Origin of the sequence: Janthinobacterium sp. PSPC3-1 (assembly GCF_049896105.1) — a bacterium.
Classification (GTDB): domain Bacteria; phylum Pseudomonadota; class Gammaproteobacteria; order Burkholderiales; family Burkholderiaceae_D; genus Janthinobacterium.
On sequence record NZ_JAFCTQ010000008.1, the window covers coordinates 1 to 200,278 of the forward strand.

Genomic DNA, 200,278 nt, shown 5'->3' on the forward strand with positions numbered 1-200,278 from the left:
CGAAGATCAACGCTGCACTTCATCAAATGCCCACACTTATCGACTGTTAATTGTTAAAGAACGGTATTCGGTACTGCCGCATTTCTGCGATTCGCGCTATCGACAAAGCGTTGTGTTTGTCATCTACGAAGAAGGAAGAGTATGAAGCATTTCACTAAATCCGTCAACACCTTCTTTTTTCTGCTTCACTCGGCATTTGCATGCGTCGTTCAGCGAGGGGGCGAATTATATCCCTGCCTTGAAAAGTCTGCAAGAGGCATTTTTGGCGTTCTCGAATATTGCTGTGTGATATCGTGACACCAGCATCCTTGCACCGCATCCACTTACTTTCATGCCTATTCCCCATATCCCATCCACGGCCAACACCACCCTGGCCGGCGAGCTCGACCACGCCATCAATCACAAGACCAAGCCGCTGGGCAGCCTGGGCCACCTGGAAGCCCTGGCGCGCCAGATTGGCCTGATCCAGCAAAGCACGCAGCCCGCAATCACCGAACCGGCGATTATCGTGTTTGCTGCCGACCATGGCGTGGTCGCCGAAGGCATCTCCGCCTATCCACAGGACGTCACCTGGCAAATGGTGGAAAACTTCCTGGGCAATGGCGCGGCCATCAATGTGTTTGCTCGCCAGAACAACAGCGCCTTATATATAGTGGACGCGGGCGTGAAACATGACTTCGGCCCGCGCGACGGCTTGCTCGACCGCAAGCAAGGTCAGGGTACCCGCAATTTCGCGCAGGAACCCGCGATGACGGCGCAAGAGTGCGCGTCCGCCATGCAGGCCGGCATGGACCTGGTCGACACCCTGCCTGGCAATGTGCTGGGCTTTGGCGAAATGGGCATCGGCAATACCACCGCCGCCGCCGCGCTGATGCACAAGCTGACCGGCACGCCGGTGGCGCAGTGCGTGGGCGCCGGTACGGGATTGTCCGCAGACGGCGTCCTGCACAAGCAGCGCGTGATCGAAGCGGCGGTGATCAAACATGCGCAGGCCATGGAAGCGCTCGATGTGCTGGCCACCTTTGGCGGCTTTGAAATTGCCATGATGGCCGGCGCCATGCTGAAGGCGGCCGAACGCCGCATGGTGCTGCTGATCGACGGCTTTATCGTCAGCAGCGCACTGCTGGTGGCGGCACGCTTGCAGCCGGCCATCCTCGATTACTGTGTGTTTGCGCACTGCTCTGACGAAAACGGCCACCGCCAGTTGTTGGCCAGCCTGGATGCGCGGCCTTTGCTGCAGCTGGACCTGCGCCTCGGCGAAGGCACGGGCAGCGCGCTGGCCCTGCCGCTGCTGCATGCGGCCGTCAATTTCCTGGCGCAGATGGCGACCTTCGGCTCGGCCCAGGTCAGCGAAAAGTCGACACACTGATCATGCTGCATCAATTGCGTCTGTTCTTTACCGCGCTGCAGTTCTTCACGCGCCTGCCGATTCCACGCTGGGTCGGCTACCAGCCCGAGTGGCTGCAGCAGTCGTCGCGTTATTTTCCGCTGGTGGGCGTGGTGGTCGCCGGCATCTGCGCCGCCGTTTATATATTGGCGAGCTGGCTGCTGCCGTCGCACGTGGCCGTGCTTCTGGCCGTCGCCGCCGGCATCTACCTGACGGGCGCTTTTCATGAAGACGGCTTTGCCGACATGTGCGACGGCTTCGGCGGTGGCCTGACGCGCGAACGGGTGCTGGAGATCATGAAGGATTCGCGCATCGGTGCGTATGGTGCGATCGGCATCCTGTGCCTGCTGGCGATCAAGGCTGGCGCGCTGGTGTCGCTGCCGCCCGAGATCGTCGCAGCAGCGTTCTTTATCGCCCACCCGCTGTCGCGCCTGGCGGCCGTGTCGCTGATCTGGGCCATGGACTACGCGCGCGACGAGGGCAAGTCCAAGCCGATGGCTCAATCGATGAGCACCGGGGAATTTGTGATCGCCGCCATCTGTGGCCTGCTGCCGGCAGTGATCTGTGGCTTGCTGGGACTGCTGGACTGGAGCGCGCTGGCACTGGCAGTGCTGGCGGCCACCGCCAGCGCCTGGTTCCTGGGCCGCAAATGCCAGCGCCGCCTGCAAGGTTATACGGGCGACTGCCTGGGCGCCGTGCAGCAGGTGGCGGAGGTGGCGGTCTACCTGGCGATCCTGACCAGCTTCCAGCCATCCCTGCGCTTTTATTAAGCGATGAAATTGATCCTGGTGCGCCATCCGGCGCCGGACGTCGCCAGCGGCATCTGCTATGGCAGCAGCGATGTTGCAGTAGCGCCACACATTCTGGCGGCGGCACGCGCCAGCCTGCTGGCCAGTTTGCCGGCCAATCTGCCTGTGTATTCCAGTCCGCTGTGGCGCTGCGCCGGCCTGGCGCAAGCGCTGGCGCGCGATCTGCCCGCCAGCCAATTCATCCAGGATGCACGCCTGGCCGAAATGGATTTTGGCGACTGGGAACTGCGCGCCTGGCAGGACATCGCACGCGGCGAGATCGACGCCTGGGCCTTTGATCTGGCGCATTACCGGCCGGGCGGCGGCGAAAACGTGCTGGCAATGGCCACCCGCGTTGCGGCGTTTCTCGATGAACTGTTGCGCGAACAACACGCGGCCGTCATCGTCATTTGCCATGCCGGCACCATTCGCCTGCTGTCGGCCTTGCAGGCCGGCCTGCCATTGGCGGAAACCGCCCTGCTGGCCGCTTCCGGCGCACACAAAATCGCCTATGGCGCAGTGGTGACGCTCGATTTTCAGCGACCAATAGTCACGCCAGCCATATGAGTCCGGCCCGGCTGCACGTATAATGGCAGGGTTTTGGTGCCCGCGTTCATGTCATGAATGCAGTTAAACGGGAAACACGATGCCGAGCCAAGGCCAACGTGTGCTGCCCCCGCAACGGTAAACAAGTGTCGCCGCTTTCGACTCGAAAGCGCCCGACAAGCTGTCCCTGACAACCACTGTGCCGATAGCGGCATGGGAAGGTAGGACAGCCTCGCTTGCAGCCCGGATACCGGCCAGAACAGGTGGAAGTGTGTGAACGGGGAGGTTCGCGTATCCGACTGGCCCAAGTATTCCAGGCCGTCTTCGAGCGTCATCCTCAGTTCCGTACTTCTGTTCAATCTGGCCAACGGGGACGTCGGCTGGTTGCTTCTTACTTACTGAAAATTATCATGACCCTTGCTGTTTCCCGCCACGCGGCCCTGACGTCGCTCGCGCTAGCCATTGCTGCGCCTTCCGCTTTTGCCCAAGCCACCACCGATACTTTTGACCCTGTCGTCATTACCGCCAACCGCTATCCGCAGCATCTGAGCGAAGTACTGAGCGACACGCAAACCATCAGCTCGGAAGACATCGCACGCTCGGGCGCCAGCTCGGTCGTCGACCTGCTGCAAAAACAGCGCGGCATCGAAGTGGCGCGCAACGGCGGCCCGGGCACCTCGGCATCGGTCTTTATCCGCGGCGCCAACAGCAACCAGAATATCGTGCTGGTCGACGGCGTGCGCATCGGCTCGTCCACCCTGGGTACGGCCAACTGGAGCGCCCTGCCCCTGTCGAGCATCGACCACATTGAAATCGTCTACGGCCCGCTGAGCACCATGTACGGCGCCGACGCCATCGGCGGCGTGATCCAGATCTTCACCAAGAAAGGCGAAGGCCCTGCGCGCTTCTCCGCGGCGGCCGGCTACGGCAGCAACAACACGCGCCAGGCCGAAGCACAGGTATCGGGCGCCACGGGCGGCTACAACAGCTTCAGCTACTCGCTGGCAGCGAGCAAGGAAAAATCGGATGGCTACTCGGCCTCGAAGCTGGGCGCCTCGTCGTTCACCTACAATCCGGATAAAGACGGCTACGACAAGGAAAACGTCAGCGGCCAGATCGGCTACCAGATGGCCAAGGGCCACCAGGTGGGCCTGGCATTCCTGAACAGCAAACTGGACGCCCAGTACGACAGCGGCCCGGGCTACGACTCGCGCAGCAAGCAGAAGCTGGAAAACATCTCGGTATTTACCAAGAACGAATTCCTGCCCAACTGGACCAGCGAACTGCGCTATGCGGAAGCGCGCGACAAGTCGGGCGACGACAGCGCCGCCGCATCGTGGGGCAAGAGCCAGATCGACACCAAGCAGACCGACCTGACCTGGCAGAATGACATCCGTTTCGGCCGCGACAACCTGCAAGTGCTGGCCAGCTACCGCGACGAAGACGTGATGTCGAGCAGCACGCCGGAAGTAACGGGCTCGCGCAACACCAAGTCGTTCGCCGTCTCGTACAACCTGGTACGCGGCGCGCACCTGGCCAGCATCAGCGGCCGTCGTGACGACAGCTCGGCATTCGGCAACCACAATACGGGCAGCATCGCCTACGGCTACCGCTTCACCAATGCCCTGCGCGCCACCGCCAGCTACGGCACCAGCTTCCGCGCGCCGACCTTCAATGAGCTGTACTACCCGGGCTATGGCCTGGCGACGAACCAGCCGGAACGCGGCCGCAACGCCGAACTGGGCCTGCGCTATGACGACGGCGTCTCGAAACTGAGCGCCAGCTACTACCACAACAAGATCACCGACCTGCTGGTCAACACCACGCCTTGCCCGGACCCGACCTTCACCGGCACATTCGGCTGCGCCTACAACGTCAACAAGGCGTTGCTGGAAGGCCTGACGATTGCCGGCTCGCGCAAGTTCGGCGCCTTCAATGTGCAAGGCAATATCGACCTGCAAGATCCACGCGATGAAACCAAGGACAAGCAACTGGTACGCCGCGCCAAGCGTCACGCCAGCTTTGCCACCGACTATAGCCTGGGCGCCCTGACCACCGGCGCCGAATGGCAGTTGTCGGGCAAGCGTTTTGAAAACGCCGCCAACACCACCACCCTGGGCGGCTATGGCCTGGTCAACCTGTACGCCACCTACCAGGTCAATCCTGACTGGTCGGTACTGGCGCGCTGGAACAATATCGCAGGCAAGGACTACGAACTGGCCCGCTTCTACGCGACCCCAGGCTCGAAATTCTTCGTGGGCGTACGCTACGGCATGAAGTAAGCAACTTGTTGATGTAAGCTGCGGGCGGTGACGGTAACGCCATCGCCCGCAGTGCGGTTCCGCAGTCCCCGTTTTCAAGGTATGCATGCATCCATTTTTCCGCAACATGCGCCACCGCGCGACGGTGATCCTCGCGACACTGCTCGTGTGCGCGGTTGTCAGCCTGATTTTCTCCGGCATGACCGGTTCGATCGCGATCCCGCTCGCCGACCTGCCGTCCGCCCTGTTTCACCTTATTCAGGGCCACCCCGATACCCTTGCCGCCACCCTGCTCGACCTGCGCCTCGGCCGCGCGCTGACCGCCTTTGTCACGGGCGCCGCGCTGTCGCTGGCCGGCGTGATGATGCAGGCGCTGCTGCGTAATCCCCTGGCCGACCCGTATGTACTGGGCATCTCGTCCGGCGCCTCGGTCGGCGCCCTGGCCGCGCTGCTGTTCATGTGTTCTCTGTGGGTGGTCGATGCGGCCGCCTTTGCCGGCGCCGTCGGCGTCTCCATGCTGCTGTATCTGTTTGCCCGGCGCGACCTGCGCGGCGGCACGGCGGCCGAAGGCGGCGCGTCAATGCTGCTGCTGACAGGCGTGATCCTGTCGTCGGCCTGCATGGCCATCGTCACCCTGATGCTGTCGATCGCCCCCGAAAGCCGCTTGCGCAGCATGGTGTTCTGGATGATCGGTGACCTGTCCGGCGCGCCATCGCGCGCCATGCCCTGGCTGGTGCTGGGCGCGGTCATGATTTTCGCACTGCGCAGCGCTCGTTCCCTGAACGTGATGGCGCTGCATGCGGAAGCGGCGGCTACCCTCGGTGTGCGCGTGGGCGCGCTGCGCAAGGGCCTGTTTTTCTGTTCCGGCCTGCTGACGGCCAGCGCCGTCACCAGCGCCGGCAGCGTGGGCTTCGTCGGCCTGATCGTGCCGCACGCGCTGCGCTTTGCCTGCGGCCCCGACCACCGCGTGCTGATTCCCGCTGCGGCGCTGGCCGGCGGCACCTTTCTGGTACTGGCCGACACCGTCGCGCGCACCGTGCTGGCGCCCTTGCAGCTGCCGGTCGGCGTGGTGACGGCAATGATAGGCGCCCCCGTGTTCCTGTATCAGCTGCACCGGCTGCGCCGCAAATGAGGCCACGATGATACGTACCTACCAACTGGGCCTGAAGGCAGGCAGCCGTACCCTGCTGGAAAACCTGAACTGGCGCATCGGCGAAGGCGAATGCTGGAGCATCATCGGCCGCAATGGCGCCGGCAAAAGCACCTTGTTGCGCACCCTGGCCGGCCTGCGCGACCCCGATGCCGGCCACGTCACGATACAGGGCCGCGCACTGATCGACTGGCCGCTGGGTGCGCTGGCGCGCCAGCGCGCCTTTTTGGCGCAGGCGCGCCACGACGCGTTCTCCTACCGCGTGATCGAAACCGTGCTGTCGGCCCGCCATCCGTATCACGACAACCATTACTGGGAAGGCAGCGACGACCAGCGGATCGCGCTCGCCTCGCTGGCGGCGATGGAAGTGGCACACCTGGCCGAACGCGACGTGCGCAGCCTGTCCGGCGGCGAGCGCCAGCGCGTGGCGATCGCCGCCATGCTGGCGCAGGATACGCCCATATTATTACTCGACGAACCGGCCAACGCGCTGGACCTGGCGCACCAGGTCAGCGTGATGGGACTGTTGTCCAAACTGTGCCGCGAACAGAACAAAACCGTGGTGATGGTGGGTCATGACCTGAACCTGGCGCACGGCATATCGAGCCACGCGCTGCTGATGATGGGCGATGGCGGCTGGCTCGCCGGCAGCGTGGCCGAGGTCATGCAGGCATCCATCCTGGGCGACTACCTGGGCCACCCGATCGAGATCATCGAACACGGCAAACGCAAGATATTCATACCAAAAGAGGACTGACATGAGCGACACCACCCCACCGAACGACGATACCGCGGCAATCAACGAACGCCACCGTGTACGCATGGAGCGCAAAAAAGCCATCATCGACGCGGCGATCGCCAAGGCCGACAAGGAAATCGGCATCATCATCGTCAACACCGGCAATGGCAAAGGCAAGAGTTCGAGCGGCTTCGGCATGGCGATCCGGGCGATGGGCCACGGCATGAAGGTGGGCGTGGTGCAGTTCATCAAGGGCGCCATGTCGACCGGCGAAGAAAAATTCCTGCGCCGCTTCCCGGACGAAATCAGCTTTCATGCGATGGGCGAAGGCTATACCTGGGAAACCCAGAACCGCGAACGCGATATCGAAAAAGCCGAACTGGCGTGGGAGCAGGCCAAAACTTTCCTGGCCGACCCCGCCTACGGCCTGGTGCTGTTCGATGAACTCAATATCGCCCTCAAATACAAATACCTGGACGTGCACAAGGTGATCGCCGACCTGCTGGAACGCCCGGCCATGCAGCACGTGGTGATCACCGGCCGCGGCGCGCCCGAGGAACTGATCGCGATTGCCGACACGGTGACCGAGATGGCGGTGGTCAAGCATGCTTACGCGGCCGGCATCGGTGCGCAGGCCGGCACGGAATGGTGAAGGTCGCATGACACGGACGCTGGTGCTTGGCGGCGCGCGCTCGGGCAAAAGCGCGTATGCCGAACGGCTGGCCCGCGACTCGGGCAAGGAGGTGCTGTATCTCGCCACCGCGCAGGCCGGCGACGGCGAGATGGCGACGCGCATCGCGCATCATCGGGAACAACGCCCGAATACCTGGCCCACGGTGGAAGAGCCGCTGCGCCTGGGCGCGGCCCTGCTGGCGCATGCTCAGCCGGGCCGATTGCTGCTGGTCGATTGCCTGACCCTGTGGCTGACCAATCTGATGTTTTCGTCGGGCGAGGCGTATCCGGACGTGGGCGACATCGTGCTGCCCGAACTGTTTCACAGCGAGCGCGCGCATCTGCTGTATGCGCTGGCCGAACTGGAAAACAGCGGCTGCGACATCGTACTGGTGTCGAATGAAGTCGGGATGGGCATCGTGCCGGTCGGCGCCATTTCGCGCTGCTTTACCGACGAAGCGGGACGCTTGAATCAGGCGGTGGCGGCCATCTGCGAGCGCGCGGTGTTCGTCGCCGCCGGCCTGCCCTTGTATCTGAAAGGCGGCCCATGCTGAGCGGCTTTTCGCTGCCGCTGCTGGCCGGGTTGATGACGGCCGGCGTGCTGCTCGACCTGATTCTGGGCGAGACGCGCCGCTTTCATCCGCTGGTCGGCTTTGGCAAGCTGGCCGGCGCCATCGAGCGTGCTCTCAACCTGGGCCGCGCGCGTTTGATGCGCGGCGCGCTGGCGTGGGGACTGGCGGTGCTGCCGATCACGTACGCTGCATGGTGGTTGTGCGGCCTGGCCGGCGCCGCACTGCACGTATTCTTGCTGTACCTGTGCCTGGGACTGCGCAGCCTGCGCGACCATAACCAGCCGATCGCCACAGCGCTGGCTGCCGGCGACCTCGATGCCGCGCGCCGTCTGACGGCCCGCATCGTCAGCCGTGATACAGCCAATGCCGACGCTGCCAGCCTGGCCAAGGCCAGCACCGAGTCCTTGCTGGAAAACGGCAACGACGCCGTGTTCGGCACTCTGTTCTGGTTTGCGATTGCCGGCGGCCCCGGCGCCGTCTTTTTCCGCCTGGCCAATACACTGGACGCCATGTGGGGCTACCGCACGCCGCGCTACGACTGGTTCGGCTGCTGCGCCGCGCGCATCGACGATATGCTGAACTATGTGCCGGCGCGCCTGACCGCCCTGTCCTATGTCATGCTGGGAAAAAGCATGGCCGATAAAAAACGCGCCTGGCAATGCTGGCGCACGCAGGCGCCAAACTGGGGCAGTCCGAACGCCGGCCCGGTGATGGCCAGCGGCGCGGGCGCCCTGGGCCTGGCCCTGGGTGGCGACGCCGTCTACGATGGCGAACTGGAACGGCGCCCGCCGCTGGGCAGCGGCCTGCCGGCGGCAGCCCACGATATCGACCGAGCCTGGCGCCTGGTGATGGAAACCACCGTACTGTGGCTGATCTGGGTGGCGCTGGCCGCCGGACTGTTTTATCTGCGAGGACGCCATGTTGCTTGAACACGGCGGCAACCTGCGCGAGGCCGCGCACGCCTACGACCGGCCGCTGGAACAGTGGATCGACCTGTCGACCGGCATCAATCCGCACTGGTATCCGGTACCAGGCACGTCCCCAAACGCCTGGCACCGCCTGCCCGAAGCCGATCCGGCACTGGCCGCTGCCGCCTGCGCGTATTACGGTGCGCAGTCCATGCTGCCGGTGGCCGGCACGCAGGCCGCCATCCAGGCCTTGCCCCGCTTGCGCGCGCCTGGCCGCGTGATTGTCGCCGCGCCCTCGTATGCGGAACACGCCCACCACTGGGGCCAGCATGGCCATCAACTGCGGCAGGTACCGTATGCGCAGTTGAACGATGCCGTCGACGACTGCGAGGTGCTGGTGGTCTGCAATCCGAACAACCCCACCGGCGCGCGCATCGCCCCCGAACAGCTGCTGGCGTGGGCTGAAACACTGGCGGCGCGCGGCGGCTGGCTGGTGGTCGACGAGGCGTTTGGCGACACGGAGGATGCGGCCAGTCTCGGTGCATATACCGGCCAGCCTGGACTGATCGTGCTGCGCTCGGTCGGCAAGTTCTTTGGCCTGGCGGGACTGCGGCTGGGCTTTGTGGCGGCGCATCCCACGCTGCTGCAAAAGCTGGCCGCGATGCTGGGGCCGTGGACCGTCAGCGGCCCGGCGCAGCAGGTGGCGCTGGCGGCCTTGTGCGATACCGGCTGGCAGCAGGCCATGCGCGCGCGCCTGCACGGCGAAGGCAAACGGCTGCGCCAGTTGCTGGCGTCATGCGGCATCGCCAGCACGGGCTGCGCGCTGTTTCAATGGTGGCCGGAAGCGCGCGCGGAGGACTTTCACCGCCATATGGCCGAACGCGGCATCTGGGTGCGGCTGTTCCGCCATGCGGCGCGCGGCATCCGACTGGGACTGCCGCCCTATGAACCGGCCTGGCAGCAGCTGGAGCAGGCACTGATTGCATGGAACAAGGAAAACACATGAGATACTGGACGATGACACTGCTGGCCACCGTGCTGGCCTTGCCGGCGCACGCCGCCATCACCGTGCGCGATGACGACGGCAATGCCGTCACGCTGGAGAAGCCGGCGCAGCGCATCCTGGCGCTGGCGCCGCATATCACCGAGCTGCTGTTCGCGGCCGGCGGCGGCGAGAAAATCGTCGGCGTGGTCAGCTACAGCGACTATCCGGAAGCGGCAAAAAAGATCGCCAACGTGGGCGACAACCGCCAGTACGACATGGAACGCATCATCGCCATGAAGCCGGACCTGATCGTGGTGTGGATGCATGGCAGCGCCGAGCGCCAGATCGCCATGCTGCGCCAGCTGAAGGTGCCGATCTATCACAGCGATCCGAAAAAGCTGGCCGATATCCCGAACAACATGGAGCGCCTGGGCCAGTTGATGGGCACGGAAAAAGTGGCCGCGCCGGCCGCCGCGCAGCTGCGCGCCAGGCTGGCCAGCATGAGCGCGCAATACGCGCAGCGCCCGCCCGTGCGCCTGTTTTACCAGGTGTGGGACAAGCCGCTGTACACCATCAGTGGCGCCAGCATCATCAGCGATGCCATGCGCGTATGCGGCGGCCAGAATGTGTTTGGCGCGATGAAGGTGGTGGCGCCGGTCGTCACGGCCGAAGGCGTGCTGCAGGAAAATCCGGAAGCGATCTTCGCCACCAGCGAAAAGAGCGATGCGGACAGCGAAGGCGGCCTGGCCATGTGGCGCGCCTTTCCGTCCTTGAGCGCGGTGCGCAACAACAATCTGTTCCGCCTGAATGGCGATCTGCTGAACCGCGCCGGCCCACGCATGTTCGACGGCACGGCCGCCATGTGCGACAAGCTGGAACTTGCCCGCCAGCACCGCAGTGCGCCGGCAGCAAAGGCAAAGGCAAAGCAATGAGCCACTACCAGCGCATCGCCTGTCTGTCGACCGAAGCGGTGGAAACCCTGTACGCGCTCGGCGCCGAAGACGTTATCGCCGGCATCTCCGGTTTTACGGTGCGCCCGCCGCGCGCGCGCGAAGAAAAAACCAAGATCAGCGGCTTTTCCTCGTCCAGCCTGGAACGCATCCTGGCCGTGCAGCCGGACCTGGTGATCGGCTTTTGCGACATGCAGGCCGATATCTGCCGCGACCTGGTCAAGGCCGGCGTCGAGGTGCACCAGTTCAACCAGCGCACCGTCGAGGGGATTTTGCGCATGATCGCCGTGCTGGCGTCGCTGGTGCGGCGCGAGGAAGCGGGCCGGGAACTGGTCGCCAGCCTGCGCGCCGACCTCGCCCGCGCGCAAGAGCGCGCCGCGCCCTGGACCCGCAAACCGGTGATCTATTTCGAAGAGTGGAACGAGCCTTTGATGAGCGGCATCGGCTGGGCGGCGGAGCTGATCGAACTGGCCGGCGGCGTCGATGCGTTTCCGGAATTGTCCGCACAGCCGGGCGCGAAGGAACGGATTATCGCCGACCCGCTGGACGTGGTGCGGCGTGCGCCCGACATCATTATCGCCACCTGGTGCGGCAAGAAATTCCAGCCCTTGCAACTGACGGCGCGCCCGCAATGGGACACCATCCCCGCCGTGCAAAACGGCATGGTGTTCGAGATCAAGTCGCCCGACATTCTGTCGCCCGGACCTGCCGCAATTACCGAAGGGCTGCGCCAGATCAGCGATATGGTCGCCCTGTGGCAGGCGCAGCAAGCATGACGGTCCCGTTCCATACCCTGATGGTGCAGGGCACGACCTCGGACGCCGGCAAGAGCACCATCGTCGCCGCCCTGTGCCGGCTGATCAAGCGGCGCGGTGTCACCGTCGCCCCGTTAAAGCCGCAGAACATGGCCCTGAACAGCGCGGTGACGGCCGACGGCGGCGAGATCGGCCGCGCGCAGGCGCTGCAGGCCATGGCCTGCGGCATCGCGCCGCATACCGACATGAATCCGGTGCTGCTGAAACCGTCGTCGAACACGGGCGCGCAGGTAATCATCCACGGCAAGGTGCGCGCCGAAATGGATGCGCGCGACTACCAGCAATACAAGACCGTCGCCATGGGGGCGGTGCTGGAATCCTACGCGCGGCTGCGCCAGCAGTACCAGGCGGTGATCGTCGAAGGCGCGGGCAGCCCCGCCGAGATCAATCTGCGCGCGCGCGATATCGCCAACATGGGGTTTGCGGAAGCCGTCGACTGCCCCGTGATCCTGGTCGCCGATATCGACCGTGGCGGCGTGTTCGCCCACATTATCGGCACTCTGGCCTGTCTGTCGGACAGCGAACGGGCGCGCATTATCGGTTTTGTCATCAACCGTTTTCGCGGCGATATTTCGCTGCTGCAGCCGGGCGTCGACTGGCTGGAACAGCAGACGGGCAAACCGGTGCTGGCCGTGCTGCCCTATCTGCAAGGCCTGTTTCTCGATGCGGAAGACGCGGTCGAAGCGATGCAGGCCGAACGCGGCGCGTTTACCGTGGTGGTGCCGCAACTGCCGCGCATCAGCAACCATACGGATTTCGACGCGCTGCGCGCCCATCCGGGCATCGACCTGCGCTTTATCAAGCAGGGCCAGCCGATACCACCGGCCGACCTGGTGATCCTGCCCGGCAGCAAGAACACGCGCGGCGACCTGGCATGGCTGCGGCATGAAGGCTGGCCCGCCTATCTGGCAAAACATCTGCGCTATGGCGGCAAGGTGATCGGCATCTGCGGCGGCTTCCAGATGCTGGGAGACAGCGTGCGCGATCCGCTGGGCGTGGAAGGCGCGGCGGGCGAGTCAGCGGCACTGGGATTGCTGGCGATGACGACCGAACTGACGGCCGACAAGCGGCTGGTGCAGGTCAGTGGCCAGTGCGCGTTTGCGGGCGCGGACAAGGCCCTGGTCTGCGGCTATGAAATCCATATGGGCGTCTCACATGGCGCGGCGCTCGACGCGCCAGCATTCCTCATCGATGGCCGGCCGGAAGGGGCGGTATCCGGCGACGGGCAAATCCTGGGCAGCTATTTGCACGGCATGTTCGATACCCCCGCAGCCTGTTCGGCCCTGCTGCGCTGGGCCGGGCTGGAGTCCAGCCATGTGGTCGATACCGGCGCGCTGCGCGAAGCGAGCCTGGAGCGGATCGCCGATGCGGCCATGCCCTTGATGGCCGCGCTGGAACGCCACGAATACTGACGCCTAGTTTTTCAGGCAGGTGCCCATGTAGGTGCGGTCGGTCGAAAACTCGACCGCCATGCTGGACGACACCGGCATGAACATCGAGTAATCGGCCGGCACATCGGCCGGGTCCTTGAACACGGCGATACCGTCGAAATCGACGGCTTGCGCGCCCAGGCCCAGCTTGTTGATGGTGATGGCTTCATCGTGGGTCTTGCCGACGGTGTTGTTGGTGATGGTGGCGGTGCTGCCGGCCACCACGATTTTTGCGCTGATGCCGGGCGCCGCGCAGGCATAGCTGCCGGCGATCTCGGTGCCGATCTTTTGCTGTTTGGCCGCCACGATGGTGCCCACGCGCAGCACGTTTTCCTGGTTGCGGCTGTAGCGGTCGATGAACAGCGCCAGCCCGCGGTCGCCGGCATGCACGTGAACGATGCCGAAGTCCTGCTGTCCCTGGCGGGCGATGATCAACCCGCGCGCCGCATCCCGGACCAAAGTCAGGCTGGCGTTTTCCGCCGCCAGCTGCGGCGATACCGCCGTGCAGGCGCCTTGCGCATTGAACACGCCGCCATTGCATAGTTGCGCGCTGCCGTCGGCGGCCACCCGGAGGCTGCCTTTCGGATTGAAGCGATCGCCGCCGTTCGAGGCGTTGCGCATGGCGCCCAGGAAAATATAATTGCCGGCCAGCTTGGCCACATCGGTGGCGGCATAGCCGCTGCCGCTGACGTTCGAACTCATGTTGCCCAATTTGATCGTTCCCGTCAGCAAGCGCGTGCGCGCATCGACGGCGAGGCTCAGGTCGGTGCCTGCATACGTCGTGATATTGCCGCTGGTGACCGCCGTATAACTGCCGCTGCGGTCGACCAGGCCGAACTGCGTCGACAGCACCTTCACGCTGAAGGTTTTCTTCGCATTGTCAAACGTGATGCGCCAGGTGTCGCCGATCTCGGCCGCCACGTCGTACACACTCTCGTCCGCATTGGCGCCGGCGATGACCGCCAGGCCAGCGGCGGCGGCCACCGCTTGCGACGCCACCGTCACGGCATCGGTGGTGGGCGTCACCGGAGGCGTGACGGGCGGCGTGACCACCACCGGTGGCGTGACGGGCGCGGCCGGGGTATCGTTATCGCTGCCGCCGCCGCAAGCGGTCAGGGCCGCGCCCAGCAGGACGATGGAGAGGGCATTTTTCATAGTGGTTTTCCAGGAAAGAGGTGACGCGACAGGTAATAGTCGCGATGGCAACACCGATGCTAGCCCCGGCGAACAACATTTACTATGGAACAATTGTTCCATGGACTTGCAACGGCGGCCATGCCATGGCATGCAGGCTGACGGCGCGCGTGCGCCATTTATGTGACAATTCCATCCTGTTGGCTCCGTTCCACCCTCCTCAGGCTGTCTACCCATGTCCAGTTCCGCCGTTAAAAGCTACCTCCCGTGGGTGGTCGCCACCGCCCTCTTCATGGAGCAGCTCGACTCCACCATCGTCAATACCGCCATTCCGAGCATGGCGGCCAGCCTGAATGTCACGCCGCTGAGCCTGAAAGCGGTGGTTACCAGCTACATCCTGAGCCTGGCCGTGTGCATCCCGATCAGCGGCTGGATGGCCGACCGCTTCGGCACGCGGCGCGTGTTTTCCGCCGCCGTCGCCATCTTCACGATCGCTTCCATCCTGTGCGGCCTGTCCGTCAACTCGCCGATGCTGGTGGCGGCACGCCTGCTGCAGGGGGTCGGGGCGGCGATGATGATGCCGGTCGGCCGGCTGACCATCATCCGCACCTTTCCCAAGTCGCAACTGCTGGCGGCAATGAATTTCGTCATTATCCCGGCCCTGATCGGCCCCTTGCTGGGGCCTACCGTGGGCGGGCTGATCGTGCACTGGCTGTCGTGGCGCGAGATTTTCTTCGTCAACGTGCCGGTCGGCCTGGCGGCGCTGTACCTGGCGCACCGCTACATGCCTGACTACTATGGCGACAAGCCGCGTCCGCTGGACCTGATCGGCCTGGTGCTGTTCGGCACCGGCATTGCCCTGCTGTCGTGGCTGCTGGAAGTGTTCGGCGAGCATCGCGTCGATCCCACCTCGTTCGCCGTGCTGCTGTTTATTTCCATCAGCCTGCTGGCGGCCTACGTCTGGCATTCGAGCGAAGTGCTGCACCCGCTGCTGCGCCTGGCGCTGTTCAAGGTGCGCACCTTCCGCGTCTCGGTGGTGGGCGGTTTCGTCACGCGCCTGGGCGTCGGCGGCCTGCCGTTTTTGTTGCCGCTGCTGTACCAGCTGGGCCTGGGCTTGCCGGCCTGGCAGTCGGGCTTGCTGATGATGCCGTCGGCGGCCGCCGCAATGGGCATGAAGTTCATCTCCGCGCGCGTGCTGGCCCGCTTCGGCTACCGGCAAGTGCTGATCGTCAATACGGTGCTGATCGGCGTGACCATCGCCATGTTTTCGCAAGTGAGCGCCGGCACGCCGTTGTACGTCATCGTCGGCATCAGCCTGTGCCTGGGCTTTTTCAATTCGCTGCAGTTTTCCAGCATGAACACCATCGCCTACGCCGATGTCGACAAGGCCGACTCCAGCATGGCCAGCACGATTGCCAGTTCGATGCAGCAACTGTCGATGAGCTTTGGCCTGGCGTTCGGTTCGCTGATCACCGGCTGGTACCTGGGCGACATGCCGCAGTCGAACCGCGCCATGCTGAGTACCGCCCTGCACCATGCCTTTTTGACACTGGCAGTGGTGACGATCCTGTCTTCGCTGACCTTCTGGACCTTGCGCCGCACGGATGGGGAAAGCATCAGCAAGGGCAGCGATGTCGATGAAGACGACCTGGCCGAAGTCAAGGCGAAAGCGGTGGTGCAGACGGAAGTCCGGACGACAACGCAAACCAGCAAGGACTGAGCGGCCTCAAGCCGCCGCGACGCCACGCTGGCGGCACTGGCCGCGCCGGTGCTACTGTGTACCGGGAGGCGCACATGGCGATCGAGCGGCGGTTCGCATGGGAAGGCAAGGACCGCCACGGCAAGCGGGTAGCAGGCATGCTGCGCGCCACCGACGCCGCTGCCGCCACCGTGCTGCTGCGCCGCCAGGGCATCCTGGCCACCCGCGTGCAGGCCCGCCGCGCGGCACCGGGCAAGGCCATCCGCCACAAGGATATCGCGCTGTTTACGCGCCAGCTGGCCACCATGATGGGCGCCGGCGTGCCGCTGCTGACCGCCTTCGAGATCGCCGGCAAGGGCCATGCCAAGCCGTCCATGACGCAGCTGATGCAGGACTTGCGCCGCGATATCGAAGCGGGCGGCAGCCTGCAGCAAGCCTTCCGCCAGTTCCCCCACCTGTTTGACGAACTGTATTGCAACCTGGTGGCGGCCGGCGAACAGGCCGGCATCGTGCAGGAGCTGCTGGCGCGCCTGGCCACGCACCAGGAAAAAGCCATCGCCCTGCGCCGCAAGCTGCGCGGTGCGCTGATGTATCCACTGGCCATCGTAGCCGTCGCCATCCTCGTCACCGCCATCATCCTGACGGTGGTGGTGCCGGCCTTCCGGCAAGTCTTCGACAGCTTCGGCGCGCCGCTGCCGCTGCCCACCTTGCTGGTCATGGAGCTGTCGCGCCTGCTGGTGCAATCGTGGTACTGGCTGCTGGCCGCGCTGGTGGCGCTGGCACTGCTGCTGCGCCTGGCCTGGCGCCGCTGGCCGCAGTTGCGCCGGCACGCACAGCTGCAATCGCTGCGCCTTCCCCTGTTCGGCCCGCTGCTGCGGCGCGCGGCGATCGCCCGCTGGACCCGCACCCTGGCCGCCATGTACGCCGCCGGCGTGCCCCTGCTCGATTCGCTGGCCCTGGTCGGCGCCGCCGCCGGCAACATCGTCTATCAGGACGCCACCATGCGCATCGAGCGCGAGATCCGCGCCGGCGGCAGCCTGGCGCTGGCCATGGGCCACAGCGGCGTGTTTCCCGAGCTGCTGACGCAACTGGCCCTGATCGGCGAAGAATCGGGCGCCCTCGACGCCATGCTGTCGCGCGCGGCCGACATCATCGAAGCGGAGATCGACAGCACCGTCACCATCCTTGCATCCTTGCTGGAGCCGGCGCTGATGGTGGTGCTGGGCGTGCTGGTGGGTGGCCTGGTGATCGCCTTGTATTTACCGATTTTCAAGCTGGGAGCGGTGATTTGACGGGTGGGGTTGAGATAGCGCAAGGGCATGGTGCGCAACGCGCACGAGGCGCTTGCGATGGCCGTATAAAATTTGATACACTCGGGAGAAATCGCGATGAACGAGAAACCGATCGACTGGCGTGGCAGCTCGCTCGACGATATCAAGGACGACGCCATCTTTACCGTCAACGCGCGGCGCGAGGCCGGCCACCAGCTGAGCCAGGTGCAGGCGGGGCTGGAGCCTGACCGCTGGAAGCCGTTCGACGAAGTCGGCGCGGGTACACGCGAAATCATCGTCAATCTCGATGACGGCTGGTTCCGCGTCATGTACGTGGCCAAGTTTGCCGAAGCCGTGTATGTGTTGCACTGTTTCAAGAAGAAAACCAACGCCACATCCGGGCAGGATAAACAGATTGCCAGCACCCGTTATAAAGCCGTGATCAAGGAAAGGAACACGCAATGAGCATCAACACCAAATCAGCCCGCATCACGCCCGCTGGCGGCAACGTCTTCGCCGACCTGGGCTTTGAACCCGCGGAAGCGCAGGCGCTGCAGGCGCAGTCGCAGCGCATCATCTCGGACAAGATCGCCATCAAGGAAAAACTGATGGGAGAGTTGGCGCTGTGGATGGCTACCGAAAACCTCAAGCAGGCCGATGCCGCGCAGATCCTTGGCGTGACGCGCCCGCGCGTATCCGACATGATCAACAGGAAAACCCCGAAATTCACCATCGACGCGCTGGTCGACATGCTGGCGCGCACCGGCAAGCGGGTGATGTTCTCGATCGCGTAAGCAGCGGCGGTCTGCCGAAAGTTCCCCGGAAGGGTGAGGATGTTTTACACTGCGCAGTGCCGGCAACTGTTTGCACGGCAACATCCCACCCTGACTAGACCACCATGCTGCAAGATACCCTGTTGTTCGCCGCGCCCGGCAATCTGTTCGTCACGCTGGTCGCCGCCCTGTTCGGCCTGATCGTCGGCAGCTTTCTCAATGTCGTGATCCACCGCATCCCGAAGATGATGCAGCGCGAGTCCGACAATTACGTGGCGGTGGAAAGCGGCAAGCCGCCGCCGCACACCGACAAATACAATCTGATGCTGCCGCATTCGCACTGCACCGCCTGCGGCCACCGCATCACCGCGCTGGAAAACATTCCCGTCGTCAGCTACCTGGCCCTGCGCGGCCAGTGCCGCGCCTGCAAGGCGCCGATTTCGCCGCGCTATCCGCTGGTGGAAATGTTGACGGGCGCGCTGTCGGCGCTGCTGGTCTGGCATTTCGGCAGCGGCTGGACCGGGCTGGCCACTTTGCTGTTCGCCTTCCTGCTGATCGCCATGACCTTTATCGACGCCGATACGCAGATGCTGCCCGACGACCTGACGTTTCCGCTGCTGTGGGCGGGGTTGCTGGTCAATATCAACGGCACCTTCGTGCCGCTTGCCGACGCCGTGATCGGCGCGGCTGCCGGCTACCTGGCCCTGTGGAGCGTCTACTGGGCCTTCAAGCTGGCGACAGGCAAGGAAGGAATGGGGTATGGTGACTTCAAATTGCTGGCGGCGCTGGGCGCCTGGCTGGGCTGGACCATGCTGCCGACGATTATTTTATTGTCGTCCGTGGTCGGCGCGCTGGTCGGCATCGTCCTGATCGTGTTTGCCAAACGCGGGCGCGACAAACCCATTCCCTTCGGTCCCTACCTGGCCGCCGCCGGCGTGATCGCCCTGCTGTATGGCGCGCCGCTGTCGCAGCTGACCCTGGGTCTGGTGGGCTGACCGAATGGAACACATGACAGAATCTGGCACGACGCACGGCGCACCTTATTTCAGCATCGGCCTGACCGGCGGCATCGGCTGCGGCAAGAGCACGGTGGCCAATCTGTTTGCCGCGCGCGGCGCCTCCATCGTCGATACCGACGAGATCGCGCACAGCATGACGGCCGCCAATGGCGCGGCCATGCCGGCGCTGCTGGCGGAATTTGGCGCTGGGGTGCTTGACGCGAACGGCGCGATGGACCGCGCAAAGATGCGCGCACTGGTGTTTTCAGACCCGCAGGCCAAGCGCCGGCTGGAAGCGATTTTGCATCCGCGCATCCGCGCGGCCACCCTGGCGGCGGCCGCCGGCGCCACCGGCAGCTATGTGATCTTTGCCGTGCCGCTGCTGGTCGAATCGGGCGGCTGGGTGGAACGGGTCAACCGCGTGCTGGTGATCGACTGCCAGGAAAGCCTGCAAGTGGCGCGCGTGATGCGGCGCAATGGCCTGTCGGAAGCGCAAGTGAAGGCCATCATGGCGACGCAGGCGACACGGGCCATGCGCCTGGGAGCGGCCGATGATGTGATCGATAACAATGGCGACCTGGCGGCCCTGGAACCGCAGATCGCCCTCTTGCACGAGGTATATCTGGCATTTTCAAAAAGAATGGCGGGAATGGCCTCACAGCATTTGTAATTTGTCGACGCTTGGTTCAGAATCACGGGATTGCTTGCAGGTCCATACTTAAGGGAATTATTTTGATTGTCTACGAATACCCTTTCAACGAACGCATACGTACGCTGTTGCGGCTGGAAGACCTGTACGACAAATTCAAGTTCTTCGTCCAGCAAGAGCACGCGATGCAGCACCATGTTGCCTTGGCAACTATCTTCGACATGCTGGAAGTGGCCGGCCGTGCCGACCTGAAGTCCGATCTGTTGCAGGAACTCGAACGCCAGCGCCAGAGCCTGCTCGGCTACCGCAGCAATCCGAATGTGGAACCGGAAACCCTGGACGCCATCCTTGGCGAACTCGACAGCGTCAGCGGCGCCCTGGTGGCGGCCCAAGGCAAGACCGGGCAGAATATCCGCGACAATGAATGGCTGATGAGCATCCGCGGCCGCACCATCATCCCCGGCGGCGCCTGCGAATTCGATCTGCCGTCCTACTATGCCTGGCAGCAGCGCAGCTCGGAACAGCGCCTGGCCGATATTCAGGCCTGGTTCGCCCCGCTGGCGCCGCTGTTCGATGCGCTGGCGCTGGTGCTGCGCCTGCTGCGCGATTCGGGCGGCCCCGTCAAGCTGATCGCCAATGCGGGCAGCTTCCAGCAAATGCTGCAAGGCAAGGTCTACCAGATGCTGCGTTTGAGCCTCGACGAGGCCAGCGGCGCGATTCCCGAAATCTCCGCCAACAAATACATGCTGTGGGTGCGCTTTACCACCCAGGGCGGCGACCTGAAACCCAAGCCGCTCGAAGAAGATGTCCCCTTCGAACTCACGCTGTGTAATTTTTAATTGTTCTTGCCATGACCGTTGTTAACTGCCCCACCTGCGCCGCCAAAGTCGAATGGACCGAGGCCAATACCTTCCGCCCCTTCTGTTCGAATCGCTGCAAGCAGATCGACCTGGGCGCCTGGGCCGAAGAGAAATACACGATCCCGGCCGCCGACCCGCTCGACGACCCATTGGATGATGAAGAAAACAAACCCGCGCATTAATAACATCTGACCAAACCTACTGCGCGGCGCGACTTGCGGCCTCCGATGCTCACTGTGCATTCGCACAGCTCCGCTTCTCAGCCACAATTCACATCCGCTCGCTACGGTTTTGTCAGGCGTTGTGACTAAACGGGTTTTCCAGCCGCAATCCCGATCGCGCATAGCGGTCCAGCCGGCCGCTGACCACCGTCAGGCCATGGGCGATGCCCATCGCCGCGATCTGGCCATCGACACCCGTACCGTGATCCTGCAACCGCGCCCACACCAGCGCGCAATCGAGGTCGAACTCGAGCAGGCGCGCCGCATAGTCGCGCAACACCGCCTCCAGCCAGCCTTCCATCGCCAGCGCTTCCATGCTGGCGCCGCGCCGCCATAGCTGCCGGATGCCGGCGCGCCATTGCGCCACCGCCTGCACCGGCAGGTAGCGTTCGTCGGGCGCCACCCGCTCGAACCAGGATCGCACGCCGGGCGGCGCCTTGGCTCCCTTGCGCGCGGCATTGACCACGTCGGCGTCCAGCAGGTAGCCGGGCATGCTATTGGTCACGGCCGAAGTCGGCCTCGCTGCCCACGTCAGGCATGCCGCGCAGGATATCGTCGAGCGGGCGCCTGGGCAGCGGACGCAGCACGCTGCGCAGGATGTCGCGGTGTTCCTCCTCGATGCTGCGGCCATGCGCGCGGGCGCGCTTGTGCAGCGCGGCCAGCAGCAGTTCATCGGCGTCGTTGAAGGTGAGGGTCAAGGTCAGCGCCATGCGAGTCTCCCGCTATCGTCATCAATGACTTTAGCGGAAAGACCCTGTAATGCAAGGCGAGAGCGGCAATCAGGCGCGGGCCGTCAAGCCGGTGTCGTACTTTCGCGGCGCACCACGTCCAGCCATTCCAGCAGGGGAATCGTGGCCGGCAGCAAGGGCTCCACGCCCACCGTGCCCTGCCAGGCAAAGGCCTGGCCTTCCAGGCTTTGCGGCTCGCCGCGCCAGTCGCGGCTGATATAGAAATGCAGCCGCACATGGGCATGCGGATAGACATACTCCACGCCACACCAGGCTTCGGCGCTGTCGATCTGCAGGCCCAGTTCCTCGACGAACTCACGTTTCAGGGCATCGAGGATGGCTTCGCCCGGCTCGACTTTACCGCCGGGAAACTCCCAATAGCCATCATACGGTTTGCCGGCCGGGCGCTGGCCCAGCAGCACATCGCCATTCGGTTTCATCAGGATGCCGACGGCGACATCGACCGGTTTGACTTTCACCTCGCTCATTGCGGCAGCTTTCCCGCAGGAAGTTTACCCGCATAATCGCGCGCAAACTGCCACGCCACCCGGCCTGAACGCGAGCCGCGCTGCAAGGCCCAGCGCAGGGCGTCGCCGCGCGCTTGTGCGATCTGTTCCGGGCTGCAGCCGAACGAGGCCAGCCAGTGCGCCGCGATGTCCAGGTAGTCGTCCTGCTTGAACGGATAGAACGACAGCCATAAACCGAAGCGTTCGGACAGGGAAATCTTTTCCTCCACCGTTTCGCCCGGATGCAGGTCGCCATCGTCGTCGGTCTTGTAGCTGCTGTTGTCCGACATGCGTTCCGGCATCAGATGGCGCCGGTTCGAGGTGGCATAGATCAGCACATTGTCCGACTGCGCGGCGATGCTGCCGTCCAGCGCCACCTTCAGCGCCTTGTAGCCGCTCTCGCCTTCTTCGAACGACAGGTCGTCGCAAAAGATGATGAAGCGCTCGGGACGCGCCGCCACCAGGTCGACGATATCGGGCAGGTCGGCCAGGTCCGCCTTGTCGACTTCGATCAGGCGCAGGCCCTGGCCAGAAAACTGGTTCAGGCAGGCCTTGATCAGCGACGACTTGCCGGTGCCGCGCGCGCCCGTCAGCAGCACATTGTTGGCCGGCCGGCCACTGACGAACTGGCGCGTGTTCTGCTCGATCTGGGCCTTTTGCGTGCCGATATTGTGCAGGTCATCGAGTGCGATGTTCGACACATGGGCCACCGCCTGCAAATGGCTGGCGGCGCCCTGCCGCCGGCGCCAGCGAAAGGCAAAACTGTTCCAGTCGACGGCCGGCGTGGCGGCCGGCAGGATCGCCTCCACGCGCGCCAGCAGGCTTTCCGCGCGCAGCAGGAATTGTTCGAGGCCGGTCATGAACGGTAGTCGGCGTTGATCGACACGTAGTCATGCGACAGGTCGCAGGTCCAGACGGTGGCCGTGGCGTCGCCGCGCGCCAGATTCACGCGGATGGTGATTTCGCTCTGCTGCATCACGCGCTGGCCGTCCTGCTCCTGGTAATCGGGATTGCGGCCGCCATTCTTGGCCACCCATACATCGTCCAGGTACAGGTTCAGCAGGCTGACGTCCAGGTCGTCCACGCCGGCGTAACCGATGGCGGCCAGGATGCGGCCCAGGTTCGGGTCGGAGGCAAAGAACGCGGTTTTCACCAGCGGCGAATGGGCGATCGAATAGGCGATCTTGCGGCACTCTTCCATGCTGCGGCCGTCTTCCACGGTGACGGTCATGAACTTGGTCGCGCCTTCGCCGTCGCGCACAATGGCTTGCGCGAGAAAGGTCGACAGTTCGGTGACGGCGGCGGCCAGTGCGGCGTAGCCGGGCGCATCGACCGAGTCGATCACCAGGCTGCCGGCGCCGGTGGCGACCAGCATGAAGGAGTCATTGGTCGAGGTGTCGCCGTCGATGGTGATGCAGTTGAACGATTTGTCGGCCGCCTGCTTGACCAGTTGATCGAGCACCGGCTGGGCCACGGTGGCGTCGAACGCCAGGAAACCGAGCATGGTGGCCATGTTCGGCTTGATCATGCCGGCGCCCTTGCTGATGCCGGTCAGGGTCACCGTATGGCCCTCGATGGTGACGGTGCGCGAACCGGCTTTCGGCTGCGTGTCGGTGGTCATGATGGCCTCGGCCGCCGAGAACCAGTTATCTTGCGTAAGCGCGGCGACGGCTTGCGGCAGGCCCGCCACCAGGCGCTGCACCGGCAACGGTTCGAGGATCACGCCGGTGGAAAACGGCAGGATCTGCTGCGGCGTGCAGCCCAGCAGTTCGGCCAGCGCGGCGCAGCTGTCCTGGGCAGCGGCCAGGCCCGATTCACCCGTGCCCGCATTGGCATTGCCGGTATTGACCAGCAGCGCGCGGATCGGCGCGGCGCCGGCGGTAACGGCTGCCAGGTTGGCTTTCGAAATCTGCACCGGCGCGGCGCAGAAGCGGTTCAAGGTGAACACGCCGGCCACGGTGGCGGTCGGTGCCAGCTTCAATACCAGCAAATCCTTGCGGTTCGGCTTCTTGATGCCGGCTTCGGCAACACCGATTTCAATACCGGCGACGGCTTTCAGGTCGGCGGCGACGGGCTTGGGAGAATTGACGGCCATATGAGTTCTTCTGCGAGGGGAAAAGGAAGCGCTATTGTAGCGCCTTCGCGCCAGCGCTGACCATGCGGCGCACCGGACCCACGGTCAAAAAAAACGGAGACCGCGGTCTCCGTTTTTGTTCAGGCTGTCAAACCGCCTTTATGCCAGCTTGCCGTGGCAGGCTTTATATTTCTTGCCGCTGCCGCAAGGGCATGGATCGTTGCGGCCGACCTTGACGCCCATGCTCACGCTCATGTCGTCGACATACTGGTCGTTGCTGTTGTCGCCAGCCGTAGGCGCCAGCAGTTCTTCCGGCGCCGCGTTCGGATCGAATTCGGCGTGCTGGTAGTGCACGTTTTCCACGTGCGACTGCTGCATCGCCGCTTCGGCCGCATCGACTTCTTCGCGCGACTGGATGCGCACCGTCATCACGTGCTTGGTGACGTCGTTCTTGATCATGTCGAGCATCATGCCGAACAGTTCGAACGCTTCGCGCTTGTATTCCTGTTTCGGGTTCTTCTGCGCATAGCCGCGCAGGTGGATGCCCTGGCGCAGGTGATCCAGCGCCGCCAGGTGTTCACGCCAGTGGCTGTCCACGCTTTGCAGCATGACATTGCGCTCGAAGCCGCCGAACGACTCCTTGCCGACGATATCGATCTTCGACTGGTACACGGCATCGGCCGCCACCAGCACTTTTTCAACGATCTCTTCGTCGGTCAGGGTTGCATCGGCCGCCAGCAGCTGCTGCAGCGGCATGTCGAGCTGCCACTCGCTGGCCAGCACGGTTTCCAGGCCCTTGATGTCCCACTGCTCTTCCACCGACTCCTGCGGCACGTAAGCGTGGACCAGGTCGGTAAACACGCCGTGGCGCAGCGAGGCGATCATTTCGGAAATATCGGTGGTTTCCAGCAGCTCGTTACGCTGCTGGTAGATCACCTTGCGCTGGTCGTTGGCAACATCATCGTATTCCAGCAATTGCTTGCGGATGTCGAAGTTGCGCGCTTCCACCTTGCGCTGGGCCGATTCGATCGAGCGCGACACGATGCCCGCTTCGATCGGTTCGCCTTCCGGCATTTTCAGGCGGTCCATCACGGCGCGCACGCGGTCGCCAGCGAAGATGCGCAGCAGCGCGTCGTCGAGCGACAGGTAGAAGCGCGACGAACCGGGATCGCCCTGGCGGCCGGCACGGCCACGCAGCTGATTGTCGACCCGGCGCGATTCGTGGCGTTCGGTGCCGATGATGTGCAGGCCGCCCGCATTGACCACGTGGTCGTGCAGCGACTGCCATTCATCGCGCAGCGTCTGCGACTGGCTGGCCTTGTCGGCATCGCTCAGTTCGGCATTGGCGTCGATGAACTTGATCTGGTTTTCAACGTTACCGCCCAACACGATGTCGGTACCGCGACCGGCCATGTTGGTAGCGATCGTGATGGCTTTCGGACGGCCGGCCTGGGCGATGATTTCCGCTTCGCGCGCATGCTGCTTGGCGTTCAGCACGTTATGCGGCAGCTTGGCCTTGTCCAGGATGCCGGACAGCAGCTCCGAGTTCTCGATCGAGGTGGTGCCCACCAGCACGGGCTGGCCGCGCTCGTAGCAGTCGCGGATGTCGATCACCATCGCATTGTATTTTTCCGCCGACGATTTGTAGACCTGGTCCTGGCGGTCCTTGCGCTGCAGCGGACGGTTTTGCGGAATCACTACCGTTTCCAGGCCGTAGATCTCCTGGAATTCGTAGGCTTCGGTATCGGCCGTGCCGGTCATGCCGGCCAGCTTGGCGTACATGCGGAAATAGTTCTGGAAGGTGATCGAGGCCAGGGTCTGGTTCTCGTTCTGGATCTTCACGCCCTCTTTCGCTTCGACGGCCTGGTGCAGGCCATCGGACCAGCGGCGGCCCGTCATCAGGCGGCCCGTGAATTCATCGACGATCACCACTTCATTGTTCTGCACCACATAGTGCTGATCCTTGAAGTACAGCGCATGGGCGCGCAGCGCCGCATACATGTGGTGCACCAGCGAAATATTGGCCGAATCGTACAGCGAGGCGCCTTCCGGCAGCAGGCCCAGTTCGGTCATGATGCGCTCGGCCTTTTCGTGGCCGGCTTCGGTCAGCAGCACCTGGTGCGCTTTTTCATCCTTGGTGTAGTCGCCAGGGACGTCCACTTTGCCCTTGCCGTCCGGCGTTTCTTCGCCGATCTGCAACGTCAGCAAGCCTGGCACTTCATTGATCTTGTGGTACAGGTCGGTATGGCTCTCGGCCTGGCCGGAAATGATCAACGGGGTACGCGCTTCATCGATCAGGATCGAGTCGACTTCATCGACGATGCCGAAATTCAAGGCACGCTGCACGCGGTCGCGCGCTTCGTACACCATATTGTCGCGCAGGAAATCGAAGCCGAATTCGTTGTTGGTGCCGTAGGTAATGTCGGAGTTGTAGGCCTGCTGCTTGGCGCTGTGCTCCATCTGCGACATGTTCACGCCGGTCGACAAGCCCAGCCAGGCGTACAAACGGCCCATGGTCTCGGCGTCGCGCTGTGCCAGGTAATCATTGACGGTAACGATGTGCACGCCCTTGCCCGACAAGGCGTTCAGGTAGGCTGGCAGGGTTGCCATCAGGGTCTTGCCCTCGCCCGTGCCCATCTCGGCGATCTTGCCATAGTGCAGGACCATCCCTCCTATCATCTGCACGTCGAAGTGGCGCATGCGCAGCACGCGCTTGGACGCTTCGCGGCAGACGGCAAACGCCTCCGGCAGCAGGGCGTCCAGCGATTCGCCACCGGCGATGCGTTCCTTGAAGGCAGGCGTCTTCGCTTGCAGCTCGGCATCCGACAGCTTTTCGATGACCGGCTCGAGCGCGTTGATCTCGCGTACCGTTTTTTGGTATTGCTTGAGCAGCCGCTGGTTGCGGCTACCGAAAATCTGGGTCAGTAATGACATGCTTGAATTCTTGAAAAAACGCCGTTAAAAAAAGCTCGGTAGCTGACAGCGAGGTGACAATCGCATGACCGCACGGAGTTCGACTATGGCAAAAGACGATGATTTTATCATGCGTTCCCCCCAAGGTTGGGATCATGCACTATATAACAATAGCTTTAAGACAAACAATGCAGGGAAATTGCGGACATTTTGCGCACAGTATGACTCCATCGGCGGCGACTGCCGCCCTCGCCATGCGCGGGCGAGTGTGCTATGTTTCGGCCATGCGAAATCCCACTTACTCGCCGGCACCGCGCCGCAGCTACGGCTTTGCCCGCCCGGGCCCAGCCGTCACGGGCGCCACCGATTTCTTGCGCGGCAACGCGACGATGGCGTCCCTGATGCCCACCGTCAAGCGCCTGGCCGCCCTGCAAAAAGATTGCGCCCAGGCCTTGCCGGCCATGTTCGAGCACTGCGATATCCTGCAGTTCGAAGCGGGCCAGCTGGTGCTGGCCATACCGAACGCCGCGCTGGCGGCCAAGCTCAAGCAGCAACTGCCGAAGCTGCAGGGGGAACTGGAAAGAAAAGGCTGGCAGATTGCGGGCATCAAGCTCAAGGTGCAGGTGACCAAGAGCATCGCGCCCATCGTCCATACGCGGGCGCTGGTGCTGCCGGAAAAAGCCATGTCGGCGCTGGAGGAATTGAGCACGGCGCTGCCGGCGTCGAAACAGAACGATCAGCTGATCGCGGCGCTGCGCAGGCTGGTGCGGCATCACCGCGACGCCAAGGACTGAGCAAAATACGGCCAATTAACGCATGGTACGTAGGTCGGATTAGCGCGCAAGCGCGTAATCCGACAACGCCGCAGACGCCAACAATGTTGTCGGATTACGGCCCGAAGGGCCTCGGCGGCCCCACCTAATCCGACCTACGTCAGCGACCACTCGCGTTCCATCTGGCGCAGGTAGGACTGCGGCGCCGCCTCATTGGTGGCAAACGAGACGATCTCGTACGACTCCGGCTGCTCCAGCAGCGCCAGCAGCAGCTGGTTGTTCAGCGCATGGCCCGATTTGTGCGCCGTGTAATACGCCAGCAGCGGATGGCCCACCAAATACAAATCGCCAATCGCGTCGAGGATTTTATGGCGCACGAATTCGTCTTCGTAGCGCAGGCCGTCGGCGTTCAGGATGCGGTATTCGTCCATCACGATGGCGTTTTCCAGCGAGCCGCCACGGGCCAGGCCCATGCCGCGCAGGCTTTCCACATCCTGCATGAAGCCGAAGGTGCGCGCGCGCGCCACGTCATGGATATAGGACACGTCGCCAAAGTCGACCGAGGCGCGCTGCATGGTGCCGTCGACGGCCGGGTGGTTGAATTCGATGAAAAAATCGAGCTTGAAGCCGTCATAGGGCGACAGCCGCGCCCATTTTTCGGCCGCGCCGGTGCCGTGACGCACTTCCACCGGCTTGATCACCTTGATGAATTTCTTGGCCGCCGCCTGCTCTTCCACGCCAGCCTGCTGCAGCAGGAACACAAAAGAAGAAGCCGAGCCGTCCATGATGGGAATTTCTTCCGCATTCACGTCGATATACATATTGTCGATGCCGAGGCCGGCCGCGGCCGACATCAGGTGTTCCACGGTCGAGACGCGGGCGCCATCCTTGATCAGCACGGACGCCATGCGCGTGTCGCCCACCGCCATGGCGCTGGCGGGAAACTCCACCACCGGCACCAGGTCGATGCGGCGAAACACGATGCCCGTGTCGATGGCGGCCGGGCTCAGGGTCAGTTCGACCTTGGTGCCGGAGTGCAAGCCGACACCGATGGTGCGGACCGATTGTTTGATGGTGCGTTGTTTTAACATGGCACGATTATAGCCAGTTGCGGCATGGAATGCTGGCCGGCAAAAAAACTGTTACACCCGTCAAGGATGTTCGCTTTCCACATGCACCGCCTCCTTGCGCACCAGATAGATGCCGCTGGCAATAATGATGGCCGCGCCGAGCATGGTGTACTCGTCGGGCAGGGTGCGCCACAACAGCCAGTCCAGGCCCATGCCCCAGGCCAGGGCCGAATACTCGAACGGCGCCACGCTGGACGCCTTGCCGCTGCGAAACGCTTCCGTGATCGCCAGCTGGCCCAGGAAACCGCTGACCGACAAGCCGGCCAGCAGCAGCCAGTCTTCGCGCCGGATCGCCACCCATTCATGCCACGACAGCGCCACGCCGCCGGCCGCCATCATGATCATCAGCCAGAACACCATGCTTTCGCTGGCGTCGCTGCGGCTGAGGATGCGGCCGGTGATGGCCGACACGGCATAGCAGGCGGCCGCGGCCAGCACGGCCAGGCCGGCCAGCGACAGGAAGTCGCCGCCTTCCGGGCGCAGCACCACCAGCACGCCGCCCAGGCCCACGGCAATCGCGCACCAGCGTGCCAGGTCGACCCGCTCTTTCAGAATAAATACCGACAGCGCCGTGATCAGCAGCGGCGCGATAAAGAACAGCGAATACGCTTCGGCCAGCGACAGGCGCTTCAGGCCATAGGCGAACAGGGTAATCATGGCAATGCCCAGCGCGCCGCGCAAAAAATGCAGCGGCCAGCGCACCTTCAGCACATGCTTGAAGGCGCCACGGTACAGCAGATACAGGCAGACCAGCGGCAAGGACGACAGCGCGCGCAAGGCAGTGACCTGCATCGCGGGATAGGTTTCGGACAGCAGCTTCATGGCTGTATCCATCAGCGAAAACAGGCCGGCGGCGGCCAGCATCGCGTAGATGCTGCGCAGATTGGGATTATGGGAAGGCAAAGCAACTCCTGGCAGGAGAGAAACCGTCATCATGGCGACGGCCGGAGCCAGGACCGGGGGCGGATACAGGTGCAGCGTAGCGCAGCGCGGTCGCCCGGATTATAGCAAGCGCGGCGGCGACTGTTACAACACCGGCAACAGCATCACCAGTTTCACCTCATGCTGGCGCGCCAGGTGCAAGGTCACCTGGTTGAAGTTGAGCAGCCCCTGCACGGGATGCTGGAAGCGGCGCAATCCGCCGTCGCGACCCAGCACCTGCTGCGCGCCCCACCAGTGGCGAAACTCCGTGCTGGCGCCGGACAGTTCGGCGATCAAGCCGGCCAGCGGCGCCTGGTCCGCATGGCGTCCCACATCGGCGCGAAACTCGGCCACCAGGCGCTGCGCGCGCTCGGGCCAGCCGGCGATCAGCTGGCGTGCCTGCGGCGACAAAAACATGAAATGCAGTAAATTCGGCAGCTGATTTGGTGATGACTCCGGCTGCGGCGCATCGAGCCAGCCGGCAAACAAATTAGCCGCTTGCGCATTCCAGGCCACCGCGTTCCATTGCCGGTCCAGCATATAGGCCGGCGCATCGATGGCGGCGACAATCGCGGCCAGCTCCTCGCTGCCGGTACCACCCCCGTGCGCCTCGCCATGCTCGGGATCGGCCTTGTCGGCCACCTCGAACAGATACGCCCGCTCGGCCGTGCTCAGCTGCAGCACCTGCGCCAGGCGCGCCAGCATCTTGGCCGACGCCGACACGGGCCGCCCCTGCTCCAGCCAGGTCAGCCAGGTCGGGCTGACGTCAACCAGCTGCGCCAGCTCTTCACGGCGCAAGCCTGGCGTGCGGCGCCGTCCGCCACCGGGCAGGCCGGCCATGGCGGGGGTGACGGCTTCGCGCCGGGCGCGGATGAATTCGGCGAGCTTGTGCGACATGGCGTCCTTGGGTGGTAGTCAATATACCAGTATAACTTCTTGTCTTGTTACAGGATAAAACTGCCTCTATTCTGCCTGTACACCAACATTTACGGGAGCAAACCATGCAACAGCACGATGTCATTACCGAGCAGTTCGGCAAGACCGCCAACGCATACCTGAGCAGCGCCATCCACGCGCAAGGAGCCGACCTGGTGCTGATGCAGGAAGCGGCGCGTCGCCATGGCCGCCCCGTGGTGCTGGACCTGGGCTGCGGCGCCGGCCACGCCAGCTTTGCCGTCGCGCCGGTGGCCGCCTCAGTCGTCGCCTACGACCTGGCGCAACCCATGCTGGACGTGGTCGAGCACGCCAAAGTGCAGCGCGGCCTGGACAATATCAGCACGCGCCAGGGCGACGTGGCCAGGCTGCCGTTCGCCGACGCCAGCTTCGACATGGTCGTCACGCGCTTTTCGGCCCACCACTGGAGCGACGTGGCCGGCGCGCTGGCCGAAGCCTGGCGCGTGCTGCGCCCCAACGGCACTTTATTGGTGGTCGATATCGTGGCGCCGAAAACCGCCCTGTACGACACCACCTTGCAGGCGGTGGAACTGCTGCGCGACGGCTCGCACGTGCGCGACTACCGCGCCTGCGAATGGGGCGCCAAGTTCGACAACGCGGGATTCACGCACAGCCTGCGCAGCGTGTGGAAGCTGACCATGCGGTTCGACGACTGGGTGGCGCGCATGCGCACGCCGGAGCAGCGCATCGCCGCCATCCGCAACCTGTTCGACGCAGCGCCCGAGGAAGCGCGCCAGTATTTCGCGCTGCAGGACGATTATTCCTTCGATATCGATGCGGCGCTGTTCGAGGCGACCAAACCGGTGGTGCAATAAAAAAAACGGCGCCAACATGGCGCCGTTTTTTCGAGGTGAAACAATATTATTTCAACTGGCCCAGCAAGGTCTCGGCATTCGACACTTCAAACTTGCCGCCCTGCTCGATGTTCAGTTGCGTCACCACGCCGTTGTCGGCCAGCAGCGAGTAGCGCTGCGAACGCGTGCCCATGCCGTGCTTGGAGAAATCGGCGTCCAGGCCCAGGGCCTTGCTGTAGGCGGCATTGCCGTCGCCCATCATGCGCACGATGCCGGTGGCCTTCTGGTCACGGCCCCAGGCGCCCATCACGAACGCGTCGTTGACGGAGATGCACCAGATTTCATCGACGCCGGCCGCCTTCAGGGCTTCGGCGTGCTGCACATAACCTGGCACGTGCTGTGCCGAGCAGGTTGGCGTGAAAGCGCCTGGCAGGCCGAAAATGGCGATCTTCTTGCCCTTGGCCAGGTCCTGCACGTTGAACGTGTTCGGTCCCAGCGCGCAGCCTTCGGTTTCGGTTTCGATGAATTCAGCCAGGGTGCCTTCCGGCAGGGTATCGCCGATCTTGATCGTCATGGTGACTCCTTTTTACTATATTGGGAAAAGCCGGCTTGCCGCCGACGCTGCGCAACAGTATGCCTGACTTGCCATCTTTGTGCAGAAATCCCCCACGAAAGCAAAGGCTGACATCAAGAAAACGGCGGCCAAAAGGCCGCCGCAGTCACGCCCCATCCGGGACGAAATCAATCAGCCTGTTTGCGCAGGAAAGCTGGAATGTCATACGTCTCCATGCCATTCTTTTCCATCGCGCGCACCTGCTCGGAAGCGGTTTCACGGCGCCATACGGCTGGCGCCTTCATGCCGTCAAAGCCCGCCGCCGGCGTGGCAGCGCCGACCGTGGTGGTCACGGTTTGCGCGGCGCCCATGGCAGCCGATGGGGTCAGCGGGCTGTTGTGGGTGCCGGTGCGCAGCACTTGCTGCGGTACCAGCTGGATGTTTTTCTTGGCGCGGCCCAGGCCGGTAGCCACCACGGTGACGCGGATATCGTCACCCATGTCGTCGTCGTAGGCGATACCTTGCGCGATCGACGCATCCGGTGCCGCAAAAGCGCGCACGGCCGCCATGACTTCCTTGATCTCCTTGCCCTTCAGGCCACGGCTGGCCGTGACGTTGACCAGCACGCCGCGCGCGCCGGACAGATCAATACCGTCCAGCAGCGGCGAGGCGACCGCCTGTTCGGCCGCGATGCGCGCGCGGTCCACGCCGGAAGCGGTGGCGGTACCCATCATCGCCTTGCCCTGCTCGCCCATGATGGTTTTCACGTCGTTGAAGTCGACGTTGATATGGCCCGGCACGTTGATGATCTCGGCAATGCCGGCCACCGCGTTGTTGAGCACATCGTCGGCGTGCTGCATCCATTCCAGCATGCTTTCGTCCTCGTAGATCTCTTCCAGTTTTTCGTTCAGGATGATGATCAGCGAATCGACGTGCAGGGACAGCTGCTCCAGGCCTTCGTCGGCGATGTCCATGCACTTCTGGCCTTCGTACGAGAACGGCTTGGAGACCACTGCCACCGTCAGCGCACCCAGTTCCTTGGCCACTTCGGCCACGATCGGCGCGGCGCCGGTGCCGGTGCCGCCGCCCATGCCGGCGGCGATGAACACCATGTGCGCGCCGCGCAGCGAATCGGCGATGCGTGCGCGCGATTCCTCGGCCAGCTGGCGGCCGACGGCCGGCTTCATCCCGGCGCCCAGGCCGGTATCGCCGATCTGGATGATGTTGTGCGCCTTGGACGTCGACAGGGCTTGAGCGTCGGTGTTGGCGGCAATGAACTCCACGCCCGACATGCCTTTGTTGATCATGTGTTGAACTGCATTGCCACCCGCACCGCCGACGCCGACTACCTTGATGACGGTACCTAACGCTGTGTTATCGACCATATCGAACTCCATGATGTGCTCCTATCAGAATGCGGTTTCCAAGCGCCAGGCCTCATATCGTTAGGAGAACTGGAGATTGAAAACTGCGGTTAAATTTAAAATAAGTTATATGTACCTGCGCTGCTGCCAAAAAACCTGTGTGCTGCCGGGCGAACTGCAGGCCCTTAAAAATTTCCTAAAAACCATTCCTTCATGCGCTGCCAGACTGCCTTCACCGAGCCATCCTGGCGCGTCACGATATGCCCGCGCAGGTATTGCTTTTTCGCTTCCAGCAGCAGTCCCAGCACGGTCGCGTAGCGCGGACTGCGCACCACGTCGGCCAGCTGGCCGCGATACTCCGGCGTGCCCAGGCGCGCCGGTTTCAAAAAGATGTCTTCCGCCATCTCCACCATGCCCGGCATGATGGCCGTGCCGCCCGTCAGCACGATGCCCGACGACAGCACGCCCTCGTAGCCCGACTCGCGCACCACCTGGTGCACCATCGCAAACAGCTCCTCCACCCGCGGCTCGATCACCGCCGCCAGCGCCTGGCGCGACAGGTTGCGCGGACCACGGTCGCCCAGGCCCGGCACTTCCAGCGATTCGCCCGGATCGGCCAGCACCTGCTTGGCCACGCCGTAGCGGATCTTGATCTCTTCCGCTTCCGCGGTCGGGGTGCGCAAGGCCATCGCGATGTCGTTGGTGATCTGGTCGCCGGCGATCGGGATCACTGCCGTATGGCGGATCGCGCCATCGGAAAACACCGCCACGTCGGTGGTACCGCCGCCGATGTCGATCAGGACCACGCCCAGCTCTTTTTCATCCGGGGTCAGCACGGCGTCGGCCGAGGCCATCGGCTGCAGGATCAAGTCGGAGACCTCGAGGCCGCAGCGGCGCACGCACTTGACGATATTCTGCACCGCCGATACGGCGCCGGTGACGATATGCACCTTGACCTCCAGGCGGATGCCACTCATGCCGATCGGCTCGCGCACATCTTCCTGGCTGTCGACGATGAATTCCTGCGGCACCGTATGCAGCAATTGCTGGTCGGTCGGAATGTTAACCGCTTTTGCCGTCTCGATGACGCGCGCCACGTCGGTGGCCGTCACTTCCTTGTCCTTGATGGCCACCATGCCGCTCGAATTGAAGCTGCGGATATGGCTGCCCGCGATGCCGGCATACACATTGCGGATCTTGCAGTCGGCCATCAGCTCGGCTTCTTCGAGCGCGCGCTGGATCGACTCCACCGTGGCCTCGATATTGACCACCACGCCTTTTTTCAGGCCCTTCGATTCGTGCTGGCCCAGCCCGATCACTTCGTGGCGTCCATCGGACATCACTTCGGCTACCACCGCCACCACTTTCGAGGTGCCGATGTCGAGGCCGACGATCAGGTTCTTCGCGTCTTTTGTCATTTCTGTCGCCTAGTTTTTGGGCTATTGGTTTAATTACTTTGATTATTCGGTCAAGCCGGTTTTTTGGTCGCACTGCTGGTTTTTTTCCGGATGGCCGGCGCCGGCCTGCCATCCTTGCCTTCGGCCGGTATCACCAGGCCGGCCGAACTCAGGGCCAGTCCATTCTGGTAACGCATGTCGATGGTGTCGATATTGTCCAGGCGGCTGGCCAGTTGCGGATAGATGCCCACCAGCCGGTCCACCCTTGCCTTCAAGGTCGTGTGATTCTGTTCGCGCCCCAGCGCCACGCTCATGCCGTTATTCAGTTTGACGGTCCACGCATAGCGGCTCGACAAGGACAGCGATTCGGGCGCCATCTTCAGCGGCGCGAACCATTTGGCCAGGTTCACATAGGTCGCCAGCACGTCCTTCTCGCTGCCGTCCGGTCCCGAAAACGCGGGCAACTCATGATCGTCCTCGGCTTCGGCCACGTTGGCGGTAAACACGTCGCCCTTGACCGACAGCAGGCGGCCATCCTCGCCCCAGGTACCGAGCGCCTCATGCTCTTCCAGCGCCACGATCAGCTGGTTCGGCCACTCGCGGCGCACGCTGGCGCGGCGCACCCAGGGTACCGATTCGAACACGCTGCGCACGTTTTCCAGGTTGCTGGTGAAGAAATTGCCCTTGATGCGGTTTTGCGTGCCGGCGCGCAGGGTCAGGTAATTCACATGCCGCAACCCCTTCGCATCGACGCTTTCCACCGTGATGGTGCGCAGGTCGAACATCGGGCGTTGCGACACCCACCAAACGCCGGCGGCCACGCACACGACCAGCACAAAGGCCATCAGGCCGTTGGCGGTCGTATTGAGGCTTTTAGCGTCGTGCCACATGTCAGTGCTGTCCCTTGCTGATTTTCAAACGTGCCGAAGCGACGATTTCCAGGCACAGGTCTTCATAGCTGATGCCCACCGCGCGCGCCGCCATCGGCACCAGCGAGTGGCCGGTCATGCCGGGCGAGGTGTTCACCTCCAGCAGGAACAGCGCGCTGTCGGCACTGCGCATCAGCACGTCGACCCGTCCCCAGCCTTCGCAGCCCAGGGCGCGGTAGGCGGCCAGCGCGATGCGCTCCATCTCGGCCAGGATCGCCGGGTCCAGCTCCGGCGGGCAGAAATACTGCGTCACGTCCGTGAAATACTTGTTCTGGTAGTCGTAATTGCCTTGCGGGGCGACGATCTCGATCGGCGGCAGCGCGCGCGCGGTGGCGCCCTGGCCCAGGATCGCCACCGTGAATTCGCGGCCCTGGATGAACTGCTCGGCCAGCACCGAATCATCGAGAGCGGCGGCGATGTCGTACGCGGCCTGGAAGGCCGACGCCTCATGCACGGTGGTGATGCCGATGCTCGACCCTTCATGCGGCGGCTTGACGATCAGCGGCAAGCCCAGTTCTTCGGCCACTTGCGCCAGGCTCGCATCGTCGGCCAGCACCGCGTATTGCGGCGTCGGCAGCTTGTGCATCAGCCAGATCATCTTGGTATAGACCTTGTCCATGCCGACCGAGCAGGCCATCACGCCGCTGCCCGTGTACGGAATGCCCAATTGTTCCAGCGCGCCCTGCAGGCTGCCGTCTTCGCCGTAGCGGCCGTGCAGCGCAATGAACACGCGATCAAAATGTTCGGCCGCCAGCTCGGCCAGCGAGCGCTCGCCCGTGTCGAAGCCATGCGCGTCGACGCCATGGCTTTGCAAGGCGGCCAGCACGCCGGCGCCGGACATCAGCGACACTTCGCGCTCGGCCGAACGGCCGCCGAACAGGACGCCGACCTTGCCCAATTGTTTCACATCGATAGCTGAAGCTGCGTTCACGTCAGGCCTTTGCAGTGTTGGTTGAATAGGTGGTCAGTTGTTGCGGCACGCCGCTGATCGAGCCGGCGCCCATGGTCAGCACGACGTCGCCATCGCGCGCCACGCTCATGATGGTGTCGGCCATGTCGGTCATGGACTCGACGAAGATCGGCTCGATCTTGCCGCGCGCGCGCAGCGCATGGGCCAGCGAACGGCCATCGGCCGCCACGATAGGCGCTTCGCCGGCCGCGTACACTTCCGACAGCAGCAGCACGTCCGGCGCACCGAGCACCTTGACGAAATCTTCGAACAGGTCGCGCGTGCGGCTGTAGCGGTGCGGCTGGAAGGCCAGCACCAGGCGGCGGCCCGGATAGGCGGCGCGCGCGGCGGCCAGGGTGACTTCGGTTTCCACCGGATGGTGGCCGAAATCGTCGACCAGGGCGAAGCTGCCGCCGTTCGGCAGCGCCACGTCGCCATAGCGCGTGAAGCGCCGGCCGACGCCGGAAAATTCGGCCAGGCCCTGCTGGGTGGCGCTGTCGGCGATGCCGATCTCGCGCGCGATCGCGATCGCCGAACAGGCGTTCTGCACATTGTGCATGCCGGGCTGGTTCAGCACCACGTCGAGGTCCGGATAACCGTCCTGCAGCACCGTGAAATGCATTTCCAGGCCGACGGCGCGCGCATTGATGGCGCGTACCTGCGCGTCCTCGGCAAAGCCGTAGGTGGTGACCGGCTTGGTGACGAACGGGATGATGGCGCGCACGTGCGGATCGTCGACGCACAGCATGGCGCGGCCATAGAACGGCAAACGATGCGTGAACTGCACGAAGGCCTGTTTGAGTTTTTCGAAATCGTGCTCGTAGGTGTCCATGTGATCGGCATCGATATTCGTGATGACTTCGATCATCGGCGTCAGGTTCAGGAACGAGGCGTCCGATTCATCGGCTTCGGCCACCAGGTAGTCGCCCGAGCCCAGCTTGGCGTTGGCACCGGCGCTGGTCAGCCGGCCACCGATGACGAACGTCGGATCGAGGCCGCCCTGCGCCAGCACGGAAGCGACCAGGCTGGTGGTGGTGGTCTTGCCATGCGTGCCGGCAATCGCGATGCCGCGTTTCAAACGCATCAATTCACCGAGCATCACGGCGCGCGGCACCAAAGGGATCTTGCGCGCGCGCGCAGCCGCCACTTCGGGATTATCGTGCGGCACGGCGCCCGAGGTCACCACCGCATCGGCGTCGCCGATATGTTCCGCGGCGTGGCCGAGCATGACGGTCGCGCCCAGGCTCGCCAGGCGCTGCGTCGCCGCATTGCTGCCCAGGTCCGAGCCCGACACCTTGTAGCCGAGGTTGACCAGCACTTCGGCGATGCCGCTCATGCCGCTGCCGCCGATGCCGACAAAGTGGATATTGTTTACTTTATGCTTCACAGAGCTAACCTCATGCCAATTGTTCCAATACGTGTGCGATCGCCTCATTGGCGTCGCGCTTGCCTGCCGTCAGTGCCGCTTGCGCCATCTGCTGGCAGTTGTCGCGTTTTAACGACGCCAGCATGGCGCACAGCGACGCCGGATTCATTTCCGTTTGCGGCAAATGAATTGCCGCGCCCTGCTGCGCCATCCATTGCGCGTTATTGCGCTGGTGGCTGGTGGTCGACGCCACCAATGGCACCAGCACGCTGGCCACGCCCGCCGCCGTCAGCTCCGACAAGGTGATGGCGCCGGCGCGGCAGATCACCAGATCGGCCGCCGCATACGCCTGCGCCATGTCGTCGATAAAGTCGACCACCTTGGCCGTCACGCCCGCCGCCGCATACGAGGCGCGCAAGGCGTCGATATTTTTCTTGCCCGACTGGTGCGTCACCAGCGGACGCTCGCCTTCCGGCATCAAGGCCAGTGCGGCCGGCAGATTGTCGTTCAGCGCTTTCGCGCCCAGGCTGCCGCCCACCACCAGGATGCGCAAGGGGCCGGTGCGGCGCTCGAAGCGCGCCGCCGGCGGCGCCATCGCCAGGATTTCGGCCCGCACCGGGTTGCCGGTGACGACAGCCTTGCCGGCGGCGGCGCCAAATTCCGCAGGGAAGCCGAAGCATACCTGCTTGGCCAGCGGAACCAGTGTCTTGTTCGACAACAGTAATGCCGCATCGGCATTGACCAGCACCAGCGGCACGCCGCACAGGCGCGCCACCAGGCCGCCCGGCACCGTCACGTAGCCGCCCATGCCCATCACCACGTCGGGCTTGCGGCGCGCAATGAAGCCGCGGATCGCGAACAGGCTGGCGATCATCTTGAAGCCGCCCTTGACCGTGTGGCCCAGGCCCTTGCCGCGCATGCCCGAAAATGCGATCGCGTCCATGGGAATGCCGCTTTTCGGCACCAGCTCCTGCTCCATGCCGTGGGTGGTGCCCAGCCAGCTCACCTCCCAGCCGCGCGCGACCATGGTCTGCGCGATCGCCAGGCCGGGGAAAATATGGCCGCCGGTACCGGCCGCCATGATCATCAGTTTTTTTGTTTTCAAGTTCTTTACAGTGCTCATAGCCGGCCCCCGCGCATCAGGATCCGGTTTTCATAATCGATGCGCAGCAGGATCGCCAGGCCGATACAGTTGATCAGGACGCCCGTGCCGCCATAGCTCATCAGGGGCAAGGTCAGCCCCTTGGTTGGCAGCAGGCCCAGGTTCACGCCCATGTTGATGAAGGTCTGCACGCCGATCCAGATGGCGATGCCTTTTGCCGTCAGGCCGGCGAAGGTCTGGTCGATGGCGATCGCCTGGCGGCCGATGTCGAAGGCGCGCTTGATAATCCAGTAAAACATGCCGATCACGATCAGCACGCCCACCAGGCCCAGCTCCTCGCCGATCACGGCCAGCAGGAAGTCGGTATGCGCTTCGGGCAGGTAATGCAGTTTTTCCACGCTGCCGCCCAGGCCCACGCCAAACAGTTCGCCGCGGCCAAAGGCGATCAGCGAGTGCGTCAATTGATAGGCCTTGTTCAGCGCATTGTCTTCCTGCCATGGATCGAGATAGGCAAAGAAGCGCTCGCGGCGGAATTTCGACAGCGCGATGATGGTGACGAAAATCGCCGTCAGCATGGCGCCGATGCCGCCGAACCAGATGGCGTTGACGCCACCGAGGAACAGGATGCCCATGGCGATGCAGACGATCACGCCAAACGCGCCGAGATCCGGTTCCATCAGCAGCAAGAGGCCGACAAAGCTGACGGCCAGCGCCATCGGCATGAAGCCCTTGGTCAGCTTGTGCATGTATTCCTGCTTGCGCACCGTGTAGTCGGCCGCGTACAGCACCATCACCACCTTCATCAGCTCGGACGGCTGCGGCCGCAGGCCGGGCAAATTGAGCCAGCGGCGGCCGCCATTGACCGACACGCCCAGGCCCGGTATCAGCACCATCACCAGCAGCACCAGGGTGCCGATGAACAGCCACGGCGCCATCTTCTGCCAGGTGGCGACGCGGATGCGGAACACCAGCGCGCCGGCGATGATCGACACGCCGATGAACAGCGCCTGGCGCACCACGAAATAATTGTTGGTGTAGGCGGCGAACTTGCGCGCGTCCGACAGCGAGATCGAGGCCGAATACACCATCACCATGCCCAGCAGCATCAATAGCAGCACCACCCAGATCAGCGGCTGGTCGTAGTCCATCATCTTCGACTGCCGCGCGCGGCCGTCCAGCGGCTTGGCAGCCGAGCCGGAACCGAAACCGAATGGCAGCTGGAAGGCCATCAGAGATCCTGTCCGTTATCCAGGGCGATATCGCGCACGGCGTCGACAAACACCTGCGCGCGGTGCGCATAGTTCTTGAACATGTCCAGGCTGGCGCAGGCCGGCGACAGCAGTACCGCGTCGCCAGGCAGCGCCAGGGTGGCTGCCTGCTGGACGGCTTCCGGCAAGCTGGCGCAGTCGAACAACTCCACACCGGACGGTTCCAGTGCCGCGCGCAGCGCCGGCGCATCGCGGCCGATCAGCAGCACCGCGCGCACATGGCGCGAGGCCGGTTCGGCCAGCGGCGAGAAATCCTGGCCCTTGCCGTCGCCGCCGGCGATCAGCACCAGGCGTTGATCCGCGCCGCCAAAAGCCTTGCCCAGGCCATTGATGGCCGCCACCGTGGCGCCCACATTGGTGCCCTTGCTGTCGTCGTAGTATTCGACTTCATTGACGGCCGTGACCAGTTCCACCCGGTGCGGCTCGCCCTGGTATTCGCGCAGGCCATGCAGCAGCGGCGCGAACGGCAGGCCGATGGCGCGACACAGGGCCAGCGCCGCCAGCGCGTTCGAGGCATTGTGCTGGCCGCGGATTTTCAAGGCGTCGGCCGGCATCAGTTTTTTCGCCATGGTCGGCACGGGTTCCGGTGCCGGATCGTTCTTCCTGCGTTTTTTCTCGATCACTTCTTCGCTCGGCACGGCTTGCGCCAGCCAGAACACGCCGCGCTCGTTGACCAGGCCGAAGCTGTCGACCTCCTGCGGTTCGCCGGTGCCGAACGTCACGCTCTCGACCAGGGCGTTCTTCATGCGCATGACCTGCGCGTCGTCGCGGTTCAGCACGCGTACCGTGTGCTCGCCGAAGATGCGCGCCTTGTCAGCGGCGTAGGCGGCCATGTCGCCATGCCAGTCCAGGTGATCCTGCGACAGATTCAACACCGTGGCCGCATCGGCCTGCAGGCTGAAGGTGGTGTGCAGCTGGAAGCTGGACAATTCGAGTATCCATGCCTGCGGCAGGGTGCTGGCGACGGGCTCGGTGACATTGGCTTCGACTGGCGCCGGCTCGGCATCGAGCACTTCGCGCAGCACGTCCAGCGCGGCCGGGCTGATATTGCCGGCCACGCGCGTGGCCAGTCCCGCCCGTTCGCACAAGAGGCCCACCAGGCTGGTGACCGTGGTCTTGCCGTTGGTGCCCGTGATCGCGATCAGTTTCGGCGCATAGCCGCGTTCCGCCTTCAGCGCGGCCAGCGCCTGGGCGAACAGCTCGATCTCGCCCCACACGGGGATATTGCTTTCAGCCGCCGCCGGCGCGATTCCAGCCAGTTCGCGGTTCGGTGCCAGGCCAGGGCTGACGGCGACAAAGTCGACGCCCTCCAGCAGTCCGGCCGTCAACTCCCCGCCGATGAACTGCGCGTCCGGCACGCCAGCGCGCAGGGCGGCCAGGCGCTCCGGCGCTGCGCGCGTATCGGCCACGCGCACAGCGGCGCCGCAGCGGGCCAGCCACAGGGCCATCGCCAGGCCGGACTCGCCGAGTCCCAGTACCAGTGCGGTTTGATTGGCGTACATCATCAGCGCAGCTTCAGGGTGGTCAGGCCGAGCAGCACCAGCATCATGGTGATGATCCAGAAACGCACGACAACCTGCGTCTCTTTCCAGCCTTTTTGTTCGAAATGGTGGTGCAGCGGCGCCATCAAAAACACGCGGCGGCCCACGCCATAGCGCTTCTTGGTGTATTTGAACCACGCCACCTGGATAATCACCGACAGGGTTTCGACCACGAAGATGCCGCCCATGATGAACAGCACGATTTCCTGGCGCACGATGACGGCGATGGTGCCCAGGGCGCCGCCCAGGGCCAGCGCGCCGACGTCGCCCATGAACACTTTGGCCGGGTGGGTGTTATACCAGAGGAAAGCCAGGCCGGAGCCGGCCAGCGCGCCGCAGAAGATCACCAGTTCGCCGGCGCCCGGAATATGCGGGATGAACAGGTAGCGCGCATAGGTGACGTTACCGGTCAGGTAGGCGAACAGGCCCAGGGCCGTGCCGACCATCACGGTCGGCATGATGGCCAGGCCGTCGAGGCCATCGGTGAAGTTGACGGCGTTGCTGGTGCCGACGATCACGCAATAGGTCAGCGCGATAAAGCCCCACACACCGAGCGGATAGCTGATGGTTTTAAAGAAGGGCACGATCAGGTCGGCCTTCGGCGGCAGGTCCATCGCAAAGCCGGACTGCACCCAGGCGTAGATCAGGTTCCAGACCTGGCCGGCGTTCGGCTCCGAGATCGACACCGAGAAGGCGAGGTAGAAGGCGGCGGCCAGGCCGATCAGCGACTGCCAGAAATATTTTTCGCGCGAGCGCATGCCCTCCGGGTCCTGGTGCACCACCTTGCGGTAGTCGTCGGCCCAGCCGATGGCGCCAAAGCCCAGCGTGACGATCAACACCGGCCAGATGAAGCGGTTCGACAGGTCGCACCACAGCAGGGTGGAAATGCCGATGGCGATCAGAATCAGCACGCCGCCCATGGTGGGCGTGCCGTGTTTTTTCAGATGCGTTTGCGGGCCGTCGGTACGCACGGCCTGGCCCACCTTGAGGCGCGTCAGCATGCGGATCACGGCCGGACCGGCGCACAGGCCGATCAGGATGGCGGTCAGGGTCGCGAAGACGGCGCGAAAGGTGATGAAGTTAAAGACCCGCAGTGGGCCAATGTCGTCCTGGAAATAGTGAGCGAGCCAGAGCAGCATGATTAGTGAGCTTCCTTGTTATTGTTTGAACCAATCAAATGCTGCACGGCCCGTTCCATTTTCATGAAGCGGGAGCCCTTGATCAATACTGTTGCATCCGACTGGGCCGCCAGCAGCGCATCGAGCGCCGCCAGCAAACCGTCGAACTGTTCGAAATACTCCACGACCGTGCCTGATTCCGCACCCTGCGCACCGTGTGCGGCGGCGACCATATGGCGCGTCAGGCCGCCCGTCGCCAGCACGTGTTCGATGCCTTTGGCGGCGGCATAGGCGCCGATCTCTTCGTGGAACTGCTGTCCTTGCGTGCCCACTTCGCCCATTTCGCCGAGCACCAGGATGCGCGGCGATGCGGCCTGCGCCAGCACGTCGATCGCGGCGCGCGCCGAATCGGGATTGGCGTTATAGGTGTCGTCGATGACGGTCGCGCCGTTCAATGCCCGTTTTTGCTGCAGGCGGCCGGCCACCGGCGCGAACGCTTCCAGGCCCTGCTTGATGGCGTCCAGATTGACGCCGGCGCCGACTGCGCAGGCGACGGCGGCCAGCGCATTTTTCACGTTATGTTCGCCGGCCGCCTGCAGGCCGACAAAAAACTGCTGCACGCCGTCCTGCTCATCACGCACGCTGACGAACAGGTCGCTGCCGAAGTCCTCGGCGGCGCGGTGGGTGCAGCTCACTTCGGCGTCTTTCGACAGGCCGAAACGGATCACGCGGCGCTCACCCGCCAGCGCCTGCCACAGCGGCGTGAACTCGTCGCCATGCGGGAACACCGCCACGCCGTCTTGCGGCAAGGCGGCCAGCACGGCGCCGTTCTCGCGCGCCACCGCTTCCACCGTATGCATGAATTCCTGGTGTTCGCGCTGGGCGTTGTTGACCATCGCCACGGTCGGCTCGGCGATCGCCGCCAGGCGCGCGATCTCGCCCGGATGGTTCATGCCCATTTCGATCACGGCCGCGTCATGGTGGGCCGCCAGGCGAAACAGCGTCAGCGGCACGCCGATTTCATTATTCAGGTTGCCGCGCGTGGCCAGCCGGTCCTGCTCGCCGAAGGCGGCGGCCAGGATGGATGACAGCATTTCCTTGACGGTGGTCTTGCCATTGCTGCCGGTGACGCCGATCACGGGCAGGTCGAACTGGCGGCGCCAGAAGCTGGCGATGCGGCCCAGCGCCGCCAGGGTGTCGGGCACGACGATGGCGGCGACCTTGTTTTCATCCCAGCCTTCGGGCAGGGCTTCGACGATCACCGCCGCCACGCCCTGGCGCGCCACATCAGCCAGGAAATCGTGGGCGTCGAAACGTTCGCCGCGCAGGGCGACGAACAACGCGCCAGCGCCGGCCTGGCGGCTGTCGGTCGTCACGCCCACGAATGGCGTGTCGAGACGGCCTGCCAGGCGCGCGCCGGCCAATGCCAGCAATGGCAGCACTTGTGCGAGTGTCGCGTGCACGGTCTGCTCCATCAATTGGTCCTCATCATGGTCAGGCGCGCCGACAGCGCCAGCTGCGCGTGGTCGGCGTCGGAAAACGGCAGTTTCTTGCCCTTGATTTCCTGGTACGGTTCATGGCCTTTGCCGGCCAGCAGGATCACGTCCGGCTTGGCGGCGTGCTTGATGGCCGACAGAATGGCGGCGGCGCGGTCTTCGATCGCCTGCGGCTGCGGGCCGTCCTGGCGCATGCCGGCCACGATCTGTTCGATGATGGCGTGCGGATCTTCGCTGCGCGGATTGTCGCTGGTGACCAGCACATGGTCGGCCTGCTGGGCGATGGCGCCCATCTGCGGGCGCTTGCCCGGATCGCGGTCGCCGCCGCAGCCGAACACGCACCACAACTGGCCGCCGCGGTCCTGCGCCACCTGGCGCAAGGCGACCAGGGTTTTTTCCAGGGCGTCCGGCGTATGCGCATAATCGATGACGATCATCGGCGCTTCCTGGCCGCCCACCTGCTGCATGCGGCCCGGCGCCGGCAGCAGCGCTTCGATGGCGTCGAGCGCCGCGCGCAAAGCCACGCCATGCGCCAGCAAGGCGCCCAGCACCGCCAGCGCATTGCTGATATTGAAGTGGCCCACCAGCCGGGTTTTCACCGGCGCGGTGCCCAGGCTGCAGTCGAGCTGGAAGTCGGTGCCGGCGTTACGGCTGCGGAACTGGCTGGCGCGCAGCATCAATACGCCCGGCAGGTCCGGCACGCTGGCCGCATCCTGCAAGGTGTAGCCGATCACGGGAATTTCGCCAGCAGGCTTGCCCGCCACATGCGCGGCCAGGCGCAGGCCCATCGCGTCGTCGAGGTTGATCACGGCCGTTTTCAAGCCGGGCCAGTCGAACAGTTTGACTTTCGCCGCCTCGTAGGCCGCCATGTCGCCATGGTAGTCGAGGTGGTCGCGCGTCAGATTGGTGAACATGGCGACGTCAAAATGCATGCCGGCCGCGCGGTCCTGGTCCAGGCCGATCGACGACACTTCGATCGCCACCGCCTGCGCGCCGCCGTCGCGCAGCACGGCCAGTTTCCTGGCCAGCAGCACGGCGTCGGGCGTGGTGTAGCCGGTGACGTCGAAATCGATCTCGCCGCGCGCCTTGCACAGGCCCACGCCCAAAGTGCCTATTACGGACGAGGTCTCGCCCAGGCGCGCCAGGGCCTGCGCCAGCCACAGCGCGCACGAGGTCTTGCCGTTGGTGCCGGTCACGCCGGCGCTGAACATGGCCTGGTCGGGCATGCCGTAATAGGCGTGCGCGATCGGACCGGCCTGGCGTTTCAGGTCGGGGACGGCCAGTAAAGGCACAGCGAGATGCGGCACTTCCGGCGCGAGGTCGCCCTCGGCGTCGTCATGCACGATGGCAGCAGCGCCCAGCTTGATGGCCGCGTCGATAAAGCGGGTCGCGCCGGCGTAGGCGAAAAATACATCGCCGCGCTGCACGCGGCGGGAATCGGAGGTCAGCTGCGCGCCCGGGGCGGCAGCCTTGATCCACGAACTGATGTCTTGTATGGTCATGAGTAACTTCACATGGCCTCCGGGCCGGCATTGGCCGGAACCACGATTTCGGTAACGGAGGAATCGGGCGGTACGTTCATCGCGCGCAGCGCGTTGGTGGCAATCGCCGCGAAAGCGGGAGCGGCGACCTGGCCACCGTAGTGATACAGGCCGGTCGGTTCATCGATCATCACGGCAATGATGAAGCGCGGCGCCGACATCGGCACCATGCCGACGAAAGAGCCGATGTATTTGCGCGGCATCGCATAGCGGCCGTTTTCCACCTTGTAGGCGGTACCGGTCTTGCCGCCCACGCGGTAGCCGGCGACCTGGGCCCGCTTGGCCGAGCCGTGCGGACCCGACACCACCAGTTCCAGCATGGCGCGCATGTCGGCCGCCGTCTTCGGCTTGATCACCTGCTGGCCGACGGGCAGCTCGGTGACCTTTTGGAACGACAGCGGGATCGTGTCGCCGTCGCGCGCGAACATCATGTAGGCGCGCGCCAGCTGGATCAGCGAGACGGAGATGCCGTTACCGTAGCTCATGGTCGCCTGCTCCACCGGGCGCCACGATTTGTACGGACGCACGCGGCCGGCGACAGCGCCGGGAAAACCCCATTTCGGCTGCTGGCCGAAGCCCACCTTGGTAAACATCTCCCACATTTCCTGCGCCGGCATGCCCAGCGCGATTTTCGAAGAGCCGATATTGGACGACATTTCGATCACCTGCGCCACGCTGATCACGCCATGCGCGCTGGTGTCTGTAATGGTGCGGTCGGCAATCGTGTAGCGGCCGGCGCCCGTGTCGATCAGGGTGCCCGGCTTGACGCGGCCCGTGTCGAGCGCCAGCGAGACCGTGATCGGCTTCAGCGTGGAACCCGGTTCGAAGGTGTCGGTCATGACGCGGTTGCGCAGCTGCTGGCCGGTGAGTTTCCTGCGGTCGTTCGGATCGTAGCTCGGGTAGTTGGCCAGGGCCAGCACTTCGCCCGTGTGCACGTCGAGCACCACCGCGCCGCCGGCCTTGGCATTGTATTTTTCGACCGCTTCCTTCAGCTGGGTAAACGCGATGTACTGGATCTTGCTGTCGACCGACAGGGTCAGGTCCTTGCCGTCGTGTGGTTCGTGGATGAAGCCGATGTCTTCGACGATATGGCCCAGGCGGTCCTTGATCACTCGGCGGCTGCCGGTGGTGCCGACCAGGGTTTTCTGCTGCGCCAGTTCCATGCTTTCCTGGCCGACGTCTTCCACGTTGGTAAAGCCGACCACGTGGGTCATCACTTCGCCCTGCGGATAGAAGCGCTTGTATTCCTTGCGCTCGTCGATGCCGTCGATGCCCAGCTTGTTGATCTTGTCGGCCACGTCCATCTCGACCTGGCGTTTCAGGTAGACGAAGCTGCGGTCCGAATCGAGCTTCTTGCGCAGTTCGGTGACATTCATTTCCAGCAGGTTGGCCAGCGCCGTGATTTTCTCGGGCGGCGCCTGCAGCACGTCGTCGGGAATCGCCCAGATGGCTTTCACGGGCACGGACGAAGCGAGCACCTGGCCGTTGCGGTCGGTGATCTTGCCGCGCGTGGCCGGCAATTCCAGGGTGCGCTCATAGCGCGCCTTGCCCTGCTTCTGCAAGAATTGGGTGGAGACGCCCTGCAGCCACATGGCGCGCGCGCCCAGGCCGGCAAAGGCGAAAAACAGGCAGAACAGCACCACGCGCGAACGCCACACCGGCAGGCGCACGGCCAGTACCGGATTTTTCGAGAAGGGCACGCCTTTCGAGGCCGCCACGCGGCCGCCGCTGCCGTTGCTGCCCAGCTTCATGGACCGCCCTCCGTCAGGTATTGCGTGCGCGCCGCCGTCAGCGGCGTCATGCTCAGGTCGCGCCGCGCGATCGCTTCGATGCGCTCATGCTTGCCCAGGGTCGACTGGTCCAGCTGCAGCTGCGCCCAGTCGATATCGAGCTGGCGCGACAACGCTTGCGCGCGCTCGAGGTCGATCAGCAGGTGGCGCGCCTGGTACTGCGCGTTGACCAGCGACAGGCCGCAGGCGACCAGCAGGGCCGACAGCACGATACTGAGCTTGCCAGTCATCGCGCGCCGCCCGTGGCAGAGGAAGAGACAGGCAGCGGCAAACGCTGCGCCACGCGCATCACGGCCGAACGCGCGCGCGGATTGCCTTCGATCTCGGCATCGGACGGCTTCATTTTCGAAATCAGCTTCATTTCCGGCTGCGGCAGGTCGACCGCGCGGATCGGCAGGCGGCGGTCGGGCTGCTCGACATTCGCCTTGGAGGCGAAGAAGCGCTTGACCATGCGGTCTTCCAGCGAATGAAAGCTGATCACGGCCATGCGCGCGCCGGGCGCCAGGCAGGCATAGGCCTGGTTCAGGCCAGTCTCGAGATCCTCGAGTTCCTTGTTAATGAAAATACGGATTGCCTGAAAGGTGCGGGTAGCGGGGTCCTTACCCTTCTCGCGGGTCTTGACGGCCCCTGCCACGATGCCGGCAAGCTGTCGTGTGCTTGAAATTGGCTGCACTGTCCGGCCAGCAACAATCGCCTTTGCAATCTGAAAAGCAAACCGTTCTTCCCCATAATCGCGTATCACTTTCTCTAAATTCTGCTCGGTCTCCACCGCCAGCCAGTCGGCTGCGGAGATGCCGCGCGTGGTATCCATGCGCATGTCCAGCGGTCCGTCGTTGCGGAAGCTGAAACCGCGCGCCGCATCGTCGACCTGGGGCGACGAAATGCCCAGGTCGAGCAGGATGCCGTCCACCTGCCGCACGCCACGCGCGGCCAGGCTGGCCGTCATGGTGGCGAAACTGTCGTGGACGATGTCAAAACGGGGGTCGAGAATCTGTTCGGCGGTGGCGATCGCCTGCAAGTCCTTGTCGAAGCCGATCAGGCGCGCATCGGCGGCCAGGCGCGACAGGATCAGGCGGCTGTGGCCGCCGCGGCCAAACGTGCCATCGACATAGATGCCGTGCGCGCGTTCGCCCGAGAGGTCCAGCGCATCGACCGCCTCATCAAGCAGCACCGTGCGATGCTGAAATTCCGGCACCGTGAGTAGTGTCATTACGGAGCCTTAGAAAGAAAAATTGGAGAGTACATCGGGAGTGCCGCCAGCGATGGCTTGCTGCTCCTGTTCGGCCAGGGTGGCGGCGTTCCATATTTCAAAGTGGCTGCCCATACCCATCAGCATCACTTCACGCGACAGGCCGGCGGCGCTGCGCAATTCAGGCGAGATCAGCACGCGGCCCGCCGAGTCCAGCTCGACGTCGACGGCGTTGCCGAGAAAGATGCGCTGCCAGGCCCGCGCCGACATCGGCCATGCGGCGATTTGCTGGCGGTGGCTTTCCCACACGGAGCGGGGGAAAAACAGCAGGCAGCCATCGGGGTGGCGGGTCAGGGTCATGCGGCCTTCGCATTGGATGGCGAGCGCGTCACGGTGCTTGGCAGGGATAGACATCCTGCCCTTGGCATCGAGACTGATAGCGGACGCGCCTTGAAACACGTAAGACCTTTTTGAGCTTGGGCTGTGGCGCCTTTGGCGTCACCCTGACCAGGGAAAATTTCCCACAAAAACACACTTTTTCACACAGTTGACCACTTTAGAGTAAGCACCGAGGGTGGTCAAGCGGTTTCCGATTGGCAAAACTTGAATTTTATTAATGAAATTAAGGACTTAGCGCATATCGTTGAAGGAGTCTCAAAATAAAATATATCGATAAATTAGATACTTATGACAGATAGTGAATGTGCTACCTCATCTGCACACATGTGTTTTCCTACCGTAAACATAGAAAATTACGAAATGGAAAAATTGGAATTTTTGCAGGTAGTTGACGTGGAACAATAGTTTCGTTGCGCAAGCACCGACGCAGGGGGCGCTGGTGATTCTCTTGTTTTAGAGCAAAATTTGTTCTATTTTCGTCTATCAACAAGGTTTTTCAAGGCCAGCGTTCCAGCTGCGCCGAATTTTTTCATTACAGCAATTAATTAATAATCAGCAATTTTATATAAAGAATCATCTTGCCTTGTATATACAACTTTATTGTATCACTTGCCTGTACAGCAATAAAAAAAGCCCCCTTGCGGGGGCTTCTTCGATGCTTCCTGGCTGGCCAGGAAACGCAAATTCAAGTGAAGCAGGCCGATAGGCCGGATTTTGTTACGGCGCCTTGCCTTGCGGATCGGCGCTATGACAGTCATTCCTCTAGGCGCCGGATTACTCCGGCGCTCAAGCTTTCTACCCGCACGCTCCGCGAGCAGCATCATCGCGTGCCTATTTGAAATTGCACCAGGTGGAGGTTACCGCGTTTCACCGTAACTTAATACGCTCGTCTCTGTGGCCCTGTTCCTCGCCTTATACTTTGCAGCTTTCAGCGGACGGCCGTTAACCGTCACCCCGCTCTATGGAGTCCGGACCTTCCTCCCGCCGGTGCATTGCTGCACCAGCCAGCGACTGTCTGGCCTGCTTCACCCGCCATTGTACCGCGCCGCAGCATGATTGCGCAAAAAGCCGTGGCGTGCGCCGGGCGATTGTGAAATTCGGTGTCGCCATTTCAAAAGCCGGCTGAAAACGGCTCCCCTAAAATGGCGCAAGCTGCACGCTTGCCCGCTTTTTTTCACCCTCCTTGCCATAAAGAGCCGAACATGACGCAATCCTCCCGTACCGGCGGCCAGATCCTGGTCGACGCCCTGCAGATCCACGGTGTCGACACCGCCTTTGGCGTGCCTGGCGAAAGCTATCTCGATGTGCTCGACGCCCTGCACGAGTCCAGCATCCGCTTCATCATCAACCGCCAGGAAGGCGGCGCCGCCTTCATGGCCGAAGCCTACGGCAAGCTGACCGGCAAGCCCGGCATCTGCTTCGTCACGCGCGGCCCGGGCGCCACCAATGCTTCGATCGGCGTGCACACGGCCTACCAGGATTCGACCCCGCTGATCCTGTTCATCGGCCAGGTCGGCAATGATTTCGTCGACCGCGAAGCGTTCCAGGAAATCGACTACCGCCGCATGTACGGCCAGATGGCCAAGTGGGTGGCGCAGATCGACCGCGCCGAGCGCATCCCCGAATACCTGGCGCGCGCCTTCCAGGTCGCCACCAGCGGCCGGCCCGGTCCGGTGGTGCTGGCGCTGCCGGAAGACATGCTGATCGCGCTGGCCACCGTGGCCGACACGCGCGCCTACCAGCCGGTGCAGGCGTCGCCATCGGGCAGCCAGGTCGGCCAGCTGCGCGCCATGCTGGCCGAGGCTAAGCAGCCGCTGCTGCTGCTGGGCGGCGCTACCTGGACGGCGCAAGCCTGTCTTGATGTGCGGCGCTTTGCCGAGGCCAACCACCTGCCCGTGGCCTGCGCCTTCCGCTTCCAGGATCTGCTCGACAATGCACACCCCAACTATATAGGTGACGTCGGCATCGGCATCAACCCGAAGCTGGCCGCGCGCGTCAAACAGGCCGACCTGGTGATTGCGCTCGGTCCGCGCCTCGGCGAGATGACCACCGGCGGCTATACCCTGTTCGCATCCCCGGTGCCGCGCCAGCGCCTGGTGCACGTGCATGCCGACGCCGAAGAGCTGGGCAGCGTCTACCAGGCCGAGCTGATGATCAACAGCGGCATGGCGCCAGCCTGCGCCATGCTGGCCGCGATGGAGCCGGTCGACGCCGCCGCCTGGCGCCACACGCCGGCCGAAGCGAAAGCCGAGCTGGCCGCTTACCAGCAGCGCCCGCCGATTTTCCAGGATGGCCAGGCGCCGCTGGACCTGTGGCAAGTCACGCAGGACATCATGGCGCAGGCGCCACGCGACACCATCATCACGAATGGCGCCGGCAACTATGCCTCATGGGCGCACCGCTTCTACCGCTACGGCGGCATGCGCACGCAGCTGGCGCCGACCAATGGCGCCATGGGCTATGGCGTGCCGGCCGGGATTGCCGCCAAGATCGTGCAGCCGGAACGCACGGTGATCACCTTTGCCGGCGACGGCGAATACCTGATGAATGGCCAGGAACTGGCGACTGCGGTGCAATACGGCGCCGGCGTGGTGATCATCGTCTTCAACAACCAGATGTTCGGCACCATACGCATGCATCAGGAACGCGATTACCCGGGCCGCGTCTCGGGCACCACCTTGCACAATCCCGATTTTGCGGCGCTGGCGCAAGCCTATGGCGCGCATGGCGAAGTGGTCAACGCCACGGAAGAATTCGCCCCTGCCCTGCGCCGCGCGCTGGCGCACGCCGGCGAGAAACGGCTGCCGGCCCTGATCGAGCTGCGCTATGACGGCAACCTGATCACGCCGAACGCGACCCTGGACACCATCCGCGCCCAAGCTGAGCTGGCGAAGCAATAAGGATCGGACTCAGGCCACCGGCATTTCCGCGCTGGCCGGCGCCGCCGGCGCGGCAGGTTCGGCCGGTTCTTCCGGCGCCGGCTTCACGGCAGGGCATGGCGTGCAATTCTTCAACGGCCGGCCAAAGTCGGTGATGCGCGACAGCTTCATCGGCATGCGCACATTGCCGCCGCAATAATCGCCTTCCAAGGTCAGGGTCTTGCCGTCCTTTGAAAACTTGCCGGCGATGGTGCGTTCTTCATTGTCGGCGCCGGCGATGGTAAAGTCGAAGGCGCCGGTGGCGGCGTCGAGGTTGACATCGTTGGCGACGATCGGCCAGCTCAGCGAGCCGGCCGTGAATTCATAGATGACCGTATCGGCCTCGGCAAAGCGGTGCAGGGTGACGCGCTGTCCGCCGATTTCGCCGCTGTCCTTTTGCAGGCACAGGTCGGAATACACGGCCACGCCATAGCGCGCCAGCCCGGCTGGCTGCTTGTCTTTGGTAACGGCCAGCGCGGCGTCCGCGGCGCCCATCATCAGCAAGGCCAGCAGCAAGGCGCCCAGGCGCGGCGAATTTCTTTGGTACATGACATTTCCCCTACTTTATTAACAGCAATATTGTAACTGATGTCGCAAATGCAAAAACGCGCCGCCAGACCATAGTCTGACAGCGCGTTTTTATCACGGCGGGCATCCGCAAGCGGACACCCTGTGTGGCGGACTACGCTTGCGCGTAGTTCAGCTTAGAACGAGTGACGAACGCCAACGTTCAAGGCTTGATCGCCCGAACCGGCATTGCTGTTGTTGCCAACAGTGAAGCCTGCGTTGTTTTTGTTCGAGATCTTGGCGTACGAAGCGTAGGTGCTGGTACGTTTCGACAGAGCATACGAGTAGCCCAGTGCGAACTGGTTCGCATCGGCGTTGGTGCCAGCTTTGTCGTTGACGTGGATGTACGAAGCCATCACGGTGCCAGCTGGACCAACTGGTACGGTTGCGCCGATCAGTGCGGTGGTGCTGTCATTGCTGGCAACAGCCGACAGGTTGGTCAGGCTGTAAGCCTGGCGGTTGGTGTTGTTGCGCACTGCGCTGTTCAGGCCTTTGTTGACGCCGTAAGCGACATAAGCTTTAGCCACTGCGAAATCGTAGTTGGCAGCTGCCAGCCAGTTGCGGCCGCTACCGGCTTCTACAACGCCAGTGCCAGCACCGTTTGCCACGTCGTTCGAGGTGCTGTTGAAGGCGATACGTGCATTCAAAGGACCGTTCGAGTAACCAGCCGATGCGCCAACCTTGCGGCCGATTTTGCTCGACAGCGGGTTTTCATTGCCATTGGCAGCGGCGCTGTAAGCAACATCAGCGTCAAAGCCGTTGTAGCTAGGCGATGCGTACATCACGGTGTTGCTGGTGCGGGTGTTCGCTGGGAACAGGTTTTTTGCGGAGCCAGCGTAGCCAACTGCGAATGGATCAGCAACTTTCGACAGGGTGTTGTACCAAGGCGTGTATTGACGACCCAGGGTCAGGGTACCGGTGGTTTTGCTGCTCAGGCCAACGTAGGCTTGACGATTGAACAGGGTACCCGATACGTCTTGCTGACCGTTGTCAACGCTGAAGCCCGATTCCAACAGGAAAATAGCCGACAGGCCATTGCCCAGATCTTCGGTGCCTTTGAAGCCCAGACGCGAGGCCGAACCAATGCCGCTGTCCACTTTGTTCACGGTGCCGTTAACACCACCGCGCTCGCTGACGAAACCAGCGTCAACGGTACCGTAGATGACAACGCTCGATTGAGCTTGGGCTACGCCGGTGGCTGCTGCCAGGACTGCCAGGGTGATCAGAGTTTTTTTCATTGCATGTTTCCTTTAATTTTTTGAAGCAAAAAGTAATACAGCCTATGCATCTCGAGCTGCGCTCTAGCAGAGCGCTTTTTATGAGTGAGGGCAAGGTCTCCACCTGCCACTGCTGTTCCGGTCGGGGGAACAGTCATATTGGACTCGGCACGCTATTGCACCGATTAGCTTGAAGGCTGCATAAGACCGTATTTCGTGCGCCAGTTCGGGTGCTCAAGCGGCACCGGAAGCGGCACTATAACGATCGTTGCGCATTCCATCAAGTTCCAACATGTTACTTCCGGTACCAAGCCTGGGGCGTTTTACGACCCCCTCACCATCGCCAACCGTACTGCGCGACAGAGCCACTGCCCCTTGCCAATCAATGCATTGGCCTGATTGACCATTTCATCATAGCGCATGCCTTTCGGGAACCCGTTGTATTAGCGCAACAGTAGCAGACCCATGATTAAAACATCAACATGCTCCAGCCATCATTTGGCCTTACCTATTTACGCGACAATGCACACAATTTGTAAGGTGATAATGGATGAACGGGACGAAGCATACACCCCCTCGTCAAACTTTGCAGGCGAGGCCCCAAAAACGCACCAAAAGGCGCGCCAATTTGGTGCAACGGCGCATGATTGAGGGGCGTAGCAAGAAATGCCGGCTCGTTTGAGCCATGTAGGAAGGAGACCCAATGAGCAGGAAATTACTGACTCTCCGGTAATTTAAATGAGCTTGCTGGAAACATTTTCGCCCGCTTCCGCGCCGCTGGAGCTAGCTGCAACAGCGAACATGACAGCGACTTTTGCTTGCAAAGTTCAACACATTTGAAACAATTTCTTACAATGTTAATTCTTGAATATTTTGTCATTTTTGTTGCTTAAAAACGACAATTTGATGTAAATCAACTGATTTATTGTTCTGGTCAGCAATATTTTCTTTTTCTTTTAAAAAATTTTCCGACGGATTACGGCTTGTTTCGCGCTTCAAAAACGCCGGGCGCGCCTGAGCAGGCGCATGAAACCACCGGGTACCGGAAGTTTTTCATCCAGTTTCCCCGGTTACGTTCCGGCAGTCGCGGTGCAGCGCCGCCCTGCCCCGCGCATCGACACGCACCTGCGCAGGCGGCACCGATGCCGCCCGGTGATCCACGCGCACTCGCCCGCCGCATCCTCAATCTTGCCGTGCATGGCGCGCCGGCTGAATCGGTACATATATATACATGCCCGTTGATGGCCATGGATATACATGCCCGTTGATGGCCATGGCAGCGGCGCGGCGCAGCCTGGCAAGTGTGGGCGGGCGCACGGAAGCCTGGCCTGGCCAGCGGCACGCGCAATGTTGCCAATCCGTGAAGTGGCGGGCACGCTCTGGTAGAATAGGCCGATCCATAGCGTCCGGCGCCGCCGGGCCAAGCGCAAGCACCCGCCACCACATACCCATGTTTAGTTTCTTCAAGAAAAAAACCGCCTCTCCCGAGGCAGCGCCCGTCACCGTCGAACCTGTCATTCCTGCCGCCCCGGTGGCACCGCCGTCCCAGCCTGGCGCCCTGTCCGGCGCGCCGGCCGAACTGGTACCCGTGATCGTGGCCGCCGAGCCGGAAAAGAAATCGTGGATGACGCGCCTGAAGGCCGGCCTGTCGAAAACCTCGAATACCCTGTCGGTACTGTTTGTCGGCGCCAAGATCGACGACGCCCTGTATGAAGAGCTGGAAGCGGCGCTGCTGATGTCCGACGCCGGCATCGACGCCACCGATTACCTGCTGACGGCCCTGAAAAAGAAAGTCAAGGAAGACAAGGTGCTCGACGCCGCCGCCGTCAAGGCCGCCTTGAAAGTGCTGCTGATCGATCTCTTGAGTCCGCTGGAAAAACGTTTCGAACTGGGCCGCCACAAGCCGCTGGTGATGATGATCTCGGGCGTCAACGGCGCCGGCAAGACCACCACCATTGGCAAGCTCGCCAAGCACATGCAGTCGAACCGGCAATCGGTGCTGCTGGCCGCCGGCGACACCTTCCGCGCCGCCGCGCGCGAGCAGCTGATGGTCTGGGGCGAGCGCAACAACATTACCGTGATCTCGCAGGAATCGGGCGACCCGGCCGCCGTGGCCTACGACTCGGTGCAGTCGGCCAAGGCGCGCTCAATCGACGTGGTGATGGTCGACACGGCGGGCCGCCTGCCGACCCAGCTGCACCTGATGGAAGAACTGAAAAAGATCAAGCGCGTGATCGGCAAGGGCATGGAAGGCGCGCCGCATGAAACCTTGCTGGTGATTGACGGCAATACGGGCCAGAATGCGCTGACGCAAGTCAAGGCGTTCGACGACGCCCTGCAGCTGAGCGGCCTGGTGATTACCAAGCTCGACGGTACCGCCAAGGGCGGCGTGCTGGCGGCGATCGCCCGCGTGCGTCCGGTGCCCGTGTATTTCATCGGCATCGGTGAGAAAATTGAAGACTTGCAGCCTTTCGTGGCTGCCGAATTTGTCGAAGCCTTGCTCGGATAAACCTGCCCATCACATGATTGAATTTCAGCACGTCTCCAAACAATATACTTCCGATGCGGTGGCCCTGAGCGACATTTCGCTGAGCATCGCCAAAGGCGAACTGGTGTTCCTGGCGGGGCCGTCCGGCGCCGGCAAGTCCACCCTGCTGAAAATGATCGCCGCCATGGAGCGCCCCACCTCGGGCAAGCTGATCGTCAATGGCCAGGACATGGCCAAGCTGAAACCGGCCGGCGTGCCTTTTCTTCGCCGCAATATGGGCCTGATCTTCCAGCAGCAAAAACTGCTGAACGACCGCTCCATCCTGGCCAACGTCATGTTGCCGCTGCTGGTGGTCGGTGCGCACAAGGCGGCGGCCGAACAGCGCGCCCGCCGCGCGCTCGACAAGGTCGGCCTGCTCGACCGCGCGCTGGCGCGGCCGCTGTCGCTGTCCGGCGGCGAGCAGCAGCGCGTGTCGATCGCGCGCGCCATCGTCAACCGTCCGCAGATCATCCTGGCCGACGAGCCGACCGCCAACCTGGACCGCGCCAGCGCCAACAAGGTGCTCGAGGCCCTGAAAGCGTTTCACTCGGTGGGCGTGACCTGCCTCATTTCCAGCCACGACGAACAGATGCTCGACGCGGCCGCCCGCGTGATCCACCTGAAAAACGGCCAGCTGGTGGCCATCGACAAGGCCACCGAGGCACCCGTGTTCGCCACGCCCGACCCCGATTTTGCACCCAAGCCCGATGCCGACGATATACAGGGAGAAGACGCATGAGAGGCTGGTTCCGCCAACACCGCTTTGCGCTCGGTTCGGCGCTGATTCATTTGCGCAAGTCGCCCGGCGGCTTCCTGCTCAACGTGCTGGTGGTGGCGATTGCCCTGTCGCTGCCGTTTGCCGGCCTGACCATGCTCGACAATGTGCGCCCGATGTCCGAGCAGATGTCGGTCGATCCGGAAATCAGCGTGTTCATGAAAATCGATACGCCACGCGAACAGGCGAGCGGCCTGGCCGGCGAGATGCGCAAGATCGTGCACGACCCGAAAGCGAAAATCGTCTTTATTCCGCGCGAAGACGCGCTCGAGTCGCTAAAAAGCAAGAGCGGCCTGGCTGACGTGCTCAACACCCTGGGCGACAATCCGCTGCCCGACAGTTACGTACTGAAACTGAACGCCTTCAATACCGCCACCGAAGCGCAGGATGTCGATGCGGTGGCCGAACTGCTGCGCCAGCTGCCCGGTGTGGAATCGGCACAAGTCGATTCGGCCTGGGTCAAGCGTCTGGCCGCGCTGCTGGGCGTGCTGCGCCTGGTGCTGCTGCTGCTGGCCATTACCCTCGGCGTGGCCGTGATCGCGGTGGTGTTCAATACCATCCGCCTGCAGGTGATGACGCAGCGCGACGAGATCAGCATCTCGAAACTGATCGGCGCCACCGACACCTTTATCCATCGCCCGTTCTATTACACGGGCGCCCTGCTGGGCCTGTGCGCCGGCGCGCTGGCCCTGGGTGCCGTGGCGCTGGCGCTGCAACCGCTCAATACCGCGATTGCCGAATTTGCGCGCCTGTATGCCTCCGAATTCCAGATGACGCCGCTGGCGCCGCTGCCGATGGCGGGCCTCTTGGCCGTCAGCGCCGGCCTGGGCCTGATCGGCGCCTTCCTGTGCGTGCAGCGCCACCTGGCGCGAGTCAACTGACGCCACACGGGACGGTGCCTCTGGTGCCGTCCCATGCCCTCCTCCTGCAATACCCTTGATTTTTGACAAGTATTCTTAAGGCTCACTTCAGTTAGCCTGCGTAGAATATTGACATTGCCATAGGGAATGATATGCAGTTCTGCCATAGTTGCCATGGGCTACTGTGCAGCACTTTCAAGTCAGCCACAATCGGCGCACACTGGCGCCGTCCCCCATGCAAGACTGCATTACCCAGACACCATCAGCCTTTCGAACGTCATAGTATTTTGGCTATCGGAGTGATTGGATGAGCTGATTGGCACTCTCCACCAGAGAGTGCTAATATATGTCAAACCAGTGAGCAGCGAGGCCAGGGTCGCCAGATGAAGATGGCGCCGCGCGCTGCAAACCGCAAGACCGGATACAGTAAAAAGAATGAAACTGGTCCCTGCCGCGTGGCAGGGCCGTATGGAACAAGCAAGACTACGAGGAGTAAACATGACTACGATGTCCGCATTGGTTCCCACCAAAAATAATGCGCTGAACCTTGGGTTCACCGGCAACCTGGGCAATATCGACGCCTATATTTCGGCCGTGAACCGTCTGCCCATGTTGACCCACGATGAAGAAATCTCGCTGGCGACGCGCTTGCGCGAAAAAAATGACCTGGCCGCCGCGCAGGAACTGGTGCTGTCGCACTTGCGCCTGGTGGTGTCGATCGCCCGCGGCTACCTGGGCTATGGCCTGCCGCATGCCGACCTGATTCAGGAAGGCAATATCGGCCTGATGAAAGCCGTCAAGCGTTTCGACCCGGACCAGGGCGTGCGCCTGGTGTCGTACGCCATGCACTGGGTGAAAGCCGAGATGCATGAGTACATCCTGAAAAACTGGCGCCTGGTCAAAGTGGCGACGACGAAGGCGCAGCGCAAGCTGTTCTTCAACCTGCGCAGCCACAAGACCGGCCTGGACGCGATGACGCCGAAGCAGATCGATGCGCTGGCCAAGCTGCTGGACGTGAAACGCGAAGAAGTGATCGAAATGGAAACGCGCTTGAGCGGCCGCGACATCGCGCTGGAATCGCCGACCGACGATGAAGACGACAAGTTTTCGCCGATCGCCTACCTGTCGTCGGAGCAAAGCGAGCCGACCAAGGTACTGGAAGCGGAACAGGTGACGCGCTTGCAATCGGAAGGCCTGGAAACGGCGCTGGGCAAGCTGGACGCCCGCTCGCGCCGCATCGTCGAAGCGCGCTGGCTGGCCAACGACGACGGCTCCGGCGCCACCCTGCACGCGCTGGCTGAAGAGTTCGGCGTATCGGCCGAGCGCATTCGCCAGATCGAAGTGGCGGCGCTGAAAAAAATGAAGGGCGCGCTGGCCGCGTACGTCTAAGTGATAGGCAGCACGCAGTAAAAAGGCGCCTCATGGCGCCTTTTGATTTTAATGGTTTGCCACCATCAGGCTGCCAGGCCTTTGGCAAGCACCTCGGCCACGAGTTCGTTCAAGTCCGCGCCACGCTCCTTGGCCAGGGTTTGCAGCTGCAACACCAGCTCGCTGTTGAGCTTGACGGCGAACGGCACCAGGCCCAGCGCCTGGTCGCGTTTGCGCTGTTCGCGGCGGTCGACGACCACCGCTTCCTTGCCGAAGGCGCCGGCGCCGGGAACATTCATCTTTCCCATCAACTTCTTGGCATCGCTTTTCGCCAGGGCGGTTTTTTTCATGGTTGTTTCCTGATTTTCAAAACAGCCATTCTACGCGATCGCCACCGTTAGCGGCCGGCATTGCCTCATATCAAGGCCGCGCCAGTCGCGCGCCGCGAAAATATCATCTTGTTATGATCAACCCATCTTATCCGTGAAGGCTACAAGCAAGGACGCCATCTGAAAGGAACCATATGCATCATCCGTATCACCGCCTCCCCACCTTCCTGCTGCCCCTGTGGCTGAGCGTGGCCCTGCTGGCCGGCTGCGGCGCCGCCACCAGCACCGGCGACGCGCGCAATACGCCACGCAGCGTGATCCATGTGCTGTCGCCCGGCGAGCAGGTCGCCATCACCGCCACCGACACCTTGAAACTCGACCGTGTCAACGACAGCCGCTGCCGCGCCGGCGCCGTGTGCGTGTGGAAAGGTTATGTCAGTTACAGCTTTACCCTGCTCCATAGCGCCGGCGCCACCGACCTGGTATTGTCCGATTCGATGCCGAATGGCGCCAGTTCCATCACCATCAATCACCTGACCTTCACTTTGCTCGACGTCGATCCGGCCACGCCGCCGCCCGTCGATGCGGCGATTCCCACCTACCGCGTCAAGGTCAAGATCACGCAAGGCACGCTCAAGCACTAGGGTCGTGGCGGCAACGGCTGTCCGACGGCGCCTGCACCCGGTCCCGCATGCCATAGTCGCGTACCACGCCGGCGATGCGCAGCCGGTAATCGTCGAATACACCGTGCCTGCCTGCGGCCTGCGCCGCGCGGTGCGCTTCGAGCTGCCGCCACCGCGCCAGCGCCGCCTCATCGCGAAAAAACGAGAGTGACAGCAATTTGTCGGGATCGCTGAGGCTGCTGAAACGTTCGATGGAAATAAAGCCGTCGACCTCGTCCAGCAAGGGCCGCAGCGCCGCCGCCAGCGCCAGGTAATCCGCGCGCCCCTGCGCGCTGGGCCATACCTCGAAGATCACGGCGATCACGCGGCCTCCGCTGCAGCAAACACAGGAATACGCGCATTCGGCGAGGCGCGGTAATGCCAGTCCAGCGGCAAGCGCCCCAGCGCACCGGACCAGGCCGCCAATATCGCCGCGACGATCGTTTGCGCCACCGCCTGCCCCGGACACAGGTGCACGCCGTGGCCAAAGCCCAGCCCTTCGCCGGCCAGCAGCACCACGATCAGTTGATCCTGGCGTATCGTCACGCCTTCCAGCTCGACGTCACAGGCGGCAAAGCGGCGCGTATTGTGGATCGCCAGCGTGGGCGCCCCGGTGCGCAGCGCCAGCACGCTGTTGCCCAGCAAACCCGCCGTCGCCTCGCAGGTCTGCGTCAGCAAGCCGATCAGGTTGGCCCTTTGACTGGCGTCAGCGTCAGGCAGCAAGCAGGCGAACGCCGCCTGCAAACCGCTGGCCGCCCGCTCGGCGCGCGCGATGGTGGCGCGGTCGGCGCCCACGGGCAGCGCGGCGACAAGCTCCTGGGTCCAGCGCGCGATGTGCGCGAAATCGGCCGGCGCAAAGCCCAGCAACTGCGCCACGGCAAACAGCGGCAGATCAAACATCAGCTGGTTCAATTGCGCGGCGCTGCCAGGCTGATGGGCGCGGGCAAGACGCGCCGTATCGTCATGCAGTCGCACCAGGTCCACCGCTGCCAGTCGCTGCATCAGCAAGCGCTTGGGACCTGCATGGCGCGCGCCGTCATTCATGCGCACCAGCTCGGCAAAAATCGCGCCGCAAGCAGTACCGATCAGGTGCAAGGGCACCGGCTGCCCGGCTGGCCGCACGCGCAGGTCAGGGTGCTCCAGCACGGCGGGTACGCCGCTGCCGGCCGCCAGCCAGCAGTCCAGCCCGGCGTCGAAGCGCAAGGGTGGCCCTTCGGCCAGACGGCGGTAGTAATCAAAAGGCGCGGCGTGCGTGACGGCGGCCAGCATATGGTCGGGATCGTGGGGGAACATGGCAACTCCGTTGCGTTGATGAATGGAGGCGAGTATGCTGGTCCTTTCGCTTCAACACTTCGCCCGGGGACGAATCATGGATGTCAATCTGAGCACTGCCGACGCCGGCCTGGCGCAACTGGCCGGCGCGATTGCCGAACCGGCCCGCGCGCGCATGCTGTGCAGCCTGCTCGACGGCCATGCGCGCACGGCCACGGAACTATCCGTGCTGGCCGAGGTGGGCGCCTCGACCGCCAGCGCCCACCTGACGCGCTTGTGCAAGGACGGCTTGCTGTCGATGGTGGCGCAGGGCAAGCACCGCTATTACCGCCTGGCCAGCGGCGAGGTGGCGCAAGCGCTCGAGGCGCTGCTGGTGGTGGCCGGTTTGCCGCGTTCCGTGTTTACGCCGTCCACGCCGGACCGCCTGCGCCATGCCCGCACCTGCTACGACCATATGGCCGGCACGGTGGCGGTCATTCTGCACGACCAGCTGCTGGCGCAGGACTGGTTGCGCGGCGACGACGGCAACTACCGATTGAGCGTAGCGGGCGAGATCGGCATGGCGGCGCTCGGCGTCGACACGGCGGCGCTGGCCGGCCAGCGCCGGCGCTTCGCCTGCGCCTGCCTGGACTGGAGCGAGCGGCGTTTTCATCTCGGTGGCGCGCTCGGTGCGGCCGTGCTGCAACTGGCGCTGCGCCAGGGCTGGGCCGAACGCGAACTCGACAGCCGTGCGCTGAAGGTCACGGCCGCTGGCCAGCAGCGTTTGCTGGCCGCATTTGGCGCCAGCTGAGCGGGGCGTTATCATCGTGCATTGAGTTGATTGGCAAGGCGCACCATGATCGAGTTCCAGGCACTCTCCAAACGCTACGGCAGTTTCGACGCCGTCAAGCCACTGACCCTGCAGGTGGAGCGCGGCGAAGTCTTCGGTTTCCTGGGGCCGAACGGCGCCGGCAAGACCACCACCATCCGCATGCTGATGGGCATTCTGGTGCCGAGCGGCGGGCGCGTGCTGATCGACGGCCTCGATTGCCACCGCGATGGCGCGGCCGTCAAGCGCAAGGTGGGGTATTTGCCCGACAATCCGATCTTCTACGACTACCTGCGCGGACGAGAAATATTGCAATTCGTCGCCGAAATGCATGGCTTTCCGCGTACGGAGGCCGCCGCGCGCGCTGCACGATTATTGACGGAATTCGGGCTCGACGAAGCGAGCGAGGATTTCGCCGTGAATTACTCGCTGGGCATGAAGAAAAAACTGGGCCTGGCCTGCGCGCTGATCCATGAGCCGGCCGTGCTGGTGCTGGACGAGCCGATCAACGGCCTCGATCCACGCGCCTCGCGCGACGTGCAGGAGCGTTTGCTGCGCATCGCCGCCGCTGGCACCACCATCTTTGTCTCGACCCACTTGCTCGACATGGCGCAAAAGCTGTGCAGCCGGGTCGCCATCATCCACCGTGGCGCGCTGGCGGCCACTGGCAGCTTGGACGAGATCCGCCAGCAACTGGCCAGCGCCGGCAGCCTGGAGGATATTTTCCTGCAGCTGACCGATGAGGCGAGCGCTGCGGACAGCACCGCATGATGGCCCCGCCCTCGACCTTGCGGGCGATCTGGCTGCTGATCCGTTTGCGCCTGCAGCGCCTGCTCAACCTCAGCGGTTCAGCCTTGCTGTTCCAGCGCGCTCAAGGCGGCAAGAGCCGCGCGGCCACGCCGGGCAAACGGCGCGGCCGCTGGCTCGTGGGCGTCTTGCTGATGGCGCCCATGCTGTTTTCGTTTGGGCACATGGCCCGCAACAGCGTGCTCAATCTGCACTGCCAGCTCGACGCCGTGGCCGCTTGCGGCCTGCATCACGCCATGCCGGCCGTGATCGCACACTTGAGCACCACACCGTTCAGCGCGGTGCTGCTGGCCGGCCTGACGTTTCAGTTGGCCTTGCTGTGGCTGGTCAGCGTGCTGGTGCCGCTGGGTACCGGCGACCTGGCGCGCCCCGACTGGGACCTGGAATGGCTGGTCACCCTGCCCGCTCCGGTAACTACCCTGCTGTGGGCGCGCGTGTTCGAGCGCAGCGTGGTCAATCCGGCCGGCCTGCTGGCCGTGCTGCCCACCACTACCATGGTTGCCTGGTATTCGGGCCATGGCTGGCTCTCGCCGCTGCTGGCGCTGGCCGTCAGCCTGGCGCTGCTCTTGCTGGCCGCCATGCTGCGCACCCTGGTCGACACGGGCCTGCGCCTGTCGCTGGCGCCATCGAAGCTGGGCAATTTGCAGGCGATGATTTCCATCGTGTCGCTGGCCCCCATGTATGCCGGCATGTCGTTCGGCATGGGCAAGGATGGCTTTGCGTTTGCCTGGGCCGCCGCCATGCCGGCCTGGAGCGCCTGGATGCCGCCCGGCCTGGTGGTGACCATGCTCAATGCGCAAGATACCGGTACCGCCCTGCTGGCGGCTGGCGCCTTGCTGGCGCAGTCGATCGTCTTGCTGGCGCTGGGCATGGCGATCTTGCGCCGCCAGTTGCGTCACGGCGTGGTCGGCTCAGGCCAGCGCGCCGGCGTGCGCAAGGCGGGCAACAAGCCCGTGCCGGTCCCGCCCGGCCGCTGGCAGATCGGCAGCGTGATCCAGCGGCGCGAACTGACCCTGCTCGGACGCGACCGCAATTTCCTGGTGCAAACCATGTTGCTGCCCCTGCTGATACTGGGTGGCCAGGTGGTCTTCACCGGTCGCCTGCACGATGTGCGCGAACTGCTCGACAGTCCGGCCCTGGTGGCGTCGACCGGGTTTTTTCTCGGCACCTATACCCTGATGATGTCGGCCTTCCAGAACCTGAACAAGGAAGGCGGCGCGCTGTGGCTGCTGTACACCTTCCCCGCCGGCGTGGAACAGGCCTTGCGCGAAAAGGCCCGGCTGTGGGCTGTGCTGGCGATGCTCTATCCCCTCATCATGTTCGGCGTGGCGCTGGCATGGATGCCGGCCTGGCGCTGGGACATGGCGGGCCTGATGCTGCTGGCGCTGGCCGGCATTCCCCTGTATGCGGTGATCGGCGTGGCGCTGGGCGTGTTTGCCAGCGACCCGCTGGCCACCGAAGCGGCAGCAAAAATGCGCCCCGCATACATGTATCTGTACCTGCTGCTGACGGGTTTGTATATCGCCGCGCTGGCGGCCGGCAGCGTGCTGCAGCAGCTGGTGTTCGTGGTGCTCACGGGCGCGCTGGCGGTGGCGCTATGGCAAAAGGCGCGTGACGCAGTGCCGTATCTGCTGGACCCGGCCGCCTTGCCGCCGGCGCGTGTCTCGGGCGCCGACGGCCTGATGGCCGCGATGCTGTTTTTCGCGGCACAAGTGCTGGTCTTGCTGATACTTCCGGGAAAAGGTCACACGACGATGCAACAGGCCACCCTGGCCTTCGGCATCGCTGGCGTGCTGACCTATATAGCGGCACGCCTGGTCTACTGGCGCAGCAAGGCGGCCGGCGTGCCGCGCATATTCCAAGGGCACTCAACGTGGCGCCTCGCGCTGGGCAGCGCGGCGCTGGCCGCCGTATTCGGCGTCGGCTCTACCATGTTGCTGCACGCCTATGGCCTTGCCCCTCCCGTCTCACCCCTGCTCGATGGCAAGTGGAGCTGGCTGTGGCTGAGCGCGCTGGCGGTGCTGGCCGCCCCGCTGTGCGAGGAATTCATTTTCCGTGGCCTGCTGCAAGGCGGACTGCGCCGCTCGCTGCCAGCCTGGCAGGCCATCGTGACCAGCTCACTGGTCTTTGCCATCATGCATCCGCCGGCCTCGATGCTGCCGGTATTCGTGCTGGGTCTGTGCACGGGCTGGACCTATGAGAAGAGCGGCTCGCTGCTGGCGCCGATGCTGGTGCACGCAAGTTATAACGCGGCGATGCTGGCCTGCCAGGCAAGCATGTAGCGTTTTTTCCTTTTCTTGAAGCAACGATTATCTTGTCTGCAATCAAGACAAGAAGTGGCGCCGGGTAGAACAATGCCAGCTACCCACCACCGTTGACAATTGAAGGAGCCACCATGTTTTGCGCCGCATGCGGTACCCAACTGCCAGAAGGAAATGCGCAATTTTGCACCAACTGCGGCGCCAGTTGCACCCCAGGCGTCGCCCTGCCCGCCGGTATCGCCGGCTGGAGCTGGGGTGCCTTCCTGCTGAACTGGATCTGGGCGATCGGCAATCGTACCTGGATAGGACTGCTTGCACTGGTACCCTATCTTGGTATCGGCATCGCCATCTGGCTCGGTATCAAGGGCCGCGAAATGGCGTGGAAGAATGGTCGCTGGGACAGTGTTGAACACTTCAATCGCGTACAGAGAAAGTGGTCACTGTGGGGCGTCAGCATCACAATAAGCGTCGTAGTCATCAGCTTTCTGGCAAGCGTCATGTTGATTGCTTACCTGGCTATCGCTCCGGAAAGTAAAATTGAGCAATTCTCGCCGGAACTTGCAGCCGCGATCGCGGAAAATTCCAACGATCCGGAAACGATGCAAGAGGAAAATAGTCCTGCCAAGAGCGATGAGTAGCAATTGTGCTGGCCAGCACGCAAAACAAAAAAGCCCGCACATGCTTGTGCGGGCTTATCTGCGAGGATAGTCAAGCGAATCCGGGATCAGATCACCCGGCTGCGCCTGCGTAAGTAGCTGCGGCTTAATGCGCCTTCCAGTTCGCGCTCCGTTTTATGCTGGTTCACCGTATACAGGGCCCACAGGGCCGCCGGCACCCAGCCGATCACAGTGCACTGCATGACCAGGGTGGTGGCGCCGGCCAGTGGGCGGCGCAACATGAAAAACGTGAGACACGGAAGTAGCAAGGCTATCAGCAATCGCATCACGACATACTCTCCTTCAATCAAGAGCAGCGGACAGAAGCCGGTATCCGGTCCGTCCCCCGCCCGCTGCGTACTGCTCCTTATAAATGCACGGTGATCTGCGGCATCAGGTCGTCAAAAGTGCGGCCATTGCCGTTTTCGCCGATCGCGTGCATTTTCCATTCGCCGTTATGGCGGTACAGCTTGGCCATGATCTGCGCCGTGTGGGCGCCCTGGACCGACAGGTTGAAACGCGCGATTTCCTGGTTATTGCTGGCATTCAAAATGCGGCAATAGGCGTTTTCCACCTGCGAGAAGTTCTGGCCCGTGAAGCTGTTGACGGTAAACACCAGGCTTTTCACGCCGGCCGGCACATGGGCCAGGTCGACATTGATCTGCTCGTCGTCGCCATCGCCTGCGCCGGTACGGTTGTCGCCCGTGTGAACGATGCTGCCGTCCTTGCTTTTCAGCTGGCGGAACCAGACGATATCGGACACCTTGTTGCTGTCATCAAACAGCACGCACGAGGCGTCCAGGTCGACCGCTTCGGTTTTCGAGCCGAAGCCCAGGAAACCCTTGGTCTTGACCGAATCCCAGCCCAGGCCCATGGTGATGCGGGACAGGCTGGTGCCAGCTTCCTTGTCCAGAGAAATCTTCTGGCCCTTGCTCAAATTGACAGACATACGCATTGCTCCTGTTTGGTTGCTTGTTGACTTGACGGTTACGCCGGCTTGCTTTGGGTCCAGGCCAGAAAGGCCGCGCGGTTGCGCGAGCAGATCAATATCTTGCCGGTGCCCGTAAATTTGAGCACCATGCCTTCACCGCTGGTCTGGCTGTTGATCAGGTTACCCAAAAATCCCCCGCTGCTGCCGGTCGTGATGGAAATCTCGTATTGCAGGCGGCTGTCCCAGCACACGACGTGGGCGTTATCGATCACCACGTCCTTGCCGGGCACCACGTCCAGTTCGGACATGGCGCCAAAACCGGACACCGCCAGTTGGCCGCTGCCGGCCGTTTCGGTGATAAAGAAACCACCGCTCTGGGCAAACAGCGCATTGCCGAGGCTCTGCGTGCGCACTTTCAGTTCCACGCCGGAACTGGCCGCGACAAACGCGCCGTCGCTGATCATGTATTGCTGGGCGCCCACGTCCAGCACGCGCATGGCGCCCGGCAAGGTCGGCGACAGCAGGCAATCGCCATCGCCGCGCAAGGCCTCGACATGCTGCTGAAAGAAGGACTCGCCGTTGGCAAAGGTGCGCATCAGCGCAGCGCCCAGGCCGCCGGTCATCTTGCCTTTCAGCTCAAGATTGGTTTCCATCATCACCATCGCGTCGGATTCGCAATAGATCTTCTCGCCCTTGGCCAGCGATACATGCAGAAACGGGTCGATATCCCCGGTGACACTAAAAACTGGCATACAAACTGTTCCTTTCCTGGCTTTGATGATGATGGGGTGATCAGCATCGGAATGTTTTACTACAGTATCGGCACCGCACAAAACCGTAGCGAGCGGATGCAAGTTGTGGCTGAGAAGCGCAGCTGTACTCTAGTACAGCGAGCATCGCCGGCCGCAAATTGCACCGCGCAGTAGGTTTGGTGTGGTGACCTTACACGCCGACGCCGAACGAGGCTGCGAGTGGACCCAGACCGCCTTTGTAGCCCTGGCCGATGGCCTTGAATTTCCAATCCGCGCCGTTGCGGTAGATTTCACCAAACACCATCGCCGTTTCGGCCGAGCCGTCTTCCGACAGGTCGAAGCGGGCGATTTCCGTGTTGCCATTGGCGTTGATGCAACGCACATAGGCTTTCGAGACCATGCCGAAGTTCTGCTTGCGCGCTTCGGCATCGTGGATCGTCACGCAGACGGCGATCTTGTCGATCTCGGCCGGCACGGTCGACAGGTCGACGGTGACGGTTTCATCGTCGCCATCGCCGGCGCCGGTGGTGTTGTCGCCCGAGTGGGTAACGGAGCCGTCGCTCGACTTCAGGTTGTTGTAGAAAATCATGTCGACGTCGGCACGGACCTTGCCGTCCGCTTTCAGCAGGAAGACCGAACCGTCGATGTCGAACGCGGCGCCATCGGTGGCGCGCGCATCCCAGCCCAGGCCGATGGTCATCTTGGTGATGCCGGGAGCTTCCTTGCTCAGGTTGACGTTGCCGCCTTTTTGCAGACTGATTGCCATGATGTATTTCTCCTATATGAAATGAAGGTACCGCATACGTAATACAAACACCTGGCGCCCTCCACCGGCCCGACTCCCCGGGCCGGCGGCGACGCTTGCTGCTGCTGGCGGGCAAACCGGTGTGGTCGTTTGCCGCGCATTCTTTTTAGACCTGCTATGCCTTGGCTGATTCCAGCACGTCAGGCTTGTCTTCTTCCAGCGCCATCCGGCGCTTGTAGCGGATCGACGACCACAGCGAGGCGAGAATAAAGGCCACGCCGATCAGGCCCGTGAAAATCTCCGGCACATGGAACTTCATGCTGACCAACATGATCACGGCCAGGATACCGATCGCATAGTGCGCGCCGTGCTCCAGATAAACGAACTCATCCAACGTACCCTTGCGGACCAGGAACACCGTCATCGACCGCACGAACATCGCACCGATGGCCAGGCCCAGCATGATGATGACCACGTCCTTGGTGATGGCGAACGCGCCGATCACGCCGTCAAAGCTGAACGATGCATCGAGCACTTCCAGGTACAGGAAACCGCCGATACCGCCGCGCTTGACGATGTCGCCCATATTGCCGTCACCGTTGTCGCCTTCCAGCAAGCCGCTGATCACGTCGACGCCGACGTAGGTCAAAATACCCCACAGGCCCGCCGTCAGCACCACCAGTTTTTGGCCCTCGTCTATCATGCTCAGGCTGGCCATCAGGGTGCCCAGCGCGATCATCACGGAAATCGAGGAAACCTTGCCCAGCGCGCCCAGCTTTTCTTCGAAGCGGCCCAGCCAGTGGGTTTCTTTTTCATGGTCCAGCAGGAAGTTCAGGAACACCAGCAGCAGGAAAATACCGCCGAAGGCCGCCACTTCCGCGTGGTGATTCGTCAGGTGCATCGAATACTGTTCCGGGTCGCTGAGCGCCAGGTTCCATACTTCCAGCAAACCGAGGTCGGCCGCTTGCGCCACGATCACCAGCGGGAACAGCAAGCGCATGCCGAACACGGCGATGATGATGCCTACGCCCAGGAACAGGCCTTGCCAGAATTTGTCCCAGTTTTTCAGGACAGAAGCATTGACGACCGCATTGTCGAATGACAGCGACACTTCCATGATGCCCAGGATCACGGCAATACCCAGCGCCGACAGCATGGTGGACACGCCGCCATGCGTGTAGCCCCACCAGGCCGAGATGCCCAGGCAGATAAATGTCACTAAAAATGACACTCTAAAATGCTTCATCAATTCTCCTATCAGTTTGCAAACATGAGCAGAGTATAGGTGCGCACGATTGATTTAAAAATGGAAGATAATGGAAGCATTACTTCGTAAAAACAGAAGATAGGCCAAGCAGATGAAAACCACGGGCTTCAATTACCGCCATTTGTACTTTTTTTGGGTCGTCGCCAGGGAAGGCGGCGTGACGCGCGCGGCCGAGCGCCTGGGCCTGGCCGTGCAGACCATCAGCACCCAGCTGGCGCTGCTGGAAAAGGAGCTGGGCAAGTCGCTGCTGCAGCCGCAGGGCCGGCGCCTGGTGCCGACCGAAGCGGGCCGGCTGGCGCTCGGCTATGCGGACCAGATTTTTTTGCTCGGCGAACAGATGCAGGAGGCGCTGGCCGACACCGACGCGGAAAAGATGCGGCTGACGGTGGGCATTTCCGATTCCCTGCCGAAACTGATGGCCTACCGCATGCTCGACGCCACGCGCAGCCTGGGCCAGCCCGTCAAGCTGGTGTGCCTGGAAAACGAGTTCGAGTCGCTGCTGGCCGACCTGGCGCTGCACAAGCTGGACCTGGTGCTGACCGACCGCGCCGTGCCGGCCGGCGCCAGCCTGCGCGTATCGAGTCATCTGTGGGGCGAGAGCGCCATGAAACTGTTCGGCGTGCCGGCCCTGGCCGAACGCTACCGCGACAACTTTCCGCACAGCCTGCATGGCGCGCCGTTTTTGCTACCGACGCGCAACAACGCCTTGCGCGGACGCATCGACGAATGGATGGTGCACCAGGGCGTGCGGCCCGACGTGGCCGGCGAGTTCGAAGACAACGCCATGCTGAACGCCTTTGGCCGCAAGGGCCTGGGCCTGTTCTTCGCCTCGGCCAGCCTGGCGGCCGAGATCGAGGAACAGTTCGGCGCCGTGCTGGTGGGCGAAGCCTCGTCCCTGCGCGAACAGTTCTATGTGATCTCGAACGAACGCAAGATCATGCACCCGGCGCTGGGGGTGATTCTGGCGGCCGTGCAAAAGCCGCCCACCGCGCCCTGATCAGCCGTCCAGGTCAGCCGCAATCGCCGCCAGCAGGGCCGCCTGGTCCGGCTCGGCCGTATCGACGTTGGCCAGATGCACCACCGACAAGCCGGCCTGCGGCAGGCGCAGCAGCAAGGTATGAAAGCCCCACAGGCCGCCGCCGTGGAACACCACCTCGCGTCCCGCGTGCTCGAACACTTCCAGGCCGAAGCGGTAGGACCAGTGGTGGCCGTCTGGCGCGCTCGACGGTTGCAGCAAGGAACGCACCAGGCTGGCGGGGTCAGCGTACTGGCGGTGCCATGCCCGCTCCCACAAGGCCAAGTCATGCAGCGAGGCATACACGCCGCCATCGCCGACGGTATTCGCGTTGCCCAGATGCTGGCGGTAGCCGCCCGGCATTGCCGCGTCTGGCGTATAGCTGCGCACGCGCTGCGGCATCACCGCCTGCCGCTCGACGTCGAACGCAGTGGCGTGCATCTCCAGCGGCGCAAACAGGGTGTTGCGCGCATGCTCCGCCAACGAGTTTCCACTCAACACTTCCACCAGTTTGGCCAGCAAAATGTAATTGCAGTTGCTGTAGGCATGGGCGCTGCCGGGCGCAAACGCCAGCTCATCCATTTTCTCGATGATGCGCAGCAAATGCACATTATTGAAATAGTCGCTCTCGTGCCGGCCCAGCTGGCACTGCAGGAAAGCAAAATAATCGGGGATGCCGCTGGTGTGGTTGAGCAGCTGGTGCACGCTGATCGCCTGTTCGAACTGCCGCACTTCCGGCAGGTGGGGCGCCACATCGTCATCGAGGCCGATCCGTCCCTGGCGCACCAGATCCAGCACACAGGCGGCCGTAAACTGTTTCGACTCGGACGCCAGGTAATAGCGTGAGCGGCCTGTCAGCGGCACGCCCAGTTCCAGGCAGGCCAGGCCGTGATGCAGTTCGAACACAGGCTGGCCGTGGCGCAGCACCAGCGCGCTGAAGCCGGGGCCGTCGGCAGGCAGGCGCGCCTGCAGGGCCTCGAAGTGAAGAGCAAGATTTTTCATGGCGATAAGATTAACATACTGATTCTTGTATTCAGTGGAAAAACTGATAAATCCATTCGAAAATAACGTTTGAATAATCAATCAAAAACGATTGTAATCAAGGCTCAGAAAGGTGCCTGCCGCAATCACACGTACAGGCGCCACCGATAACAAAATCCCAGGAGCGCAAGCATGTCCACGGCAGGCACGACGATCGATATTCCCGATCTCATCAATCACAACAAGATAGGTTCCTTCCAGATCGGCATGCTGATCCTGTGCGGGCTGTGCGTCATCATGGATGGCTTCGACGTGCAGGCGATGGGCTATGTGGCGCCCGCCATTATTGCCGACTGGCATGTGAGCAAAGCCAACCTGGGCCCGGTCTTCGGCGCCGGCCTGCTGGGCATGCTGGTCGGCTCGCTGGTGTTCAGCATCACGGCCGACAAGTTCGGCCGCCGCCCCGTGCTGATCGGTTCGACCATTTTCTTTTCCCTCTGCATGCTGGTCACGCCGCTGGCCACCACCATCGAGCAACTGCAGCTGATCCGCTTTATCACCGGCCTGGGCCTGGGCGCCGTGATGCCGAACGCCATGGCGCTGGCAGGCGAATACAGCCCGCTGCGCAAGAAAGTCACCCTGATGATGCTGGTGTCCTGCGGTTTTACGCTGGGCGCCGTGCTCGGTGGCCTGTTGTCGGCGGCCCTGATTCCCGCGTTTGGCTGGCAATCGGTGTTTTACGTGGGCGGCGTGGTGCCGTTGGCGATCGGCGTGCTGATGTTCTTCCTGCTGCCCGAGTCGATGCAGTTTTTGGTGCTGAAGAAAAAGAATTTGCACAAGGTGGCACAGTGGCTCAAGCGCATCGACCCGAGCGTGACGATCACCGCCGACACCCAATACGTGGTGCATGAGAAGGAAACCCGTGGCGCACCCGTGCTGGCGCTGTTTCGCGAAGGCCGCGCCAAAATGACGATCCTGTTATGGATCATCAACTTCATGAACTTGCTGAACCTGTATTTCCTGTCGAACTGGCTGCCGACGATCGCCAGGGAAGCGGGCCTGTCGACCGCCAATGCGGTGCTGGCCGGCACTGCCCTGCAAGTGGGCGGCACCATCGGCACCCTGATCATGGGGCAATTGATCGACCGCTCCAGCTTCCGCCGCATCCTGCTGCCCTGCTTCCTGGTGGCGGCGGTGGCGATTGCCCTGATCGGCCGTCCGGACGTGTCGCTGGCCTTCCTGTTCATCACGATTTTCATTGCCGGTTTCTGCATCGTCGGTGGCCAGCCGGCCGTCAATGCGCTGGCGGCCAGCTACTACCCCACCACCCTGCGCTCGACCGGCATCGGCTGGAGCCTGGGCGTGGGCCGCATCGGCTCGATTATCGGCCCGGTGCTTGGCGGCGAGCTGATCCGGTTGAACTGGCCCAACAGCACGATTTTCCTGGTGGTGGCGATTCCGGCCATCGTCTCGGCCGTGATGGTGTTTTCCATGCGTGGTGGCGGCACCAGCACGGTCAAGGCCTGAAAAGGACTGAAATTGCGGCGCGCGCGGCCGATATTAGGCCATGGTGGCCTTCGTCGTTTAAGATGACGTTTTAACAGCCCATCTTTTTGCGTCCCCATGCACAATGTTTTGCTTGTCCTGCTCGCCTTTTTCCTGGTCGCGCTCAATGGTTTTTTTGTTGCCGCCGAATTTGGCATCGTTACCTTGCGGCGCACGCGCATCCGCGCCATCGCCAAGACGCAGGGGCTGCGGGGCCGCATCCTGGCCAAGGTGCACGGCCAGCTGGACGCCTACCTGTCGGCCTGCCAGCTGGGCATCACGCTGGCGTCGCTGGGCCTGGGCTGGGTCGGCGAGCCGGCCTTTGCGGGCCTGCTCGAACCGCTGTTCGGCGCCATCGGCGTCACTTCGCAGGAACTGATCCACGGCGTGTCCTTCGTGGTGGCCTTCAGCGTGATTTCCTTTTTGCATATCGTGGTCGGCGAACTGGCGCCCAAATCGATGGCGATCCGCAACCCGGAAGCGGTCGGCCTGTGGAGCGCGATTCCCCTGTACGGCTTTTACTGGGCCATGTACCCGGCCATCTTCCTGCTCAACGCCAGCGCCAACTGGGTGTTGCGCATGGCGGGCCTGTCGGGAAAAGGCGGCCACGATGCCCACTACTCCTCCGAAGAGCTGAAACTGATCCTGCGCACCAGCCAGCCCGGCGAAAAATTCACGCGCGACGAACGCAATATCCTGGCCCAGTCGCTCGATTTCGAGCAGATGACGGTGTCGGACCTGATGCGCCCGCTCAATGAAGTGGTGGCCCTGTATGCCTCGGAAAACCTGGAGCAGAACCTGGAAACCGTGCTGCGCAACCGCTTCAGCCGCTACCCCTACTTCGATACCAATGAAGACGATGTGCTGGGCGTGATTCACCTGAAAGACCTGTTTTTCGCCCAGCAGGCCGGCAAGACCATCAGCTCGCTGATCCCTTTCCTGCGGCCGGTGGACATCATTTCGGCGCGCACGCCGGCGCTGGAACTGTTCCGCCGCTTTCGCGACGGCGCGCCGCACTTCGCGCTGATCGGCGAAAAGGGCAAGCGCCCGGTGGGGTTCATTACTCTGGACAATTTGCTGGGCGCCATGGTCGGCGAGATCCGCGATGAATTTCGCCGCAATGAAAACGACTGGCTCAAGCAGAGCGACGGCACCCTGATCGGCAAGGCCAGCCTGCCGATCTTCTCGCTCGAACGCATCCTCGGCATCGATATCGAGAACGAGGAACTGGGCCTCGATGACGTGGAGTCCGTCGGCGGCCTGATCATGGTCAAGCTGGGCGATATTCCGAAACAGGGCCAGCGCATCACCTTTGTCGACTTCGATATCGTCGTCAAGAAAATGAACGGCCCCCGTATCGTCCTGATCAAGGTGATACCGAAAGTCGAGCGCGACCTGGACGCCGACCTGCGCGACTAAGATTTCTTTTCGCCAAGGCTATCCTTGCCCTGCGGCACGGTTGTCATGCCCAGGGTCCAAGTTTGCAGCAAGCTGTACAGCACCGCCAGCAGGGTCGGGCCGATAAAGATGCCGACAAAGCCGAAGGCCAGCACGCCGCCGAGCACGCCCAGCAGCACCAGCAAAAACGGCAGGCTGCTGCCGCGGCTGATCAGCAGCGGCTTGACCACATTGTCGACGCCGCTGATCAACAAGCCACCCCACACCAGCATGAAGATGCCCCAGCCCGTCTGGCCGCTGTTGAACAGCCAGATGGCGGCGCCGCCCCACACCAGCGGCGGCCCCACCGGCACCAGCGACAGCACGAAGGTGGCGATGCCCAGCAGGGCCACGGCCGGCACGCCGGCGATCAGAAACCCCACCACCGCCACCAGCGCCTGCGCCAGCGCCGTGCCCAGCAGGCCATACATCACGCCGCGGATGGTGCGGCTGATGGTCAGCGCCACGCCGGGCGCGCTGTCGCCGATAATGCGCGCGCTGCCGTTGAGCAGCGCGGTGCGCAGCAATTGCCCATCGCGGTACAGGAAAAAACTGACGAACACGGCCAGGCTGGTCTGTGCCACGCCGCTGCCCAGCACGATGCCGCCGGAAGTGAGGAAATGGCGGGCCGGCTCCAGCATGTTCTTGCCCAGGTTCAGCAGCTCTTCGCGGTCGTCGATAATGCGCCGGATATAGCCGTCGATGGTGTCGCCGATCAGCGGTATGCTGGCCAGCCAGGCCGGCGGATGCAGCCCGCCTTCGTCCAGCGCCAGCCGCAGCTGCTCATAGATGCGCGCCACATTGTCGGCCAGATTGTAGGTGACCAGCACCAGCGGCAGCACGATCACCAGCACCAGCGAGACGGTCATGATGGCCGCCGCCAGGTTGCGCCGGCCCTTGACGCGCGCCAGCAGCAGCAGATACAGCGGCCAGCTGGAAATGCTGACGCAGACGGCGAACAGCATCGCCGGCAAAAAGGGGCGCAGGACGAAAAAGCAGCCGATCAACAAAAAGATGACGGCTGCCAGGCGGGCGTGAGGCTCGAAACGTTTGTCCATGTACCGCGTATCCTGAGATGGCGCCCCAGCGGCGCCGCTGGCTCAGGATAGCAGAAGTTTAAGATCGTGCGCGATGGCGGCCGGCTTCTCGCCGTGGCGCACGAACAGGCGGATCTTGCCGTGGCGGTCAAACACATAGGTGCCGGCCGTATGGTCGACCGTGTAGCTGCTGTCGGTTTCGCCTTCGACCTTGGCGTAATACACCTTGAATTCCTTGGCCACTTTCGCCGTGGCGGCAAGGTCGCCGTACAGGCCGACAAAGCGCTTGTCAAAGGCCGGCACGTATTCGGCCAGCAGGGCCTGCGTGTCGCGCTCGGGGTCGACCGTGACGAACAGCACTTGCACCTGGTCGGCCTGCGGCCCCATCTCTTTCATCACCTGCGCCATGTCGGCCATGGTGGTGGGGCAGACGTCCGGGCATTGCGTATAGCCGAAGAACATCAGCACGACCTTGCCCTGGTAATCGGCCAGGGTGCGTGGCTTGCCCGTATGGTCGGTCAGCGCAAACTCACGCGCATAGCCCAGTCCCGTCACATCGGTGTTCTGGAAAGCCGGTTTCGGCGCTTCCGGTTTGCCGCAAGCGGCCAGCAGCAAGGTGGTCAACAACAGGCAGAAGAGTTTTTTCATGAGCCGAGAGGGATGTAATGGTCGACCAGCAGCGCCACGAACAGCAGCGACAGGTAGATGATGGAATAGGTAAAGGCTTTCCTCGCGATCAGGTCCGTGTACTTGCGGTACATCTGCCACGAGTAATACAGGAAGCCGGCGTTCAGTACCACGGCCGAGGCCAGGTAGATCAGCCCGCTCATGCGCACGGCGTACGGCATCAGGGTGGTGGCGGCCAGCGCGATCGAATACAGCCACACGTGAAACTGCGTGAATGCCAGGCCGTGGGTGACGGGCAGCATCGGCAGGCCGGAGCGGGCGTAGTCGTCGCGGCGGTACATGGCCAGCGCCCAGAAGTGCGGCGGCGTCCAGACAAAAATGATCAGCACCAGCAGCCAGGCCTGCATCGGCACGTCGTTGGCGACAGCGGCCCAGCCCAGCGCCGGCGGCATGGCGCCGGACAGACCACCGATGACGATGTTCTGCGGTGTGGCCGGTTTCAGGACCATGGTGTAGATCAGCGCATAGCCGACAAACGTCACAAAGGTCAGCCACATGGTCAGCGGATTGACCAGGTAATACAGGATGCCCATGCCCAGGCCGCCGATCACCAGCGCGAACACCACCGTCTGTTTCACCGTGATATCGCCCATCGCCATCGGACGGCGCGCCGTGCGGGCCATGCGCGCGTCGATCTCGCGCTCGGCCAGGCAGTTGACGGCGAATGCCGCGCCCGCCAGCAACCAGATGCCGATGGTGCCGAACACCACCGGCTGCCAGTCCGGCAAGGTTTCGCTGGCCAAGAACATGCCGATCACGGCGCAAAATACGGCCAGTTGCGTCACGCGCGGCTTGGTCAGCGCCCAGTACTGGGCGATGCGGGGGGAGGGTTTACGGCTGATGGTCTGAGTAGTCATTTCTGGGAGCGTGCGGAAGGTGCCGCCGCGTAGGTGTCGCGGTGGATGCCGTGTTGAATATTCCGATTCTGTGCGGCATCGAGCTGGAATTTAGCCTTGTAGTTTAACATGGTCAGCAACAACACGAGCAGCGCCGCCCCGCCGTTATGCAGGACGGCAATCGCCAGCGGCCAGTTCAGGTAGATCGTCGCCATGCCGGTGGCCGCCTGCAGTGCCAGCACCAGGGCAATCATCCGCGCCGTGCCGCGCAGGGACGGCAGCTTCCATGCGCGAAACACGGTATAGCCGATGCCGGCCAACACGATCAAGGCGAAATTGCGGTGCACCCAGTGGATCGCCGTCAGCGCCGAGAACGGCAGATAATGGCCGGCGGCCGTCTTGCCCAGCTCGCGCCACAAATAAAAGGCGTGCTCGAAATCCATCTCGGGGATCACCTTGCCGCCGCACAAAGGAAAATCGGTACAGGCCAGCGCCGCATAATTGGTGCTGACCCAGCCGCCCAAGGCGATCTGCAAGGTCAACAATACAGCCGAAAAAATCGCCAGCGCGCGCACCGGGCGCAGTACCACGGCATCGGCATCGGCGCACAGCACCGGCGACACCGCATGATCCTGGCGTCCACCGAGCCACACCAGCAGGGACAATAATCCCATGCCCAGCAGCAAATGGATGGTGACGATCACCGGCTGCAGTTTCAAGGTGACGGTCCAAGCGCCAAACGCGCCTTGCAGGCAGACAAAGAAGAACAGCGCCGTCGGCAAGGCGGGCGCGAATTCCTCGCGGCGGTTTCCTTGTTTATCCTTTTTCCGCCATTGACGCCAGGCCTGTACCATCATCGCCACGATCAGCACGCCGATCGCCATCGCCAGGTAGCGGTGCGTCATTTCGATCCAGGCTTTGACCACCGTCACGGGGCCGGTCGGCATCAGCGTTTCAGCGGCCACGATATGCTCGTGCGCCAGGAAAGGATTGGCCGAGCCATAGCAGCCGGGCCAGTCCGGGCAGCCGAGGCCGGAATCGGACAAGCGCGTAAAGCCGCCAAACATGATCAGGTCGACCGTCAGGAACACGGCGATCCACACGAGTTTTCGGTATTTATTGGCGTCGGCGGAGACCCACACCATGGTCAGCGGCAACAGGGCTACCAGCAGGCCTGTCAGGCCCAGCTGGGCCAGCGCGGAAAGATGCATTTCAGGCATGCGGACTCCTCAACCGATCGCCGAAGCTTTGAGCAGCTTGGCGATATCTTTTTTTACTTTGGTCGGGTCCGCATCTTTCGGGAAACGCATCATCAGATTGCCCAGTGGATCGATCAGATACAGATGATCGTCCGGCTTGCCGCCGGCTTCCACCGGCAGCCAGGCTTTCAAGGCGTCGCCATTCACGCGCAGCATGTTGGTGCCGTCGTATTCGCGCATCACGATGGTGTCGATCGGCTCCGGGTCGGTGATCAGCCAGACGCGTTCGATGCGCTCCCTTTCCTTGCCCTGGGTCAGGCGCAACTGCTGCATGGCAAACAGCTGCTGCTTGCACGCCTGCTGGCAGTCGGACGGACCGGCCTGCAGCATCACCCACTTGCCCTTGAACTGCGCCAGCGGCGATGGCTTGCCGTCCAGCTCCTTCACCTGCAATGTGGCTTCCGGGATCGGATACTGGCGCGGGTCGATCAGGGCGCCATAGTTGTTGCGCCCGCTGGGCTTGATGATGTAATACGTCACATACGAGGCGATGATGGGAAAGGCGCACACGGCCACCACGGCCAGCAGCTTCCAGCGGCCGGTGGTTTGCGCTTTTTTCTCAAGCGCGTCAGGGAGATTTGTTTGCACGTCGACATCCTGTAAAGACAAAAAATAAAAAGGCCATCAGTGCCAGCGCGTACCACTGGAAGGCGTAGCCGCGGTGCTTGTCCGCACCGAGATCCGGCGCCGGCCAGTCGCGCACCGGCAGCTTGGCGCTCTCCGGCGAGGTCTGTTCGATCAGCAGCGGCTGGAAGGCCAGGCCGCTGGCCTGCGCCAGTTGCGCGATATCGGCATTTTGCACAATGGCTTGCGGAAGCAAAGGAGCAGCCGTGCCCAGCTGCATCACATGGCCGGCATTCAGGCGCGCCACGCCCTGCAACGTGACAGTACCGGTGGGCGTGCTGTAATCGGCGATACGGGTACGGTCGGCATTGTTGCGCGGCAACCAGCCCTGCGCCACCAGCACATGCATGGTCGAGCCGTCGATTTGAAACGGCGTCAGCACATGAAAACCGGCCTGGCCGCGGTACGGGCGGTTGTCCAGGTACACGGTCCAGGCGGGCACGAAGTGGCCCGTCACCGTCACGCGGCGGTATTCGATCGCTTCGGCGTCCACGGGCAGCAAAGGCGCGGCCGTCAACGCCAGCGGCGCGGCCAGGTTGCCCGCTTCCAGCCTGGCGGCGCGGGCGATTTTTTCTTCCGCCCGGCGCTGCTGCCATTGCGCCAGCGACAGGCCCAGCGCCACCAGTAGCAGCATTACAACAAACGGTATCCATCGAAAGCGGAATGGGAAGCGTACTGGCATTACAATGAAACCTCCTCAGAGCCGGCCTTGTCATCCATGAAAATCGTCGTCGCCATCGCTTTTATCCTGATCCTGGGCAGCCTGGGCTCGGCCTTGTTCTTCCTGATGCGCGACAAGGGCAAGAGCAACCGCACCGTGCAGGCGCTGGCCATGCGCGTGGGGTTTTCGATTGCCCTGTTCCTGTTGATACTGCTGGCGCACAAGCTGGGCTACATACAGCCTACCGGCATCCATTAGACGCCGCCATTGCCTGATTGGCAAATTTCAACGCCAAGAAAAAAGCCGTACACGGATCGTCCGGTACGGCTCTTTTCATTCTGCTGGCGCGCATGTCAACAGCGCGCCCTGCCCCGTTATTATAACCAATACACGACTACATACAGGCCCAGCCAGACGACGTCGACAAAGTGCCAGTACCAGGCGGCGCCTTCGAAGCCGAAGTGATGCTCGGGCGTGAAGTGTCCCTTCAATACGCGGTACAGGATCACCGACAGCATGATGGCGCCCAGGGTCACATGGAAGCCGTGGAAACCGGTCAGCATGAAGAAGGTGGCGCCGTAGATGCCGGACGTCATTTTCAGATTCAGCTCGCTGTACGCATGCATGTATTCATACACCTGGAAGCCCATGAAGACGGCGCCCAGCAAAATCGTGGCGGCCAGGAACAGGGCCGTCATGCCGCGGTGGCCGGCGCGCAATGCATGGTGCGAAATCGTCAGGGTCACGCCCGAGGTCAGCAGCAAGGCCGTGTTAATCGTCGGAATCCAGAACGGCGTCATGGTGGTAAATTCCTGCACCGTGCCGGCCGGCCCCACCGTGCCCCAGTGGGCGGCGAAATCGGGCCAGATCAGCTTGTGGTCGAGGTCGCCCAGCCACGGCATGGAAATGCTGCGCGCATAGAACAGGGCGCCAAAGAAGGCGGCAAAGAACATCACCTCGGAGAAGATGAACCAGCTCATGCTCCAGCGGAAGGAGTAATCGATGCGCTCGCTGTACAAGCCTTTTTCCGACTCGCCGATGGCGTCGCCGAACCAGAAATACAGCACCAGCAAAATGCCGGCCAGGCCGATATAGTTCAGGTACGGTCCCCAAGCCACGTCATTGACCCAGGCCGAGGCGCCTATCATGGTCAGCAGCAGGCTGGCGCCGCCCAGCATCGGCCACTTCGATGGCCCGGGTACGAAATAATAGGGTGCAGAGGACGCTGTAGCGTGGTTGGAACTCATTCTCATCTCCTCGTTTATATATTTATGGTACGACCAGGCTGACGATGGCAATCAGGATGCCGACCAGGCAGGCCACCGCCAGCAGGCCGGCAATCACGATATGCACCGGGTTCAGCCTGGCCGAATCGGTATCGAAATCGCTCTTGCGCCGTAAACCAGTAAATGACCAGATCACGGCCTTCAATGAATACAGGAACGACGCTTGCGGCTTGCGCGGATCGTTCATGGCTATTGCACCACCGGTGTCTGAGCCTGGCTCAGTCCGGCAATCTCGAAAAACGTGTACGACAGGGTGATGGTTTTCACTTCTTTCGGCAGCGCCGGATCGAGGAAAAACACCACCGGCATCTGCCGCGCCTCATGCGGTTTCAAGGTCTGCTGCTGGAAGCAGAAGCACTCGACCTTCTTGAAATGCGGCGTGGCGCTTTGCGGCGCGTAGCTGGGAATCGCCTGCGCGTTGACGGTGCGCCCCTGGGTGTTGACCACTTCATACAGCACCGTCACCAGCTCGCCCGGATGCACTTGCATGCTGGATACCACCGGGCGAAAGCGCCATGGCCCCTGGGCATTGCCATCGAATTCCACCGTGATGCTGCGGGTGGTGTCGACCTGCGCGTTCTTGTCCCAGGCAACCGTGCCATCCTTTTGCGTCAGCACATTGATGCCCATCACTTCGCAAATCTGCTTGTAGACGGGAATCAGGGCGTAGCCAAAACCGAACATCACGCAGGCAATGACGAGCAGCTTGCCCAGCATCTGGCGGTTCAGTCCGCGCGTCTCCCGAGGCACTGGCGTCGTCATGTCACAACCACAGCCGCTTGGCAAACACGGACAGGAAAAAGAACGCCGCCAGCGCCGCCAGGATCAGCCCGGTGCGCAGGTTGTTCGGCTTCTTGCGTCCACTATTACGCTCGCTCATGACGGCTTACTTCACGGTTGGCGGTGTTTCAAAGGTATGGAACGGCGCCGGGCTCGGCACGGTCCACTCCAGCCCTTCGGCGCCTTCCCATGGTTTCGCCGGCGCTGCCTTGCCGCCACGAATCGTCGGAATCACGACAAACACCAGGAAATACACCTGCATCAGGCCGAAGCCGAAGCCGCCGATCGAGGCGATCATGTTGAAGTCGGTGAACTGCGCCGGATAATCGGCGTAGCGGCGTGGCATGCCGGCCAGGCCCAGGAAGTGCATCGGGAAGAAGGTGACGTTGAACGTGATCAGCGACAGCCAGAAGTGGATCTTGCCGCGCGTCTCGTTGTACATATGGCCGGTCCATTTCGGCGACCAGTAATAGAAGCCGGCGAACAGGGCGAACAGCGAGCCGGCCACCAGCACGTAGTGGAAGTGGGCCACCACATAATACGTATCCTGCAGCTGGATGTCGATCGGCGTGACCGCCAGGATCAGGCCGGTAAAGCCGCCCATGGTGAACACGAAGATGAAGCCGACCGAGAACAGCATCGGCGTCTCGAAGGTCATCGAGCCCTTCCACATGGTGGCGATCCAGTTGAACACTTTGACGCCGGTCGGCACGGCGATCAGCATGGTGGCGTACATGAAGAACAGCTGGCTGGTGACCGGCATGCCGGTGGTAAACATGTGGTGGGCCCAGACGATGAACGACAGGATCGCGATCGATGCCGTGGCGTACACCATCGAGGCGTAGCCGAACAGCGGCTTGCGGGCGAACGCCGGCAGGATCTGCGAGACAATGCCGAAGGCCGGCAAGATCATGATGTAGACCTCGGGGTGGCCGAAGAACCAGAAGATATGCTGGTACATGACGGGGTCGCCGCCGCCGGCCGCGTTGAAGAACGAGGTGCCGAAATGGCGGTCGGTCAGGGTCATGGTGATCGCTCCGGCCAGTACCGGCATCACGGCGATCAGGAGGTAGGCCGTGATCAGCCAGGTCCAGCAGAACATCGGCATTTTCATCAGCGTCATGCCGGGCGCGCGCATGTTGAGGATGGTGACGATGATATTGATCGAGCCCATGATGGACGAGGCGCCCATCAGATGCATGGCGAAAATCGCCATGTCCATGCCGGGGCCCATCTGCGTCGACAGCGGCGCGTACAGGGTCCAGCCGGCGGCGGTGGCGCCGCCCGGTACCAGGAAGGACGTGGCCAGCAGGATCGCGGCCGGCGGCAGCAGCCAGAACGAGAAGTTGTTCATGCGCGCAAACGCCATGTCGGAGGCGCCCACCTGCAGCGGGATCATCCAGTTGGCATAGCCGACAAAGGCCGGCATGATGGCGCCGAACACCATCACCAGGCCATGCATGGTGGTGAGCTGGTTGAAGAATTCAGGGTGGAAAAACTGCAGGCCAGGATGGAACAGCTCGGTGCGTATCATCAGGGCCAGCACGCCGCCCGACAGCAGCATGGCGAACGAGAACCACAAGTAGAGGGTACCGATATCCTTGTGGTTGGTGGCAAACAGCCAGCGGCGGTAACCCGTGGGATGGTCGTGGGCGTGATCGTGGGCGTGGTCGTGAAGATCCTGACCGGCGCGGTCCAAAGTGCTAGTGCTCATGGTCTGCTCCTGATTACTTGCGTGCAGCCACGACTTCGGCTGGTTGAACGATATTTTCTTCGGCCTTGTTGGACCAGCTATTGCGCGTGTAAGTGATCACTGCCGCGATATCCGTGTCGGACAACTGTTTCCAGGCTGGCATTTCCGCCGGATACTTGCCGCTCTTTTGCCCGTTCAGCAAGACGTGGATCTGTTCGGCCTTGGGACCGTTGACGATGGCCGAGCCATCGAGCGGTGCGAACGCGCCCGGCACGCCCTTGCCGGTGGCCTGGTGACAGACCACGCAGTTGGCGGCATACACTTTTTCGCCCTTGACCTTCAGCTCGTCGATGGTCCAGGTCTTGTTCGGATCGTCGGCCAGCGCCGCCATTTCCTTCTGTTTCACGTCGACCCAGGCCTTGTAGTCGTCAGCGGAGACCACTTTCACGACGATCGGCATAAAGGCGTGTTCCTTGCCGCACAGCTCGGCGCAATTGCCGCGGAAGGTACCGATATGGTCGGCCTTGAACCAGGTGTCGCGCACGAAACCGGGAATCGCATCCTGTTTCACACCAAAGGCGGGCACCGACCAGGCGTGGATCACGTCATTCGCGGTCAGCACCACGCGGATCTTCTTATTGACCGGCACCACCACTTCATTGTCGACTTCGATCAGGTAATTTTCGCCGCGCTTTTCCGTCGGTGGCGCGCCGGGCGCACCCACCTGCGAGCGCGGCGTGGACAGGTTGGACAGGAAGGAAATGCCCTGCCCCTCGCCTTTCAGGTAGTCATAGCCCCATTTCCACTGCATGCCGGTGGCCTTGATGGTGATGTCGGCATTCGAGGTGTCTTTCATGCCGACCACGGTGCGCGTGGCGGGCAGCGCCATGCCGATGACGATCAGGAAAGGCACGACGGTCCAGGCGATCTCGACGGTGGTGCTTTCGTGGAAGGTGGCCGGTTTGTGGCCCAGCGACTTGCGGTGCTTGAAGATGGAATAGAACATGACGCCGAACACGGCCACGAAGATCACCAGGCAGATGACCATCATCCAGGTGTGCAAATCGTAGATTTCATGGGCGATCTGGGTCGCCGGCGGTTGCAGATTCATCTCGAACGGTACCGGACCGCCCGTACCAGGATAGGTGGAGGCGGCAGGCGCCGCCATGGCCCACTGTCCGCTGCCAGCCGCTAGCAGCAATAGTCCCGGCATCGACGATAGCAGTCGCTTTGCATAAGTCATGTTTTCCCCAACCACCTAAAAAATAACGATATTTTAAACGGCTGCGGAAACCTCCGTACTCCCCCGCTGCCGCTCCTCCATGAAAAGCACAACGGCCCGACCGCCGCCGCAGGCCTGTAGCACCAGCAGATTCCATGCTGGCGATCCATGCAAAACGCTGCCGGAACACCATGCTGCAACCCTGTTTTCCCATCCATCCTTGCATCACCCTGCATGCAAGATGGTTACTATACTAATGCACTAACTTCGAGCGTGGCTTGCTTTGCATTTTTATTTTTTGCACGGCCCTTGTTTTTTAGCTTAACAAGCTGACAAAACAGTCAACGATTATAAGCAAGAAAAGTTGAATCCATCAAGAAATATGCGGTGCATGCGGAGCTACATCACCGATGGTGGCGCGGATTGCAACGGTTGCGGCCATATCAGCCGCGATGCTGACAAAGTCTCGGTTTTATCCCGCGCAAAGAGTTCCTGAGAAAATGGTCAGGGCCAGGCGCCGCGCCGAAGACAGTACGCATGTACGGCGAGGCAAGGCAACAACGCCATGGCCGTTTTATCAGGGACTCTTGGGGTTGCGCGCCAATTATTCCGTTTTTGAAACCTGCTTATTTACGCGGCAAATCAAAGCGGATGATCGCTTCCCCATTGCGCGTGACACGCGGCGCCGGGCGAAACGCATGCCCATACTTTAGCTTAACAAGCTGACAAAACAGTCAACGATTATAAGCAAGAAAAGTTGAATCCATCAAGAAATATGCGGTGCATGCGGAGCTACATCACCGATGGTGGCGCGGATTGCAACGGTTGCGGCCATATCAGCCGCGATGCTGACGAAGTGTCGGTTTTCCCTTTGCGCAAAGAGTTCCTGAGAAAATGGTCAGGGCCAGGCGCCGCGCCGAAGACAGTACGCATGTACGGCGAGGCAAGGCAACAACGCCATGGCCGTTTTATCAGGGACTCTTGGGGTTGCGCGCCAATTATTCCGTTTTTGAAACCTGCTTATTTACGCGGCAAATCAAAGCGGATGATCGCTTCGCCATTGCGTGTGACACGCGGCGCCGGGCGAAACGCATGCCCATACAACACTTCAAAAGTGAGGCCCAGCTTGCCGTCAGGACGACGCATCGCTTCCAAAGCAGCCAGCATCCGCTGCCAGGCCGCCTTGCCCATCAGGCCGCGCCGGCGCGTGGTCAGCGGATTGCCGCCAAACGCCCGCACATCGGCCAGCAGTTTCTCCGGGGTGTCATAGGTGACCGTAATGATTTCCATATCCAGCACCGGCGTGGAAAAACCCGCCTCGACCAGCATGTCGCCAAAGTCGTGCATATCGACAAACGGCAAAGCGTGCGGATACAGATCGGCTTCGGCAAAGGCGTCGCGCAGTTCGCGGAACGTATCGGGGCCGAAACAGGAAAACATCAGCAAGCCGTCCAGGCGCAGCACGCGGCGCCATTCGGCAAACACGCGGTCGGGCTGGGCATGCCAGTGCAGCGCCAGGTTGGACCAGACCAGGTCGACACTGTTCGGCGCCAGCGGCAGGTCGCCCAGGTCGCCGCACAGCAAGTCCACGCCCGTCTTGGCCGGCAGCAGCTTGCTGAGAAACTGGTTCAGGCTCGACAACTTGCTGGCCGGCGCACGCGCCGCCTGCACCATCGCTTGCGCGGCGTCCAGGCCGAGAATCTGCGCGGCCGGATAATCCTTGTGCAGCTGCGCCAGGTCGGCGCCCGGGCCGCAGCCCGCGTCGAGCACGCGCAGGGGGGCGATCTTCACCAGCTCCAGGCGCTCGTGCATGCGGCTTGATACTTCGCGGCGCAGGAAATCGGACGGCGCCACGCGCGCCGGGCGGGAAAAGAAATCACGGACGTGCACCGCATCGATGGGCGCACTCATTTTGGGCGGAGTAGTGGGAACTGACATGTCGAATCGGGTGAGATGAGATAATGTCGGCAGTGTACATGGAACCCGGCCATGGCGATCAACAGCCTCTTTTGCCTCGATGTGCTCGGCAGCCTGCTGCCGGCCCAGTGCGCGCTGTGCGCCGGCAGTTGCCGTGGCGTCGTGTGCTCGCCTTGCCGGCGACAATACCTGGAACACACGCGGCGCCGTTGCCGCCAGTGCGCCAATCCGCTGGCCGACGTGGCCCTTGTGTGCGGACGCTGTCTGCGCCGGCCGCCCGCGTATGACGCCACCTGGACGGCGGCGGACTATGCGGCGCCGGTCGACCAACTGTTGCTGCAACTGAAATTTGGCGCGCGCCTGGCGCTGGCGCCGCTGTTTGCGCAGCTGCTGGTGGCGGCCGTGCGGCGCGACAGTGGCTGGGATGCGCCACAATTGCTGTGCCCGGTACCGCTGGGCCCGGCCCGGCTGGTGGAACGTGGCTACAACCAGGCGCTGGAAATTGCGCGCCCGCTGGCGCGCCGCCTCGCCATCCCGCTGCAAGCGCGGCTGGCGACCCGCGTGCGCGAAACCAGGGCGCAAAGCGGCGTGGCGCCGCGCGAACGGCGGGCCAACCTGGCGCAGGCCTTCATGGTGGCGCCGCAATATGCCGGCCAGGTGGCCGGGTGCCATGTCGGCATCGTCGATGACGTGATGAGCAGCGGCCATACCGTCCACGCGCTGGCGGCCGCATTGAAACGCGCAGGGGCGCGCAAGGTCACCGTGCTGGTGGCGGCGCGCACGCCGCCGCGCTGATTGATTATTTAAATAGGGAGAGTATTTTGTTTCATGTTGTTCTGGTCAACCCGGAAATACCGCCCAATACGGGCAATATCATACGCCTGTGCGCCAATACGGGCGTGCAGCTGCACCTGATCGAACCGCTGGGCTTTCCGCTCGACGATTCAAAGATGAAACGCGCCGGCCTCGATTACCACGACTATGCCAGCATGAAGGTACACAAGAATTGGGACGCCTTTATCGCCGACACACAACCGGACCCGGCGCGCATGTTCGCCATGACCACGCACGGCTCGCGTCCGTTTGCCGAACTGGCCTTCCTGCCCGGCGACGTGTTCGTGTTCGGCTCGGAAACGAAAGGACTGGACCCGGAACTGCGCAACAGTTTTCCCGGCGAACAGCGCATCCGCCTGCCGATGCGCCCCGACAACCGCAGCCTGAACTTGTCGAATACGGTGGCGGTGGTCGTCTATGAAGCGTGGCGCCAGCATGGCTATGCCGGCGGCGCGTAGGTCGGATTAGGTCGGGCCGCGCAGGCCCCAGAGGCGCCGTAATCCGACAACATTGTTGGCGTCAGTGGTGTTATCGGATTACGCAATCAGCGCAGCGCAAGCTGCGTGTTGGCGCCTGTCTCCACGTCCAGTATCACCAGCTGGGTGCGCAGGTCGCGCGTGGCGGCCAGCTTGCCGTTGACGTACAGATTGGTCTTGACGCCATACACGCCCTGCGACACGCCGGCCGGCAAGGTCAGCTCGAACGAGTTTTCAAAGCGCCCGCCCGTCTTGTTATTGCTGGCCAAGGACTTCGAGCCGGACTTGAAGGGCTGGCCCTGCGGGTCCAGCACCACCAGTTCCTCGCGCACGTCGTTGACGTTCTGCGCGCTGCCATTGACCAGCTCCACCACCGAGTTGACCTTGAACGGCTGGCCGCGCTTGACGGTGGCCGCGCTCACCTGCGGCGTGTACGACACCACTTGCGGTTCGCGTGGCAGCGCGCCGCGCGCGCGGATATAGTCGCGGTCGGCCTGGGCCGCCGTCTTGGTCTGGCGCGAGTTCACATTGATCGCCAGGCAACCGGCCGCGGCCAGGCCGCCACCGAGGGCCGCGCCTTGCAGCGCGCCCTTCTTGCCGTTGACAAAGGCACCGAGCAAGGCACCGACGGCCGCGCCGGCGGCGGCGGTCGCGCCCACGCTGCACGGGTCATCGTCGGTGGCCGCTTGCGGATTCTGGCCGCCTTGCGGATATGGCGTGTCTTGCCGTACGCCGTTCGGGTTGCCGGGTGCCGTGGCGCAGCCGGCCAGCATGGCGGTCAGGGTCAGGGCGGCGGCGGCGCGCAAAGTGGTCTTGTTCATGAGAGGCTCCAAAGTAACTTACTTGATCGTGGTTTCCGTCTGCAGCACCTGGCGCTCGCGGTCGCGGATGCGGCGCGACAGGCTGTCGATGCGCGGGTTGTTCGGGTCGACGCGGCGCGCGCTGTCCAGATAGGTCTTGGCGGCGTCGAAACGGCCATCGGCCATGGCCCGTTCGGCATCGCGCAGGAAGGATTGCGCCATCTCGTTGCGCATGGCCGCGCCATTGTCGACGGCCGGTGCGGGAGCAGCCGCAGCACGTTCGACCACGCGCGGCGCGGCAGGTTCGGTCTGGATCGGGCGCGTTGGTGCCGGATCAACCGGCGCCGGCGCTGGCGCTGGCGCCGGGGTCGGTGTGGGTACCGGTGCCGGTGCGGGCGTATTCAAGGCCTGCAAGTCGGCTTTCAGCTGTTTGAGTTCCGGATATTCGCGATCGATCGCTTCGAGCTTGGCGATGCCGTTTTGCGCCGCCGAGGCATCGCTGTTGTCGAGCGCCTGGCGCACGCCCACCTGTACCGAGGCGGCCGCCGCCTGCTGGCGCGCCAGCTGCTTGCGCAAGGACTCCACCGTGGCGGCGCCGGCACAATCGGCGTCGAGCTTGGCGATGGCCTCGCCGGCGCTTTGCAAGCGCTTGCCGTCGAGCGCATTTTCAATCGCCTTGACGCTGCGCTGGCAGCCGGCCGTTGCGGCGCCGGCCTTGCCGATAGCCGCCTGCAAGTCTTCGGCCTTGGCGCTGGACTTGCCAGTGCAGACGTTTTTCGCCGTCGCCAGCTTCTGGCGCGCACCGTCCAGGCTGCCGTCGGCCACCAGCTTCAGGCCGCTGTCGATGGCGTCATTGCAGGCCGATTCGCTTTTGCCGCCCGGCTTGCCGTTCATATACACGATCACCAGCGCCAGCACGGCGATGCCGGCCAGCCAGCGCGGCCATTTTTTCGGCGGTGCGGGCGGCTGGGCCGGGGGCTCCACTTTGGGAACAGGCTTGGGCACGGGCACCGGTGCAGGCTGTGGGACAGGCTTCTGCACCGGCTGCGGCGCCGGCTTGGGTTCCACCTTGGGCTCGACCTTGGGCTCGACCCTGGGTTCCGGCTTGGCTTCCGGCTTCGGTTCAGCCTTGACCGGAACCGGTGCCGGCACCGGTGGCACCACGGCCGCCACCGGTTTCGGCAATGGCGGCGGCGCGACGGCACCCGCCACGCCCTGGCCGCAAAACGGGCAGAACGCTACGCCGCCGACCAGCACCGATTGACACTTGACACACTTGTTCACAACACGTCCTTCATTAAAGCTGCGGTGGCGACAGCGATGGCATCGAGCTGAACAGCGCCGAGGCCAGCTCGGGGAATTGCGTCAGTTCGACCCAGGCCGGCATGCCTTCGCGCCAGACTTTGGTGGCGGCCGGCACGATCTGGCCGGCGCGCACGAATTGCGCAATCTGCTGCGCCGTATACGGTCCTTGCGGCTTGCTGTCGATGCCCAGCATATATTGGTGCTCGACCGGCGCCAGGGACGGCATCGAAGACGGTGCCAGCGTTGCCGCGGCAAACGCCGTCGGCGCCGGTGCAGCCGCAGCTGCTGGTGGCGCAAACAGCGCCTGCAGCGCGCCCGCTTCCAGCATTTCCGGCTTGATGGCGAATTTGAGCCGCGGCAAGCCACTTTCTCCCGGTGGCTGCACTTCCCACTCATGCGCATCGGCGTCCGACTCCGGTATCACATTGGCCCAGAGCTTCAGGTTTTCATACAGCTTTTGCTCCAGCTTGGTGACCTCGGCATCGGTCAGGCCCTTGCGGCGCGCGCTCTCGCGCAGATCGGCGGCGATTTCACGGGCGATGGCATTGCCGAAGCCTTTGTTGTCCAGTTGCACACCACCATTGATCGATACCAGGCGCGGCGTGTACACCTCGTCGGCGTAATAGCTGGCCAGCGCGGCCAGGGCCACCGTTTGTGCCGCATCGAACTCGGCCAGGCGCTCGGCCACGCGCGATTCGATCAGGCCCTGGAAGACATTGTGCAAGCCATTCTGGCGGATCAGGCGCTCGTTGCCGATACGGCGCAAGTCGCCACGCCCCATGGCAAACAGATACTGGCCCAGCGGCACCACTCTTCCGCTGTGGCGCGTCAGGATGCCCAGCATGACGGCCTTCAGGAACAGGCCGAAGTGTTCGGCCATCATGCGGATCTCATCGGTGCTCGGCGAGACCGGATGATTGAACTGGGTGGTATCGATATGCGTATGGATCGGTGCTTTTTCCTCGTCGCTCTCCTTGCGGTAGCTGGTGCGCCAGCCTTCCAGGCCGCGCAGCACCGTCAGCGGCACGCCGGCCAGTTCGCAATAGCAGACAGCGCGCCCGGCGATGCCGGTTTCCACGATCTCGACCTGGCTGCTGGTAATGCCGGCCTGGGTCTGCACGCAGGCATTGATTTCCGCGCCAAACTTGGCCTTGAAGGCCACCGCGCCCGCCACGCCGATCACGCATTTGTACTGGTCGGCCTTGACCGTGAACTCGCCCACCATATTGGCGTCGATCCACGGCATGGCGCAGGCCAGCAGCTTGCGGAAATAATCCTGGCGCCGCGCCGGGTCCATCTGGTCGAGCGCCAGGAATAGCGGGTCGGCCCTGGCCGCCTCCTGGTCGTTGACACCCATGCTGGCCAGGCGGTTTTCCGCCATGCGCTTGACCTTGTTCAATATCTCGCCGCGCTGGGCCACATCGCCCAGCATCGGAAACAGGGTCTTGGAGCCGCCGATGTCCTTGAACGCTTCATCGGCCCAGTCGCGCAAGGTGGCCGCGCTCGGCATGGCGATATCGGCCAGCGTGACGGGCACGACGATGGCGGTCGCATGGTCTTTCTGCAGGTCTTTCTGGACGATGACATTGGCGGTCTGCAGCTGGTTCAGCATGTCCAGCACGGCGGCGCGGCCCAGCTGCAATTCGCCGACCAGGCCATTCCACACGGCCCGGCCTTCGGCATCGACGCCGGTGCGGTTGCCCAGCCAGCGCGAAATGTCGCGCAGCAGCAATACCGCCTCGTCGGCGGCGCGCGCGCGCAGGTGGAACTTGAGCGCATTGGCGATCTCGGTGCGCAGATGGTCCATCACCACGCCGGCCTGTTTCTCGCCGCTGCCGAAGAAGCCGCCGCGGGTCTGTTCCAGGTTGTTCAGCAGGCGCTCGTATTCGCGCGTGCGCACGGCTTCCTTGATTTCGCGATAGCGCTCGGCATTCGTGTCGATCTGCGCGATCAGGCCGCTGCCCGGTGCTTCGATGCGGTCCTTCATCTGTTCGACCAGCGACAGCACATACTCCAGGCCGCCGAATTCCTTGTTATCCAGGTAACCATACAACTGGTCACGCACCACCTGCTTGATATGGCCGAACAGTTCCGCGCGGCGCTTGGCGATGCGGTCTTCGGTGGTGTCGGCGGTGGAATCCTGGTCGCGCACGGCGTCGCGTTCGAGCTGGCGCACGGCGTCGCGCAACTGGGCCGGCCATTCCTTGCGGTCGTAGCCGGTGCGGATCTCGTCGACACGGCGGTTGACGCGCTCTTCCACGCCGGCCAGCAGATTGCCCTGGCGCTCGGCCAGCAGGTCGTCGACCACTTGGAAATCCTCGAAGGCGCCATTCGAGCGCTTCAGTTCGATGCTCTTGTCGGAAAACACGGGGAAGTCGTCGAACGGCACGGCGCGCAAGCCCATGTGCGCGGCCAGGAACTCGTTGCGCTGGCTGTCATTGGCGCGATTCGCGCCGGCGTCGGTGCCGCCCACGCCAAAAAACGCTTTCAGCATGGCGCCGGCCCAGCGGTGGGCGCGTTCATCGCGCGCCGCTTCCTGGCGTGTATCGAGCACGGCCATGCCGAACGAGGAGTAGCGCTGCGAGAAATACAAACGCATGTCGCCGAAGCGGTTCTGCGGCACCGGCGCCTTGTACATCGAATTCTTGTGCTGCGCCTGGTTGACGGCGATCGAGCGCTTGGCGCGCGCGAAGTCGGCCGAGGCAAAATCCTCGAACAGCGAGTCGGCCACCATATGATAGATGTCGTTGACGCTGTCGGTATGCTGCTGGGCCAGGTTGCCCGAGTCGACCAGGAACACTTCGCTGTACGGCACGCGGGCCAGTTTGGGCCGGTCATAGCTGTCCCAGCGGCTCAGGTAATTCTGGTTGCCCATCATTGCCGATTCCAGCTCCATCAGCGCGGCATAACCATTGCCCTCGGTGCGATCCTTGTTGTTGCGGGTAAAGCCGCTCGGCAGGAACAGCATCAGTTCCACGTCCGCATGCTCGACCTCGGTCTCGGCGATCCAGCGCGCCAGGTAGCCCATGTCGAGGAAGGAACCGGAACCGGTGCCGCCGGCCACCGAGCCGACCACCACGATACGGAAGCGGCCCGGCTCCATGCGCAGGCCCAGCTCGCTCAACTGGCGCTCGTGCGACAGGCCGGCCTTCAGGTTCTTCAGCTTCAGGCGGATCTTGTCGCGTACCTTGCTGTATTTGTCGAAGAAATACAGGCGCGACACGGCGCGCACCTGGCCGGCGCCGGCCTGCATGTCGAAGTTCAGGTCGCGGATTTTTTGCGGCGTCAGCGGCAGCCATTCCTTGATGTGCGGATAGCGCTCGAGCGAATCGTCGTCGCGGCCGTACTTGTCGGCGTCAAACGAACCGACGATCTTTTCATCGTCGGTAAATTTCAGCAGGTCGAATTGCAGGTCCTGCGCCTGCGATTCGCCGCTTTCCACCACCGCACCACTGTCCAGGTCGAAGTGTATGAACTGCGCCACCGGAAATTCATCGAGCTTGTCGACCCGCTGGCGCTGGCCCGGGTTGCCCCACAAGGTATTGAGGATGCGCCGGCGCACGCGCATCAGCACCTGCATGCCGGTGCCGCCCACGCCGATGAACAAGGTGGGGCGCAAATCGATGATCTTGTCCTGCTTGCGCTCGCCAGGCGCGGCGGTGGTCTGGTTCAGTGTGTCTGACATGGTGTTTCCTTAACGGGAGTTCGGTGCCGGCGCGGGCAATCAGTTTTTGCTGGAAGTAAATGTGAGCACCAGCGCCACCAGGCCGACCAGCACCAGCGGCCCCATGAACAGGGGCGCCAGGAATTTATGCGAGTTCACGGCCGCCAGCACCACGGCGGTGGCCAGGCTGGCGAGGAAGATGAACAGCCACCAGCCCGAGGCATTGGCCTTGTTCGGCGACACGCGCTTGCCCACCAGGCCGTTGGCATACGCGTTCTTGGCAAAGAAAAAGGCGACGAACAGCACCAGCAGCACGGCGCCGCCGATCAGGGTGTCGCGCGACGAGGTGTCGGTGGCGCCGACCTGGTCCAGCGCGGGCGCGGTCTCGACGCTGGCGGTGGCGGCGGGTGCGGTGGTGGCTGGCGTGGCCGGTGTTGCCGGCTCGGCCGCCGGTGGTGGCAAGGTAAAGCCTGCGTTGTCTTTGGGAGTATCTTGTGCCATCGTCTGCCTCGAAAAAGTAAGGAAAAATACAAAAAAAAGAGCGTATCAAGCCAGTAGCAGCGTATGGCCGTCGGCCACGCGCACGATGGACGGCTTGCCCAGGCCACGCTTGAGTTCGCCGATATCGCGCCCGCCGTCGTCCTTGATGACCACGCTTTTGAACGGCTTGAGCACGACCTGGCGCGCCACGCCGTCGACCACCACGCGGTAGCGCTTGCTGCGCGTGCCGAGCAGGCCGAACAGAACAAATGCCAGCACCAGCAGCAGGATGGCGCCGATGATCAGCAGCACCGGCAGCAGCGGGTACTGGATGCGCACCAGCAGCGGCACCGTGGCCTGCGAGGCGCGCACGCTGTCGGGTGGCGTGAATACTTCCGAGATCGGGTCGCCCGGGAACAGTTCCTGCAGTTCGGTGGCGAAGCCGGTTGACAGCGCCAGGCGCTGGTCCGCCAGGCCCACCGTCGCCGTCATCGGCAACAGCACCTGCTTGCCCATGGCCGACAGGGCCTGGGCCGACCACGGCGACGGAATCTGCGCCATCGGCAAGTCGAAGCGCACTTCGACCGACTGGCTGGCGCCCGGCTGCAAGCCCTTGATGGTATCGGGCGTCACCCGCAGCGGCGCCGGCTGGCCGGCCAGCGCCGCCCGCACCGTGGCGTTGTCGATCACATACGGGAAAAACATGTTTTGCAGCGAAGCCTGCAGCACCACCTGGGGCACCAGGCTGGCCGCCTCCACGTCGAGCACGATGGTGCGGCCATCGCGGCCCAGGCTGGCGTGCACGTTCGGGCTGTTCTTGACCGACTGTGGCACGATGCGCACGGCGTCCTGGTCGACCGGCTTCAGGCGTGCCGGCGCGCGCGTCAGCACTGTCGACAGCCGCCCTTCGGCCTGGATGCGGGTCAAGGCGTCGGCGGCCGGCTGGCCATACGCCAGCGCATACACCATCAGGCCCTTGGCACTGTAGAGCTTGCCCTGCACCGGCATGCGCAAAGGAAACACCAGCGTCTTGGTGATCGATGGCTCCAGGTGCAGCAGACGGTAGAAATCGCGGTTGCGCTCGGCTGTCTGGCTGTCGTTATTGGGGCTGTTCTTGTTATTGGTAAAAATCCACACGATGCCGGACGCCGAACGGAACGGTCCCGTAATGGTTTTCGTCACGGCTTCCTGGAAATCCGTGTCGGCCAGCGCGCCGCCCTTGCCCTTGCGCGCCAGGCCCAGCGGCGCCAGTTGGGCGTTGATGGCGGCCGCGCCGCGCCCTTGTCCCAGCAGCGCGGGCGAGACATTGCCGCCGCTGCTCTGGCTGAAGGCCAACAGGAACAGCTGGTCGTCGGGCGTGCTGGCGGCCTGCGCCACGGCGCCGACCAGGGCTTTCAGCTGCGATTGCTGGTCAGTATAAAACGGCTCCATCCAGCCCGAGTTCTGCACCAGAAAGGCTTGCTGGATGCCGGCCGCCTGCAAGGGAGCGGCCAGCGCCAGCGCCGCGACGGCGCCAAGCATGCGCAAAATCACGCGTTTCATCGGGTTCATGCTTGCAGCTTCCAGCCGTCCATACGATTGAGCAAGGGGTGATACGCCCACAGCGTGCCCTGGTGCGCAAACAGGCGCATGCGCCACGGTTCGGCCACCGAAAACGCGTGGAACGGCAGTTCGCGCACGCCGTCGTCCTGCAGCAGTTGCGCATACATGCGCTCTTCCGAGCGCAGCACGCTGTCGAGGCTGCTGCGGGTTTCAAAGCGCACGCCCAATACGGTCTCGCCCGCTTCCAGCAGCGGCATCACCGACTTGCTGCTGCCACCGTCATTGCCGCGCTCCAGCTCCAGCCACGGCGCGGTTTTCAGCTTGGTGGAAAAGCGGTAATTGAAACTGCCCGAGCACAGGCGCGGCTCCATTGCTTCCACCGTTTCGCCTTGCGTGCCCAGCTTCAGGTACAGATAGCGGTCGGCGACGACGTCAAAGCACAGCTGCCACAGGTCGCCATCGCGCGACAGATAGGGGCAGCCAAAATCGAATTGCGGCTGCAGGCCGGCCGGCCACGGCATCCAGCTGGCCGCCATGCCGCCGTCCTGGCGCTGCTGCAGGCGCAGCTGGCCATGTTCGCACGGCCAGATCACGCTGCGGCCATACGCCACCGGCGCGCTGACACGGCCCAACGACACCGCGCCGTCGAGCACCACTTCCGCGCCCAAGGCATGCTGGGCATCGAGGTTCAGGAAGCGAATCACGCCGTCGGGCCCTTGCAGCGGCGCCCACAGCCGGCCCTGGAACCAGACCGGCGCGGCGGCCGACGGCGCATCGCCGAAATGTTCGACCCGGTAGCTCAGCGAAGGAAGATCGGGCGTGATGCAGGCCAGGCCGTGGCCGCTGGGCACGTACAGGCGGCTGTTCCAGCCGGTGGCCAGTTCGGCCCGCCAGGCCGTCTCGCCCAGCAGGCATTCGGACAGCAGGCCGCCTTGCGAGGATTCCAGCGCCAGCCAGTGCTGCGAACCGGGCAGCCAGCCGTACAGGGAACCCTTGCGCGCGTCCAGCGCCAGCAAGGCCGCGCCGGTGGTGCCGAAGCGGGCCGAGAAAAACGCATGCTCGCCGGGCGGCGGCGTGGGCATCGTGGCGTCGGGATCGGCATTGGCCAGGGAATCGGCAGGCGCGTCGCGCGCCGGGCTGCGCGCCAGCTTGATCGGCACGGCCGTCTGGCGCAGGCCGGTGGCGCCGGGCATGGCGCTGCTGTTGAGCGGGCGCGCGCCAAACGGCGGCAGCCAGGCGCTGGCCTGGCCGGCGGTAGTCGGCGCCTGCAGGGTGGCGCCCGTAAACGGGCTGAAATGAAATTCGGGCGGAAACTGCACCTTGGCGTCGCCGGGCAGGCGCGGCGTGCGCATCAGCTGGCCGATATCGTCGCTGGTCAACCGCGGCGACACCGCCTTGCCTGCGGCACTACGTTCAAATTGCATTCCTGACCGGGCTTCATCGGCAATCCAGACGCCGGACTGCAGCAGCCATTCTCCCGTGGTTTTATGATCCATTGATTTCTTCTGTCGCAAACGATGACCGCCATGGGACGTGGCGTAACAGGAAAGGCGGCACTACGCGCTGCGGCTGATTGATGGGCAGCCTTGGCATGTTGATCATATTACCGCCTTTTTATCCATGAGGAAACATTGGCAATAGCCAAGTTCATGCGCGCGGCGCTACGCCACGCGCCAACACGATAGTATAAACGCAACAGGCACCCGCACAAGCGGCTGTGTGCGCAATGTGGCGCGGCATGATACTGATTGCTTGATACTTATTGCTGGCGCACCTTGCTGAGCAGTTTGGTGGTCGAGCGGTCGTGTTCGAAGTCGATCGCCACGGCCTGGCCGCCATAGGCCAGCACGGCTTTGCCTTCGGGAATCGCCGTCATGTCGTAGTCGCCGCCCTTGACATAGATGCCGGGCTCGATTTCCTGCACCACTTCGAGCGCGCTGTCTTCCGAGAACGGCACCACCAGGCTCACCGATTCGAGCGCGGCCAGCACGGCCATGCGGTCTTCGCAGCTGTTGAGCGGGCGGTCGTCGCCCTTGCCCAGGCGCTTGACGGAGGCGTCGGTATTGATCGCCACCACCAGCGAGGCGCCCAGGGCGCGCGCCTGCGCCAGATAGGTCACGTGACCGCGGTGCAGGATATCGAACACGCCATTGGTCACGACCACCGGTGTCGGCAAGGCCGCGGCGCGCGCCTGCAGGTCCTCGCGGCTGCATAATTTGGTTTCAAAGTCAGGCATGGGCTTCCGTTGTGCAGTAGAGTAAGAGGTGTGCTTCCTCTATTATAGGGGGCGATCCGCTACAATACGCGATCGCCGCGACAGTTTGCCGCGCGCGTCGCTTTCATTCATTGCAAGCGAACACTTCCTGTGTTTCAATCATCTTATGACACTGACTGAACTGAAATATATCGTGGCGGTCGCGCGCGCCAAGCACTTCGGCCATGCCGCCGAAGCCTGCTTCGTTGCCCAGCCGACCCTGTCAGTGGCCATCAAGAAGCTCGAAGACGAGCTCGGCGTGGTGCTGTTCGAACGGGGCGGCGCCGAAATTTCCGTCACGCCGCTGGGTGCGCAAATCATCGCCCAGGCCGAGCGCGTGCTGGAACAGACGGCCGCCATCAAGGAGCTGGCCAAGCAGAACAAGGACCCGCTGGCCGGGCCCTTGCGCCTGGGCGTGATCTACACCATCGGCCCCTACCTGCTGCCGCCGCTGGTAAAAGCGATGATAGACCAGGTGCCGCAGATGCCCTTGATTCTGCAGGAAAATTTCACCGTGCGCCTGCTCGAACTGCTGCGCCAGGGCGAACTGGACGTGGCCATCATGGCCCTGCCCCTGCCCGAACACGGCATGGCCATGCACAATCTGTACGATGAGCCGTTCGTGGTCGCCATGCCGCGCCACCATGCCTGGACGGCGCGCAAGCGCATTGCCGCGCAGGATCTGAAATCGGAAACCATGCTGTTGCTGGGCAACGGCCATTGCTTCCGCGACCAGGTGCTGGAAGTGTGCCCGGAAATGGCGCGCTTTTCCTCGCCCGGCAACGGCATGCAGCGCACCTTTGAGGGGTCATCGCTGGAAACCATCCGCCATATGGTGGCCAGCGGCATCGGCCTGACCGTGCTGCCGCGCGCCTCGGTGCCGGACATGCACGCCGCCGACGGCATGCTGGAATACCGCGAATTCGACGAGCCGGCGCCCTCGCGCCGGGTGGTGATGCTGTGGCGCAAAAGTTTTACGCGCAAGGCCGCCATCGACGCCCTGTGCGCGGCGATTGCCGGCTGCCAGTTGCCCGGTGTCGAGATGCTGCTGACGGAAGAAGCGTAGCGCAACAATAGTACATAAGCATACTATTTGCGATAATCGGCGTTTCTCTTCAACAAGATTGAGTTTCCCATGAACAAGCTGGCGCTGTATTTCCGCCTGATCCGGCTCGACAAGCCGATCGGTACCGTATTGCTGCTGTGGCCGACCCTGTGCGCCTTGTGGCTGGCGCAGCAAGGCGTGCCAGACTGGCGGCTGCTGCTGATCTTCGTGCTCGGCACCTTCCTGATGCGCTCGGCGGGCTGCGCCATCAACGACTACGCCGACCAGGATATCGACAAATTCGTCAAGCGCACGGCCGAGCGGCCGATTACCAGCGGGCGCATCAGCGGCAAGGAGGCGCTGGCCGTGGCCGGCGTGCTGACGGTGGCCGCCTTCTGCCTGATCCTGCCCCTCAATGCGCTGACCAAACAACTGTCGGTGGCGGCCGTGATCATCGCCGCCACCTACCCGTATTTCAAGCGTTTCTTCGCGATTCCGCAAGCCTACCTGGGCATCGCGTTCGGCTTCGGCATTCCGATGGGCTTTGCCGCCATCACGGATTCGGTGCCCCCCGTCGCCTGGCTGCTGCTGGTGGGCAATGTATTCTGGGCCGTGGCCTACGATACGGAATACGCCATGGTCGACCGCGACGACGACCTGAAGATCGGCATCAAGACCTCGGCCATCACCTTCGGGCGTTACGACGTGGCCATCATCATGCTGTGCTATGCCGTATTCCTGCTGCTGTGGCTCGCTTGCGGCTGGTATCTGGGCCTGCGCTACTGGTACGTGGCGGGCCTGCTGGTGGCCGCCGGCTGCGCCGTTTATCACTACACCCTGATACGCGCACGCGAGCGTATGCCGTGTTTTGCCGCATTCCGGCATAATAACTGGCTGGGAGCAGCGGTTTTTGCGGGGGTCGTGCTCGACTTTGCGTTCCGCTAGGCAATCAGTCTTGCGCCTCGGACCTTGTTGAGGCGCCGCAAGACCACCCTGCCGCTGCTGTCTACACTGGTATTTCACTGTGCTTTCACCCACCGATGAGGTAATACATGAGCTCGATACAAACAGGCAAATCCAGCAGCGACAACATCATCGCCGACGCCGGCCAGGCACGCGATAAAGTGATCGGCGACATCAAGGGTGTCATCAACGAAGCCGAAGGCTGGCTCGACAATGCAGGCGGCCAGACCGGCGAAAACATCCGCGCCGTGAAAGAAAAATTCATTGCCACTCTCGAGACGGCAAAGAAAGATCTGATCAAACTGGAAGAAGACGTGGTCGACCGCACCAAGAAGGCCGCCAAGGCCACCGACGAATACGTGCAGGACAATCCGTGGAAAGCGGTCGGTGCCGGCGCCGTCGTCGGCGTGCTGTTCGGCCTGCTGCTGGCCTCGTCGCGCCGCTAGTTCCCCGTACCATCCGGGCGGCCTGGCCGCCTGCATTTCGACACGAAAGGCAGTTCATGGCTATCGTTCAACATGCTGCCCGCGTCGCGGCGACCCTGGCCGCCATCATCCAGACCCGCTTGAAACTGGCGGCGGTGGAGATGGAAGAAGAGTCGCTGCGCTACCTGACCTACCTGGGCCTGGCGATGCTGGCCCTGCTGCTGTTGTTTGTCGGCCTGGTGTTGCTGGTGTTTCTCGTCATCGTCATCTTCTGGGACACGCACCGCATCGGCGCCATCGCCATTTCATCGACCTTCTTTATCGTTGCCGCCATCGCCACCCTGGTCGGCGTACGCGCCAGCTTTCGCAACAAGCCCAAGCTGCTGTCGTTCACCATGGATGAGCTGAGCAAGGACCTCGACGCCCTGCACCATCTGGCCAAGCACGAATCGGAGCAGCCATGAGTCACGAGTCCCATCCCCCTCTCAAGATCAAGCCGAGCGCCAGGCAGCGGCGCGACGCGCTGCTGGCCGAATGCGCGCTGCAGCGCACGGCGCTGGGCTTGCAGACGCAGTTGCTGCTGGAACCTTTGAGCGGCGGCAATCTGCGCCACACCATCATGGCGCGCGTGAAAAAACCGCTGCTGGTGGGCGCCGCCGTGCTGGGCCTGATGTTGCTGCGCCCGCGCCGCACCTTGCCGCTGCTGCTCAAGGCATTCAGGCTGCTGCGGCACGCCAAGGTCGCCCTGCCCGTGATCCGCAGCGTGCTGCAGCGGATGGACAGGCAACGCGCCCAACACCTTGCAAAATAAATTTTCCCCGCCTGCATCCAAACGGCGCGCCCGTGGGTAGTACTGGTATCAGCCAACCGGTTGAACCATACTTTCAGGAGCCTGCCATGCACATCACTACCATCGCCATTCCCTTGTCCGCCCTGCTGCTGACGGCCTGCGCGCCGATGGCCGCGCGCTACTCGCAAGACGCCCTGCCCGCCACCGTGCAAGTACCGGCCGGCCACCAGGTGGCCATGCAGACCGTCGGCGTCGGCAAGATCGCCTATGAATGCAAGGCCAAGAAAGACATGAGCGGCCACGAATGGGTATTCGGCGGCCCGGACGCGGTGCTCAATGACCGCGGCGGCATGCAGGTCGGCACCTATGTCGGCCCACCGGCCACCTGGGCCAACCGCGATGGTTCGGCCGTGACGGCCACCCAGGTGGCGGTGGCGCCCGCCGGCGCCGGCAATATTCCGTATCAGCTGGTGAAAGCCAATCCGGCCACCGGCAGCGGCGCCATGCAGGGCGTCAGCTATATCCAGCGGGTGGCCACCCAGGGCGGCGTGACGCCGATGTCCGCTTGCAGCGCCAGCAATCTGGGCGCCAAGCAATGGGTGCCCTACCAGGCCGATTATATTTTCTGGAAAGCTGCCTGAACGGTTGAAACATGACGGTTGGCAAGCTATTTTCTGGCCTATAATCCATTGAAAACTTGCCAACCCACCGATAGCCGCCACCTTGCCTACACCAGCCGCCACCTACGACTACGACGCCGCCCTGCGCGCCTGCGCGCGCGGCGAACAGCAGGCCCTGCAGGCCTTGTACCAGCAGGAAAGCCGTTACCTGCTGGGCGTGGCGCTGCGCATCGTGCGCCAGCGAGCGCTGGCCGAAGACGTGCTGCACGACGCCTTTCTCAGCATCTGGCGCCGCGCCGGCAGTTTCGACGCCACGCGCGGCAGCGGCAAGGGCTGGATCTACGTGGTGGTGCGGCATCAGGCGCTGAACGTGGCGCGTGCGCGCGCCCATGAAATATCGGCCGACGAGGATACCGTGGAAAACCTGCTGCATGCACGCCAGGATGATGAACCAGCCGATGCCTACGCCCTGCAAGCGAACATGGGCAAGCTGCACGATTGCCTGGGCCACCTTGACGAGTCCAAGCGCAACTGCATCCTGTACGCCTATGTCGACGGCTGCTCGCACAGCGAAATCGCCCAGCGGGTGGCGTCGCCCTTGGGTACCGTGAAAGCCTGGGTCAAGCGCGGCCTGGCCAGCTTGCGGGAGTGCATGGGATGAATACGCCGGATTTGCCGATGAGCGACGAAGAACTGCAACGCCTGGCCAGCGAATATGTGCTGGGCACCCTTGAAACGCATGAACGCAGCGAAGTCGAACAGCGCTTGCCGCGCGACGCCCTGCTGCGCGACGCCGTCGACAGCTGGGAACGGCGGCTGCTGCCATTGACCGCGCTGGCGCCGCCGGCCGAACCGTCGCCCCAGCTGTGGCCACGCATCGCCTCGACCCTGTTCACGCCAAACGCCGTGCGGCAGGCCGGCGGCTGGCAAGCCTGGTGGAACAGCCTGGCGTTCTGGCGGATACTGGCCGGCGGCGGCCTGGCAACCGCCGCCGCGCTGGCCGTGATGGTGACCATGCAATTTCAGGCACCAAGCGGCCCCGGCTACCTGGTGGTGCTGGTCGCGCCGCAGGACAAGGCGCCCGGCTGGATCGTCCAGGCCGGCAACAGGAACGGCCGCGACCTGAGCCTGATTCCGCTCGGGCCGACCGCCGTGCCGCAACAAAAATCCCTGCAGTTCTGGACCAAGGGCAAGGACTGGGGCGCACCCGTCTCGCTGGGCCTGGTGCAGCCGGGCCAGACACTCAAGCTGAATCTCGACAAGCTGCCGCCGATGCAGGCCGAACAGCTGTTTGAAATCACCCTGGAGCCGGAAACAGGCTCGCCGACGGGCCGGCCGACCGGCCCGATCCTGTATATCGGCCGCGCCGTGAAGGTGATGTAGAAAACATCTCACCAAACCTGCAGTTTCCTGGGCGATGCGAGTGGTGTCTGTCGCCCGGAACCGGAGCTTTGATACATGCTTATCTCGACTGCCATTCCCCTGCGATCGGGGCGGAGCATCGCGCGATGGCCCCCCTGCCCGTCTCGATGATCGTCAATACATGTTGAACGGTTATCTCAAGTTCATCCTGGTTGCAAAAATACTCGGCAAGCTTACCGGCAACTACATATGAAGAACAGTTAAAACCATCTTCGATATCGTTGAACCAGATCACCCTGTTGCCGATGATGGCCACCACCCAAAAGCCACCACCAACTGTGCCATACGTTTGTTCGATCCACTTTTCAGGAAGAATTTTGATGGTTTCCCACAGGCGCAGGACCTGAAGGTTCATTCGGCCTTCCGCACTGATGATCTTGTCCCACAATCCGGCCTCTGAAATCGGTGCCCAATCCATTATCTCTCCAATGACTGCCCTTGGCCGTTCGCAGCCCAAACTTGACCCGTAAAAATTCGTTCTTTCAATACCGTGAACCTGGTCTCTCCCGCTACCGATTCTATGGACCAAGGCTTCTCAGTGCTCACCCGTACCAGGCTACGTCCCAGTTTATCAACCCATTCCTCTTCAATGACGCAGCCGATGTGCCCGAGGTGGGGGTAATGGCTCTCGGACATTAACTCCCCAGTGCTGACGACAGGTCCTTTTTCGACGAATTCATGTCGTACGCCGTCAGCATCGGTAAGCACGCATGCTACCCATATCGGAAAGTGGTCGTCAACAACGCGCTCTATCTGCACTAGCAAACTCATCATTGGTCGTATCCACGTCTATACACTCTATTTTTAAAGTTTGCGTCCGACTTTATTGTTCGTCCACAGCGCCCCACAGCCGCTAGCCACGGTGTTGTCAGGTGCTTTTATTTCCCCAGCTCTTCACCCAGTTCACGTCCGCGCGCCGCCGCTGCCTTGATGCCCCTGACGATGGCCGCCTTGACGCCGCTCTCTTCCATGCTGGTGAGCGCTGCGTACGTCGTTCCGCCTTTCGAGGTGACGCGCTCGCGCAGCACCGAGGCCGGCTCGCTGGAGTTGGCGGCCAGTTGCGCCGCGCCCGTAAAGGTGGCGATCGCCAGCTGCGTACCCTGCTCGTCGCTCAAACCCAGCTCGCGCGCCGCCTGCTGCATCGCTTCGATAAAGTAGAACACATAGGCCGGGCCGCTGCCCGAAATCGCCGTCACCGGATCGATCTTTTCTTCATTGTCGAGCCAGACGGTGGTGCCGACCGCCGCCAGGATGGCGTCGGCCTGCGCTCTCTGCGCGGCACTGACGCCGCTGCTGGCCACCATGCCGGTAATGCCCATGCCGATCAGCGCCGGCGTGTTCGGCATGCAGCGCACGATGGCAGGGTAATCACCGAGCCAGCGCGCCAGGTCGACACTGCGGATGCCGGCGGCGATCGTCAGCACCAGCGGCGCCTTGGCCGTATCGAGAAACGGCAGCAGCTGGGCCGCCACTTCGCGCATGCTCTGCGGTTTCACGGCCAGCACGATCACGTCGGCCGCGCGCAGCGCATCATCGGCCGCAGCCGCGGTGGTGACGCCAAACTGCGTGTTTAACTTTTCCAGCGCCGGCGCATGCGGATCGATCACGTGGATGTTGCTGCCCGCCGTGAGTTTCCCCGCCAGGCCGGCGATCAGGGCCGCCGCCATATTGCCGCCGCCTACAAATGCTATCTTCAACGCTTGCGTCATGGTCATACTTTCAATGAAGGTCAGGAATAATTACGTGAACCGAAGATGGCGCTGCCGACCCGCACGATGGTCGCGCCTTCCAGCACGGCCGCCTGCAGGTCGGACGACATGCCCATCGACAGGGTATCGAGCGCCAGGCCGTCGGCGCGCAGTTGCTCATACAGGGAACGCAGCTGCGCAAACGCGGCGCGCTGCAAGGCCGGATCGGTCTGCGGTTCGGGAATTGCCATCAGGCCGCGCAGGCGCAGCTTCGGCAGTTGCGCCACGGCGCGCGCCAGCGCTGGCAGTTCTTCCGGCGATACGCCGCTCTTACTCGCTTCGCCGCTGATATTGACCTGCAGGCAGATATTCAAGTCGGCCATGCCTGCCGGGCGCTGCTCGGACAGGCGGGCGGCGATCTTTTCGCGCTCGACCGTATGCACCCAGTCGAAATGCTCGGCGATGGGCCGCGTCTTGTTGCTCTGGATCGGGCCGATAAAGTGCCATTCGATGGCCGCTTGCGGCAGGGCCAGCCTGGCGGCGGCGATCTTGTCGAGCGCTTCCTGCAGATAGTTTTCGCCAAACGCCGTCTGGCCGGCGGCCGCCGCCGCCAGCACGGCGTCAACGCCAAAGGTCTTGGAGACGGCCAGCAGGGTGACCGCATCGGCCGGGCGCTGCGCTTCTGCGGCCGCTTGCGCAATACTGCGCCGCACGGCTTGCAAGTTCTGTTCGATTGTGGACATAATCATTTTCTAGTGGGCGGGCGTTGACGCGGCATGCGCGCGGCGCCCTTTATTGCAGGCACAGGGATTATAAATGGACATTTCCGAACTACTCGCATTCTCCGTCAAGAACAAGGCTTCCGACTTGCACCTGTCCGCCGGCCTGCCGCCGATGATACGGGTCAATGGCGACGTGCGCCGCCTGAACGTGGCGGCGCTCGAGCACAAGGAAGTGCACGGCATGATCTATGACATCATGAACGACGGCCAGCGCAAGGCCTACGAAGAAGCGCTCGAATGCGATTTTTCGTTCGAGATTCCTGGCCTGGCGCGCTTCCGGGTCAATGCCTACAACCAGGAACGGGGCGCCTCGGCCGTGCTGCGCACGATTCCGTCGAAGGTGCTGAGCCTGGAAGAGCTGAACGCGCCGCGCATCTTCGGCGAGCTGGCGATGCGCCCGCGCGGCCTGGTGCTGGTGACGGGACCGACCGGTTCCGGCAAGTCGACCACCCTGGCGGCGATGGTCAATCACGTCAATGAACGGCTGAACCACCACATTCTGACCATCGAAGACCCGATCGAATTCGTGCACGAGCCGAAAAAATGCCTGATCAACCAGCGCGAAGTGGGCCAGCACACGCATTCGTTCAGCAATGCGCTGCGCTCGGCGCTGCGCGAGGATCCGGACGTGATACTGGTCGGCGAGCTGCGCGACCTGGAAACCATCCGCCTGGCGCTGACAGCGGCCGAGACGGGCCACCTGGTGTTCGGCACCCTGCACACCTCGTCGGCGGCCAAGACCATCGACCGCATCATCGACGTGTTCCCGGCCGAGGAAAAGGAAATGGTACGCACCATGCTGTCCGAATCGCTGCAGGCGGTGATCGCGCAAAACCTGCTGAAAACCAAGGATGGCACGAGCCGCGTGGCGGCCCATGAAATCATGCTGACCACGCCGGCGATCCGCAACCTGATCCGCGAAGCGAAAGTGGCGCAGATGTATTCGGCGATCCAGACCGGCAGCAACGTCGGCATGCAGACGCTGGACCAGTGCCTGACGGACCTGGTGCGGCGCGGCGCGATTTCGTCCGAGACGGCGCGTTCGGCCGCCAAGTCGCCTGAAAACTTCCCGGGATAAGCCATGACCCTCAGCGACAATACCGGCGCCATCCACGCGCTGCTGGCGCAGATGCGCGCGCGCGGCGGCTCGGACCTGTTCATCACGGCCGGTTTTCCGCCGGCCATCAAGCTCGACGGCAAGCTGACGCCGCTGTCATCGACGCCGCTCGACGCGGCGCAAGCGGCCGGCCATGTGCGCGCGCTGATGAACGACAAGCAGGTGCAAAGCTTTGAAGCGAGCAATGAAGCGAACTTCGCCATCAGCCCCGAGGGCCTGGGGCGCTTTCGCGTCTCGGCCTTCGTACAACTGGGCCAGGCGGGCATGGTGCTGCGCACGATCAATACCGCGATTCCCGAGCTGGGCAAGCTGGGCCTGCCCGCCATTTTGCAGGACGTGGTGATGAGCAAGCGCGGCCTGGTGATCATGGTGGGCGCCACCGGCTGCGGCAAGTCGACCACCCTGGCGGCCATGCTTGGCCACCGCAATGCCAACAGCCACGGCCATATCATCACCATCGAAGATCCGGTGGAATTCATCCATCCGCACGGCAACTGCATCGTCACCCAGCGCGAAGTGGGGGTCGATACGGAAGACTGGGGCACGGCCCTGAAAAACACCTTGCGCCAGGCACCCGACGTGATCCAGATCGGCGAAATCCGCGACCGCGAAACCATGGATCACGCGATCGCGTTTGCCGAAACAGGCCATCTGTGCCTGGCCACCCTGCACGCCAACAACGCCAACCAGGCGCTGGACCGCATCATCAACTTCTTTCCCGAAGAGCGGCGCCAGCAACTGCTGATGGATTTGTCGCTGAACCTGAAGGGCCTGATCTCGCAGCGGCTGGTGCCGAACAAGGATGGCGGCGGGCGCAAGGTGGCGATGGAGATACTGCTCAATTCGCCGCTGATGAGCGACCTGATCTTCAAGGGCCAGGTGCACGAGATCAAGGAGCTGATGAAAAAATCGCGCGAGCTGGGCATGCAGACCTTCGACCAGGCCCTGTTCGACCTGCACGAAGCAGACCAGATCAGCTATGAAGACGCCTTGCGCAATGCCGATTCCGTCAATGACTTGCGGCTGTCCATCAAGCTCAACGGCAAGGCGGCCCATGCGCGCGGAGCGGACAACGCCAGCACGGGCGGCAGCTCTCTGGGACTGCTGTAGCAGAAATCCGCCGTGAAATTTGCATTGACTTTAAACAACAAACATGCAAATTTCTTACAGTTAATTTTTTTTTAGCTTGGCGTCCGATATCTGTTCCTGACGGCACTATTCGGTGATAATGTTTGCTAAATTATTCACGGATATCGATACGGAACGATGCCAGTCTTCGGGAACATTTTATCGTCATGGTCGCGGATGGGGACGTATTCCCGCTGGTTCCTGCCCATTTTCTTGCTGATACTGGCCGTCTCCGCCGTGCGTTACCATACCCTGCTGACGACGGAAACGGCGCAAGCGGACGCGCGCTACCGCAGCGAGGCGCGCCAGCTCAATCTGTACCTGGCCAACACCGTGCTGCCGCTATCGGTGCGCACCGATGGCGCCAGCGTGCAGCAGGTGCTGCGCACCGCCCTGCCCCTGAACCGCAACCTGGCCGCCATCGCCTGGCATGGCGGCGGCGGCGCGCGCATCGAAGTGCTGGCCGACAGCCAGCCTGGCCCAGCGCCAGACGAGCAGGTGCCGGCGTGGTTTGCCCGGCTGGCCGGCATGCGGCCGATCCACAACCGCCTGCAAGTATCGCTGCCCGGCGGCAGCGATGGCGTGCTGGAACTGCAGTACACGCCCGACCTGCCGCTGCTGCAGGTGTGGCAGGCCGTGCGCCAGCAAGCGATGCTGAGCGCCTTCAATATCGCCCTGATCCTCGTACTGCTGGGCTTGCTGCTGGCGTCCCACCGCAAGCTGCTGGCGCGGCTGGCGCAAGTCATCGAGCGCCTGCGCGGCGGCGACTTCACGGTGCGCATGGCGGCCGGCGCCACGCCGGAAGCGCAACACCTGTCGCGCGCCTTCAATGGCATGGTGGGCGACGTGGGCGAGATGCTCACCTCGCTGCAGGCGAGCCGGCAGCAGCTGGGCGCGCAGCTGACGGAAACCGTGCACATGCAGCAGGTGCTGCAAAAAATGTCCTGGCAAAACTACCATGACGTGCTGACCGGCCTGCCCAACCGCGCCGCGCTGGCGGCCCGCTTTGAACAGGAACTGTTCCTGGCGCGCGAACGCCAGCGCCTGATGGCCGTGTGCCTGTTCGATCTCGACCACTTCCAGGCCATCAATGACCGCTACGGCGCCGAAGCGGGCGACGACCTGCTCAAGCAGGTGGCCGGCCGCCTGCACGAGTTCACCGGCAAGTCGCATTATGCGGCGCGCCTGGGCGGCGACGAATTCGTGCTGCTGCTGTGCGGCCAGGCCAGCGTGGACAGCATCGAGCAGCAGCTGCAGGTGCTGATGCGCGAACTGAGCCTGCCCTACCAGTGCGACCAGCAAGCCGTGCAGCTGACGGCCAGCGCCGGCATCGCCGTCTACGCGGGCAAGGACATGAACGCGGAAAGCCTGCTGCGCCACGCCGACCATGCCGTCTACCAGGCCAAGCTGACGGGGCGCAACCAGTATCACTTCTTCGACAGCCACCTCGACGAGGAAGTGCGCACCCACCATAACCAGCGCACCGAGGTGCGCCACGCGCTGATCAACGGCGAACTGCGCCTGCACTACCAGCCCAAGGTCAACATGCGCACCGGCGCCGTGGTAGGCATGGAAGCGCTGCTGCGCTGGCAGCATGCGCAGCGCGGCCTGCTGGCGCCGGCGCAGTTCCTGCCGCTGGTCGAGCAAACCGACCTGATCATCGATATCGGCGAATGGGTGCTGCGCCAGGCGCTGTGGCAGATGCAGCGCTGGGGCGCCGTCGGCCGGCAGTGGGTGGTCAGCGTGAATATCGCGGCGCGCCACTTCCAGCAGCCCGATTTCGTGCTGCGCCTGAAAACCATCCTCGGCGAATTTCCCGGCGTGCGCGCCAGCATGCTGGAAATCGAAATCCTCGAATCATCGGCCCTGCACGATGTCGAACACGTGCGCCGCATCATCCGCGCCTGCCAGGCGCTGGGCATCACGTTTGCGCTCGATGATTTCGGCACCGGCTATTCCTCGATGTCCTACCTGAAGCGCCTGCCGGCCAACATCATCAAGATCGACCAGAGCTTCGTGCACAATATGCTCAACGACCGCGACGACCTGCACCTGGTGCGCGCCGTGATCGGCCTGGCCCGCTCGTTCCAGCTGACGGTGATCGCCGAAGGGGTGGAAAGCATCGCCCACGGCGAGCGCCTGATCGAGCTGGGCTGCGACCTGGCGCAAGGCTACGGCATCGCCCGCCCGATGCCGGCCGACGCCGTGCCGGACTGGGCCAACAACTATGTCGCGCCGCCGCAATGGCGCGCCGCAAAATACACGGAAGACCAGATCTAGGAGGATTTGTTCAAGGCCGCATCGATCAGTTCGATCCAGTGCCGCACAGGCACCTCGGTACCCGACTGCAAATGGCTGAGGCAGCCGATATTGGCCGACACGATCACGTCCGGCGCGCACGCTTCCAGTGCGGCCACCTTGTTGTCGCGCAGCTGCTGCGACAGCGCCGGCTGCAGGATGGAATAGGTGCCGGCCGAGCCACAGCACAAATGGCTGTCGGCGCACAGGCGCACATCGACGCCAACCGCGCGCAGCACCTGCTCGACCCTGCCGCGGATCTGCTGGCCATGCTGCAAGGTGCAGGGCGGGTGGTACACCACGCGCCCGGTGATGCGGCCTTTTACCAGCGCCGCCAGTTCCGCCTCGAAAGCCGGCAGGATTTCGCACAGGTCACGCGCCAGCTGCGCAATGCGCTGCGCCTTGGCGGCGTAGCGCGCATCGTGCGCCAGCAGGTGGCCATATTCCTTGACGGTGGCGCCGCAGCCCGAGGCCGTCATGACGATCGCCTCGGCCGTTTCCACATGCGGCCACCAGGCGTCGATATTGCGGCGCATGTCGTCCAGCGCCGCCTCCTGCTCATTCAAGTGATGGCGCAGCGCGCCGCAGCAGCCGGCTTTCGCCACATTGATCAGCTGCACGCCCAAGGCATCGAGCACGCGCGCCGTGGCCGCATTGATATTCGGTGACATGGCCGGCTGCACGCAGCCGTCCAGCACCAGCATGGTGCGCGCGTGGCTGCGCGCCGGCCAGCGGCCCGGTGCCGCGCCGGGCCGCAATTTGTCCTGCAGGCCTTTTGACAGCAGCGGGCGCAGCGCCTGGCCCGCCTTGTAGACCGGCGTAAACAACCAGCGGCGCGGCAAGGCTTCCTTCAGGGCAAAGCGCAGCGCGCGCTCGCGCAAGGGACGCTGCACGCGCTGCTCAACCACGTTGCGGCCGATATCGACCAGGCGGCCGTACTGCACCCCCGAGGGACAGGTCGATTCGCAATTGCGGCAGGTCAGGCAGCGGTCCAGATGGGTCTGGGTTTTCTGCGTGACGGCTGCGCCTTCGAGTACCTGCTTGATCAGGTAGATGCGGCCGCGCGGGCCATCGAGCTCGTCTCCCAGCAGTTGATAAGTGGGACAGGTGGCGGTGCAAAAGCCGCAATGCACGCAGGCACGCAGGATGGCTTCGGCTTCGTCGCCGGCCGGCGTATTCTTGATAAAGTCGGCAAGATTGGTTTGCATGGCGTCTCAGTCTGTTCTTCAATAGTGTCAATACATGCGGTGCGGATTGAAGATGCCGGCCGGATCAAAACTCCGGGCAAGCCGCTGGTGGATGGCCGCCACGGCCGGCGCGAGCGGATGGAACACGCCGACCGCCTTGTCGCCGCCGCGAAACAGGGTCGCATGGCCACCGGCCGCCGCCACGCTTTGCCGGATGCGCTGCGCGCCGGCGGCATCCGCATCGCCATCCTGTTTCAGCCAGCGCTGGGCGCCGCCCCATTCGATCAATTGCCGGCCTTTCAAAATCACGGCGCTGGCGTGCGCCGGCAGGGACAAGCGCCACAGGCTGCCGGGCCCGGCGAAAAAGTCGTGGCTCTGCTCGCGCAGCGCGCTCCAGAAAGCCGCCGCGTCTGCCGGCGCGACGGCGTCGCCTTGCAAGCGGCGCTGCGCCGCCGTCACGGCCGCCTCGGCGCCCGACAAACGCACCGTCAGCACGCCGTCATGCCAGCAGCTGGCGGAAATCGGCAAGGGCTGGCCGCCCCATTCGTTCATCATGCGCAGCGCGGCGATTTCCGCGCACTCAAACCGAACACTCGCTTCGCGCAGCGGCAAGGGCAATACTTTCAGCGACACTTCCAGGATCAGCCCAAGGGTGCCGAGCGAGCCGGCCAGCAGGCGCGACACGTCATAGCCCGCCACGTTCTTCATCACCTGGCCGCCGAAAGCGAGGCGTTCACCCTTGCCATCCATCAGCACGGCGCCCAGCACGAAGTCGCGCACGGCGCCCGCACTGGCGCGGCGCGGCCCCGACAGCGCGCAGGCCAGCGTGCCGCCGACCGTGGCACCTGGGCCGAAGTGCGGCGGCTCGAACGCCAGCATCTGGTTGCGCGCGGCCAGCGCCGCTTCGATCTCCACCAGCGGCGTGCCGCAGCACGCGGTGATCACCAGTTCCGTCGGCTCGTAGTCGATGATGCCGGTGTATTGCCGCGTATCGAGCACCTCGCCGGCCAGCTGCTGGCCATACCAGTCCTTGCTGCCGCCGCCGCGCAGGCGCAACGGTGTGCCCGCCGCGCCGGCGTCGATGATGCGTTGCCTGAATTGTTCGGCTATTGCTTGCAAAGCGGTCTCCGGTGTGACTAAAAACGCGGCAGGTTGGCAAATGGCAGCCGGCCGGCCGTCACATGCATCTTGCCAAATTCGGCGCAGCGGTTCAGGGTGGGAATCGCCTTGTCGGGGTTGAGCAGACCATGCGGATCGAAGGCCCGCTTGACGGCAAAAAAAGCATCGAGCTCGGCGCGTGTAAATTGCACGCACATGGAGTTGATCTTTTCCATGCCCACGCCATGTTCACCCGTGATGGTGCCGCCGACGGCCACGCACAACGCCAGGATATCGGCGCCGAACGCTTCGGCGCGTTCGAATTCGCCCGGTTGATTCGCGTCGAACAGGATCAATGGATGCAGGTTGCCGTCGCCGGCATGGAACACATTGGCGCAGCGCAATCCATGCGTCGTTTCCATGGCGGCGATGCCGGTCAGCACTTGCGCCAGTTTCTTGCGCGGGATGGTGCCGTCCATGCAGTAGTAATCGGGCGAGATGCGCCCGGCGGCCGGGAACGCATTCTTGCGCCCGGACCAGAATTTCATGCGTTCGGCCTCGGTCGTTGACACGGCAATCGCGCTGGCGCCCGCCCCTTCCAGCACCGCCGTCATGCGCGCGATTTCCTCTTCCACTTCTTCGTGCGTGCCATCGGCCTCGCACAGCAGGATGGCGGCCGCGTCGATGTCGTAGCCGGCTTTCACGAACGGTTCCACCATGCGCGACGAGGTCTGGTCCATCATTTCCAGGCCGGCCGGAATGATGCCGGCAGCGATCACATTGGCCACCGCATTGCCGCCAGTAACCACGTCGCCGAACGAGGCCATGATGACACGCGCGGTGGCCGGTTTCGGCACCAGCTTCACGGTCACTTCGGTGACGATGCCCAGCATACCTTCGGAGCCGATGAATACGGCCAGCAGGTCCAGGCCCGGGGAATCGAGCGCTTCGCCGCCCAGTTCGATGATGTCGCCGTCGATGGTGGCCACGCGCACGCGCAGCACGTTGTGCACCGTCAGGCCGTATTTCAGGCAATGCACGCCGCCCGAGTTTTCCGCCACGTTGCCGCCGATGCTGCAGGCGATCTGCGAGGACGGATCGGGCGCGTAGTACAGCGCGTAGGGCGCCGCCGCTTCGGAAATGGCCAGGTTGCGCACGCCCGGCTGCACCACGGCAATGCGCGCATAGGCATCGACGCGCACGATGCGGTTCAATCGCGCCGTCGACAGCACCACGCCATCGGCGATCGGCAAGGCGCCGCCCGACAAGCCGGTGCCGGCGCCGCGCGGCACGATCGGCACCTGCAGTTCGCGGCACACGCGCAGGATGGCCAGCACTTGTTCTTCGGTATCGGGCAGGGTGACGATCATCGGCAACTGGCGGTAGGCGGCCAGGCCGTCGCATTCGTAGGGGCGCGTGTCTTCGCTGTCGGACAGCACGCTGCGCGCGGGCAGCACGGCGCGCAGGGCGGCGGCTACCGTCTGCTGGCGCGTCAGGGTAAATCCGGGTGTGGCTGCGGCAAGGTGCATGTGATGATCCGGGCAGGCATGGCGTTGCCACGATTGTAAGCACAAAAAACCGCGGGCCGCGCGTTTTTCGTCCGATTCAAGCCCAACTTTCAGCCACGTCGGCACGCAGTGTCGTATGCTGCCCTTCTTTATTGACACGACAGGATGGCAACATGGGCAAGCGACTTTCGAAAATCGCCACGCGTACGGGCGACAATGGCAGCACGGGCCTGGGCGACGGCAGCCGCACCAGCAAGGACAGCGCGCGCGTGCACGCCATGGGCGACGTCGATGAACTCAATTCCCATCTGGGCCTGTTGCTGTGTGAAGCCATGCCCGACGCCTTGCGCGAGGAACTGGTCGCCATCCAGCACGACCTGTTCGACCTCGGGGGCGAACTGTGCATTCCCGGCTACCAGCTGATCAAGGAAGAACACGTGCTGCGCCTCGACGACTTGCTGGCCAAATACAATGCGGAGCTGCCGGCGCTGGCCGAGTTCATTTTGCCGGCCGGCTCGCGCGGCGCCTCGCTGGCCCATGTGTGCCGCACCGTATGCCGGCGCGCCGAGCGCAGCATCGTGGCGCTGGCCAGTAGCGAGACCATCCATGAACACCCGCGCCAGTATGTGAACCGGCTGTCCGACCTGCTGTTCGTGCTGTCGCGCGTGCTGAATCGCTTTGCCGGCGGCGGCGATGTGTTGTGGCGGCATGACCGCGCGCGCAGCTGAGCATTTCGCACCTGCGCAGCCTCAACAAACCTGCGCCCGGCATGCAAGCTCGGGCGCGACAGGCGTGGCATGGGCACCACTGCCAAAAAATATGGCAAAAAAGTCGCCACCAATAACCCAATCAACTTAGGTTTATGCTACCATGCCTACCATATTCAGTTATGCTGGCCATCGGGTCGTGATCTACTCGAATGACCATCGGCCGGCGCATGTGCATGTGCTCGGTAGTGGCTGCGAGGCCGTATTCGAGCTAGCCTGCCCCTGGGGGCCGCCCTGCTTGCGCGAAAATTATGGTTATACGCAAAAGCACCTGGGCCGGCTTGCCGGGGCGTTGAAGACGGAACTGGGCCAGCTATGCTGGCGATGGGAGGAAATCCATGGAATTCACTGACAACGATTTTGCGCAGGCCAACGCGCGCGGCGCGGCAACAAAAGCCGCGTTTCCCGCCGCCGTGGCCGTGCACTATGACCAGCGCATCGAACGCGTCGTCATTACCCTGGCCTCGAAACTGGAAATCGCCTTTGCGCCCGGCGACGTGCCGGCCCTGGCACACGCCACGCCGGCCAGCCTGGCCGACGCCCGTATCAGCCCTTCGGGCCTGGGCATCCATTTTCCCCTGCTCGACGCCGACCTGTACCTGCCGGCCCTGCTGGAAGGCTTTCTCGGTTCGCAGCGCTGGGTGGCAAGCAACAACGGCAAGAAAGGCGGCCAGGCGCGCAGCAGCGCCAAGTCGGCAGCGGCGCGCGAAAACGGCAAGCTGGGCGGCCGTCCGCGCAAGGTGACACTGGCCGAAGAGCCGGTCAACTAACTTTATTTGGTTCGAACTTGCCGGCCTGATAATCGCGGATCGCCTGGTTGATTTCCTCGCGCGTGTTCATCACGAAGGGGCCGTGCGCCACCACCGGTTCGCCGATCGGTTGGGCATGGCCAAACAGCACCACCGCGCCTTCGGGCGCCGCAAACGCCACGCCATCACCGTCCACATCGAGCTCGACCAGGGTAAATGCCGGCACCATCTTGCCGTCCAGCGCCAACGCCCCTGTCACCACATACAAAAACACATTACGGCCACACAAGCCATCGAGTGCAAAGCGCGCGCCGGGGCGCAGTACCAGCCACGACATGAAGACCCCGGTCAGCGACTCGACCGGCCCCTTCCGCCCCCCATATTGGCCCGACACCAGGTGCAGGGTGCCCAAGCCGTCCGGCGTGGCGAGCTTGACGATGGCCTCGTCCTGCACGCCCTGGTAGCGCGGCGCCGTCATCTTCAGGCGTGACGGCAGGTTCAGCCACAGCTGCAGGATTTCCAGCGGCCCGCCGCCGCGCTTGAAGGCGGGCGGCGACAGTTCGGCATGCACCAGGCCGCTGCCGGCCGTCATCCACTGCACCCCGCCGGCGCGGATAATGCTGTCGTGGCCGGCGCTGTCGCTATGCATCAGCTCGCCTTCGAGAATGAAGGTCACGGTTTCAAAGCCGCGGTGCGGATGGGGGCCGAACGGCAAGCCGCGGTTGCCCGGCGCATAGGTCTGCGGGCCGTGGTGATTCAAAAACAGGAAAGGATCGACCTGCTCCAGCCGCGGCCCTGGCACGGGACGGCGCGTGGTGAGATCGGCGATATCGTCGCGGTAAGCCTGGTGCAGGCCCTTGATGGTTTTCATGTGCACGCTGCATCCCTAGGATGATGGAAGTTGCGGCGATTATCGCCCAATTCAGGGAACGGCGTGGCGCCGGCGCAGGCGGATGGAGGCCCAGATTCCGCGCGCATATTTTTACTGATGGCAAAATCAATATTGCCAATCCAAATCGAAATGGTTATCATTTACAAATGGCAACCGCCCCACCTCCGTCAGTTCAAGGTTTTCATGTCTTCCACCTTTACCCTGCGCCAGTCCGTGCTGGCCATCAGCCTGGCATTTGGCGCCAGCAGCACCACTCCCCTGTCCTTTGCCGCCGAGCCCGCCGCCGACGAACCGGTACACCAGGTAATGCGCGAAATACGCCTGCAAGCCGAACAGGAATCGCTGGGCGAACAAAAGCTGGACCGGCGCCAGATCGAGGCCATGAATGGCATCGACGGCAATATCACGACTTTGCTGCGCATCAATCCCAGCGTGCAGTTCGCCAACAAACAACAGGCGTCCGCCACTCAGGGCGAGCTGGCGCCGGCCGACATCAGCATCAACGGCGCCAAGTTCTACGACAATCTGTACCAGATGGACGGCATGTCGCTCAACAACGATATCGGCCCCACCAACAATCCCAACAAGGGCGTGTCCAGCACCAACAACGCCACCACGCCGCCGTCGGCCAGCCAGGGCTTTGCCATCGATACCAGCCTGCTGTGCGAGGTGACGGTGCTCGACTCGAACGTCGGCGCCGAATATGGCCGCTTCAAGGGCGGCGTGGTGAATGCCAATACCTGCGCGCCGACCCGCAAGCTGGGCGGCCAGGTGTCGGTGGAAAGCACGCGCTCGAGCTGGATGCAATACAAGCTCAACGACAGCCAGCGCGCCAGCGCGGCCAACTCCACCACCGCCGACCTGCAGCCCGAATTTGAAAAATGGACTTACCGCGCCGCGCTGCAAGGCAAGCTGAGCGACAACTTCAGCCTGATCGGCAGCTTCGTGCGCAAGACCTCCGAAATTCCCCTGAACGGCTATGGCAACGGCTTGCAAAGCAGCAGCGACGCCAACCGCAAGGTGCAAAAGCGCGGCAACGACAATGCCTTCGTGCGGGCCTTCTGGACCATCAGCCCCGGCGTGAAGGCCGACCTGTCGCTGATGCATGCGCCGTCCAGCGGCGACCACTTCATCGCCAATACGAAGGACAGCAGCTTTCACCTGAAAAGCGGCGGCAGCGGCGTCAACCTGGGCCTGGTCCATCCCGTGGACTGGCTAGGCGGCGCCACCATGGACCATCGACTGAGCTGGAAGAGCATGGACAGCTCGCGCAGTGCCGACTCCAGCATCTGGAAAGCCTGGCGCTATTCCTCCGAAAAAAACTGGGGCGTCAAGACCGGCACCAATGCCACCGGCTGGGCCAGCAACGAAGGCGGTTTCGGCAATGTGGACCAGGAGCAGGAAAACATCGATTACAAGGGCAAGCTGAAGTGGGACCCGGTGACCTTCCTGGGCGCCTCGCACGCCTTCCAGGCGGGATTGGAACTGGGCCAGCAGCGCAGCAGCTATGTGCGCCACACGCAATACGAGCAATACCAGGGATCGATCAATATCAATAGCTGCGCCCTGGTGGGCGGCGGCGTCGACACGCAGTATTGTTCCATGGCCACGCCCTGGAATGCGGCGTCCACCGTGCGCGGCCAGTACCTGGCGCAGCAGATTATCTATTATGCGGGTTCTTACGAACTGAGCAACAAGACGCGCGCCGTCCACCTGCAGGACGACATCAAGGCCGGCGACGTGCGCCTGCGTCTGGGCGCGCGCTACGATGACGACGAGCTGTCGCCGAAAGCCACCTTCGCGCCGCGCCTGTCGGCCACCTGGGACGTGGGCGGCCACGGCACGACGCAGCTCGAGTTCGGCGCCAACCGCTACTACGGCCGCAATTTCTTCGAGTTTTATGCCCGCGCCAAGCGCATGGCGCTGCAGGCCTCGCCGCAGACGCGCCGGCTGTCGAACGGCGTGCTGACCACCTGGGGTCCGCCGGAAATGGCCACCAACTGGTCCTGGATCAAACTGGGCGACATGAAGTCGCCCTACACCGACGAGAAAATGCTGGGCGTCAGCCAGCAATGGGGCGGCATGAAATGGAGCGCCAAGCGCGTGCTGCGCGCCGGGCGCGACGAGCTGGTGTATCACGTGGTATCGGCCGCCAATTTCTACTGGGACAATGTGGGCCATACCAACAGCAAGCTGTGGACGGTGTCGGCGGAAACCGTGCGGCCGCTGCAGTGGGCCGGCACCTCGACCCGGGTGCAGTTTGGCGTCGACAAGACGCACACCAACAGTTCGCACGCCGATTACGAGACCACCGTGCGCAATATCGACAACGGCCTGGACGGCTACGTATATTACAAGGGCAAGTTCATGCTGTTGACCGACATGCCAGCCACCAACTACAACCGGCCCTGGACGGCGCGCCTGCTGCTGTCGACCGACGTGCCCGCCTATCGCCTGAAGCTCGACAATTTCCTGCGCGTGCGCGGGCCGGAAAGCGGCCTGGTCAGTACTGGTGAAAGCAAGCTGTTCGACGGCGGCGTGGCCACCGTGTTCGAAGACGCCACGGTCGGCAAGTCCATCAGCTGGGACATGCGGGTGCAATATGCGCTGCCGAAGACGGGGCCGGGCGAGGGCTATGTCAACCTGGCGGTGGAAAACGTGACCAACCGCAGCAATCCCCTGTATGCATCGGCCGAGATCGTCTATGAAAAAGGGCGCCAGTTCACGCTGGAACTGGGCTACCGCTTCTGATGAGACACATGAAGAAAGCGGCGGCGGCCGCCCTGCTGGCGGGCGGTGCCCTGTTGCCGGGGCTGGCCAGCCAGGCGCAGGAAAACCCTACCGCACCCTGCACGACAGAAAAGGGCTGGGACGGCGCCTGCCTGCGCCAGGCGTATGCCGGGCCCATCGCCGGCTGGCCACGGCCGCAGGTGCCCACGGGCATTACGCCGGCGCAGCTGGCGCCCGTCTCGGCCATCGCCGTGCCGCCCGTGTCACCGAAAGTAGTGGCGCTGGGCCAGCGCCTGTTCGCCGATCCGCGTTTGTCGCGCTCGAATGCGGTGGCCTGCATCAGCTGCCACCATCCGGCCCACAGCTTTGCCGACAACAAGCGCAATTCCATCGGCCATGAAGGACGTCCGGGCCAGCGCAATACGCCGGGCCTGCTGGGCGTGGGCCAGCTCAAATCGCTGTTCTGGGATGGCCGCGCGGCCAGCCTGGAAGTGCAAGCGCTGGGGCCCTTGGGCCATGCCGACGAAATGGCGATGGATGTGCCGGCGCTGGCGGCCAAGCTGGCCCGGCTGGACGACTACAACAAGCAGTTCGACGCCGCTTTCGGCCAGGCGGGCGGCGTGACCCTGGCGCGCATTTTAAATGCGCTGGCCGGCTACCAGCGTACCCTGCTGCCGCCGGCCACGCGTTTTGACGCCTTCATGCAAGGCGAACGCACGGTATTGAACGACCGCGAACTGCTGGGCCTGCACCTGTTCCGCACCAAGGCGCGCTGCATGACCTGCCACAGCGGCGCCTTGCTGACGGACCAGCAATTCCACAATCTGGGGCTGTCCTTTTATGGCCGCAAGAAACACGAAGACCTGGGCCGCTACCTGGTCACGGGCCAGGCGCAGGATGTGGGCAAATTCCGCACGCCGTCGCTGCGCGGCGTGGCGCAATCGGGACCGTGGATGCACAACGGCCTGTTTCCCCAATTGGCGGGGGTGCTGAACCTGTATAACGCGGGCATGTCGCGGCCCCTGCCGCGCAATGCGGAGCAGGCGGCAGACCCGAAGTTTCCCGTCACCTCGCCCCTGCTGCAGCGCTTGCAGCTGACACGCGATGAAATCACGGCCCTGAAGAGCTTCCTGGAAGTGCTGTAGCGCCCAGTTGCTGGCGCAGCAAAATGCGCAGCATCAGTACCTGCGCCACCGCATCGGCCTGCAGCGGACTCAGGTCCGTGGCCTGGCAGTCGCCGGGGGCAGGCACCTCCCTGTCGCCGCGCAGCAAGGCGTCGATTTCGCCGCCCACGGCAGCAATCCACTGTTGCAGCACCGGCGTGGCGGGCGCGGCGTCGGGACTGAGGCTGATGCGCGCCGTGCTGCCGGCCACCCGGCGCAGCAGCGGCAAGGTACGCAAGGCGGCGAGGCCGACGCCGGCGCTGCGGTCCAGGCGGCGCTCGATGCGCAGGCGCTGCAGCACCTGCTCGGCGTTATTGCTGGCCAGGCCCGCTTCGCGGCGCTGGCGCGCGATCGTCGGGTCCCATTTGCCGCCCGCCGCCAGCACCGCCAGCAGGTATTTCAGGTTGGCCGAGACGGCGCCGGCCAGGCGCGGTTCCAGGTCGTCCGCTTCGCGGTCGGGCCACAAGAAAAACGTCGCCAGCAAGGCCAGCACGCAGCCCAGCACATTGTTGCCCAGGCGGCTCAGGGCATACGCCATTTCGCTGGCCGGCATGGCGTAATCGGCCACCAGCACAAAGGCCGGCGTCATGAACATCACATGCAGGCTGTAGCTGACGCGGCGCAGCGCCATGGTGGCGACGATCAGCGGAAACACCACCAGCGAGATCGCCAGCGGCGTGTGGATCACCAGGCCGATCAGCACCGCCAGCAGCGCCCCCAGGATGCTGCCGGCCACCCGCTCCATGCCGCGCGGCCAGGTGGTCGACACGGACGGCTGCAGTATCAGCAAGGTGGCCATGGTGGCCCAGTAGCCAAACGGAATGTGCAGCAGCTCGACCAGCAGGAAGCCGGTGGTGGTGGCCAGCGACACGCGCGCCGCATGGCGCCAGCCCAGCGACTGCAGGGTGGCGTTGCCGCGCAGGGTATACCAGCCCTGCGACAAGGCCTGCGCCGCCGCCTGCCGCCATGGCAGGCGCTCCGCGCGCGGCAAGTCGAGCTGCATGAATTCCACGTTCAGGCGCAGCGGCAGCAAGGCGCCCAGCGCCGCTTCCAGGCGCCTGCCGCAGGCGGCCAGGCGGCGCTGCAGCAACAAGGGCGGGGTTTCCGGCTGGCGCCGCAAGGCCAGCCCCAGGCGGCGCAGCAGCAGCGCCATCGCCTCGAGGCTGCGCCGCGCGCGCGGATCGTGGCGCAGGCGCTGCCGTTCGCGCTCGCAGGAATGGGTGACGGCGATCAGATAGGCGAAGATGCGCTCGGCGTCGCTGAGCGCCAGCAGCAGGTTGTCGAACAGCGCGCTGTTGCCGGCGCGCGCAGGCGGTACGGCGGCCAGCGCCACCCGCGCCGCTTCCAGCGCGGCGCGCGCCTGCGAGCGGTAGCTGGCGCCATGCGCGCCGGCGCCGGCCATGGCGTCGGCCTGCGCCAGGTAGCGCGCATTGTCGCGTGCGATGCCGGCCAGGCGCAGATACGCGCTGCGGATCGCCTGCCGGCTGGGGCCGTAAGGGTGGATGCGCCAGACGGTAAAGCTCAGCAAGGTGGCAAACAGGCAACCGAACAAATAAATCGCCAGGAAAGGCAGTGCCTGCGCCGCCGACTGCAGCGGATGGGTGACCATCACCACGCAGGCGGTGGCGGCCAGGATCGCCACCTGCGCGCTGGCGGCGCCCCAGATGCGCGCCAGCGCGCCGGCCCAGGAAAACACCAGCACGGCCAGGGCGGCGGCGGCCACGCCATGGCCGGCTGCCAGCGCCGCCACGCCACCGGCAAACGTCGACAGCAGGCCAAAGCCCAGCATCGACACGAAACGCATGCGGCGCGTGCCGGCCGCGTCGGCCAGGCAGGTCCAGAAAGCGCCGATGGCGGCCCAGGAAAAATCGGGATGATCGAACAGCAGGCCCAGGGCCAGCATGGCGCTGGCCGCGCAGGCGGCGCGCAAGCCTTCGGACAGATTCGTTTCGTCGATGGCCAGGGTCACCATCCACAGCGGACGGCGCTGCGCCAGCCGGTCACCAAGACCATGCAGGGCCGCCGCCCAGCGCCCCGCCCGGCCGGTCCACCGGCGATGAAGTTGCTTCAATTTCACTGCGCGCCCCTGACCCTGCCAAAGTTCTTGTCTGACAGGTATTGTAAGGGGCGCGCGCCGGCGGCGGCAGCGTGAAACTACGTAGAGCTATCCCTTCGTGGCGCCGAACGTCAGCCCTGCCACAAAATGCTTCTGCATCAGGAAGAACATCAGCACCGACGGCAGGGCCGCCAGGATGGAGCCGGCCGAGACCAGGTTCCAGGCCGTGGTCCACTGCCCTTTCAGGCCCGCCACGCCGACGGTGATCGGCGCCGCGCTGTCGCCTTGCGTCAGACACAGGGCCCAGAAGTAGTCATTCCACACAAAGGTAAATACCAGGATGCCGAGCGCGGCCAGGGCAGGCCGGATCAGCGGCAGAATCACTTTGGTAAAAATGGTCCATTCGCCGGCGCCCTCGATGCGCGCCGCCTCGATCAGCTCGAACGGCAGCTGCTTGATGAAGTTACGCAGGAACAAGGTGCAAAACCCGGTCTGGAACGCCACATGGAACAGCACCAGGCCCTGCACCGTGTTGAACACGCCAAACTCGAGCGACATATTGCGCACCGGGATCATCAGTATTTGCACGGGCACGAAGTTACAGGCGACAAAGGTGGCGAACAAAAAGGTGTTGCCCTTGAACTTGTAGGTCGACAGCGCAAAACCGGCCATCGCCGCCAGCGCGATCGAACCGATCACCGATGGCACCGTGATCAGCACGCTGTTCCAGAAATAATGCAGCATCGGCGAAGCCGTCAGCGCTTCGTGGTAATTGGCCCACAGCGACAGGTCGCGCGGCCAGCCCCAGTAATTGCCTTCCATCAGTTCTTCGGTGGAGCGCAGGGACGTCACCAGCACGGCGATCATCGGCAGCAGCCAGATCACCAGCGCCAGCGGCAGCGACAATTTGTACAGGCGCCGGTTCCACGGCTTCCATTTCTCGACAGGCATGGGATACATGGCGGCCCCTTATTGTTCAGTGCGCAGCATGCGCTTGAGGTGATACACGATATACACCAGCATCATCGCGAACAGCACCACGGCGACGGCGGCCGAATAGCCCTGGCGGTAATACTTGATGGCCTGGTCGTACGAGTAATAGGCCAGCACGGTCGAGCTTTCAAACGGCCCGCCGCCGCTCATCACGGAGATCAGGTCGAAGCTGCGCAGCGCGCCGATAATGGTCACCACCACGGCCATGAAGGTGCTGGGGCGCAGTTGCGGCAGGATCACGTGGACCAGCATCTTCCAGCCCTTGGCGCCTTCCATGCGCGCCGCCTCCACCTGTTCCGAATTGATCGAGGTGAGACCCGTCAGGAACAGGATCATGCAATACGCCGTCTGCGGCCACAAGGCGGCGAAGATGATGCCGTAGGTCACATAGCGCGGATCGCCCAGCACCGGCACGCCGTGGCCGAGGATCAGGGCCAGCAGGCCGAAGGTGGGGTCGTAGAACCAGCTGAAGATCAGGCCCACCACCACGCCCGACAGCACGAAGGGGGCGAAGAACAGCGACTTGACCAGGCGGATGCCGCGCACCTGCTGGTTCAGGTACAGGGCCACCGCCAGGCCGGCGGGCGGCGCCAGCAGGAACAATACCAGCCACAAGAAATTGTTTTTCAGGGCCGTGAAGAAGGTATCCGTATGAAACAGTTCCTGGTAATTGGCCAGGCCGACGAAGGTCTTCTGCGCCAGTCCATCCCACTCGAAAAAGCTCAGGTAGATGGTGTACAGGATCGGGTAGACCACGTACAGCCCGACCAGCAGACAGGCCGGCGCCAGGAACAGCGCGGCGGCGCGGTGCCGCTTGAAGGCGGGCGCGGCCCACCAGCGCACGGGCCGGCGTGGCGCCTGCAGCTTGGCGCCGCCGGCGCCCAGGGTAGAAGTATGCATGTCGTCAGCCTGGCGTGGTCATCACGATTTTTTGTAGATGCGCTTGCGCGTACGTTCCAGCTGCGCCAGGATGTCATCGAGCGCGTTCGGATCGTTGATGAATTTCTGCATGCCCTTCATGCCTTCATCGGCCATTTCCTTGGTCATGTCGCGGTCATAGAACTGCGCGATGCCGCCCTTGGTATTGGACAGGATGTCGAAGCCGATACGCGAAATCGGTTCTTCCGGCGGCGCCGATTTGCTGTTGGCCGGCAAGGAACCCAGGCCGTCGGCCAGCTTGGCGCTGATGGCCGGCGTGCCGACAAACGCCAGGAAGCGGCGCGCATCGACCTTGTTCTTGGCGCGGCTCGGAATATGCAGCGACTCGATCGGGCCTTCCTCGGCGCCGGTGATGGCCGGGTCGATGGCCGGGAACTGGAAGTAGCCCATCACTTCCTTCTGTTTCGGCGGGAAGCCCTTGGCGATAAAGGTCCCCATCAGCATCATCGCCGCCTTGCCCTGGAACACGAACGGTTGCGCCGCATCGAGGTCGTAAGACAATGGATTGTCGATGAAGTATTTATTGTCGAGCAAGGTCTTCCAGGTGGTGTAGACCTTTTTTACGCGCGGGTCGGTGTACGGCACTTCGCCGTTCATCAGCTGCTGGTGAAAGGCATAGCCGTTGATGCGCAGGTCGAGGTAGTCGAACCAGCCGGCCAGGGTCCAGGCGTCGCGGCCGCCGACGGCGATCGGGCTGATGCCGGCCGCCTTTAGCTTCTTGTTCGCCTCCATGAATTCGGCCCAGGTCTTCGGCTCGCCGGCGATGCCCGCCTTCTGGAACAGGTCCTTGCGGTAGAACATGCCCCACGAGTAGTAGACGGTCGGCATGGCGTACTGCTTGCCCTTGTACGACGAGGCTTCCTTGCTCGATGCGTAGGTCTCGTCCCATTTGTTTTTCGCCCAGTCGCCGCTCAAGTCCTCGAACAGGCCGCGGCTGGCGTAATACGCCATGCGCTCGCCGTTGTGCCAGGTGACGATGTCGGGCGCCTGGCTCGACAGCCAGTTCGGCAGCTGGATCTTGTAGGCCTCCTCGTCGACGAAGGCCACCTTCAGCTCCACGTCCGGGTTGGCTTTCTTGAATTCGTCGAGCGTCGACTGCCAGACGGTGCGCTGGCTGGCGCCCTTGAAGGCGATGTTCACGGCCAGGGTGCCGGCTTGCGCCACGGTGGCGAACAGGGTCGCCGATATGAGTCCTGCTTGCAGCATGCGTTTCATTGTGTCTCCTCAGTTTTATCAAGCTAGTTTTTATCAAGAACTACGACAGCTTGCGGATCTGGCGTCCGCTTATGACTGGAATACCGATACCCCTTGCGGCGGCACTTGCGCCGCGCCGATCACGAACCTCGCTTGCGGCGGGTGCGGCGCATCAAGCGGCGCATCGCCATAATTGAAGACATACGTCAGGTCGCCGCGGCGGCTGATGCGCACACCATCGGCCAGGCGCGTCACCGGCAAGTCCGCTTCCCTGGCCACCGACGCCAGGTAGTCGCGCAGCAGCGGCTCGTCAAAGATGCCCGCCAGGTAATGCAGGCTTCCGCTGCGCACGATGGCCGGATGGCCGTCGTCAAACGTCGCCACCACCGTGGTATCGCCGGCCACCTCGATCAGGTCACGCCAGATGCGCGCCTGGCCCTGCTGCGATCCCCACTGCACCGGCACCAGGGTGGTCGGGCGCATGGCGTCGACGCGCCATACACGCATCGGCAAGTGCTGCGCCAGCGGGCCCGGTCCCAGGTTGGCGGGTATGCACAGGTCCACCGTTTTCGAACCGCTGCGCGGCGCGAACACGACATGGGCGCCGCTGTCCTGCAAGCGCTGCGGCAAGTCGTCCGGCAGCACCGGCAGCGGCGGCACCACGATCAGGCGGTAGCCCTCGAAGTTGCTCGAGGTCGGAATCACGTCGACGTCGAAACCGAGCGAGCGCAGGGCGGAATAATATTCGAATACCAGCGGGCCATATTGGAAATCCTGGGCCTGCGGATGTACTTCGAACAGCCACTTGGCTTCGTAGTCGAATACCAGCGCGACTTTGGTCGAGACCGTGGCATTTTGATTCGCAATCAATTGCAGCTCCTGCGACACCTGCGCCGCTTCGGCGCCGCCGATATCGAGCAGATTATCCGGCGTGTTCAGGCCCGCATGCAGCTGCTCCTGGCCGAACGGGCACTGGCGCCAGCGGAAATACGAGACGCAGCCGGCGCCGTGGGCGAACGCTTCCCAGCTCCACAGGCGCACCATGCCGGGCAGCGGCGCCGGATTCCACTTGGCCCAGTTGACCGGGCCAGGCTGCTGTTCCATCACCCAGAACGGCTGTTTCGACATACCGCGATATAAATCATGGTTGAACGAGGCGAAGTCGGGGTGGCCGGTACGCAGCCAGCGCGCCTTCAGTTCGGGCGAGAACCAGAATTCCTCCAGCGCGCCCAGCGGATAGCTGTCCCAGGTGGCCGCATCGAGGTCGGCCGCGACCGGATAATGGTCGAACTCAAAAAAGTTCTGCATGAAGTTATGCACCATCACGCGGCCCGGCGCATGGCGGCGCAAGATCTCGACCTGCATGCGGTTGTAGCGCGTCACTTCGCTCGACGCAAAACGGCGGTAGTCCATGCGGTGCGAGGGGTGCGCTTCGGTGACGGTGCCGACCGGCGCATCGATCTGGTCGAAACTCGTATATTCCATGCTCCAGAACACCGTGCCCCAGGCGGCATTGAGTGCTTCGATGCTGGTGTAGCGCGCGCGCAGCCAGTCGCGGAAACGCGCCACGGCGTCGGCCGAATAGCTGACCACCGTCTGGTGGCAGCCATATTCATTGTCGGTCTGCCAGGCGGTAACGGCCGGATGGTTGCCGTAGCGCTCGGCGAGCAGGGTGACGATGCGCTGCGAGGCCTCGAAATAGGCGTTCGACGAAAAATCGTAGTGGCGGCGCGAACCGAAGGCGCGCGCGCGGCCGTCGGCGCCGACCGGCAGGATATCGGGATGCAGGTCGATCAGCCACTTCGGCGGCGTGGCCGTCGGCGTCGACATCACCACTTCCAGGCCGGCCGCGCCCAGCACGTCGATGGCGCGGTCCAGCCAGGCCCACTGCAGCTGGCCCGCTGCCGGTTCGATGCGGCTCCAGGCAAATTCGCCGATGCGCACCTGGGCGATGCCAAGCGCCTTCATGCGCCGCGCATCGTCCTCCCACATCGATTCAGGCCAATGTTCGGGGTAGTAACAGACTCCTAAGCGCATGCGATCTCCTGTGCAAGATGTGGGGGATGGAACGGTGCGGCGACGGCGTTGCCATCGTCGGTAAACAAATGGCAGTGCTGCGCCAGCATGCCCAGGGTCAGCTCGGCGCCGGCCTCGGTGGCGACATTGCCGGGCGCCTTGGCCAGCAGCGGCTCGCCGCCGGCCTGCTCGAAATGCAGATAGGTCTGTTCGCCCAGGCGCTCGACCAGCATCACCCTGCGCACCAGGCGATTACTCTCTTGCGGCGCCAGCAGCAGGTGCTCCGGCCGCACGCCGACGCAGACGCCCTGCCCGGCGCTCAAGGCGCGGCCATCGGCGGCAATGGTAATGGTTTCACCCGTGTGCTCGAGCGTGACGCGCACGGCGGCGGCATCGCCCGCGACCACCCTGGCCGGCAGGAAATTCATTTGCGGCGAACCGATAAAGCCGGCCACGAAGCGGCTGTTCGGACGGTGGTACAGCTCCAGCGGCGAGCCGACCTGGGCGATGCTGCCCAGGCGCTGCACGTCGGGGCCGGCGCGCAACAGCACGATCTTGTCGGCCAGGGTCATCGCCTCGACCTGGTCGTGCGTCACGTAGACCACGCTGGCGTCGACGAACTGCTTGTGCAGGCGGGCGATCTCGATGCGGGTCTGGCCGCGCAAGGTGGCGTCGAGGTTGGACAGCGGTTCGTCGAACAGGAACACGCCGGGGCGGCGCACGATGGCGCGGCCGATCGCCACGCGCTGGCGCTGGCCGCCGGACAACTGCTTCGGTTTGCGTTCCAGCAGTTCGTCGAGCTGCAGCACGCGCGCCGCTTCGCGCACGCGCCGGTCCAGCTCGTCTTTTGGCGTCTTGGCCAGCTTGAGGCCGAAACCGATATTGTCGTACACCGACATGTGGGGAAACAGCGCATAGCTCTGGAACACCATCGCCACGCCGCGCTCGGCCGGTGGCACATCGTTCATCAATTCGCCGGCGATGCGCAGTTCGCCGCCGGACAAGTCTTCCAGGCCGGCGATCATGCGCAGCAAGGTCGACTTGCCGCAGCCCGAGGGGCCCAGAAAGACGCAGAATTCATGTTCGCCGATGTCGAGGTCGACGTTGCGGATCACCGCCGCGCCATTGCCATACGACTTCTGCACCGCCTTGAGGGTAATGCTTGCCATTCCTGGTCTCCAGTAGGTTAAGCGCTTAACCAAGCTATCTAAAAAAAGTGCCAGGCTGGCCAGGCACGCTCTTTTAAGTATTTTTTTTATGATTATGGTTTCGGATACGCTCGTTTGAACCGAATATACCAAAGGATTTTTTTTCAGGCAATCTAATCCTGTGACGCATTGCAGCAATCGTGACCCCAGTCCAGGCGGACATTGACAGCGGCCGCCTAACCCTGTTGAATGCAGGCATGCTACCGATGCCTCCACCATGACCACCCTGTCCCAAGTCGCCCAGCGCGCCGGCGTGACCTCCGCCACCGTCTCGAACGTCCTGCGCCAGCGCGGCAAGGTCGGCGCCGACACGCGCGCGCGCGTGCTGGCCGCCGTCGAAGCGCTGGGCTACCGGCCGCACCTGACGGCGCGTGCGCTGGCCGAAGGCCGCGCCCCCACCTTGGCGCTGATGGTGTCGAGCATCGCCAATCCGTTTTACCCCGAATACGCGCTGGCGGCCGAACAGGCGGCGCGCCAGCATGGCCGCTTCCTGATCGTCTGCAATACCAACGACGACCGCGCCATCGGCCGCGCCTACCTGGACCAGATCGCCGGCACCCTGGCCGACGGCGTGCTGGTGATGAATGCCGACCCGTCGCTGGACGATCTGAAGGCAACCGAGCGGCGCGGCGCCACCGTGGTGCTGGGCATGTGGGAAAAGCCGCACCAGCCGCCGGGCCTGCCGTGCGTGGCGGTCGATTTTCACTTGGCCGGCGCGCTGGCCGCGCGCCATCTGATCGCGCTGGGCCACCGCAGCATCGGCGTGCTGGTCGGCGGTGCGAATGGCGTGCATGCCGAGCGCGAACGCGGTTTCAACGATGCGCTGGCTGAACTGGGCCATGCGGACGCGGTGGTGCGGACCATCCGCGTGCACGATTCGGTGGAGGGAGGCTTGCAGGCCGGTGCGGCCATGCTGGCGGCCATGCCATCGATCACGGCGGTGTTTGCCACCAATGACTTGCCGGCGCTGGGCCTGATGCATGCGGCGGCCGACCTGGGCATCAAGGTGCCGCAGCAGTTGTCGGTAATCGGCCTGACGGATATCCACGGTGCGCACCAGGCACGCCCCGCGTTGACGACGGTGGCGGTACCGACCGCCGAAGCGGCCAGCCTGGCCATCGCGCTGCTGCTGGAACTGATTGCCAGTCCGCAGGCGCAGGCGCCGATGCGCATCGCACCGCCGCCGCAGTTGGTGGTGCGCGCCTCGACGGCCCCGCCAAACCCGGTGGTCGGTAGGTCGGATTAGCGCTTCGCGCGTAATCCGACAACATTGTTGACGCCAGCGGTGGTGTCGGATTACGCGCTTGCGCGCTAATCCGACCTACGAGCTGACCACGGCCAGGCGCGGCTGCGCGCCGCCGAAGCGCTGTTCGATCGACGCGGCGATGCCGGCACCGTCCAGCCCCACGCCTTTGAGCAACTGCACCGGGTCGCCATGGTCGATGAACTGGTCGGGCAGGCCCAGCATCAGGATAGGCTTGACGATACCCTCGGCGGCCAGCGCTTCGGCCACGGCCGAGCCGGCGCCACCCATGATGGCGCCCTCTTCCACCGTCACCAGGTAGTCATGGTCAGCGGCCAACTGCTTGACCAGGGCCACGTCGAGCGGCTTGACGAAGCGCATGTTGGCCACCGTCGCGTCGAGCTGGGTACCGGCCGCCACGCTCGGCGCCACCATCGAGCCAAACGCCAGGATGGCGATCTTCTTGCCCTGGCGTTTGATTTCGCCCTTGCCGATCTCCAGGCTGGCCAGTTCCGGCACGATGGCCGCGCCGGCGCCGGCGCCGCGTGGATAGCGGATCGCCGCCGGCCCCGGGTAGTAATAGCCGGTGGTCAGCATTTGCCGGCATTCGTTTTCATCCGAGGCGGCCATGATGACCATGTTCGGGATGCAGCGCAGGAAAGCCATGTCATAGTTACCGGCGTGCGTGGCGCCATCGGCGCCGACCAGGCCGGCGCGGTCCAGCGCGAACGTCACGTCCAGGTTTTGCAGCGCCACGTCGTGGATCAGCTGGTCGTAGGCGCGCTGCAGGAAAGTGGAATAGATCGCCACCACCGGTTTGAGGCCTTCGCAGGCCAGGCCGGCGCCAAACGTCACCGCGTGCTGCTCGGCGATGCCGACGTCGAAATAGCGGTTCGGATACTGCTGTTCGAACTTGACCATGCCCGAGCCTTCGCGCATGGCCGGCGTGATGCCCACCAGGCGCTTGTCGTGCGCGGCCATGTCGCACAGCCAGTTGCCGAACACTTCCGTGTACGTCATCTTGCCCGGCGCGCTGGCCGGCTTGATGCCTTCCAGCGGATTGAACTTGCCGGTGCCGTGGTACAGGATGGGCTCGGCCTCGGCCAGCTTGTAGCCCTGGCCTTTTTTCGTGACCACGTGCAGGAACTGCGGGCCTTTCAGCTGCTTGATGTTCTGCAGGGTCGGGATCAGCGAATCGAGGTCGTGGCCATCGATGGGGCCGATGTAGTTGAAACCGAATTCCTCGAACATGGTGGCGGGCACCACCATGCCTTTCGCGTGTTCTTCAAAACGTTTTGCCAGTTCCAGCACCGGGCCCGGCAAGACGGATTTGCCGACGTTTTTCGCGGCCGCATAGAACTGGCCCGACATCAGGCGCGCCAGGTGGCGGTTCAGCGCGCCCACCGGCGGCGAGATCGACATGTCGTTGTCGTTCAGGATCACCAGCAGGTTGACGTCTTCCTGCACGCCCGCATTGTTCATCGCCTCGAAGGCCATGCCGGCCGTCATCGAGCCGTCGCCGATCACGGCGATCGCATGCAGCGGATCGCCCTTGATCTTGGCCGCCTGCGCCATGCCCAGCGCGGCCGAGATCGAGGTCGACGAATGGGCCGTGCCGAAGGTGTCGTATTCGCTTTCGTCGCGTTTCGGGAAACCCGAAATGCCGTCCTTCTGGCGCAGGGTATGCATGCGTCCGCGACGGCCGGTGAGGATCTTGTGGGTATAGGTCTGGTGGCCCACGTCCCACACGATGCGGTCGTGCGGCGTGTTGAATACGTAATGCAGGGCCACGGTCAGCTCGACCGTGCCCAGGTTGGACGACAGATGGCCGCCCGTTTTCGACACGGAGTCGAGCAAAAAGCTGCGCAGTTCCTGTGCCAGCGGCACCAGTTGCGAACGCGCCAGCTGGCGCACTTGCGCCGGTTCATTGATGGTTTCTAACAGTTTCATTTAAGCCTTCCGCTGCACGACCAGGTCCGCCAGCTCGCGCAGGCGGCGTGCCTTGTCCCCGAATGGCGCCAGCGCCGCATGGGCGTCGCACCGCAATTGTTCTGCCAGGGCCTTTGACGGCTCCAGGCCCAGTATCGATACATAGGTCGGCTTGTTGGCCGCCGCATCCTTGCCTGCCGTCTTGCCCAGGGTGGCCGAATCGGCCGTGGCGTCGAGCACATCGTCAACCACCTGGAACGCCAGCCCCACCGCCTTCGCATAGGCGTCGAGCGCCGTCATGTCGCCCGGTTCCAGATCCTTGCCGGCCAGCGCGCCGAGCACCACGGCCGCGCGCAGCAGCGCCCCCGTCTTCAACTGATGCATCTGTTCCAGCTGCTCCAGCGACAAGGCCAGGCCCACGCTGTCGAGGTCGATCGCCTGGCCGCCGCACATGCCGGACGAACCGGACGCCTGCGCCAGCAGCCGTATCATTGCCATCTGCCGCCCCGGCGCAATCGCCGCGCCTTCGGCCAGGATGGTGAACGCCTGCGACTGCAGCGCGTCGCCGACCAGCAAGGCGGTCGCTTCATCGTAGGCGACGTGTACGGTAGGCTTGCCACGGCGCAATTCATCGTCATCCATGCAGGGCATGTCGTCATGCACCAGCGAATACACATGTATCATTTCCAGCGCGCAAGCGGCGCGCGCCAGCGTCGCGGCATCGGCATCGAACAGCTCGCCGGCCGCCATCACCAGCAGCGGGCGCACGCGCTTGCCGCCACCGAGCAGCGCATAGCGCATGGCCGCGTGCAGCTTGTGCGGCACGGCGTCAGGCGCGGGCAGGAACTGGTCGAGCGCGCTTTCCACGCCGGCCTGGGTGGTCTGCATCCAGTCGCCGAAGGTCATGCCGGCCGTTATTACCGCGCTCATTGCAAGGCCTCGCCATCGGCAAACGGTTTCAGCATGTCGCCTTCGAGCACCTTGACTTGCGCCTCGACGCCGTCAAGCTGGCCGGCGCAGTACTTGACCAGTTCGGAGCCGCGCTGATATGCCGCGACCGACGCTTCCAGCGGCAACTGGCCCGCTTCCATTTGGGTGACCAGCTGAGCAAGCTCGGCCATGGCCTCTTCAAACGAGGCCGGCACAGCTGCAGTAACAGCGGCAGCGGCAGTTATTTTCTTGGACATAAACTCAGATCTTTTCGTGGCACGGGGGGCTTGCCGGGGGATGCCGGGAATACCCGGCCAGCATAGTAGCGTTATTTTAGAACAAACCACTGTCTTAAGTGAAAACTAAAGCGCGCGCGGCGTGCTCAAAGCAAGACAGATGGCCCGTTTGGCGGTGGATTTTGACGAAACCGCCCCCATCTGCGCGAAAACCTGTGGCAAAGCAGCGTTTTCTTGACGAGCGGGCCGAATACTCCCGTTTTTGTCAGGGCTTTTGGCATGGATGGGGCCGATTCACGCTATAATCGCCGGTTCTGTCCGAAATACCGTTTCAACCAATTTGAATTCAGGTCTTTGCGGATTCTTTCTCTCTGTAGCGCTGGCCCAGGGGATGACCCGGGAAGCTGCTGACCGTTGTACATATTATGGGGGGTTGGGATGTCCGATCTGGCTACTCACGCCAAGCTGGCGCGTTCAAACGCGCAACTTCCGGTCCACGTCTATTTTGACGAAACGCTGTTGCAGCGTGAAATGCAGCAATTGTTCCATGCCGGCCCGCGCTATATCGGGCACGAGCTGATGGTGCCCGAAACGGGCGACTTTGCCACCCTGGCGTCCGAAAACGAAGGACGCATGCTGGTGCGCAACGCCAATGGCATCGAAGTGCTGTCCAACGTGTGCCGTCACCGGCAGGCGCTGATGTTCAATGGCCGTGGCAATGCGAACAATATTGTCTGCCCGCTGCACCGCTGGACCTACGACCTCAAGGGTGAATTGATCGGTGCGCCGCACTTCCCCGAGACGCCGTGCCTGAACCTGTCGAAAACGCCGCTGCAAAGCTGGAACGGCCTGCTGTTCGAGCAGAACGGCTACAACGTGATGGAAAAGTTGAAAGACTTGTCCGTCTCGAAAGATCTCGATTTTTCCGGCTACATGTTCGACCACGTGGAAATCCACGAATGCGACTACAACTGGAAGACCTTCATCGAAGTCTACCTCGAGGATTATCACGTCGAACCGTTCCATCCGGGCCTGGGCAGCTTTGTCAGCTGTGACGACCTGCGCTGGGAATTCGGCAAAGATTACAGCGTGCAGACGGTGGGCGTGCACCGCGGCCTTCAGCATTCGGGCTCGGCCGCCTACAAGAAATGGCAGGAGCAGGTGCTGCAGTTCCGTGGCGGCGAACCGCCGCCGTATGGCGCCATCTGGCTGACCCTGTATCCGAACATTATGGTCGAGTGGTATCCGCATGTGCTGATCGTGTCGACCCTGTGGCCCGATGGTCCGCAAAAGACGCGCAACGTGGTCGAGTTCTATTACCCGGAAGAAATCGTGCTGTTCGAGCGCGAGTTCATCGAAGCCGAACGCGCCGCCTACATGGAAACCTGCGTCGAGGACGATGAAATCGCCCTGCGCATGGATGCCGGGCGCAAGGTGCTGATGGCGCGCGGCGTCAGCGAAGTCGGCCCCTACCAGTCGCCGATGGAAGACGGCATGCAGCACTTCCACGAATGGTATCGCGACAATATCGAACTGTAGTTTCCAGGGCCGCCGCGTGCGGCCTTTTTTTATCCTCACGTTTTCCAGGAATCAGATGCAATCACTTTGGATGCTGTTTGCCAGCTTTATGTTCGCCATCATGGGCGTGTGCGTGAAGATCGCCTCGGACATGTACTCGACGTCCGAGATCGTCATGTATCGCGGCATCATCGGCATCACCGTGATGACCTGCACCATCCTGTATCAAGGCGGCAGCTTCAAGACCGGCATGTGGGGACAGCATCTGTGGCGCGGCGTGGTCGGCGTGGTCGCCCTGTGGCTGTGGTTTTACGCGATCGCCATTTTGCCGCTGGCCACCGCCATGACGCTGAACTACATGGCGCCGATCTGGATCGCCGTGATCCTGCTGGCCGGCGGCTGGTGGAAAGCCTCCCAGCAGGTCGAGTGGCCGCTGGTGGCGGCAATCGCCATGAGCTTTGTCGGCGTCACCCTGCTGCTGCAACCGGTATTTGAAACCGACCAGGCGGCTGGCGCCATCACGGCATTGATCTCCGGCATGCTGTCGGCGCTGGCATATTTGCAGGTAAGGAAACTTGGCCTGCTGGGCGAACCCGAATACCGGGTGGTGTTTTACTTTTCCATCGTCAATTTCGTCGCCGGCGTGATCGGCCATGTGGCCAGCGCAGGCGGCGGCCCCGTGGTCTGGCATGCACATACCAGCGCCTATGGCGTGGGCCTGCTGGCCGCCATCGGCCTGTGCGCGACCATGGCGCAGATGGCGATGACGCGCGCCTACCGCCTGGGCAAGACGCTGGTGGTGGCCAACCTGCAATATACGGGCATCGTGTTTTCCAGCTTCTGGGGCGTGGTGATCTTCGGCGACCTGTTCGACTGGCACGGCTGGGCCGGCATCGGCATCATTCTCGCTTCCGGCATTGCCGCCACCTATTACAATACCCGCAACACCGCCCGTGGCGCCGCGATTGCGCGCACGGATCCGATTGCCAGCGAAGTGTGAAGGAGCAATGCTTGAACTACACCACCTTGATCAGTGCCAGCGAACTGGCCAGCCACCTGAACGACAGCAACTGGGCCATTTTTGACTGCCGCCACGACCTGCTGCAACCCACGGCCGGCAGCGACGCATTTGCGGCCGGGCATATTCAAAATGCGCAGTTCGCCAATATCGACACCGACCTGTCCGGCGCGAAAGCCCCGGCCGGCACGACCTTCACGGGCCGCCATCCGCTGCCCGACCGCAACACCTTGATCGCCACCCTGCGCGGCTGGGGTATCGATGACGACACGCAAGTGGTGGCCTACGATGGCCAGGGCGGCATGTTCGCCGCGCGGCTGTGGTGGCTGCTGCGCTGGATCGGCCACGCCAACGTGGCCGTGCTCGACGGCGGCCTGGCCGCCTGGCAGGCGCAGGGCTTGCCGGTGGTGACGCCCGTGGCGCCGCGCCCGGCGGGCAATATCACGGAACAAGCCAGCCTGGCGCGCACCGTCAGCGTGCAGGATGTCGTGGCGAATCTGGCCACGCAGGAGCTGCAGGTGCTCGACGCGCGCGCGCCCGACCGTTTCCGTGGCGAAAACGAAACCATCGATCCCGTAGGCGGCCATATCCCGGGCGCGAAAAGCCGCTTCTTCAAGGACAACCTGCAGCCCGACGGCCGCTTCAAGCCGGCCCGGGAACTGGAACAGGAATTCGCCGGCCTGATCGGCAAACCCGAATCCGCCATCATGCAATGCGGCTCGGGCGTGACCGCCTGCCACAACCTGCTGGCGCTGGAAGTGGCGGGTTTGCCAGGCGCCGCTCTGTATCCGGGTTCGTGGAGCGAATGGTGCGCCGATCCGGCGCGGCCGGTGGCGACCGGTAATCCATAACCTCCGGCATCAGCCAATCACAGGTTGATGCCCAGCGCGCGGCTCAAGGCGTCCAGTTCCAGCCGCCATGCCTGCTGGCTGGCCGGTTTCTGGTGCCGCAGCTTGCGCGCCAGGTCGCCCGCCAGCAATTGCTCCAGTTCGCACAGACGCTCCAGCTGCCGCTCGCTGTCGGCCGGCGCCGCCAGCGTTATCGCCGGCGGCGGTATCGATGCCGACTGTCCCTGCCCTGCGTTCAGGCGCGCATACGCGCTGGTCGCGTCAGGCCATTCCTCCAGGCGCCCGTCGGCCACCACCCAGTAGCGGTTGCAGGCCGCTTCGATCAGGTCGCGGTCGTGCGACACCAGCAGGCAGCCGCCCTCGTAACCTTGCAAAGCCTGCGCCAGTTCGCGCTTGCCCTGCAGGTCCAGGTGATTGCTCGGTTCGTCGAGCAGCAGCAGATGATAATGGGCCAGCGACAGTGCCAGGAACAGCAGGCGCGCCCGTTCGCCACCGCTGAGGGTGGCCACCGCCTGCCCGTGGCGCGCATAGGCAAAGCCGGCGCCGATCAGCGCCTGCCGGCGCGCCACCTGGCTGCGCGCGGCCTCGTTCGCCAAGGTGAACGGATACAGCGCATCGGACAGATCGGCATCGTCCGCCAACTGTTTGAGTGACTGGTCGTAATAGCCGATATGGGCAGCGCGGTGCCAGCGCAGGCCGGGCCGTTCGTGCTGGCCCTGTATTGCCTGCCAGCACAGCCGCAGCAGGGACGACTTGCCGCTGCCATTGGCACCCAGCAAGGCAATGCGGTCGCCCGGCTTGAGCCACAGTTGGTCGATGCGGAACAGGCACGCCGCATCGGCAGCGGCGCGCACCTCGAGTCCATCGAAAGCCAGCAACTGGTCGGCCGCCAGCGCCTTGCCGTGCAGGCTCAAACGCCACGGCGCGCCGTCGCTGACGAAGGCCTGTTCCTCCTTCAGTTTGTCGATGCGCCGCTGCATGTTCTTGGCCTTGCGGGCCATGCCTTCATTGTCATACATGCGGCCCCACAGGGCCAGGCGGGTGCTGCTGACGGCCAGGCGGTCGATTTCCTTTTGCTCGGAAGCATGGCGGGCTGCCGCTGCCGCATCGGCCTCGGCCAACGCCAGCAACGCGGGGCCGCAGGGCAAGTCGACATCGTGGATGCGGCCATCGCGCATGATCCAGCTGCGCGTGGCCACGTTATCGAGCAGGCGCTGGTCGTGCGAGACGAGGATGAAGGCGCCGCGCCAGGCTAGCAGGAATTGCTCCAGCCACAGCAGCGACGGCAGGTCCAGGTGGTTGCTCGGCTCATCGAGCAGCAACACGTTCGGCTCCTGCAGCAGCGCCCTGCCCAGCAGCAGGCGCGTGTGCTGGCCACCGGACAGCGAGCGCACCGGCACCTGCGCCGTGCCGGCGTCAAAACCCAGTTCGGCCAGCAGGCTGTCGACGCGCCAATGCAGTTCGGGCTGGTCCAGCACCGGTGCCAGCAGGGCCTCATGCAGGCTCAGTTCGGCCAATGCAGGTGGCAGATGCTGCTCGACATGCTGCAGCCGGCAGGCGCGCGCCTGGGTGATGGTGCCGGCCGTCGCTTCACGCGTGCCGGCGAGCAGTCCCAGCAGGGTCGATTTGCCGCAGCCGTTATGGCCGATCAGGCCGATGCGGTCGCCCTGGCGCAAAGTAAAGGCGAGTTCGTGGAACAGGAAACCGTCATGGGTATCGAGCTGTAATGCTTGTGCAGAAATAAGGGTAGTCATGGCTCTTGTCTTTGTTCGGGATGCAAGCATCCGCGTTAACAGGAGCGCCAACGACAACCTTGAGTCGAGCAAGACTCTATGGAGAGGGGGACTCTGACCCGGTTATCGCGACGCGATAGAACGAGGGCAAGAGCTGGCAAATGCGCTTAAAGAGCGCGCGCGCCACAAGGCGAGCAACAAGTTTTCTTCCATTATATTTTCCTCCTTTCTTTTCAAGTGAACAAGAAAGGCCATGCTACACCGTTATGTGCCGGGTTTCAACCGTGCCGGTGGCGCGTCAAAAACAGCACGATGCAGACACCGAGCGCGATCAGCAGCACTTGCGGGATGGTTTCGCGCAAGGTGGAGCGGCGCTGCATCTGCGGCATCAGGTCCGACAGCGCAATATAGATGAAGCCGGACGAGGCAAACACCAGCACGTAGGGAATCAGGTTGCTGGCGCGGTCCAGCGTGAAGTAGCCCAGCAGGCCGCCGGCCACCGCCATCAGGCTGCACAGCAGGTTGAAAATGTAGGCGCGCAGGCGCGAGAAACCGGCATTGAGCAGCACGATGAAGTCGCCGATTTCCTGCGGGATTTCATGCGCGATGATCGCCAGGCCGGTGACCAGGCCCAGCTTCGGGTCGGCCAGGAAGGCGGCGGCGATCAGGATGCCGTCGGTGAAATTGTGCATGCCGTCGCCGACCAAAATCATCCAGCCGGCCTTGCCCGCCTCGTGCTTGTCATGGCCGTGCGCATGGTGGTGGCCGTCGCCTTCGTGATGGTGCGAATGGCGCAGGATGGCGAATTTTTCCAGCATGAAAAATGCCAGCAAGCCGGCCAGCAAGGTCGCGAACAGGCTGCGCGGATCGGCCTGCGACTCGAACGCTTCGGGCAAGGCGTGCAGCAGCGAGGTCGACAGCATGATGCCGACCGACAGGCTGACCATGCGCTCGACCACCTTGGACAGGAACGCAAACGAGAAGATCGCCGCTGCGGTAATGCTGAACAGGCCCGCGATCGTGGTCGCGAGCAAAATGGATATAAGGACGGGATCGATGATTTCTTACCTCAAAAGGGGCGCCAGAATACTGGCGTCCGCTGTGCTGGAGCCTGCTCAGTACGGTATTGCGTATTGTTGATTGCTGCGACCTTGGCGGCGGCGTGGCGCGAGTAAGATGCAATTGTACTGCATTGGCGGAAGAACCGGGCATTTACGGCCCGGTTCGGCTTATCCAGTCAATGAGGAAAGATGCCGCTGAGATGCTGCTTACACCACGCCATTGGCCTTGAACCAGGCCAGGCAGCGGGCATAGCCGTCCTTGGCGTCGGCCGCCACATAGCTGGGGCGGTAGTCGGCGTTGAAGGCGTGGCCCGAGTCCGGATAGACGACGAATTCGGATTTGCTGCTCCCTTTGGCCAGCGCCGCTTTCATGGTGGCGATCGATTCCTGGCTGATGCCGGTATCCTTGGCGCCATACAGGCCCAGGACCGGTGCCTTGAGCGCCGGTGCGATATCGACCGGGTGCTGCGGCGTGATCGCGGTCGACTCGCCCACCAGGCGGCCATACCAGGCCACGCCCGCTTTCACGGCCGGATTGTGCGCCGCATACAGCCAGGTGATGCGGCCGCCCCAGCAAAAACCGGTAATGCCCAGGCGCGCGGTGTCGCCGCCATTCTGCCTGGCCCAGGCGACGATGGCGTCCAGGTCGCTCATTACCTGCGCATCAGGGGTCTTGCCGACGATGTTCTTCATCAGTTCGGGCATGCTGGGCGCCTTGGTGGCGTCGCCCTGGCGCACGAACAGGTCGGGCGCCAGCGCCAGGTAACCCTGCTTGGCAAAGCGGCGCGCCATGTCGGCGATATGCTCGTGCACGCCAAAGATCTCGGAAATCACCAGGATCACCGGCAAGCCCGTCTTGCCTTCGGGCTGGGATGCATAGACGGGCACGTCCTGGCCGTCGATCTTGACCATGATGGTGCCCGAGATCAGGCCCGCGCCATCGGTCTTGATCACGTTTTGCGCCACCACCGGCAGCGCGGCCACGGCAAAACCCGTGCCCAGCGCCACTTTCAGGAAACCACGGCGGCCATCGGCCCCGGACAGGCTGCTCTGGCCCAACAGACTTTCCACATCGCTAATCATGTCTTTCATGCGTTTCTCCTGAAAGTGTTGCGTTTAAAAACATTAATGCGCCTGGTCCCAATTCTTGCCGACGCCAACTTCCGCCGTCAACGGCACCTTGAGTTCGGCCACGCCGGCCATCAGCTCGGGCAGCTTGCGCTTGACCAGTTCCAGCTCGGCGTCCGGCACTTCCAGCACCAGCTCATCGTGCACCTGCATGATCATTTTCGTTTGCAGGCCGTCCTGCTCCAGCCAGTTTTGCACGGCGATCATGGCCAGCTTGATCAGGTCGGCCGCCGTGCCCTGCATCGGCGCATTGATCGCGGCCCGTTCGGCGCCCTGGCGGCGCGGGCCGTTCGGCGAATTGATTTCCGGCAGCCACAGGCGGCGGCCAAACACGGTTTCCACATAGCCACGCGCCTTGGCTTGCTGGCGCGTGTCTTCCATATACTGTTTCACGCCTGAAAAACGCGCGAAATAGCGGTCGATATAGCTTTGCGCGGCCGTGCGGTCGACGCCCAGATTACCGGCCAGGCCAAACGCGCTCATGCCGTAGATCAAGCCAAAGTTGATGACTTTCGCGTAGCGGCGCTGCTCGCTTTGCACCTCGTCGGCCGGCACGCCGAAGATCTCGGCCGCGGTGGCGCGGTGAATGTCGATGCCGTCGGCAAACGCGCGCAGCATCGCCTCGTCGCCCGAAATATGCGCCATGATGCGCAGTTCGATCTGGGAATAGTCGGCCGAGACGATGCTGCTGCCCGGCGGCGCAATAAAGGCTTCGCGGATGCGGCGCCCTTCAGCGCTGCGGATCGGAATATTCTGCAAGTTCGGGTCGTTCGACGCCAGGCGCCCGGTGACGGCGACGGCCTGCGCATAATTGGTATGCACGCGGCCGGTGCTGGCGTTGATCATCTTCGGCAATTTGTCGGTATAGGTCGACTTCAGCTTGGCCATGCCGCGGTATTCGAGCAGCACTTTCGGCAACGGATAATCCTCGGCCAGCTTTTGCAGCACTTCCTCATCGGTGGACGGCGCGCCGGTCGGGGTCTTCTTGACCACAGGCAGTTTCAGTTTTTCAAAAAAAATCTCGCCGATCTGCTTCGGCGACCCGAGGTTGAACGGCTGCTCGGCCAGTTCATACGCTTTCTTTTCCAGTTCCAGGATTTTCACGGCCAGCTCGGCCGACTGCAAATTCAATAGCGCGTCGTCGATCAGCACGCCGTTGCGCTCGATCTTCTGCAGCACCTGCGCCGTCGGCAGCTCGATCTTTTCGTAGATAAAGGTCAGCTTTTCGTCATTGGCGACATTGCCCCACATGGCGTTATGCAGGCGCAAGGTGACATCGGCATCCTCGGCCGCATAGCGGGCCGCCTGTCCCACTTCCACCTGGTTGAAGGTGATCTGCTTGGCGCCCTTGCCGCACACGTCCTCGAACGGGATGGTGGTGTAGTTCAGGTGGCGCAAGGCCAGGCCGTCCATGTCGTGTTTCTTGTGCGATTCAAACACATACGATTCGAGCAGGGTGTCGTGCACGATGCCGCGCAATGTCACGCCGTGGTTGGCGAAGATATGGCTGTCGTATTTCAGGTTCTGGCCCAGCTTGGGCTTGTTCGCGTCCTCCAGCCAAGGCCGCAGCTTGCTCAGGACATGTTCACGCGACAGCTGGTCCGGTGCGCCCGCATAATCGTGCGCCAAAGGAATATAGCAGGCCGCGTGTTCGGCCACGGACAATGAAATGCCGACCATCTGCGCCGTCATCGGTTCCAGCGAGGTGGTTTCCGTATCGACCGCCGTCAAGGGCGCCGCATCGATCAGCGCGATCCATTTGTCGAGCTGTTCGTCGGTCAGCACGGTTTCATATACGGCCTCGGGCGTCGGAGCGGTGTCGGCAAACATATCGCCGGTGGTGTTCGGAGCAGCATTCGCGGCAGGCGGCGCACCGACTGGCGACATCGGCGGCGGCGCGCCACCGAGTTCGCGCAGCAGGGCCTTGAAGCCGTAGCGGTTGAAGAAGGCCAGCAGCGCGTCGCGGTCTTCTTGTTTCGCCGCCAGGGAGTCGGCGATCGTCGTCATGTGTGCCGACAGATCGCAGTCGGTCTTGACCGTGATCAGGGCGCGCGCCTGCGGCAGCCACGGCAGCGCCGTACGCAGGTTTTCGCCGACGGCGCCGCCGACATTGGCCGCGTTTTCCATCACGCCGTCCAGGCTGTCGTACAGGGTCAGCCATTTGACGGCCGTCTTCGGACCGCATTTCGACACGCCCGGCACATTGTCGACCGTATCGCCGATCAGCGACAGGTAGTCGATGATGCGGTTCGGCGGCACGCCGAACTTGGCCAGCACGGCCGCTTCGTCGAGCTTTTCATTGCTCATGGTATTGATCAGGGTCACCTGGCTGTTGACCAGCTGGGCCAGGTCCTTGTCGCCGGTGGACACCACCACGTTCATGCCGGCGCCAGCGGCCTGCACGGCCAGGGTGCCGATCACGTCATCGGCTTCCACGCCGTCGACCATCAGGATGGGCCAGCCCATGGCTTTGACGGCTTCATGGATAGGCTCGATCTGCAGGCGCAAATCTTCCGGCATGGAGGCGCGCGTGGCCTTGTATTCCGGATACATATCGTCGCGGAAAGTCTTGCCCTTGGCATCGAACACGCAGGCGATATACGCGGCCGGGTAGTCGGCGCGCAGGCGGCGCAGCATGTTGACCATGCCGTGCATGGCGCCGGTAGGGTAGCCGTCCGGGCTGCGCAGGTCGGGCAGCGCGTGGAAGGCGCGATAAAGGTAACTGGAACCGTCGACTAACAGCAGGGTGTTTTGCATAATGCCAATAAATAAAGGTGAGCCGCGCCTGCCAGAGGGAAACATGGGGCGGGCGGGTGGAATATCGTTCAATTATCGCAGAGTTTGTGAGCGCGCCACCTGGCGCGCGCAGCGCTGTTTTCTGCTGCGTGGCCGGGCGTGCCGGCGCACCCCACTATTTCTCTGCATTTAAAACAGCTTGCTTGGCAGTTTGTTACAATGCCCCATAGATAACAACGGCTTATTGACAGTCTGTACACTGCGGCGTCACGCCGCGGTCACACTTGGAAGCGACCCCATCATGATGCGTACCTCCACCTTCTGGCGACTCCTGGCACTGCCCCTGCTGGCCGTGTCGGCGATCGCCGGCGCCCAGACGCCACCGAAACCCAGCGATGCGCCACCGCAGCTGGAAAAAATCGAAGAAATGGGCGAAGCGCCCATTACCGTCACGCCAGCGGCACCTGCCCAGCAGATCACCGAAAAGCGCGAGAATGGCGTGACGTCGGAAGTGAAAGTGACGTCGGGCGGCAGCACCTATTACATGAAGCCGTCGGCCGGCGGCGACCAGGCCCATGGCAGCGCCCTGCGCGGCCCGCAATGGAAGGTGATGGAATTTGACCTGGGCAAGAAAAAACAGAAACAGCGTGACGAGGAAGCGGCCGACGACGTGCCTGCGCCACCGCCGCCAGCCAAGTAAGCATCCACTCTTGCCCTGCCCTGCCCCGGCCGTCTGCGGGGCAGCAGGCTTTTTTTGACCTTTTTGATCTCTCTTCTTTCCCATGGCAGTTTTTACCGCGCTACACCTGGACGATATCGGCCAATGGATTACGCAATTCCCACTCGGCAAGCCTCTGGCGCTCAAGGGCATCGCTTCCGGCATTGAAAACAGCAATTTTTTCCTCAGCACCGAGCGCGGCGAGCATGTGCTGACGATCTTTGAAAACCTGAGCTTCGAGCAATTGCCGTTCTATCTGCAGCTGATGCGCCACCTGGCCGAACGCGGCGTGCTGGTGCCGGCGCCGATCCCGAACGCCGACGGCGAACTGGTCTGCAGCCTGCAAGGCAAGCCGGCCGCCATCGTCAGCAAGCTCGACGGCAGCTCACAGATGGATCCCCAGCCCGTGCATTGCGCGGCTGTCGGCGCCATGCTGGCGAAAATGCATCTGGCGGCGCAGGATTTTCCGCTGCAACAACCGAACTTGCGCGGCCTGGACTGGTGGAACGCCACCACGCCGCTGGTCTTGCCCCACTTGGACGAAGGCAACGCGCATCTGCTGCGCGCCGAAATTCATTTCCAGGACGCGTTTGCCGCCTGCGCCACCTACAAAGCCTTGCCGCGCGGCCCCGTGCATGCCGACCTGTTCCGCAACAACGTGATGTTCGACGGCGAACGGCTGACGGGCTTTTTCGATTTTTACTTCGCCGGCTGCGATACCTGGCTGTTCGACGTGGCCGTCACCGTCAACGACTGGTGCATTGATTTGTCCACCGGCAAGCTCGACGTCGAGCGCGTGCGCGCCCTGCTCGACGCCTACCAGGCCGTGCGCCCGTTCACGGCGGAAGAACACACGGCCTGGCAGCCGCTGCTGCGCGCCGCCGCGCTGCGTTTCTGGCTGTCGCGCCTGTACGATTACTACCAGCCGCGCGCCGCCGAAATGCTGACGCCCCATGATCCCGCGCATTTTGAACGCATCTTGCGCGAACGTATCGCTACACCTGCACCGGAACTGTTTTAAGAACATGGAAAAATTACCTGCAAGCACAGGCTGGCACTGGGTGAAACAAGGCTTCGGCCTGTTTCGCAAGCAACCTGGCGGCATGTCGATGCTGTTTCTCGGCTATATGGTGTGCATGCTGCTCGTCAGCGTCATTCCCCTGCTGGGCCAATTTCTGCCCGTGATCCTGGTGCCGATCTTTTCCGTCGCCTTTGCCCAGGGCTGTCTGAATATCGACCAGGGCAAGCGCGTCTTGCCCAGCTTGCTGCTGTCGGGCTTTCGCAAGCCGGCCCTGCCGGTGCTGTTCGGCCTGGGCGTGCTGTACCTCATCATGGTCATCGTGGCCATCGGCGCCTCGTCGCTGGTCGACGGCGGTACCCTGTGGCAACTGGTGACAGGCCAGCTCAATCCGCAAACCTCGCCCGAGGTGATCCGCGAATCGAATATCGGCTCGGCCATCCTGTTGACCATGGCCATGTCGATTCCCGCCCTGATGGCCTTCTTCTTTGCCGCGCCGCTGATCTACTGGCAGCACGTCAGCCTGGGCAAGGCGCTGTTCTTCAGCTTTTTTGCCGTCTGGCGCTCGCTGTCGGCCTTTATCGTGCTGGCCTCGACCTGGTTCGCCATCAGCATCGTCACCAGCCAGTTGCTGTTCATGATCGTCGGCCGCACGCAGATGGCCATCCAGCTGATGATGCCGCTGTCGATGATCCTGACGGTGATCATGCATTGCTCGTTCTATGCGGCGTACCGGCAGATTTTTGGGGTGCCGGCAGATAGTGGCAAGACGGTGTCGCTGGACAAAACACAATAAAATCGCAGCAAACAAAAAAAGGGGCGGTCCATATGGAGCGCCCCTTTTTTTATTGGTGCAACCTTACCGTCCCAGCCGCTCCAGCTTGGCAATGCCCAGGTCCAGCACTTTCATGCCATGCTGGCCGAAGTTGATCTGGGCGCGCGCGTTGCCACCGCCGCCCTCGATATTGACGATCACGCCTTCGCCGAACTTGGCGTGGGCCACCGATTCGCCGATGCGCCAGCCGCCACCCGGTGACTTTTGCGCGATCTTCTGCGCGATCGCATTATCGGACCCCAGGCTGCCCACCGTGCGCGGCGCTTCGTCCCAGGCCGACTTGCGGTTGCCGAACCAGTTGGCCTGCACTTTCGGCGACAGCCATTTCAGGGCTTCCTCCGGCAATTCGTCGAAGAAGCGCGACTTCATGTTGTAGCGGGTCTGGCCGTGCAACATGCGCGTCTGCGAAAAGCTCATGTATAAACGCTTGCGCGCGCGCGTGATCGCCACGTACATCAAACGCCGCTCTTCCTCCACGCCGTTGTCTTCCTTGGAACTGCTTTCGTGCGGGAACAGGCCCTCTTCCAGGCCGGTAATAAAGACGTTGTCGAATTCCAGGCCCTTGGCCGAGTGCACCGTCATCATCTGCAGCGCATCCTGACCCGCCTGCGCCTGGTTATCCCCGGCTTCCAGCGAGGCGTGCGACAAAAAGGCCGACAGCGGCGACATCACGGCCGGCAGCGGCGCGTCGGCATCGAGAATTTCGATGCCATCCTGGTTGACGACCGGCGCGCCCGATTGCGCCTGGGCAGACGGCCCCAGGTGCGCCGGCGCGGCCTGGCCAAACCCTTCTTCGGAAACGAACTGGGTGGCCGCGCTGACCATCTGCTCCAAGTTCTCGATACGGTCGGCGCCTTCCTTTTCATTCTGATAGTGCTGCAGCAAGGTACTCGCTTCGAGCACCACGCGCACCATTTCCGGCAGTGACAATTGCTGGGTTTCGAAGCGCACGCCCTCGATCAGCTTGACGAAGCCGGCCAGGGTACTGCCCGCCTTGCCCGCCACATACGGCACGGACGCATACAGCGAAATGCCGTACTGCTCGGAGGCGGCCTGCAGCTGCTCGATCGAGCGCATGCCGATGCCGCGCGTGGGGAAGTTCACCACGCGCAAGAAGGCCGAATCGTTGTGCGGATTGTCCATCAGCTGCAAGTAGGCGATCGCATGCTTGACCTCGGCGCGCTGGAAGTAGCGCTGGCCGCCGTACACGTGATACGGAATCGCGGCCGAAAACAGCGCGTGTTCGATCACGCGCGACTGCGCGTTCGAGCGGTACAGGATCGCAATTTCGCTGCGCGAGGCGCCTTCGGCGATCAGGCTTTTCGCTTCCTCGATGATCCACTGCGCTTCCTGCAGGTCCGAGCTGGCCTCGTACACGCGCACCTGCTCGCCATGGCCCGCGTCGGTGCGCAGATTCTTGCCCAGGCGCTTGCTGTTGTTGGCGATCAGCACGTTGGCGCTGTCGAGGATATGGCCGTGCGAGCGGTAATTCTGCTCCAGCTTGATCAGGTTTTTCACCTGGAACTCATGCTCGAAGGCGCTCATGTTGCCGACGTTGGCGCCGCGGAAAGCATAGATGCTCTGGTCATCGTCGCCGACGGCAAACAGGGCGCCGCCATCGCGGCTGCCATGGCCGGCCAGCAATTTGAGCCAGTTGTATTGCAGATTATTCGTATCCTGGAACTCGTCGACCAGGATATGGCGGAAGCGCGCCTGGTAATGCTCGCGCAGCGGCTGGTTGCGGCTCAAGAGTTCATACGTGCGCAGCAGCAGTTCGGCAAAATCGACCACCCCTTCGCGCTGGCACTGGTCGTCGTACAGCTGGTACAGCTCGACCATCTTGCGCTCGTGCGCGTCGTACGCTTCCACGTCGGTGGCGCGCAGGCCCTGGTCCTTGGCGTTGTTGATGAAATACATCACCGTCTTCGGCGGGAATTTTTCATCATCGATATTGTTTGCCTTGAGCAAGCGCTTGATCACCGACAGCTGATCCTGCGAGTCGAGGATCTGGAAGGTCTGCGGCAAGGCGGCATCGCGGTAATGCGTGCGCAGCAGCCGGTTGCACAGACCGTGAAAGGTGCCGATCCACATGCCGCGCGTATTGATCGGCAGCATCGCGGACAGGCGCGTCAGCATTTCCTTGGCAGCCTTGTTGGTAAACGTGACGGCCAGGATGCCGGGCGGCGACACCTGCTGGGTCTGGATCAGCCAGGCGATGCGGGTGGTCAGCACGCGGGTCTTGCCCGAGCCGGCGCCCGCCAGGATCAGGGCATGCTGGGCTGGCAAAGTGACGGCGGCCAGTTGTTCGGGATTGAGGTTGTGAAGAAGATTTTGCATCCCCCGATTATACCGGCATGCCGCATTTCACTGTGGATTTGTCCAGTTACTGTGTGATGCGGTGATTTGTCAACCGGCCCGTACCGGCTTCGCTTTTCCGGTACGCAAGGCTTCCTCGATCACGCCCCGCGTGGCGCGTTCGGCTTCCTTGCTGGCACGTCCCTGGCGCTCGCCCAGTTCGCCCATTCGCTTGCCCAGGCTGTCCATCGGCTTGCCGGCCTGGTCCATCTGGCGCCCTTTCGCTTCCAGCGCGGCGTCATGGGCGCGATCCTGGCGGTGGGCCATGCGTTCATGCACGGCTTCGATCTCGTCCTGGAGTACTTCCACCGCATCCTGGGCCTGTTCGACATGGTTTTCTGCCACATCGCGCTGGGCCTCGGATTTTGCCTGCCGCTGCTGCTGATGCGCCGCCGCCAGCTTGCGCTGCGCCTCGCCCAGCTGGGCCGACAGCTTTTTCAGGTCCGCCGCATCCGCCCGGGACACCTGGCCCGCCTGGCGGCCCTGCTCGCCCATTTCACGGCCCAGCTTGCCCATCTGCCTGCCGTGCTCGCCCATCTGCTGGCCCAGCACCGACATTTCCTGGCCCAGCGCCTGCACCGGTTTCCAGGCCGTATCGGCGCGCGCCAGCAAATCCCGGTCCTCGATCACATACGATTTGCCATGGTCGCGGAACCACAGGAAGGGGCCATTGCTGGTGCGCTTCAGGCGGTCCAGCTCGTCGTTATCGGAGCCACTGCCATAGGTGGAGATGGCGCCATTCTTGCCTTGTACCAGCGTAAAAGGTTCACCGGAAGCGGCCATGGCGCCGAAGGAGAGGATGGCGCCGGCAAAGGCCAGGCACAGACGGGATGGGATCAGCATGGTATTCCTCGCTACGGTCGACGTTGGGAGCCTGACTGTAGCGAGATTGCGGTCGCACGGCGCGCGCCATGCGATAAACAGCAGAAAACGGGGAACAGACGGCGCAGCGGGTGCGCCGGCTGGATTCCTTAGTACAGCACCACCGACCTGATCGACTCGCCGCTCTTCATCAGATCGAAACCTTCGTTGATGCGTTCGAGCGGCAGCCGGTGCGTGATCAGATCGTCGATATTGATCTTGCCTTCCATATACCAGTCGACGATCTTCGGCACGTCGGTGCGACCACGCGCGCCGCCAAAGGCCGAACCGCGCCATTCGCGGCCCGTCACCAGCTGGAACGGACGGGTGGAAATTTCCTGTCCCGCCGCCGCCACGCCGATAATGAACGATTTGCCCCAGCCCTTGTGCGTGCACTCGAGTGCCTGGCGCATCAGCGTGGTGTTGCCGACGCATTCAAAACTGTAATCGGCGCCGCCGTCGGTCAGCTGGACGATGGCGTCGACCACGTTGTCCACTTCGTTCGGGTTGATGAAGTGCGTCATGCCGAACTTGCGTGCGATCGCCTGGCGCGCCGGGTTGATGTCGATGCCGATGATCTTGTCGGCGCCCACCATTTTCGCGGCCTGGATCACGTTCAGGCCGATGCCGCCCAGGCCGAACACGGCCACGTTGGCGCCCGCTTCGACCTTGGCCGAGAACAGCACCGCGCCCACGCCGGTGGTCACGCCGCAGCCGATATAGCAGACCTTGTCGAACGGCGCGTCTTCGCGGATCTTGGCCAGGGCGATTTCCGGCACCACGATGTAGTTGGAAAAGGTCGAGGTGCCCATGTAGTGGAACAGCGGTTTGCCGTCCAGCGAGAAACGACTGGTGGCGTCCGGCATCAGGCCACGGCCCTGGGTGCTGCGGATTTTCTGGCACAGATTGGTCTTCTGCGACAGGCAGAACTTGCACTCGCGGCATTCCGGCGTGTACAGCGGAATCACGTGGTCGTCTTTTTTCAGCGTTTTCACGCCAGGGCCCACATCGACCACGATGCCGGCGCCTTCATGGCCCAGGATGGCGGGGAAGATGCCTTCCGGATCGGCGCCCGACAGGGTGTAGTAATCGGTATGGCAGATGCCGGTCGCTTTCAGCTCGATCAGCACTTCGCCTTCGCGCGGGCCGGCCAGGTCGACTGTTTCAATGGTCAGGGGGGCGCCGGCCTTCCAGGCCACGGCTGCTTTGGTTTTCATGGTTGTCCTGTAAAGAGGTATCTGGATGCTTACTTGGTCGTTTTCGCGCGGTTCAAAAACGCGCCATGCAGGCCGTTCAGGGTTTCCTCGGCCAGCAGCAGCTGGCTGGCGATTTCATTGATCTTGCGGCGGCTGGAACGGGCATGGTCGCGCAGCACCTCGAACGCGGTGTTGCGGTCGGTCTGGAACTTGCCCATCAACAGGCCCACGGCCAGGCTGGTTTCGCGGCCGGCGGCCAGCGCCGCATTCAGGTTCAGTTCGGTGCGGCGCAGCTGGCGGATATCGTCGGCACGCGCCAGGCCCGCTTCAAAGGCGGGCATCAGGCGGCCTTCATCGACCGGCTTGACGACATAGCCGACGGCGCCATAGGCGGCCGCCTGCTTGCCCGATTCGCTGTCGCCACTGCCGGACAGGAACATGAACGGCACGGCGGTTTCCGCGTGCAGGCGCTTGGCCAGTTCCAGGCCGGACATGCCGGGCATATGGATGTCGAGCAGGGCCAGGTCCGGCTCGCGCTGGGCGATCAGTTGCAAGGCCGCTTCGGCCGAACTGGCCAACGCCGTTTCATAGCCTGCATGGCGCAATACTTCGCCGAGAAACTCCAGCAGCAGCTGGTCATCGTCAACGATCAGGATAAGGCGTTTGGCGGCTGGCTGATTCATGGGCAAGGGAACCTCGGTCATAGTAAAAGGGATAAACGGATGGTCTTATTATATGCCGATTATTCCGTGAAACCAGACCCGCTTGCGCTGCCTGCCTTAGTTGCCAAACAGCTTATTAAATTCCCGCACGGAAATAGTTACGTCATCCGCCAGGTACACGCTGCTGATCGCCGCCACCAGGTCGGCGCCGCGCGCGGCCAGCGGCGCGGCGTTTTCCGGCGTCATGCCGCCAATCACCACGCACGGCAGGGCGATCTCGCGTTTGGCCTGCAGCACGATGTCGGGATCGGTGGTGACAGGATACTGCTTGACCAGCGAGGGATAAAAGCCGCCAAACGCCATATAGCTGGCGCCGCCAAGCTGCGCCTGGCGCGCCAGCTGCAGATCGCCATAGCACGATGCGCCCACCAGTTTTTGCTTGCCCAGCCGGGCACGGGCCTGCGCCACGGAGATGTCCGTGCCGCCGACATGCACGCCATCGGCGTCCAGCTCCTCGCACAGGTCGATAAAATCGTTGACGATAAAAGGCACGCCGTATTTGCGGGCGAGCAGCAGCAAGGCGCCCGCCTGTTCGCGCCGCAGCGCCGCATCGGCATTCTTGTGGCGGTATTGCAGCAGCGCCACGCCCTCCTGCAAGGCTTGCTCCGTCACATCGAGCAGGCGGTCGGTATCATCCCAGTTCGGGGTAAGCAGATACAGTCCACGCATGAGTTCCTCCTTATAAAGTGAAAGTGGTGAGCCGCTGCGGCATCAGCTGGCCCGGTGCGACGGCATAGGCCTGCGCCAGGGCCGCATGGCAATACGCTTGCGCTTGCGCCAGCGCATCGGGCAGGGCCTGCCCCGACGCCAGCCGCGCCGCGATGGCGGCCGCCAGAGTACAGCCGCTGCCGTGAAATTCGCCGGGCAGGCGCGGCCATTGCCACTCCCGCCCCTCGCCCGCCGCGCCAAACCAGCGGTTGACGACGCTGCTGCCCACGCCATGGCCGCCGGTGAGCAGCACATGGCCGCAGCCTTGTGCCTGCAAAGTCGCCGCCTGGCCGGCAACATCGGCAACATTCGTCAAGCGGCTGGCCTCCGGTCCGTTCGGTACTATCACGGTAGTCACCGGCAACAGCGGCGCCAGCGCCCGTACCGCGTCATCGACACCGAGCAGATCGCCATGGCCGCTGGCCAGCACGGGATCAAGTACCACCGGCAAGCCGGGATGCTCGACCCGCAATTGCAGGATCACCCGGGCAATCGCCGCCGCATTGGCCGCGCTGCCCGGGATGCCGATTTTCACGGCATCGATCGCCATCTTGCCGGTCAAGGCCTGCGCCTGGCGCAGCAGCAGCGCCGCGTCCACCGCTTGTACCTCGAACACGCGGTCGTTGTCCTGCACCGTCAGCGCGGTGACAATCGGCAGCGCATGCGCGCCCTGTGCGGCGATGGCCAGAATATCGGCCGCGATGCCGGCGCCACCGGAAGGATCGAGCCCGGCAAAGACCAGCACACATGGCAACGCGAGCACGCTCACGCCAGCCGGCCCGCCATCGGCGACGACGGCGAGGCGGCAAATTTTCTCGGCATGCGGCCGGCCAAGAACGCCTCGCGCCCGGCCCGCACGGCCAGCTTCATCGCATGCGCCATGCGCACCGGGTCGCGCGCGCCGGCAATCGCCGTGTTCATCAGCACGCCATCGCAACCGAGTTCCATCGCAATCGCCGCGTCCGAGGCCGTGCCGACGCCGGCATCGACCAGCACCGGCACCTTGGCCTGTTCGATAATCAAGGACAAGTTCCACGGATTCAAAATGCCCATGCCCGAGCCGATCAGGGAAGCCAGCGGCATGATCGCCACGCAGCCGATCTCTTCCAGGATGCGCGCCTGGATCGGATCGTCGCTGCAATACACCATCACGTCAAAGCCATCCTTGACCAGTTGTTCAGCCGCAATCAGCGTTTCCGGCATATGCGGAAACAGGGTTTTCTCGTCGCCCAGCACTTCCAGTTTCACCAGGTTGCGGCCACCGAGCAGCTCGCGCGCCAGTTGCAGGGTGTAGACGGCGTCTTTTGCCGTATAGCAGCCGGCCGTGTTCGGCAAGATGGTGTACTGGTCGGGCGGCAGCACGTCGAGCAGGCTGGGCGCGTTCCGGTCCTGGCCGATATTCACGCGGCGGATCGCCACCGTGATGATCTGCGCTTCGGCCGCATCGGTGGCCAATCGCGTTTGCGGCAAGTCCTTGTATTTGCCGCTGCCCACCAGCAGGCGCGACGCATAGGTCTTGCCGGCGATGGTCAGCAAGTCGTTATTTGTTTCGGTATGCATGTTCTGTTCTTTCAATTTGTTAGCCGCCGCCGATGGCGCGCACAATGTCCACTTTGTCGTCTGCCTGCAGCACATGCGCCGGCCAGTTTTTCCGCTGCACCACCGAGCGGTTGACGGCCAGCGCCAGCGCCTGGCCTTGCAGCGACAGCGCTTCGATCAGCTGGTCCAGCGTGTGTTGGGGCGGCACCTGGTGCGGTGCGCCGTTGAGCATGATGGGGATCATGGCACCCTCCTTCAGACTTTGCGGTACAGCTCGGCGCCGTTCTTGATGAACTCGATCGCTTTCACTTCCATGCCCTGCTTGACGGCGCTCTCTTCCGAGATGCCGATGCCGGCCGCGTATTCGCGCACTTCCTGGGTGATTTTCATCGAGCAGAAATGCGGGCCGCACATCGAACAGAAGTGGGCCACCTTGGCCGAATCCTTGGGCAGGGTTTCATCGTGGAATTCGCGCGCCTTGTCCGGGTCCAGGCCGATATTGAACTGGTCGTCCCAGCGAAATTCGAAGCGCGCCTTGGACAGGGCGTTGTCGCGGATCTGCGCGCCCGGATGGCCCTTGGCCAGGTCGGCCGCATGCGCGGCAATTTTATAGGTGATGATGCCGTCTTTCACGTCCGCCTTGTTGGGCAGGCCCAGGTGTTCCTTCGGCGTCACGTAGCACAGCATGGCGGTGCCGTACCAGCCGATCATGGCCGCGCCGATGCCCGAGGTGATATGGTCGTAGCCGGGCGCGATATCGGTGGTCAACGGTCCCAGGGTATAGAACGGCGCTTCGCCGCACTGCTCGAGCTGCAGGTCCATGTTTTCCTTGATCAGCTGCATCGGCACATGGCCGGGGCCTTCGATCATCACCTGCACATCGTGCTTCCAGGCGATCTGCGTCAGCTCGCCCAACGTCTTCAGTTCGCCCAGCTGCGCTTCGTCGTTGGCGTCGTAGATGGAACCGGGGCGCAAGCCGTCGCCGAGCGAAAACGACACGTCATACGCCTTCATGATCTCGCAAATTTCTTCGAAATGCGTGTACAGGAACGACTCCTGGTGATGCGCCAGGCACCACTTGGCCATGATCGAGCCGCCGCGCGAAACGATGCCGGTCAGGCGCTTGGCTGTCAGCGGCACATAGCGCAGCAGCACGCCGGCGTGAATGGTGAAGTAGTCGACGCCCTGCTCGGCCTGCTCGATCAGGGTGTCGCGGAAGATTCCCCAGGTCAGATCTTCGGCCTTGCCATTGACCTTTTCCAGCGCCTGGTAGATCGGCACGGTACCGATCGGCACCGGGCTGTTGCGCACGATCCACTCGCGCGTTTCATGGATATGCTTGCCGGTCGACAGATCCATCACATTGTCGCCGCCCCAGCGGATGGCCCAGGTCATCTTTTCCACTTCCTCGCCGATCGACGAGGTGACGGCCGAGTTGCCGATATTGGCGTTGATTTTCACCAGGAAATTGCGGCCGATAATCATCGGCTCGACTTCCGGGTGGTTGATATTGGCGGGGATGATGGCGCGGCCACGGGCGATTTCCTCGCGCACGAATTCGGCCGTGATCTCGGCCGGAATGCTGGCGCCGAACGATTGGCCCGGGTGCTGGCGGCCCATCATCTCGGCCATGCGCTCGCCCATCGGTCCGGAGGACTTCAGCTCTTCCAGGTATTGCTGCCGGCGCATGTTTTCGCGGATGGCGACGAATTCCATTTCCGGCGTGATGATGCCTTGCCGCGCGTAGTGCATCTGCGTGACGTTCCTGCCGGCCAGCGCGCGGCGCGGCTTGCGGTGCAGGTTGAAGCGCAGCTCGGCCAGCTTCGGATCGGCCAGGCGGGCGATGCCGTAGTCGGAGGTCGGGCCCGGCAGCTCTTCGGTGTCGGCGCGTTCGAGTATCCACGGCAGGCGCGGCGTATCGAGGCCCGAGCGGATATCGATGGCGACGTCCGGGTCGGTGTACGGACCGGACGTATCGTAGACGTAGATGGGTGGATTTTTTTCACCGCCGAACGACGCTTCCGTATCGGACTGGCTGATGGCGCGCATCGGCACGCGGATGTCGGGACGGCTGCCCTGTACATAAATCTTGCGTGAATTGGGCAGCGGCGCGATCGCGGCCTCGTCGACCGTGGCGGTGGCGGAAAGAAATTTCGGATTGGCGTTCATTTTGGCTCCTTGGCTAGCTGGCTGTGTATAAGCCTGGAGCCAGCTAAGGAGGTTCGGCTGCGCGCACGCGACAAAAGCGGGGTGCGTTCATCCTAAAGCTTCCCTTCGCTGGCATTATCCAGATCAGGTTCGGAGGGTATTTCTCACCCGCGCTTCACCGTGTTTCCACAGCAAAGAGCAGGACCCCTAGCGTTTGCCGCCTTGCGGCAGCGGGCCAATTATACGCGTTTCAGGTCGCGCGCCAGATGATTATTTCTTGCCCCAGCGCCATTGCGGCGGCTCGCCCTTCCACCAGCATATGCCGACCAGCAAGGCAACGATCACCACTTCGTAGATGACATAGGCGACCGGCACCTGGGTTGGCGGAAACAGCACCGCGCCGCCGGCCAGCAGCGCCAGCGCGCTGATGAACACCAGCCAGCCCTGCCAGGTGATGGGCAAGCCCCAGCCGAAGCCATAGGTCTTGGCGGGGAACCAGTAGGAGGGAGATTTGTCGGTCATGATTTAACTGGACTGTAATGAACAGCAGCCAGTATAAATCAGCTTTTTTGCTGGCGCGCCGTAATATCGAGCCCGATCCCGCGATAGCCGACAAAGCGGCTGCCATGGTCGAACATCGGTTCGCCGCTGACCTGCAGGTATTGCATGCTGCCATCCGCATTCTGGCGGCTGTAGATAAAATCCAAAAACGGTTCGCGCGCGGCGATTTTTTCGTCGAGCAGGGCGCGCTCGGCGGCGTTCCAGCGCTGCGGTTCGTCTTCGCTGCCGATGCCCAGCATCTCGGCCACCGGGCCGGAAAAGCGTGTCAGGTTGCCTGCCGCATCCTGTTCCCAGTACCAGTCCGACGACAGTTCCGTAAAACGCTGGAAGCGCGCTTCGCTTTCGCGCAGCTCGGCCGTGCGTTCCTGCACCGCCTGTTCCAGCGACCTGTTGTAGTCGGCCAGCTTCTGGTACAGCAGGCGCACTTCCAGCATATTGTGGATGCGGGTTTTGACTTCCACCAGGTCGAAGGGCTTGGCGACGAAATCCTTGGCGCCTGCCTGCAGCGCGCGCAGCTTGTGGCCGGGCTGGGCGGTGATCACCAGTACCGGCAGATAACTGCCCGCCTCGATGTCGCGCAAGCCTTCCATCACTTCGAAGCCATCCATTTCCGGCATCTGCAAGTCGAGCAGGATCAGGTCGTAGCGGTGCTGCTGGTGCAGCGCGCGCACCGCCTGCGGGTCCATGGTGGAGGTGATGCGGGTGTAGCCCGCATTGCGCAGCACCTGTTCCAGCAGCATCACATTGGCTTCCTGGTCGTCGACGATCAGGATGCTGGCGTTCAGTATCTCGGTGGCTTGTAGCATGGCGGTAGTCCTGGTAAGTGCTTGATTAGCGTGCTGCGGTGGTGTCGTCGGCCAGGCCGTGCTTGGCCGCATGGTGCAGCGCCACGTCGAGCGCATCCATGAATTCGACAACCTTGATCGGTTTGGTCAGATAGCGGAAAAAGCCCGCTTCCAGCCCTTTTTCTATGTCGCGCGGCACGGCGTTGGCCGACAGCGCCATTACCGGGATATGACTGGTCAGTGGATCCTCGTGCAGGATGCGCAAGGCGCCAAAGCCGCTGATGCCGGGCAGGTTGATGTCCATCAGGATCACGTCCGGCTGGCAGGTGCGCGCCAGGTCGATGCCCAGGTGGGCGTCGATGGCGGTCAGCAGTTTCAGGTCGCTGCGGCGCGCGATCAGTTGCTCGACCAGCGCCAGGTTGGCCGGATTGTCTTCCACGTACAGCAAGGTGCGCTGGGTATCGGAGTCTTCCTGCGCCACCGGCAACACTTCGCCTTCGCCCAGCACCAGTTGCGGCGCACGCGAGGCCTTGAACTCGACCCAGAAGGTGGTGCCGACACCGACCGTGCTGTCGACGCCGATCGCGCCCCCCATCAATTCCACCAGCTGCTTGGTCACCACCAGGCCGATGCCGGTGCCCTCTTCCTGGCTGTTTTCCTGGCCCAGGCGGTTGAAGGGCTGGAACAGCTGTGACATCTGCTTTGCATCGAGACCGGCGCCGCTGTCGGTGACGCTGACGCGCACGCGGTCGCCGCGCTGGCTGCAAACGACCTGCACGCTGCCGCCGCTCTGGTTGTACTTGATGGCGTTCGACAGCAGGTTGATCATCACCTGCTTCACGCGCGTGCGGTCGGCATGGATATAGAACGCCGCGCCGCAGCGCGGGAAATGCATGCCGATGCCGCGTTTTTGCGCCTGCGGCGCGATCATCGCCTCGCAATCCTGCAGCACGTCGAGCAGCGACATGGCCTCTTCCGACATGGTCACCTTGCCCGACTCGATCATGGCCAGGTCGAGGATCTCGTTAATCAGGCGCAGCAGATACCAGCCGCCCTTGAGGATCTGGTCGAGCGAGCGCTGCTGCGGCTGGGTCGGCGGCGGCACGTCGGACGCCATCAGCTGGGCAAAGCCCAGCACGGCGTTCAAGGGCGTACGCAATTCGTGGCTCATGCTGGACAGGAATTCGGACTTGGCGCGGTTGGCCTTGTCGGCCACCTGACGCGCTTTTTCCAGCTCGGCATTATTGGTTTCGATCAGCGAACGCGTATAGGCCTGCTGCTCCTGCAAGCGCTTGTCGAGCATGGCCTGCTCGGCTTCGACCCGCTTGCGCGCCGTGTTGTCGGTGCCGATCAGCAGGTAGCCGATAACCTTGTTCTGCGCGTCGCGCAAGGCCGTCACCGAGACGATGGCGGGAAAGCAGCTGCCATCCTTGCGGATATACGTCAGTTCATAAATGTCTTCGATGCCGCGCTTGGCCTTGAACACCAGCGCTTCCACGCCGGGCGTGATGGGCGTGTCGAGTTCGGTGGAGAGGGCCTGCGCGCGGGCGACGATTTCCTGCGCGTCGGAAATGCTGGCGGGGGTCAGCTTGTCGACCACCTCATGCGCCGCATAGCCCAGCATGCGCTCGGCGCCCACATTGAAGATCTGGATCACGCCCTGGGCATCGGTGGCGATGCTGGAAAAATTGGCGCTGTTGAAAATCGCGTCCTGCAGGGCGCCCGCTTTCAGCAGCTGGCGCGGCAGTCCGGCGGCCAGCGTGCGCCGGTACAGGGCGGCCAGCAGCACCAGCAGCAGCAGGACCAGCACGCCGGTCAGGATGGCCGTGTCCGAAGGGCCGCGCCAGGCCAGCGCGGCGATCGCGACCAGCACGATGGCGCTGAAGGCGAACGCCAGCGCGACGGGCCAGCGCGATGGCAGGCCGGTGGAGATTTTTTCAACTGTGTTCATGGGATCAGCCGGTAAGTACAACAATGAATAGCATCAAGGAGGCGGCGCCGCTCAAGCCTGGCGCTGGCGCACATCCGACAGCAAGCGGGCAAATTCCTTCTTCACCACGCCATAGCATTCGCAGGTCGTGCTTTCCAGCCCGCCGCGGTCCAGCACCGTGATATGGCCGCGCCGGTAACTGATATGGCCACGCGCCTGCAGCTTGCCGGCCGCTTCCGTCACGCCTTCGCGGCGCACGCCCAGCATGTTGGCGATCAGTTCCTGGGTCATGGTCAGTTCGCGCCCGGGCAAGCGGTCCAGGGTCAGCAGCAGCCAGCGGCACAGTTGCTGTTCCACCGTATGATGGCGGTTGCACACGGCCGTCTGCGACATCTGCGTCAGCAAGGCCTGCGTGTAGCGCAGCAGCAGCCGCATCACGGGGCCGGCGCGGTTGAATTCCTCCATCAGCACATGCGCCTTCAGGCGGTAGCCGACGCCGCCCGTCTGCACCACCGCGCGGCTGGGGGTGGAGTCGCCGCCCATGAACAGCGACACGCCCACCACGCCTTCATTGCCGACGCCGGCGATTTCGGACGAGCCGCCGTTCTCGAGCAGATAGTGCAGCGAAACGATGGCGGTGGTGGGGAAATACACATGGTGCAGCTTGTCGCCCGAGTCATAGATCACGTCGCCCAGGCGCATGGCGACCTGCTCCAGGTGCGGCGCCAGGCGCGCAAAATCGGCGTCCAGCATGGCGGCCAGCAAATGGTTCTGGTTGGGGTTGTGCAACACGGCATGCGGACTGGACATGGTCAGGATTCCTGGTTTCCAGTCGTCAGCTAGGCGGTAATGGGGAGGCGTCTGAACGAGAGGCGCCACGCGGTGCAGGGTAACACAGGACCCTGAACACGGCCTGACTATATTACTTGGTGGCATGACCGTCCGTTCGGTACCGAACGGACGCTGCGCCGCCCGGCCACCTACAGTTAGTCATTGCATGGGCTGCCAGATCGCGGATCAGGGCTGGCACACGCATCCACCGGACGCCATCATGCAATCACTCATCAAGCGCATTTCCATCTCTGTTTCCGTCTCCGCCCTGATCACCCTGGCGATCGGCCTGGCCGTGACGGCGCTGTGCTATGCCTCGACGCGGCAGATCGAATCGGAAAGCGCGCGGCTACTGCTGCAGCACTATGGCGGCACGCAAGACCTGAGCGCCGCCATGCTGCCGGCAAATGGGCTGTCGCTGTTCGACGCGGGCCGGCGCAGCTCGCTGTATGTGCTGCTGGGCGGAATACTGTCGAGTTTGCTGGCGGCCGCCTATGTGTATCAGCTGGTGACGCGCAACAGCGTGATCGAACGCATCACGGAAGAACGCACGGCGGCGCTGCGCTTTGCCAACCTGCGCCTGTCGGAAGATATCGCGGCGCGCCTGCAAAGCGACCAGGCGCTGCGGCTGCGCGAGCGCATCATCGAAGTGTCGGCCAACGCGATCGCCATCTGCAGCGCCGAAGCGCCCGGCTACCTGATCGAATACGTCAATCCGGCGTTTGAACGCATCACCGGCTACACGGCGCAGGAAGTGGTGGGACAGCCGCTGGCCAGCCTGCACGGCAATGACCAGGAACAGCCCGCCATGGAGCAGCTGCAAGCGGCGATACGCGAGCAGCGCGAAGGCAAGGCCATCCTGCGCCACGTGCGCAAGAACGGCGACAGCTACTGGAACGAAAGCTTTGTCGCGCCCGTGCGCGGCATCGCCGCGGCCAGCGATGACGGCACGGCGCCGATCAGCCACTTCCTGGTGGCGCAATACGATATCAGCGCCGTCATGCACTTCGAGGCCGAACTGGCCTTCCAGGCACGCCACGATATCCTGACCGGGCTGGCCAACCGCCGCCTGCTGCGCGAGCGCCTGGAACATGAAATGGCTGTTGCACAACGCACAGGCTTGCCGCTGTGGGTGGTGTTCATCGACCTGGACCGCTTCAAGTTCGTCAACGACACCCTGGGCCACGATGCCGGCGACACCCTGCTCAAGGGCGTGGCCGAACGCCTGCTGGCGGCCACCCGCGAAGTCGATACGGTGGCGCGCCTGGGCGGCGACGAATTCGTGCTGCTGTTGCCGCAGCATGGCAATGGCGACCCCGGCATGGCCATCCTGCAGCGCATACTCGATGCCGTGGCGCAGCCGATGCAGCTGGGCGAATACGAATTTTTTCTCAGCTGCAGCCTGGGCGTGGCCGTCTACCCCGACGATGGCTGCAGCGCCGAAATGCTGATCAAGCACGCCGATATCGCCATGTACCGCGCCAAGGAACAGGGCCGTGGCCACTGGCAGTTCTATGCCTCGAACATGAATGCGGACACCCTGGAAAGGCTGAGCCTGGAAAGCGAATTGCGCCATGCGCTCGAACGCGGCCAGTTCCACCTCGAATACCAGCCGCAGCTGGACCTGGCCAGCGGCCGGATGGTGGGCATGGAAGCGCTGCTGCGCTGGCGCCATCCGCAGCTGGGCCTGATTTCGCCGGCCAGCTTTATCGGCATGGCCGAGGAAATGGGCTTGATCATTCCGATCGGCGACTGGGTGCTGCGCACCGCCTGCGCCCAGGCGCGCGCCTGGCAACTGGCCGGCCATGGCCCGCTGCGCGTGGCGGTGAACCTGTCGGCGCGGCAGTTCAAGCAAAGAAATCTGCTGCATGCGGTGGCCGCCGTGTTGATGGAAACCGGCCTCGATGCGAGCTGCCTGGAGCTGGAACTGACGGAAAGCATGGTGATGCACGACGTGGAACAAGCGACGGCCATCATGGGCAACCTGAAGGCGCTGGGGGTGCAACTGTCGATCGACGACTTCGGCACCGGCTACTCCAGCTTGGCCTATCTGCGCCACTTCCCGATCGACGTGCTCAAAATCGACAAATCGTTCGTCAACGACATCACGCACAGCAACGACGATGCGGCCATCGTCTGCGCCATCATTTCACTGGCGCACAATCTGCGCCTGAAAGTGATCGCCGAGGGCGTGGAAACGGCGCCGCAGCTGGACTTCCTGCGCCAGCACGGCTGCGACCAGATGCAAGGCTATCTGTACAGCCGTCCGCTGGCCGTGCCGGCCTTCGAAGCGCTGCTGCGCCAGGGCCGCATGCTGGCGGCCTGATGCGTTAAAACCTTAAAAAGCGTGGCGCAGGCCGAGGTTGAAGGCCCGGTCGCCGGTGCCGACCTCGGTGGCATTGCCGACCATGTAGGCGGCGCCATGGCGGTTGCGGATCTGCGCATAGGCCAGATAGATCTTGCTGCGTTTCGACAAGGCATAGGTGGCCCCAACAGCCAGTTGCTGCGCATCGCGGTTGGCCGCATCGCGGTCGTCCTTGTGCACCACCGACGCCAGCAAGGTCGCCGCGCCCAGCGGCACGGAGACGCCGACGATGGCGTCGCGGCTGTCGGTCGATTGCCGCGGCGCCGTGGCCGCGCCATACGGATTGTCGGCAAAGAACATCGAACTGCCATCGCCCGTGTTGCTGCCGTAGCCGGCAAAGGCCGTGGCCGGACCGAAATTGTAGTTGCCGGCCAAAATCGTGTTGTTGACGTCGGCCTTGCCGGCGTCGCCGCCACGGCTCTGGCGCGCCAGGCGCAAGGTCAGCGGGCCGTTGACATAACCGAGGGCCAGGCCCAGCGAGCGCTGGTCGGCCGCAATGCCGCTGTGTTCGCCAGCGCCATACATCACGGTGGCCGTCACGCCGCGCAGCGTCGGCGAGGTATAGCGTACGGTATTGTCGATGCGGGTGGCCGAATAGCCGGCCACGTTGGTCGAGGCGCCGGCCATGCCGCCCTCGAACGGATCGGCGACGTCGGTCAGCGCCTGGCTCTGCAGATTGTACTGGCGGCCGATGGTCAGCATGCCCAGCGGGCTGCTGAGGCCGACGAAAGCCTGGCGGCCGAACAGCTGGCCGGCCTGGTCCGAGCGGCCGGTGTCCGTCAGCAAGCCGGCTTCCAGCGTGAACACGGCTTGCCAGCCATTGCCCAGCGCTTCGGCGCCGCGAAAACCGAGGCGCGAACCAGCCGAGACGCCACTCGATACTTTGCTGATCGAGCGTTCCTGTACCAGTGCGGCATCCATCAGGCCGTACATGTCGACGGAGGACTGGGCGTGAGCGGGGACAGTGGGCAAAATCATGGCCGAGGCGAGTCCCAGGCAGACAGTGGTGGTTTTCATGCAGGTTTCCTTGATAAACGCCGGGCCAGGAATCCCGCGCAGGCGGCAAGGCGCATGCGTGCCGCTGCCGTATCGACAGACGGCGGGCCGGACACTCCTGGCAAAGCTGTGGCGGACACGGCCTGCAATGCTGCCGGCCGCGGGAATTCCGCCGTGAATGGTGCACCGCTGGCGGTGCGCGTGGCTCAGGCGCCCGGCCCGCAGGGGACGCACTGAAAAGTTGCCGGCATCGCTGATGCGCTGGCATGGCCGTGAGTTGGATAAAACTGCGGCCGCTGGCGCCGTCCGCAAGTGATTGCAAGAGGCGACAAGGCCGACATTATAGCACTGGCGCAACTTTTACCCCCGCACGCCTGCCGGCTGGCGGCCCGCAAAGCCGCCAGAATGCTGAAAAACAGGGCTGGCCACGGCGCAGCCGTTGCCGTGTCATCTATAATGATTCCTTTTGCCAAACACACGCCAAATCATGGAATTAGCCAAGTCTTTCGAGCCCGCCGACATTGAACAATTCTGGCGCACCGAGTGGGAGCAGCGCGGTTACTTTACCGCCACCCTCGATGCCGGAAAACCTTCCTTCAGCATCCAGTTGCCGCCGCCGAACGTGACCGGCACCCTGCACATGGGCCATGCCTTCAACCAGACCATCATGGATGGCCTGACGCGCTACCACCGCATGCTGGGCCACAACACGGCCTGGATTCCCGGCACCGACCACGCCGGCATCGCCACCCAGATCGTGGTGCAGCGCCAGCTGGACGCGCAAAAGATTTCGCGCCATGACCTGGGCCGCGAGAAATTCGTGGAAAAAGTGTGGGAGTGGAAAGAAAAATCGGGTTCCATCATCACCGGCCAGATGCGCCGCCTGGGCGCTTCGGCCGACTGGCAGCGCGAATACTTCACGATGGACGAGCCGCGCTCGAAAGTCGTCACCGACGTCTTCGTGCGCCTGTTCGAACAAGGCCTGATCTACCGCGGCAAGCGCCTGGTCAACTGGGACCCGGTGCTGGGCACGGCCGTGTCGGACCTGGAAGTGGTGTCGGAAGAAGAAGACGGCTCGATGTGGTACATCAAGTACCCACTGCTTGATGGCAGCGGCTTCCTGACAGTGGCCACCACCCGTCCTGAAACCATGCTGGGCGACGTGGCGGTGGCGGTCGACCCGACCGACGAGCGCTACATGGCGCTGGTCGGCAAGATGCTCAAGCTCCCGCTGACCGACCGCGAAATTCCGATCATCGCCGACGAATATGTCGACAAGGAATTCGGCACCGGCTGCGTGAAGATCACCCCCGCGCACGACATGAACGATTACGCCGTCGGCCAGCGCCACAAGCTGGCGCAGATCGTCATCCTGACGCTGGACGCGAAAATCACCGACGATGCGCCGGAAGCCTATCGCGGCCTGGACCGCTTTGCCGCGCGCAAGCAGATCGTCGCCGACCTGGACACGCTGGGCCTGCTGGAACAGGTCAAGCCGCACAAGCTGATGGTGCCGCGCGGCGACCGCACGGGCGTCGTGATCGAACCGATGCTGACCGACCAGTGGTTTGTCGCCATGAGCAAACCGGCGCCGGAAGGCACTTTCTTCCCTGGCAAATCGATCGCCGAGACGGCGCTGGAAAAAGTCGCCAACGGCGAAATCAAGTTCGTGCCGGAAAACTGGAGCACCACCTACAACCAGTGGCTGAACAACATCCAGGACTGGTGCATCTCGCGCCAGCTGTGGTGGGGCCACCAGATCCCGGCCTGGTATGACGAGGCCGGCAATATCTTTGTCGCAAAAACCGAAGCCGAAGCACAGGCCAAGGCGCAGGCCGCCGGCAGCACGGGTCCGTTGAAACGCGACGACGACGTGCTCGACACGTGGTTCTCGTCCGCCCTGGTGCCGTTCTCGACCATGGGCTGGCCGGAAGAAACGCCGGACATGAAGGCCTTTTTGCCGTCGTCGGTGCTGGTCACCGGTTTCGACATCATCTTCTTCTGGGTGGCGCGCATGGTCATGATGACGGCGCACTTCACCGGCAAGGTGCCGTTTGAAACCGTCTACGTGCACGGCCTGGTGCGCGATTCGACCGGGCAAAAAATGTCCAAGTCGAAAGGCAACACCCTGGACCCGATCGACCTGATCGACGGCATCGACCTGGACGGCCTGATCGTCAAGCGCACCACCGGCCTGATGAACCCGCGCGACGCGGAAAAAATCACCAAGGCCACGCGCAAGGAATTCCCGGACGGCATTTCCGCCTACGGCACCGACGCCGTGCGCTTTACCATGGCCAGCTATGCATCGCTGGGCCGCAACATCAATTTCGACCTGGGCCGCTGCGAAGGCTACCGCAACTTCTGCAACAAGATGTGGAACGCCACCCGTTTCGTGATGATGAATACGGAAGGCAAGGATTGCACCGCACCGGCGGACCGTCCAAATGACGCCGACCTGTCGCAGGCCGACAAGTGGATCATTTCGCTGCTGCAAAAAGCCGAGCTGGACGTGGCCAAGGGTTTTGAAGACTTCCGCTTCGACAATATCGCCGCCACCATCTACAAGTTCGTCTGGGACGAGTATTGCGACTGGTACCTGGAAGTGGCCAAGGTCCAAGTACAGCAAGGCACGGAAGGCCAGCAGCGCGCCACCCGCCACACCCTGCTGCGCGTGCTGGAAGTGGTGCTGCGCCTGGCCCATCCGATCATTCCGTTCGTGACGGAAGCCTTGTGGCAGACCGTCGCGCCGCTGGCCGGCAAGACGCTGAAAGCCGAAGGCGATTCGATCATGATGCAGCCATATCCGATCGCCGACACCAGCAAGATCGACGAAGCGGCCGAAGCGTGGATGCAGCAATTGAAAGCGCTGACGGACGCGACGCGCAACCTGCGCGGCGAAATGCAGATCTCGCCATCGGTGCGCGTGCCGCTGATCGTCGAAGCGGGCAACGCCACCGACAAGGCCACGCTGGCCACCTACGCGCCGTATATCCAGTCGCTGGGCAAGCTGGCCGAAGTGCAGATCGTCGATGCGCTACCGGATTCGCCAGCTGCCGTCGCCATCGTTGGCACCACCAAGCTGATGCTGAAAGTGGAGATTGACGTGGCGGCCGAACGCGAGCGCCTGGGCAAGGAAATGACACGCATCGAAGGCGAGATCAACAAAGCCAACGGCAAGCTGTCGAACGAAAGTTTTGTGGCACGCGCGCCTGCTGAAGTCGTGGCACAGGAAAAAGCCCGCGTCGCGAATTTTTCCGCCACACTCGACAAGATGCGCGAGCAATTTGCCAAATTGCCGACCGCATAAGCAGTACAGTGGTTGCCTGGAAAAGCCGCTCATCCGAGCGGTTTTTTTTTGCCGGTACGATGGCGGCGTGACGCGCGATGATTAATTTGAATGGAAATAGTACGACCGGTCATTTATTTGCTACACTCGTCAGACAAAAACCAATCAGGAGACTTATCATGAAATTTGCTGCACTGGCCATCAGCGCCATGTTGTGTGTTGCCCCTGCCCTCGCCTTTGCCGACGATGCAACGCCGGTCGGCCTGTGGAAAAACATCGATGATGAAACAGGCAAGCCGAAAGCGCTGATACGCATTACGGAAAACAATGGTGTGTTGCAAGGCCAGATTGAAAAGCTGTTTCGCGAGCCCAGCGAAGACCCGGCTCCGAAATGCGAAAAATGCGACGGCGCGCGCAAGGATCAGCCGATCATCGGCATGGTCATCCTGACTGGCTTGAAAAAAGATGGCAATGAATTTACCGGTGGTGAAATCGTCGATCCTAAAAGTGGCACGGTCTATAAGAGCAAGTTGAGCGTCTCGGATGGCGGAAAAAAAATCAGCATGCGCGCCTACAAGGGCGTACCGATGCTGGGCCGCACGCAAACTTGGCTGCGCGAAGAATAAGGCATTCTATCCGACCGGCTTGCGATGATGTTTCTGCAAATGCCGGTCCAGGCTATTGGCAAAACTTTGCCGGTCACCCTGGTTGAACGCGGCCGGGCCGCCCGTGTCGACACCGCCACTGCGCAGCTCTTCCATAAAGGCGCGCATGCTCAGTTGCTGGGCGATATTGTCATTCGTATAGAACTCGCCGCGCGGATTGAGCGCGTAGCCGCCCTTCTTCAGCACATCCGACGCCAGCGGAATGTCGCCGGTCACCACCAGGTCGCCAGGATTGAGCAAGCGTACGATTTCCTGGTCGGCCACGTCGGCGCCGGACGGCACTTGCACCGTGCGGACAAAGCGCGACGGCGGCACCCGCAGGCCCTGGTTGGCGACCAGGGTGACGGGCAGTTCCAGCCGGTCGGCCACGCGGTACAGAATCTCCTTGATCACCACCGGGCAGGCGTCGGCGTCGACCCAGATCTGCATGCCTGCCTTGTCCGTCACAGCGCCCACGCTTCGCCGTTGGGGCTGATGCGCGGCGCGCTGACGCCGAAGTGCAGATAGGCGGCCGGCGTGGCAACCCGTCCGCGCGGCGTGCGCTGCAGGAATCCCTGCTGGATCAGGTACGGCTCCAGCACGTCTTCGATGGTATCGGCCGCTTCGCCGATGGCCGCCGCCAGATTGCCGATGCCGACCGGACCGCCGCCGAACTTGAACAGCACGGCTTCGAGCAACTTGCGGTCCATCACGTCGAAGCCGACCGAGTCGACATCGAGCATGGCCAGCGCGCGGTCGGCCACCACCTTGGTGATCTCGCCATTGCTTTTCACTTCGGCAAAGTCGCGTACGCGGCGCAACAGCCGGTTGGCGATGCGGGGCGTGCCGCGCGCGCGCTGGGCGATCTCGTGCGCGCCGTCCGGGTCGATCGGCGCTTTCAAGAGCGCCGCGCTGCGCGTGACGATCTTGGTCAGTTCGCTTGTGTTGTAGAACTCCAGGCGGGCGACGATGCCGAAGCGGTCGCGCAGCGGATTGGTCAGCATCCCGGCACGCGTGGTGGCGCCGACCAGGGTAAACGGCTGCAGGTCGAGTTTCACGGAGCGGGCGGCCGGGCCTTCGCCGATCATGATGTCGATCTGGTAGTCTTCCAGCGCCGGATACAGTATCTCTTCGACCACCGGCGACAGGCGGTGGATCTCGTCGATGAACAGCACGTCGTTCGCTTCAAGGTTCGTCAGTATCGCCGCCAGGTCGCCCGGACGCTCCAGCACCGGGCCGGAAGTCTGGCGCAGGTTGACGCCCATCTCGCGCGCGATAATGTGCGCCAGCGTGGTCTTGCCCAGGCCCGGCGGGCCGAACAGCAGAGTATGATCGAGCGCTTCCTTGCGCTGGCGCGCGGCAGTAATAAAGATTTCCAGCTGGTCGCGGATCTTTTCCTGGCCCACGTACTCGTCGAGCTGCTTGGGCCGCAAGGCCCGTTCGATCGCCTCTTCATTGTGCGAGATGGGCGCCGCATCGATGATGCGCTGTTCCGTGAAGATATCGGTCTGGATGCTCATGCCGTGTTCCCGTTAGCCTTTCGACAGCGCCTTGAGCGCCAGTTTGATGCCGTCCGACACGCCGCTGCTGGCCGGCACGTTTTTCACGGCCGCCATCGCTTCCTTGTCCGAATAGCCGAGCGCCATCAGCGCGTTGAGGATATCGGATTGCGCGTCCGGGGCCGCGTGCGCACCCAGCGGGCCGAGATCGGCGCCGATCTTGCCCTTCAGTTCCAGCAACAGGCGTTCGGCCGTCTTCTTGCCGATGCCCGGCACCCTGACCAGGCGGCCGGAGTCCTGCAAGGTAATCGCCTGCGCCAGGTCGGCGATCGTCATGCCGGACAGGATGGCCAGGGCCATGCGCGCGCCGACGCCGGTGATCTTGATCAGCTGGCGGAACACGGCGCGCTCGGCCGCATTGCCAAAGCCGAACAGCAGGTGCGCGTCTTCGCGGATCGCCTGGTGCGTGAACAGCACGACTTTTTCACCCACGTGCGGCAGATTGTAAAACGTGCTCATCGGCACATCGACTTCATAGCCGACGCCCTGGCAATCGACCAGCAATTGTGGCGGATTCTTTTCAAGCAAAATACCGGAGAGACGGCCTATCATCGCGTGTTCCTAATGTTAAATTCAAAGTATGCCCGAGTATGCCCTAGCCGACCAGGCGGCCGCGCTTCATGCGCAAGCCCTGCAGCTGCGGCGCCAGCGCGCCGATCATGGCCAGCGCATCGACGCTATTCGCGTGACAGATGGCCACGCCCAGCGCATCGGCCGCATCGCTGCCGGGAAGGCCGGGCAAGGACAGCAAGCGCGCCACCATCTCCTGCACCTGCTCCTTGGCCGCCTTGCCGTGACCGGTGACGGCCTGTTTCAGCTGCAGCGCCGTGTATTCGGCCACCTCGAGGTCGGCATTGACCAGCGCGCAAATGGCCGCGCCACGGGCCTGGCCCAGCAGCAAGGTCGATTGCGGATTGACGTTGACAAAGACTTTTTCGATGGCCGCGCAGTCGGGCCGGTAGGTGGCGACGATTTCCGACACGCCCTGCAGAATGATCTTCAGGCGCGGCGGCAACGCCCCTTCGGACGCCGTCTTGACTGTGCCCGAAGCAATATAGCGCAGCTTGCTGCCGTGTTTTTCGATGACCCCGAAGCCGGTGGTGCGCAAGCCAGGATCGATGCCAAGAATAATCATCGCCAGATTCTATAATGAATACGGCAGGCCCGGTGATACCGGAGCCTGCCGTTAAATGTTCAACCGCCACGGGCGGTAGGTCGGATTAGCGGAACGCGTAATCCGACATGCCGATCAATGACGGAAATGACGCGTGCCCGTGTACAGCATCACCACGCCGCGCTCATCGGCCGCATCGATCACTTCCTGGTCGCGCATCGAGCCACCCGGATGGATCACGCAGGTCGCGCCCGCGTCGACCACCACGTCCAGGCCGTCGCGGAACGGGAAGAAGGCGTCCGACGCCACCACCGAACCGGCCAGCGACAGGCCGGCGTTCTGCGCCTTGATCGAGGCGATGCGGGCCGAGTCGATACGGCTCATCTGGCCGGCGCCCACGCCCAGCGTCATGTTGTTGCCGCAGAAAACGATGGCGTTCGATTTGACGAATTTTGCCACTTTCCAGGCGAACATCAGGTCAGCCAGCTGCTGTGGCGTCGGTTTCAGCTTGGACACCACGCGCAGGTCGCCCATGGCGACGTTTTTCGCATCGGGCGACTGCACCAGCAGACCGCCACCGACGCGCTTGAAGTCCATCGCGTTGACACCATTGCCCAGCGGGATTTCCAGCATGCGCACGTTTTGCTTGCTCGACAGGATCTGTTTCGCTTCGGCGGAGAACGATGGCGCGATCAGCACTTCGACGAACAATTTGGCGATTTCGCCGGCGGTGGCGCCGTCCAGTTCGGTATTGAAGGCGATGATGCCGCCAAACGCCGAGGTCGGATCGGTCTGCAGCGCGCGCGCATACGCTTCGGCCGCGTTCGCGCCCAGCGCCACGCCGCATGGATTGGCGTGTTTCACGATGACACAGGCGGCGCTTTGCTCGAAGCCGCCCAGGCTCTTCACGCATTCCCAGGCCGCGTCGGCATCGGCGATATTGTTGTACGACAATTCCTTGCCTTGCAGCTGGCGATAGTTCGCCAGTGCGCCGTCGGTGACCACCAGGTCGCGGTAGAAGGCGGCGCTCTGGTGCGGGTTTTCGCCGTAGCGCATGTCCTGCACTTTTTCAAACGCCACGTTCAGGGTTTGCGGATAGGCGCCGCGCTCGGCGTGCACCTTGGTCGGGCCCAGGCTGGTCAGGTAATTGGTGATGGCGCCATCGTATTGCGCCGTATGCGCAAACACTTTTTTGGCCAGCATGAACTTGGTGTCGTAGCTCACTTCGCCTGCCTTGCCGTCGGCCGCTCGCATTTCGGCCAGCACCACCTCGTAGTCGCTCGGATCGCAGATGACGATCACGTCCTTGTGGTTCTTGGCCGCCGAACGCAGCATGGTCGGGCCGCCGATGTCGATGTTCTCGATCGCGTCTTCCAGGGTGCAGTCGGCCTTGGCCACGGTGCCCTGGAACGGGTACAGGTTGACCACCACCATGTCGATGGTCGGCATGTCGTGTTCCACCAGCTTGGACATGTGCTCGGGGAAATCACGGCGCGCCAGGATGCCGCCATGCACTTTCGGGTGCAAGGTCTTCACGCGGCCATCGAGCATCTCGGGAAAACCCGTGTAGTCGGCCACTTCCGTGACGGGCACACCGTTATCGGCCAGCAATTTGGCGGTGCCGCCGGTCGACAGCAGGTTGACGCCGAGGGCAGACAGGGCGCGCGCGAAATCGAGGACGCCGGTCTTGTCGGAAACGGAAAGGAGAGCTTGTTTGATCATGGCTGTGGCTAGGTGGTTAAGTGTTCTTGGCGAATGCGCAGCCCGGTGTCAGTACCGGACCGCGGCGGATTCAAAGCTTGGCGTCACTTGCGAGCCGGCATTACAACAAACCGTGCTCCTGCAACTTCTTGCGCAAGGTATTGCGGTTAATGCCCAGCATTTGCGCGGCATGCGACTGGTTGCCATCGGCGCGTGTCATCACGACTTCCAGGATGGGCTTTTCGACGGTCAGCACGACCATGTCATAGATATTCGACGCTTGCTGCTCGCCCAGGTCATTGAAATAATCTTCCAGACTTTTCTGAACGACTTCCTGTATGCTTTCTTTGCTCATTTTTTATGCTTCAACCGGCTAATTGATTTATCAAGGCGCTATGGGGTGTACGGATGACTGTCGCGCAAACGCGTAAATCAGACGCACACCGATACCACCCTTGTTCTTTATGTTGCTGCGGCCACTTCTATCAGGCCGCTGTCGCTATCTTCGGAGAGGCGGTATTGTAACCGTTCGCCAAACTTCCATTGCGACTCGAAAAATTGGTCGACGGCCAGCAATTGCGCGTCCGTCGATTCCAGCAAATTCATTTGCTGGCGAAACTCCTCGCCGCCTTCCAGGTCTTTCACGTACCAGCCGATATGCTTGCGCGCCGTGCGCACGCCGAGAAATTCCCCGTAAAACGCGTAATGGGCGCGCAAATGCTCGTCCATCAGGCTGCGCACTTCGTCCACATACGGCGCCGGCAATAAAGTACCGGTACGCAAAAAATGGTCGATCTCGCGGCAGATCCACGGCCGGCCCTGCGCCGCGCGGCCGATCATGACGGCGTCCGCCCCCGTCTGGTCCAGCACATAGCGGGCCTTTTGCGGGCTGGTGATGTCGCCATTGGCGACCACCGGGATGGCGACCGACGCTTTCACGGCGGCAATGGTTTCATACTCGGCCTCGCCCTTGTAGCCGTCGGCGCGCGTGCGGCCGTGCAGGGTCAGCATCTGGATGCCGGCCTGCTCGGCGATGCGGGCGATGCGCAAGGCGTTCCTGTTTTCGCGGTTCCAGCCCGTGCGAAATTTCAGGGTGACGGGCACGTCGACGGCATTCACCACCGCATGCAGGATCTTTTCGACCAGGCTTTCGTTCTGCAGCAGGGCCGAACCGCACCAGCTGTTGCAGACTTTTTTCACGGGGCAACCCATATTGATGTCGATGATCTGCGCGCCACGGTCCACATTGAATTTGGCGCAATCGGCCAGGTCCTGCGGATCGGCGCCCGCGATCTGCACGGCTTTCGGCTCCATTTCGCCCGCGTGATCGGTACGGCGCGAACTTTTCTCGGTCGCCCATAGTCGCGGATTCGAGGCCGCCATTTCCGAGACGGCATAGCCGGCGCCCAGCTGTTTGCACAACTGGCGAAATGGCCGGTCCGTCACGCCAGCCATGGGGGCGACGAAAACGTTGTTGCGCAGAATGTAAGGGCCGATTTGCACTGAAGAACCTGGAATGGACGGAGGAACCTGCTATTTTAACCGATTCCCTGCCTAATTAATAAGCACTATTTTTTAACGCCCAGTGCGCCAGTGCGCCGGTGGCGGCGAAAGTGGCCATTAGCCCAGCTCGTCCATGGCGGGCGCCGCCAGGTGTTCGATGTTTCCCCAGTGCACTAAATGCAACTTGCCGTCGGCATAGGAAAAACGATTCACGCTGGCATTCCTGACCTGGAAATCGCGCGGGCTGTCGAGCGTCATGCCGACCGCCTCGCGGTAAGCGCACTCGAGCACGCCGCCGTGGGCGACGATGGCGATGGTCTGGCCGTCATATTGCCGGGCCCAGCGCGCGATGGCCGCATTGGCGCGCGCATAAAACTGGCGGAAACTCTCGGCCTGGCGCTCGCCGGACGGCATCACGGCGTCGATCTGGCGCGCTTGCCATTGCGCATATTCGTGCGGGTACTGCGCCGCGATATCGGCATACAGCAAGCCTTCGAACGCGCCATAGCAACGCTCGCGCAGCAGCGGGTCGGCCTGCACCGGCAGCGCATGCAAATCGGCCACGGCCTGCGCCGTCTGGCGCGCGCGCTGCAAGTCGCTGGCCAGGACGGCGGCCAGCGGCTCGCCGGCCAGCGCCTGGCCCACGGCCGCGGCTTGCCGCAGGCCAACGTCGTTCAGGGGAATGTCGATATGCCCCTGCAGGCGGCGCTCGGCGTTCCACGGCGTTTCGCCATGGCGTATCAATAGTATCGTGGTGCTCATGCGTTATTTCTTCAAAGTAAGTGCCAGCGCGGGATTGAGCGAGTAGGCAACGACGAGCCGGGCCTCATCGAGGATATGGCCGTAAACGGCGTCCAGCGCCTGGCGCCCCGTAAAGCGCTCGGCCAGCGCCAGGCGCGGCACGTCGAGCGCGTACAGGCGGAACAGATAATGGTGCAGCCGCTCGTCGTTCCACGGCGGACACGGGCCATCATAGCCGTAATAGTCGCCCGCCATGTCGGGGTCGCCGGCAAACCAGCCGGTGTAGTCGTTGAGACCCTGGCGCAGATGGCCGGGCCCGCTGGCGGCAGGCTTGCCACGCGCCGTCACGGCGCTGGAGAACTGGCCGGCAGCAATGCTGCGCATGGCCAGCGGAATGTCGAGCAAGCTCCAGTGAAAAAAATCGCCGCGCGCACTGGCCAGCGGCAGCGTTTGACCGGCGCGGTTGGCCAGGCTGGCGTCCTGCGGTGCGTCGCCGTCGATGCAGAACAGGGCCAGCGACTCGGTGCCATTGGGCACCTCATCCCAGGCCAGATGGGGATTGTGGTTGGCCGCCAGGCGCACGCGGCTGACCGGGTCGATCTCGGCAAACGCGTACCCGGCCGGCAGCAGGCCGCCGTCACGAAAGGTGTCGCTCCACAATCTCATCGCTGCTCCTTATCTACTCGCTTACTGCGGTTTCGGATCGACTTGCAGCCAGAACGTGACCGGTCCGTCATTCGTCAGCGACACCTGCATGTCGGCGCCGAACTGCCCCGTCTGCACGCTGGCATGGCGGCTGCGCGCCTGCTCCACGAAATGGCTGAACAGGCGCAAACCGTCCTGCGGGCTGGCGGCCGGGGTGAACGACGGACGCGTGCCGGACTTGGTATCGGCCGCCAGGGTGAACTGCGGCACCAGCAGCAAGCCGCCGGCCACATCGGTCACGCTGCGGTTCATCTTGCCGGCCTCGTCGGCGAACACGCGGTAGCCCAGCAGCTTGGCCAGCAAGGCGTCCGCCTCCTTCTCGGTGTCGCCGCGCTCGGCACACACCAGCACCATCAGGCCGGCGTCGATGGCGCCGATGGTGGCGCCATCGACTTCCACCCTGGCGCGGGTCACCCGTTGCAGCAGCGCGATCATGCGCTCAGGGTGACGCGCGCAAATTTGCGCTTGCCCACTTGCAACACGAACACACCGGCCTCGACTTTCAAGGCCTTGTCGCTGATCACTGTGCCATCGATGCGCACGCCGCCCTGGTCGATCATGCGGGTTGCTTCCGATACCGATGGGCACAGACCCGTTTGCTTGAGCAACTGGGCGATCGCCAGCGGCGCGCCGGCCAGCGTCACTTCCGCAATATCGTCCGGGATGCCGCCCTTCGAACGGTTGACGAAATCGGCCAGCGCTTCCTCGGCCGCCTGCTGCGAGTGGAAGCGGGCGACGATCTCCTGCGCCAGGGCCACCTTGGCGTCGCGCGGATTGCGGCCGCCCTCGACTTCGCTCTTCAGTTGCGCCAGTTCGGCGATCGAACGCCACGACAGCAGCTCGTAGTAGCGCCACATCATGACGTCGGAAATGCTCATCAGCTTGGCGAACATGGTGTTGGCCGGTTCCGTGATGCCGATGTAATTGTTTTTCGACTTGGACATTTTTTCCACGCCGTCCAGACCTTCCAGCAACGGCATGGTCAGGATGCACTGCTGCTCCTGGCCATATTGCTTCTGCAGTTCGCGGCCCACCAGCAGGTTGAACTTCTGGTCGGTGCCGCCCAGTTCCAGATCCGATTTCAAGGCCACCGAATCGTAGCCCTGCATCAGCGGGTACAGGAATTCATGCACGGAAATCGGCACGCCGCCCTGGAAGCGTTTCGTGAAGTCGTCGCGTTCGATCATGCGCGCCACCGTGTAGTGGGAAGCGAGCTGGATGATGCCGCGCGCGCCCAGCGGATCGCACCATTCCGAGTTATAGCGGATTTCCGTTTTGCTGGCGTCGAGCACTAAAGATGCTTGCGCGAAATACGTCATCGCGTTAATCTCGATCTGTTCTTTCGTCAGCGGCGGGCGCGTGACATTGCGGCCCGACGGATCGCCGATCATGGAAGTGAAATCGCCGATCAGGAAAATCACCTGGTGGCCGAGGTTCTGCAGCTGGCGCATCTTGTTCAGCACCACGGTATGGCCCAGGTGCAAGTCCGGCGCGGTCGGGTCCAGGCCCAGCTTGATACGCAGCGGCACACCAGTTTGTTCGGAGCGGGCTAATTTTTGCGCAAATTCGCTTTCGATCAAGAGTTCGTCGACGCCACGCTTGGTAATTGCGAGCGCTTCTTGTACTCTGTCCGACAGCACGAGCGGCGTCTGAGCTGCGTTAGCCTTGGCAGGCGATGCGGTGGTGTTGATTTCCATAAATTTTTGCTGTAGATCTCAAAATGGTAGTAGGTTTGCAGAGTTTGGTATAATGCCCGATCCCATCAATCTTGCCGTATGAAAACGAACCAAAATAACAATAAAAAAGAGTAGCAGTTCACGAATCGTTCAAGGGCAAATTTTAACTGATTGCATGAACCCTATACATAAAATCACAGGCTCACGCTTGTACACCCAGCTCGCGACCACTCGCAAAGCACGCATCGTCGGCGCGTCCGCAGTGCTGCTGACCGTGGTCGCTTTTGGCGCTGTGGCGGTCTCTCCGATGGCGCCCGATGCGTCGGACCTGCCGGTCCGTTCGATCGCGGAAAACCTGGAAATGCCTGATCTGTCCTCGCAAATCACCGCGCTGGAACAGGTAGACCAGAACTTCACCCACGAAGAAAAGGTCCGTCCGGGCGATACGCTGTCCGCCATGCTGATACGCCTCGGCGTCGATGATGCGGTGGCCAGCAACTTCATCAAGACCGACAAGGTCGCGCGCCGCGTGATGATGCTGAAAACGGGCAAGCGCGTGCAAGCGCAAACGTCCGAAAACGGCGAACTGAACTGGCTGCGCGCCACTCTCGTTGATGACACCGGCACCTCGGCCAGAAATATCCTGATCACCCGCAAGGGCGACAAGTTCGTTGCCACGGAAGTGGCCGCGCAGCTGGAACGCCGTGTGGAAATGCATGCGCGCAAGATCACCTCGACCCTGTTTGCCGCCACCGATTCCAGCCTGGACGGCACCCGCCTGCCAGACGCGATCTCCAAGCAGATCGTTGAAATGTTCTCGACCAATATCGACTTCCGTTCCGACGTGAAACGCGGCGACTCGTTCAACGTGGTCTATGAAACCTTCTGGCAAGACGGCGAATTTGTCCGAGCGGGACGCATCCTGGCCGGTGAATTCACCAACCGCGGCAAGACGTTCCAGTCCGTGTGGTTCGAAGACCCGGCCAGCAAGCAAGGCGGCGGTTACTACAGCTTCGACGGCAAGTCCCTCAAAAAAGCCTTCCTCAAATCCCCACTCGAATTCTCCCGTATCTCGTCCGGTTTCTCGATGCGCGTGCACCCGATTTCCGGCAACTGGAAAGCCCATAAAGGCATCGATTTCGCGGCCGCCACCGGCACCCCGATCCGCGCTTCGGGCGACGGCGTGGTCGATACGGTCGGTTCGCAAAACGGCTACGGCAATGTGGTGGTCCTGAAGCACTGGGCCAACTACAGCACCGCCTATGCGCACATGAGCCGCTTCGCTTCGGGCCTGAAAAAAGGCCAGAAAGTCAGCCAGGGCGATGTCATCGGCTACGTCGGCACCACCGGCTGGTCGACCGGCGCCCACCTGCACTACGAATTCCGCGTGGGCGGCGTGGCGCAAGACCCAAGCAAGCTGAACGTGCAAGCACAGGCGCCGCTGACGGCCGCCGAACTGTCGCGCTTCCGCATGGTGTCGGCCGACATGATGCACCGCTTCACCCTGTTGCGTCCTGCCGATACGGCGCTCGCTTCGCGTTAAGCACCGCATGCCTTCGGGCAACAGGCAAAGGCACCGCCCATTCCGATGGCCGGTGCCTTTGTTTTATTCAGGCACTCACTCAAGACAGGAAAACAGCATGTTGTATATCGGTCTGATGTCCGGCACCAGCCTCGATGGCGTCGACGGCGCCCTGGTCGACTTCTCGCAGGATGGCGTGCGCAGCCTGGGTGACGCCTATGTGGCGTTTCCCGCCAGCCTGCGCGCCGACCTGATGGCCCTGCAAGCGCCCGGCCACAATGAAATCGAACGCGAGGCGCTGGCCGCCAACGCGCTGGTGCGCCACTACGCCGATTGCGTCGGCAGCCTGCTGGCCCAGGCCGGCATCGGCCCGGACGCCGTGGCCGCCATCGGCGCGCATGGCCAGACCATCCGCCACCGCCCCGAACTGGGTTTTACGCGCCAGCTGAACAATCCGGCCCTGCTGGCCGAGCTGTCCGGCATCGACGTCATCGCCGACCTGCGCAGCCGCGACGTGGCCGCCGGCGGCCAGGGCGCGCCCCTGGTGCCCGCGTTTCACCAGGCGCTGTTCAATGCGCCGGGCCAGACGCGGGTGGTGGCCAATATCGGCGGCATCAGCAATATCAGCGTGCTGCAGGCCGACGGCACGGTGACCGGCTACGATAGCGGACCGGGCAACGCCCTGATGGATGGCTGGATCTTGCACCACCAGGGCCAGCCCTATGACGCGGACGGCGCCTGGGCCGCCAGCGGCAAGGTCATCCCCGCCCTGCTGTCGGAGTTGTTGAATGAGCCGTATTTTGCCCTGCCGGCGCCGAAAAGCACGGGCCGCGACCTGTTTCATGCCGACTGGCTGGCCGGCAAGCTGGCTGCCTATCCGGATGCCTTGCCGGTCGATGTGCAGGCGACCCTGACGCAATTGACGGCCGCCAGCCTGGCGCAGGCGATCTTGCGCGACGGCGCACAGGCCGATACGGTCTATGTGTGTGGCGGTGGCGCGTATAACGCCAGCCTGATGGCGGCGCTGGCAAAAGAATTGCCGGGCATGGCGGTGACATCGACGCAGGCACTGGGCGTGGCGCCGAACCAGGTCGAGGCGCTGGCATTTGCCTGGCTGGCCTGGCGTTTTACACAGAGGAAACCGGGCAATCTGCCGGCGGTGACGGGAGCCAGGGGCTTACGGGTACTGGGTGCCTTGTATCCGCATTGAACGGCAGCACAAACACAAATAGCGGATCAATGATCCGCTATTTTTTCATTCCGGCGAAACTACTTTATACCGAGAACGAGGAACCGCAACCGCAGGTCGAGGTGGCTGTCGGATTCTTGATCACGAACTGCGCGCCTTCCAGGTCATCCTTGTAGTCGATTTCCGCGCCGACCAGATACTGGTAGCTCATGGAATCGATCAACAGCTGGACGCCGTTCTTGACCATGGTGGTGTCATCTTCATTGACGATTTCGTCGAAGGTGAAACCGTACTGGAAGCCGGAGCAACCGCCACCCTGCACGAACACGCGCAATTTCAGGTCGGGATTGCCTTCTTCCTCGATCAGCTGCGCGACTTTTTCAGCGGCGCTATCGGTAAAGATGATAGGCGATGGGATCACATCTTGCATTTCGGCGACAGCATTCATTTCATACTCCTCAGAAAACATGCGTTCATTATAGACTGTTGGCGCAAGTCGCGCTGTGGCCGCCCTTTTTTCAACGGCCACAGCGTTGTTATTGCTCACAGTCCGGGGGCGTGCCCCGCAAGGCTTACGGCAGCAGCGCGATATGCTGCAGGCCAGCCGTTTCCTTCAGGCCAAACATCAGATTCATGCATTGCACGGCCTGGCCCGATGCACCCTTGACCAGGTTGTCCTGCACCACCAGCACGATCACGGTATTGCCGCCTTCAGGACGGTGCAGCGCCAGGCGCAGCATGTTCGAGCCGCGCGTGGAACGGGTTTCCGGATGCGAGCCGAACGGCATCACGTCGACAAATGCCTCATCCTTGTATTGCTCTTCAAACAAGGCTTGCAGCTCTTCATTGCTGACATCCTTGTTCAGCTGCGCATACAGGGTCGAATGCATGCCGCGTATCATCGGCACCAGGTGCGGCGTAAACGTCAGCGCCACTTTGTCATCCGTAAAGCGCTGCAGCTGGGCGGTGGTTTCCGGCAGGTGGCGGTGACCGGCCACGCCATAGGCCTTGAAGCTGTCGCTGCTTTCCGAGAACAGGATGCCGATCTCGGCTTTGCGGCCGGCGCCCGACACGCCCGACTTGCAGTCGGCGATCAGGCTGCCGGCATTGACCAGGCCGGCTTTCAGCAGTGGATAAAAGCCCAGCTGCATGGTGGTCGGGTAGCAACCGGGATTGGCGATCAGCGTGGCCTGCTTGATGTCTTCGCGGTTCAGTTCCGGCAAGCCATACACGGCCTGGGCTATCAGCTCGGGCGCCGTATGCGGGATCTTGTACCACTGCTCGAACTTGGCCTGGTCCTTCAGGCGGAAGTCGGCGGCGAGGTCGATCACTTTCACGCCGGCGGCCAGCAGCGCTGGTGCTTGCGCCATCGCCACGCCGTGCGGGGTGGCGAAGAACACCACGTCGCATTGTTCGAGGTTGGCCTTGTCGGGCGAGGAAAACGCCAGTTTCACGTGGCCACGCAGGGAAGGATACATGTCGGCGACCGGCAAGCCATCTTCCTTGCGCGAGGTAATCGCCGTCAACTCGACGTCCGGATGGGTTGCCAGCAGGCGCAGCAATTCCACGCCAGTGTAGCCAGTGCCGCCGACGATGCCAACTTTGATCATGTTTTTTCCTTGAGTAAATAAAATAAGATAAATCAGGGGAGATACCGCAAGCCTGCGCGGTTTTGCGCGTATTTTACAGCGCAATGGCGCAGCACGCAGAAATGCAAAAAGCCGCCAGCTTGAAGGCCGGCGGCTTTTGAGACAGCGCCCGAAGACGCTGTAGCGTAGAAATTAACGCTTCGAGAATTGTTTTGCGCGACGTGCTTTGCGCAGACCAACTTTTTTACGCTCGACTTCACGTGCATCGCGGGTCACGAAGCCGGCTTTTGCCAGTTCCGGTTTCAACGCTGCATCGTAGTCGATCAGAGCGCGGGTGATGCCGTGACGAACTGCACCAGCCTGGCCCGATTCACCGCCGCCATGGACGTTGACTTTGATGTCGAAACGCTCGACATTGCCGGTCAGCTCCAGTGGTTGACGGATAACCATCAGACCGGTTTCGCGCGAGAAGTATTCGTTTGCTGGTTTGCCGTTAACAACGATCAAGCCTGTGCCAACTTTGATAAAAACGCGAGCCACTGCACTCTTGCGACGGCCGGTTCCATAATTGTAATTACCGATCATGTCAGTTCCTTAGAGAACAAGTGCTTTAGGTTGCTGAGCTGCGTGCGGATGGGAACCTTCCGCGTACACTTTCAGCTTCTTGATCATTGCGTAGCCGAGTGGGCCTTTAGGCAGCATGCCTTTGACCGCTTTCTCAAGCGCGCGACCTGGAAAACGCTGTTGCATTTTCTGGAAGTTGGTTTCGTAGATGCCGCCTGGATAGCCAGAGTGACGGTAGTAAATTTTCTCAGTAGCTTTGGTACCGGTCACACGCAGTTTGCCTGCGTTGATGACGACGATAAAGTCGCCGGTATCGACGTGAGGAGTAAATTCTGGTTTGTGTTTGCCGCGCAGTCGGAGTGCCACTTCGCTGGCAACACGTCCGAGGACTTTGTCCGTCGCGTCAACCACGAACCAATCGCGCTGGACTTCATGTCCTTTAGCGGAAAATGTTTTCATGTTGACTTCCTAATAGATTACACGCTCAAATGGTGGTTCCGCCTGGTAAATGCGCGGACTCTGCCTTATTTACTTTTCCTGAGCGAACGGAAAGCCGACAAGTATAAGCGGCTTTGCCCTGCCCGGTCAAGCGACAATCAACGCCGCAATCACGGCCGGTTGCGCCTCGGCCGGCCAAACATGGACAGTCATTCCTCTATTACAATACAAAACGCCTACAATTTTCGGAGAAGTACGATGGAATGCAAAGTTAGCTGGAATGGCCCGTCGGGCATGAGTTTTCGGGCAGAAACCGGCTCCGGCCACCTGGTGACGATGGATGGCGCGCCGGACGGCGGCGGCCACAACCTGGCGCCGCGGCCGATGGAAATGGTGTTATTGGGCACGGGCGGCTGCACCGCCTATGACGTGGTGCTGATCCTGAAACGGGGCCGCGAAGCCGTCAGTGGCTGCGAAGTGACGCTCAAGGCCGACCGCGCCGAGACCGATCCGAAGGTCTTTACCAAGATCCACTTCCACTTTACCGTACGCGGCAAGTCGCTGAAACCGACCGCGGTGGAACGCGCCGTGGCGCTGTCGCACGACAAGTATTGCTCGGCATCGATCATGCTGGCCAAGACGGCCGAAATTACCCACTCGTTCGAAATCATCGAAGAGTGATCTGCCAAGGCGTGTCGGGCGCCTGAAAAATGTTCAGGGCAAGGCGCATTGCCGAAGACAGTACGAATAGTACGGCGAGGCAGTGCAACGCAGCCATGGACTTTTTCTCAGGTGCCCATCAGACGTAATACGCGGTCTTGGTCATGACTTTGCCCATCACCCCCATCAGCGCCTTGACCGGCGCCGGGGTGACGGTGGCACCCAGGCGCTGGGCGGCTGCGCCGTGCTCGATCTCGTCGAGCTGCATCTGGCGCACGATGGCGCGCGACTTGGCGTCCTGCGGCGGCAACTCGCCCAGATGGCTTTCCAGGTGGGCTTCCACCTGCTTTTCCGTTTCCACCACAAACCCCAGGCTCTGGCCGTCGCCCATGCGCGCGGCCAGCGTGCCGAGCGCGAACGAGCCCGCATACCACAGCGGGTTCAGCAGGCTCAGGCGCGAACCGAGTTCACGCACGCGCTGCGCCGTCCAGGCCAGGTGGTCTTCCTCTTCGCGGCCCGCTTCGTCGAACTGTTCGCGTACCGCCGGGCTGTGCGCGTGGCGCGCCTGCGAATTGTACAAGGCTTGCGCGCACACTTCCCCCACGTGATTGACCCGCATCAAGCCTGCGCTGTGGCGCTGCTCGGCCGCGCTCAGGGTGGCGTCGGGCGATTGCGCGGCCGGCGTCGGGCGTGTAGCGGAAGCCACGCCGGCGATCACGCGCAAGGCCTTGTCGGCATCGACAATCAGGCGATCCAGGGGATTGAAGTAGCGGTGTGCGGTCATCGTCACGGAACTCATGTCTAGGGGAAAACATGATTATAGGACGATCACGGCCAGGCGTCCCGGTGCGGCCCACAGGCGGACCGGGCTTTATTGGCTTGCTTGACCTGTGCGCGCTTTTTCCTTTTCGATCCAGTCCACCACGGGACCGACGGCGTCCAGGCCCGACAGGCTTTTCGCCACGCCCAGGTTCAGGGAAATCAGGAAAAACATGCTGTCGATGGGAACATCGGGGCAATGGGTGGCGAAGGCGGCCAGGAAACGCGGCGACTCGAGCACGCGCAGCACTTTTTCACCGCTCATGAATTGCAATACGCTGGCAATACTGTGGCCACCACCGAGCGTGTGGTAAATGAAACGATTGTATTTGGCATCGATCTTCTTGAAATCGAGCTCTTCCTGCGTCATCAGGCCGGCCAGGTAATACAGTCCAAGGCTGACGCGAAAGAAGCCGATGGCTTCCGCGCTGGTCATGCCGGCGCGCGCCACGGCCAGCACTTTCTGCTGCATCGCCTCGTCTATGTTTCTCATTGCATTCCCCCTGCACCGTCACGCAGCGCCCATCGGCGCAGCTTGCATGAAGATGCGGCCTTTTTCAATAGCGATTCTCTATTTCCTTCTTGCAAGTTACTTTTTTTGCATGCTACCCTGAAGCCCCCACCCAGAATGGATGTGCCCATGATAGAGGTAAAGCACCTGGCCAAGCGTTTTCGCATGCCGCCACAGAAAGACAAAACCACGTCGGCTCCCGATCCGCGCGACCACGACGGCTGGTTTCACGCCGTGCGCGATGTCAGTTTCAGCTGCGCACCCGGTGAAGTGCTGGGTTTGCTGGGACCGAACGGCGCCGGCAAGACCACCACCTTGCGCCTGTTGTCGACCGCCCTGCAGGCGGACGCGGGCAGCGCCCTCGTCAATGGCATCGATGTCTTGCAGCAACCGCTGGTGGCGCGCCAGAGCATCGGCTTCCTGTCCGGTTCGACCGGCTTGTATGGCCGCCTGACGGCACGCGAAAACGTCGAATACTTCGGCCGCCTGCACGGCATGCCGGCCGACAAGCTCAAGCAGCGCTGCGATGAACTGTTCGCCCTGCTGCAGATGGAACATTACGGCAACAAGCGCGCCGACCAGCTGTCGACCGGCATGAAGCAGAAATGCGCGATCGCGCGCACGGTCGTGCATGCGCCGCAGGTGGTGATCCTCGACGAGCCGACCACCGGCCTGGACGTGATGTCGGCCAAGATCCTGCTGGACTTTATCGCCAGCTACAAGGCGCTGCGCGTGCCGCTGATCTTTTCCACCCACCATTTGCACGAGGTGGAAAAGCTGTGCGACCGCGTCTGCATCATCAACCATGGCACGACCGCCTTCAATGGCACGGTGGACGAGTTGCGCCACCTGGGCGGCAGTGCGGATCTGTACGACGCCTTTGTCGGCGTCATCAACCGGGGAGCTTGAACGCATGTGGACCATTTATTTGAAGGAATTGCTGGAACTCACGCGTGACCGCAAGACCCTGATCTTCACCATCCTGATTCCGATCTTCGCCATGCCGCTGATCTTTGGCGGCTTCGCTTATGTATCGAGCAATATGTTCAAGAACGCCAAGTCGGCCGAGCTGCGCTACGCCCTGTTCGGCCAGCAGCACGCACCGGCACTGAGCGCGCGTTTTGGCCAGCAAACCAATTTGCGCCTGGTGCCGTTGACCGATGAAAGCGAGATCCGCCAGGCCATCGCGGACGAACGCATCAAGTTCGCGGTGGTGATACCGCCGCAGTTTGATGCCGCCTTGCAGCAGCAGCGGCAAGCGAGCATCACCTTGCACTACAACAGCGCCAGCACGGTCGACGTGACGCAGCAGCGCGTGCGCGAGGTGATCGACGGCTACAACACCAGCTTGCGCCAGGAGTCGCTGTCGGCCCTGAACCTGAATGCCGAACAACTGGCGTTTGCCCTGGCACCGGTGCTGCTGGAGAAAAAATCCACCGCCGACCAGCGCGAACAGATGGGCGCGATCATCGGCGGCATGCTGCCTTACCTGCTGCTGATGGTGTGCCTGACGGCCGCCATGTATCCGGCCATCGACATGGGCGCCGGCGAAAAGGAACGGGGCACCTTGGAAACCTTGCTGCTGGCACCGGTGCCGCGCGGCGCCATCGTGCTGGCCAAGTTCCTGGTCTTGTTTACGGTCGGCATGACCTCGGCCGTGCTGATGGTGGGCAGCATGGCCGCCCTGCTGCTGGGCTTCGGCAACTCGCTGGAAGGCAACCTGGCCGTCATGGTGCGCAGCATTACCTTGCCCGACCTGGCGATGGTGACCCTGATGCTGGTGCCGACGGCTGCCATCTTCGCCTCGCTGCTGCTGTCGATCTCGATCTACGCCAAGAGCTACAAGGAAGCGGCCGGCATGATCACGCCGCTGATGCTGCTGACCATTTTGCCTATCGTGGTGGCCATGCTGCCGGGCGTGGAACTGAACTGGCTGTGGGCGATGGTGCCGTTGACCAATGTCTCGCTGGCCATGAAGGAGCTGGTCAAGGGCACCATGGATTACAGCATGTTCGGCGTGATCCTGGCCTCGACCACGGTGATTGCCGGCGCCCTGCTGCTGCTGTGCCGCTGGTGGTTCAAGCGCGAAGCGGTGCTGTTCCGCAACTGATCCTCACGGGCGGCGCGCGCCGGCACGGCCGCGCCGCCGTTCCACCCCGCCAATTGCACTCTGGGCACGCGAAAATACCGTATATCGCAAGCAACTGCCCAGCACGTCTTTTATTCAATACAATGCCATCATGGAAAAGCCCCGGACCGCCTGCCAGGCGCCGGGTGCCGCACGTCTAACAGCATGAGCAAGGAATTGTATGGAATTGCAGATTCGTCACTTGTCGAAGACCTACGCCAACGGTGTCGTGGCGCTGGACGATATTTCGCTGGCGATCCCACCCGGCATGTTCGGTTTGCTGGGCCCCAACGGCGCCGGCAAGTCGACCTTGATGCGCACCCTGGCCACCTTGCAGGAGTGCGATTCCGGCTCGGTCTTCTTCGGCGACTACGACGTGCTCGACGACAAGGACGAGATCCGCCGCATGCTCGGCTATCTGCCGCAGGACTTCGGCCTGTATCCGAAAGTGACGGCCTACGAACTGCTGGATCACTTCGCCAATTTAAAGGGCCTGTCGCAGCGCACGCGCCGGCGCGAAGTGGTCGACGGCCTGCTGCAGCAAACCAATCTGTTCGATGTGCGCCACCAGCGCCTGGGCACGTTTTCGGGCGGCATGCGCCAGCGCTTCGGCATCGCCCAGGCGCTGCTGGGCGACCCGAAGCTGATCATCGTCGACGAACCGACGGCCGGCCTCGATCCGCAGGAACGGGTGCGCTTCCACAACCTGTTGTCGGACATCGGCGAAGACAAGACCGTCATTTTATCGACCCATATCGTGTCCGACGTGGCCGACCTGTGCGCCAACATGGCCATCATCAACAAGGGCCATGTGCTGTTGTGCGGCAAGACGCAGGAATTGATCGATGATGTCAGCTGCAAGATCTGGGCGCGCTTTGTCGACAAGAAGGAGCTGGCCAGCTTCCAGCAGCGCCACGCCGTGATATCGACCCGGCTGCTGTCGGGCCGTACCCTGATCCATGTCTACAGCGATGACGATCCGGGCGACGGTTTCGAGGAAGCCATCGGCGACCTGGAAGACCTGTATTTCGCCACCATCGCCGGCCGCCACCGCGTCGACCCCAGCTGCGGCGAGGAGTAAGCATGTTTGCGATTGCCTTCTTTGAAGCACGACAGCGTTTCAAGCTGCTGTCCACCTGGGTGTATTTCGCCATGTTCCTGGCGCTGTCCATGCTGTGGATGGCCGCCTCGGGCGGCGCCTTCAAGGAAGTGTCGATCAGCATGGGCGGCAGGTTTTTGATCAATGCGCCGCGCTCGCTGGCCCTGAGCTGCGCCGTGCTGGGCTGCTTCGGCGCGGTGGTGGTGGCCGCCATGATGGGCCGCTCGGTGCAGCAGGATATCGAATACGGCATGCAGCATTTCTTCTTCAGCGCGCCGATCCGCAAATACGAGTATGTGTTCGGTCGCTTTCTCGGCGCCACCCTGGTGCTGGCGGTGGTGTTTGCCAGCATTATCCTCGGTGCCTGGCTGGGCAGCTGGTTGCCCGGCATCGACCAGGAACGGCTGGGGCCGCAGCGCCTGCTGGCCTATCTGATGCCGTATGTCTTTACCCTGCTGCCCAACCTGTTCATCTTCGGCGCCATCTTTTTCGTGATTGCCGCGCTGACGCGGCGCATGTTGCCCGTCTATATCAGCTCGGTGGTGATGCTGATCGGCTACCTGGTGGCGCCGTCGCTGGCGCGCGACCTGGACTTCAAGACGGTGGCCGCGCTGATCGACCCCTTCGGCACCACGGCCCTGATCAACCTGACCGAATACTGGCCCAATGCCGAACGCAACACGCGCCTGGTCACGCTCGAGGGCGTGTATCTGGTCAACCGCGCCATCTGGTGCGGCCTGGCCCTGCTGGCCTTGCTGCTGGGCTACTGGCGCTTTCACTTCCACGCCGCGCCCGACAGCGGCTCGGCCAGGCGCCAAGGCGACGCCACGCCGCCCGCGCGCCTGTCGAACAGCGCGCTCGACACGCATGAGCCGCCCGATTTTGCCCGGCGCAGCCTGGCCGCCCTGCTGCTGCAGATGAGCTGGCTGAACCTGCGCGAAACCATCAAGAACATTTATTTTGTCGTCATCGTGCTGGCCGGCGTGCTGGTGATGTACGCCAGCGCGCTGGACATGGGTTCGATATATGGCACCAATACGTATCCGGTGACGGAAAAAGTGCTGGACATCGTCAGCGGCGCGTTCGCGCTGTTCATGCTGGTGATCACCACCTTCTATGCGGGCGAACTGGTGTGGCGCGAGCGCGAAAGCGGCTTGCAGCTGATGCTCGACGCCCTGCCCGTGCCGAACTGGCTGCCACTGCTGTCGAAACTGTTTGCGCTGATCGGCCTGCAGGCATTGCTGAGCCTGGTGATCATGTTGTGCGGCATGTCGATCCAGATCGTCAAGGGCTATTACCGGCTCGATCCCGGCCTGTACTTTGAAGCGCTGTTTCTGACCCAGTTGCCCGGCTATGCCCTGACGGCCGTGCTGGCGATTTTCCTGCAAGTGCTGATCAACCAGCGCTACCTGGCCTACTTTGCCATGATCCTGTATTACGGCGCGACCCTGACCTTCGGCTCGCTGGACCTGAGCAATCCGCTGCTGTTGTATGGCAATACACCGGGCTTCCTCTACTCGGCCATGAACGGCGCCGGCCACTACCTGCTGCGCGAACGCTGGTACCTGCTGTACTGGAGCGGCGCGGCCGTGATGCTGACCGTGCTGGCCCTGCTGTTCTGGCCGCGCGGCGCACACGACAGCTGGCGCATCCGTCTGCGCCTGGCGCGCCACGCCCTGAGCCAGCCGGTGCTGGCCAGCTTCGGCGCCGGCCTGGCCGTCTTCCTGGTCGCCGGGAGCATCCTGTTCTATACCTTCCATATCGCCAACGACTACAAGTCCGGCTATGCGCGCGACGCCGAGCGCGCCAGCTTCGAGCGCCAGTACCGCAAGCTGGCGGCCACGCCGCAGCCGCGCATCGCCGACGTCAAGCTTGACGTGGCCATCTACCCGGCCCAGCGCACCCTGAAGGTCAAGGGGCACTACCTGCTGGAAAACCGCACCGCCGTGCCAATCAGCCAGATTTTCATCCAGCAAGACCCGACCGCCAGCATGCGGCTGCGCTTCGATACGCGCGTCCATCCGGGCCTGGACGATACGCGCCTGGGCTTTTACAGCTACCGCCTGGCCGCGCCGCTGCTGCCGGGCGCCACCCTTGGCCTCGATTTCGACGTCGACTACGCGCCGCGTGGCGTGCTGGGCCTGGGCCAGGACACGCCGGTGGTGGCCAACGGCACCTTCTTTACCAATGCCGTGCTGCCGCATGTCGGCTACCAGCCGCAGCTGGAACTGAACGATCCGCGCGACCGCAAGCGGCACGGTTTGCCGCCGCGCGCGCGGGCGCTGGCGCGCGACGATGCGCGCGGCCTGGCCGACAATCATGTCGGCAACGACGCCGACCGCATCGGTTTTGAAGCGACCGTCAGCACCGTCGATGGCCAGACGGCGATCGCGCCCGGCATGCTCGACAACGACTGGATAGACAAGGGCCGCCATTACTTCCATTACAAGATGGACCAGCCCATCCTCAATTTCTATGCCGTCCAGTCGGCCCGCTACGCCGTCCGGCACGAGCGCTGGCAGGACGTGGCCATCGATGTGTATTACCAGCCGGGACACGAATATAATCTGGACCGCTTCGTGCGCGGCAGCAAGGAAGCGCTCGAGTACTACACGAAAAACTTCGGCCCCTACCAACAGAAGATCGTGCGCATCGTCGAGTTCCCACGGTACCAAACCTATGCGCAGTCGTTTCCGGGCACCATACCGTTTTCCGAAGGCCTGGGTTTTGTCGCCAGGGTCGACGACAAGAACCCGAAGGATCTCGACTATCCGTTCTATGTCACCGCGCATGAAGTGGCTCACCAGTGGTGGGGCCATCAGCTGGTGGGCGGCAACACGCGCGGCGCGAGCGTGCTGAGCGAAACACTGGCCGAATATTCGGCGCTGATGGTGATGAAAAAAACCGGCGGCCCGAACAGGATGCGGCGCTTCCTGCGCTACGACCTGAACCGCTACCTGATGGGCCGCGCGGAAGAGCGCAACCGCGAGCTGCCGCTGGCCGACAATGAACGGCAGGACTATATCCACTATCACAAGGGCGCGCTGGCCATGTATCTGCTGCAGGACATCGTCGGCGAAGACAAGATCAACGGCGTGCTGCGCGAACTGCTGCAACAGCATCGGCGCCAGTCGCCGCCGTACGCCAGCGTGACGGCGCTGATCGATGGCTTGCGCCAGGTCACGCCGCCGGAGCAGGCTTACCTGATCGATGATCTGTTCGAGAAAATCGTGCTGTTCGATAACCGCGCGCTGGCGGCCACGGCGCGCAAGCTGACGGACGGACGCTATGAAGTCACCATCAAGGTGCAGGCCGGCAAGGTGCAGGCGGGCGAACAGGGAGAAGAGCAGGAAGTGCCGCTGCGCGACCTGATCGAGATCGGCGTCGATGACAAGGATGGCAATGCGCTGCTGCGCGAACGCAAGCTGATGAGCAGCAAGCAGGCCAGCTACACGGTGGTGGTGGCCACCCGGCCGGCCAGGGCGGGCATCGATCCCGACAACAAGCTGATCGACCGCAAGCCGGACGACAATATGATCGCAGTCGATATCAGCGAGCGCTAGGCGCCAGGCCAGGCCAGGCCAGGCCAGGGTATCAGGCGCGGGTGGCCACGCTCAGGCTGATGCCCATTTCGCTGAAGACGGCCAGGTCGCCCAGCGGCAAGTCCAGCGGCACCGCCGTCGAGGCACCTGGCGATTCGCCACCGCGCAATTCAAATTGCAGCTCGGCCACGATGCGCGGCATGCTGAAGGTGACGCCGCGCGAGCGGCATTCGGACAAATAGCTGCGTATGCGCGAGGGCAAGACCTGCGCCTGGCTGGCCTGCGCCACCAGCAGTTCGAAACCGGAATCGAGATACACGCGGCCCGCGCCTTTCGGCTCGCCCTTGCGCCACTGGCGCTCGGGCTCGGTCGGCAGGACTTCCAGGATGGACTTGAGCGTGAGGTCGTCCCCATGCACGGTCAACTTTGCCATATTCATCGTCAAACTTTCTAGCCTGCACGCTACCAAAGCGGCGGCGCGATCATCAGACGGCCTAGTCTACGCATGGTCGGCAATTATGTCCACACGGCAATATTTAATGACAGCTTGACCTTGCGCAATATCAAGCCCGCCCGGCACGATGCCGGACGGGCCAGCGGCTTACGCCTGCTTGCCGATCGCCTGCAGGGCGGCCCGCACACCGGCACCGTAGGCCGGATCAGCCTGGTCGAAATGGGCCAGCTGGCGTTGCAAGGTTTCCTCACGCACCAGACTCAAGGGACCGGCCAGGTTATCGAACAGGTTCTGCTTGCCCTCTGGCGTCAGCAGGCGGAACAGATTGCCGGCCTGCGTGTAGTCGTCTTCCGTGCCACGGCCATCGTAGCGCGCCGCGCCGCCATCGAGCGCCAGGGCCGGCTCGCCATGGCCCAGGCCCTGCGGCGCGCTGCCGGCCGCGGCCACATTGGCGTAATTGCGCGCCGAACCACCGTTGTTGACCGCCATCGCGCCGTCGCGCTGCTGGTTATGAAAAGGGCAGCGCGCCGCGTTCACCGGCAAATGCTGGTGATTGGTGCCGACCCGGTACAGCTGGGCGTCGTGGTAGGCAAACAAGCGGCCTTGCAGCATCTTGTCGGGCGAATAGCCCATGCCCGGCACGGCATTGGCCGGCGAAAACGCCGCCTGCTCCACTTCCGCGTGGTAATTGTCCGGATTGCGGTTCAGTTCAAAGATGCCGACCGGCAGCAATGGGAAATCCGCATGCGGCCACACTTTCGTCAGGTCGAACGGATTCCAGCCCGTGCGCTGTTCCCACTCGACGAGTTGCGCCTCGGTCGCCACCTGCAGCTTGACCTCCCACTGCGGGAAGTCGCCCCGTTCGATGGCGCCGAACAGGTCGCGCTGGGCGTAGTCCGGATCGGCACCGGCCAGGCGGCCCGCTTCGGCAGCCGGCAAGTTTTTGATGCCCTGGCGCGTCTTGAAATGCCATTTCACGTAGACGCGCTGGCCGTCGGCATTGATCAGGCTGTACGTGTGGCTGCCGAAGCCATCCATGTGGCGGTAGCCGTCGGGCGTGCCGCGGTCCGAAAACAGCATGGTGACCTGGTGCAGGCTTTCCGGCGCATGGCTCCAGAAGTCGAACATCATCTCGGCCGATTTCAGATTGCTGTGCGGGTCGCGCTTTTGCGTATGGATAAAGTCGGGGAACTTGATCGGGTCCTTGATGAAGAACATCGGCGTATTGTTGCCGACCAGGTCCCAGTTGCCCTCTTCGGTATAGAAGCGCAGGGCGAAGCCGCGCGGATCGCGTTCGGTGTCGGCGCTGCCGCGTTCGCCACCCACGGTGGAAAAGCGCGCGAAGGTGGCCGTCTGCTTGCCCACTTCACTGAACAGCCTGGCCTTGGTATAGGCGGAAATATCGTGCGTGACGGTAAACGTGCCGTAGGCGCCGGAACCTTTTGCATGCACCACGCGCTCGGGAATGCGCTCGCGGTTGAAATGCTGGAGTTTTTCCAGCAGATGAAAATCCTGCAACAGCAAGGGCCCGCGCGCACCGGCGCTGGCGGAATTCTGGTTATCGGCCAGCGGAATGCCGGAAGCGGTGGACAGGGGAGTATTTGGCGGCGGCGTGCTCATGGTGCTTTCCTTCGTTGGTGACTGATGGATACAGTGTAACGAGCGCAGCAATAAAGGAAAAGATAATTGATTTTATCGATTCAATAGGTATTTACAATGATGCCGCAAGCTGCCGGCCGACGTTCGACAGACAAAAAAAAGCCAGGGATGTCCCTGGCTTTTTGCTTGCTGCAAACTGCTGCTTACTCGGCCGCCGCGGCCTTCTTGGCGGGCGCTTTTTTCACCGCCGGCTTTTTCACCGCCGTGGCTTTTTTGGCCGGCGCCTTCTTGACGGCCGCTTTTTTCACCGGCGCCGCAGCTTCTTCGCCCTCGACTTCGGCCGCCGCCTTGCCCTTGGCTGGCGCCTTGGCGCCCGGCTTGGCCTTGCGTTCTTCGAACTCGAAGCTTACCTTGCCATCCTTGCCGCGCACCAGGAAAGCCTTGAACGGACGGCGCGTGCGCTGCGAAACAAAGCCGGGCAGCAGGTCGGTCTTGCCATCGTTGAGCAGTTTTGCCATTTGTTCCGGCAAGATTTCCTGCTGCAGGATGATGCGGCCGCTGCGGAAGTCGCACGTCTTCGGTTTCGCCACGCTGTGTTCGCACACATAGGCCAGGCCCATTTCATACACGCCGCCGTTGCACTTGGGACAAGGTCCCAGCGCCGTCTGGCCCGTGAAGTCGACGCCTTCGCCGTCTTCGCTCTCGTCGTTCTGGCCGAAATCGAATTCCAGTTTGAAATTCTTGATCTCTTCATCGCGCACGATGCGCAAAATCGCGGCAAACGGACGACCCATTTTCGAGCGGAAACCTTGCAACGGGCCGATGGTGCGGTCCTTCAGCAATTGCTCCACCTCCGCGATCTCGAACTGGCGCGAACCCGGCGTCTTGCTCATCGAGAACTCGCACTTGGTGCAGGCAAAGCGGCGGTAGTTTTCCTTGACCACGCTCTGGCAGTTCGGGCACGGGGTGACCAGGGTCGCGTACTCGCCCGGGATGGTGTCGTTGTCGTATTCCTTGGCGCGCTTGACGATGATTTGCGTCATCTGCGCGATTTCACGCATGAATTCATCGCGCGAAATCTTGCCCTTTTCCATCTGCGACAGCTTGTATTCCCACTCGCCCGTCAGCTCCGGCGCCGTCAGTTCGTTGACGCCCAGGCCCTTGAGCAAGGTCATCAATTGCGAGGCCTTGGCGGTCGGCATCAGCTCGCGGCCTTCGCGCAGCAGATAGCGTTCCGTCAGCAAGCCCTCGATGGTGGCCGCGCGCGTGGCCGGCGTGCCGAGTCCCTTGCCGGCCATCGCATCGCGCAGCTCGTCGTCGTCGATCAGCTTGCCCGCGCCTTCCATGGCCGACAGCAAGGTCGCCTCGGTATAGCGCGCTGGCGGTTTCGTCACCAGGCCATTGGCGCTGACGCTTTCGGTCTGCACTTTTTCGCCCTTGGCGACCGGTACCAAGTTGCCGTTGCCATTGCTTTCCTTGTCGGCGTCGGTCGATGCTTCCTTGCCGTAGATCGCCAGCCAGCCCGGATTGGTCATGACCTTGCCTTCGGTCTTGAACTGATGGCCGGACACTTCCGTGTAGCGCGTGGTGACCTGGAACTCGGCAGGCGGGAAGAACACGGCCATGAAGCGGCGCGTGACCAGGTCGTACAGTTTCTGTTCCGGCTCGGACAGGTTCTTCGGCGCGATGGTGGTCGGAATGATCGCGAAGTGATCCGAGATCTTCGTGTTGTCGAAGATGCGCTTGTTCGGCTTGACCCAGCCCTTGTCGATGATCTGCTTGGCGAACTGGTGGTAGTTGCTGTTGTCCTTGACCGTTTCCAGCGCCTGCAGCACGGTCGGCATATAGTCTTCCGGCAGGTGGCGCGAATCGGTACGCGGGTACGTCAGCACCTTGTGCTTTTCGTACAGCGCCTGGGCCAGGCCCAGCGTGTTCTTGGCGGAAAAACCGAAACGCGAGTTCGCTTCACGCTGCAAGCTGGTCAGGTCGAACAGGCCCGGCGCCATCGAGGTGGTCGGTTTCGATTCTTCCGTGACGATGCCCTGGCGGCCGCGGCAGGCGGTGGCGATCGAATCGGCCGCCGCCTTGCTCCACAGGCGCTCGGCGCGTTTTTCCGGATCGTTCTCGTCCTTCTTGAACTTGGTGTCAAGCCAGCGGCCTTCGTAGATACCGGCCGCGCAGACGAATTCGGCGCGCACTTCCCAGAAGTCGCGCGGCACGAATTTCTTGATCTTGTCTTCGCGTTCGACCACGATCGACAGGGTCGGCGTCTGCACGCGGCCCACGGTGGTCAGGTAAAAGCCGCCCTCTTTCGAGTTGAACGCCGTCATGGCGCGGGTGCCGTTGATGCCGATCAGCCAGTCCGCTTCCGAACGGCAACGCGCCGCATCGGCCAGCGGCAGCATTTCTTCGTCGCTGCGCAGGTGCGAAAAACCGTCGCGGATGGCGCCCGGCGTCATCGACTGCAGCCACAGCCGCTTGACCGGCTGCTTGGCTTTGGCGTTTTGCGCGATCAGGCGAAAAATCAGCTCGCCTTCGCGCCCGGCATCGCAGGCGTTGATCAGGGTGGTCACGTCTTTGCGCTTGATCAGCTTGTTCAATACTTTGAGGCGCGCTTCCGTCTTGGCGATCGGGTTCAGCGCGAAATACGGCGGTATCATCGGCAGGTGCGCGAAACTCCATTTGCCGCGCTTGACGTCGAATTCTTCCGGCACGGCGATTTCCAGCAAGTGGCCAACCGCCGACGACAGGACGTATTCATCCGATTCAAAGTACTCATCGTGCTTGGTAAAGCCGCCAAGCGTCTTCGCGATATCGTTCGCGACAGAAGGCTTCTCGGCGATGATGAGGGTTTTTGTCATAGTTATTAGTCTCGAAAAATGCTCTAGGATAGTGTCAGCATGCGCATCATACAGTGCATTGCCGGGCGCCGACGCTTTTGTCTGCGCGGGGCCGTGTGACTTGTGGTCTTGTCAAGCGGCCAATGATAAGCGCCTTGGTGAGAAAACCGCAAGTTATCTAAAGACAACAATGCGCAGGAGCAAATGCAGGCACGGGGCAGACAGTCAGGTGGGCAAAAGGCGGCGGGCGGCGGGCAAGGGCCAGGCCGCCTTGCTGTATTCAGTGTAGCAGGCGGGGCGATAATTCTTCGTCGGAACCGAACAGGTCGTCAAACATCAGCGCGTCCGGCTCCTTGCCCTGGCTCCACAGCAGCATCAGCACGATGACTTTCAGCTTGCCCAAAGTGACGGGCGCTTCATCGAGGGCCAGCGCCCGTTCGATGACGATTTCGCGCTGCAGCGGCGACAATACCTTGGCGCTTTCGAGGAACTGGATAAAGCCGATGGCGGCCGTGCCCAGCACGTCGCTTTCTTGCTGAACGTAAAAACGCGTACCGGTGGAACTGGCGGTCAGGACTTGCTCGGCGCCCGCCATCGCGTTCAGGTCGGTCAGCCAGACCAGCGCTTCGGAGATCTCCACGTCATCAAAGCCGACAGCCGACAGCTTGCGCGCCAGCGCCGCCGGCTCGGGGCAGGCATCGGGGCGATAATAAGTCTCGTAGAGATAAACCAGGATATCGAACATGACTCTACTCTATCAGCTAAGCTCGCTGCGACACAAGTGCGCCAGCGGACAAAGCGGCGCCGTGCGGCAAGGCCGCCACACAAGTGACAAGCTGTCATTTGCAGCGTTGAAACAGTCCTCCCGGCAAGCGCTCCACCAGCCCCGCCATTTCCAGCGCCAGCAGTTCGCCCATCACCTCGGCCATCGCCAGGCTGCTGCGCGCGGCGAGGGTGTCGGCGTCGCAGGGGTCGTGGCCCAGCGCGGCCAGCAAGGGATGGGCCGGCGCAGCCAGGAGCGGGTGGGCCGGCGCCACCGTGCCGGCGGCAGCGGGCCACTGCAGTTCCTGCAGCACGTCGTCGACCGAATCGACCAGCTTGGCGCCCTGCTTGATCAGGGCGTGGCAACCCTTGGCCAGGGTGGCATGGATCGAGCCCGGCAAGGCATAGACATCTCGCCCGTACTCGCCGGCCAGGCGCGCCGTGATCAATGAACCGGACTGCGCCGCCGCCTCGATCACCAGCACGCCGCGCGCCAGGCCGCTGATCAGGCGATTGCGGCGTGGAAAATTGCTGGGAATGGCGGGCAAGCCCAGCGCATATTCGCTGACGATGCAGCCTTGCGCGGCAATCCTTTGCGCCAGATCAAGGTTGCGCCGGGGATAGACCAGATCGGCGCCCGTGCCGATCACCGCCACCGTGGCGCCCTCGCCGCGCAAGCCGCCCTCGTGCGCATGGGTGTCGATGCCCAGCGCCAGGCCGGACACGATCGTCAGCCCGGCGTGGCTCAAGGCCTCGGCAAACGCGGCCGCGTTCTGCATGCCCTGGGTGCTGGCGTTGCGGCTGCCGATCACCGCCACGCAGGGGCGCGACAGCAGTTCGGGGCGGCCGCGTACATATAAGAGCAGCGGCGGATCGGGAATTTCCAGCAGCAGCGAAGGATAAGCATAGTCGGCCAGGGTCAGCACGGCATTGCCGGGCTGGCTCAGCCATTGCAGGGTGAGTTCCAGTTGGCTGTTGGCAACCGGCCTCGGCGCCTGCAGGATGGCGCGCGCCACGCCCGCCGGCACCACCTCGCGCAGCGCGTCGAAGGACGCGGAAAATATGCCCTGCGGCAAACCGAAGCGCGCCAGCAAGGCGCGCGCCGCCACCGGCCCCACGCCTGGCAGCCATTGCAGGCGCAGCCAGAACGCCAGTTCGCCGCCCTGGTCTTCGCTCACCGTATTTGCATCCATGACACCCTCGCCCCTTCGATCCGCGACGTCCGTCTTCCATGGTAGCGGCGCACCGGGGCGGGCGATATCGACGGGCGCAACAAAGGTGCACACTTCGGTGCACGGTTCCTGGCGGCAAACGGCCTGCCTTGCACAGCGAGACGGGCGTCTGTGATAAAATTTCTCCTTCAATCAGCGCAAAACCACCGGCGATCCAGCGCCGCGCACAGCCTTCATGTGCCCAGCTAATTCAACCAGCCAAACTACCGAATTCGTATGTCCATCTTAAATATCCTGCGTTACCCCGATCCGCGCCTGCACACCGTCGCCAAGCCGATCACCGACTTTGGCGACCAGTTGCAGACCCTGATCGATGACATGGCCGAAACCATGTACGACGCGCCCGGCGTGGGGCTGGCGGCGTCGCAAGTCGACCAGCACATCCAGATGATGGTGATCGACATCACCGAAGAAAAGAACCAGCTGCAAGTGTTCATCAATCCGGAAATCACCTGGGCCAGCGAAGAAAAGCAGGTCTACGACGAAGGTTGCCTGTCGGTGCCGGGCGTGTACGACGGCGTCGAGCGCCCGGCCCGCATCAAGGTGCGCGCGCTGGACCGCCAAGGCAAGCCGTTCGAACTGGAAGCCGATGGTTTGCTGGGCGTGTGCATCCAGCACGAAATGGATCACTTGCTGGGCAAGGTCTTCGTGGAATACCTGTCGCCGCTGAAGCGCAACCGCATCAAGACCAAGATGGTCAAGGAAATCCGCGGTCTGGAACGCGAAGCAAGCCTGCGCGCGCAAAATCGCCGTTTCTGACCGTCTGCTGGTAAACTGGCGGGCATTGTCATACCCGCCAGGCACAAGCCTGCGCACTTCACGACTAGGAACCCGATGAAAGTGATCTTCGCAGGCACGCCTGAATTTGCCGCCACCGCCCTGAAAGACTTGCACGAAGCGGGTTTCACAATTCCCCTGGTGCTGACCCAGCCCGACCGGCCTGCCGGCCGTGGCATGCAATTGCACGCCTCGGCAGTCAAGCAATACGCGCAGCAGCATGATATCGAGGTGCTGCAACCGCTCTCTTTACGCATGGACAGCAAGGACCCGCAGCGCGCGGCCGAAGCCCGCGCCGCCCACGAACGACTGCTGGCGACGGACTACGATGTGATGGTGGTGGCCGCCTATGGCCTGATTTTGCCGCGCAGCACGCTCGGCATTAAACCCTGCATCAATATCCACGGTTCCCTGCTGCCGCGCTGGCGCGGCGCGGCGCCGATCCACCGCGCCATCGAAGCGGGCGACGATGAAACCGGCGTGACCATCATGCAGATGGAAGAAGGCCTGGACACCGGCCCGATGCTGGCCATCGAACGAGTGGCGATCGAGGCGGGCGACTCGACCGCCACCCTGCACGACAAGCTGGCCGCCCTGGGCGGACGCATGATCGTCGCCACCTTGCGCAAGATGCAGGAAGCGCCACTGGTGGCCGTGCCGCAGTCGGAAGCGGGCGTCACCTACGCGTCAAAAATCGCCAAGGACGAAGCGGCCCTCGATTTTTCCCAGGGCGCGCTGGAACTGGGCCTGAAAATCCGCGCCTTCAATCCCTTCCCCGGCGCCTGCGGCCAGGTCGATGGCGTGGCCATCAAGATCTGGGCCGCCGACGTGCTCGAGGCCGACAGCGCCCAGCCGGCCGGCCAGGTGCTGGCGGCCGACGCCCAGCATGGCATCGTGGTGGCCTGCGGCACGGGCGCCTTGCGCCTGACGCAATTGCAAAAGCCGGGCGGCAAGCGCTTGCCGGCGGTGGAATTCATCAAGGGCTTTGCGCTCGACGGCAAGCGCTTCAGCTGACACCCCGCGCACCGCGCGGCGCGTGCCACGCTGAAAATCACGGTAGCCGGATAGACGCAGGCCCCGGCACGCCCGCCGGGCATGCGCCGCATCATGCCGGCAACGTCCTTGCATACGCGTTTCCACATATAAGTATTGGCTATCTCACCGTCCTGTGAGGGAATACGCGCATTAGGGCCTTGAGCAAACGTTCAGGGGGGAAAGATTCTCCGCGCCTCCACTATCCGGCGCCACCCCAAGTAGTTGGACAGATAGCGCGTCGCCACGCCATGAAACGCACTCAGCCATTCCCGCAGACGGCGGTGATGCCGGCATCATTCCCACTTTTTTCGATGCCATAGCCTTTTTTATTTCCGCATCATCGCTTGCGACATGACTTGTCGCGCATGCCTCTCATGATGAGCTGCGCTGTCACCAGATTGCTGGCGCTACGGAATGCGTGCCCGTACCCGATACGCTTTAACAAGATATTCAATTTACTTCTGCAAAATTTCTTTTTGGAAATATATAATTAGCATCTCAAACAAGTAACATTTTCTGTTTTATATGCTGACGGCCTGGCGATATGCAACTTAAAGAGGCAATACGATTGACTAAAAAGACAATCAAGCGTTCGACACGCAAAAAAAACTAGGTCAGCACATTTAGCTCATCGCACAGTTTCTCCAGTCCCGCCAGATAGTGGGCGGGATCCTTGCGGAAACGATGGCGCTGGCAGCGCGCCTGGCGACGCCGCTCCAGGTCGGCGCGCGTCGCGCGCCATCGGTCTTGCGGTACGGCGGCGAGCATGTCGCGCGTCACCGTGCCGGTCCGGGTAAACAGCGCTGCCGGCATGCGCACACTGCCACTGAGCACCAAAGAAGGCGAGGCCACCTTGCGGCCACTGGCACGCCGTTCGTGGTAGCGCAGGCTGCCGAAGGCCTGCTCCAGCGCATTGTTCGTGCGGGGCAGTCCGGCAATGCGGTAACAATGGAACACATCGCCGCCGTAACTGGCGCTCACCTTGACGAAGTGCGACAGGGCCTTGCACAAAGTATCAGGCAGGTCGGCGCGCTTGGCGGCACTCTCCATTTGCGCGAGCCAGTCCCGATAACGCGCCATGAGCGCATCCGCCGATAGCCCCTCGTCATTGCGCAGGATCGCACTCGCGCCCTGCACCCAGGCCGCGCCTTGCGCCACCTGCGGCCACCATCGTGCGGTACTGCTCAGGGCGCGCCCGAG

At 63.0% G+C, this 200,278-nt stretch carries 187 protein-coding genes, 1 other RNA gene, 2 pseudogenes and 2 riboswitches; of the genes and pseudogenes, 74 read left to right on the plus strand and 116 right to left on the minus strand.

The window, feature by feature from the left end:
- The first annotated feature begins 331 nt into the window (after nucleotides 1-331).
- The 13 genes from cobT to ACP7B7_RS10730 all read left to right on the plus strand — a co-directional run bounded on the left by cobT (nucleotide 332) and on the right by ACP7B7_RS10730 (nucleotide 13,185).
- On the plus strand, nucleotides 332-1,369 hold the full coding sequence (gene cobT / locus ACP7B7_RS10670; RefSeq protein ID WP_308923988.1) for a nicotinate-nucleotide--dimethylbenzimidazole phosphoribosyltransferase: 1,038 nt from the start codon (nucleotides 332-334) through the stop codon (nucleotides 1,367-1,369).
- 2 nt (nucleotides 1,370-1,371) lie between these two features.
- Nucleotides 1,372-2,157: an adenosylcobinamide-GDP ribazoletransferase gene (locus tag ACP7B7_RS10675; RefSeq protein WP_308923987.1), complete on the plus strand. Its 786-nt coding sequence runs from the start codon at nucleotides 1,372-1,374 to the stop codon at nucleotides 2,155-2,157.
- Nucleotides 2,158-2,160: 3 nt separating this feature from the next.
- Nucleotides 2,161-2,742: a histidine phosphatase family protein gene (locus tag ACP7B7_RS10680; RefSeq protein ID WP_426076668.1), complete on the plus strand. Its 582-nt coding sequence runs from the start codon at nucleotides 2,161-2,163 to the stop codon at nucleotides 2,740-2,742.
- Between the two features lie 17 nt (nucleotides 2,743-2,759).
- A riboswitch (cobalamin riboswitch) is annotated at nucleotides 2,760-2,994 on the plus strand.
- A 137-nt stretch (nucleotides 2,995-3,131) separates the two neighbouring features.
- Nucleotides 3,132-5,003 (plus strand): TonB-dependent receptor domain-containing protein, encoded by a 1,872-nt coding sequence (locus tag ACP7B7_RS10685; RefSeq protein WP_426076669.1) that lies wholly within the window; start codon nucleotides 3,132-3,134, stop codon nucleotides 5,001-5,003.
- A gap of 85 nt (nucleotides 5,004-5,088) precedes the next feature.
- Nucleotides 5,089-6,114, plus strand: a complete 1,026-nt coding sequence (locus tag ACP7B7_RS10690) for a FecCD family ABC transporter permease (protein WP_308923984.1) — start codon at nucleotides 5,089-5,091, stop codon at nucleotides 6,112-6,114.
- Nucleotides 6,115-6,121: 7 nt separating this feature from the next.
- Nucleotides 6,122-6,889 (plus strand): ABC transporter ATP-binding protein, encoded by a 768-nt coding sequence (locus ACP7B7_RS10695; protein WP_308923983.1) that lies wholly within the window; start codon nucleotides 6,122-6,124, stop codon nucleotides 6,887-6,889.
- 1 nt (nucleotide 6,890) lies between these two features.
- Entirely contained in the window at nucleotides 6,891-7,523 is a 633-nt protein-coding gene (cobO, locus tag ACP7B7_RS10700) for a cob(I)yrinic acid a,c-diamide adenosyltransferase (RefSeq protein WP_426076670.1), read from the plus strand.
- A 7-nt stretch (nucleotides 7,524-7,530) separates the two neighbouring features.
- Nucleotides 7,531-8,097, plus strand: a complete 567-nt coding sequence (gene cobU, locus ACP7B7_RS10705; RefSeq protein WP_426076671.1) for a bifunctional adenosylcobinamide kinase/adenosylcobinamide-phosphate guanylyltransferase — start codon at nucleotides 7,531-7,533, stop codon at nucleotides 8,095-8,097.
- Nucleotides 8,091-9,044: an adenosylcobinamide-phosphate synthase CbiB gene (gene cbiB / locus ACP7B7_RS10710; protein ID WP_426076672.1), complete on the plus strand. Its 954-nt coding sequence runs from the start codon at nucleotides 8,091-8,093 to the stop codon at nucleotides 9,042-9,044. The genes cobU and cbiB overlap by 7 nt, the downstream gene beginning before the upstream one ends.
- Nucleotides 9,037-10,029, plus strand: a complete 993-nt coding sequence (gene cobD / locus ACP7B7_RS10715) for a threonine-phosphate decarboxylase CobD (RefSeq protein ID WP_426076759.1) — start codon at nucleotides 9,037-9,039, stop codon at nucleotides 10,027-10,029. The genes cbiB and cobD overlap by 8 nt, the downstream gene beginning before the upstream one ends.
- Complete coding sequence (locus tag ACP7B7_RS10720; protein ID WP_426076673.1) at nucleotides 10,026-10,940, plus strand: cobalamin-binding protein; 915 nt, start codon at nucleotides 10,026-10,028, stop codon at nucleotides 10,938-10,940. Before cobD ends, ACP7B7_RS10720 begins: the two co-directional genes overlap by 4 nt.
- Complete coding sequence (locus ACP7B7_RS10725) at nucleotides 10,937-11,734, plus strand: ABC transporter substrate-binding protein (RefSeq protein WP_426076674.1); 798 nt, start codon at nucleotides 10,937-10,939, stop codon at nucleotides 11,732-11,734. The genes ACP7B7_RS10720 and ACP7B7_RS10725 overlap by 4 nt, the downstream gene beginning before the upstream one ends.
- Nucleotides 11,731-13,185, plus strand: coding sequence for a cobyric acid synthase (locus ACP7B7_RS10730; RefSeq protein ID WP_426076675.1), 1,455 nt, complete (start codon nucleotides 11,731-11,733; stop codon nucleotides 13,183-13,185). The genes ACP7B7_RS10725 and ACP7B7_RS10730 overlap by 4 nt, the downstream gene beginning before the upstream one ends.
- 3 nt (nucleotides 13,186-13,188) lie before the next feature.
- Here the strand turns inward: ACP7B7_RS10730 and ACP7B7_RS10735 are convergent, their stop codons facing one another.
- Nucleotides 13,189-14,358, minus strand: a complete 1,170-nt coding sequence (locus tag ACP7B7_RS10735) for a hypothetical protein (protein ID WP_426076676.1) — start codon at nucleotides 14,356-14,358, stop codon at nucleotides 13,189-13,191.
- A 214-nt stretch (nucleotides 14,359-14,572) separates the two neighbouring features.
- Here ACP7B7_RS10735 and ACP7B7_RS10740 point away from each other — a divergent pair, with 214 nt between their 5' ends.
- The 8 genes from ACP7B7_RS10740 to yacG all read left to right on the plus strand — a co-directional run bounded on the left by ACP7B7_RS10740 (nucleotide 14,573) and on the right by yacG (nucleotide 20,769).
- Complete coding sequence (locus ACP7B7_RS10740) at nucleotides 14,573-16,057, plus strand: DHA2 family efflux MFS transporter permease subunit (RefSeq protein ID WP_308923975.1); 1,485 nt, start codon at nucleotides 14,573-14,575, stop codon at nucleotides 16,055-16,057.
- 74 nt (nucleotides 16,058-16,131) lie between these two features.
- Nucleotides 16,132-17,328, plus strand: coding sequence for a type II secretion system F family protein (locus tag ACP7B7_RS10745; RefSeq protein WP_426076678.1), 1,197 nt, complete (start codon nucleotides 16,132-16,134; stop codon nucleotides 17,326-17,328).
- Between the two features lie 96 nt (nucleotides 17,329-17,424).
- On the plus strand, nucleotides 17,425-17,772 hold the full coding sequence (locus tag ACP7B7_RS10750) for a type II toxin-antitoxin system RelE/ParE family toxin (protein WP_308923973.1): 348 nt from the start codon (nucleotides 17,425-17,427) through the stop codon (nucleotides 17,770-17,772).
- Entirely contained in the window at nucleotides 17,769-18,101 is a 333-nt protein-coding gene (locus tag ACP7B7_RS10755; protein ID WP_308923972.1) for a helix-turn-helix domain-containing protein, read from the plus strand. Before ACP7B7_RS10750 ends, ACP7B7_RS10755 begins: the two co-directional genes overlap by 4 nt.
- Nucleotides 18,102-18,205: 104 nt before the next feature.
- Nucleotides 18,206-19,075: a prepilin peptidase gene (locus ACP7B7_RS10760; protein WP_308923971.1), complete on the plus strand. Its 870-nt coding sequence runs from the start codon at nucleotides 18,206-18,208 to the stop codon at nucleotides 19,073-19,075.
- A 13-nt stretch (nucleotides 19,076-19,088) separates the two neighbouring features.
- Complete coding sequence (coaE, locus tag ACP7B7_RS10765) at nucleotides 19,089-19,748, plus strand: dephospho-CoA kinase (RefSeq protein WP_426076679.1); 660 nt, start codon at nucleotides 19,089-19,091, stop codon at nucleotides 19,746-19,748.
- Between the two features lie 62 nt (nucleotides 19,749-19,810).
- Nucleotides 19,811-20,566 (plus strand): cell division protein ZapD, encoded by a 756-nt coding sequence (gene zapD / locus ACP7B7_RS10770; RefSeq protein WP_308923969.1) that lies wholly within the window; start codon nucleotides 19,811-19,813, stop codon nucleotides 20,564-20,566.
- Nucleotides 20,567-20,577: 11 nt separating this feature from the next.
- Entirely contained in the window at nucleotides 20,578-20,769 is a 192-nt protein-coding gene (gene yacG, locus ACP7B7_RS10775) for a DNA gyrase inhibitor YacG (RefSeq protein WP_308923968.1), read from the plus strand.
- Between the two features lie 112 nt (nucleotides 20,770-20,881).
- Here the strand turns inward: yacG and ACP7B7_RS10780 are convergent, their stop codons facing one another.
- The 6 genes from ACP7B7_RS10780 to secA all read right to left on the minus strand — a co-directional run bounded on the left by ACP7B7_RS10780 (nucleotide 20,882) and on the right by secA (nucleotide 27,050).
- Entirely contained in the window at nucleotides 20,882-21,313 is a 432-nt protein-coding gene (locus ACP7B7_RS10780; protein WP_426076680.1) for a VapC toxin family PIN domain ribonuclease, read from the minus strand.
- Nucleotides 21,303-21,518, minus strand: a complete 216-nt coding sequence (locus ACP7B7_RS10785; protein ID WP_308923966.1) for a FitA-like ribbon-helix-helix domain-containing protein — start codon at nucleotides 21,516-21,518, stop codon at nucleotides 21,303-21,305. Before ACP7B7_RS10785 ends, ACP7B7_RS10780 begins: the two co-directional genes overlap by 11 nt.
- Before the next feature lie 83 nt (nucleotides 21,519-21,601).
- Nucleotides 21,602-22,024 (minus strand): NUDIX domain-containing protein, encoded by a 423-nt coding sequence (locus ACP7B7_RS10790; protein ID WP_426076681.1) that lies wholly within the window; start codon nucleotides 22,022-22,024, stop codon nucleotides 21,602-21,604.
- On the minus strand, nucleotides 22,021-22,902 hold the full coding sequence (locus ACP7B7_RS10795; protein ID WP_426076682.1) for an ATP-binding protein: 882 nt from the start codon (nucleotides 22,900-22,902) through the stop codon (nucleotides 22,021-22,023). Before ACP7B7_RS10795 ends, ACP7B7_RS10790 begins: the two co-directional genes overlap by 4 nt.
- On the minus strand, nucleotides 22,899-24,137 hold the full coding sequence (argJ, locus tag ACP7B7_RS10800) for a bifunctional glutamate N-acetyltransferase/amino-acid acetyltransferase ArgJ (RefSeq protein WP_426076683.1): 1,239 nt from the start codon (nucleotides 24,135-24,137) through the stop codon (nucleotides 22,899-22,901). Before argJ ends, ACP7B7_RS10795 begins: the two co-directional genes overlap by 4 nt.
- Nucleotides 24,138-24,275: 138 nt before the next feature.
- The gene (gene secA / locus ACP7B7_RS10805; protein WP_426076684.1) at nucleotides 24,276-27,050 is read right to left on the minus strand and encodes a preprotein translocase subunit SecA; all 2,775 of its coding nucleotides are present in this window, start codon (nucleotides 27,048-27,050) and stop codon (nucleotides 24,276-24,278) included.
- A 263-nt stretch (nucleotides 27,051-27,313) separates the two neighbouring features.
- Between secA and ACP7B7_RS10810 the strand changes: the two genes are divergently transcribed.
- Nucleotides 27,314-27,823, plus strand: a complete 510-nt coding sequence (locus ACP7B7_RS10810) for a DciA family protein (protein WP_426076685.1) — start codon at nucleotides 27,314-27,316, stop codon at nucleotides 27,821-27,823.
- A 134-nt stretch (nucleotides 27,824-27,957) separates the two neighbouring features.
- Here ACP7B7_RS10810 and lpxC read toward each other — a convergent pair whose 3' ends face one another.
- The 3 genes from lpxC to ACP7B7_RS10825 all read right to left on the minus strand — a co-directional run bounded on the left by lpxC (nucleotide 27,958) and on the right by ACP7B7_RS10825 (nucleotide 30,750).
- On the minus strand, nucleotides 27,958-28,893 hold the full coding sequence (gene lpxC, locus ACP7B7_RS10815; RefSeq protein WP_308923959.1) for a UDP-3-O-acyl-N-acetylglucosamine deacetylase: 936 nt from the start codon (nucleotides 28,891-28,893) through the stop codon (nucleotides 27,958-27,960).
- 60 nt (nucleotides 28,894-28,953) lie between these two features.
- Entirely contained in the window at nucleotides 28,954-29,796 is an 843-nt protein-coding gene (locus tag ACP7B7_RS10820; protein ID WP_426076761.1) for a DMT family transporter, read from the minus strand.
- Between the two features lie 162 nt (nucleotides 29,797-29,958).
- Nucleotides 29,959-30,750 carry a helix-turn-helix transcriptional regulator gene (locus ACP7B7_RS10825; protein ID WP_426076686.1) on the minus strand — a complete coding sequence of 264 codons (792 nt, stop codon included), beginning with the start codon at nucleotides 30,748-30,750 and terminating at the stop codon, nucleotides 29,959-29,961.
- 104 nt (nucleotides 30,751-30,854) lie between these two features.
- On the opposite strand from ACP7B7_RS10825, the gene ACP7B7_RS10830 reads away from it, so the two are divergent.
- The gene (locus tag ACP7B7_RS10830) at nucleotides 30,855-31,622 is read left to right on the plus strand and encodes a class I SAM-dependent methyltransferase (protein WP_426076687.1); all 768 of its coding nucleotides are present in this window, start codon (nucleotides 30,855-30,857) and stop codon (nucleotides 31,620-31,622) included.
- 46 nt (nucleotides 31,623-31,668) lie between these two features.
- Here the strand turns inward: ACP7B7_RS10830 and ACP7B7_RS10835 are convergent, their stop codons facing one another.
- From ACP7B7_RS10835 to rnpB, 17 genes are all read right to left on the minus strand, one after another.
- Nucleotides 31,669-32,175, minus strand: a complete 507-nt coding sequence (locus ACP7B7_RS10835) for a peroxiredoxin (protein ID WP_426076688.1) — start codon at nucleotides 32,173-32,175, stop codon at nucleotides 31,669-31,671.
- A 167-nt stretch (nucleotides 32,176-32,342) separates the two neighbouring features.
- A complete protein-coding gene (gene ftsZ / locus ACP7B7_RS10840) occupies nucleotides 32,343-33,551 on the minus strand; it encodes a cell division protein FtsZ (RefSeq protein WP_308923955.1) in 1,209 nt (402 codons plus the stop codon).
- Nucleotides 33,552-33,703: 152 nt separating this feature from the next.
- The gene (gene ftsA, locus ACP7B7_RS10845; protein ID WP_308923954.1) at nucleotides 33,704-34,936 is read right to left on the minus strand and encodes a cell division protein FtsA; all 1,233 of its coding nucleotides are present in this window, start codon (nucleotides 34,934-34,936) and stop codon (nucleotides 33,704-33,706) included.
- A gap of 50 nt (nucleotides 34,937-34,986) precedes the next feature.
- The gene (locus ACP7B7_RS10850; protein WP_308923953.1) at nucleotides 34,987-35,805 is read right to left on the minus strand and encodes a cell division protein FtsQ/DivIB; all 819 of its coding nucleotides are present in this window, start codon (nucleotides 35,803-35,805) and stop codon (nucleotides 34,987-34,989) included.
- Nucleotide 35,806: 1 nt separating this feature from the next.
- A complete protein-coding gene (locus tag ACP7B7_RS10855; RefSeq protein WP_426076689.1) occupies nucleotides 35,807-36,775 on the minus strand; it encodes a D-alanine--D-alanine ligase in 969 nt (322 codons plus the stop codon).
- A gap of 1 nt (nucleotide 36,776) precedes the next feature.
- A complete protein-coding gene (gene murC / locus ACP7B7_RS10860; RefSeq protein WP_426076690.1) occupies nucleotides 36,777-38,180 on the minus strand; it encodes a UDP-N-acetylmuramate--L-alanine ligase in 1,404 nt (467 codons plus the stop codon).
- A 10-nt stretch (nucleotides 38,181-38,190) separates the two neighbouring features.
- A complete protein-coding gene (gene murG / locus ACP7B7_RS10865) occupies nucleotides 38,191-39,282 on the minus strand; it encodes an undecaprenyldiphospho-muramoylpentapeptide beta-N-acetylglucosaminyltransferase (RefSeq protein ID WP_426076691.1) in 1,092 nt (363 codons plus the stop codon).
- Nucleotides 39,279-40,490 (minus strand): putative lipid II flippase FtsW, encoded by a 1,212-nt coding sequence (ftsW, locus tag ACP7B7_RS10870; protein WP_308923949.1) that lies wholly within the window; start codon nucleotides 40,488-40,490, stop codon nucleotides 39,279-39,281. The genes murG and ftsW overlap by 4 nt, the downstream gene beginning before the upstream one ends.
- On the minus strand, nucleotides 40,490-42,034 hold the full coding sequence (murD, locus tag ACP7B7_RS10875) for a UDP-N-acetylmuramoyl-L-alanine--D-glutamate ligase (RefSeq protein ID WP_426076692.1): 1,545 nt from the start codon (nucleotides 42,032-42,034) through the stop codon (nucleotides 40,490-40,492). The genes ftsW and murD overlap by 1 nt, the downstream gene beginning before the upstream one ends.
- Nucleotides 42,034-43,209, minus strand: a complete 1,176-nt coding sequence (gene mraY, locus ACP7B7_RS10880) for a phospho-N-acetylmuramoyl-pentapeptide-transferase (protein WP_308923947.1) — start codon at nucleotides 43,207-43,209, stop codon at nucleotides 42,034-42,036. Before mraY ends, murD begins: the two co-directional genes overlap by 1 nt.
- 2 nt (nucleotides 43,210-43,211) lie before the next feature.
- Nucleotides 43,212-44,651 (minus strand): UDP-N-acetylmuramoyl-tripeptide--D-alanyl-D-alanine ligase, encoded by a 1,440-nt coding sequence (locus tag ACP7B7_RS10885; RefSeq protein ID WP_426076693.1) that lies wholly within the window; start codon nucleotides 44,649-44,651, stop codon nucleotides 43,212-43,214.
- 11 nt (nucleotides 44,652-44,662) lie between these two features.
- Nucleotides 44,663-46,186, minus strand: coding sequence for a UDP-N-acetylmuramoyl-L-alanyl-D-glutamate--2,6-diaminopimelate ligase (locus tag ACP7B7_RS10890; RefSeq protein ID WP_308923945.1), 1,524 nt, complete (start codon nucleotides 46,184-46,186; stop codon nucleotides 44,663-44,665).
- Between the two features lie 8 nt (nucleotides 46,187-46,194).
- On the minus strand, nucleotides 46,195-47,976 hold the full coding sequence (locus ACP7B7_RS10895; protein ID WP_308923944.1) for a peptidoglycan D,D-transpeptidase FtsI family protein: 1,782 nt from the start codon (nucleotides 47,974-47,976) through the stop codon (nucleotides 46,195-46,197).
- Nucleotides 47,973-48,245, minus strand: coding sequence for a cell division protein FtsL (gene ftsL, locus ACP7B7_RS10900; RefSeq protein ID WP_094443314.1), 273 nt, complete (start codon nucleotides 48,243-48,245; stop codon nucleotides 47,973-47,975). Before ftsL ends, ACP7B7_RS10895 begins: the two co-directional genes overlap by 4 nt.
- A complete protein-coding gene (gene rsmH / locus ACP7B7_RS10905) occupies nucleotides 48,242-49,225 on the minus strand; it encodes a 16S rRNA (cytosine(1402)-N(4))-methyltransferase RsmH (RefSeq protein WP_308923943.1) in 984 nt (327 codons plus the stop codon). Before rsmH ends, ftsL begins: the two co-directional genes overlap by 4 nt.
- 9 nt (nucleotides 49,226-49,234) lie before the next feature.
- Nucleotides 49,235-49,663 carry a division/cell wall cluster transcriptional repressor MraZ gene (mraZ, locus tag ACP7B7_RS10910; protein ID WP_308923942.1) on the minus strand — a complete coding sequence of 143 codons (429 nt, stop codon included), beginning with the start codon at nucleotides 49,661-49,663 and terminating at the stop codon, nucleotides 49,235-49,237.
- Nucleotides 49,664-50,290: 627 nt separating this feature from the next.
- Nucleotides 50,291-50,630: RNase P RNA component class A (rnpB, locus tag ACP7B7_RS10915), an RNA gene on the minus strand.
- 175 nt (nucleotides 50,631-50,805) lie between these two features.
- On the opposite strand from rnpB, the gene ACP7B7_RS10920 reads away from it, so the two are divergent.
- Nucleotides 50,806-52,503 (plus strand): thiamine pyrophosphate-binding protein, encoded by a 1,698-nt coding sequence (locus ACP7B7_RS10920; RefSeq protein ID WP_308923941.1) that lies wholly within the window; start codon nucleotides 50,806-50,808, stop codon nucleotides 52,501-52,503.
- Between the two features lie 9 nt (nucleotides 52,504-52,512).
- On the opposite strand, the gene ACP7B7_RS10925 is transcribed toward ACP7B7_RS10920, so the two are convergent.
- Together ACP7B7_RS10925 and ACP7B7_RS10930 are read right to left on the minus strand one after the other, a co-directional pair.
- Nucleotides 52,513-53,070 carry a hypothetical protein gene (locus tag ACP7B7_RS10925; RefSeq protein ID WP_308923940.1) on the minus strand — a complete coding sequence of 186 codons (558 nt, stop codon included), beginning with the start codon at nucleotides 53,068-53,070 and terminating at the stop codon, nucleotides 52,513-52,515.
- 155 nt (nucleotides 53,071-53,225) lie between these two features.
- A complete protein-coding gene (locus ACP7B7_RS10930) occupies nucleotides 53,226-54,326 on the minus strand; it encodes a porin (protein ID WP_426076694.1) in 1,101 nt (366 codons plus the stop codon).
- Nucleotides 54,327-55,755: 1,429 nt separating this feature from the next.
- Between ACP7B7_RS10930 and ftsY the strand changes: the two genes are divergently transcribed.
- The 4 genes from ftsY (at nucleotide 55,756) to rpoH (ending at nucleotide 59,856) form a co-directional block, all read left to right on the plus strand.
- Entirely contained in the window at nucleotides 55,756-56,814 is a 1,059-nt protein-coding gene (ftsY, locus tag ACP7B7_RS10935) for a signal recognition particle-docking protein FtsY (RefSeq protein WP_426076695.1), read from the plus strand.
- 13 nt (nucleotides 56,815-56,827) lie between these two features.
- Entirely contained in the window at nucleotides 56,828-57,571 is a 744-nt protein-coding gene (locus ACP7B7_RS10940) for a cell division ATP-binding protein FtsE (protein WP_308923937.1), read from the plus strand.
- Nucleotides 57,568-58,488, plus strand: a complete 921-nt coding sequence (gene ftsX, locus ACP7B7_RS10945) for a permease-like cell division protein FtsX (RefSeq protein ID WP_308923936.1) — start codon at nucleotides 57,568-57,570, stop codon at nucleotides 58,486-58,488. Before ACP7B7_RS10940 ends, ftsX begins: the two co-directional genes overlap by 4 nt.
- 477 nt (nucleotides 58,489-58,965) lie before the next feature.
- The gene (rpoH, locus tag ACP7B7_RS10950) at nucleotides 58,966-59,856 is read left to right on the plus strand and encodes an RNA polymerase sigma factor RpoH (RefSeq protein ID WP_094443304.1); all 891 of its coding nucleotides are present in this window, start codon (nucleotides 58,966-58,968) and stop codon (nucleotides 59,854-59,856) included.
- Between the two features lie 65 nt (nucleotides 59,857-59,921).
- Here rpoH and ACP7B7_RS10955 read toward each other — a convergent pair whose 3' ends face one another.
- The gene (locus tag ACP7B7_RS10955; protein ID WP_308923935.1) at nucleotides 59,922-60,185 is read right to left on the minus strand and encodes a hypothetical protein; all 264 of its coding nucleotides are present in this window, start codon (nucleotides 60,183-60,185) and stop codon (nucleotides 59,922-59,924) included.
- Between the two features lie 173 nt (nucleotides 60,186-60,358).
- On the opposite strand from ACP7B7_RS10955, the gene ACP7B7_RS10960 reads away from it, so the two are divergent.
- Entirely contained in the window at nucleotides 60,359-60,808 is a 450-nt protein-coding gene (locus tag ACP7B7_RS10960; RefSeq protein ID WP_308923934.1) for a hypothetical protein, read from the plus strand.
- On the opposite strand, the gene ACP7B7_RS10965 is transcribed toward ACP7B7_RS10960, so the two are convergent.
- Complete coding sequence (locus ACP7B7_RS10965; protein ID WP_308923933.1) at nucleotides 60,798-61,151, minus strand: antibiotic biosynthesis monooxygenase family protein; 354 nt, start codon at nucleotides 61,149-61,151, stop codon at nucleotides 60,798-60,800. The genes ACP7B7_RS10960 and ACP7B7_RS10965 overlap by 11 nt on opposite strands.
- A complete protein-coding gene (locus tag ACP7B7_RS10970) occupies nucleotides 61,148-62,119 on the minus strand; it encodes a cytochrome P450 (protein ID WP_308923932.1) in 972 nt (323 codons plus the stop codon). The genes ACP7B7_RS10965 and ACP7B7_RS10970 overlap by 4 nt, the downstream gene beginning before the upstream one ends.
- 76 nt (nucleotides 62,120-62,195) lie before the next feature.
- Here ACP7B7_RS10970 and ACP7B7_RS10975 point away from each other — a divergent pair, with 76 nt between their 5' ends.
- From ACP7B7_RS10975 to ACP7B7_RS10990, 4 genes are all read left to right on the plus strand, one after another.
- On the plus strand, nucleotides 62,196-62,888 hold the full coding sequence (locus tag ACP7B7_RS10975; RefSeq protein WP_308923931.1) for an ArsR/SmtB family transcription factor: 693 nt from the start codon (nucleotides 62,196-62,198) through the stop codon (nucleotides 62,886-62,888).
- A 45-nt stretch (nucleotides 62,889-62,933) separates the two neighbouring features.
- Entirely contained in the window at nucleotides 62,934-63,677 is a 744-nt protein-coding gene (locus ACP7B7_RS10980) for an ABC transporter ATP-binding protein (RefSeq protein WP_308923930.1), read from the plus strand.
- On the plus strand, nucleotides 63,674-65,995 hold the full coding sequence (locus tag ACP7B7_RS10985) for a CPBP family glutamic-type intramembrane protease (protein ID WP_426076696.1): 2,322 nt from the start codon (nucleotides 63,674-63,676) through the stop codon (nucleotides 65,993-65,995). Before ACP7B7_RS10980 ends, ACP7B7_RS10985 begins: the two co-directional genes overlap by 4 nt.
- Before the next feature lie 113 nt (nucleotides 65,996-66,108).
- Nucleotides 66,109-66,612, plus strand: a complete 504-nt coding sequence (locus ACP7B7_RS10990; RefSeq protein WP_426076697.1) for a zinc ribbon domain-containing protein — start codon at nucleotides 66,109-66,111, stop codon at nucleotides 66,610-66,612.
- Nucleotides 66,613-66,698: 86 nt separating this feature from the next.
- Here ACP7B7_RS10990 and ACP7B7_RS10995 read toward each other — a convergent pair whose 3' ends face one another.
- The 5 genes from ACP7B7_RS10995 to ACP7B7_RS11015 all read right to left on the minus strand — a co-directional run bounded on the left by ACP7B7_RS10995 (nucleotide 66,699) and on the right by ACP7B7_RS11015 (nucleotide 70,304).
- Nucleotides 66,699-66,917 (minus strand): YqaE/Pmp3 family membrane protein, encoded by a 219-nt coding sequence (locus tag ACP7B7_RS10995; protein WP_426076762.1) that lies wholly within the window; start codon nucleotides 66,915-66,917, stop codon nucleotides 66,699-66,701.
- An 80-nt stretch (nucleotides 66,918-66,997) separates the two neighbouring features.
- Complete coding sequence (locus ACP7B7_RS11000; RefSeq protein WP_308923928.1) at nucleotides 66,998-67,579, minus strand: TerD family protein; 582 nt, start codon at nucleotides 67,577-67,579, stop codon at nucleotides 66,998-67,000.
- Nucleotides 67,580-67,617: 38 nt separating this feature from the next.
- Nucleotides 67,618-68,313 carry a TIGR00266 family protein gene (locus ACP7B7_RS11005; RefSeq protein WP_308923927.1) on the minus strand — a complete coding sequence of 232 codons (696 nt, stop codon included), beginning with the start codon at nucleotides 68,311-68,313 and terminating at the stop codon, nucleotides 67,618-67,620.
- A gap of 190 nt (nucleotides 68,314-68,503) precedes the next feature.
- Nucleotides 68,504-69,079 (minus strand): TerD family protein, encoded by a 576-nt coding sequence (locus tag ACP7B7_RS11010; RefSeq protein ID WP_308923926.1) that lies wholly within the window; start codon nucleotides 69,077-69,079, stop codon nucleotides 68,504-68,506.
- Between the two features lie 154 nt (nucleotides 69,080-69,233).
- Nucleotides 69,234-70,304 carry a DUF475 domain-containing protein gene (locus tag ACP7B7_RS11015; protein WP_308923925.1) on the minus strand — a complete coding sequence of 357 codons (1,071 nt, stop codon included), beginning with the start codon at nucleotides 70,302-70,304 and terminating at the stop codon, nucleotides 69,234-69,236.
- Between the two features lie 112 nt (nucleotides 70,305-70,416).
- On the opposite strand from ACP7B7_RS11015, the gene ACP7B7_RS11020 reads away from it, so the two are divergent.
- Nucleotides 70,417-71,322, plus strand: a complete 906-nt coding sequence (locus tag ACP7B7_RS11020) for a LysR family transcriptional regulator (protein ID WP_426076698.1) — start codon at nucleotides 70,417-70,419, stop codon at nucleotides 71,320-71,322.
- Here ACP7B7_RS11020 and ACP7B7_RS11025 read toward each other — a convergent pair whose 3' ends face one another.
- Nucleotides 71,323-72,342, minus strand: a complete 1,020-nt coding sequence (locus ACP7B7_RS11025) for a serine hydrolase domain-containing protein (RefSeq protein ID WP_308923923.1) — start codon at nucleotides 72,340-72,342, stop codon at nucleotides 71,323-71,325. It abuts the gene before it with no gap.
- 171 nt (nucleotides 72,343-72,513) lie between these two features.
- Here ACP7B7_RS11025 and ACP7B7_RS11030 point away from each other — a divergent pair, with 171 nt between their 5' ends.
- Both ACP7B7_RS11030 and ACP7B7_RS11035 read left to right on the plus strand, forming a co-directional pair.
- On the plus strand, nucleotides 72,514-73,848 hold the full coding sequence (locus tag ACP7B7_RS11030; protein WP_308923922.1) for an MFS transporter: 1,335 nt from the start codon (nucleotides 72,514-72,516) through the stop codon (nucleotides 73,846-73,848).
- A gap of 96 nt (nucleotides 73,849-73,944) precedes the next feature.
- Nucleotides 73,945-75,285: a hemolysin family protein gene (locus ACP7B7_RS11035; RefSeq protein WP_308923921.1), complete on the plus strand. Its 1,341-nt coding sequence runs from the start codon at nucleotides 73,945-73,947 to the stop codon at nucleotides 75,283-75,285.
- Here the strand turns inward: ACP7B7_RS11035 and ACP7B7_RS11040 are convergent.
- Genes ACP7B7_RS11040 through ACP7B7_RS11065 form a run of 6 tightly spaced genes read right to left on the minus strand, consistent with a single transcriptional unit; the run spans nucleotide 75,282 to nucleotide 80,428 of the window.
- Nucleotides 75,282-76,361: an AI-2E family transporter gene (locus tag ACP7B7_RS11040; RefSeq protein WP_308923920.1), complete on the minus strand. Its 1,080-nt coding sequence runs from the start codon at nucleotides 76,359-76,361 to the stop codon at nucleotides 75,282-75,284. The genes ACP7B7_RS11035 and ACP7B7_RS11040 overlap by 4 nt on opposite strands.
- Before the next feature lie 42 nt (nucleotides 76,362-76,403).
- On the minus strand, nucleotides 76,404-76,988 hold the full coding sequence (locus ACP7B7_RS11045) for an SCO family protein (protein WP_308923919.1): 585 nt from the start codon (nucleotides 76,986-76,988) through the stop codon (nucleotides 76,404-76,406).
- Nucleotides 76,985-77,884, minus strand: a complete 900-nt coding sequence (cyoE, locus tag ACP7B7_RS11050) for a heme o synthase (RefSeq protein ID WP_308923918.1) — start codon at nucleotides 77,882-77,884, stop codon at nucleotides 76,985-76,987. Before cyoE ends, ACP7B7_RS11045 begins: the two co-directional genes overlap by 4 nt.
- On the minus strand, nucleotides 77,881-79,074 hold the full coding sequence (locus ACP7B7_RS11055) for a COX15/CtaA family protein (protein ID WP_308925657.1): 1,194 nt from the start codon (nucleotides 79,072-79,074) through the stop codon (nucleotides 77,881-77,883). Before ACP7B7_RS11055 ends, cyoE begins: the two co-directional genes overlap by 4 nt.
- A gap of 18 nt (nucleotides 79,075-79,092) precedes the next feature.
- Nucleotides 79,093-79,710 carry an SCO family protein gene (locus tag ACP7B7_RS11060; RefSeq protein WP_308923917.1) on the minus strand — a complete coding sequence of 206 codons (618 nt, stop codon included), beginning with the start codon at nucleotides 79,708-79,710 and terminating at the stop codon, nucleotides 79,093-79,095.
- Entirely contained in the window at nucleotides 79,691-80,428 is a 738-nt protein-coding gene (locus ACP7B7_RS11065; protein WP_426076699.1) for an SURF1 family protein, read from the minus strand. Before ACP7B7_RS11065 ends, ACP7B7_RS11060 begins: the two co-directional genes overlap by 20 nt.
- 36 nt (nucleotides 80,429-80,464) lie before the next feature.
- Between ACP7B7_RS11065 and ACP7B7_RS11070 the strand changes: the two genes are divergently transcribed.
- Complete coding sequence (locus tag ACP7B7_RS11070) at nucleotides 80,465-80,665, plus strand: twin transmembrane helix small protein (protein WP_065308323.1); 201 nt, start codon at nucleotides 80,465-80,467, stop codon at nucleotides 80,663-80,665.
- 119 nt (nucleotides 80,666-80,784) lie between these two features.
- Here ACP7B7_RS11070 and ACP7B7_RS11075 read toward each other — a convergent pair whose 3' ends face one another.
- From ACP7B7_RS11075 to ACP7B7_RS11105, 7 genes are all read right to left on the minus strand, one after another.
- Nucleotides 80,785-81,654, minus strand: coding sequence for a cytochrome c oxidase subunit 3 (locus ACP7B7_RS11075; protein WP_308923915.1), 870 nt, complete (start codon nucleotides 81,652-81,654; stop codon nucleotides 80,785-80,787).
- A 22-nt stretch (nucleotides 81,655-81,676) separates the two neighbouring features.
- Nucleotides 81,677-81,880 (minus strand): DUF2970 domain-containing protein, encoded by a 204-nt coding sequence (locus tag ACP7B7_RS11080; protein ID WP_426076700.1) that lies wholly within the window; start codon nucleotides 81,878-81,880, stop codon nucleotides 81,677-81,679.
- 2 nt (nucleotides 81,881-81,882) lie between these two features.
- The gene (locus tag ACP7B7_RS11085) at nucleotides 81,883-82,455 is read right to left on the minus strand and encodes a cytochrome c oxidase assembly protein (RefSeq protein WP_426076701.1); all 573 of its coding nucleotides are present in this window, start codon (nucleotides 82,453-82,455) and stop codon (nucleotides 81,883-81,885) included.
- Between the two features lies 1 nt (nucleotide 82,456).
- Nucleotides 82,457-82,573 carry a cytochrome oxidase small assembly protein gene (locus tag ACP7B7_RS11090; RefSeq protein ID WP_217270561.1) on the minus strand — a complete coding sequence of 39 codons (117 nt, stop codon included), beginning with the start codon at nucleotides 82,571-82,573 and terminating at the stop codon, nucleotides 82,457-82,459.
- A 6-nt stretch (nucleotides 82,574-82,579) separates the two neighbouring features.
- A complete protein-coding gene (gene ctaD / locus ACP7B7_RS11095) occupies nucleotides 82,580-84,187 on the minus strand; it encodes a cytochrome c oxidase subunit I (RefSeq protein WP_426076702.1) in 1,608 nt (535 codons plus the stop codon).
- A gap of 13 nt (nucleotides 84,188-84,200) precedes the next feature.
- Nucleotides 84,201-85,409 (minus strand): cytochrome c oxidase subunit II, encoded by a 1,209-nt coding sequence (gene coxB / locus ACP7B7_RS11100; protein WP_308923910.1) that lies wholly within the window; start codon nucleotides 85,407-85,409, stop codon nucleotides 84,201-84,203.
- A 999-nt stretch (nucleotides 85,410-86,408) separates the two neighbouring features.
- A complete protein-coding gene (locus ACP7B7_RS11105; protein ID WP_308923909.1) occupies nucleotides 86,409-87,299 on the minus strand; it encodes a methyltransferase domain-containing protein in 891 nt (296 codons plus the stop codon).
- Nucleotides 87,300-87,377: 78 nt separating this feature from the next.
- On the opposite strand from ACP7B7_RS11105, the gene ACP7B7_RS11110 reads away from it, so the two are divergent.
- A complete protein-coding gene (locus ACP7B7_RS11110) occupies nucleotides 87,378-88,100 on the plus strand; it encodes a ComF family protein (RefSeq protein ID WP_426076703.1) in 723 nt (240 codons plus the stop codon).
- Between the two features lie 26 nt (nucleotides 88,101-88,126).
- Nucleotides 88,127-88,597, plus strand: coding sequence for a tRNA (uridine(34)/cytosine(34)/5-carboxymethylaminomethyluridine(34)-2'-O)-methyltransferase TrmL (gene trmL / locus ACP7B7_RS11115; RefSeq protein ID WP_426076704.1), 471 nt, complete (start codon nucleotides 88,127-88,129; stop codon nucleotides 88,595-88,597).
- 86 nt (nucleotides 88,598-88,683) lie between these two features.
- On the opposite strand, the gene ACP7B7_RS11120 is transcribed toward trmL, so the two are convergent.
- The 7 genes from ACP7B7_RS11120 to rfaE2 form a co-directional block, all read right to left on the minus strand.
- Nucleotides 88,684-89,436, minus strand: a complete 753-nt coding sequence (locus ACP7B7_RS11120; protein WP_426076706.1) for a hypothetical protein — start codon at nucleotides 89,434-89,436, stop codon at nucleotides 88,684-88,686.
- An 18-nt stretch (nucleotides 89,437-89,454) separates the two neighbouring features.
- On the minus strand, nucleotides 89,455-90,699 hold the full coding sequence (locus ACP7B7_RS11125) for a hypothetical protein (RefSeq protein ID WP_308923905.1): 1,245 nt from the start codon (nucleotides 90,697-90,699) through the stop codon (nucleotides 89,455-89,457).
- A 13-nt stretch (nucleotides 90,700-90,712) separates the two neighbouring features.
- Nucleotides 90,713-94,405 (minus strand): tubulin-like doman-containing protein, encoded by a 3,693-nt coding sequence (locus ACP7B7_RS11130; protein WP_426076707.1) that lies wholly within the window; start codon nucleotides 94,403-94,405, stop codon nucleotides 90,713-90,715.
- 39 nt (nucleotides 94,406-94,444) lie between these two features.
- Nucleotides 94,445-94,885 (minus strand): hypothetical protein, encoded by a 441-nt coding sequence (locus ACP7B7_RS11135; protein ID WP_426076708.1) that lies wholly within the window; start codon nucleotides 94,883-94,885, stop codon nucleotides 94,445-94,447.
- Between the two features lie 45 nt (nucleotides 94,886-94,930).
- Complete coding sequence (locus ACP7B7_RS11140) at nucleotides 94,931-96,415, minus strand: hypothetical protein (RefSeq protein ID WP_426076709.1); 1,485 nt, start codon at nucleotides 96,413-96,415, stop codon at nucleotides 94,931-94,933.
- Complete coding sequence (locus ACP7B7_RS11145) at nucleotides 96,412-97,902, minus strand: hypothetical protein (protein WP_426076710.1); 1,491 nt, start codon at nucleotides 97,900-97,902, stop codon at nucleotides 96,412-96,414. Before ACP7B7_RS11145 ends, ACP7B7_RS11140 begins: the two co-directional genes overlap by 4 nt.
- Nucleotides 97,903-98,165: 263 nt before the next feature.
- Complete coding sequence (gene rfaE2, locus ACP7B7_RS11150) at nucleotides 98,166-98,642, minus strand: D-glycero-beta-D-manno-heptose 1-phosphate adenylyltransferase (protein ID WP_308923900.1); 477 nt, start codon at nucleotides 98,640-98,642, stop codon at nucleotides 98,166-98,168.
- 145 nt (nucleotides 98,643-98,787) lie between these two features.
- Between rfaE2 and ACP7B7_RS11155 the strand changes: the two genes are divergently transcribed.
- The 8 genes from ACP7B7_RS11155 (at nucleotide 98,788) to ACP7B7_RS11190 (ending at nucleotide 103,886) form a co-directional block, all read left to right on the plus strand.
- Entirely contained in the window at nucleotides 98,788-99,726 is a 939-nt protein-coding gene (locus tag ACP7B7_RS11155) for a LysR substrate-binding domain-containing protein (RefSeq protein WP_426076711.1), read from the plus strand.
- Nucleotides 99,727-99,795: 69 nt separating this feature from the next.
- Nucleotides 99,796-100,650, plus strand: coding sequence for a 4-hydroxybenzoate octaprenyltransferase (gene ubiA, locus ACP7B7_RS11160; protein WP_308923898.1), 855 nt, complete (start codon nucleotides 99,796-99,798; stop codon nucleotides 100,648-100,650).
- Nucleotides 100,651-100,757: 107 nt separating this feature from the next.
- Nucleotides 100,758-101,114, plus strand: a complete 357-nt coding sequence (locus ACP7B7_RS11165; protein ID WP_308923897.1) for a glycine zipper domain-containing protein — start codon at nucleotides 100,758-100,760, stop codon at nucleotides 101,112-101,114.
- Nucleotides 101,115-101,170: 56 nt separating this feature from the next.
- The gene (locus tag ACP7B7_RS11170) at nucleotides 101,171-101,557 is read left to right on the plus strand and encodes a phage holin family protein (protein ID WP_426076712.1); all 387 of its coding nucleotides are present in this window, start codon (nucleotides 101,171-101,173) and stop codon (nucleotides 101,555-101,557) included.
- Nucleotides 101,554-101,904 carry a hypothetical protein gene (locus ACP7B7_RS11175; RefSeq protein WP_426076713.1) on the plus strand — a complete coding sequence of 117 codons (351 nt, stop codon included), beginning with the start codon at nucleotides 101,554-101,556 and terminating at the stop codon, nucleotides 101,902-101,904. Before ACP7B7_RS11170 ends, ACP7B7_RS11175 begins: the two co-directional genes overlap by 4 nt.
- Nucleotides 101,905-101,990: 86 nt before the next feature.
- The gene (locus ACP7B7_RS11180; protein ID WP_426076714.1) at nucleotides 101,991-102,524 is read left to right on the plus strand and encodes a DUF3455 domain-containing protein; all 534 of its coding nucleotides are present in this window, start codon (nucleotides 101,991-101,993) and stop codon (nucleotides 102,522-102,524) included.
- Between the two features lie 82 nt (nucleotides 102,525-102,606).
- Nucleotides 102,607-103,164 carry a sigma-70 family RNA polymerase sigma factor gene (locus ACP7B7_RS11185; RefSeq protein ID WP_308923893.1) on the plus strand — a complete coding sequence of 186 codons (558 nt, stop codon included), beginning with the start codon at nucleotides 102,607-102,609 and terminating at the stop codon, nucleotides 103,162-103,164.
- Nucleotides 103,161-103,886, plus strand: a complete 726-nt coding sequence (locus tag ACP7B7_RS11190; RefSeq protein WP_426076715.1) for an anti-sigma factor — start codon at nucleotides 103,161-103,163, stop codon at nucleotides 103,884-103,886. Before ACP7B7_RS11185 ends, ACP7B7_RS11190 begins: the two co-directional genes overlap by 4 nt.
- Before the next feature lie 79 nt (nucleotides 103,887-103,965).
- Here ACP7B7_RS11190 and ACP7B7_RS11195 read toward each other — a convergent pair whose 3' ends face one another.
- From ACP7B7_RS11195 to ACP7B7_RS11205, 3 genes are all read right to left on the minus strand, one after another.
- Entirely contained in the window at nucleotides 103,966-104,343 is a 378-nt protein-coding gene (locus ACP7B7_RS11195) for a hypothetical protein (RefSeq protein WP_426076716.1), read from the minus strand.
- Nucleotides 104,344-104,803: 460 nt separating this feature from the next.
- Nucleotides 104,804-105,634, minus strand: a complete 831-nt coding sequence (proC, locus tag ACP7B7_RS11200) for a pyrroline-5-carboxylate reductase (RefSeq protein ID WP_426076717.1) — start codon at nucleotides 105,632-105,634, stop codon at nucleotides 104,804-104,806.
- Nucleotides 105,635-105,654: 20 nt separating this feature from the next.
- Nucleotides 105,655-106,356: a YggS family pyridoxal phosphate-dependent enzyme gene (locus ACP7B7_RS11205; RefSeq protein ID WP_426076718.1), complete on the minus strand. Its 702-nt coding sequence runs from the start codon at nucleotides 106,354-106,356 to the stop codon at nucleotides 105,655-105,657.
- 73 nt (nucleotides 106,357-106,429) lie between these two features.
- Between ACP7B7_RS11205 and ACP7B7_RS11210 the strand changes: the two genes are divergently transcribed.
- From ACP7B7_RS11210 to ACP7B7_RS11220, 3 genes are all read left to right on the plus strand, one after another.
- Nucleotides 106,430-107,473 carry a type IV pilus twitching motility protein PilT gene (locus ACP7B7_RS11210; protein ID WP_426076719.1) on the plus strand — a complete coding sequence of 348 codons (1,044 nt, stop codon included), beginning with the start codon at nucleotides 106,430-106,432 and terminating at the stop codon, nucleotides 107,471-107,473.
- Nucleotides 107,474-107,476: 3 nt separating this feature from the next.
- Nucleotides 107,477-108,622, plus strand: a complete 1,146-nt coding sequence (locus tag ACP7B7_RS11215; protein WP_426076720.1) for a PilT/PilU family type 4a pilus ATPase — start codon at nucleotides 107,477-107,479, stop codon at nucleotides 108,620-108,622.
- A gap of 195 nt (nucleotides 108,623-108,817) precedes the next feature.
- On the plus strand, nucleotides 108,818-110,920 hold the full coding sequence (locus ACP7B7_RS11220) for a putative bifunctional diguanylate cyclase/phosphodiesterase (RefSeq protein WP_426076721.1): 2,103 nt from the start codon (nucleotides 108,818-108,820) through the stop codon (nucleotides 110,918-110,920).
- On the opposite strand, the gene glcF is transcribed toward ACP7B7_RS11220, so the two are convergent.
- The 3 genes from glcF to ACP7B7_RS11235 are packed head-to-tail and all read right to left on the minus strand — an operon-like array spanning nucleotide 110,917 to nucleotide 114,752.
- Nucleotides 110,917-112,146 (minus strand): glycolate oxidase subunit GlcF, encoded by a 1,230-nt coding sequence (gene glcF, locus ACP7B7_RS11225; RefSeq protein WP_426076722.1) that lies wholly within the window; start codon nucleotides 112,144-112,146, stop codon nucleotides 110,917-110,919. The genes ACP7B7_RS11220 and glcF overlap by 4 nt on opposite strands.
- A gap of 27 nt (nucleotides 112,147-112,173) precedes the next feature.
- Entirely contained in the window at nucleotides 112,174-113,244 is a 1,071-nt protein-coding gene (glcE, locus tag ACP7B7_RS11230; RefSeq protein ID WP_426076723.1) for a glycolate oxidase subunit GlcE, read from the minus strand.
- A gap of 17 nt (nucleotides 113,245-113,261) precedes the next feature.
- Nucleotides 113,262-114,752, minus strand: coding sequence for an FAD-linked oxidase C-terminal domain-containing protein (locus ACP7B7_RS11235; RefSeq protein ID WP_426076724.1), 1,491 nt, complete (start codon nucleotides 114,750-114,752; stop codon nucleotides 113,262-113,264).
- 152 nt (nucleotides 114,753-114,904) lie between these two features.
- Here ACP7B7_RS11235 and ACP7B7_RS11240 point away from each other — a divergent pair, with 152 nt between their 5' ends.
- The 3 genes from ACP7B7_RS11240 (at nucleotide 114,905) to ACP7B7_RS11250 (ending at nucleotide 116,268) form a co-directional block, all read left to right on the plus strand.
- On the plus strand, nucleotides 114,905-115,459 hold the full coding sequence (locus ACP7B7_RS11240; RefSeq protein ID WP_308923881.1) for a cob(I)yrinic acid a,c-diamide adenosyltransferase: 555 nt from the start codon (nucleotides 114,905-114,907) through the stop codon (nucleotides 115,457-115,459).
- Between the two features lie 142 nt (nucleotides 115,460-115,601).
- Nucleotides 115,602-115,850, plus strand: coding sequence for a DUF4160 domain-containing protein (locus ACP7B7_RS11245; protein WP_374694233.1), 249 nt, complete (start codon nucleotides 115,602-115,604; stop codon nucleotides 115,848-115,850).
- The gene (locus tag ACP7B7_RS11250) at nucleotides 115,837-116,268 is read left to right on the plus strand and encodes a DUF2442 domain-containing protein (RefSeq protein ID WP_426076725.1); all 432 of its coding nucleotides are present in this window, start codon (nucleotides 115,837-115,839) and stop codon (nucleotides 116,266-116,268) included. Before ACP7B7_RS11245 ends, ACP7B7_RS11250 begins: the two co-directional genes overlap by 14 nt.
- Here the strand turns inward: ACP7B7_RS11250 and ACP7B7_RS11255 are convergent.
- Nucleotides 116,261-117,118: a pirin family protein gene (locus ACP7B7_RS11255; protein WP_426076726.1), complete on the minus strand. Its 858-nt coding sequence runs from the start codon at nucleotides 117,116-117,118 to the stop codon at nucleotides 116,261-116,263. The two genes, ACP7B7_RS11250 and ACP7B7_RS11255, sit on opposite strands and share 8 nt — an antisense overlap.
- Nucleotides 117,119-117,322: 204 nt before the next feature.
- Here ACP7B7_RS11255 and ACP7B7_RS11260 point away from each other — a divergent pair, with 204 nt between their 5' ends.
- Together ACP7B7_RS11260 and ACP7B7_RS11265 are read left to right on the plus strand one after the other, a co-directional pair.
- Entirely contained in the window at nucleotides 117,323-119,890 is a 2,568-nt protein-coding gene (locus tag ACP7B7_RS11260) for a hypothetical protein (RefSeq protein WP_426076727.1), read from the plus strand.
- A gap of 8 nt (nucleotides 119,891-119,898) precedes the next feature.
- Nucleotides 119,899-121,014, plus strand: a complete 1,116-nt coding sequence (locus tag ACP7B7_RS11265) for a cytochrome-c peroxidase (protein WP_426076728.1) — start codon at nucleotides 119,899-119,901, stop codon at nucleotides 121,012-121,014.
- On the opposite strand, the gene ACP7B7_RS11270 is transcribed toward ACP7B7_RS11265, so the two are convergent.
- From ACP7B7_RS11270 to ACP7B7_RS11295, 6 genes are all read right to left on the minus strand, one after another.
- Entirely contained in the window at nucleotides 120,980-123,103 is a 2,124-nt protein-coding gene (locus ACP7B7_RS11270) for an FUSC family protein (RefSeq protein WP_426076729.1), read from the minus strand. The genes ACP7B7_RS11265 and ACP7B7_RS11270 overlap by 35 nt on opposite strands.
- A 93-nt stretch (nucleotides 123,104-123,196) precedes the next feature.
- On the minus strand, nucleotides 123,197-124,048 hold the full coding sequence (locus tag ACP7B7_RS11275) for a carbohydrate ABC transporter permease (RefSeq protein WP_308923876.1): 852 nt from the start codon (nucleotides 124,046-124,048) through the stop codon (nucleotides 123,197-123,199).
- Between the two features lie 9 nt (nucleotides 124,049-124,057).
- Nucleotides 124,058-124,981, minus strand: a complete 924-nt coding sequence (locus ACP7B7_RS11280) for a carbohydrate ABC transporter permease (protein ID WP_308923875.1) — start codon at nucleotides 124,979-124,981, stop codon at nucleotides 124,058-124,060.
- 21 nt (nucleotides 124,982-125,002) lie between these two features.
- A complete protein-coding gene (locus ACP7B7_RS11285; protein ID WP_426076730.1) occupies nucleotides 125,003-126,235 on the minus strand; it encodes an ABC transporter substrate-binding protein in 1,233 nt (410 codons plus the stop codon).
- Nucleotides 126,236-126,304: 69 nt separating this feature from the next.
- Complete coding sequence (locus ACP7B7_RS11290) at nucleotides 126,305-128,251, minus strand: beta-galactosidase (RefSeq protein WP_426076731.1); 1,947 nt, start codon at nucleotides 128,249-128,251, stop codon at nucleotides 126,305-126,307.
- Nucleotides 128,242-129,399 carry an ABC transporter ATP-binding protein gene (locus tag ACP7B7_RS11295; RefSeq protein WP_308923872.1) on the minus strand — a complete coding sequence of 386 codons (1,158 nt, stop codon included), beginning with the start codon at nucleotides 129,397-129,399 and terminating at the stop codon, nucleotides 128,242-128,244. Before ACP7B7_RS11295 ends, ACP7B7_RS11290 begins: the two co-directional genes overlap by 10 nt.
- A gap of 256 nt (nucleotides 129,400-129,655) precedes the next feature.
- Here ACP7B7_RS11295 and ACP7B7_RS11300 point away from each other — a divergent pair, with 256 nt between their 5' ends.
- Nucleotides 129,656-130,684, plus strand: a complete 1,029-nt coding sequence (locus tag ACP7B7_RS11300; RefSeq protein ID WP_426076732.1) for a LacI family DNA-binding transcriptional regulator — start codon at nucleotides 129,656-129,658, stop codon at nucleotides 130,682-130,684.
- A 75-nt stretch (nucleotides 130,685-130,759) separates the two neighbouring features.
- Here the strand turns inward: ACP7B7_RS11300 and dxs are convergent, their stop codons facing one another.
- From dxs to ACP7B7_RS11315, 3 genes are read right to left on the minus strand one after another with little or no spacing between them, the layout of a single operon-like run.
- Nucleotides 130,760-132,631, minus strand: a complete 1,872-nt coding sequence (dxs, locus tag ACP7B7_RS11305) for a 1-deoxy-D-xylulose-5-phosphate synthase (RefSeq protein ID WP_426076733.1) — start codon at nucleotides 132,629-132,631, stop codon at nucleotides 130,760-130,762.
- Nucleotides 132,632-133,540 (minus strand): polyprenyl synthetase family protein, encoded by a 909-nt coding sequence (locus ACP7B7_RS11310; RefSeq protein ID WP_426076734.1) that lies wholly within the window; start codon nucleotides 133,538-133,540, stop codon nucleotides 132,632-132,634.
- Nucleotides 133,537-133,797 (minus strand): exodeoxyribonuclease VII small subunit, encoded by a 261-nt coding sequence (locus tag ACP7B7_RS11315; RefSeq protein WP_426076735.1) that lies wholly within the window; start codon nucleotides 133,795-133,797, stop codon nucleotides 133,537-133,539. Before ACP7B7_RS11315 ends, ACP7B7_RS11310 begins: the two co-directional genes overlap by 4 nt.
- A 417-nt stretch (nucleotides 133,798-134,214) precedes the next feature.
- Between ACP7B7_RS11315 and ACP7B7_RS11320 the strand changes: the two genes are divergently transcribed.
- The 3 genes from ACP7B7_RS11320 to ACP7B7_RS11330 are packed head-to-tail and all read left to right on the plus strand — an operon-like array spanning nucleotide 134,215 to nucleotide 137,163.
- Nucleotides 134,215-135,315 (plus strand): aromatic ring-hydroxylating oxygenase subunit alpha, encoded by a 1,101-nt coding sequence (locus tag ACP7B7_RS11320; protein WP_426076736.1) that lies wholly within the window; start codon nucleotides 134,215-134,217, stop codon nucleotides 135,313-135,315.
- Nucleotides 135,316-135,370: 55 nt separating this feature from the next.
- Nucleotides 135,371-136,294 (plus strand): DMT family transporter, encoded by a 924-nt coding sequence (locus tag ACP7B7_RS11325; RefSeq protein WP_426076737.1) that lies wholly within the window; start codon nucleotides 135,371-135,373, stop codon nucleotides 136,292-136,294.
- An 11-nt stretch (nucleotides 136,295-136,305) separates the two neighbouring features.
- A complete protein-coding gene (locus ACP7B7_RS11330) occupies nucleotides 136,306-137,163 on the plus strand; it encodes a sulfurtransferase (RefSeq protein ID WP_426076738.1) in 858 nt (285 codons plus the stop codon).
- Nucleotides 137,164-137,180: 17 nt separating this feature from the next.
- Here the strand turns inward: ACP7B7_RS11330 and ACP7B7_RS11335 are convergent, their stop codons facing one another.
- From ACP7B7_RS11335 to polA, 4 genes are all read right to left on the minus strand, one after another.
- Nucleotides 137,181-138,914: an ABC-F family ATP-binding cassette domain-containing protein gene (locus ACP7B7_RS11335; protein WP_426076739.1), complete on the minus strand. Its 1,734-nt coding sequence runs from the start codon at nucleotides 138,912-138,914 to the stop codon at nucleotides 137,181-137,183.
- 257 nt (nucleotides 138,915-139,171) lie between these two features.
- Nucleotides 139,172-139,927 carry a ZIP family metal transporter gene (locus ACP7B7_RS11340; protein WP_308923864.1) on the minus strand — a complete coding sequence of 252 codons (756 nt, stop codon included), beginning with the start codon at nucleotides 139,925-139,927 and terminating at the stop codon, nucleotides 139,172-139,174.
- Nucleotides 139,928-140,161: 234 nt separating this feature from the next.
- Nucleotides 140,162-141,046 carry a dienelactone hydrolase family protein gene (locus ACP7B7_RS11345; protein WP_308923863.1) on the minus strand — a complete coding sequence of 295 codons (885 nt, stop codon included), beginning with the start codon at nucleotides 141,044-141,046 and terminating at the stop codon, nucleotides 140,162-140,164.
- 33 nt (nucleotides 141,047-141,079) lie between these two features.
- Entirely contained in the window at nucleotides 141,080-143,839 is a 2,760-nt protein-coding gene (gene polA, locus ACP7B7_RS11350) for a DNA polymerase I (RefSeq protein WP_426076740.1), read from the minus strand.
- Between the two features lie 280 nt (nucleotides 143,840-144,119).
- Between polA and ACP7B7_RS11355 the strand changes: the two genes are divergently transcribed.
- From ACP7B7_RS11355 to ACP7B7_RS11365, 3 genes are all read left to right on the plus strand, one after another.
- Nucleotides 144,120-144,518 (plus strand): hypothetical protein, encoded by a 399-nt coding sequence (locus ACP7B7_RS11355; protein WP_308923861.1) that lies wholly within the window; start codon nucleotides 144,120-144,122, stop codon nucleotides 144,516-144,518.
- Nucleotides 144,519-144,600: 82 nt separating this feature from the next.
- Nucleotides 144,601-145,557 carry a homoserine kinase gene (locus tag ACP7B7_RS11360; protein ID WP_426076741.1) on the plus strand — a complete coding sequence of 319 codons (957 nt, stop codon included), beginning with the start codon at nucleotides 144,601-144,603 and terminating at the stop codon, nucleotides 145,555-145,557.
- Nucleotides 145,558-145,561: 4 nt separating this feature from the next.
- On the plus strand, nucleotides 145,562-146,350 hold the full coding sequence (locus ACP7B7_RS11365; RefSeq protein WP_426076742.1) for a BPSS1780 family membrane protein: 789 nt from the start codon (nucleotides 145,562-145,564) through the stop codon (nucleotides 146,348-146,350).
- 63 nt (nucleotides 146,351-146,413) lie between these two features.
- On the opposite strand, the gene ACP7B7_RS11370 is transcribed toward ACP7B7_RS11365, so the two are convergent.
- From ACP7B7_RS11370 to ACP7B7_RS11430, 13 genes are all read right to left on the minus strand, one after another.
- On the minus strand, nucleotides 146,414-148,726 hold the full coding sequence (locus ACP7B7_RS11370) for a UvrD-helicase domain-containing protein (protein ID WP_308923857.1): 2,313 nt from the start codon (nucleotides 148,724-148,726) through the stop codon (nucleotides 146,414-146,416).
- A 69-nt stretch (nucleotides 148,727-148,795) separates the two neighbouring features.
- On the minus strand, nucleotides 148,796-149,587 hold the full coding sequence (locus ACP7B7_RS11375) for a hypothetical protein (RefSeq protein ID WP_426076743.1): 792 nt from the start codon (nucleotides 149,585-149,587) through the stop codon (nucleotides 148,796-148,798).
- 128 nt (nucleotides 149,588-149,715) lie between these two features.
- On the minus strand, nucleotides 149,716-150,822 hold the full coding sequence (locus ACP7B7_RS11380) for an S-(hydroxymethyl)glutathione dehydrogenase/class III alcohol dehydrogenase (RefSeq protein WP_426076744.1): 1,107 nt from the start codon (nucleotides 150,820-150,822) through the stop codon (nucleotides 149,716-149,718).
- A gap of 29 nt (nucleotides 150,823-150,851) precedes the next feature.
- Nucleotides 150,852-151,484, minus strand: coding sequence for an ANTAR domain-containing response regulator (locus tag ACP7B7_RS11385; protein ID WP_308923854.1), 633 nt, complete (start codon nucleotides 151,482-151,484; stop codon nucleotides 150,852-150,854).
- Between the two features lie 96 nt (nucleotides 151,485-151,580).
- Nucleotides 151,581-152,192: a thiamine phosphate synthase gene (gene thiE / locus ACP7B7_RS11390; protein WP_426076745.1), complete on the minus strand. Its 612-nt coding sequence runs from the start codon at nucleotides 152,190-152,192 to the stop codon at nucleotides 151,581-151,583.
- A 10-nt stretch (nucleotides 152,193-152,202) separates the two neighbouring features.
- A complete protein-coding gene (locus ACP7B7_RS11395; protein WP_426076763.1) occupies nucleotides 152,203-152,985 on the minus strand; it encodes a hydroxymethylpyrimidine/phosphomethylpyrimidine kinase in 783 nt (260 codons plus the stop codon).
- A gap of 11 nt (nucleotides 152,986-152,996) precedes the next feature.
- The gene (locus ACP7B7_RS11400) at nucleotides 152,997-153,791 is read right to left on the minus strand and encodes a thiazole synthase (RefSeq protein ID WP_426076746.1); all 795 of its coding nucleotides are present in this window, start codon (nucleotides 153,789-153,791) and stop codon (nucleotides 152,997-152,999) included.
- A gap of 19 nt (nucleotides 153,792-153,810) precedes the next feature.
- Nucleotides 153,811-154,014 (minus strand): sulfur carrier protein ThiS, encoded by a 204-nt coding sequence (thiS, locus tag ACP7B7_RS11405; protein WP_426076747.1) that lies wholly within the window; start codon nucleotides 154,012-154,014, stop codon nucleotides 153,811-153,813.
- A gap of 11 nt (nucleotides 154,015-154,025) precedes the next feature.
- The gene (thiC, locus tag ACP7B7_RS11410; protein ID WP_426076748.1) at nucleotides 154,026-155,939 is read right to left on the minus strand and encodes a phosphomethylpyrimidine synthase ThiC; all 1,914 of its coding nucleotides are present in this window, start codon (nucleotides 155,937-155,939) and stop codon (nucleotides 154,026-154,028) included.
- A gap of 83 nt (nucleotides 155,940-156,022) precedes the next feature.
- A riboswitch (TPP riboswitch) is annotated at nucleotides 156,023-156,137 on the minus strand.
- A gap of 51 nt (nucleotides 156,138-156,188) precedes the next feature.
- Nucleotides 156,189-156,440 (minus strand): hypothetical protein, encoded by a 252-nt coding sequence (locus ACP7B7_RS11415; protein WP_308923848.1) that lies wholly within the window; start codon nucleotides 156,438-156,440, stop codon nucleotides 156,189-156,191.
- A gap of 38 nt (nucleotides 156,441-156,478) precedes the next feature.
- Nucleotides 156,479-157,285 (minus strand): response regulator, encoded by an 807-nt coding sequence (locus ACP7B7_RS11420; protein ID WP_426076749.1) that lies wholly within the window; start codon nucleotides 157,283-157,285, stop codon nucleotides 156,479-156,481.
- A gap of 25 nt (nucleotides 157,286-157,310) precedes the next feature.
- On the minus strand, nucleotides 157,311-159,215 hold the full coding sequence (locus ACP7B7_RS11425) for a hybrid sensor histidine kinase/response regulator (RefSeq protein WP_426076750.1): 1,905 nt from the start codon (nucleotides 159,213-159,215) through the stop codon (nucleotides 157,311-157,313).
- Between the two features lie 51 nt (nucleotides 159,216-159,266).
- Nucleotides 159,267-160,004, minus strand: coding sequence for a Crp/Fnr family transcriptional regulator (locus tag ACP7B7_RS11430; RefSeq protein WP_308923845.1), 738 nt, complete (start codon nucleotides 160,002-160,004; stop codon nucleotides 159,267-159,269).
- A gap of 241 nt (nucleotides 160,005-160,245) precedes the next feature.
- Here ACP7B7_RS11430 and ACP7B7_RS11435 point away from each other — a divergent pair, with 241 nt between their 5' ends.
- Nucleotides 160,246-162,351, plus strand: a complete 2,106-nt coding sequence (locus ACP7B7_RS11435; protein WP_308923844.1) for a putative bifunctional diguanylate cyclase/phosphodiesterase — start codon at nucleotides 160,246-160,248, stop codon at nucleotides 162,349-162,351.
- 12 nt (nucleotides 162,352-162,363) lie between these two features.
- On the opposite strand, the gene ACP7B7_RS11440 is transcribed toward ACP7B7_RS11435, so the two are convergent.
- Complete coding sequence (locus ACP7B7_RS11440) at nucleotides 162,364-163,407, minus strand: porin (protein WP_308923843.1); 1,044 nt, start codon at nucleotides 163,405-163,407, stop codon at nucleotides 162,364-162,366.
- A gap of 466 nt (nucleotides 163,408-163,873) precedes the next feature.
- Here ACP7B7_RS11440 and ACP7B7_RS11445 point away from each other — a divergent pair, with 466 nt between their 5' ends.
- Both ACP7B7_RS11445 and ACP7B7_RS11450 read left to right on the plus strand, forming a co-directional pair.
- Nucleotides 163,874-166,696: a valine--tRNA ligase gene (locus tag ACP7B7_RS11445; protein WP_426076751.1), complete on the plus strand. Its 2,823-nt coding sequence runs from the start codon at nucleotides 163,874-163,876 to the stop codon at nucleotides 166,694-166,696.
- A gap of 158 nt (nucleotides 166,697-166,854) precedes the next feature.
- Nucleotides 166,855-167,301: a DUF2147 domain-containing protein gene (locus ACP7B7_RS11450; RefSeq protein WP_308925654.1), complete on the plus strand. Its 447-nt coding sequence runs from the start codon at nucleotides 166,855-166,857 to the stop codon at nucleotides 167,299-167,301.
- A 6-nt stretch (nucleotides 167,302-167,307) separates the two neighbouring features.
- On the opposite strand, the gene ACP7B7_RS11455 is transcribed toward ACP7B7_RS11450, so the two are convergent.
- The 11 genes from ACP7B7_RS11455 to tyrS form a co-directional block, all read right to left on the minus strand.
- Nucleotides 167,308-167,769, minus strand: a complete 462-nt coding sequence (locus tag ACP7B7_RS11455; protein ID WP_308925653.1) for a YaiI/YqxD family protein — start codon at nucleotides 167,767-167,769, stop codon at nucleotides 167,308-167,310.
- Nucleotides 167,770-167,783: 14 nt separating this feature from the next.
- Nucleotides 167,784-168,839 carry a Holliday junction branch migration DNA helicase RuvB gene (ruvB, locus tag ACP7B7_RS11460; RefSeq protein ID WP_426076752.1) on the minus strand — a complete coding sequence of 352 codons (1,056 nt, stop codon included), beginning with the start codon at nucleotides 168,837-168,839 and terminating at the stop codon, nucleotides 167,784-167,786.
- A 12-nt stretch (nucleotides 168,840-168,851) separates the two neighbouring features.
- On the minus strand, nucleotides 168,852-169,430 hold the full coding sequence (gene ruvA / locus ACP7B7_RS11465) for a Holliday junction branch migration protein RuvA (RefSeq protein ID WP_308923840.1): 579 nt from the start codon (nucleotides 169,428-169,430) through the stop codon (nucleotides 168,852-168,854).
- A 43-nt stretch (nucleotides 169,431-169,473) separates the two neighbouring features.
- Nucleotides 169,474-170,013, minus strand: coding sequence for a crossover junction endodeoxyribonuclease RuvC (gene ruvC / locus ACP7B7_RS11470; protein WP_308923839.1), 540 nt, complete (start codon nucleotides 170,011-170,013; stop codon nucleotides 169,474-169,476).
- Nucleotides 170,014-170,127: 114 nt separating this feature from the next.
- Complete coding sequence (gene purH, locus ACP7B7_RS11475; RefSeq protein WP_426076753.1) at nucleotides 170,128-171,714, minus strand: bifunctional phosphoribosylaminoimidazolecarboxamide formyltransferase/IMP cyclohydrolase; 1,587 nt, start codon at nucleotides 171,712-171,714, stop codon at nucleotides 170,128-170,130.
- A gap of 100 nt (nucleotides 171,715-171,814) precedes the next feature.
- Nucleotides 171,815-172,048 carry a helix-turn-helix domain-containing protein gene (locus ACP7B7_RS11480; protein ID WP_008445162.1) on the minus strand — a complete coding sequence of 78 codons (234 nt, stop codon included), beginning with the start codon at nucleotides 172,046-172,048 and terminating at the stop codon, nucleotides 171,815-171,817.
- A 107-nt stretch (nucleotides 172,049-172,155) separates the two neighbouring features.
- Nucleotides 172,156-173,196, minus strand: a complete 1,041-nt coding sequence (dusB, locus tag ACP7B7_RS11485; RefSeq protein ID WP_426076754.1) for a tRNA dihydrouridine synthase DusB — start codon at nucleotides 173,194-173,196, stop codon at nucleotides 172,156-172,158.
- 117 nt (nucleotides 173,197-173,313) lie between these two features.
- Entirely contained in the window at nucleotides 173,314-173,958 is a 645-nt protein-coding gene (locus ACP7B7_RS11490; protein ID WP_308923836.1) for a histidine phosphatase family protein, read from the minus strand.
- A 3-nt stretch (nucleotides 173,959-173,961) separates the two neighbouring features.
- Nucleotides 173,962-174,603 (minus strand): YbhB/YbcL family Raf kinase inhibitor-like protein, encoded by a 642-nt coding sequence (locus tag ACP7B7_RS11495; RefSeq protein ID WP_308923835.1) that lies wholly within the window; start codon nucleotides 174,601-174,603, stop codon nucleotides 173,962-173,964.
- Nucleotides 174,604-174,624: 21 nt separating this feature from the next.
- Nucleotides 174,625-175,077 carry a D-aminoacyl-tRNA deacylase gene (gene dtd, locus ACP7B7_RS11500; RefSeq protein WP_308923834.1) on the minus strand — a complete coding sequence of 151 codons (453 nt, stop codon included), beginning with the start codon at nucleotides 175,075-175,077 and terminating at the stop codon, nucleotides 174,625-174,627.
- Entirely contained in the window at nucleotides 175,074-176,339 is a 1,266-nt protein-coding gene (gene tyrS, locus ACP7B7_RS11505; RefSeq protein WP_308923833.1) for a tyrosine--tRNA ligase, read from the minus strand. The genes dtd and tyrS overlap by 4 nt, the downstream gene beginning before the upstream one ends.
- A gap of 154 nt (nucleotides 176,340-176,493) precedes the next feature.
- Between tyrS and ACP7B7_RS11510 the strand changes: the two genes are divergently transcribed.
- Together ACP7B7_RS11510 and ACP7B7_RS11515 are read left to right on the plus strand one after the other, a co-directional pair.
- Entirely contained in the window at nucleotides 176,494-177,861 is a 1,368-nt protein-coding gene (locus ACP7B7_RS11510) for a M23 family metallopeptidase (RefSeq protein ID WP_308923832.1), read from the plus strand.
- 97 nt (nucleotides 177,862-177,958) lie between these two features.
- Complete coding sequence (locus ACP7B7_RS11515; RefSeq protein ID WP_426076755.1) at nucleotides 177,959-179,050, plus strand: anhydro-N-acetylmuramic acid kinase; 1,092 nt, start codon at nucleotides 177,959-177,961, stop codon at nucleotides 179,048-179,050.
- A gap of 64 nt (nucleotides 179,051-179,114) precedes the next feature.
- Here ACP7B7_RS11515 and erpA read toward each other — a convergent pair whose 3' ends face one another.
- From erpA to rplM, 4 genes are all read right to left on the minus strand, one after another.
- On the minus strand, nucleotides 179,115-179,477 hold the full coding sequence (gene erpA / locus ACP7B7_RS11520; protein WP_029496047.1) for an iron-sulfur cluster insertion protein ErpA: 363 nt from the start codon (nucleotides 179,475-179,477) through the stop codon (nucleotides 179,115-179,117).
- 124 nt (nucleotides 179,478-179,601) lie between these two features.
- Nucleotides 179,602-180,639 (minus strand): N-acetyl-gamma-glutamyl-phosphate reductase, encoded by a 1,038-nt coding sequence (argC, locus tag ACP7B7_RS11525; protein WP_308923830.1) that lies wholly within the window; start codon nucleotides 180,637-180,639, stop codon nucleotides 179,602-179,604.
- Between the two features lie 171 nt (nucleotides 180,640-180,810).
- On the minus strand, nucleotides 180,811-181,203 hold the full coding sequence (gene rpsI / locus ACP7B7_RS11530; protein WP_010393285.1) for a 30S ribosomal protein S9: 393 nt from the start codon (nucleotides 181,201-181,203) through the stop codon (nucleotides 180,811-180,813).
- Nucleotides 181,204-181,212: 9 nt separating this feature from the next.
- Nucleotides 181,213-181,641: a 50S ribosomal protein L13 gene (gene rplM, locus ACP7B7_RS11535; RefSeq protein ID WP_010393282.1), complete on the minus strand. Its 429-nt coding sequence runs from the start codon at nucleotides 181,639-181,641 to the stop codon at nucleotides 181,213-181,215.
- 237 nt (nucleotides 181,642-181,878) lie between these two features.
- On the opposite strand from rplM, the gene ACP7B7_RS11540 reads away from it, so the two are divergent.
- Nucleotides 181,879-182,301, plus strand: a complete 423-nt coding sequence (locus ACP7B7_RS11540; protein ID WP_131376562.1) for an OsmC family protein — start codon at nucleotides 181,879-181,881, stop codon at nucleotides 182,299-182,301.
- A 118-nt stretch (nucleotides 182,302-182,419) separates the two neighbouring features.
- Here the strand turns inward: ACP7B7_RS11540 and coq7 are convergent, their stop codons facing one another.
- Both coq7 and ACP7B7_RS11550 read right to left on the minus strand, forming a co-directional pair.
- On the minus strand, nucleotides 182,420-183,064 hold the full coding sequence (gene coq7 / locus ACP7B7_RS11545; RefSeq protein WP_426076764.1) for a 2-polyprenyl-3-methyl-6-methoxy-1,4-benzoquinone monooxygenase: 645 nt from the start codon (nucleotides 183,062-183,064) through the stop codon (nucleotides 182,420-182,422).
- Nucleotides 183,065-183,151: 87 nt separating this feature from the next.
- A complete protein-coding gene (locus tag ACP7B7_RS11550; RefSeq protein WP_308923829.1) occupies nucleotides 183,152-183,592 on the minus strand; it encodes a hypothetical protein in 441 nt (146 codons plus the stop codon).
- A 147-nt stretch (nucleotides 183,593-183,739) separates the two neighbouring features.
- Here ACP7B7_RS11550 and ACP7B7_RS11555 point away from each other — a divergent pair, with 147 nt between their 5' ends.
- From ACP7B7_RS11555 to ACP7B7_RS11570, 4 genes are all read left to right on the plus strand, one after another.
- Nucleotides 183,740-184,519, plus strand: a complete 780-nt coding sequence (locus ACP7B7_RS11555; protein ID WP_308923828.1) for an ATP-binding cassette domain-containing protein — start codon at nucleotides 183,740-183,742, stop codon at nucleotides 184,517-184,519.
- A 4-nt stretch (nucleotides 184,520-184,523) separates the two neighbouring features.
- Nucleotides 184,524-185,720 (plus strand): ABC transporter permease, encoded by a 1,197-nt coding sequence (locus tag ACP7B7_RS11560; protein ID WP_308923827.1) that lies wholly within the window; start codon nucleotides 184,524-184,526, stop codon nucleotides 185,718-185,720.
- Nucleotides 185,721-185,919: 199 nt separating this feature from the next.
- The gene (locus ACP7B7_RS11565) at nucleotides 185,920-186,819 is read left to right on the plus strand and encodes an ABC transporter ATP-binding protein (RefSeq protein WP_308923826.1); all 900 of its coding nucleotides are present in this window, start codon (nucleotides 185,920-185,922) and stop codon (nucleotides 186,817-186,819) included.
- A 2-nt stretch (nucleotides 186,820-186,821) separates the two neighbouring features.
- Nucleotides 186,822-190,400 carry an ABC transporter permease/M1 family aminopeptidase gene (locus ACP7B7_RS11570; RefSeq protein ID WP_308923825.1) on the plus strand — a complete coding sequence of 1,193 codons (3,579 nt, stop codon included), beginning with the start codon at nucleotides 186,822-186,824 and terminating at the stop codon, nucleotides 190,398-190,400.
- Between the two features lie 31 nt (nucleotides 190,401-190,431).
- Here ACP7B7_RS11570 and ACP7B7_RS11575 read toward each other — a convergent pair whose 3' ends face one another.
- The 5 genes from ACP7B7_RS11575 to dprA all read right to left on the minus strand — a co-directional run bounded on the left by ACP7B7_RS11575 (nucleotide 190,432) and on the right by dprA (nucleotide 197,227).
- Nucleotides 190,432-190,812 carry a hypothetical protein gene (locus ACP7B7_RS11575; RefSeq protein WP_308923824.1) on the minus strand — a complete coding sequence of 127 codons (381 nt, stop codon included), beginning with the start codon at nucleotides 190,810-190,812 and terminating at the stop codon, nucleotides 190,432-190,434.
- 168 nt (nucleotides 190,813-190,980) lie between these two features.
- On the minus strand, nucleotides 190,981-192,453 hold the full coding sequence (locus ACP7B7_RS11580) for a catalase (protein WP_308923823.1): 1,473 nt from the start codon (nucleotides 192,451-192,453) through the stop codon (nucleotides 190,981-190,983).
- A 182-nt stretch (nucleotides 192,454-192,635) separates the two neighbouring features.
- Nucleotides 192,636-195,293, minus strand: a complete 2,658-nt coding sequence (locus ACP7B7_RS11585) for a DNA topoisomerase III (protein ID WP_426076756.1) — start codon at nucleotides 195,291-195,293, stop codon at nucleotides 192,636-192,638.
- Between the two features lie 259 nt (nucleotides 195,294-195,552).
- Nucleotides 195,553-196,017, minus strand: coding sequence for a DUF494 family protein (locus tag ACP7B7_RS11590; RefSeq protein WP_308923821.1), 465 nt, complete (start codon nucleotides 196,015-196,017; stop codon nucleotides 195,553-195,555).
- A gap of 94 nt (nucleotides 196,018-196,111) precedes the next feature.
- Nucleotides 196,112-197,227: a DNA-processing protein DprA gene (dprA, locus tag ACP7B7_RS11595; protein ID WP_426076757.1), complete on the minus strand. Its 1,116-nt coding sequence runs from the start codon at nucleotides 197,225-197,227 to the stop codon at nucleotides 196,112-196,114.
- Between the two features lie 255 nt (nucleotides 197,228-197,482).
- Here dprA and def point away from each other — a divergent pair, with 255 nt between their 5' ends.
- Both def and fmt read left to right on the plus strand, forming a co-directional pair.
- Nucleotides 197,483-198,025: a peptide deformylase gene (gene def, locus ACP7B7_RS11600; protein WP_308923819.1), complete on the plus strand. Its 543-nt coding sequence runs from the start codon at nucleotides 197,483-197,485 to the stop codon at nucleotides 198,023-198,025.
- Nucleotides 198,026-198,100: 75 nt separating this feature from the next.
- Nucleotides 198,101-199,057, plus strand: coding sequence for a methionyl-tRNA formyltransferase (gene fmt / locus ACP7B7_RS11605; RefSeq protein WP_426076758.1), 957 nt, complete (start codon nucleotides 198,101-198,103; stop codon nucleotides 199,055-199,057).
- A gap of 139 nt (nucleotides 199,058-199,196) precedes the next feature.
- Here fmt and ACP7B7_RS11610 read toward each other — a convergent pair.
- Nucleotides 199,197-199,365 (minus strand): annotated as a pseudogene (locus ACP7B7_RS11610) (IS1595-like element ISJsp4 family transposase); the annotation flags it as partial.
- 322 nt (nucleotides 199,366-199,687) lie between these two features.
- A pseudogene (locus ACP7B7_RS11615) lies at nucleotides 199,688-200,278 on the minus strand (ISNCY family transposase); the annotation flags it as partial.

Excerpts from the sequence above, each read along its gene's own strand:
- cobT (WP_308923988.1), top strand. The coding sequence starts at position 332 with ATGCCTATTCCCCATATCCCATCCACGGCCAACACCACCCTGGCCGGC.
- ACP7B7_RS10675 (WP_308923987.1), top strand. The coding sequence starts at position 1,372 with ATGCTGCATCAATTGCGTCTGTTCTTTACCGCGCTGCAGTTCTTCACG.
- ACP7B7_RS10680 (WP_426076668.1), top strand. The coding sequence starts at position 2,161 with ATGAAATTGATCCTGGTGCGCCATCCGGCGCCGGACGTCGCCAGCGGC.
- ACP7B7_RS10685 (WP_426076669.1), top strand. The coding sequence starts at position 3,132 with ATGACCCTTGCTGTTTCCCGCCACGCGGCCCTGACGTCGCTCGCGCTA.
- ACP7B7_RS10690 (WP_308923984.1), top strand. The coding sequence starts at position 5,089 with ATGCATCCATTTTTCCGCAACATGCGCCACCGCGCGACGGTGATCCTC.
- ACP7B7_RS10695 (WP_308923983.1), top strand. The coding sequence starts at position 6,122 with ATGATACGTACCTACCAACTGGGCCTGAAGGCAGGCAGCCGTACCCTG.
- cobO (WP_426076670.1), top strand. The coding sequence starts at position 6,891 with ATGAGCGACACCACCCCACCGAACGACGATACCGCGGCAATCAACGAA.
- cobU (WP_426076671.1), top strand. The coding sequence starts at position 7,531 with ATGACACGGACGCTGGTGCTTGGCGGCGCGCGCTCGGGCAAAAGCGCG.
- cbiB (WP_426076672.1), top strand. The coding sequence starts at position 8,091 with ATGCTGAGCGGCTTTTCGCTGCCGCTGCTGGCCGGGTTGATGACGGCC.
- ACP7B7_RS10720 (WP_426076673.1), top strand. The coding sequence starts at position 10,026 with ATGAGATACTGGACGATGACACTGCTGGCCACCGTGCTGGCCTTGCCG.
- ACP7B7_RS10725 (WP_426076674.1), top strand. The coding sequence starts at position 10,937 with ATGAGCCACTACCAGCGCATCGCCTGTCTGTCGACCGAAGCGGTGGAA.
- ACP7B7_RS10730 (WP_426076675.1), top strand. The coding sequence starts at position 11,731 with ATGACGGTCCCGTTCCATACCCTGATGGTGCAGGGCACGACCTCGGAC.
- ACP7B7_RS10735 (WP_426076676.1), bottom strand. The coding sequence starts at position 14,358 with ATGAAAAATGCCCTCTCCATCGTCCTGCTGGGCGCGGCCCTGACCGCT.
- ACP7B7_RS10740 (WP_308923975.1), top strand. The coding sequence starts at position 14,573 with ATGTCCAGTTCCGCCGTTAAAAGCTACCTCCCGTGGGTGGTCGCCACC.
- ACP7B7_RS10745 (WP_426076678.1), top strand. The coding sequence starts at position 16,132 with ATGGCGATCGAGCGGCGGTTCGCATGGGAAGGCAAGGACCGCCACGGC.
- ACP7B7_RS10750 (WP_308923973.1), top strand. The coding sequence starts at position 17,425 with ATGAACGAGAAACCGATCGACTGGCGTGGCAGCTCGCTCGACGATATC.
- ACP7B7_RS10755 (WP_308923972.1), top strand. The coding sequence starts at position 17,769 with ATGAGCATCAACACCAAATCAGCCCGCATCACGCCCGCTGGCGGCAAC.
- ACP7B7_RS10760 (WP_308923971.1), top strand. The coding sequence starts at position 18,206 with ATGCTGCAAGATACCCTGTTGTTCGCCGCGCCCGGCAATCTGTTCGTC.
- coaE (WP_426076679.1), top strand. The coding sequence starts at position 19,089 with ATGACAGAATCTGGCACGACGCACGGCGCACCTTATTTCAGCATCGGC.
- yacG (WP_308923968.1), top strand. The coding sequence starts at position 20,578 with ATGACCGTTGTTAACTGCCCCACCTGCGCCGCCAAAGTCGAATGGACC.
- ACP7B7_RS10785 (WP_308923966.1), bottom strand. The coding sequence starts at position 21,518 with ATGGCGCTGACCTTGACCCTCACCTTCAACGACGCCGATGAACTGCTG.
- ACP7B7_RS10790 (WP_426076681.1), bottom strand. The coding sequence starts at position 22,024 with ATGAGCGAGGTGAAAGTCAAACCGGTCGATGTCGCCGTCGGCATCCTG.
- ACP7B7_RS10795 (WP_426076682.1), bottom strand. The coding sequence starts at position 22,902 with ATGACCGGCCTCGAACAATTCCTGCTGCGCGCGGAAAGCCTGCTGGCG.
- argJ (WP_426076683.1), bottom strand. The coding sequence starts at position 24,137 with ATGGCCGTCAATTCTCCCAAGCCCGTCGCCGCCGACCTGAAAGCCGTC.
- secA (WP_426076684.1), bottom strand. The coding sequence starts at position 27,050 with ATGTCATTACTGACCCAGATTTTCGGTAGCCGCAACCAGCGGCTGCTC.
- ACP7B7_RS10810 (WP_426076685.1), top strand. The coding sequence starts at position 27,314 with ATGCGAAATCCCACTTACTCGCCGGCACCGCGCCGCAGCTACGGCTTT.
- lpxC (WP_308923959.1), bottom strand. The coding sequence starts at position 28,893 with ATGTTAAAACAACGCACCATCAAACAATCGGTCCGCACCATCGGTGTC.
- ACP7B7_RS10820 (WP_426076761.1), bottom strand. The coding sequence starts at position 29,796 with ATGCTGGCCGCCGCCGGCCTGTTTTCGCTGATGGATACAGCCATGAAG.
- ACP7B7_RS10825 (WP_426076686.1), bottom strand. The coding sequence starts at position 30,750 with ATGTCGCACAAGCTCGCCGAATTCATCCGCGCCCGGCGCGAAGCCGTC.
- ACP7B7_RS10830 (WP_426076687.1), top strand. The coding sequence starts at position 30,855 with ATGCAACAGCACGATGTCATTACCGAGCAGTTCGGCAAGACCGCCAAC.
- ACP7B7_RS10835 (WP_426076688.1), bottom strand. The coding sequence starts at position 32,175 with ATGACGATCAAGATCGGCGATACCCTGCCGGAAGGCACCCTGGCTGAA.
- ftsZ (WP_308923955.1), bottom strand. The coding sequence starts at position 33,551 with ATGGAGTTCGATATGGTCGATAACACAGCGTTAGGTACCGTCATCAAG.
- ftsA (WP_308923954.1), bottom strand. The coding sequence starts at position 34,936 with ATGACAAAAGACGCGAAGAACCTGATCGTCGGCCTCGACATCGGCACC.
- ACP7B7_RS10850 (WP_308923953.1), bottom strand. The coding sequence starts at position 35,805 with ATGTGGCACGACGCTAAAAGCCTCAATACGACCGCCAACGGCCTGATG.
- murG (WP_426076691.1), bottom strand. The coding sequence starts at position 39,282 with ATGAGCACTGTAAAGAACTTGAAAACAAAAAAACTGATGATCATGGCG.
- ftsW (WP_308923949.1), bottom strand. The coding sequence starts at position 40,490 with ATGGCCTTCCAGCTGCCATTCGGTTTCGGTTCCGGCTCGGCTGCCAAG.
- murD (WP_426076692.1), bottom strand. The coding sequence starts at position 42,034 with ATGATGTACGCCAATCAAACCGCACTGGTACTGGGACTCGGCGAGTCC.
- mraY (WP_308923947.1), bottom strand. The coding sequence starts at position 43,209 with ATGCTGCTCTGGCTCGCTCACTATTTCCAGGACGACATTGGCCCACTG.
- ACP7B7_RS10890 (WP_308923945.1), bottom strand. The coding sequence starts at position 46,186 with ATGACCATACAAGACATCAGTTCGTGGATCAAGGCTGCCGCCCCGGGC.
- ACP7B7_RS10895 (WP_308923944.1), bottom strand. The coding sequence starts at position 47,976 with ATGAAGCTGGGCAGCAACGGCAGCGGCGGCCGCGTGGCGGCCTCGAAA.
- ftsL (WP_094443314.1), bottom strand. The coding sequence starts at position 48,245 with ATGACTGGCAAGCTCAGTATCGTGCTGTCGGCCCTGCTGGTCGCCTGC.
- rsmH (WP_308923943.1), bottom strand. The coding sequence starts at position 49,225 with ATGACACTACTCACGGTGCCGGAATTTCAGCATCGCACGGTGCTGCTT.
- ACP7B7_RS10920 (WP_308923941.1), top strand. The coding sequence starts at position 50,806 with ATGACGCAATCCTCCCGTACCGGCGGCCAGATCCTGGTCGACGCCCTG.
- ACP7B7_RS10925 (WP_308923940.1), bottom strand. The coding sequence starts at position 53,070 with ATGTACCAAAGAAATTCGCCGCGCCTGGGCGCCTTGCTGCTGGCCTTG.
- ACP7B7_RS10930 (WP_426076694.1), bottom strand. The coding sequence starts at position 54,326 with ATGAAAAAAACTCTGATCACCCTGGCAGTCCTGGCAGCAGCCACCGGC.
- ftsY (WP_426076695.1), top strand. The coding sequence starts at position 55,756 with ATGTTTAGTTTCTTCAAGAAAAAAACCGCCTCTCCCGAGGCAGCGCCC.
- ACP7B7_RS10940 (WP_308923937.1), top strand. The coding sequence starts at position 56,828 with ATGATTGAATTTCAGCACGTCTCCAAACAATATACTTCCGATGCGGTG.
- ftsX (WP_308923936.1), top strand. The coding sequence starts at position 57,568 with ATGAGAGGCTGGTTCCGCCAACACCGCTTTGCGCTCGGTTCGGCGCTG.
- rpoH (WP_094443304.1), top strand. The coding sequence starts at position 58,966 with ATGACTACGATGTCCGCATTGGTTCCCACCAAAAATAATGCGCTGAAC.
- ACP7B7_RS10955 (WP_308923935.1), bottom strand. The coding sequence starts at position 60,185 with ATGAAAAAAACCGCCCTGGCGAAAAGCGATGCCAAGAAGTTGATGGGA.
- ACP7B7_RS10960 (WP_308923934.1), top strand. The coding sequence starts at position 60,359 with ATGCATCATCCGTATCACCGCCTCCCCACCTTCCTGCTGCCCCTGTGG.
- ACP7B7_RS10970 (WP_308923932.1), bottom strand. The coding sequence starts at position 62,119 with ATGTTCCCCCACGATCCCGACCATATGCTGGCCGCCGTCACGCACGCC.
- ACP7B7_RS10975 (WP_308923931.1), top strand. The coding sequence starts at position 62,196 with ATGGATGTCAATCTGAGCACTGCCGACGCCGGCCTGGCGCAACTGGCC.
- ACP7B7_RS10980 (WP_308923930.1), top strand. The coding sequence starts at position 62,934 with ATGATCGAGTTCCAGGCACTCTCCAAACGCTACGGCAGTTTCGACGCC.
- ACP7B7_RS10985 (WP_426076696.1), top strand. The coding sequence starts at position 63,674 with ATGATGGCCCCGCCCTCGACCTTGCGGGCGATCTGGCTGCTGATCCGT.
- ACP7B7_RS10990 (WP_426076697.1), top strand. The coding sequence starts at position 66,109 with ATGTTTTGCGCCGCATGCGGTACCCAACTGCCAGAAGGAAATGCGCAA.
- ACP7B7_RS10995 (WP_426076762.1), bottom strand. The coding sequence starts at position 66,917 with ATGCGATTGCTGATAGCCTTGCTACTTCCGTGTCTCACGTTTTTCATG.
- ACP7B7_RS11000 (WP_308923928.1), bottom strand. The coding sequence starts at position 67,579 with ATGTCTGTCAATTTGAGCAAGGGCCAGAAGATTTCTCTGGACAAGGAA.
- ACP7B7_RS11005 (WP_308923927.1), bottom strand. The coding sequence starts at position 68,313 with ATGCCAGTTTTTAGTGTCACCGGGGATATCGACCCGTTTCTGCATGTA.
- ACP7B7_RS11010 (WP_308923926.1), bottom strand. The coding sequence starts at position 69,079 with ATGGCAATCAGTCTGCAAAAAGGCGGCAACGTCAACCTGAGCAAGGAA.
- ACP7B7_RS11015 (WP_308923925.1), bottom strand. The coding sequence starts at position 70,304 with ATGAAGCATTTTAGAGTGTCATTTTTAGTGACATTTATCTGCCTGGGC.
- ACP7B7_RS11020 (WP_426076698.1), top strand. The coding sequence starts at position 70,417 with ATGAAAACCACGGGCTTCAATTACCGCCATTTGTACTTTTTTTGGGTC.
- ACP7B7_RS11025 (WP_308923923.1), bottom strand. The coding sequence starts at position 72,342 with ATGAAAAATCTTGCTCTTCACTTCGAGGCCCTGCAGGCGCGCCTGCCT.
- ACP7B7_RS11030 (WP_308923922.1), top strand. The coding sequence starts at position 72,514 with ATGTCCACGGCAGGCACGACGATCGATATTCCCGATCTCATCAATCAC.
- ACP7B7_RS11035 (WP_308923921.1), top strand. The coding sequence starts at position 73,945 with ATGCACAATGTTTTGCTTGTCCTGCTCGCCTTTTTCCTGGTCGCGCTC.
- ACP7B7_RS11040 (WP_308923920.1), bottom strand. The coding sequence starts at position 76,361 with ATGGACAAACGTTTCGAGCCTCACGCCCGCCTGGCAGCCGTCATCTTT.
- ACP7B7_RS11045 (WP_308923919.1), bottom strand. The coding sequence starts at position 76,988 with ATGAAAAAACTCTTCTGCCTGTTGTTGACCACCTTGCTGCTGGCCGCT.
- cyoE (WP_308923918.1), bottom strand. The coding sequence starts at position 77,884 with ATGACTACTCAGACCATCAGCCGTAAACCCTCCCCCCGCATCGCCCAG.
- ACP7B7_RS11055 (WP_308925657.1), bottom strand. The coding sequence starts at position 79,074 with ATGCATCTTTCCGCGCTGGCCCAGCTGGGCCTGACAGGCCTGCTGGTA.
- ACP7B7_RS11065 (WP_426076699.1), bottom strand. The coding sequence starts at position 80,428 with ATGCCAGTACGCTTCCCATTCCGCTTTCGATGGATACCGTTTGTTGTA.
- ACP7B7_RS11070 (WP_065308323.1), top strand. The coding sequence starts at position 80,465 with ATGAAAATCGTCGTCGCCATCGCTTTTATCCTGATCCTGGGCAGCCTG.
- ACP7B7_RS11075 (WP_308923915.1), bottom strand. The coding sequence starts at position 81,654 with ATGAGTTCCAACCACGCTACAGCGTCCTCTGCACCCTATTATTTCGTA.
- ACP7B7_RS11080 (WP_426076700.1), bottom strand. The coding sequence starts at position 81,880 with ATGAACGATCCGCGCAAGCCGCAAGCGTCGTTCCTGTATTCATTGAAG.
- ACP7B7_RS11085 (WP_426076701.1), bottom strand. The coding sequence starts at position 82,455 with ATGACGACGCCAGTGCCTCGGGAGACGCGCGGACTGAACCGCCAGATG.
- ACP7B7_RS11090 (WP_217270561.1), bottom strand. The coding sequence starts at position 82,573 with ATGAGCGAGCGTAATAGTGGACGCAAGAAGCCGAACAACCTGCGCACC.
- ctaD (WP_426076702.1), bottom strand. The coding sequence starts at position 84,187 with ATGAGCACTAGCACTTTGGACCGCGCCGGTCAGGATCTTCACGACCAC.
- coxB (WP_308923910.1), bottom strand. The coding sequence starts at position 85,409 with ATGACTTATGCAAAGCGACTGCTATCGTCGATGCCGGGACTATTGCTG.
- ACP7B7_RS11105 (WP_308923909.1), bottom strand. The coding sequence starts at position 87,299 with ATGAGTGCGCCCATCGATGCGGTGCACGTCCGTGATTTCTTTTCCCGC.
- ACP7B7_RS11110 (WP_426076703.1), top strand. The coding sequence starts at position 87,378 with ATGGCGATCAACAGCCTCTTTTGCCTCGATGTGCTCGGCAGCCTGCTG.
- ACP7B7_RS11120 (WP_426076706.1), bottom strand. The coding sequence starts at position 89,436 with ATGAACAAGACCACTTTGCGCGCCGCCGCCGCCCTGACCCTGACCGCC.
- ACP7B7_RS11130 (WP_426076707.1), bottom strand. The coding sequence starts at position 94,405 with ATGTCAGACACACTGAACCAGACCACCGCCGCGCCTGGCGAGCGCAAG.
- ACP7B7_RS11135 (WP_426076708.1), bottom strand. The coding sequence starts at position 94,885 with ATGGCACAAGATACTCCCAAAGACAACGCAGGCTTTACCTTGCCACCA.
- ACP7B7_RS11140 (WP_426076709.1), bottom strand. The coding sequence starts at position 96,415 with ATGAACCCGATGAAACGCGTGATTTTGCGCATGCTTGGCGCCGTCGCG.
- ACP7B7_RS11145 (WP_426076710.1), bottom strand. The coding sequence starts at position 97,902 with ATGGATCATAAAACCACGGGAGAATGGCTGCTGCAGTCCGGCGTCTGG.
- rfaE2 (WP_308923900.1), bottom strand. The coding sequence starts at position 98,642 with ATGCCTGACTTTGAAACCAAATTATGCAGCCGCGAGGACCTGCAGGCG.
- ACP7B7_RS11155 (WP_426076711.1), top strand. The coding sequence starts at position 98,788 with ATGACACTGACTGAACTGAAATATATCGTGGCGGTCGCGCGCGCCAAG.
- ubiA (WP_308923898.1), top strand. The coding sequence starts at position 99,796 with ATGAACAAGCTGGCGCTGTATTTCCGCCTGATCCGGCTCGACAAGCCG.
- ACP7B7_RS11165 (WP_308923897.1), top strand. The coding sequence starts at position 100,758 with ATGAGCTCGATACAAACAGGCAAATCCAGCAGCGACAACATCATCGCC.
- ACP7B7_RS11170 (WP_426076712.1), top strand. The coding sequence starts at position 101,171 with ATGGCTATCGTTCAACATGCTGCCCGCGTCGCGGCGACCCTGGCCGCC.
- ACP7B7_RS11175 (WP_426076713.1), top strand. The coding sequence starts at position 101,554 with ATGAGTCACGAGTCCCATCCCCCTCTCAAGATCAAGCCGAGCGCCAGG.
- ACP7B7_RS11180 (WP_426076714.1), top strand. The coding sequence starts at position 101,991 with ATGCACATCACTACCATCGCCATTCCCTTGTCCGCCCTGCTGCTGACG.
- ACP7B7_RS11190 (WP_426076715.1), top strand. The coding sequence starts at position 103,161 with ATGAATACGCCGGATTTGCCGATGAGCGACGAAGAACTGCAACGCCTG.
- ACP7B7_RS11195 (WP_426076716.1), bottom strand. The coding sequence starts at position 104,343 with ATGGATTGGGCACCGATTTCAGAGGCCGGATTGTGGGACAAGATCATC.
- proC (WP_426076717.1), bottom strand. The coding sequence starts at position 105,634 with ATGACGCAAGCGTTGAAGATAGCATTTGTAGGCGGCGGCAATATGGCG.
- ACP7B7_RS11205 (WP_426076718.1), bottom strand. The coding sequence starts at position 106,356 with ATGTCCACAATCGAACAGAACTTGCAAGCCGTGCGGCGCAGTATTGCG.
- ACP7B7_RS11210 (WP_426076719.1), top strand. The coding sequence starts at position 106,430 with ATGGACATTTCCGAACTACTCGCATTCTCCGTCAAGAACAAGGCTTCC.
- ACP7B7_RS11215 (WP_426076720.1), top strand. The coding sequence starts at position 107,477 with ATGACCCTCAGCGACAATACCGGCGCCATCCACGCGCTGCTGGCGCAG.
- ACP7B7_RS11220 (WP_426076721.1), top strand. The coding sequence starts at position 108,818 with ATGGGGACGTATTCCCGCTGGTTCCTGCCCATTTTCTTGCTGATACTG.
- glcF (WP_426076722.1), bottom strand. The coding sequence starts at position 112,146 with ATGCAAACCAATCTTGCCGACTTTATCAAGAATACGCCGGCCGGCGAC.
- ACP7B7_RS11235 (WP_426076724.1), bottom strand. The coding sequence starts at position 114,752 with ATGCACCTTGCCGCAGCCACACCCGGATTTACCCTGACGCGCCAGCAG.
- ACP7B7_RS11240 (WP_308923881.1), top strand. The coding sequence starts at position 114,905 with ATGGGCAAGCGACTTTCGAAAATCGCCACGCGTACGGGCGACAATGGC.
- ACP7B7_RS11245 (WP_374694233.1), top strand. The coding sequence starts at position 115,602 with ATGCCTACCATATTCAGTTATGCTGGCCATCGGGTCGTGATCTACTCG.
- ACP7B7_RS11250 (WP_426076725.1), top strand. The coding sequence starts at position 115,837 with ATGGAATTCACTGACAACGATTTTGCGCAGGCCAACGCGCGCGGCGCG.
- ACP7B7_RS11255 (WP_426076726.1), bottom strand. The coding sequence starts at position 117,118 with ATGAAAACCATCAAGGGCCTGCACCAGGCTTACCGCGACGATATCGCC.
- ACP7B7_RS11260 (WP_426076727.1), top strand. The coding sequence starts at position 117,323 with ATGTCTTCCACCTTTACCCTGCGCCAGTCCGTGCTGGCCATCAGCCTG.
- ACP7B7_RS11265 (WP_426076728.1), top strand. The coding sequence starts at position 119,899 with ATGAAGAAAGCGGCGGCGGCCGCCCTGCTGGCGGGCGGTGCCCTGTTG.
- ACP7B7_RS11275 (WP_308923876.1), bottom strand. The coding sequence starts at position 124,048 with ATGTATCCCATGCCTGTCGAGAAATGGAAGCCGTGGAACCGGCGCCTG.
- ACP7B7_RS11280 (WP_308923875.1), bottom strand. The coding sequence starts at position 124,981 with ATGCATACTTCTACCCTGGGCGCCGGCGGCGCCAAGCTGCAGGCGCCA.
- ACP7B7_RS11285 (WP_426076730.1), bottom strand. The coding sequence starts at position 126,235 with ATGAAACGCATGCTGCAAGCAGGACTCATATCGGCGACCCTGTTCGCC.
- ACP7B7_RS11290 (WP_426076731.1), bottom strand. The coding sequence starts at position 128,251 with ATGCGCTTAGGAGTCTGTTACTACCCCGAACATTGGCCTGAATCGATG.
- ACP7B7_RS11295 (WP_308923872.1), bottom strand. The coding sequence starts at position 129,399 with ATGGCAAGCATTACCCTCAAGGCGGTGCAGAAGTCGTATGGCAATGGC.
- ACP7B7_RS11300 (WP_426076732.1), top strand. The coding sequence starts at position 129,656 with ATGACCACCCTGTCCCAAGTCGCCCAGCGCGCCGGCGTGACCTCCGCC.
- dxs (WP_426076733.1), bottom strand. The coding sequence starts at position 132,631 with ATGAAACTGTTAGAAACCATCAATGAACCGGCGCAAGTGCGCCAGCTG.
- ACP7B7_RS11310 (WP_426076734.1), bottom strand. The coding sequence starts at position 133,540 with ATGAGCGCGGTAATAACGGCCGGCATGACCTTCGGCGACTGGATGCAG.
- ACP7B7_RS11315 (WP_426076735.1), bottom strand. The coding sequence starts at position 133,797 with ATGTCCAAGAAAATAACTGCCGCTGCCGCTGTTACTGCAGCTGTGCCG.
- ACP7B7_RS11320 (WP_426076736.1), top strand. The coding sequence starts at position 134,215 with ATGTCCGATCTGGCTACTCACGCCAAGCTGGCGCGTTCAAACGCGCAA.
- ACP7B7_RS11325 (WP_426076737.1), top strand. The coding sequence starts at position 135,371 with ATGCAATCACTTTGGATGCTGTTTGCCAGCTTTATGTTCGCCATCATG.
- ACP7B7_RS11335 (WP_426076739.1), bottom strand. The coding sequence starts at position 138,914 with ATGACTACCCTTATTTCTGCACAAGCATTACAGCTCGATACCCATGAC.
- ACP7B7_RS11345 (WP_308923863.1), bottom strand. The coding sequence starts at position 141,046 with ATGAAAGACATGATTAGCGATGTGGAAAGTCTGTTGGGCCAGAGCAGC.
- polA (WP_426076740.1), bottom strand. The coding sequence starts at position 143,839 with ATGCAAAACACCCTGCTGTTAGTCGACGGTTCCAGTTACCTTTATCGC.
- ACP7B7_RS11355 (WP_308923861.1), top strand. The coding sequence starts at position 144,120 with ATGATGCGTACCTCCACCTTCTGGCGACTCCTGGCACTGCCCCTGCTG.
- ACP7B7_RS11360 (WP_426076741.1), top strand. The coding sequence starts at position 144,601 with ATGGCAGTTTTTACCGCGCTACACCTGGACGATATCGGCCAATGGATT.
- ACP7B7_RS11365 (WP_426076742.1), top strand. The coding sequence starts at position 145,562 with ATGGAAAAATTACCTGCAAGCACAGGCTGGCACTGGGTGAAACAAGGC.
- ACP7B7_RS11370 (WP_308923857.1), bottom strand. The coding sequence starts at position 148,726 with ATGCAAAATCTTCTTCACAACCTCAATCCCGAACAACTGGCCGCCGTC.
- ACP7B7_RS11375 (WP_426076743.1), bottom strand. The coding sequence starts at position 149,587 with ATGCTGATCCCATCCCGTCTGTGCCTGGCCTTTGCCGGCGCCATCCTC.
- ACP7B7_RS11380 (WP_426076744.1), bottom strand. The coding sequence starts at position 150,822 with ATGAAAACCAAAGCAGCCGTGGCCTGGAAGGCCGGCGCCCCCCTGACC.
- ACP7B7_RS11385 (WP_308923854.1), bottom strand. The coding sequence starts at position 151,484 with ATGAATCAGCCAGCCGCCAAACGCCTTATCCTGATCGTTGACGATGAC.
- thiE (WP_426076745.1), bottom strand. The coding sequence starts at position 152,192 with ATGCGTGGACTGTATCTGCTTACCCCGAACTGGGATGATACCGACCGC.
- ACP7B7_RS11400 (WP_426076746.1), bottom strand. The coding sequence starts at position 153,791 with ATGCATACCGAAACAAATAACGACTTGCTGACCATCGCCGGCAAGACC.
- thiS (WP_426076747.1), bottom strand. The coding sequence starts at position 154,014 with ATGATCCCCATCATGCTCAACGGCGCACCGCACCAGGTGCCGCCCCAA.
- thiC (WP_426076748.1), bottom strand. The coding sequence starts at position 155,939 with ATGAACGCCAATCCGAAATTTCTTTCCGCCACCGCCACGGTCGACGAG.
- ACP7B7_RS11415 (WP_308923848.1), bottom strand. The coding sequence starts at position 156,440 with ATGACCGACAAATCTCCCTCCTACTGGTTCCCCGCCAAGACCTATGGC.
- ACP7B7_RS11420 (WP_426076749.1), bottom strand. The coding sequence starts at position 157,285 with ATGCTACAAGCCACCGAGATACTGAACGCCAGCATCCTGATCGTCGAC.
- ACP7B7_RS11425 (WP_426076750.1), bottom strand. The coding sequence starts at position 159,215 with ATGAACACAGTTGAAAAAATCTCCACCGGCCTGCCATCGCGCTGGCCC.
- ACP7B7_RS11430 (WP_308923845.1), bottom strand. The coding sequence starts at position 160,004 with ATGTCCAGTCCGCATGCCGTGTTGCACAACCCCAACCAGAACCATTTG.
- ACP7B7_RS11435 (WP_308923844.1), top strand. The coding sequence starts at position 160,246 with ATGCAATCACTCATCAAGCGCATTTCCATCTCTGTTTCCGTCTCCGCC.
- ACP7B7_RS11440 (WP_308923843.1), bottom strand. The coding sequence starts at position 163,407 with ATGAAAACCACCACTGTCTGCCTGGGACTCGCCTCGGCCATGATTTTG.
- ACP7B7_RS11445 (WP_426076751.1), top strand. The coding sequence starts at position 163,874 with ATGGAATTAGCCAAGTCTTTCGAGCCCGCCGACATTGAACAATTCTGG.
- ACP7B7_RS11450 (WP_308925654.1), top strand. The coding sequence starts at position 166,855 with ATGAAATTTGCTGCACTGGCCATCAGCGCCATGTTGTGTGTTGCCCCT.
- ACP7B7_RS11455 (WP_308925653.1), bottom strand. The coding sequence starts at position 167,769 with ATGCAGATCTGGGTCGACGCCGACGCCTGCCCGGTGGTGATCAAGGAG.
- ruvB (WP_426076752.1), bottom strand. The coding sequence starts at position 168,839 with ATGAGCATCCAGACCGATATCTTCACGGAACAGCGCATCATCGATGCG.
- ruvA (WP_308923840.1), bottom strand. The coding sequence starts at position 169,430 with ATGATAGGCCGTCTCTCCGGTATTTTGCTTGAAAAGAATCCGCCACAA.
- ruvC (WP_308923839.1), bottom strand. The coding sequence starts at position 170,013 with ATGATTATTCTTGGCATCGATCCTGGCTTGCGCACCACCGGCTTCGGG.
- purH (WP_426076753.1), bottom strand. The coding sequence starts at position 171,714 with ATGATCAAACAAGCTCTCCTTTCCGTTTCCGACAAGACCGGCGTCCTC.
- ACP7B7_RS11480 (WP_008445162.1), bottom strand. The coding sequence starts at position 172,048 with ATGAGCAAAGAAAGCATACAGGAAGTCGTTCAGAAAAGTCTGGAAGAT.
- ACP7B7_RS11490 (WP_308923836.1), bottom strand. The coding sequence starts at position 173,958 with ATGAGCACCACGATACTATTGATACGCCATGGCGAAACGCCGTGGAAC.
- ACP7B7_RS11495 (WP_308923835.1), bottom strand. The coding sequence starts at position 174,603 with ATGAGATTGTGGAGCGACACCTTTCGTGACGGCGGCCTGCTGCCGGCC.
- dtd (WP_308923834.1), bottom strand. The coding sequence starts at position 175,077 with ATGATCGCGCTGCTGCAACGGGTGACCCGCGCCAGGGTGGAAGTCGAT.
- tyrS (WP_308923833.1), bottom strand. The coding sequence starts at position 176,339 with ATGGAAATCAACACCACCGCATCGCCTGCCAAGGCTAACGCAGCTCAG.
- ACP7B7_RS11510 (WP_308923832.1), top strand. The coding sequence starts at position 176,494 with ATGAACCCTATACATAAAATCACAGGCTCACGCTTGTACACCCAGCTC.
- ACP7B7_RS11515 (WP_426076755.1), top strand. The coding sequence starts at position 177,959 with ATGTTGTATATCGGTCTGATGTCCGGCACCAGCCTCGATGGCGTCGAC.
- erpA (WP_029496047.1), bottom strand. The coding sequence starts at position 179,477 with ATGAATGCTGTCGCCGAAATGCAAGATGTGATCCCATCGCCTATCATC.
- argC (WP_308923830.1), bottom strand. The coding sequence starts at position 180,639 with ATGATCAAAGTTGGCATCGTCGGCGGCACTGGCTACACTGGCGTGGAA.
- rpsI (WP_010393285.1), bottom strand. The coding sequence starts at position 181,203 with ATGATCGGTAATTACAATTATGGAACCGGCCGTCGCAAGAGTGCAGTG.
- rplM (WP_010393282.1), bottom strand. The coding sequence starts at position 181,641 with ATGAAAACATTTTCCGCTAAAGGACATGAAGTCCAGCGCGATTGGTTC.
- ACP7B7_RS11540 (WP_131376562.1), top strand. The coding sequence starts at position 181,879 with ATGGAATGCAAAGTTAGCTGGAATGGCCCGTCGGGCATGAGTTTTCGG.
- coq7 (WP_426076764.1), bottom strand. The coding sequence starts at position 183,064 with ATGACCGCACACCGCTACTTCAATCCCCTGGATCGCCTGATTGTCGAT.
- ACP7B7_RS11550 (WP_308923829.1), bottom strand. The coding sequence starts at position 183,592 with ATGAGAAACATAGACGAGGCGATGCAGCAGAAAGTGCTGGCCGTGGCG.
- ACP7B7_RS11555 (WP_308923828.1), top strand. The coding sequence starts at position 183,740 with ATGATAGAGGTAAAGCACCTGGCCAAGCGTTTTCGCATGCCGCCACAG.
- ACP7B7_RS11560 (WP_308923827.1), top strand. The coding sequence starts at position 184,524 with ATGTGGACCATTTATTTGAAGGAATTGCTGGAACTCACGCGTGACCGC.
- ACP7B7_RS11565 (WP_308923826.1), top strand. The coding sequence starts at position 185,920 with ATGGAATTGCAGATTCGTCACTTGTCGAAGACCTACGCCAACGGTGTC.
- ACP7B7_RS11570 (WP_308923825.1), top strand. The coding sequence starts at position 186,822 with ATGTTTGCGATTGCCTTCTTTGAAGCACGACAGCGTTTCAAGCTGCTG.
- ACP7B7_RS11575 (WP_308923824.1), bottom strand. The coding sequence starts at position 190,812 with ATGGCAAAGTTGACCGTGCATGGGGACGACCTCACGCTCAAGTCCATC.
- ACP7B7_RS11580 (WP_308923823.1), bottom strand. The coding sequence starts at position 192,453 with ATGAGCACGCCGCCGCCAAATACTCCCCTGTCCACCGCTTCCGGCATT.
- ACP7B7_RS11585 (WP_426076756.1), bottom strand. The coding sequence starts at position 195,293 with ATGACAAAAACCCTCATCATCGCCGAGAAGCCTTCTGTCGCGAACGAT.
- ACP7B7_RS11590 (WP_308923821.1), bottom strand. The coding sequence starts at position 196,017 with ATGTTCGATATCCTGGTTTATCTCTACGAGACTTATTATCGCCCCGAT.
- dprA (WP_426076757.1), bottom strand. The coding sequence starts at position 197,227 with ATGGATGCAAATACGGTGAGCGAAGACCAGGGCGGCGAACTGGCGTTC.
- def (WP_308923819.1), top strand. The coding sequence starts at position 197,483 with ATGTCCATCTTAAATATCCTGCGTTACCCCGATCCGCGCCTGCACACC.
- fmt (WP_426076758.1), top strand. The coding sequence starts at position 198,101 with ATGAAAGTGATCTTCGCAGGCACGCCTGAATTTGCCGCCACCGCCCTG.